We start from the raw sequence: 165,000 nt of genomic DNA on the forward strand, positions 1-165,000 counted from the left end.
TTGCGAGTGGTGCGAGTGTCGCTTTACCTTCTTCGCTATCGATGACGAGGAAACGCCATGGTTGCATGTTAACGGAAGATGGAGCAAGTGTTGCTTCTTCAAGAATTTGTGTCATTTCTTCTTTTGAGATCTTCACGTCTGTATCGTAATTACGGATCGAACGGCGTCCTTTGACGATTTCCATGAAGTCTGTTTGAGTTTGCGTTGCCATATTAAATCGACTCCTCTTTTAATTTAGGTAATGTGTCGGCGTTCGCTTCGATACGTTGAATCATCTCAGCTAACGTCCGTTGTTCTTCAGCAGAGAATCCTTCGAGTAAGTTCTCGAGGAACTCATCTTTTTGTTCGCGTAATCGTGCAATGCGCGTCGCCCCTTGTTCCGTTAAGGAAACAAGAATCACTCGATTGTCAGCGGCTGAACGCTCACGAGCAATCATCCCGGTCGATTCCAAGTGTTTGAGGTGACGGGTCACCGCCGCGTGATCGACATTGACGCGTTTTTGCAATTCTTTTTGACTGATCGTTTGATCGACTTGTAGTTGAGCAAGCAAATCCATTCGCGTCTGACTGAAACCATCCGTACAGAGATCGAATTTTTGAGCAATCGTCTTATTGACGGAGACGAGTGCGTAGATCAAACGTCCTTTTTCGGTACAGGAAATACTCAATCCATCACATCCTTCCCTTCGTTCGAAGAAACCTTTGACGTATCAAAGATTGATATGTAAACGAATATAACGTGTTTAATTTGATGGCGCAACTTATTTGCTTCCGACATAAAAAAAGATATCATTCACGCAGAATGATATCGAGTCAGGCGACTTAGCTAATTTGGCGTTCCGACGCTGGGAGTCCTTTTGCATCAATCGCTGCAATGATCCGGCGGAAATAGAACAACCAAAATTGCAGGAACGGTCCGATTAAGAAAATCGAGAGGATCGTGCCGAAGAAAACAGGTCCCCCGAGTAACCAGCCAATGCCGCATGCCGTAACTTCCATGATCGTCCGCATCAGACGAATCGACGTTCCAAAGCGCTCTGCAAGTGTCAATGTCAACCCATCGCGTGGACCGGCCCCGTATCCGACAGCGACATACAGACCAGCGCCCATCCCAATGATGAAAATGCCGAAAATCAGCCAGAGTGTATTCAACCAGATCGACTCAAATGAAGGTAAGAGATGAGAACCAAGAACAAGATTCATGAAGACACCGACGAAAATCGCGTTGACGAGCGTTCCGATTTGCGGTGTGACGCGGTCTAACGCGTACTTCACGAACACGAGTAATAGACCGACAAGCAAGATGATCGTTCCGACGGATAATGGTGTCTTCTTTTGAAGACCAAGATGCAACACGTCCCACGTCGAGACACCAAGTTCAGCTGTGATCATCATCGATGAGCCAAGGGCGAGTAAAAATAAACCGAGTAGGAATAATCCCCACTTTAACGTAGCGCGTAATAACCAGGAAGCGCGATGACGCGTCATGTCTGGCACCTCATTTCTTAAAATAATTGATTCGTTAACTGTATCATGAGGAAAGTGGAAGAAGAAAGACGAAATTTTCCGTTTTTTCCATCTTAAGAAGGAGGGGAAGGATAAAAGAGAAACGTATACTGAAGAAAAAGGAGGGGACCGAATGAAAGCGATCCGGCACCTGATTCGTTTTACATACATAGAAGCCGTCTGCTGCGTCTTTCCCGTGATGATTTTCGCTGCGCTTGCTCTTTCACGTTATCTTCCTACTGAACCGGTCGCTCGATACGATCTCCTGTTGATCTGGTGTATTCTCGTCCAAATCGTCTTACTCGTCACGCGGTATGAAACGATGGCGGAATTCAAACTGATTTTACTCTTTCACGTCATCGGTCTAGCACTTGAACTGTTTAAAGTGAATGTCGGGTCTTGGAGTTATCCGGAAGACGCTTTGACGAAAGTGGCTGGTGTTCCCTTGTATGCAGGATTCATGTACGCAAGCGTCGCGAGTTATGTCTGCCAAGCGTTTCGGCGATTTCATTTACGATTCATAGCATTTCCACCACCTTGGCTTGCGATCAGCGTCGGCAGTCTCGTCTATCTCAACTTCTTCACCCACCACTGGATCTTCGATGCACGCTGGCTGTTGATGGTCCTCGTCGTCCTCGTTTTCTATAAGTCATGGGTTCATTTTACGATCGAGCAGACGATTTACCGGATGCCGCTCGTTCTATCCTTTTTACTGATTGCCTTTTTCATTTGGATCGCGGAGAACATCGTAACGTTCTTTAAAGGCTGGGTCTATCCGCATCAGGAAGGAGGCTGGGCAGTCGTTGATCTCGGAAAATTGTCTTCTTGGTTCCTGCTTGTGATCATCACGGTTTTGATCGTCATCGTCGCGAAATATAAGCGTCAGGATCCGGCTGTGGAAATTCAGCAACGTACCTAAATAAAAAAATAACCAGGCTATTTTTTTGAACTACTTCCGCGTTTTTTCGTTGCTATAGTGAAAAAAACGCAAAGGAAGTGGTTACGGATGATGCAACAGGTGTTGGAACGAGCAACTGAATTGGTACAGATGAAATTAGCGGTCGTGGAGCGGTATGAAGATTGGCAACTCTGGCTCGACGAAGTGAACGGAATCGATGAATGGGTCAAGATGTCAGCGTATTATGCACCGCGTGACGTTCAAGAAACACCGGTCGTCGACGAAGTAGTAGAGCTAGAGCAGACCATCGTAATGCCACCACAAGTACCGGTCGAGCCAGTACGCAAGCAACGTTATGCCTATACGTTTCAGCGGGGATTAAAAGGCGGTACTTTACTAGAGTGGTCCGGCAGTCATATTTCAGAACGAGACGTCCGCGATTGGAATCTCGAGCACGGCATGGAAGTCCGGGTCCGTGTTGAGCGTCAGGATGATCAAAAAACGATATGTCGTATCGAAGCCGTCGTCTCGACGGAGCGAATGAAAGAGAATCCGGAACGTGTCGTGTTTGAACAAGCAATCGTCAAAGCGCATGGAATCATTGAGGAAACGGTGAATGGTCCACTGCAAGATGAGTCGGGCAGACCGTTTTATTATGTCGTACCGGTAGAAGACATGCGCTATTTCCGACTGGAAGCAGGGCAACTCGTCGATCTCGTCATGTGGCGGGGACGGAAGGATACACTGACGATTGCTTGGAAGCATCCGTTCACGTATGAAGAACCGATCGTCAATACATCATCCAACCGCTCATCAGCGATAGAACAACCGGTAGTGAAGACACCTGTGACAGCGAAAAAATCGGACCGGTATGCACGGAAAATGAAACGGCAAACGGTGCCGAAAGCTAAAAAAGCGCAGCGTCGCGTCCGTATGCCAAAAGAGCGAACGATTGAACCGATCGTGACGACAGCTGTACCCGGACAATTGATGGATTTCGTTGATAAGACACCGCTTGATTTCACGCGCTTCACAGGCATGCGTCTCGTCATCGTTGGAAACGAACAACAGACCGCTGTCTATCGTGAGTTCTTTGCGCCGACGGGGATCGAATTGATTCATCTGGCAGGAGACGCACAGTCCGCGAAAAAGATTGCCTGCCTCGCCAAAAAGACGGACGCGATCGTCGTCGTAACGAGTCGCGTTTCTCATGCAGCGAGTGCACATGTCATCGCGCAGGCGAAAAAACATGGTATTCCATTTGCGATGGAACGCCTCGATGGTCGACGTTCGTTATACACGGCATGTGAGCGACAACTTGAGCGCGCTTGGCTTAACCAGCAACGAGACGGGAAATTATTGAAAAAAGAGTGAAACATTAGAAGTTATAAGCCGTAGAGTAAGGTGAGAACTTATTTTTTCAAGGAGGACCTTACTCATGTCATCTCAATTAAAAAAAGCGGCAAAGGCGTCGCTCAGCGGTCGTTGGGGATTCGCAGTCCTAACAGTTATTCTGTTTAGTATTATTCAAGGTGTACCTGGATTATTTGGATCAGATGTGGACGAACCAGCTAATACCATGGATCTCGTCGTATCATTAGTATCGATTTTATTGATTCCGGTCGGAGTCGGTTGGACTTGGATTGCGATGTCGATTGCTCGTGGAGAAGAAACGAAAGTAACGGATTTATTTGAACCATATGGCATGTTTTTCAAAGTGATTGGTCTAGCTATCGTACAATTCTTTTTTATCTTCCTATGGTTTCTGCTATTAGTCGTACCGGGAATCATTAAATCATTTTCTTACATGCTAACGTTCTATATTTTGCGGGATGAACCATCAATTGGTATCTTAGAAGCCATTACACGCTCCCGGAAAATGATGGACGGGCATAAAATGGAAGCATTCATGCTCTTACTATCGTTTATTGGTTGGGCTCTTTTAGGAATCGTTACCCTAGGTCTAGCATTCTTGTGGATTACACCGTATTTCAGTGTCACCTTTGCAAAATTCTATGATCGTGTTCGTGGTGAACAAGCACCAGAGCCAACATCAGATTTCGTCGCACCATATTAATTCCTGATCCCGACATTACGTCGGGATTTTTTATGCGTGAAATAATTCCGATTGGAAAAGACGGTTTAATGGTTGCTTTAGTTCAGTGAATTTTGTACGATGAATGCAACACATCTTATCTAGAGAAGTCGAGGGACTGGCCCGAAGACACTTCAGCAACCCCGCTACGGCGGAAGGTGCTACTTCCAGGAAGGGATATACCTTCCGAAGATAAGAGCGGACAGGACAAGATACCGTCGCTCTTTTCGAACTTCGAAAAGAGCGTTTTTTTATGATAAGGGGGACGATAGAGTGGAGTATGGTTTTTGGTTACCGATTTTTGGGGGATGGTTACGTAACGTCGAAGATGAACAGATGCCTGCGACATTCGATTATGCGAAACAAGTCGCACAAACAGCAGAACGGATCGGCTTCTCGACGACGTTGATCGCGGAATTGAACTTGAATGATATCAAAGGCATTAAGGAACCGAGTCTTGAGGCATGGACGACGGCAGCGGCGATTGCTGCAACGACGGAACGCTTAGAGATCATGACTGCTGTACGTCCCGGGTTCCATAATCCAGCGACGACGGCGAAGATGGCGGCAAACATCGATCAGTTGAGTGGTGGACGCTTTACGCTCAACGTCGTGTCAGCGTGGTGGGCAGAGGAAGCCAAACAATACAACGGTATCTTCACAGCACACGATGAACGCTATGCTCGGACGGAAGAGTTCGTCACGGTCATGAAAGGACTATGGGCAGATGCGTCACCGTATAGCTTCTCCGGTAATCACTACACGATCGAGCAGGCGGAACTTCATCCGAAGCCCGTCCAGCGTCCAGGCATCAAGCTCTACGCTGGTGGAGAGAGTGAAGCTGGAAAGCGGACGATCGTCGAACACTGTGACGCTTATGTCATGCATGGGGGCACGGTCGAAGAGGTAGCTCATAAAATCAACGATATGAAAGTACGTCGGGAAGCGACGGGACACGCACCGCTTGAGAGCTTTGGTCTTGCGGCCTACATCATTTGTCGGGATACGGAAGAAGAAGCGCTTCTTGAGTGGCAACGGATCACAGACGTCAAGGAAGACAGCGCCGGTTATGCGGGTTATCAGGATTTCATCAGTAAATCGCAACTGGAGCAACAGGTCGAGCGAAACGATTATTCCGTCTCGAACCGTGGTCTACGTCCGAATTTAATCGGGACACCAGAACAAATCGCTGAACGGATTCTAGCGTTCGAAGCCGTCGGTGTCACGTTACTTTTGTTACAATTCTCACCACAACTTGAAGAAATGGAGCGCTTTGCTCGTGACGTAATGCCGCTGGTCGAAGCGAAACGAAAGGTAGGTCAACAATCATGACAAAAATTCATATTCTCCACGAAAACCAAGAATGGACGGATCATCTCATCAAACGTCTCGAAGAACTCGAATTGCCGTATGAACAGTGGCACTTGAATGAAGGAATCGTTCCGCTGGATGAACTGCCGCCAGAAGGTGTCTTTTACAGCCGGATGAGTGCCTCTTCGCATACGCGGGGGCATCGTTACGCGCCGGAGTTGACGGAAGGAGTCCTCGCTTGGTTAGAAGAGCATGACCGGACTGTCTTTAACGGAACGCGTGCGCTTCGTCTAGAAGTCAGCAAAGTCAATCAATACACGGCGTTGCGTAAGGCTGGGATTCGTGTACCGAAGACGACGGCTGCCGTCGGACGCGATCAAATCGTACAAGCAGCAAAAGAAATCGGTGTTTCGTCATTCATCACAAAACACAACCGTGCCGGGAAAGGTCTTGGTGTCCAGTTATTCCATTCGATTGAAGCACTTGAATCTTATCTCGATGGTCCGACATTCGACGAACCAGTCGATGGGATCACGTTGATTCAAGAATATATCCAAGCACCGGAGCCGTATATCACGCGTTGTGAGTTCGTAGGTGGAAAGTTTGTCTACGCGGTTCGAGTTGATACGTCAGAAGGATTCGAACTCTGCCCGGCAGATGCATGTGTGATTGACGACTTGTTCTGCCCAGTCGGAGAAGAAGCGCCACAAACACCGATGAAGTTCCAAATCGTTGAAGATTTCAATGATCCAATTATTGAAAAGTATGAAGCGTTCCTTCAAGCGAACCAAATCGCTGTCGCTGGCATCGAGTTCATCAAGGATGCGTCAGGTACGATCTATACGTATGACGTCAATACGAATACGAATTACAATTCGGATGCTGAGGCAGCTGCAGGACGCTACGGCATGCTCGAACTGGCGAAGTTCCTCGGTGCAGCCCTTGAAACAAGCACAGTAAAATAAGAATCTGCTCCCGCCCTGTCACCGGACGTTACAAGACCGGATGACAGGGTATTTCTATTAAAAAAGGGGGCAGGTGTATGATCACGTGGAGAGAAGAACGACAGCTCGATATTCCGATCGAAGAAGCATGGCATCTGTTTGATCACACCCGGCTGCAACGCTTGATTCCGGGCGTCGTCCAGCATGAGGTGATTGAACGAAAACCCGGTGTCGTTGGTTCAACGTATCGTCAGACGTACATGCAAGGCAATCGACTTGAAACCTACATCGTGACCGATTTAGCGTATACGAATGAATCAGATTTCAAACAAAACACGATTGGATTCACGTTGGCTAAAATATTCAAGATCGAGATGACGTTTACGCTCAAACCACTTGGACACGACCGTTGTCTGTTGATTTATACGGGAAAAAATGAGGGAGCGAACTTTGTTGGAAAAAGTCTCTTGTCACTCGGTGGCGAGCGGGAGAACGAGAAAATCGTTCATGGACTGCTGCAACGTGTGGAAGAAGAGGCAGCAAAACAAAAGAAGAACAACGCATGAAAAAACGGATTCCCGCGCTTGGGAATCCGTTTTAGTATCTTATCGATGCGTATACGATTTGTGACCGCTTGGTAAACCAGATAGGTAACCGACACCACCTGTTTTTTGAATCCCGATACCGTCTTTCATCGCTTGTTCGAGCGCTTTTGGATCGACGGCCGTGATTTGTTTTCCTGTCAGTGCCTCACCCGGGTGCTGGTAGTTGCTCAAGAGATAGCTATACCCACCAATATGATCGAGTGAACGGAGACCAGTTGCTTCCGCTCCGACTGGAACGGACAGAATCCGTGAAAGCTTCTTTGTCTTCAGATTATAGGCCCAAACGAAGTTGTTCGTATGAAGGGCACTATCTTCACCGATGAAGAGTGTATCGGACGTCGCGGAGTAGGCAAGGTTATCTGGATTCGCGACGAGATTCGGATTCGCTGTGTTGCCGTAAGCATCGGGCTTCGCTAAATCTTCACCGATGACAAGTGCTTGCATATTCGTTGGCACGTAACGGCTGTCGATGCCTTTTGCGCGTCCGAGATCGATTTCGAATGTCGCACCCGATTCACGTTTTTCGAGCTGGATGTCGTCTTGAACAGCACCTTCTTGTTTTTCGGTACTACCTGACACATACGACAAGGCGATGTAGGCTTTTTTGTCTTGTTCGTTGACCGTGATGCCTTCCATTTTGTTGAACTCTGACGTCGCACCGAGCAACGCACCGTAACGACGTGATTCAAGGAACGCTGCTTCTTTTTCCTTGCCAGGCTTCAGTTTCAAGTACTCAACTTTTTTACTAGCAGCTGTTTTGACCGCTTTAAAGCCCGGTGTCGGCGCATCTGCTGTCTCGAAGATATCGCTGAATTTCGTTCCTTTATCAATCAAGCGTTTGACTTCTTTATCGGAAGCATGACCAAGTTTGATCCATTCAAGATCACCAGCTCCGCCTTCTGTCGCGCGTGTCTGTTTGAACTTCGCCGCATAGAGTGTTCCTTTTGAGAAATCACGTTTTTTGTCCGCGACGTACATGAACATCATCGTGTTGTTCCCGTCGTCACCGAAGATCGCTGTCTTTTGATCCGGCAGAATCTGCATCATCTCGTGCGAGAAACGACCTGTGCTGTAGTGCTTAACTGCTGTCGCTTTTCCTTTTCGGTCGACCGAGATTTCCGGTGTGAAACCGTAGAAGTACGGATTGGCTTTTTCGGTCGTTCCGAAATAACGCTCAGCGAAAGCATTTACTTCTTTATAAGCAGCTGACGTTTTGTCTGATTCGAACGCACGTGCATCCGGTTCATATTCTTCTGACCCAAGGTGCGTTCCCCATGGTGTGGTTGAACCGTTACATGGTGTCCAGAGCCCGTTGACGTTTTTAAAGTCAATCTTACTTGCTTTTTTGACAGCTAATTTTCCGGTCTTCTTATCCTGTGTTACTTCCGTCAATGTCATCGATGCCGGAAGACCTTTGACTTCGTTTCCAGCATTGTCGATTGAATCATATTCGAAGTGAGAGACCATGTATTTTTTTCCATGGACTTCAAGCAGGCTATTCGAATCGGGTGCGTCAGAAACAAAGGCTTCCGGTTTGTCCGGTACACTGCGATCGATGATCGGATTACCTTTGGCATCGATCGGTGTACCTGCTGCAATCATTTCGCCTTTGTTTTCGACGATTTTATCTTGCGAGAGGAACAGTTGATTGTAGTTCAACGGTTTCACTTCTGTTTTACCGTTTGTATATGTGACTTTGACTTTTGCTTCTGTATAGGTTTTTACCATTTGATCGATTTTTGTCGGTGCATCCATCGACAAGAATTCGACCTTCTTGATGTTGCGTGTACTATGAGAAGAGCTGTGGGCATCCGCGAACATTGGGACCATACTTGATGACAAGACCGCTGCTGATAGACCAACCATGAGTGTTCGTTTCATTTTCGTTTCCCCCAAATGAGTTTGTATTGTTGCTACATTTCCATTTAATCAGTCGATTATGTAGAAGGTGTAAAGAAACCTGGTCAGTTTTATCTCAGTTAGTTCATATTACCTTTACAGTAGTGAAAGTAAACGAACGATCTGTGGATCATCGTGAAGTTCCTTTAATGGTCGTAAACGGACGGTACGTAATTCTTGTTGGTCAAATGGGAGTTCGGGATCAATACCGAGTCGAGGTTCAGGACTATGCTCGGCACGCCGGACAAGAAAGCATGTCTCGGTTCCTTGATCAATTGAAATCTCATAGAGTTGGCGTTCGATCGTTACGTGAAGATGCGTCTCTTCTAATACTTCCCGCATGACGGCTTCTTCTTTTGTTTCACCACGCTCGATACCTCCGCCTGGTAACGTCCAGAATGTCCGGGAAGGCGTGTGTAACTCGACCATTAGGATCTGTTGCTCTTCGATCAACGCAGCGCATACGCGGTGCCGCATATCGCATTCCTCCTTCAACGTGTTCAAAAAAGAGACCGAAACGACAGTTCCGGTCTCTTTCAAAATCATTGTGCATATAACGCTGTTAATTGCTGTTGGATCGTATCATTGTTCAAGTACTCATCGTATGTCGTTTCTTTATCGACGATACCGTTCGGCGTCAACTCGATGATCCGGTTCGCGATCGTTTCGACGAACTGATGGTCATGCGAGCTGAAGAGCATTGCGCCTTTATAAGCGATCAAGCCGTCGTTGAGTGCTGTGATTGATTCGAGATCCAAGTGGTTCGTTGGATCGTCGAGTACAAGGACGTTAGCACCACTGAGCATTGCTTTTGAAAGCATACAACGGACTTTTTCGCCCCCAGATAAGACAGATGCTTTTTTCATGACCTCTTCACCTGAGAAGAGCATCCGACCGAGGAATCCACGGAGGAACGTATCACTCTCATCTGCCGGTGAATACTGACGGAGCCAATCGAGGATCGTCTTGTCCGAGCCTTCGAAGAATTCCGAGTTATCTTTTGGCAAGTACGACTGCGAAGTCGTGACGCCCCATTTGAACGTACCGCTATCCGGTTCCATCTCACCCATAAGGATTTTGAATAGAGTCGTGATCGCGATATCGCTCTGGCTGATGAACGCGACTTTATCCGTTTTGTTCAACGAGAAGCGGACGTTATCAAGGACTTTGACGCCATCGATCGTCTTCGAGATGCCGTCGACCATCAAGAGATCATTTCCGATTTCACGTTCCGGTGTGAAACCGACGAACGGATAACGGCGTGACGATGGACGAATGTCATCGAGTGTGATTTTATCAAGCAATTTCTTCCGCGACGTCGCTTGTTTCGCTTTCGAAGCGTTTGAGCTGAAACGCGCGATGAAGGCTTGCAGTTCTTTGATTTTCTCTTCTTTTTTCTTGTTTTGGTCACTTGCCATACGCGAAGCAAGTTGACTTGACTCGTACCAGAAATCGTAGTTTCCGATATACAGTTGAATCTTACCGTAATCGAGATCCGCCATGTGCGTACAAACATTATTCAAGAAGTGACGGTCGTGGGAAATGACGATGACCGTGTTCTCGAATCCGATCAAGAATTCCTCGAGCCATTTGACGGCTTTCAAGTCGAGACCGTTCGTCGGCTCATCGAGTAAGAGAATGTCCGGTTTACCGAACAACGCTTGTGCAAGCAAGACTTTGACCTTTTCCGATCCTGTCAGCTCAGCCATCGTTTTCGAGTGAAGGTCTTCCTTGATGCCGAGTCCTTGGAGAAGCATTGCGGCTTCCGACTCCGCCTCCCAACCGTTCATCTCAGCGAATTCACCTTCGAGTTCAGCAGCGCGCATGCCGTCCTCGTCTGAAAAATCTTCTTTCATATAGATTGCATCTTTTTCTTTCATGACTTCGTAGAGACGTTTGTGTCCCATCATGACCGTTTCGATGACTTGGAATTCTTCGTATTCGTAATGGTTCTGACGGAGGACGCCTAAACGTTCGCCCGGTGTGATGATGACATCGCCTTGTTGCGCTTCGATGTCACCCGCGAGAATTTTCAAGAATGTCGATTTACCAGCGCCGTTTGCACCGATCAGACCGTAACAGTTGCCTGGCGTGAACTTGATGTTGACGTCTTCGAATAATTTTCGGTCTGCAAAGCGAAGACCGACGTTTTGTACTGTAATCATATAGAGATGAACCCTCGTTTCTAGTAAGTGATGTGCTCATTCGAGTGTACCACAAATCGTGATCTGTCGTAGAGCAGGCAAAGTTCCCTCCATATTAGGATAGAAATTAAAAATAAGCAACCGGACATTTAAAAAAATGAAACATTTTCCAGATGAATACGTAGAATAAAATAAGGAATTCGTTAGAGGAGGGGTTAGATGGCCATCTTTTTTACGTTATTGTTTTTCGCCCTCATCGTTTTGCTTGGCATGGAACTCTACCGCTATATCCAAGAAAAGATCGATAAAGGAGATTCAGAATGAGAGAAATCAAACCGAAGAAAAAAATCCGCCCATCGATGATCATCGCCGGTGTGCTCGTATTAGCATTGCTTGCAACGACACCGTTCATCGTCGAACAAATCGAACCGGGACAAGTCGGTGTCGTGTACACACCGTCAAGCGGTGTCAAAGACGAGACGTTATCGCAAGGCTGGCATGTCGTTTCACCGATTACGCGAGTGACAGAGTATCCGATTCGAACACAGACGAAGTCGCTTGAGAACATGACACTTGCGACCAAAGACGGAAAGAACATCATCGTCGACTTTACATACAGCTTTTCTGTCTCGCCGGATAAGGTGACGAAAGTCTTCAATAAGTTCGGACCGATCGAAATCGATGAGATTGCAAAAGGTTATCTAAAACAACGACTCTATGATGCATCGCGTGAGCAAATCTCAAAAGTCACCGTCCTCGAACTGTTCGGTGAAAAATCAGGGAATGTCTCGACTAGCATTCAGACGCAGTTTGCAGAAGATGTCAAAGATATCGGTTTCATCATCGAGGATGTCGCACTCGGTGCGCCAAAACCAGATGAAAAGACACAGGAAGCGATCGATGCGCGTGTCAAAGCGTCGCAGGAACTCGATAAAAAGAAAACGGATCTTGAAATCGCTAAAGCAGAAGCAGAGCGTCTTCGTGTAGAAGCAAAAGGGGCAGCCGATGCCCGTTTGATTGAAGCCCAAGGGTTGGCAAAAGCTCAAAAAGAATTACAGAAGACGTTGACGAAAGAGATGATTCAATACGAAGCCGTCAAGAAATGGGACGGGAAGTCACCACTCGTTAGCGGATCGGGGAGTATGGTTCAATTACCGATTCCAGATAATACAACAGAAGAAAAGAAATAAAATAGACCTAATTTTTAGGTCTATTTTTTTATGCTGTAATAGTAAATTAATTAGGTTAAAGATAGATATGTTATTTAATTTTAGTATATAGATAAAAAAACATTTATTTTATATCTTTTAAATGTAAAATTTATGGTTTAATTCCCTTATTTAGAAGGGGATCGAACGTAAAAGAGAATTGCTCAGTTGAAATTAGTGTTAAGAAATAGGGGGGGATAATTTTTGTATAAAAATCGATCACCAAATACATTTATTATCTTAATGATCCTATTTGCGACAAGTTTTTCGATTCCGCACAGTCATGCGACGACCGAGGAGCTAGAAATACCAGACCCTTTGACGTCATCGTTTTGTGAAGAGACGTTGAATGATTCAACGAAAGAAGACTTGCTGAAAAAAGAAGAACGGATAAAATGCGAAGAACTCTTGGAACTAAAGCAGACATCCCCACCTGAGAGCGAAAATCCACCAACATCCGAGACATCCCCATCTGAGAGCGAAAATCCACCAACATCCGAGACATCCCCACCTGAGAGCGAAGATCCATCAACACCCGAGACATCCTCACCTGAGAGCGAAAATCCACCAACATCCGAGACACCTCCACCTGAGAGCGAAAATCTACCAACATCCGAGACATCTTCAACTGATGAAGAAAAGAATGAAGTTCCCGACCAGCTTGATTCTGAAGAAGAATCATCGAGCGAAATTAAAGAACCGGTCTTAAAGTCAACTAAACCAAGACAAGAGAAGCAACAAGCAGTTGCTCCAACACTTGCCGGAGTAGCATTACTTGGAACATCAAGTTTAGATGCGTTCTATAACGAGACGACTAAAACGATTACATTAGAAAATACGGTTTCTGGATTGTTGAGCTTAAATTTATCAAATGGATATATTATTTTTCGGCTACCATCAGAGGTCATTCAAAGTATTGAAATAAGTTCCGTCAAACTTCAATATCGCTATAGCGGATTACTTGGTATTGGATCACAAATGAAAGATGTGACAGCAGTAATTGATCGAACGAATAATCAAATTTATGCTGATGTTAGTTCTTTATTAAAGCTATCTCTTTTAAATAGCGATCGCTTTACCTTATCGTTCAAAGTCGGAAATCTACCAGTCGGAGTCGATAAAGTTTATACATTCCGTAGTGTATTAGCAGATGGGATAATTGATTTAAATATTTTAAGTGGTGGTACGGCAACAGCGGCACTTGGAATCGGACCAACATTTAATTTAACAGTTCCGACTACTCTTGATTTTGGTAGTCATGAGTTGACGGGGCGAGAGAAGATTATTCCTCGTTTATCCCCAATGACGATTGCGATTTCTCACGAAAATGCCACAGGATACAATTGGAAGTTACAAGCAAGTCTCAATCGACCTTTAACAAGTACGACAGGTGATGTCTTAACTGATGTTCTTTATTTTAAGACCGCTTCGAAAACCCAATTACTGCAAGCAACTGCTATTGAAGTGGCTACAGGAACGATGTCGGCGAGTTCGAATCAGACGCCGTTGACATACGCTGAAAATGAAGGCATCATTCTCGATTTAACAGGAAAATATCCGAAACCTTTATCGTATAGCGCAGACATTCAATGGAGTTTAATCAATGCACCGTGAAAAGGGGAGAACAAAGATGAAAAAACGCTTTGCTTTTTCAACGATCTTGATAAGTACTGCTTTAATGTTAGGAACGACCTCTGCGTGGGCTGCGAATACCTCCACGGGAACATCAAAGGCTGAAATTACATTTACGACGAATGCAGCACCTATCATCGTCAATCCAGACTCACCCAATCCGAATACTCCATATAGACCTCAGGATAACGGAGGAAATACGCCAACCGGAAACACAGGACCACTCACACTCGATTATGCGCCTAACTTTAATTTTGGCTCGAACGAATTACTTGTTAATAAAGCACTCTTCAAAGCAAAAGATCAAAAGCCCTTTTTACAAGTAACGGATCGACGTATTCTCCCTACGAAATGGGATGTTAAAGTAAAACTCAGTACTTTTAAAGATAGCGGTGGGAAAGATTCCTTGGCTGGATCCACGTTGACAATCGATGCGGGTGAGGTACAAACCTTGATTGGATTACCAATTAATGCAGCACCTACGACAGGAAATGTTACCTTAACACCTGGAAATCCGGGAGATGCAAAAGTCATTTTAGCATCAGCTGCTGGAACGTTTTCAACGTGGCAAATTTATTGGAAGGGAAACGGGACTGATAATGATCGCATTACACTGAACGTCCCTGTCGGTGTTCAGGTCGAAGGAAAACATACCGCCACGCTCGATTGGACGCTCTCTGACGTCGTGAATTGATGAGAAAATGGGGGGAGAGAGATGAAACGATGGGGAGTCGGTTGTCTAATCGTTTTGCTTTATGGATTACTTGTCTGGATGACACCTTCAGACAGCTTCGCAGAAGATCGTGTTAATTTTTCGGTCGAAGCGGTTCCGAATGCATATCAGGTCGATTCCGGTGTAACCTATTTCGATTTAAGGATGACAGCGCAACAAAAGACGAATCTTCAAGTTCGAATCTATAATCACGGACCCGCTGATCATACGTTTTTAACTTCAATCCGAAATGCCACAACGAATAACAACGGTCTGATCGTCTATGATCAGAAAAAATCTGTCCCATTAGCGTCGACTTCGTTAACGGATCTCATTAAACCGAATACGCAATCAACATTCATTAAAGGCGGAGAATCGAAAATCGTTTCTTTACCACTTGAAGTGTCAAATGAGTTGGATGGGACATTGCTTGCCGGTATTCGGATTGAGAGCAAGCCGGAAGGGGAAACGACCAAGGACAATACCATCGGCATTCAAAATCGCCATGCTTATGTCATTGGATTAAAAGTCCGTTCTTCAATCAAAGAGACTGCACCCATCATCACATATGAGGGAGTGCAGGCAAAATCCTCTTTTTCTAGACCTACTGTTTTCGTTAAATTAGCAAATCAAGCACCGACCATCAGTAAAACGATGAAATTCGAAGCGATCGTCACGAAAGGAAAAAAAGTAGTGGTTCGAAAACAAATGGACGTTCGATTCGCACCATCGATTTACATGAAAACACCGATTGAAACGACAGCAATCTTAGAACCTGGCACGTATCACATTAAGATCCGCGTTGAGGGAGAAGAAAAGACGTGGAAGTGGAAAGACAGCTTTAAGATTACGAAGCGTCAAGCAAATCAGATGAAAGAGCAGATACCCGATCAGGATATCGAAAAAAATTCGAACTCCTTTGTCGGAGAATGGTCGAAAGAACTCATGATTGCATCGACCTTGATCATCTTCTTATTAATCGGTTATATCTATCGTTTGAAAAAACAGCAACGTCAAGCATGAAAAAAGCAGATTCTCAGCGCTGAGAATCTGCTTTTTGATTAGTGTGCGGCTTGTTCAAAACCTTGAGCAATGGCAATGATGACTTGTGTCGCTTTCACCATGTTATCAACGGAGATGAATTCGAACTTGCCGTGATAGTTCTCGCCACCGGTAAAGATATTCGGTGTCGGAAGACCCATGTACGAAAGTTGTGAGCCATCTGTTCCACCACGGATCGGCTTAATGATTGGCTGGATATCAAGAGAGTCCATTGCGGTATGAGCGATATCGACGATATGCATATGAGGTTCGATTTTTTCACGCATGTTGTAGTACTGGTCATGCAAGTCGATTTCAACACTGCCTGCTCCATACTTTTTATTCCACTCCTCAACGAGAGCAGATAAGAAGTGCTTTCGTCCTTCAAATGCCTCACGATCGAAATCACGAATGATGTAATTAAGGGTCGTTTTTTCGACAGAACCGTCAAACGAAATCAGATGGAAGAATCCTTCAAAACCATCCGTGAACTCAGGAGACTCTTCTCCAGGAAGACGATCGTGGAATGCCATCGCATGTTTCTGCGAATTGACCATTTTGTCTTTTGCTGTTCCCGGGTGAACGTTCGTTCCGTGGAAGACGATTTTAGCAGCTGCCGCATTGAAGCTCTCGTATTCAAGTTCGCCAAGCGGTCCACCATCGACTGTATAGGCATAAGTGGCATCAAACGCCTTCACGTTGAAATGATGGGGTCCACGACCAATTTCTTCATCTGGTGTGAAGGCAACACGAATGCGACCATGTTTGATTTCTGGATGTGAAATCAAATGGTGCATCGCTGTCATGATTTCTGCAATCCCGGCTTTATTGTCGGCACCGAGTAATGTCGTACCATCCGTCGTCATCAATGTGTGACCGACATAGTTGTGGAGTGCAGGAAAATCAGTGGGCGACAGGATGACGGACGGTACTTCACTCAATGTAATCGAATTTCCGTCATATGATTCCACAAGTTGCGGACGGACATTCGTGCCCGTGAAATCCGTTGCCGTATCCAGATGAGCAAGGAAACCAATTGTTGGAATGTCTACATCTGTATTGGCGGGTAACGTCGCCATGACATACCCATTGTCATCGACCGTGACCTCTTCCATACCAATTGTCTTTAATTCTTCTACGAGCAAACGAGCCAGTGTCCATTGCCCTTCAGTCGTTGGAACAGTCGTACTCTCATAGTTCGATTGTGTATCGACTTTCACGTATGTAGTTAGACGATCAATCAATTCTTGTTTCAAATCAAAAACGTCCCTTCTCGTCATAAGATACCTTCATCATAGCATGAAGACCTAATGTGAGAGAATTCTGAATCATGATAGACTAATAATGAAAAAGGAGGAATTCTTCATGAGAGCATTCGTAGTCGATCAGTACGGAAAAGACGCATCACTTATAGAAAAAGACGTCACACCTGAAAAAGCGGGGAAGTACGAATTACGCATTCAAGTCGAGGGGTCGAGTATCAATCCACTTGATACGAAGATGTTCTTCGGACACGTGGCAGCAGCATCGACGACTGGAATTCTCCAGGGCGATGTAACGGGGAGAGTCATTGAAATCGGCGAGGGTGTGACGTCTTTTTCTATCGGCGATCGCATCGTCGCATTCGGCGGTGGGCTTGGAACACGTGCTGGTGCGCTAGCGGAGGAAATGCTTGTGCCTGAACAGATGGCAGTCTTACGACCAAAAGAGGTCTCGGCTGAGATTGCAGGTTGTTTACCGGTGATCGGGTTGACGGCGATGGAGATTTTGAAAGAACGGATCGTGATTACACCAGGAATCCGTGTGTATGTAGCAGGTGGCACGGGCGGAGTGGGACACCTGACTGTTCAACTCGCGCGTCATTATGGGTGCGACGTCACAGCGAGCGCCTCTTCGGACGAGAAGGCAGCTTGGTTAGAAGCAAGAGGGATTCGCGTTCATCGGTATAAGGAAGAATCAGCTGAAGCATTGCTCAAACGACTGGATTTTGACGGATTCGATGTCATCATTGATACGGTGGGTGGCGATCATTTACAAGAATCGTTCATACTCGCTAAAGAACGCGGACGTATCATTTCGATCGCTACACGGACGACACAAGATTTAACGATGATGCATAGTAAAGCCTTATCACTTGAAGCTGTGTTCGTTGCGCTTCCGTTACTTAAAGAAAAAGTAGATGAGATGAAGAGACAGCAACATCACTTAGCAGAACTTATTCATTTAGTGAAAGAAGGCGCAATCGAGATTCGGATCGAAGAGCAGATTCCTTATGAACGCGATGTGTTAAATGATCTCTACCAACGATTTGATCAAACATCACATTTTGGTAAAGTGAGTGTGCGTCCAAGTCTTAAAAAATGATTCTTCATTTATTTTACATTTCCTGTTAAAAACATAAAAAATCCGCTACTGAAATTTTCGATAGCGGATTTTTTAGATAATACGTTATTTGCGACGAATGAGAATACTTTTTTGAGCGAGTTGTGGCATAGAAGAAGGAGTCGGGAAATCTTTCTGCTCCGGTTGTTCCCATACGACTTCAAATTTTTGACGCAATTTGTTGAATGCCTGCTCAACAGCTTTTTTCAATTGTAACGCATCAAGTGCAGGACTATCTGTCGTGATCGCAAGGAGTCCTCCACGATTCGTTAAATGAATGACTTTTTGGATCCAAGGAGAAAGATCCTGTTCCGTCCGAAATTGACGCGTTCGTGTATTGACGTGTACCGGCGGATGGAACAAGACGACATCAAAACGAGTCTTCTTATCCGCTTGTTCGATATAGTCGAACGCATCTTGAACCAAAATTATCTGTTTTTCAGGAGTAAAATGGTTCAACGTAAGATTATCTGTCGTCTTATTTCGACTACGTGTCGAGAAATCAACACTCGTCGTGTGAGTAGCATGACCATGAAGTGCAGCTACTGTCAAAGTTCCTGTATCAGAAAAGAGATTCAGTACGTTTTTTTCTTTAACTGAATCCATCAGAACTTTACGAAGTTCGCGTTGCGCGATATCGAAGCCAGTCCGCATGCCGGCGTCAAGGTCGTATGCATACCGTGCATCATGCTCCTGTAACATTTCTGGAAAATCACCGCGTTCACCGATTAAAAAATCGTCGCCTTTGACGGGTTGAAGATCGACAAGAAAATCTCGTTTTTCATAAATGCTCTTATAGTGAACGAGCGATTCAAGCGCCTCGAGAATCATCGGACGAAAGGTATAAATTCCCTCATTTTCGAAGAGAATGAGATAGTGATGGTCGTAACAATCAATCGTCAGTCCACCGATACCATCACCTGCACCATTAAATATACGAAAAGCTTCGGATTCTTCTTCAAAAAAGTCGTTTCTTTTGTCTAGAGCTTGTTCGAAAAGCCGTTTGAAGAAAGCAACATCGATTGTGTCTTGTTCATCCATCGAGAGCGTCCAACCGACACCCTTTTCTTGCTTGCCAAAATAGCCAGTCGCAAGGTATTCTTTATGTTCTGTCATCAAATGAAGCAGTCCACCTGCTTCTTTGACATGTTGCAAGGATTCAAACATTTCCTTACGTAACGCGGGATAACCGCTTCGAATCAATTCAATCCATTCGGATTTGACGACAATTGGATAGAGTTCACGGGGCATCTAATTTCCTCATTTCTACTTGTGGATAAGTGTAATTAGTATATCATAGACAGAGTTATCCACATGTGGATAACTGGGTATAAATAAAACCGTTAATCCTTATGTAAGTAAAAGGACTAACGGTTTTTGTTATGATAAGCAAACAACTGAAAAATCTACAGTGATTTGGAGTGAAACATAAAAAATGAAAAAACATGTTCAAGTCGTAGGGGCTGTCATTCGTAATGATCATAATGAAATACTATGTGCACTTCGTAGTAGCCAAATGTCATTGCCTAACTTATGGGAGTTTCCTGGGGGGAAAATCGAGATACATGAAACGCCTTCACAGTCTTTAGTTCGCGAAATCAATGAAGAATTAAAATGTAAAATTAAGGTCAAACAACCAATCGAAAAAACGACTTACGAGTACGACGCTATTACTGTCACATTACATACCTTTGAAGCTGAAATTGTAACAGGAGAACCGATTGCTATAGAACATGCAGAGCTGCGCTGGGTAGCTGTTTCAGACCTTGATCAGCTTGAATGGGCTCCTGCTGATATTCCTACAGTTGAGTATATTAAGAAAGAGTTTGCCATTCCTTAAACAGTTCGATTGATAGTAAAGAATGAAGTGAACAAGTCACACTAATCGGTTTAGAGCCTGTACTTTGAAGATGCTTTCACTGGCCAAAGTATGTGAACGGTAGCGCTCTTCCTTATTCTTTATCTGCTTTACGCCAAGGACCTTTCTGATGGTGTTAAATGGTATTTTTAATGAATAAACTATTAATAATATATCGATAAATAGATAAATAAAGTAAAAAATCATCGTTTAACTAAAAAGTTAAACGATGATTTTTGTTTGTTAATTGGAGACTCGCTCCACAACAGCCTCAAGCGATACTTTAACATTACCAGCTAGTGCTCGCGTAATCATACACGAACCTTCCGCTTTTTCAGCGAGATTTTGCGCCTTCTTCAGATCACGATCCGACAAATCGGCTGGTAATAAGAGAGTAGGACGATGAATGATCGCGTCGTACGTAAAGACGCCGTTCGTGACATCCACAATGCCTTCCGATTCCATCGTTAACGAGACTTTTGGAATGTGACTACGTTCAAGCATCGCGGCAAGCGTGATGATATAGCACGTAGCCGCTGCCCCAAGTAACATCTCATCTGGATTTGTACCAACCCCTGGACCATCCATGGCGTCCGGAATTGAGATTTTTGTTTTTAGTTCACCCGTCTCGATCTGACCAACATCATTGCGATTGCCCGGCCAGTCTGCGGTTAAATGAAAATAGTGCTTCATGATCAATCGCCTCCATGCCTCCATCATACGAAGTTCAGCATGATTTTTCGCCTATTCTGCTCATGTTCAATTAGAAGAGAACGATCAGCCAAAAATTTGGTCGATTTTTTCGATATCCTCTTGTGACAACTGAACTTCTAACGTACGCAACGTATCCGTCACCTGATCCGGTCGTTTCGCACCAGGGATGATGGCATCGATACCGTCCTGTGCCAAATACCACGCGAGTACGACGTGTGCGACTTCCGCATTATGTGCTTCTGCGATCGGACGCAGTTGATCGACTTTTGCGAGGTTTTCTTCGAAGACATCTTTTTGGAACAAAGGATCGTTTTTCCGTAAATCATCAAATGTCGTCTCTTTCGTATATTTCCCTGCCAATAATCCAGCAGCGAGTGGGAAATACGGGACGAAAGATATACCGTTCTCAACAATATATGGGAGTAACTCTTTTTCCGCATCCCGTTTGAATAGGTTGTATTCCCCTTGATAGACGTCGACATGTCCGTCTTTGTTCGCTTCCTTCAATTGTTCGAGTGAGAAATTCGAGACACCGATTGCGCGAATCTTTCCTTCTTTTTTTAGTTCAGCGAGTGCAGCGACGGCTTCATCCTTTGGTGTCGATTCATCCGGAAAATGAATGTAATACAAATCGATATAGTCTGTCTGAAGACGTTTTAAACTCTCTTCGACCGATTGACGGAGAAAGTCTGGTGAATTGTTCATGACGACGTTTCCGTCAACGAACTGATGCGCACCTTTCGTCGCGAGAACGACATCTTCTCGAGCGACTGTGTCTTTCCAGACCTCACCGACGAGTTCCTCCGAACGTTCTGGTCCGTAGATGAAAGCTGTGTCGAGGAAATTGATTCCTTGCTTCAAAGCGACACGAACGAGATCGCGTCCGGCTTGCTCATCGAGATTTGGATACAAGTTGTGTCCACCGACAGCATTCGTACCGAGACCGATGGGGTGAACGAATAGATTAGATTGACCGAGTTGAACATGTTTTGTCATGAAAATGACCTCCTTAAACGATATCGAGTGGTTCTTTTTTGGTTGGTGCTGGGAATGCTTGATCAAGTGCAGCGAGCTCTTCCTTTGTTAAATTCAGGAGTGCGGCACGACCGTTAGCTTCTACATGATGTGCTTGTCCGGCTTTAGGAATCGCGATGACGTCGCCTTCACGAATCGCCCATGCGAGTAGAATCTGTGCTGGTTCAACGCCATGTGTCTCAGCGAGTTCCTCGACGGTCGGATGATTCAGGAGTTGATCACGTAATGAACCACCTTCTGCTAGTGGGCAATACGCCATCACTGGTATACCATGCTCACGTAGTAACGGTAATAGTTCATACTCGATTCCCCGTGATCCAAGGTGATAGAGTACCTGATTGACAGCGCATTGATCACCACTTGGCAGTGCCAATAGTTCCTTCATATCTGATACGTCAAAGTTGGACACACCCCAACGGCGAATCTTGCCTTCTTGTTTTAAAGCTTCCAGTCCTTCGACGGTTTCTTTGAGTGGAATGTCACCACGCCAGTGCAGGAGATATAAATCGAGATAATCGGTACCAAGACGGTTGAGCGTCTCAGAACAAGCGCGCTTCAATGCTTCCCCGCCAGCATGATGCGGATAGACTTTCGAGACGAGAAAGATTTCCTCGCGTCGATCTGCAATCGCGTCGCGAATCAATTCTTCAGAAGCACCTTCCCCATACATCTCTGCCGTATCGATGAGTTCCATTCCGCTATCAAGACCGACACGGAGTGCTTCGATTTCTGCTTCACGCTTCTCCGACTCTTCTCCCATTCGCCATGTGCCTTGTCCGAGTGCCCGAACATGCGTGTTATCGGGAAACGTCACCGTTTTTTGCTTTAATGCAGCAAGTATCAATGTCTTTTCCGTTGCGTTCATCGTTCTTCCTCCTTTGTTAGAGAGACAATAGTAGGGTTTACCACGCGAACTCCGAACAAAAACGTCTTCTTCAAGAGAAGGAGACGTCACCAATGCTCAAACAATGGACCGTGATCGCCGAATACAGGATCTTGAGAAGGACGCCTCACCTGACGAATACGTTGAAAATTTTCCGGGCGTTCACTTGTTTGACCGGTCAGCGTATCGTAATCTTGACCATCCGGATAAGCACCGATCACTCGAAAGTGTTGACTCGTATCAAGTGCTTTATGTCCCGTACCGGCAGGAAGTATGAGAACATCTCCACTCGTCAAAGTGAAGGTCTTACCGAGCGGACCACCCAGCTGAACGGTTGCATGCCCTTCAAGGATACCGAGCACTTCATGGGCGATACTATGATAATGATGAAAGTCAAAAATGCCATCCACCCAGCTATTACGCCAGTCATGTGCATGGAAGGTCTGCTCGATGTGTGATGGATCTGTAAATGCGTGTCGATAAATCAACACAGGGAATGTCGGGTTGTTCGGAATATACCCGTCATCTTCAAAATAAAATACCTCAACGCGCATCTTCGTTGCTCCTTTCTCTAGTGTGGAACAAAGTAATTATTACATCTGTAATTACCCGTAATTAAATATCATCAATCGTCCGAGCATCTTTATGGCGTAACGAATTCGGAGGTGCTAAGATGCTTAAGTTAACGAAATTACAAAGGAGGCTTTCCGATGATCGCCATCGAAGCAAAATTAGAAGTACAACCCGCAAAACGAGAAGAATTTTTAGAAGCAACAAAAACACTAGTGGCAGGATCACGTGCTGAAGCAGGAAACATCAGCTATGACTTGTTCCAAAGCACAGAAGACGAAAATGTCTTTATGATGATTGAAAAATGGGAAGACCAAGCTGCAATCGAAGCACACAACACAAGTGCTCATTTCGGACAATTCGTTGCGTTTGCACAAACGGCTCTTGCTAAACCATTAGACGTTCAATCGTTCCAAGCATAATCATAAGAGATTAACGTAATATATAAGGAAGGTATTCTAGGTTTGTGACCTAGCATATCTTCCTTTTTTTGTTTCATGCGACATGATCGATCAAAACCTCTATGTGAGTTTAGAAGTATTCCATTTTTCTTTTACAATCATATGACATTTCATTGAAACTGTTAGTTTTTCCCTGATTAGGGCATTATTCTTATAATGACACAAAAAAGGAGGCTGTTATCATGAATGAACGAACGAATGCACCAGAGTCGAAGCGATCATTCTTCAAGATGCCTCATACATATGCCATCATCATGGCGATTCTCGTCATTTCAGTCATCTTGACGTATACGCTCCCAGCAGGACAATTCGACCGTGAAAAACAAGACGGACAGACCGTCGTCATCGACGGAACGTACCGAGCAGTCGAATCTGCACCTGTTAATTTCTTCGGTTTGTTCGAAGCAATCCCGAAAGGCATGGAGGCGGGTGCCTCCATCATCTTTTATATTTTCCTAGTCGGTGGTGTCTTTGGTATCATTCGTCAAACGGGCGCCATTGAAGCGGGAATCAATCAATTGATTCGCCGGTTCGGTCAAAAGGGGCACATCATGATTCCGGCGACGATGTTCGTCTTTTCGATTGCCGGGGCGACGATCGGGATGGCAGAGGAAACAATCATCTTCGTACCAATTGGGATCATGCTCGCGCGTGCACTGGGTTATGACGCGATGACGGGAGCCGCAATCGTTAGCTTAGGGGCGGCAGTTGGTTTTGCTGGCGGGATGTTGAATCCGTTTACGGTAGGTGTCGCTCAATCAATTGCGGAAGTACCTCTCTTTAGTGGTCTCGGGTATCGAACGGCTGTGTATATCGTATTTTTAGCGGTGACGATTCTTTATGTCATGAACTACGCACGGAAAGTCAAACATGATCCGGCGCGCAGTCTTGTTTATGATCTCGAACAACGTCGTTCGGAAGAAGCAGCGACGACGATTTCACGCTTTTCGAAACGTCATGCCTTCGTCTTACTCATTTTAATCGGTGGCATTACGCTCAATGTGATCGGAATCTTTGAGTGGGGCTGGTATTTGACGGAATTAACCGCATCCTTCTTGATCATCGGGATGATTGGGGGGATCGTTACGCTTGGTGTAAACGGAACGTTCGAGAGTCTGATTGACGGTGCGAAAGCCGTGACGTTTGGCGCATTGATTGTTGGATTTGCTCGAGCGATCGTCGTCATTCTTGAAGAAGGACGTGTGATCGATACGGTCATTTACGGCTTATCGAATGCCGTAGGACATTTGCCGACTTTCTTTGCTGTCATCGGGATGTACGCCGTGCAATTGATTACGAATTTCTTCATACCATCCGGGAGTGGACAAGCGGCGACGACGATGCCCATCATGGCACCGTTGTCGGATTTACTCGGGATCGAGCGTCAAGTAGCTGTCTTAGCGTTCCAGTACGGGGACGGATTGACGAATATGATTTTCCCGACAAGTGCACATTTGATGGCGTTTCTTGCGATCGCGGGTATTCCATATGAGCAATGGTTACGCTTCGTCTGGAAACTCTTCGCAATCTGGATTGCCTTGGCATGTGCTGCCTTATTACTTGCCGTGACGCTTGGTATTCAATGAAGTCGACCTTTCGGACATCTGTCCGGAAGGTTTTTCTGTTGCAGGAATCGGGAAGCGTTATCACGAACGGGTAGGGAGATGACTAAAGGGGGAACTAAAGTGACATATTCAATCGTCGGTTATTGTGAAAAAGAACAAGCGTGGGGTGTTGCTGTCCAATCGAAATTTTTAGCGGTCGGGAGTGCTGTTCCGTTTGCGAAGGCAGGAGTGGGAGCGGTAGCGACACAGTCGTTTGCAAATACGACGTATGGTCCTGAAGGGTTACGGATGATCGAACAAGGTGCTTCTGCGGACGAAGTGCTACGTCGATTGACGGAAGCAGATGAAGGACGAGCGGATCGCCAGGTCGGGATCATCGATGCGAATGGCAAGAGTGCGACATTCACGGGTGAGGGATGTAACGACTGGGCAGGTGGTATTGCCGGGAAACATTTTGCAGCGCAAGGGAATATTCTTGTAGACGGTAATACGGTCAAAGAGATGGCGCGTGTCTTTGAATCGACGCAAGGTCCGCTCGCGGAACGATTATTGCGTGCGTTAGCGGCAGGACAAGCAGCAGGCGGGGACTCACGCGGAATGCAGTCAGCGGCACTTCTCGTCGTCAAGGAAGGTGGCGGATACGGTGGATTCAACGACCGCTATATTGATTTACGCGTTGACGATCATTCAAGTCCGATTGAAGAACTCGAACGCATTTATCAACTGCATACCCTTTATCTACAACCGAGTAAGCCGGAAGAAATCAAGCCGATCGATGATGCCCTAGAGTCGGAGTTGATGGATAAATTATTAGCGCTTGGTTACCGTGGTGATTTCGAAGATGCGTTCCGAACATATCTGCACACGGAAAACTTCGAGATGCGCGAACAAGCGGATCGTGCGATTGATACACGTGTCCTCGCGTATATTCGATCCCAATGAAAACGACAGGATGGACCGCGGTCCATCCTGTCGTTTTATTCATACTTGTGTTGACTGAGCGCGAATCGGTACTTTGAATCCGGTCGCGATGAATCGTTCCATTTCTGGTTCCGATTTAGCGTTCAAGCCAACTGTTCCGTCTCCTTTTAGTGCCACGTTCGTCAGCTTGACACGCGTGATGTCTGGACCGATCGTAATCCCATGTTTGGCGGAATCCTCAATGCGGATGTCACGAAGGCGCACGTCTTCAGCCCCATTTTCTCCACCAAAGATTTGAATATCCGTTTTTGCATGGCGGAACCCGCTCATTTTCAACTGACTGATCGTGACGTTCCGTGCTTTATATTGAATCCCGATCATCGGTTGTTCTTGATAGTCATAATACGGATCACCAAGCACCGTAAAATCATGTATGACGACGTTACGGTAAGCGGAAACGACGAGTGCACGCGGTTTTGAATTCGCATAGAGTTCCGTATATTGAGGAGTTTGAGCGATCAAACGTGTTGCGATGATATTATAAGCCGTTTGAGACATCGGATCGCTTGCTTGATGGTGTCCGATATGTCGGAAGTTAAAGGCACGATGATCATCAATCGATAGGTGTCCGACGATTTTGACGGTTGAGGCAGCAGAAGAGGTCGCATGTGCCTTGATTTCGAGTCCACCGAAGCACCGACTGGTTGCATTGTTGAACAACCAGACGTCGCGTGATCCATCATCGACTTCGATTCCATTTGAATTAGAGAATCCTTCTGCATGGGCACGTCCACTTGGGTCATGCATGAAGCAGTTCGAGATGAAGAGATGGTCACTATGGTGCGTCGTGATCCCGTCATCGCCGAATCCGTAACCGGTCAATCCGTCGAACCAGATGAATGAACTACTTAAGTTTGCGCGGGCACCGTCCCCGTTGTAATTGTAATACGGTGTCGAGATATCAAAACAGTGAAGCCCCGGGTTGATCGCTTCGACGTCAAAGACCCAGCCATAGGTGACATGCGCATATGTGAGACAGCTAGAGTGATTCCCCCATGTGCTACTTTTCTTCGCGTCACCGATACGTTTGATGTTCCAATCGAGCGTCATTTTTTCGACGAGCAGATGATGATTACCGAGAAGATAATTTTGATTCGTCACGAGACGCCGTCCTTTTGGTGCCTCATCGTGCATCTTTATAATCGTTTTTCCTTTGCCGGCTCCCGTTAAAATTGTGTAACTTGGCAAACGAATCCCCCGAACGACGTACGTACCGGCCGGGACATGGACTTGTCGATGTCCATCACCGAGCGCGTCGATGAACGCTTGTGTATCATCCGTCTGTCCATCGCCGACTGCGCCAAAAGCAGTGATATCGACAATTTCGACATCGCTGATCAAACGTTCGAATTCATGATTGAGCCGACCGAACCAACTCGGTCGTATCTCATCGCGTGGCGTCACGAAAGCGGGTGTCAGCGGTAGAATATGTTTATCACGATTCGTTAAAAATAATGGTGAGATCATCGAGCGAAGCGTTCGACTGAGGTTAGGACTTCGTCGTGGTGCGACGAATGCACTATCGTGTAGCAGTTGTTCCGCTTGTCGAACTGCTTGTTCGTTGGTTGACGTTTCAACGTATTCCTGAATCAACGCCGCATTTTGATACGGATCATGCGTGTGATCGAGTTTTAACATGAAATGGTTCTCCTCTCTGAATAGGTCTGTCTATCTTTTCCCCTCTAATTGAACAATCATTCCTTGTTTCATAACATCCATAAAAATACATAAAAACGTTTAAAATGGATTATAATGGATTTTAAAAGAGAGGGGTCTTCTGATGTCACTTCGCAAACGACTCGTAATTGGTATCGGACTGATTTTGCTAATTTTAGGGGTTGGTAAGCCACTGACGGAAGCGGCTGTTCAAGCATTGAAACCCAAAACGGTTCAGACGTCTGGCATCGAAACAAATGGATCGTGTAAACCGAATTGCAAGAAAAAAGGCGAATTGTTAAAAATCCGATTTCTTTCGTGGTTACCTAAAAAGAAAATGAAGAATGATGAAGATTTACGTGCTTGGGATACGAAGAAAAAGCCGAAAAAGCAGAAAGACCTTAAACCGAAAAAGAAAAAGAATAAGATCTTCACTATAGGAATTGAAAATGCTAAGCGAGGTACGAATGAAAAAGGAATATCGTCCTCATCGATGTTACTGATGAGTCTCCTTGTTCTCCCTTTAGTCATAATAGGCTATATCGTTTGGCGGAAGCGTCGAAAGACTAACAGACACGATGAAGAATTTATAAAAACTGATCTCCCATTACAGCCCCTACACGATGACTTTATTTTGACGGAGGAACAAATCAATCTTCCAGATGCCTGGATTCGCAAACAACTTATCCAGTTCAATCAGATCCTCCCGGTCCGTTTACAGCGGTATGACACAGAAACGTTTCAGGAATGGTGTCTACGGATCGGGTTTCGGCCCTCCCATCTCTTAATAAAAGCCTACCTCCTAGAACGCTATACAGAACGAGCTTTTGCGATATCGGAGATGGATAAACAAACGATTCAGAGAGAATTTGGAGTCTTCGCTCACCAGTTCGATTGAAACCTTTTGAAATAGGTGACGTAGATGAAACAGGAAAGGGGAGATGATGATGTACCTAGCAGATGCCGTGAAATTAAAGAGTATTCTGAGGAAACAGCTTGATCAGTTGATTGAAGAGATGGAGCGCGTAGCGTTCATTGATTTAGAAAAGGGAGAAGCACTCCCCGCGCAACAAGGTCGGACCTTAACCGACGTCGAAGCTACCATGGACATTGTACGTCACGATATGCGAGTCTTGGATCGTCTCGTCTACGCAGCGAATCTAGAAACCGTCATCGTGACAGATGAAGGAGAAATGCCACTCGTCGAAGCAATCGAGTGGGCTACCCAATTACGGGCGAGGGCACAAAACTATCAGATGCTCGCAAGTCGACCAAAACGCGAGTTTCAATACGGATTTGAAGGGACGACGATCATTCGTCATGCCTTGTTCGATCCCGATGCCTATCGCTTAAAAGCGGAGGAAGTGGAACGGCAAGCACACAAAGTATCGAATGCGATCAATGCTGCGAACTATCAAACGACAATTGCTTTTGATGGTGGACGTTATATGTAACTCCTTGACGCGGTGAGACTCCATGTCAAGGAGAGGGGACGGACCTCAATTTTCCTCTGTGGAGAAGAGATGGCGACGGCAAACCGATGACCACGAACCATTGACAGATTAACCTGTTACCTTTGACCACCTATGGAACGCTGATATTTTTTCCGTCCCCGCTCCCTGTCGTTTCTTTGAGAAACGACAGGGATTTTTAGTGTGTCAATGGAAACAACAGGGTATAGAGAAGCACAAGAGAAAGGAGAGATATCATGGAACACACTTTTTCAGCATTCGTCGTACGAGAGGTGGACGGAAACTATGAAGGGAAGGTTGAGGCGAAACACATCGATGATTTACCAGAAGGAGACGTCTTAATTCGTGTCACGCATTCCTGTGTCAATTACAAGGATGCTTTATCGATGTCGGGTAATCGAGGGGTGACGAAATCCTATCCGCACACACCAGGTGTTGACGCAGCAGGATATATCGAACAAACGACAGATGCACGATTTCAAACCGGTCAATCGGTCGTCGTCAACGGCTTTGATTTTGGAATGAACACCTCGGGCGGATTTCAAGAATACATACGCGTACCAGCGGATTGGGTAACGCCACTTCCAGATGCCATTCTTCCATTAGAAGCGATGCAATATGGAACGGCAGGATTGACAGCAGCGCAATCGGTCGATGAACTATCGCGAATCGTCTCGAAGGAGACAGGCCCCATCCTCGTGACGGGAGCGACAGGTGGTGTTGGTACGATTGCGATTGCCTTATTGATTCGATTAGGCTATACGGTACACGCCGTGACCGGAAAACAACTAGAACAAGAACGATTACTGGAAAAGGGAGTGGTGGAGGTCTTAGACCGCAAGATATTGCTAGAAGAAACTGACCGTCCTCTAAAAAAAGGGCTCTATGCCGGTGTCATTGATACGGTAGGAGGTCCATTACTCGCATCCGTCATTCGCTTCGTACAATATGGTGGTGTCGTGACGACGTGTGGAAACGTCGGTGGAGCAGAGATGACGTTGACAGTCTATCCGTTCATCCTACGCGGTGTCCGCTTGATCGGAATCGATGCGGTACAAACACCGATTGTCTATCGTCAAGAACTATGGCAACGCTTAGCGAAGGAGTGGCACGTCGATCTCGCATCAGAAGTTGACGTCAAAACACTGAACGACCTACCTGACATCGCAGAAGCCCTGCTGACTTCTCGTCATCGTGGTCGAACTGTCATCGAAATTTAAATATTTCAAGTAAACATTGGTGGTATAGTGGGGAAAAACTGTGTCGACTTTTTCAGGAGGAACCATACATGAGTGAACACCAACAAGATCAAGAACGACAGTCTCGACAAGAACGACGAAAACAGAAACGTAATCGTCGCGGTATCGCATTTGGCGGTATCTTAGCGACGCTATTCATCGTCGGTGGCTGGTTATATATGTTGACGAATAACGATGCCTCTCAAGCAACATCGACGCTCGAGAAGCCAAAAACGACGGATCAAGTAACGAAAAAAGAAGACTCGAAGAAAGAGACAGCATCGAAAGATAAAAATGAAACAAAAAAAGAGAAGAAAAAAGCAAAGAAAAAGGCATCAGAGTATGAACAAGCAGCTTGGGTGACGCGTCCGTTTGCGAACGTATACGGCGATGCAAGTCGTAGCAGTGTCATCTACAAAGCAGATTTAGGTGATGTCTATGAGGTACTAGATGCGGAGGACGGCATGGTCCATCTCAAACTCAATGACAGCATCGAAGGATACTTACCGGAAAGTGATGTTCGTTTGGAAGCACCAAAAAGCATGTCAGACAAAGCAGTCCTTGCAGCACTCTCGCAAGCCGTCGCGAATCAACCGATCGAAAAACCGGAGCAGTATCTTGGGAAACCGGTTGCTGAATTCGAAGCGAAATACGGCGCGATCGGCAATACACAAAAAGATGCTGTCAATACGTACTACTTCTCGAATTCTGGGTACTTACTCGTCGTCTCGGACGGAATCATTGAAGCAATCGACTGGACGAATGCTTCAACGGATGGATTATCAACACTTGGTGAACCTATTGTCGATACGAGCTACGGAACATGGTACGAGGGAGAATCCTTACAACTAAAAGTGTTCCCAGATAACGGAAAGATGCGTCTCCGTCTTGCGCGTGATCCTGGACAAGAATGAATGAACGACGAATTCGCTTCAAGCGAGTTCGTCTTTTTTTACGCAAAAAACCTCCCGAGTCCGACACTCGGGAGGAAATATGAAAATCCTTTGGGAGGAGATTTTCTTAGTAGACGCCTACTGCATCAAATGATTTCGCTGCAGCTGTTGCTTCTGCACTTGTTGAACCGTAAAGATCTTTCGCCGATTGAACGACTGCTGCACGGAGTGAGCTGAAGTTCGAGTTCGGAGTCAAGTAAACAGTGAGAGCACGGTAGTAGATTGCACCGAGTTTTGGTACACCGACACCTGTGACAGTTACGCCTGTGTGTGTTCCACCGTTACCGAGGAGGTAAGCGGCTTTGTTGACGATACCAGAGTTCGTGTGGACACCACCGTTATCCTGTGTACCTGTGTAGCGTTTTGAGTAGTGATCTGGATCGCCGTAAGCAGCTGGATTTGACATCGAACGGAGTGCGTCACCGCTGACTCCTGGTGTATAGATGTCTTCCCCTACAAGCCAGTCGAAGTTCGATCCAACAGAGTACTCAGCTACTGTACCCATGATATCAGAGATCGCTTCGTTGATCGCACCTGACTCGTTTTGGTAAACGAGACCAGCCGAGTATTCTGTGACAGCGTGTGTCAATTCGTGAGCGACGACATCAAGTGCGCCTGAGAGGTACGTGAACGTTGAACCGTCTCCGTCACCGTAGACCATCTTCGTTCCATCCCAGAATGCGTTGTTATAGCTCGTTGAATAGTGAACAGATGAGTTCAAGCGTGCACCGGCATTGTCATAACTGTTGCGACCATATGTGTTTTTGTAGAAGTCATATGTTTTTGCAGCATTGACGTGTGCACTGACAGCAGCGCGGTCGTACGTTGCGTTGAAGACGTTATCTGCGTCAGCCCAGAGTGTTCCTGGAAGTGACGTACGGTTTTTCGCATCGTATGTGTAGATCCCTTTACCACGTGTCGTATCTTGGAGGTAGTACGTTGAACCGCTGAGTGTCGTATTGAATGTAACACTGCGTCCGAGAACGTCTGTACCTGTTGCATGTGCGAGTTGATCGAACTTGTTAAGTACTTTACCAGAGTTCGCATCGATGAAGTATGTCCAGCGTGATGGCTCTTTGCCAGCGAGGACCGTCGATGTGATTTTGTATGCATAAACTGCATCATCTTTCACTGGATAGATGACGAGCTCTGCTTTTGGTGCCACTTCGAATTTAGAAGCCTTGATTGCTTTTTGATAGAGCTTGATGGCTTTCTTTTCAGAAAGAGTTGCTTTTTTCGCGAGACCTGGTTTTCCTTTGACATTGATCGCATCGTTTACGACTGCTTTCAAAGTACCGTCTTTCGCGACGTTCCCGACGACGACACTACCAAAGACAGGGACGCCATCCACTTCTTGTTGGAGACGTACGATCTGTGAAGATCCATCTTTTTCGACATTCTGAACAGCAAAGTCACCTTTTTTGTTCACGAAATCTTTGACGATCGTTGCAGCTGGTTCTGACGAAGCTTTCGTGAGTTTACCAGCTTGAAAACCTTCTGCACCTACGACTGTAGGAACAACAAGTACACTTGCGACAAGCGATGTAGCGAGAAACTTTTTCAAAATAAATCGCCTCCTTGTTTGGGTTGAGTCTAACTATGCCAAAGAAATCAGAAAGCGAGAATAAGTCATTCGGATTAAATCGAATTTTCTGAATATAGTCCGTAGTACCTGTACTGAATTATTAACTGTAAAAGATATTTCAGCACAAAAAAAGAACCATTCAAGAGAATGGTTCAACGAATCCGTTGGTAGAGATGATGGACGTCATCTCGCGTCTCATCAATCTTAAAATCATGTGGATCAAGCTCGATTCCTTGCTTTGAAGCAAAGCGTTGGATTTTTTCGAATGATTTCCAAATTTCGATATCCGGTCCTTCATGCTTCCAAAAGACATAACGCGCAGCTGGAATCCGGTGACCTTTCATTCCTTTCGGGATGCCATCGAGTGATGAGACGGGATACCCGACACATTGTGAGTATTTAGTTCCGTTTCGTTCGAGTGAGATATCGAGTGGATAGCTATCTGGTTTTGCAGGAATCTCATGTGAACGTCTTGAAAATTCACGCCAGAGTTCCGGCATCAACGTATGCAGTTCGTTTTCTTCACATGTCAGTCCAAGACCGACAAAATAAAATTCATGACGTTCCACGATTTTAGGATGCATGAGAAACTCCTTTCTGTACTTATGACACGTCTTCGATCGGCGAACGTTTCAAGTCTAGAAAAAGACGCGTAAAGGTGGCGTCCCATTGTGTACCCATGCCCTCTTCTAAGATGGATAAAGCTTTTTCCACTGGCATTCCTTTTCGATAAGGACGATCAGATGTCATCGCATCATAGGCATCAGCGATCGCCATGATCCGACCGAAGAGTGGAATGTCCTCTCCTGCGAGACCTTCTGGATACCCCTTTCCGTCATAGCGTTCGTGATGGTACTTTACCCCAGGAAGAATCGGTTGTAACGTCTTTGGAAGCTGAACTTGCGATAGAATGTGCACACCGATGACGGGGTGTTGCTGAATGATTTGGAATTCTTCGTCAGTCAAGCGACCTTCTTTTAATAACACATCGTCACGAATGCCGATTTTTCCGATATCGTGCAGCAAAGCTGATTTGCGCAATAACTCGATCTGTTCGTGCGGCAGGTTTGCGGCAGTAGCGATTTCGACGGAATAGGCAGCAACACGAAGCGAGTGTCCGGCCGTGTAAGGATCCCGGGCATCGAGTGTTGCCGCAAATAAAGTAAACAGACTATCGAGCAATTGTTCATTTTGTTCATCACGTTTTCTAATTCCTTCCATCATCAGGTTAAAGCCGGAGACGAGATGAGAAAATTCATCAGAATAGGGGTTCGGTAACGAGATGAGGCGATTGTTTTCGACATCTTGAATCCCTTGCTGGAGAATCGCAATCGGCTTTCGGATGTTTTCATAAAGAAGAAGACTACAAAACGTCGCGACGGATAAGATGACGACTAAGATGAGTGTCGCCCAACTCCAGTAGGAGCGAAGGCTCTCATTTTCCGTTAGTTGTACAGCTGAGGCGAGAACGAACAGCATGACCGGAAAAACGCCGATGATCAAGGTGCTGATGAGCATCTTGTGTCTTAACGTGACAACTGTCGTTTTTTTCGGGACATCGAATCTACGATTAAGAGCATGTTTTTCTAAAGTAAGTAGCATCTGCTCCGTGACACGATAAGTCAGAAAAAACTCGATCAAGGCGTGGAGGATTGCGACGAGGACAGCACCAAAACAGGCGAGACCGATCAAATAATACGGCATCCGTAACCATCCTTGAGAGATCGCGAGTGCTGTTAAAAGTGACGAAGGAACCGAGAGACCTAAGAAGTGTGGTCCCATGATTCGCTGAACCGTCAGAACGGGAAACCGATGCGCCGTCCGATAAGCATCTTGAAAAGAAGACAGCGAAGGAAAGTCAGTTTGAAAGAAGTATCGCAAAGAGCGAACATGCCTTGAGTAGATGAGATATTCTAATAAAAACATTAAACTGACTGAAAAAGACATGATACCAATTAGAATGAGTTGTTCTGTCCCAGTAAAAGTCAGTGTCTCAAAAATAAATAGACATCCGACGCCGAACACAGCGACAAATGAACCAATTAAATAGTTTCTAAGCAAATGACGTTCAAAACGTTTTATAGCGCTCATTGTATCCTCCTTATGTAATCATCAGAGTGTTTTCAGCGTACCGTGAAACAAAAGAAGAAATCCGGTCATTTTTACAAAAAAGGAGAGTGATTTTTAAAATAACTGATTAATTTAAATTCCAAAAAATAGGTATGGTCGAAAAGAACTAATTATCTTAAAAGCGATTGATTAACGAAATAAAATAACCTATGATTTGAATATTCAGAAAAGTGTAATGATCTTATACTTTTCATCACTACATAGGGGGTCAATTCACGTGGGAAAAAAGAAACAGCTTAGCGTAGCCGTGTTGTCTGGAATTACGGCAGCAGCCTTTGCTGTTGGCCCGGTCTTACCTGGTGGGCAGGTAACATCGGTACAAGCAGCAGAAAAGGCGGCAGTTGGTGCACCAATGGATTTGAACACGGTCGATCAGGATCGACTAGCAAAGGTGCTTGAAAAACGTGGGGTCATTTCAAAAGCGGCATCAGCAGAAGCGAAGCAACAAGCCGTCCAAAAATATCTCGATAAAAAAGCAAATGGTAAACCAGCAGATGATCATGAACATGAATCAAGCAAGGAAGCAGCTTTCGATAAAAAAACGAAAGACTTTCTAACAAAACAAAAAGATAAGCTTGCGAAGCAATTGAAGAAAAAGCATGGTAACTATAAAAAAGGGAACCCAAACGGCTTTGTCAAGGTAGATAAGGCAAAACAAGCAGACTATAATGGTGCGAAGCGGACGGATAAAGTACTCGTACTTCTCGTCGAATATAGCGATTTCAAGCATAACAATGTCGTTCAAGAGCCAGGATATATGTATTCGAATGACTTCAATCAGAAGCATTATCAGGATCTTATGTTCGGAGACAAGGAATTTGAACTCTTTAACGGAGAGAAAGTAAAGACATTTAAACAGTTCTATGAAGAGCAATCCGGTGGTAGTTATTCGGTAGACGGTAAGGTTTCAAACTGGTTGACGGTTCCTGGTACAGCGAAGGATTACGGTTCAGATAACCCTGCTGGTGGAAACGATAACTTACCGGGATCAAAAGGACCACGTGGTCTCGTCAAGGATTCGTTAGCGGCAGCTGTCAAAGCCGGTATCAATTTAGCGGACTATGATAAATTCGATCAGTATGACATGGATGGAGACGGTGACTTGAACGAACCAGATGGTCTCGTTGATCACTTGATGATCATTCATGCGGGTACAGGACAAGAAGCAGGTGGTGGTACCCTTGGTGACGATGCAATCTGGTCACACCGCTGGACGTTAGATGGTGTTCATCCGGTAGCGAATACGACAGCAAGTGTTGATTACTGGGGTGGAAAGATGGCTGCTTATGATTACACGGTGCAGCCTGAAGATGGTGCGGTTGGTGTCTTCGCGCACGAATTTGGTCATGATCTTGGACTTCCTGATGAGTACGATACGAAGTACACGGGTCAAGGTGAGCCAGTCGCTTCATGGTCCATCATGAGTGGTGGTAGCTGGAACGGGAATATCGCTGGAACAGAACCAACAAGTTTCTCACCACAAAACAAAGAGTTCTTCCAAAATGTGATGGGCGGAAACTGGGCGAATATTCAACAAATCGATTTTGATTCCTTAGATAAGCTAGGAACAGCTTCGTACCTCGATCAGAGTGTCACGAAATCGAAAAATCCAGGAATCATCAAAGTCAACTTGCCGAAAAAACCGGTAAAAGGCATCGCGCCGGCATTCGGTAAAAAGTATTACTACAGCACAAAAGGGAACGACTTGCATACATCCATGACATCTCCGGAGTTTGATTTGACGAATGCGAAAGAAGCGAAGTTCGACTTCAAAACATTGTATGATGTTGAGTATAACTACGATTTCTTGACTGTCACAGCGACTGCGGATGGACAATCAAAAGTCATCGATACAATCGGTGATGAAGATACAGATGGAGATCAGCGCGCTGATTCTACTAAAGGAGCATGGGTAGATAAATCGTATGATCTCAGCGAATTCGCGGGTAAAAAAGTGACATTGAAATTTGATTACGTCGGGGACGCTGGTCTTGCGTTAGATGGATTCGCACTTGATAACGCGAAGCTGACGGTTGACGGTAAAGTCGTCTTCGAAGATGATGCAGAAGGTACACCGAAATTCGCGCTTGACGGTTTCGTCGCATCAGACGGTTTCTCTTACGCAGATAACGCTTATTACCTCGAATGGCGTAACTATGCGGGCTCTGATAAAGCACTTGAGCATGCACGCGGCGTGAAGTATAACACAGGTCTTGTCGTTTGGTATGGTGACTCAAGCTTTGACGATAACTGGGTTGGCGTTCACCCAGGTGAAGGATTCCTCGGAGTCGTTGACTCACATCCTGAAGCAATCGTTGGAACACTCAATGGTAAACCAGTCACGACAGGAAGCACACGTTACCAAATCGCAGATGCTGCATTTAGCTTTGATAAAGCACCTGCATGGTTGATCGACTCCCCATCACGTGGAACATATGATTATAAAGGTCTTCCAGGTGTAACGAAATTCGATGATTCGAAATCGTATATCAACCAGTTGATTCCGGATGCAGGGAAACTACTTCCGAACAATGGTTTGAAGATTGAAGTCATCGGTGAAGCAAAAGATAACTCTGCTGGAGCTGTCTGGATTCATCGTTAAAACAGAAGAACAGGTTCAGTTTCGGCTGAACCTGTTTTTTATTTTAGTTATGTAGAATAAGTGGAATCAATTGGAAAAAACATTGGTCTGACAACTTGACTTTTAAAGCGCATCCATTCTATACTTACGTTAGCTTAATATTGTTATTGTCATTACGGATTCACATCGTGTCACGAACAATCTTTTCGTTGCTCCATGTATTTCGGGACAATAATGAATTCCTTTCATATGCCCAGCATATGTATTAAGTAATTTATTTTTGGAGGTTGTTCCCATGAACACAGGTAAAGTAAAATGGTTTAACGCAGAAAAAGGTTTCGGTTTCATCGAAGTTGAAGGCGGAGAAGACGTATTCGTACATTTCTCAGCAATCACTGGTGAAGGCTTCAAAACGCTTGACGAAGGTCAAGAAGTTGAGTTCGAAATCACTGAAGGCGCACGTGGAGCACAAGCTGCTAACGTCGTAAAACTTTAATTTCAACTATTCAATCGTCCCTTTTCGGAGGGACGGTTTTTTATTAGATTAATATCTTGAATTCAAGATAAATGTAGAGTATACTTCAATTACCAAATCATTTACAGGGAGTGAGGAAGATGGAACTACTCGGAATTCATCATGTGTCGATTTTGACAGGCATGGCGGAACGCAATTATCAATTCTACACACAAATACTTGGAATGCGTCTAATTAAAAAGACAGTCAATCAGGATGACACGACATCGTATCATTTGTTTTATGGAGATGCGGAAGGGAATCCAGGAACGGATTTGACATTCTTTGATATTCCGCATCTTGGAACGGGTGTACCGGGAGCGTCGAGTATCTCTTCGACATCCCTTCGCGTGAAAACAACAGCGGCTCTTCAATTTTGGAAAGAACGGTTTGAGGAAAAGGAAGTGGATCACGACGAAATCATTGAACGCGCTGGGCGACAAACACTGGCGTTTCGTGATCAGGAAGGAACACGGTTGATTCTCGTCGCGGAAGATGGCGAGGTGGGTGTCGCAGGTGGTGTACCATGGCCGCAAAAAGAGATCCCGTCGGAGCATGCCATTGTTGGACTAGGAGCCGTCACACTGACGGTCAATGATCCAACGCTGACCGTCCGTGTACTGACAGAAGTCATGGGTTTCCGGAACGTCGGTCATTACCCATCACTAGCAGGTGACTTTGCTCCGATCGAAGTCTATGCGACAGGAGAAGGCGGCATCGGAGCAGAGGTTCATATCGAGGCACGTCCAGATCTCGACCGGGAACGTCTCGGTCGTGGTGGTGTGCATCATGTCGCGTTCCGAGTACCGAACAGTGAGGAGTACAAGAAGTGGGTCGATCGCTTGAATGCCTATCACTTACCGAACTCTGGTAAAGTCGATCGTCACTATTTCCAAGCTCTCTACTTCCGGGAACCGAACCATATCTTGTTTGAGCTCTCGACAGATACACCGGGATTCGCGACAGATGAGTCGGTTGAAACGTTAGGGGAGACGCTTGCGTTACCGCCGTTTCTTGAACCAAAGAGATCTGCGATCGAAGCACGGTTACGTCCACTCGAAATCTGACAATCCTGTGACACAGGTCACAGATGGATCGTCCATCCCGTATACTAAGAGCAGGAATCAGGAAAAAGGAGTGACGGGATGTTAAGAACTACGCTTGGGCAATTCCGAATGATTGCGATATTAGAGGGAATTTCGTTTTTAGTCTTGCTGTTGATTGCGATGCCGCTGAAATACATGGCGGACATTCCACAAGCAGTCTCCGTAGTCGGAGCATTACATGGTGTCTTGTTTGTCATGTATGCAGTTTGGCTCGCTGTCGTGAAATTCAAATACGATTGGTCGATCATCAAGGCGGGTATTGCGTTCATCGCATCATTCATTCCGTTCGGCACGTTCGTACTCGATCGGAAGTTAAAACAGGAAGCAACAAACGCGTAAATTGTGTATACTGAATAGAGCACGGCTGTGGATAACTGTTTTTGTCTATGCGAAGCAGGTTATCCACAGCTTTTTTCTGTGGATAATTTTTAGGAGGATATATCATGTCAACATTTGAAACATTACACATCAGTGACCTGTGGATAAAAAAATTACAAAAGCAAGGTATCAAGGAGCCGACACCCATTCAAGAACAGGCGATTCCGTCATTACTTGACGGACGTGATTTGATTGGACAGGCACAAACCGGAACAGGGAAAACGTTAGCGTTTCTCTTACCGATTCTTGAGCAAATCGATGTCGAATCGCAAACGGTCCAAGCATTGATCGTCGCACCAACACGCGAACTCGCGCGTCAAATTGCCGATGAGACACATAAGCTGATTCGCAATACGGAACAGTACCGTGCGCTTGCTGTATATGGCGGACAAGACGTCTTTAAACAGATTCAACGACTCGGTCGGATGCCACAAATCATCATCGGTACACCGGGACGGATTCTTGATCATGTCGGTCGCGGCACACTGGACTTAGGTGAATTACGCACACTCGTCTTAGATGAGGCGGACCAAATGCTGCAAATCGGTTTCTTGCCAGAAATTGAGGATATCATCGAGGCAGCACCTGTTGATCGTCAATTCGTCATGTTATCCGCAACGATGCCACCGAAAGTAGAAGAACTGGCGAAAACGTATTTGCGTAACCCAGTCGAAGTACAGGTGGAAGCGGAAAGTATCACCGTAGAAGCAATCGAGCAATTCGTCGTCGAGACGACGGATCGTCGCAAGCAGGCGACACTACGGACGATGCTTGACGAGATGCGTCCATACGCAGCCATCATTTTCTGCCGTACGCAACGTCGCGTCAGTAAATTAAACGAAGAGATGCAGATGCAAGGATATCCGACGGATGAATTGCATGGTGGTTTGACGCAAGGAAAACGAGAAAAAGCGATGGCGAAGTTCTATCAAGGAAAAACGCAATTCCTGATCGCAACAGACGTCGCTTCCCGTGGACTCGATGTGACAGGTGTGACACACGTCTTCAACTATGATTTACCGGACGATGCCGAAAGTTATGTTCACCGGATTGGTCGGACAGGACGTGCCGGGAACGACGGAATTGCAGTCTCGATCGTGACACCTAAAGACGGTCGGACGTTCCGTGATATGGAGCGGGAATTGAACATCTCGGTCACGCCGATCGTCGTCGAATTATCTGAAGAGGCGATTCGCGCACAGCACGACCAAAGTAAAGGATCACGGAAGACGACAGAAGGACGTGGAAACACACGTCGTTCGAATAACCGCCGTCCGGGACGTGCACACCGTAAGTAATAAGAAACAAGATAAAAGAGCCGGTCTATTTCTCTCGTAAAAAGAGAAAATGGACCGGCTCTTGTTTTATTTAGCATAGACCATCTGACCACCAAGGTGACCGGTATAAGCAAGTAGTCCGCTACCGACGATCGCAACGACGAAACTGAGTAATAAAAACATTTTTTTGTTCGAGCGGTAACCGACTAAGAGGAATAATAGCGAGACACCGAAGGCGACAAGGCTGAATAAAGCAAAGTGTTCATGGTTTTCAATTGCTGAATGCGTAGCAGCACTCAAGTTACCTCGTGCATATTCTTCTGCTCCGTCTCCAGATAAATAGGCCGCGACTCCAGAAATCAGACCTACGACTAGCGTGAAGAGGGCGAACAATTTAAATTGCGTCCATTTCAGACTGACGAGTAACAATACCGTTGCGAATAATAAAAGTGCGATTGGTGCGTGGACGAGTAGCGGATGAAGCGGTACATTCCCTAACATGATGAAGACCTCCTTAGATAAGTATGGTAAAGCATAGCTTCACTTTACCCTGCTTATCTGACAGATAACTGACACCGTTTTAAAGAGTTGGGAAATGAATGATGAACCGTGTACCTTCACCGAGCGTCGAATCAATAGAAATCGTTCCGCCATGCTGCTCGACGATAGAGTGAGCGATCGATAACCCGAGACCCGTCCCTGTTCCGTGACGTGAATGGTCCCCTCGATAAAAGCGCTCGAATATTTTGGCTTGTTGGTCGGAAGCGATTCCGATTCCGCGATCCTGTATCGTCAACTGGCGTTCTGTTGCGGTTTCGTGTAATGAGACATCGATGACATCATCACTGTAAACAAGAGCATTTTCAAGAAACACCGTCAATAAGCGATTCAGTTGGTGGGCATCGCCTTTCATTTTTAAGTTTGGCGTGATTGAGGCGCGAATGACACGATCCGTATAGGCATGCTGAAAGCGTTCGATAGTCTTTTGAACGAGTGAACTGAGATCCAGTTCTTGTTTCGATGAGGATTGTCCTTCCCGTGCCAGCAACAGTAAATCAGAGACTAAATACTGCATCCCTGCCGTCTCCGCCTTGATGTCCTCTAAAATCGTTCGCCCTTCGTTTGAAAGAGGCTCAACTTCCAGTAATTCAATCCCGCTATAGACGATCGTTAGAGGAGTTCGGAGTTCGTGTGAAGCATCGGACGTAAAACGACGTTGGCGATCGAATGCTTGTTGTACCGGAATGACGGCTCGACCCGCAAGGACATATCCGATCAGTGTCAGGACGATCGTTGCAAGAACGGCGATTCCTGCAAGGACGGCAATCAATCGTTGTAAGGTATCTGCCGTCGACGAGATATCCTTTAATAAAAGGAGTCGTCCTTCTTCCGTGTTACGTTGATATAGTAAGAAATGTCGATCGCCCCATTTGACTTGTTTCGTCGTATCATTCGAGCTTAGGAATCGTCGTAGTGTTTTTTGCTCGACATCTGACGGCAGACTTGCATACCGCTGCTTTCCTGAAGCATCAAGGAGCTGAAAGTAAATCGGATTTCGCGCGAACTGATCTTCTCCGTGTTCGATACGTTCGAAGATGTCGCGATCAGAAACACTCTTCAATTGATTGAATTCCATTTGATTGAGTAATTGAGCGTTCGTAACATATACACCGATTAGGATAAGAACTAGTACTAAAAAAAACGAGCCGCTGAATAGTAAAGTCAGTCGTTTTCGAATCGATTCAAGCATGCGGATCACCTAATCGATAACCGAATCCACGAACTGTTCGAATCAAATTAGGAGCACCGACCGCGTCTAATTTTTTACGAACGAGTCGAACGAGCGCATCGAGTGCGTTATCCGTAATATCAGCTCCAATCCCCCACACGACCTCGATGATTAATTCACGGCTCATCACTTGTTCAGGTCGTCTGAGTAGTAAGGAAAGGAATTCAAATTCACGTCGTGTTAAATCGATTGGATGTCGCTCATAGGAAATCGTTTGTGATGACAGATCGAGAACAAGTCCATGAAAGGTGACCGTCGATATAAACGCCTTTTGCTGGCGGCGACTGAGTGCGCGAAGTCGTGCCAGTAATTCATTCGATTGAAATGGTTTGACGAGATAGTCGTCCGCTCCGCTGTCTAGACCATGAACGAGATCGATTTCCGTATCACGAGCAGTCAACATTAAAATGCCACCTTCAAACTGTTCTTGCCTTAAGGTGGCAGCGACTTCGATTCCGCTCTTACGAGGCATCATCCAGTCGAGGATGAGTAAGTCATAACGATACGTCTGACATTGAAGGAGCGCCTCCACCCCATCCTGCGCGACATCCACTTGATATCCTGCCCGCTCCAAATGGAGCCGTAACATCTTAGCTAGGCGCTGATCATCTTCTGCCACCAAAATCCGCATGAACATCGCTCCTCTTTTTTCTCATTATCCCATAGTTGCCGTCAGTTAGTTGTCAGTTTTTTTCGATACAGTAAACATAACAAGAAGGGAGAGGAAACAGATGAAACCAAAACCATTTGCGAAATGGCTTGTCGGGCTCAGCAGTTCCGTCTTCATCGGACTCGCGATTGGTCAATTAAGTGTCAGCTCGAGCGATACCTCGACGACACCTGTCTCAACAGGAGATACGTACTCAAATGATACGACATTACCATCTCAAGGAAATCAATATAGCGATGATGAAGGCGAATACGAAGGGGATGACGGATATTACGAAGGTGACGATGAGGGTCAATGGCAAGGCGATGAATCGTCTGGATTCAGTCAACCGGGTGGGTCGAGCGATGGTCAATCCAGCCATTCGAGGTAAGGAGGAGGAAGATGGAGCGACAATTGTATGCGATGCATAATCAGGTGCGATTCGTGACGGATCAGCCGATTGATGAAGCAGAGTGGGAGGAGCTCGTTCGCTTTTTTCATTATGTGGATCGACAGTGGTCACGCTTTGATGAGCAAAGTGAAGTCAGTCGATTGAATCGTTTACGGATCGGAGATACGTTATCGGTGTCCTTGCCGTTAGCCCGTTTATTGGCTCGTGCCACACGATACTTCGAACAGACGGAACGTTATTTTTCTCCGTTCCTATTAGCGCAACAACAAGCCAATGGTTACCGGCAATCGTTTCCTTTCACGCAAGCCATCGCTTATGAAGAAGCGGCTCCACCAGAAATCGCACCATTCATCATTGAAGGGTGTGACGTGACCCGAGTGGGGGGCGGTTTTATCGATTTAGGTGGTATCGGAAAAGGTGCCGCAGCGATGATCGCAGCGCAACGCCTCCGAAAAAACTGGAACCGTGGATTGATTGAAGCGGGAGGCGATGTCATCGTCTGGTCCGAGGAGAAACCATGGAATATTACGATCACGCACCCAGAGACCGAACAGCGTGTCGCTGATGTGCAGTTGCGACAAGGTGCGGTCGCGACATCAAACCGCGTCTATCGATCGTGGAAGACGAGGGACCAGACCCAGCATCATTTGTTAGATGGACGAACAGGACGTCCGACAAGAAGTCCGATTCTTCAAGTGACGGCGTCTGCTCCACAACTCTATGAAGCGGAAGTCATGACGAAGCTTGCTTTTCAGATGACAGAAGCAGAACGTCAAGAAAAGCTGTTTCGTTGGTTTCCGAAAGGACGATTGCTGATGTTAGATACTACAGGAGAATGGCGAAGCGAACGGAAAGGAGTGAGTGAGATATGGACTGGATGAAATGGTTATTCTCGACATGGACGATGATCCGCTTGAGCGGGTTAAGTGGCCACTTCTTCATGACGATTTCTGTCTTAGCTGGATTGCTCGGTTCCTACCCAGCTCTCAAAAAACAAAAAGCACGATTACATCACGTGCACTTATATAGTGGTTGGGCAGGGTTACTCGCGATCGTCCTTCATGCGACACTCATCATTGTGGATACCTACGCACCACTGACAATCTTCGAGGTCCTGATTTCGGGACAGGCTTCTTATGAACCGCTTTGGAATGCGTTCGGAACAATCAGTCTCTACTTATTCGGGTTCGTTCTTGTAACTTCGGATTTTTTGAAGGAGACGTTAGGCAAGACGCTTTGGAAATTGACGCACTGGCTCGTCTTACCTGCCTGGCTATTGATGACAGCGCATGGTTTATTTATCGGCACGGATACCGGAACGTTGTTCACGACGATTTGGTACGTTGTCTCGACACTTACGATGTTCACACTCGTGCTGTACCGGATGCGGATCCGTCCTGTACGACGGACACCAGTAAAAGAGCGCTCAGTCGTACGCTGAGCGCTCTTTTCATTGTCGTGCGAGCCAAGCCGTCCATTCGTTAAAAGCAGCATCCCGGTTCTCGATATAGTTGTGATCACTGTCGACGATTGATTCCTCAAACGGACTGTCTGATAGCAATAAGTCATGGTGAAGTGCTTTGATCGATGTTTCGTCCCGCTCTGACGTCATGAGCAACATCGAGCGATTGGCTAAACGTTCTTTTAGCGTCAGTAAGTTCCAGGTCGCATGATGCTGTTTTAACTCATCGAGTAATGCATCGGCGACGGCACCGTTTAAGAAAGCAGCCCCTCGATCGAGCACACCGTGAAGCGCTGACTCGTATTCCGGATGTTCGAGGACAAGTTGACCGACGAGTCCGAAATTAAATGGAGAGATTCCGACATAATGTGCAGCTTCCGGTGTCTCAGCAAAAGCATGCAGACCGGCGAAGCCACCCATGCTATGACCTACGACGGTGATTTGATCTGCCTTGATGCCGTGTTCGGTAGTGAAAGACTCGGAGCAGACGTACCGTAATGTGGCGGATGCGTCTTCTAAAACATGCTGGAATCGAAAGGTTCCAGGACTTCCGATCGTTCCACGATATGACGTGACAAGCACATGGTATCCTGCGCTTTGAAGTTGAACTGCCCAGTCCATGTTCAACTGTTTCCCGGGAAATCCGTGGAAGAGGACAATCAGTGGAGCATCCGCTGTATGTTCAGGTGAATAGAGACGGGCAATCAACTGTTCTGAACCACCACTTGGAACATGTAAGTAGGATAATGTTGCTTTTTTCGTGATCGTTTCCAAAAAAACACGCTCCTTCATAACCATTTTCTAAGTCCTAGTGTGCGTGAAGATGCACAATCATGCAATGATTAAGTGTGTGAACTAAAAAGATGAGATACCCTTCTGGGCATCCCATCTTTTTTTAGCGTGACTTAGAATACTTTTGTCGTCCATGATTCGCAGTTCCATAAATCTGTCGCGACAGCTTCATAGAATTCTGGTTCGTGTGAGATCAAAAGGACGGTTCCTTTATACTCTTGTAACGCACGTTTTAATTCTTCCTTTGCTTCGACGTCCAAGTGGTTCGTCGGCTCATCGAGTACGAGGATGTTCGATTCCGTATTCATCAATTTACAAAGACGGACTTTCGCTTTTTCCCCACCGCTGAGCACTTCGATTTTCGATTCGATGTGTTTCGTCATCAACCCACATTTTGCGAGCATAGCACGCACTTGTTGTTGTGTCAGAGACGGGAACGTATTCCAAATCTCTTCGATACACGTATTCGAGTTCTTCTCTTTGACTTCTTGTTCGAAGTACCCGATGTGCAGATTTTCTCCCCGCTCAACGACACCTGAGACAGCTGGAATTTCACCGAGCAAACTCTTAAGCAACGTCGATTTCCCGATACCGTTCGCACCATGCAAGGCAATCTTCTGTCCGCGTTCAATCGTCAGATCGAGAGGACGAGAGAGTGGCTCATCGTATCCGATGACGAGACCTTTTGCTTCGAACATCAATTTACTTGGTGTTCGTGCTTGGAGGAAGTGGAACTCTGGTTTTGGACGTTCTTGTGCAAGTTCGATGACATCCATCTTATCGAGCTTCTTCTGACGTGACATCGCCATGTTGCGTGTCGAGACACGTGCTTTGTTCCGAGCTACGAAGTCCTTTAACTCAGAGATTTCCTGCTGTTGACGTTTGAACGCAGATTCGAGTTGCTTTTTCTTCGCTTCATGGATCGTGACGAAGTTATCATAGTCGCCGACATAACGGTTCAATTCTTGATTTTCCATGTGATAAATCAAGTTGATGACACTGTTGAGGAATGGGATATCGTGCGAAATCAAGATGAACGCATTCTCATATTCATTCAAGTAACGTTTCAACCATTCGATATGCTGGACATCGAGATAGTTGGTCGGCTCATCGAGTAATAGAATATCCGGTTTTTCAAGGAGAAGTTTAGCAAGCAGGATTTTCGTCCGCTGCCCACCACTGAGCTCCTGTACATCCCGGTCGAGTCCGATTTCATCGAGACCAAGACCACGCGCGATTTCTTCAACTTTTGCATCAATCGTATAGAAGTCGTTATTCGTCAAAATATCTTGTAAGACACCGACTTCTTCGAGCATCTTTTCAAGTTCTTCTGGCTCGACTTCGCCCATTTTACCGTACAAATCATTGATTTCCTGTTCGATGTCGAACATGTACTGGAATGCGCCTTTAAGCGCATCCCGGATCGTTAATCCTTTTTCAAGGACAGCGTGCTGATCCAAATAACCGACGCGTACATGCTTCGCCCATTCGACTTTTCCTTCATCCGGCTCAAGTTGCGACGTGATGATATTCATGAACGTCGATTTTCCTTCACCGTTCGCACCGACGAGACCGATGTGCTCGCCTTTTAACAGGCGGAAGGAGACATTTTCGAAAATGGCGCGGTCACCGAATCCGTGACTTAAGTTAGATACCGTTAAAATACTCATAATTGCTCCTTATTTCATGAATTCCTGTGACTTAGACGCCTGTCCGTTTTTTCTGGTTGTTCGCTTTTTTCGTCTGTTGGCTCGTCAATTGTTTCGTTTGTGTCCCTTGTAAGCCAGTCGGACGTTTTGTTTGCGCTTGTTTTTTTGCTTTCAAGCGCTCGATCATTGCCTCTTGCAATGATAGTTTTTTTGGTTGTTCACTCATGTTCGTTCACCTCGATTGATTCGTTCTTACTTTCTAGTATGCCAAAAAAAACGTCTCTTGGAAATGAAGAGACCTGATTTTACGTCTCAAAGTGTATCGGCGAGATAGACGACGTAACAATTCCGGTCGATATCGATTTCGCAGCTGTCACGCTCAAACACACCGTGTCCTTCGACTTCAATCTTATCCTTGATTAAAAAACGCATCGCTTGGACGTGATTCGGAACCGTTGATGTCTTTAAGAGCGGTTGAGCGCTGTCGGACAAATACTGTCTGAACTCGATATGAATTTGGTGAGGTGGATAAACACGTTCTTCTGTTGCACGTGGCGATGCTTTGATGTGATCAACAATCAATTGATCGTAATCGCCTGCCATCTCATTGGAACGCAGCTCATATTGATGTCCTTCGATGATATGGAATTCGCAGAGTTGATGGGCGATGATTTCTTCCGGTTCGATCGCATAGCGATCATACTGATAGATCGGATGGAATTCACTATTTTCTTCAACATAGTAGGCAAGTGACATGCGTAAATCCTCCTTTTCATTCTATAGATACTATTACCACCTTCAAGGAAAAAAAGTTCCGGCAGAACAAAGAAACTTTTCTCTCCGAAAAAGCGTATACTATCCATAACGAGAGTAACAGGAAAGGGGACTGAGACGGTGAATTGGATGAAACAAGCAACACTAGCTGCGACACTGTTGATCGGAACGACACTGAGTGGGTGTGGATCAGATGATGCACGAGCGGAACGACCAGATGATCCGGATTGTGATGACTATGAGTATGATAATGATGAAGGCGTTTGGTACTGTGATGATAGTTCGTCGACCCATTCAGGCTACTATTACTGGGGTGGTAGTTATTTCGCCTCACGTGCCTTGATGCACAGTGCGATGCGAACGAAAGGGTATACACCGAAATCAAAAGCAGTAAAGAGTTATAACACGAAGACAAAAGGATTCGGAACAGGCTCGTCTTCCGGCTTTTTCGGCGGATGAATAGACGACAGATCTTTTATGGAGACATCGATCGTTTTTGGGATGTGCTAGACGGGGAACCGTATGCTGTGACGGAAATCATGCCCATCTCGGATGAACGAATCGATCAACTGCATATCGCGGCGCAAGAAGTGTATCGGATATTTGAAAAAGTGCTTCCGATTCTTCGCTCAATGGATAATCAGGCACTACTCGAGCTTGGATTCCCAGTCGAAAGTCTCCCCTTCTTACGGCTCGAGACGATGCGACCGCTGACTATCATTGGTCGCTTTGATTTCATTGCGACGGCAGATCGTATTTCACTCATGGAATGGAACGCGGATACGCCGACCTTCATTAAGGAAGTGTTTGAAGTCAATGATGTCGTAGCGGAAAAACAAGGTTTTGGACGGGTCAACGACGGGGAAAACAAATGGCTGAAAGCGACAGTCCGTCGTGCGATCGAAGCAGCGATACATCGGACGAAACAGAATCCGCATGTCGTCTTCACTTCACATGGTGACCATATCGAGGATCGGCTGACGGCCGAGTATTTGCAGTCGTTTTGGGATGGGGCGACGTATTGTCCACTTCATGCATTAGAGATTCGTCCGGAAGAGGGATTGTACGATGAAACAGGTAAAAGGATTGATATCTTATATCGACAAACCTTTCCAATCGAGATGGCTTTGCTGGACCGGGATGAAGACGGAAGAAATTTAGGACAATTACTCCTGCAACTCGTTGAGACGGGGCGACTCGAAATCATCAATCCACCGTCCGCTTTTTTAATGCAAGCCAAGTCGGTTCTTGCATTGATCTGGATGTTACACGAAACCAAGCATCCATACTTGAGTGAAACGGATCATACGATGATTGCGCGTTATTTTTTACCGACATACTTATCAGAAGATACATTCATCTCAAGCCGACAACCATTCGTTAAGAAACCGATCTTCGGACGCGAAGGGGATACCGTAACCGTCCATGACGGACAGGGAGACGTGCTGCTAAAGAATGAACAGCATACGTTTCTTGATCAATCGGCTATCTATCAAGCGTATCGAGAATTACCGACGTATCCACTTCAGGAAGAGGGAGATGTCGCGTACATGTACGGTGTTTTTATATTAGGGGGAAGACCGAGTGCGATTGGTGTACGTGCCGGAGAACGGATTACCGGAAACCGTTCCTACTTCGTACCGATCGGTCGACAGCATGAAGGAGGGAGAAACGTATGAGAGCAGCAATTTTAGGAGCATCCGGTCTAGTCGGACAAGAACTCGTGGATCGTTTGTTGGCAGAAGAGGCCTATAGCGAGGTACATGTTCTTGTTCGCCGCCCGATGCGTCGTTTTCATCCAAAACTAGAAGAATGGGTGATTGATTTTGATCGTGTGACAGAAATCGAATTACCTGTCGTCGATCACGTCTACTGTGCACTGGGTACGACGATCAAACAAGCAGGATCGCAAGAGGCATTTCGTCTGGTTGATTATACGTATCCAGTTGAACTGGGTCGTGAACTGTTAGACCTCGGAGCGACGCGATTTGCTTTGATTTCAGCGCTTGGTGCTCATCCGAATGCTAAAACCTTCTACAATCGTGTAAAAGGGGACACTGAAAACGGATTACGTGTACTAGGATACGAGACGTTACTGATTTTCAGACCTTCGCTCTTGTTGGGAGAACGAGACGAGTTTCGTTTAGGCGAACAGGCAGCTGCGAAAATTTCGACGGTGTTGCGACCGTTGTTGAAACGGAGTGCCATCGCTCCGATTGAAGCTGGTCAAGTCGCTGCGGCGATGATTCGCGAAACACTACATGCACCGCCTGGAATTACAATTATCGAATCAAAACAGATGCAATCCTGAGCAGTCGAGTAATCGGCTGCTCTTTTTGTTATTCTTGTAATATAAATAATATTTGACTCATCAAATGATTTGCGGTTGAATGGTAAAGTGCTGTCTCATATACAAAAAAAGAAGTGAGACAATTCAGGCAAAACAGTGTATTCGTATCCTATCTGTTTCGTCACGCTTATCGTTTGGGGAAAGCGGGAAAAGATGATGGATTATGCACTTATTCAGGGCAGATGAAAGGAGCCGATCATATGGCAGAGTTTGATCGCGATCAGGTCTATAAGACCGTTCCGCAAAAAGGATTCTTTGGGAATCCGAAAGGGTTATTCACCCTCTTCTTCACCGAGTTTTGGGAGCGTTTCTCCTACTATGGCATGCGTGCCATCCTCATTTATTATATGTACTACTCTGTAAAAGATGGTGGTCTTGGAATTGATGAAAAGTTAGCTTCTTCAATCATGGCTATTTACGGATCACTTGTCTACATGTCCGGTGTAATCGGAGGATGGATCGCAGACCGATTACTCGGTACATCACGCACTGTCTTTTATGGTGGTGTCCTCATCATGACGGGTCACATCGTGTTGTCTCTACCAGCAGGTGCTACAGCATTATTCTTTTCAATGGGACTCATCGTCATTGGAACGGGTTTATTGAAACCAAACGTTTCAAATATCGTGGGAGATCTATATAGTAAGACAGACAGTCGAAGAGATGCTGGGTTTAGTATCTTCTATACAGGAATCAATGCAGGAGCATTTTTATCTCCGATCGTTGTAGATGGTGTACGTCTGCAAGCTGGTTTTCATGCCGGATTTGCTGTAGCTGCTGTAGGGATGTTTTTAGGATTAGTTGTATTTGTGCTTACTAAGAAAAAAAATCTTGGTCAAGCTGGTCAGTATGTTTTAAATCCGATGTCTAAAGAAGAACGAACACGTTTTTACAAAACAGCTTCGGTTTCTATAGTCGGTATCATTATTATCGGATGGATTGCTGCGACAATCGGATGGTTAACCATTAACTCCTTCTCATTTGTAGTGACGATTCTCGGGATTGTTATTCCGATTTTTTACTTCTATTTCATGATACGAAGTCCAAAAATTACGTCTGATGAACGATCGAGAGTCTATGCCTATATTCCGTTGTTCTTAGCAGCTGTTATTTTTTGGGCTATCCAAGAGCAAGGAACGTATGTCTTATCAAAATTTGCTGATCAGCGCACCGAGCTAAGTTTTTTAGGATTTGAATTCAGTCCTGCACTTTTCCAATCGGTGAATCCGTTGTTCATCATTGCCTTAGCTCCTGTCTTTGCGAGTATCTGGATTAAGTTAGGCGATCGGCAACCTACGACACTTCAAAAATTTTCATTAGGCTTAATGTTCGCTGGGTTATCCTTTATCGTCATGATGATTCCCGGGCTATTATTCGGTACAGAAGGTTTAGTTAGCCCGCTTTGGTTAGTATTCAGCTTCCTTTTAGTCGTCATTGGTGAACTTCTTCTTTCTCCGGTTGGATTATCAGCTACGACTAAACTGGCACCAGCAGCTTTTTCGGCACAAACGATGAGTTTATGGTTCATGACGAATGCTACAGGACAAGCCGTTAACGCACAAATTGTTAAGTTTTACGATCGAAATACAGAAGTGATGTATTTTGGTATTACTGGTCTAGTCGCTGTCTTTTTCGGATTATTATTACTTGCATTCTCGAAAAAATTGCAAGTTCTAATGAAAGGTATACGTTAAAAAAAAGTCCTAAGATATTAGAGGATCGATTTCAAAGAGAACTTCATAGTCCCTTTAACACGATGCAGTGTGAACTACACAATTGCTTGCTGTTAAGGGGATTTTTTAATAAAAAATAACCCTAGACATATGACTAGAGTTATCTCGAAGAAAAAATAACAGGATCGTTTGATTATTTAGTGACGCTAATTTTACTTTCTATATCTGATTTTCTTTTGATTTTAATCGTCTTTGTTTTACCTGTTTTACTACGATGACCGTCTGTAGTAAACCATTGATCATATTTTTGCGTGTAATGCTTGTAAACAGAACGCTTCTTAAAGGTTCCTTTTTTTCCTTTTGGAATTGAACGCGAAGCAGTAGTCGTTACTGTTTTTTCTTTTCCGAAGAATAACTCTAGATTGCCATCGATGGTTCCGCGAGAAATTCCCCCTGTACCTGTGACGCTCCAGTTCGTTTTGGTTTTAGTACTTACTTCCATTTTTATTGGACCGCGCATTGCGCCAGGTTGCGCTATCCAAGAACCATAACTAGTAGATTTATAGACAGGCTTTCCTGCAGGAGTATAGTAAAAATAAGATGGTTCATTACCATTTAATGCTTCTGTTTGATGAGGGCTCACGAATGAGAAGGAAATAGATAAAACGAGTGGAACCCCGATGATTTTCGCTACTTTTTTCATCATTTACCTCCTTTTTAAATTACCATTTCAATATAACAGATAATGTTAAAAATAACAAATTAGTCATTTGTTCGGATATGACGTAACCCTTCTGCGAGCAAAGCGACTAACGTTCCAAGAACGAGTCCGTTCGACATTAGTGTCGTCACGAGTGGTGGTAAATCGGCCGTTACTCCTTTTGGTAGTAACAATGCACCGATACCGACGAGAACCGGAAGACCGACTGTGATCATCGCCGTTTGACGATTCAAATCGCGAGCTGCTTCCGTGACGCCGATGATTGCCATCCCGGCAACGATTGGAGCGACCATCGCATAACCGACGGCGACGGGAATTTTAGCGATCAATCCGACGAACGGTGTCACGATACTGAGGAAGAGACAAGTGATGTTTGCATAGACGAACGCTTTTCGATCCGTATTATCCGTTGAGGCGATGAATCCAGCCGTTCCGGAAATCGCGACAGGACCCACCGTACCGAATAGACCGGCGAAGAGCTGTCCGATACCAGCTGTGATACCAGCCGTCCCGACTTGTCCTTTGACGGGTTCTCCGCGCTTCGCACTGATGATCCGTTCGATGACTTTAATGTTCGCTAAGACGTTCGTCATCAAGAGTAACGAGATGATGAGAGCTGTCGGTAATAGACTCCAATCGACATGAATACCGCCGAACGGTAACAGACTCGGTAAAGTAAACAGCGGGCCATCAAAGTTTGGCATCTCTGCACGACCGATCAGCGCAAACATGCTCCAACCGACGAGTAGCGTGATCAATAAAGCATACTGACGTAAGCGATCGCTCCGCTCTAAATAAAGCGAGATCAAGACGGTCAAAATCGAGATGACGGCAGGTAATACTTGAATCCGTCCATCTTCGATATTGAGTAATCCTTTCATGACGGATCCCGACAGCTGTGCCGACAGCAACAGCATGTAGACTCCGATGACTTGCGGTGTGAAGAGCGGGACTAAGCGCCGTAAGACACCCGTCATCGTCAAGACGATGCAGATGATGCCGCTGAGGAGAAGTAAGAAGCCAAGTGACTGTAACGTGTTCGAATAGCTACCGTATAACGTGACACCAATCGATGAATAGAGAGCGAATACACCCCACCAAATTCCAGCAGGACCTTCCATGATCGGCAATCGATGTCCGAGCAGGACTTGGAATAGACTTAAGATGGCGAATACGAATAAACAACGAGATAAGAAGGAAAGTGTCTCGGCACCCGAGAGTTCAAACGATGCTGCGATGGCGAGGGGCGGGGCAATGTTGGTACAGATGATGAATAAAAACCATTGAATCGTAGACACAAGGGTACGCGGCAAAACGTTAATCTCCTTTCAAAAAAGCAATATTGGTTTCATCTTAAACCAATTCATGAAAAAGAGATAGGGAAGCTTACAATGACTGAAAATTCTAATATTTGTTTTCATATGTGATTTAACACATAATAAAAGGTATACCGATAATTAGGAGGAAATGAGATGAAAAAATGGAGTAAACGAATCATTGGAACAATTGTTGCGTTGCTAGCATTGCTTGTATTTACCTTCATGATTTGGGCACAGTTCGACTATGATGCTTCTACGCAAGCGACGTCTTACGTGGAGACAGACACACCACGTGAACTGACATTTGGAAAGAAGACGAGCGATATCGGGTTCATCTTCTATCAGGGGGCAAAAGTCGATGCTGCTGCCTACAGTTATTACGGCAATCAACTAGCGAAAGATGGGCACTTCGTCGTTATCCCAAAGCTACCGTTTCGGATTGCGTTGCTTGACTCAAACGAAGGACTCGATATCATCGAGGAATATCCGCAGGTCAAAAAATGGTATCTGATCGGGCATTCGCTCGGTGGAAGCGCAGCTTCGACGATCGTCGATCAACATCCGAAAATCAAAGGAATCGTTTTCCTGGCGTCCTATCCGATTGATTCGATTGATGTGCCATCACTAACGATCTACGGTGGACGAGATGGTGTCTTACCAGTCGCTAATATCGAAAAAAGTAAGCAGGACGTTCGAAAAGATGCGGTATTCCATGAAATCAAACAAGGAAATCATGCGAACTTCGGTATGTACGGTCGACAAAAAGGAGATCATACGAGTCCACTAACGCCGAAAGAACAACAGAACGAGTCGTTAGACGAAATCAAACAATTCATTGCGAATCTGTAAATCGTATCAGGTCATGGGTGGAGTCGTTCATCTAACACAAAGGAGAGGAGATGTCTGCACACCTCCTCTCCTTTATTCATAGAAACGATCTTAATTCAAGCGATGTGTGACTTCATCAAGTGTTGGTAAAGCAGCCATCGCACCTTTGACGGAAGCAGCAAGCCCACCCGAGATTGCTGCGAATCGTCCAATGTCGCGAAGTTCATCTTCCGACCAATCAAACGCAAAATCACGTAAGGCACACTGATAGAGTAACCCGGACATGAAGGCATCCCCGGCTCCAGTCGTATCAATCGCGTCAACCGTAATCGCATCGATGATAGCCATCGCGCGATCCGTATAAAGAATCGAACCTTCATTTCCACGCGTGATCGCGAGAAGGCGGATTGGATATTCAGCTAACAATTCGGCAGCCCCGTCATCAAGATCCGTTTGTCCTGTTAAAAACGTCAATTCTTCCTCGGCCAGCTTGACGATTTGTGCATCCGGTAGGACGGATCGGATTGTCGTCCGTGCTTCGTCGAGATTCGGCCATAATGATTCACGTAAGTTCGGATCATAGGAGATAGGCACTTGGTGTGCTTTTGCATGAGCGATGGCTTTTCGTGTCGCATTTACGGCTTCGCCGGTAATCAAAGAGATCGAACCGACGTGTAATAAATCGACGGACGTGAAATCTTCGGGTACATGTGTTTCGTGAAAATTCATATCCGCTCGTTCCGCGTTGATGAACTCAAACGACCGCTCGCCATCCTTCCCATTCGTGACGAGGACGAGACCCGTCTTTTGTGTCGAATCATGGACGAGGTAATCCGTACGGACGCCATAGTGATGTAATGTATCCTTCAGGAAATGCCCCATCGAATCATCACCGACGGATCCAAGAAAATAACTGTCTGCACCTAATCGAGCGAGTCCGACGGAGACGTTGGCAGGAGCACCTCCTGGATTTTTTTGAAATGTCATGTTCTCGGCATCAAGAGGAATTAAATCGATCAGTGCTTCCCCTAAACTAAAGATTTTCATACGTAGAACTCCTTTCAAGGTCGGGACGAATCCGTTCAATGTGTAAAGCCATATAGCCGATTTCTGATTCGGGCACACGCGTATCGAGTTCAACCGTCAGCCAGTCTCCCATCTGATTCGCACAAGCATAAGCATCAGCATAACGGGTTTTGACAGCCGATAGAATCACGTCATCCATGTCGTGTAACGTCTCTCCTTGTTCAATCCGGGCAAGGACCAACTTCATATGTGTGAAGAAACGATAATACGTCATCGATGATGTTTCGATCGTTTGTCCAAAAAAGACTTCAATCTGTTCCCGCAGTTCATTGAGTAACGTGACCGTTTGCAGAGCGGTTGCCATGTTTGGATGAGTCTGTCGTGCATTGTATAAATGAAGCGCGATGTTCGCCGCTTCTTCTTTCGGTAGCGTGACCTGTAACGCGCGTTCGATTTCAAGAACCGCCCATTCTCCGATTGCATACTCTGGTCCATATAAAAGGCGAATTTCTTCTGCTAGTCGATTATGCACGACGAGTTGTTCGCGCGCTAGCCGTACGGCATGAGCGAGGTGGTCCGTCAGACTGACATGAATATAGTCATGAAACGGCGTCTGAAGCTCACCTTCCGCATGCGAGATGATACGTTCGGATAAGTCGATGATTTCAAGCGGTGTTGTCGTCAGAATCTCTTTAAACTGTTCCGCGTTTTCAAACGAAGGAATGAACATTTTTTCAATCTTCGTCGCTTGGATCGGATCTTTCTTCTTTTTTCCAAAGGCGATGCCGGGACCCATGACGATCCGTTCTTGACCGTTTTCTTTAACGACAACGGCATTGTTGTTGAGGATCTTATGAATAATCAGCCTGACGTCCTCCTTTCCGGTCTTTTCTTCATTATAAAGCGAACGTAGATGCTTTGCGAACCGACAAATGCGACCACCGAGTCAGTGGACCCGGTTTGGTCGCATGAAGGATTAAGCAGCAACGTCCGTTTCTTTTTGTTTGCGTGCATCCAGACGCATCAGGACGACGGTTGAGACGAAAGCAGTGACGACCGCGATCGCGAATCCAACGAGGTAGTTGATCAAGTTCGTTGCACCAAGTGGCGCGACGATTGCGATCATCGGGATTCCAGTCAGTCCGTAAGCGTTCGCTGCGACTTGTGTCAAGACGACATAACCTCCACCGATTGCACCACCAATGGCACCGCCGATGAATGGTTTTCCAAGACGTAAGTTGACGCCGTAGATGACGGGTTCTGTGATACCGAGAAAGGCTGAAAACGCGGACGGTAAGGCAAGTGCTTTGAGTTTGACGTTTTTCGTCAAGAAGTAGACCGCAAGTCCGGCACCACCTTGAGCGACGTTCGCCATCGACCAGATTGGTAAAAGGAAGTTCTTTCCGATACTTTTATCGGCAAGTAATCCTGCTTCGATTGCATGAAAACTGTGATGCATCCCTGTGATGACAATCGTCGAGTACAGTCCACCAAAGAGGAGACCAGCGACGACCGAGAATTGTTCGTAGAAGAAGACGAGTACGAATGAGATGCCTTTCCCGAGCAACGTTCCGATCGGACCGATGACGATCAACGCAAGGAAACCAGTGACAAGGACCGTGACAAACGGTGTGACAAGTAAGTCGAGCGTTTCAGGTGTCCGTTTCCGGACTTGTTGTTCAATCTTTGCCATGACCCAGACAGTTAAGAGAACCGGGAAGACCGTTCCTTGGTAACCAATCAATTCGATGTTCATTCCGAGGAATTTCATGACTTCCGGATCACTGTTACCAAGCGTCCATGGATTCAAGAGGGATGGGTGTGTCATGATCCCCCCGATGACGGCACCGAGATACGGATTCGCACCGAATTCACGAGCAGCCGAGAAGCCGATCAAAATCGGTAAGATGATGAAGGCTGAAGATGAGAACATATCGAGTAGCTGAACGATTGGCGAATCACCTTGAACCCAACCGAATGCTTTGATCATGCCGAGTAGCCCCATCAAGAGACCAGCAGCGACGATGGCTGGAATGAGTGGCACGAAGACGTTCGAAAGGGAACGAGCAAGACGGGCGAACGGATTTAATTTTTGAGAGGCGGCTTTTTTAACGTCGAGTGGCTCTTCTCCATCGACCTTTACACCAGCGAGTGGTGCAAACGCGGTGAATACCTTATTGACGGTACCCGTTCCGAAGATGATCTGATATTGACCAGAGCTTGAGAAGGCACCGCTGACACCATCCAAATCTTCAAGTGCCGTTTGATCGACCTTGGATTCGTCATGCAAGACAAGGCGTAAGCGCGTCGCACAATGAGCCGCAGTGATGATGTTTTCACGTCCACCGACCAGTTCAAGTACACGTTTAGCAGTTTGTTGATAATCCATCGGGAAGGTCCTCCTTTTTTCATGAAACGTGCGATATGAGACAAAAAAAGGCAAGACCGAACGACACCTCTCCTAACGAGGCGTCATTTCGGTCTTGCCAGCCGTACTGTCACAATCCGCACTATTAATTTGATTTCATCATAAAGGAGAAAAGAAAGCGTTGTCAACAATCAATTTTCATTTTTTTGAATTTGAATATCGACCTCAACCCCATAGTGATCAGAAACGATTGGTCCGTGAATCCCGTCGAAGACGACACCGACGCGCTCGACATCAATCTTTCGATTCGATAAGACGAGATCGATCCGTAGTCCTTGTTGATTGTCTTCCCATCCATCGATGTTGCCATCGATCGTCTCGATTCCGACCGTTTCCTTAGCGAGCAGAAAGACATCGTGTAATCCCCGCTGCATCATATAGTCGTATCCTGTATTTCGTTCTAAGGCATCGTTGTTGAAGTCACCGAGGAAAAACGTCCATTCGAGTGGGTCCATCCGAGCCATCAAGTGGTTGAACTGTTCCTGGAACGGTTCTACTTCGTCTGCCCACCAACCGAGGTGACAGGTATTGAACGTGATCGGTGTTCCGTCGACTTGAATCGTGGCACGAACGATTTTCCGTGATTTCCAATCGAATGTATCCTGGCTACGACTGACATAATAACTGTCCGACTTTAAAATCGGGTGTTTCGTCAACAAGGCGAGTCCTTCTTCGTACTTATCGTATCCGATATGGGCGAAATCCCAAACGAGAGAGTAGGTGTGACCTTGTTCCTTTAAAGCTTGCTGGATCAAATAGGCAAAATTATCATTGCGCACATCATCATGGACGACTGGTGTATCCATCAATTGACTAACTTCCTGCAACGCGATGACATCATAATCTTGAGCGAGGATCTGTAGTACGATCTGGTTTAATTTTTCGAGTGGCTGTTCTTCTTGCCACGAATGACAGTTCAATGTGAGTAGACGCATGAGTGGTCCTCCTGATTTTTCAAATAAGAAAGGTGAAACTCTCATGAAAGAGCTTCACCTTTAGGTAGTTCCCTAATCTCGCAGGTTTATGCGCCGATCCGGTCTTGGATATCTGATTTTAAGATATCAGCTTTTGGACCGTAGATGGCTTGCACGCCATTGTTCTTAAGGATCAGACCGAGTGCACCGTTTGCTTTCCAGTCTGCTTCTTTTGCGACAAGCGCTGGATCTTTGACGGTAACACGGAGACGTGTCATGCAGGCATCGACGTCCTCGATGTTCTGCTGTCCACCAAGTAAATCAATGATTTGTGAAGCTTGTGAACCATCAGCAGGAGCGGATGTCGCAGCAGCCTCACCTGAAGCTTCAGTAGTCGATACGTTGATATCGTCCAGATAGTTCCCGTTACGACCTGGTGTCGCATAGTTGAATTTCTTGATGACGAAACGGAATGTAAAGAAGTTCAAGAAGAAGAAGAAGACACACACACCGATGAAACGAATTAAGTCACCAATCAATCCGGCTTTTGCAATCAATGGGATTCGTGTCAGAAGTTCAATCGCACCGAACGCATGAATCCGAAGATGCATGATATCAGCAAGTGCGAAAGCCACACCTGTCAATACAGCGTAGATGATATAAAGAACAGGAGCGATGAACATGAACATGAATTCGATCGGCTCTGTGACACCTGTTAAGAAGACGGCGAGTCCAGCAGATAAGAAGACCGGCTTGTATGCTTTTTTCTTATCTTCATCGACTGACATATACATCGCGACAGCGACACCGATCAATGAAGCAAGCGACGTGACGACTTGTCCTTCTTTGAAGCGGGCAGGAACGACACTGTTGATTAAGTCATTGTATCCTTGTGTGTTACCGGCTTGTTTCAAGTTGACAAGGTCAGTGATCCAAGCAAGCCAAAGTGGATCCTGTCCTGCAACTGTTGACCCTTGGGCAGCACCTGTCAAGATTTTGTACGTTCCACCGAGTTCCGTATAGTTCATTGGTACAGTCAACATATGATGCAGACCAAACGGAAGCAATAGACGCTCAAGTGTCCCGTAAACGAATGGTGCGACGATTGGTGCGGAATCACGTGAAGAAGCGATCCAGCGTCCAAAGTCATTCAACAATCCTTGGACGAACGGCCAAACGAGTGACAATACGAATGCTGCAACGACCGATCCGCCGATGACGACGAATGGGACGAAACGCTTTCCGTTGAAGAAGGCAAGCGCATCCGGTAATTTGCTAAAGTTATAAAATTTATTAAAAAGAACAGCACCTAGGAAACCGGAGATGATTCCGACGAAGACCCCCATGTTCAGTGCGGGTGCACCGAGTACCGAAGTGAAATAATCTTTTACGATGAGCTCAGAACCAAGCAATGAATTGACAGTTGCTTTCGGATCCGTGACCATTGCGGCGTTAACACCGAAGATAGCTCCGGTGACACGGTTGATCAGAATGAAAGCAAGTAAAGCAGCGAAGGCACCGCCAGCACGCTCTTTTGCCCACGATCCACCAATCGCGACAGCGAATAGGACGTGGAGATTCGTAATGATGGCCCAACCTAAATCTTCAACGATCCGGGCAATCGTTTGCATCAACACGATGTCGCCACCATACATGCCGATCAATTTACCGACTGAAATCATGATACCTGCGGCAGGCATGACGGCGATGACGACCATCAACGCTTTACCAAGTTTTTGCCAAAAATCGAACGAAATAGCATTTTTCAAGATCATTCACTCCTTTTTGTATCTTTTTTTCTCTAATATGTGTGTAAGAACAGTGCAATAATGTAAGCGATTAATGCAACCGTTTGCATATAGAATTGTAAGCGATAACTTTTTAAAAAGCTAGTGTTTTACAAGAAAAATATTTGAAATTAAATTTCGACAGAAAAATGGTGGTTCGGAAAGGTATTCAAATTTAAAAAAAGTGGGAATAAGACTACAGTGAACGTTGTCTGGTTTCAAAAAAGAAAGGATGTTTGGCGGATGAAAGAAGTGATTCAACCGATCGGACAGTATGGTCAGCGGATTCGTACATTACGAGAACGTCAACAATTCGATCAGCATACACTGGCTGAATTGACCGAAACGACACCCGAGATGATTCAACGTATCGAAAACAGCATTGCGCATCCGTCTTTTTCAATGATTGAGCGACTGGCGCGTGCCTTACATGTTCCTTCGGATCATTTATTACAGCATATTTGGCCATCTGAAGTCATCCGTCAGCACGATCGTACGACTTTGGTCGACATCCCATCCAGTTGAATGAAAATGAGAAAAGAGGAACGGTGGAAAAGTCCACTGTTCCTCTTTGAGCGTTTAACGATTATCGACAGTCTCAGGATAGAGATCGTGATTGAATAGACGGTGTTCTGCCATCCGTTCATATTTTGTACCAGGCTTCCCATAATTGTAGTACGGATCAATTGAGATTCCACCGCGTGGCGTGAATTTCCCCCAGACTTCGAGGTAACGAGGTTCCATCAATTTCACGAGATCCTTCCCGATGACGTTGATGCAGTTCTCGTGGAAATCACCGTGATTGCGGAAACTGAACAGATATAATTTAAGTGACTTCGATTCGACGAGTTTTTCGTCCGGGATGTACGAGATATAGATTGTCGCGAAATCCGGTTGATTCGTGATCGGACAAAGACTTGTGAACTCTGGTGCATTGAATTTCACGAAGTAGTCATTTTCCGGGTGACGGTTCGGGAACGCTTCAAGAACTTCAGGTTGATATTCAAAAATATAAGGTACGGCTTTTTGGCCGAGTAACGATAAGTCGTTTAAGTCTTCAGGTCGCATGAATCAATTCTCCTTAGACGCCACGGTCGTTCGCGAAAACGAGGGCATGTAATTGTGGTAGGACACGCGCGTGATTAAAACGTTCATCACCGGCAACGCGTTCCCATAGTGTTTTTAAATCATGTAGCATACGTGGAGCAATCGTTCCTTCTTCGTGCGGATCGGGATTTCCGAGTGATAGATAGAGTGTTTTTAAAGCATAGCGCTCAGAAATCATTGCCGCGAAGTCGAGATCCGCCTCATCAAAGATGACGATTTTGACGGCACGTTGTTGTTCCGGCAATCGTTTGAAAAAGACATCCAAGCGATCAAAATCAATCTTCATCCCACTTGAAGGTGGTTTAGGACTGAGTGTGACGTCATCGATATCGAGTAACCAATTTTGCCAGTAAGAACCTTGTGTCTCAACCGACATCGTGATGTTTCGTTCTTTTAATGCCTCAACCAGTGTACCGATCGAAGCGTGAAGTAATGGGTTCCCACCGGAAATCGTGACATGTCCGTAAGAGCCGAGCGCATCAAGACGTTCCATGATCGTCTCTGCCGTCAAGAGTTCGGGTTTTTCAGAACCATCCCATGTAAAGGCGGAGTCACACCACGAACAGGAGTAGTCGCAGCCACCGGTCCGGACGAACATCGTCTTTTGACCGATTGATCGTCCTTCTCCTTGAAACGTTGGTCCGAAAATCTCGAGAACCGGAATTTTTGGTGTTTTCGTTAAGGCACTCATGCTTCGTTCATCCACTCACGACGGACTTCGGCAAAAGCAGTCGGTGTCTCGTAGAGTTTGACGAATTCGACACGAAGTCCACGTTCGTCCGGAAGATGTTGTCCGAGTGTCTCAAAAATCCAAGCCGCCATGTTTTCAGCTGTCGTATTCATGTATGGTAACGATTCATTCAGGTAGCGGTGATCCAATAGTGGTTCGAGATGTGTTTTGAAGATTTTTTTAAGGTCACCAAAATCGAGGGTCATACCGCGGTGATCTAGAAAACCACTGATTCCCATATCGACATGGTACGTATGACCGTGAAGGGCGCGGCATTTTCCATCATAATCATATAGGTGGTGCGCTGCGTCAAACGTCAGTTTTTTTACGATCATGACGCGAGATTTCGTATAGATAAGCGAGTCGCCAGTCGGGCGCTCGACCGTTTCAGGTGCTTCGTAATTGAATGTCATGTGTGTTGAACCTCCTTGATGTATGCATCTAATCCATTTTTCCGTAATTCACAGGCTGGGCATTCACCGCAACCATCTCCAATGACGCCGTTGTAACACGTCAACGTGCGATTTCGAACGAAATCAAACGCACCGAGCGAATCGGCAAGCGCCCACGTCTCTTTTTTGTCGAGCCACATGAGTGGCGTGTGAAGTACGAATGGATAGTCCATCGCAAGGTTCAATGTCACGTTGAGCGACTTGATGAAGGCATCACGGCAGTCCGGGTAACCGGAAAAGTCCGTTTCACATACGCCAGTGACGATATGACCGATTCCGCGTCCTTTCGCAAGGACGGCTGCGAACGAAAGAAACAGATGATTTCGTCCATCTACAAAAGTAGAAGGAAGACCATCTTCGTTCGTCGTAATGGTTTGGCTGTGGTCAGTCAAGGCGTTACTCGTCAGTTGACTGAGAAGAGAGAGATCAAGCTCATGGTGTTTGACACCGAGCTCAGAGGCGATGTCGCGTGCGACTTCGAGTTCTTGCGCATGACGTTGTCCATAATTAAACGTCACGACTTCGACTTCTTCGTATTGTTTCAGTGCCTGAAACAAACAAGTCGTTGAGTCTTGACCGCCACTAAAGACGACAAGAGCACGTTCGTTTTTCATAATGTACACTTCCATTCCTAGTTTTTGTAACGGAGGAGGTTACGAACTCCGGAGACATAGTCTCAACTATTCACACTAGCAGAAGCCGTCAGAAAAGTCGACGTTTTCTAATGAAGACCAAAAAAAGAGATGCTGATCGTCGTTCGGACGATCGGCATCTCTTAATAGAAGATTACAGCGGATAGTGATAATAGCGTTCTTTGACGAGCAGGTCACGGATGTTCGAGTCTTCCGAGATAACCTTCATCAAACCACCAGTTTGCGAAGCGTGTGCTTCGAGTGCTTTGATCTTTTGATCCGTATAGGCACTGACATCATGAATGAATGTTCCTTCCCCGAGCTCTTCTTTTGTATTGTTCGCGAAAGCGACCGCAAGGAACTCTGGGCGATCAGCAGGATCCATCATCCGGAGGGCACGCACGACGGCGCGAGCTGTCGCTTCATGATCGGGATGGACCGCGTAACCCGGATAGAACGAAATCAAACGAGTTGGTCGTGTCTGTTGAATTAAGGCAAGAATACGGTCAGCGAGTGCTGCCTCATCCTCGAATTCAACGGTCTTATCGCGAAGTCCCCACATTTGGAGATCTGAAATCTTCATTTTTGCAGCAGCATCGATCAACTCGCGTTTACGAATCGTTGCGAGCTGTTCCCGGTTTGTAAAAACAGGACGTCCCATGTTACGTCCCATCTCACCAAGTGTCAGACAAGCGTACGTGACAGGACCGCGGTTTTCAGCGTGTTCGATGATCGTTCCAGCAGAACTGAAAGCTTCGTCATCCGGGTGAGGGAAGACGACGAGTAAATGATCTTCGTGTGTCATGCGTCTACCTCCTCTGCACCTTGAGCGAATGGTGTCGGGCTAAGTTCAAAAGCAATCGCAAGACGTCCTTCGATATCGTGACCGGCAATCAACAATTGATCGCCAGCAAATTCGAAGTCAGTCAATCCTTCACCGTATAACCAGCCGTGTGCGAGTTTCAGACCAATCCGGTAAGGACCGTTCCCTGTGATTAGACCGCGTTCGTAAGTGATTTCCGCATTGCGGAAAAACATTCCTGCGCTATGGAAAGTTGGATCTTGGTGCGTCGCGTAGGCACCGTTCGTCGTCTCGACGTGTACATATAACGGTGTATTCGCATGTGCGTCGATATAACGCTGTATTTCTTGTAAATCAATGGCTTGCATAAACTTTTCTCCTCTCCTATACAGAAAGAAGTCCGCGGATATCGCGGACTTCTTAAGCGGATCAAGACTGGACTGTACGATGTGCAGCGTGATCAGTTGGTCCGACGTATTCATTCAAACGGAATGAATGACGAATCGCGGAAGTGATGAAAGATTTTGCTGTACGGACAGCAGCTTCTACCGATGCACCTTTTGCGAGTTCGGCCGTGATTGCTGCAGAATACGTGCAGCCGGCACCGTGCGTGTACGGTGTCTCGATTCGTTCGTCCTCAATCAGGATAAACTCTTTTCCGTCATAAAGCACGTCAACTGCTTGTGGATGGTCAATCTTGCTGCCACCTTTGACAAGAACGTATTGCGCACCTTTTTCGTGAATCCGCGCTGCTGCAAGTTTCATTTCGTCGATCGTTGCTGGCGTTTTACCAAGACCCGATAATTGACCTGCCTCAAAGACGTTCGGTGTGACGACCGTCGCAAGTGGTGTCAAGACATCACGGAGTGCGTTCGCTGTATCAGGGTTCAGCACCTCGTCCTCGCCTTTACAGACCATGACAGGATCGATGACGACGTTTTGGACGCCGGATGATTTGATTTTTTCGGCAACGGCTTCAATGATTTCGACAGTCGGGAGCATTCCCGTCTTCATCGCGTCAACACCAATACCTCCAAGGACCGTGTGGATTTGTGTCCGGACGAGTTCTGTGTCGATTGGGTAAACCGCATGGTGCCAAGAGTGATCAGGATCTTGTGCGACGATGACCGTCAAGGCATTCATTCCGTAGACGCCAAGTTCTTGGAACGTCTTTAAATCAGCTTGAATGCCAGCTCCACCACTCGTGTCGGAACCAGCAATCGTTAAGGCTTTACGTTTTGTCATGGGGCATTCCTCCTAAAGAAATAGACAATCCTTCTTGTTCTTCATCATAGCGAATTATGGGAAAAACAACAACTGTCGACGCTTCTAGTGTAGACAAAACCCCACCTATCTTGAATAGGCGGGGTACGTAATTATTTGTACTTATTTGTACTTATTTGTATTTATTTAATGAATAAGAAGTCGAGAATGTAGTAGATCATAGCAGCTAAAGCCATTGAAATCGGCAATGTGATGACCCATGTGATAAGCATGCGTTGCGCTGTGCCCCATTTGACACCTTTCTTACGGTGTGATGTACCTACACCTAAGATGGCAGATGAGATGACGTGTGTCGTCGAAACAGGAAGATGAATCGCCGTTGCTCCGAAGATGATTGCTGCTGATGTTAAGTCAGCTGCTACACCATTAACTGGACGGATTTTCATGATTTGACCACCGACAGTTTTAATGATGCGCCATCCACCGACAGATGTTCCGAGACCCATCGCGATCGCACAAGAAAGTTTAACCCAAGTGGCAACTTCGTGATCCGTTTGGAAACCAGACGAAATCAAAGCGAGTGTGATGATCCCCATCGCTTTTTGCGCATCATTCGTACCGTGTGTGTACGATTGTAGTGCAGCAGTTGCGATTTGGACGTGGCGGAAGCGACGATTCGTTTTCGCCAAATTTCCTTTTTTGAAGATGATTTTAAAGATTGCATATACGATAAAACCGAGTGTGAAGGCGAGTACTGGTGAAATCAGCAAAGCTTCAACGATTTTCAAGAACCCTTTTGCTTCGATGCCACCGAACCCAACTGAGGCAACAGCTGCACCGGCAATCGAACCAATCAGTGTATGCGACGAACTTGACGGAATACCGAAGTACCACGTCAAAAGATTCCAAGCAATGGCTGAAATCAAGGCAGCGATGACGACATAGCTCCCGTGTTCAAGTGTTGACGGGTCAACGATGTCACCAGAGATCGTTTTTGCGACTCCAGTGAATGTGATTGCACCTAGGAAGTTCATCGATGCAGCCAAAATGATGGCATGGCGTGGTTTCAAAGCACGAGTCGATACAGCAGTCGCGATTGAGTTCGCTGTATCGTGGAAACCGTTGATGAAGTCGAAGCTAAGTGCGAGAATCACGATTATGGCGGTGATGATAAACAGGCTATCCATCTCGTTAGCTCCTCACTTAAGCGTTTTTCATGATGATCGTTTCAATGACGTTAGCTGCGTCTTGGCAGTAGTCCGCGATTGATTCGAGCGATTCATAGATTTCTTTGTATTGGATGATTTTAATTGGATCTGTTTCTGTTGCGAACAATGCTTTGATCGATTTACGGCGTAGGTTGTCACAAATCGTCTCTTGTTCTTTGATTTTGATGACGTGTTCACGCATCGGTTGCAATTTACGTGCAACAAGAAGATCCATTGCCGTCGCGAGTTCTGAGACAGCGATGTTGATTTCATCAACGAACTTGATCATGTGCTCGTCTGCTTGAACGATGTTGTAGATTTCGAAAATAGCGGAGCATTCTTCAAAGCCGTCTAAGACGTCATCGAGTGCGTTAGCGAGTGCGAGTAAATCTTCGCGATCGATTGGCGTGATGAACGCGTTGTTCAAGTCGATGATCAACTGATGCATCAAATCGTCCCCAGCTGTCTCGAAGTCTTTTACTTTATGTGCAAATTCTTTTACATCCGCGATGCCGTTGATTTTAAAGTCAACGAAGAATTGCGAAGTCGTTTTTAAGTGTCCTGCGATTTCGGATAATTTCACTGCGAATGGATCTTGTTTTTTACTAAACATTTCTTCTGCCTCCATATTAAGAACAAGAATAGAATAGTGAAGTAACTTCACGAGTTCGATTGTAGCAGACGGTATTGTAAAAGAATACATTTATGAAGCGTCTTTACGAAATCTTAATAAATCTTAATATGAAGGTGATTGTTGATTTAATAAATTGTCTGACAATGGAAGAATAAGCGTGTACTTGATTGAATTAGATTGGATTAGGTTGTGATTGCAAGCGAATGTCTTGCGATTGTAAGAATAAAAGCGCATCAGAAGTGGGAAAAGAGGATATGGCGCATGAAAATCGAATGATATGATTAAGTCTGCGTAATTAGGTAAAAGAGGAGGATTTTATTATGCTCGTTCAAAGTTTATGTATCCCGAAGCACCAATGTGTCACGATTTCCGAAACTGCGACAATCCGTGAAGCGCTCGACACACTTGAAAAAACCGGATACCGTTGTGTCCCGGTTCTTGATCAGACAGGACAGGACTTCAAAGGGAATATCTATAAAATGCACATTTATCGTCATGGAATGAATGGTGGCAGTTTAGACGATAACGTCATGTCGCTGATTAAGAATACATCCAAATACATCTATACAGGAAGTAATTTCTTTGAAGTCTTCTTCTCGATTAAGGAATTACCGTATATCGCGGTCTTAAATGACGACGGTCATTTCTTCGGTATCCTACCGCACGGAAAGATGCTTGGAATGCTTGAGGAAGCGTGGAATCGTGATTCGGGAAGTTACGTTCTGACGGTAGCCTTAAGCGAACAAAAAGGGGCACTCGAGAAGATTTCGAAGATCGTCAACAAATATTCAACGGTCGCGAGTCTGATGACCCTCGATGCGAAAAGTAGTGTCATGCGTCGCGTGTTAATTACGTTACCGACGGATTGTGATGAAAAGACGAAGAAAAAGATCGTGAAGAAACTTGACGAAAAGGGTCTTCGTGTCGTCGCTGTCGAAGATTTAGCTGTTCGTGTATAATGGACCCGCATAAGACCAGTCATGACTGGTCTTTTTTTTGAGGGAAAGGAAGGATAGACGATGAAACTATTAGTAGTAGGAGCGGGTGCGATGAGTGAGGCACTCGTTCAGGGATGGGTTGCTTCTGGATTTGGACGAGAGGACATCACGATGACAAATCGGAGTGGAGGAGCACGCCTGACGGAAGTCGCGGCACGACACGGCGTTCAGACGGTCGAACAAGAAGATGTCTCCTTATATGATGTCGTCATGCTTGGTATGCAACCCGATGGTGTACTTGACTACGTAGCAAACCAACAATGGACGCACCAAACGATCGTTTCGATTGCGGCTCACATTACACCGAACGAAATTGAACAGTTAACAGAACGTCCGACTGTGGCTGCTATGCCGAATACACCGGTCGCGCATCAATTAGGAATGACTGGACTATGGTTCGGCTCATATGTGAATGAAGAGATCCGAAGTGTAGTCGAGGCATTATTTGAACGTGTCGGAGAAATCGCGGAGGCAAATGAAACAACGATGCCGGCGTTCATGGCGGCAGCTGGATGTAGTCCTGCATTCTTTTATGAAATCGTAGCTGGCATGTTACCCGTCTTGACGGACGCCGGTTTTGAAGAAGAAAATGCACGACGGATCGTCGCACAAGCGATGAAAGGTTCAGCAGAGATTCTCATGCGATCTAGTGAAAGCACGGAGCGTCTTATTGCTGATGTCGCGGCTCCTGGTGGACCGACAGATCGTGGGATACAAGTACTACGGGAGCATCATCTTTTTGAAACGATGCAAGCAGCGCTGCGAGAGAGTGCGCGTGGAGCAGAAGAATAATTTCTGAAATACCGTTTGCGTACAACGAGGTACGCAAGCGGTGTTTTATGTTCACGAAAGTTTCACGTGAAACATAAGCAAAGCGATTGCATCTCGAAATCAAAATTCGTACACTGTAAAAAGAAACCGTCCAGACGGTACAGTAAAAAGAAAAGGGGGAGACTTTTGGCCAGTGTAAAAGCTCAAGAAACACGTCGCCGGATTCTTGAAGCAACGACGACGATCATTTTGCAACAAGGATTTACCCAATTGACGCTCGAGGAAGTGGCGAAACAAGCAAATGTCTCAAAAGGTGGACTATTGTATCATTTCGCTTCGAAGGAAGCGTTGCTAATGGGCGTCATCGTGGCGCAAGAAGCACGTCAATTTGAATTATATGAACAACTTCAGTTGACGATGGGACCGATGGAAGCGTTCGTGACGTTGCAAATCCAACAGCAAGAGGAGTTTCATCTCGATATGGATGCGCTTCTTTACTTATTATCCTTGTTGAAGGACCACACGACGTTCGTCGAGGAGCGAAAACGACAAGCCGAACAGTTCTTCCGCCAACTGACAGAAAAGATGGATCCGGTTGAAGTCTTGTCAATCCGCTTTACGTTAGACGGTTTGAAGTTGTCCGAGCATTTTCAGTTTGGTGCACCGTCTCAAGATGTGCGACAGCGATTGATTCAACAATTAATGGAACGTGCCCGACGATTAGACAAACAAATTGAAGAGTGAGGGAGAACCACACGATGAAAAAGATCATCCAGTTTTCGGTGAACAATAAGTTCGCCCTTTGGCTTATGACGATCATCATCACAGTTGCCGGTATCTATGCGGGAACATCGATGAAACTTGAGACGTTGCCAGACATCACGACACCGACCGTGTCCGTGACGACGATTTATCCAGGCGCTACACCAGAGCAAGTGCTAGACGAAGTCAGTCGAGAACTTGAAAGTAAGGTCGAAAATTTACCAGGTGTTGATACCGTGCGTTCGACCTCTTTCCAAAATGCATCGAACTTACAAATCGACTATAACTTCAGTACGGATATGGAAGAAGCAGAGCAAAAGGTAAAAGAAGCTCTTTCAAACGTAGAGTTACCAGAAGGTGTTCAGGATCCACAAGTCTCACGGATTTCCTTTGATGCTTTTCCGGTCATCGGATTCGCCGTCTCTGACAAGGAACGCTCTCTGTCTGAGTTAACAAAACTTGTTGAAAATGAACTCCAACCGAAACTTGAAGGAATCGAAGGTGCTCAGACGGTTCAAGTCGCAGGGCAAGAGATTCGCCGGATTGAGATTCGCTTCGATGAGAAAAAACTCGAACGTTACGGTCTAACGGAAGAAAAGGCGAAACAGCTGATTCAAGCCAACGATTCACGTTTAGCACTTGGTTTGTACGAGTTAGGGGATAAGGAACAAGCCATCGTACTAGATGGAAAAGCAACGACGGTCAAGGAATTAAAAGATCTCCGCCTTCCTTATACGCCACCAGCAGCGAATAATTCGGAAGCAGGACAAGCAGGACAAGCAGGACAAGCAGGACAAGCACCAGCAACTGCAACTGCAACTGCAACATCCCAAACTACACCATCGACAGGTGCTGTGTCAGGTCAAACAACACAAGCGGCACCAACACAAATACCGACCGTCACGTTATCACAAGTCGCGACGATTGAAGATAAAGGAATTGAAGAATCAATCTCCCGCTCGAATGGAGAACGATCTATTGGTGTACAAGTGACGAAGTCGCAAGATGCAAACACCGTCGATGTCGTCAATGCTGTCAAGCAGACGATTAAAGACTTTGAAAAAGAAAATGGAACAGTCAAGGCGTCCGTGACGCTCGACCAAGGGAAACCGATCGAGGACTCGGTCTCGACGATGATCAGTAAGGCATTGATCGGGGCACTCTTCGCGATTGTCATCATTCTGTTGTTCCTACGTAACATCAAGTCGACGATCATCGCCGTCATTTCGATTCCACTATCGTTGTTAATGGCGATTCTAGTCCTAAAACAAATGGATATTTCACTGAATATCATGACACTTGGAGCAATGACGGTCGCAATCGGTCGTGTCGTTGATGATTCAATCGTCGTCATCGAAAATATTTATCGTCGTTTAACGGACCCGACGGAGAAGTTAAAAGGGAAAGACTTGATCATTAGTGCGACTCGCGAAGTCTTCATCCCGATTGCTTCGTCGACAGTCGTTACGATTGCTGTCTTCTTACCACTCGGATTCGTTACAGGATTTGTCGGTGAACTCTTCTTACCGTTCGCTTTGACCGTCGTTTTCGCACTGTTTGCATCATTGATTGTTGCGGTAACGGTCGTACCGATGTTTGCAGACTCACTCTTTAAACGTGGTAAGGCACCAAAGCCAGAAAAAGAAGAGGGCGGTAAGCTTGCGCACGGTTATCGTCGTGTGCTGAATTGGTCTCTCAACCATAAACTCGTTGTCTTTGGACTCGCCGTCTTACTGTTGATTGGTAGTTTTGCGCTCGTACCAACAATCGGTGTCAACTTCTTAAATCAAGAAGGAGAAAAAACACTGTATGTCACGTACAATCCAAAACCAGGTCAAACGCTTGATGATTCATTAAAAGCAGCTGATCAAGCGGAGAATTATTTCAACACACAAAAGAACATCGATAATCTCCAATTTACAGTGGGTGGAGAAAACCCATTGAATCCGGGTAACACCAAACAAGGTGTCTTCATCGTCCAGTATGATCCGGACACAGAAGATTTTGCTGACGTCAAACAAGCGGCAATCAAACAATTGAATGCCGATATTCCGACAGGTGAATGGAAAGAACAAGACTTTAGCGGTGGTGCAGCTTCGTCAGGCGTCTCATATTCGATCTTCGCGAATAACATCGAGGATTTAGAAAAAGTCACGCCGACATTCGTCAAAGCGATCGAAGGCGAATCGAAATACGTTCGTAAAGTAACGACGGATTTAAAAGAAGCCTATACGCAATATACGTTCGAAGTGGATCAGAAAAAAGCCGCTGAATTCGGTGTTTCGACAGCACAGCTCGCGCAAGGTATCGCGAATGTGCAAGGAGAGGAAAAACCACTTTCTACTATAAAAGTAGAAGGGAAAGAACTTGATGTCATCGTACCGAACGAACAGACGACATATGATTCGATCCGAGATTTGGAACGGACCGATGTCGTGACGCCGCTCGGTGTTCGTAAACTGTCTGACTTCGTGACCGTGAAAAAGGGAACGACTCCGGACTCGCTCAACGAACGAGATGGCAAGCTCGTCGCTACCGTGACAGCAGAACTGAAAACGGATAAAGCGACGGAAGCTTCACAAGCAATTGAAAAATCAGTGAAGAAAATCGACCGTCCAACGGGTGTCTCGTATGAGCAAGGGGGAGTCACCGAGCAGATTCAAGAGTCCTTCACACAACTCGGATTAGCGATGGCAGCAGCTGTAGCGATCGTTTACTTGGTTCTTGTCATTACGTTCGGTGGAGCCTTGACGCCACTCGTCATTCTCTTCTCGTTACCGTTTGCGATCATCGGTGGACTCGTCGCCCTGTTGATTACAGGAGAGACGATTTCTGTATCGTCCTTGATTGGCGCCTTGATGTTGATCGGGATCGTCGTAACGAATGCGATCGTCTTGATTGACCGCGTCATTCATAAGGAAACAGAAGGATTATCGACGCGTGAAGCATTACTCGATGCTGCTGGAACACGACTTCGTCCAATCTTGATGACGGCGCTCGCAACGATTGGTGCCTTGGCACCACTTGCGCTCGGACTCGAAGGAGGCGCGTTGATTTCGAAGGGATTAGGTGTGACAGTCATCGGAGGACTTACGAGTTCGACGTTGTTGACACTCCTCATCGTGCCAATCGTCTATGAATTCCTAGCACGCTTCCGTAAAAAGAAGTCAATGGATTCTTGAAAAAATAGATAAACAGTAAAAGCGACAGAGAAGTGGAAATGGCGGTATTACGTCATTCCACAGCCTGTCGTTTTGTTTTGTTACAAAAGTATTACGATAAAGGTTTCGTGTCAAATAACTGTAACACGATGCAAATTAGGAAAGTGATAGGATAAAAACAGAAATTATCTGACAATTTAAAGACTTCCTATTCATACATAAAAGGAGAATGAATCCATGAAAGCTGTCACTCGTGTTTTGTTAACCCTAACGTTACTTATCAGTAGTTGGACACTGGTTCCAGCATCAACGCAAGCTGCAACAAGTAAAAAAGTAGTGGTATCGGTGGATGTGCTGAATATTCGCGCCAAAGCTGCTGTATCGAGTCAACGAGTCGGACAATTGAAACTCGGTCAAGCTGTGACGGTCGTGGGTCAGGTCAAAGAATGGTATCAAATCCGTCATCAAGGGAAATCAGCCTACATCGCCTCTACATACACAAAAGCGTATAACGCTAAAGCGACAAAGGGACTTAGTAAAACCGGATCAACGATCGTTTCTGTAGCAGAAAGTTTAAAAGGACGTCCTTATGTTTTTGGTGCGACAGGACCAGTTGGCTTTGATTGCTCCGGATTTACGCGTTATGTCTATCAAGCACTAGGGAAATCACTGCCACGTACGGCATCAGCTCAATATGCGGCAACAAAACGAACAGCGCCTGGCGCTGGTGATCTTGTCTTCTTTACTCATGGAAGTGGGATTCAACACGTTGGAATCGCTGTTGATGGTGGTACGATGATCAATGCGAACTCGTATTATGGAAGAGTCGTCAAAGAATCGTTCCGTGGCGGCTACTGGGGATCACGGTATGTAGCAGCAGGAGCACTTTAAACAAAATGAAGCGGCGAATTCAAATCGATGAAATCGCCGCTTTTTTATATGGATTCATGCATGGGGCAGGACGGTCGTTCCAGAAATGAACGCTGAAGGCACTTCGATTTGTGGACGAGCTATTGGATCTTCGCGGATAGTCAATTGAAAAGCATGTCGCCCGATCGTGGCATACGGAATCGCGATCGTCGTCATCGCTAAGACTTCAGCGAGTTCACTTCCATCAAAACCAATGACAGAGAGATCTCCCGGGACCTGATAGCCTTGTTTTCGGAGTTCCAAGATCAGACCCGCTGCGACGTGATCGCTGGCGGTCAAGATAGCGGTCGGTCGTTGTTTTTGTTGCATCCAACGTCTCGCAACAGTCGCACCATCTTCGATCGTCAATGTTTGTTCATAGACGAATTCGTCACATACGACCTCTTGATACGCATGTTTGCGTGCTAAGCTATTCGTGCTGTCCGGTCTTCCGAGACAGATACCGATACTTGTGTGTCCTTGTTGTCGCAGATGCGCGAGTCCTTGTTGAAAGGCAGTATAGTGATCGATATAAACAGCGACCACGTCTTCATGGTGTTCACAAAAGACAATCGGTCCATAGCGTTCATACGGTAAAATCACTGATAATGGAAGGCTGTGTGACACGACGATGAGTGCGTCGATTTCCTGTTGCGCCAGCGCATCCAGTGCCAGTTGCTCATGCGTTTCCACATAATTCGTTTGCCACGTCAAGAACCGATAACTGGCGTCAAAGGCTGCTTGAGCGATGCCTTGGAGAATGGCGGCGTGATATGGATGATCAACAAACGGAAGCATAACTCCGACCGTTTTTGTCATGCCCGTCGAAAGATGGACAGCGGTTTGATTACGGATATAGCCGAGTTTTTCTATCGCTTCTCGGACAGCTTGTCGCTTCTCGTTTGCCACATACGGATGATTATTTAGTACACGTGAGACTGTCGTAACGGATACGTTTGCTTCACGTGCCAAGTCTCGGATATTCGTCATCGCGCATCCCTCCTGAATTAGGTCTGGCGAGATAATCGTTGTTCAAGTCGGCGCCAATCCTGTCGGGAGACGGGAGCCGAGAATGGAGTTGTCTGTTCAGCCAGTTCATTGATTTTTGAGAGCAGTCGTGTTTTTTCTTGAGGAGACAAATCAGGGTATTGATCAACTAACGTGTGTTGACATAAATAATAGCCTGCTGGTGTATGCAACTGTTCAATCGCCCATTCAAAAGCGACATTCCGCTTGAATAGCTGGGTTAACCGAGTATGGATCGACATGATGATTACCTCCTTCTTAGTGTATATCAAGACGATAGGCTATGAAACGCGTTTCACGGCAAGAACTTTTTTTGAGATATAAATCGATTGGAAAATTTCAACAAGAATTGACCGGATAGACAAAGAAGTCTATGATTGTGACGATACAACACAAAGAGGGGCGAACGTAAAATGGAATCGACAGACTCGAAGCTGGCATTGAAAATGCTCGTTGTTCTATCTCGGACGATGCATGCGGTGACGGAGCAAGTGAAGGCAGACATCAAAACACATCAATTGAATTTATCGGAGTTCGGCGTTCTTGAATTGCTGTACCACAAAGGGGACACGCCTCTACAACAAATTGGCGATAAGATTCTATTAACGAGCGGAAGTGTGACGTATGTTGTCGATAAACTTGAAAAGCGCGGATTGATTGCGCGAAAATCATGTGCGACGGATCGTCGTGTCACATTTGGGACATTAACGGAAGCTGGACGCGAACTAATGGAAGAGACATTCCCGAAACATGAAGCCTTTTTAGCGGACTTATTTAAGGATTTGTCGGTTTCTGAAAAGGAACAGTTGATTGATCAGTTGAAACGAATCGGTTTACGAGCCGAACATTATACGCCGCTCGAAAATGTATAAGAATTAGCACTCATACGATTAAAAAAGCTCAGGTCACGGACTTGAGCTTTTTTTCTTCGTTTGGAAGTCAAACTAATTGACAAACGAAAAAGTGGTTGGTATGTTTAGTTACAGAATTTACTTTAAATAAAAGGGAGAAATAATAATGACTAAATTACTTTATGTAACTGTTAACCCGAAAGCTACAGAACACTCTTTCAGCCTTCAAGTCGGTGAAGCATTCCTCGAAAGCTACAAAGCAGCGAATCCTTCAGCTGAAGTAGAAGTTCTTGACCTATATAACGAAACAGTCCAAGAAATCGATACAGATGTTCTTAGCGCATGGGGCAAGTTCGCAACTGGCGAAGAATTAACAGAAGTGGAGATTGCAAAAGTCGGTACGATGACAAAACACCTCGAGCAATACATGGAAGCAGATGAGTATGTCTTCGTTACACCAATGTGGAACTTCTCTTTCCCAGCACGTCTCAAAATGTACATCGACAGCGTTCTTCTTGCAGGTAAAACATTCGCTTACACTGCAGAAGGTCCAAAAGGCTTGATGGAAGGTAAAAAAGCACTCCACATCCAAGCAACAGGTGGCGTCTACACAGGATCTGGTCTTAACTTCGGTGACGACTACCTCCGTCAAGCACTTGCTTTCACTGGCGTAACAGACTACGATGCACTCTTCATCGAAGGTATGGCGATGAACCCAGAAAAAGCAGAAGAGATCAAAGAAGCAGCAATCGCTAAAGCAAAAGAACTCGGTCGTTCATTCTCGACTGTCAACGCGTAAGATAAGCGTAAAAAAGGCTCCCGCCGTGTCGGGAGCCTTTTTGTGTACGCTCAAGAGAGCGTTGATTTTTTACGAAGTACGAGCGTCAGGAAGAGTAACAAGTCCTTAAATTTCTCGAATCCACGAGGATGCGTTGAGATGCGATAAAGCCATTCTAACTTGAGGCGACGAAATAATTTAGGCGCACGTTTACTGTGTCCGGACCAGACGTCAAACGCACCACCGACACCGATGAAGATACCGTGATTGACTTGATCATAGACGGAAGCGATCCATTCTTCCTGTTTCGGGGCACCGAGCGCAACGAGAACAAGATCAGCGTCTGCTTCTGCGATCGCTCGTGTTGCTTCCTCTGTTTTTCCAAAACCATGAAACGTTCCCACGAAGTGAATGTTCGGGAAACGAATCGATAACTGACGGATGAGCGATTTCATGACTTCCGGGCGTCCACCGAGTAAAAAGACGCGCTTCTCGAGTGCGTCTGCCGTCCGTAATAGTTCACGTGCCGTCTCGATTCCCGGCAATGTCGCAGTGAGCGGTGCTCCCATCCGTTTGCTGGCAGCCGTCACACCGATCCCGTCTGGTGTGATGAACGTCGCCCGTCGTAAGATGGCATCGTAAGAAGGTTCGCGCAATGCACGCAACACGAGCTCGGGATTCGCCGTGACAAGAAAGGCTTTTCCTCGGTCGTGTAAGATTGTTTTAATATGGGTATACCATTGCGAAGGTGTCGCATCCACGAATGGTAGTCCGAATACTTGCTTTGTCTGAATCATAGTTTTCCACCTCATCATCCATCATAGCAGAATCAAGACGGACGAACAGCGACTTGAGACTGAAAAAGGAGCGGATTCACGTGCATCCATCTTGGCAAACCGTGTTAAAAGAAGAAAAGGAAAAACCCTATTTTCAAGAACTGTGGACCTTTTTGAAGGAAGCCTATCAAACGACGACCGTCTATCCTCCGAAAGAGCGGATCTTTCATGCGTTCGATGCGGTCGCTCCAGAAGATGTCCGGTGCGTCATCTTAGGGCAAGATCCCTATCATGGTCCGCGTCAGGCGAATGGACTCAGTTTTTCTGTTCATGATGGTGTACCGATTCCACCATCTCTGCGAAACATGTTTAAGGAGCTCGTCGCGGACATCGGTTGTCCGGCTCCGACATCTGGAAACTTAGAAGCTTGGTCACGACAAGGTGTATTCTTACTCAATACATCTCTTACGGTCGAAGAAGGGAGAGCGGGATCCCATGCTAAAAAAGGATGGGCACCGTTCACGGATCGGGTCATCGAAGTATTAGGAACACAGACACAACCAATCGTGTTCATCCTCTGGGGAAATCATGCGAAGAGTAAGAAGGAGCTGATCGATACGAATCGTCATCTTGTTCTTGAAGCTGTTCATCCGAGTCCCTTATCCGCGAGTCGTGGGTTTTTCGGTAGTAAACCGTATTCTCAAACGAATGCTTGGTTAAAAGAGCAGGGAAGAGAACCGATCGACTGGTGTTTGTCGTAAATTAAAAGCGTGTGTCCCGTTGAATGCGGAACACACGCTTTTTTGAGTTACTTAGCGGCTTGAGATTGCTGGTTCTTCATCCATCATGAACTTTTCGACGACGAGAGCAACACCATCTTCATCGTTCGAAGCGGTCATATACTGTGCTTTTTCTTTGACGGTATCGGCTGCATTCGCCATCGCAACGCCAAGACCTGCCCATTCGATCATTGAAAGATCGTTGTTGCCGTCTCCGCAAGCAATGACTTCTTCTTGAGCGATTCCCAGTTTTTCAGACAGTAAGGCAAGGCTTGTTCCTTTGGTGACACCGTCTTCCGTGAATTCAAGGAAAAACGGCTTCGAGCGGGCGACGGCGAGTTTACCCGCGAGTTCCTGTTGAAGCGTCTGCTCGACACACGCGAGGTGTGTCTCTTCTGCCATCATCAAACACTTGACGACAGGTGTTTGAATCGCGGCTTTAAAATCAGTGACGGGAACGACATCCATACCAGTCAATTTTCCTTCGAGCGTCGTATACTCGTTCGATTGTTCTGTCAGGATTTCATCTCCGACATATGTGTGGATGTAGACATCCTCCCGTTTACTTAAATCGTAAAGGCAATGTACCGTCTCAGGAGAGAGGGTACTGAGGAAAAGCGATTCGTTCGTTTTACAGTCGATGATCGATGCGCCGTTGAAGCTCAGGATGTAGCTTCCATATCGTGCGAGTTCTAGTTCTTCTGCAAGGTCGAGCATCGCATATGTCGGACGACCGCTTGCGAGCACGACTTTCTTCCCGCGACGTTGCGCAGCAAGTAAGGCATCTTTCGTACGTGGTGAAATCGTATGGTCACTTGTCAACAAGGTATCATCTAAATCGAGAACAATCATTTTGTACGTCATACATTCAAACCCCTTTCAATTATCTGTATATCGTAACAACTTGTGTCCCATTCGACAATATACTCTCCGTTGAGAGAGTATGATAAAGTGGAAACAGAGCCCGTACGGAAAGGATTCCAACTTTATGAAATATCTCTTCATGATCATATCAAGCCTATTATTAGCAGGATGCAGTACAATGTTTCCGCATCCCGCTTCTCTACTCGAACATCCGTCCCTTCCGGCATGGGAGCAGTCGTTGAAAGAGCGGATTGACCGCGATTTGCCGAAACAGGCAGAAATCGTGGCGCCACGCAATCAAGTAGTATCCCGTCTATACGAACTTGTCGATTTAGACCGAAACGGTAAGGATGAAGCGATCACTTTCTACCGCAGTGAGCAGGATGGACGTTTCACGATTCACCTTCTCGTTCATGAACGACAAGGTGAAAAATGGCGACTTGTGACACGGCAGACGGTAGCTGACGGTCGAGCCATCGATCGACTCGAAGTCGTATCTGACGCGCAGCATAAACAAAACCATTTAGTCATCGGGATTACCAGTTATGGTGAAAATACGTTATACATCATTGAGCAGTTACTATCGAAGCAACGAGATGTCACGAAGGTGGATCGGTATGACCGCCTGTCAGTGGATGATTTGAATCAAGATCGCGAGAGGGATATGGTGCTTCTACAAAAGGGAAGTCCGTCTCGTTTGATCTATTATAAGGACATCTTGTCGAAAAAGCGTCAAGAGACGACACTAGCGACAAAAGATGGCGATTTATTCGCAGAACATGACTTACTTGAAGTCGATACGATCAATGCCGCACGCAACAAAGGCTTGATCGTCTCTTATACACGAGATGCCAAGATGCACATCGCATTATTTCGCTTAGCGAACGATACGCTGGAACAAGTGCGTTTCGGTCAGGTCGATGAGATCGTTGAACCGATGTATACGTTCCCAAAGGATGTCGATCAAGACGGAATCGTCGAGTTCGGTCATCAATATACGCCAGGTGGTAGTGAAGGGCGTGAAGGTGAGCCGAAACCACGTATCACAGCGTACTACACATGGAACGGATCGAACAATCCGCCGTTTCTTGAGAGTGGATTCGAACTGCGGGAAGAGCAGTACATTGATCAAGAATATAATTTCGTCATGCGTTTCCCCGCTAATTGGGCGACACGGGAAACGATTGAAAAGCGTGAAAATCGCGTTCGCTTCATCAATCGCGATACGAAGCAGGTTGATTTTGAATTAGAGATCATTCCAAAGAATCAATACATTGCTAGTGACCAAAAACGAAAAATTAAAGAGGGCATTGATTATGTCTATGTGATCGACGCGACGAAGGATTATGAAGGGTTCGTCAATCGTGTCACACTCGTGGAATAAAGAGTCAGGGGGAGAAAAGAATGACCAAAATACTAGTAGCCGAGGATGAACATGCGATTCGCAGTTTCATCGTCATCAATTTGAAACGGGCAGGCTATGACGTCATTGAAGCGGAAAATGGAAAAGAGGCACTGGCGCAATTTGATCAACAGACCTTTGATATTTTGTTACTGGATATCATGATGCCGGAAGTAGACGGTTTCGCTGTCTGTGAACAGGCGCGGGCGAAGGACGAGGTCGTCGGGATCATCATGCTGACGGCACGGACGCGAGAAGAAGATAAAGTCATGGGACTAAGCGTAGGAGCGGACGATTACATCGCGAAGCCGTTCAGTCCAGCAGAATTACTCGCACGTATCCAGTCGCTCTTGCGACGCGTAGAGACGTTACGCCGTAGAAAACAGCCACGCGAACTTGTTTCAGGACCGTTCCGGATTGATTTAGGAGCGAAGCGTGTCCAAAAAGAAGGTGTCGACGTCGAAGTAACGCCGACTGAATATGATTTACTTTGTCATTTCATTAAAAATGAGGATCAAGTCATGTCGCGAGATGAGTTACTCGATGCGGTATGGGGTGAGAACTATTTCGGCGACCGAAAGACAGTCGATGTCAACATTCGCCGCCTTCGTCAAAAAATCGAAGAAAATCCAGCGGAACCGAAGTTCATCGAGACATTGTGGGGACATGGATACAAGTGGCGTAACGAAGAATGAAGCGCCAGATATTAATGCGGTTCATGACGATCATCACGGTGACGGTCCTACTCGTCATCGGGATTCTCTCGTTCGTGACCTATAACTATTACTACGTGACGGCGACGGATGTCTTAAAACGTCATGCGAATGCGAGTGCAGTTTTGTTCGCAAATAGCGGACTCGCTTATGATTACACAGATTCAGAAGCGACGATTCATGATGTACTCGATTCTTACGCCTATCCAGATGCAGAAATCGAAGTGTTGGATGCGACAGGCATTCCGCGCTATTCTTCGACTGGTTTCATCTCGCAACGTAAATTAACGCGAGCGGCGGTCAATCAAGTGAGGGCGGGGCAGACGGTCACGAAACGATATGACGATGAGGCGACAGGAGAACATTTGCTTGAAGTGACTGAACCTGTCGTATCGTTTGGTCAGACGACGGGAGCACTTCGTTATACGACATCGCTTGAGCGAATCGATCGACGTGTGATTGAAATTTGTTTAGCGATCGTCCTCCTGGGTACAGTAATTTGGGGACTTGCCTTCATCTATTCCTCACGTCTGGTGTCATCGATCGTTCGGCCGATCCAAGAAGTCATCGGTGCGTCGGACCAAATCGCGAAACAACATTACGACGTCAAGGTGAACGAGGAGTATTCGTTCGAACTCGGAGAACTAGCACGGACAATCAACTATATGGGGCAACAGATCAAGCAACAGGAAACATTGAAAGATGAATTCATTTCGGGTATCTCCCATGAGTTACGGACACCTTTGACATCGATCAAAGGCTGGAGCGAGACGTTACTCGTCGAACAGGATCAGTTGCCAGAAGAGGCGTCGCTTGGGATGGGCATCATTCATTCAGAGACGGAACGTTTGATCTCGCTCGTTGAACAGTTACTCGATTTCTCAAAACTTGAGACGAGCCGCCTCGTTCTATACCGTCAGGAAGTCAACTTGACGGAAATCATTGAGACCGTCACAGCACAACTGCGTCAAAAGCTAGAAGAAAAAAATGTTCAGATCGTACAAAAATTACCGGCGCAAGTCGTCGGTCTATACGACGAAAATCGATTGAAACAAGTCTTCTTGAACCTGCTCGATAACGCGATTCGCTTTTCTCCAATCGGTGGCACGATTACCATTCGCCTCGTTCGTTCAGAACGTGTGTTGTTCCTCTCCTTCAGTGATGAAGGACCAGGTATTCCGAAAGAGCACTTGCGTCACGTCACAGAAAAGTTCTATCAAGTGCAAAAAGGAAAGGGCGGAACAGGACTCGGACTATCGATTTGCCGAGAACTCGTCGAAGCACATGAAGGCAAGCTATTCATCGATAATCAGCCGGAAGGCGGTGTCATCGCAACGATTCTGCTACCTGTCACGAAAGCGTAAACACTCAGACAGGCAGAGTGAAACAGAAACTGGTAAAGTTAAGTGGATTATAGTACGAAATGGATCAGATGATAGGAAACGGAGGAATCAGTCATGGCACTTGGTGTTTCAAATGGTACGCTTCAACCGCTCTCCGGAAAACCGAATGCGGTATCTACTCAAACCGATCTACAGGATATGAAAATGCGTCCGCTCCCGTTCAAAGGAACGCTTGCGGATTCGAAATTCCAACTCTTACGGATTCTACAAAGCCTCGATCGCGTGAAAGTCGTCAAGGAGGAAGGGACATATATCCATGCCATCTTCACGAGTAAAGTCTTTCGCTTCAAGGATGACGTCGAATTTTACTTCGATGAAGCCGCACAAGTGATTCATTTCCGTTCGGCATCTCGTGTAGGATATTCTGACTGGGGCGTCAACCGTAAACGGATGGAAGACATCACACGTCGTTACGAGGAGGGCTCGCGATGAAGACTTATCAATTAGTTGTCATCGGTGGCGGTGCTGCCGGAATGACGATTGCTGCTGGTGCAGCGAGTCTTGGTGCACATGTTGCCCTGATTGAACGGCATGCACACCTAGGCGGAGATTGCCTCCATTATGGTTGTGTTCCTTCGAAGGCGTTGATTGAAGCCGCACACGACGTGCATGTCATGAAGCGTACGGCTGAAAAATACAATGTGACGCTGAACGGAGACGCTGTCTATTCTAAAACGAAAGCAAGCGTCGACCGTGCGCGTAACATCATTCAATCACACGATGGAACGAAACGATTTGAAGATCTTGGTGTCGACGTCTATATCGGAGAAGCGACATTCCTCAGTGCCCATGAAGTCGAAGTAGCGGGACAGCTTGTCGTGGGTGAGAAGTTTGCGATCTCAACAGGTTCTCAACCGATCATTCCGCCGATTGATGGACTTGATACGATTGATTATTTAACGAACGAGACGATCTTTGAATTAACGGAGCGTCCCGAGCGTCTGCTCGTCATCGGTGGTGGGGCAATCGGTCTTGAGCTGTCGCAAGCGTATGCGCACCTCGGAACGGAAGTCACTATCATCGAGGGGATGAAGACATTGCTCGGAAAAGAGGACCGTGACATGGTCGAAGTCATTCAACGTCAGCTCGAGCAAGAATTGACATTACATCTCGATACGAAAGTCACACACGTCCGCAAATCGGCGGGAGGCATCGAAGTGACAGTCGAAGCAAACGGCGAATCACGTGTCATTGAAACGGATGCCGTACTTGTCGCAGTAGGCCGTAAGCCACGTATCGAAGCGTTACGTCTCGACCGTGCTGGTGTTCACGTCGAGAAAGGATTCGTCCAAGTCGATAGTTCGCTCCGGACAAATCAGCGGCACATCTTTGCCGTCGGAGATACGATTAATTCTTTACCGTTTACGCATGTTGCAGGACTTGAAGGAAAAACCGTCGTCACGAATGCTTTATTCGGTCTACGGACGAAACCTGATTATCGGGCAGTCCCGTGGGTCACATTCACGACGCCTGAATTGTTCCATCTCGGATTGACGGAAGAAGAAGCACGTAAAAAACATGGTGAGATCAAGATCTACCAGACGGGTCTCGATGAAGTCGATCGTTTCGTCATCAATGGTCAGACGGAAGGTCGCGTCAAGCTCATCGCTGATAAACGGGGAAAACTGATCGGAGCACATGCGATCGGAGAACAAGCGGGTGAGTGGATGCAAGAAGTCGTCTATGCGATGGCACGTAAGGATAAGGTCGGTCAATTGTCACGTGTCGTGCATCCGTACCCGATTCGTGGTGCTGCCGTTCAACGTGCTGCTGATGTCTACTGGCGTGAACGTTTATTCGCTGGTCCGATCCCAAAATGGTTGAAACGTTATTTCGACTGGAAACAAGGAGAATGATTCATGCAACAACCTGCTACTAAACGGAATTTCGTTCCACTCGTCATCCTATTGACACTCGTCATCAACTTGCTCGTGGCGCTTTTATTCTTTGCACCACCCGTACAAGTCGATTCAGGGTTTGATTGGACGTTACTTCCTTTTTTGAACGCCATCTTCAATAGTTTTACCTTCATGTTATTGCTCGGCGCATGGATTTCCATTCGTCGTGGTAATCGCGTGAATCATCGTCGCTTTATTGGTGGTGCGATGACGACGACGACTTTATTCTTAATTTCGTACGTCACGTATCATGCCGTCAGTGAATCGACGAAATTCGGAGGCGAAGGTTTCGTTCGTCCCATCTATTTCTTCATCTTGATTACGCACATCATTTTAGCTGCAGTCATCGTCCCGCTCGTCTTGATGTCACTCGCGCATGCTGTGAATCAAAATTTCGAGAAGCATAAAAAATGGACACGCTTTACGATGCCGCTTTGGTTATACGTCAGCTTAACGGGCGTCATCGTCTACATCATGATTCGTCCGTATTATTAAAAAAGACTCCTTCGTGTCTACCACGAAGGAGTCTTTTTGATGGTCAGGACTTAACTTTTGTTTCGTCGAGTACGTTCGCTTTCAAATCGATCAATGGTCGAATCAATACTTCGACACGACGATTTTTGCTACGACCGGCTTCCGTTTGATTGGACGCAATCGGTTGGAATTCTCCGTAACCGCTGACGGTGAACCGTTTCGGTTCGAGCTTCGGATTGCGTTGCAAGGCACGCATGAAACTAATCGCCCGGTCCGCACTCAGTTCCCAGTTTGACGGATACTGTGCTGTATTAATTGGGATATTATCCGTATGACCAGAGACTTGGATTTGACGTTGCCCTGCCTTGACGAGAAGTGCACTCATGCCTTCTGCGATTTGAAGCGAGCGTCCCTTTACTTCTGCTTGAGCTGGTGAGAACAACGCTCGATCACGAATCGTAAAGACAAGTCCTTCGTTCGTGATTTCGACCTTGATGTCTTTCTCAAGTTGTTCATTTTTGATGTATTTATTTGCTTCTTCTTTAATCTTCTCGAGTTCTGCGATTTCATAACTTTGTGCTTTCGTCCGTGCGTCGAGCTTTTTCGAATCCTCTTCTTCTTGAGTAGAGAGTGAGCTATTCGTAATCATCCCTGAACCACCGTTGAAGACAGAGCTAAACGACTGGGACATTGCTTTTAACTTGACGGCATCGACATTACTCGAAGCAAACAAAACGATGAAGAGTGCCAGTAGTAAGGTCAATAAGTCGGCATAGGGAATTAACCAGCCTTCGGAGATATGTTCATCATGCGGCTTCTTTTTCCGCTTCATAGTTCGCACGCTCCTTCGGTGTCAGGTACACGAGTAGCTTATCTTCTAAGTTTTTCGGTGATTCACCGTTTTGGATTGACAGAATACCTTCGATCATCATTTCATACAACTGAATCTCGTTTGCTGATTTTTGCTTTAGTTTTGTTGCGAATGGGAACCAGAGCACGTATCCGGTGAAAATCCCGAATAGCGTCGCGATGAAGGCACCGGAGATCGCATGACCTAATTTTTCGATATCCGACAGGTCGGATAAGGCGGCGACTAGACCGACGACGGCACCAAGAACCCCGAGGGTCGGAGCATAGGTTCCAGCTTGCGTGAAGATGTTCGCATTGGCATGATGCCGTTCTGTCATGTTTTCGAGGTCGCGTGTCATGACGTCCTCGACGTATTCAGACGGCTGTCCATCGATGACCATCATGACACCACGTTTCATGAACGCATTGTCGACTTCTTCTAAGGCAGCTTCTAATGATAACAGTCCCTCTTTTCGGGCTTGTGTCGAGAGTGTCAGAAATTGTCCGAGTAGGACTTGTTTCGTCATTAATTTTTGTTCGAAAAAGATGATTTTAAAAAGAGCTGGTAAAGCCTTCAGTCTTTCCTTCGGGAAGGAAATCATGATGGCAGCTGCTGTCCCGACAAAGATGATGACGAGGGCTGCAGGGTTAAGTAGGGCGACTGGAGGCGCACCCTTTAAGATCATTCCTCCGATCAGTGTGATAAGACCTAATATGATCCCGATTATCGACACGATATCCATGATTGATGTGTGCCACCTTTCTGTATGTAATGCGTATAAGAACGAAAAATAAAAGAGCAGAAGACACTTCTTCTGCTCGGAAATCCAAAAACCGAGAATCAAGCGCCGTTTTCATCGATTAGCATTTGAATGCTTTCGTTTCGTTCGTCACGCTCTATATCGGTCAGTACGTCGTATTTTTTTAACACTTGATACAATTCATTTAGAATCGGTTGCTCCAAATGTAGTGACAAGAGTTCCTCAAATTGATAATACAATTGCGCAGGCATCCATTGTGATTGCCGTTCCAGCCTTCGCCAGACATCCTCAATCGAATGATCAGCCGTCTTAGGGTCCACTGTTTCCCTCAACCTCCTTTAATGATTACACGTCCACTTTTATCTAGTTTACCAAAAAAATAAGAAAACGTTTAGTCGATTGCATATTTCGATAGAACTTCTTAATTCGAGGGAGTATGATAAAGACAATTCTGTCTGAAAAAAATCTAGGGGGAGTAAGATGTTCTCGCATAAAAGACGTTCACCACTGGCGCGTTTTGGTCGTGTGGGTGAATTGATGTACCATCAGTTGTTCGATAAACCGGCACGCTTCATCGCGACGGGGTTCACATTAACCATTTTATTAGGTGGTTTTTTGTTATGGTTGCCCATTTCACAACAGGAGGGGCAAGATGTCTCCTTCATTGATTGCTTATTTGTCGCGACTTCTGCCGGAACCGTTACGGGTCTATCGACGATTAATATCGCTGAAGCCTTTAATCTGCTCGGTCAACTTATCATGATGCTCTTGATTCAGGTCGGGGGGCTCGGGTTCATGACGATTGCCCTCGTCCTACTGAGCGTCACGGGACGAAAAATCGGGATTCGTCAGCGCATCATCATCCAAGAGATGTTCAACCTCGATAGCCCAGGGGGGACGATTCGTCTTGTTCGAAATATCATTGTCACGACAGTCCTTGTCGAAGTCGTCGGTATGTTCTTGATTGCGCTTGATTTGTTCATCCAATACAAATACAGCTTGGGGAAAGCACTTTACTTCGGTTTGTTCCACGCCGTATCTGCCTTCAACAATGCGGGATTCGCACTTTGGGGCGATAACTTGATCGGTTTCCAACAAGATACGACGTTTATCCTGACAATCGCGGCCCTCTTGATGATTGGTGGATTAGGTTTTACCGTCATCGCGGATATTGCGGGAAAACGAAGCTTTAAAAAAATCTCTCTGCACTCGAAATTGATGGTGCTGTCTTTACTCGTCATCAACGGACTAGGCGTCTTAGCGATGATGCTTTATGAATGGGTGTCTCACTTAGGTTCATTGCGAGACGAGTCGTTCTTTCATGCGCTCCATATCGTATTCTTCCAAGTCGTCACGACACGGACGGCTGGATTCCAAACGATCGACTTAACGACGATGGTGCCGCTTTCGATCGGATTGATGATGGTCCTGATGTATATTGGAGCAGGTTCCGCATCGACGGGCTCTGGGATCAAGGTCACGACGGCAGCGGTCATCTTAAAGAATGTCTGGACGTATTTACGCGGACAGCGTGAGACCGTTCTGATGCGACGGACGGTGCAAGCACAGGCGATCCAAAAAGCGTATGCGATTGCTGTCTTCAGTTTGTTATTCATCGCTTTGATCACGACGCTCCTTGCGTTGAGTCAACCGAACCTCTCGTTCATTGGTCTGTTCTTTGAGACCGTCTCCGCATTCGGGACGGTCGGTCTATCATTGAATGTGACACCAGAGTTAAACAGCTTTGGGAAGTTCTTGATCATGTTCATGATGCTGCTTGGACGTGTTGGATCTTTGACGATTCTGTTCACGTTTGCGGCACAACGAGACCGGACGATTCGTTATCCAAAAGAAAATATGTTGATCGGGTAACCGATAAAAAAAGTCCAATCGACTTCCGTTGCGGAAGAGCGATTGGACTTTTTTAGTGTGTCGCGTGCGTTTGGTAATACTGCACGAGCCGAGGCATCGTTTCTGCAAGATCCGGACAAATGATTCCAGTATCTCGTAAATCACGTAAGGCCTGTGTCGTATCGTATTGAACGGGATGGATGAAATAATCGAGTGTCTGACGTTGCATCTGGAGCCGTTTTGCGACGGCGGGAGTCACCGCCGTACTGACGAGCCGAAATGGTACGATACCACGCGGGTAACGTCCATAATAGGCGACGTGTAACATCTCAAAAATCGCGCGCGCACCATGTGGAAAGGGATCCGTCAGGTGATAGGTCTTGTTTTTTCCGACGGGTGCATGACTGAGATAAGCAGTCGCTTCAATGACATAATCATACGGCACGAGATTGACGAGTGCGTTCGCTCGACCGGGATACGGAAGAGGAGCAAAGGATTGCAGGAGGCGCATCGCGTTCAAAACGAAATAAACGCCATCCCATTTCGGAGTTTCACCTGTTTCAGAATGTCCGACGACGATGCCAGGGCGGATGATTGTATAGGGAATCGTTCCGAGTTCTTTACGTAAGCGCACTTCGGCGAGGTATTTCGTTTCTTCGTAAGCATTTTTAAAATGACTTGCCTGTAACTCCTCTTCAAAAATCGTTCCGGAGCGCAGACCGGAGACATACGCTGTACTGAAGTAGATGTAGCGTTCTAAAGCACGGCACGTATGGGCGAACTGTGTCACGTTCGCGGTACCGATGACATTGATCCGAAAGGCAGGTTCATAGGCCGTAGCCAAATCATATAGCGCCGCAAGATGGAAGATATGTGTGACATCCTGTTGCAAGGTCATCCGTGTATCGGATGACAAAGCAAGTTGTTCGACCGTGATATCACCTTCGTGCAACACGAGTTGTTCCGGTCGTAAAGATGTATGTTCTAAAAGGTCATTGCGCCGCTTAATAGCTGCATTTCGCTCTGACGATAAATGAAGCAAATGAAAACAAGCGATTTGATCCGGTACACGTGCCAGTTGTTCAATTAGTTTCGTCGCTAAAAAGCCGGGAAAACCTGTCATGAAATAGGTCCGCATCAATTCCATTCCTTTCTTGGGTCGCGTTCGAGGACGACGGTGAACGTCGAACCATCATTGATTTCTGATTCAACTGAAATCGCTCCGCCGTGCGATTCGATGATTTCCTTACAGATGGCAAGACCGAGACCGGTACCGCCGATTTTCCGGATGTCGGAGTTATCGACCCGGTAAAATTTCGTAAATAGCTTTTCAAATGCGTTTTGTGGAATACCCAGTCCGTGATCAGTCACGGAGAATGTCGCTTGCTCTTCGCTTGCCGAGAGACGGACCTGGATCTGATTCGCCTGCGGAGAGTATTTGATGGCATTCGAAAGTAAGTTCAACATGACTTGTTTGATTTTGTGCTCGTCCGCGAAAATCACAACAGGATCTTCTGGCAGTTCTAGATCAATCCGGTGCGTCTCGACGGTTTCCCCATAGGCATCGACGGTCGATGCGAGAAGGGCGCGTAACGAGAACGAGGTAAAGGTATACTCCTGTTTGCCACCCTCTAGACGCTGAATGTCTAAAAACTCATTCAACAGCGTCGTCAGTCGTTTTGTCTCTTCGTGTACGATTTCCACATAACGTTTAATTTTATCCGCCGGTTGCTCCCGGTAGCGAAGTAATTCCATATACCCGAGAATCGATGAGAGTGGCGTCCGTAACTCGTGTGACACGGTACTGACGAGTTCATCCTTGACTTGATCCATCTTTGCTTCCTCTGTCCGGTCACGGAAAACAAATAAGAAACCATGACGAGAAATCCGACTCTTCTCCTTCTTGATCGCCGTCGCATAAAATTCAAAATAAAGCGGACTCGATTCGTTTGGTCGTTGTAACGTGAAACGAAACGATAGTTCAGAATGTTTTCCTGCTAATAATTCTTCGACTTGTCGCAGCATATCGAATCGGGTATTCAAATCAAGGTTCGGAATCAAGCTGATCCGTTCTTGAATTTTACTTGGCGCAATCCCGGGTACATCAAGTAACTTGCGCGCTTTGACGTTCATGAAGATGAAACTTCCATCCTCTTCCGTCAGCAGAAATCCTTCGTTAGAGGCTTGAAGAATCGATTGCGTGATGTCACGTTGGCGCATGATGGCATTTTTTTCGCGTTCGAGCATTTTCTCGATTTTCTTCCGTTCGGTGATATCCCGAACGACAGCAACGCGCATCCGGATATTGTTGTAGATGATTTCGCGCGGAAAGACTTCGATTTCGACAGAAGTTCCGTCGGCACGTTGACCGAGGACTTCGTATGGTTCTTCTCGATGCTCCTCGATCCGTTGCAAGACACGCGCATGATGATCCGGATGGATCAACTCAAGCGTCATTTTCCCTTTCATCTTCTCAAGCTTTGTCCGGAAGATGACCTCTGCTGCTCGGTTGGCATCGATGATGATGCCATGGTCATGAAAAATAACGGCCTCAACGACGGATTCTGAGAAGAGCCGGAAGCGGCGTTCACTTTTCGTCAGGTGCCATTCGATTTGTTTTTGCGTCGTGATGTCCTGAATGAGCAGGAAGTACGTATCGTTTGGCAAACGTGTCATATAAAGACGTCCATGAAACGTTGAGCCATCCAAACGATGGTATGTCCATTCGTTTTCCGCTTCCCGTCCATGAAGTAAAAAGAGCTGCGCATCCGATAAGTCTTTTAAATTGAGTTGATCCAAATGTTGACGGCGGGTAGCGACTTCCTTTGCGTCGTGTAGAATCGTCGGCTGGAGACCGATGATGTCTTCGGCATGATCAAATCGGAATAAGGTACTGGCTATTTCGTTACATGCTTGAATCCGAAACTCCGCATCCGTGATGAATAAGGCGGCATCAAGCGTCGAATCGAATAAGTCTTCTATTTTCAGAGAAGCGACATGGACAAGAAAGTAGTCCGTCTCTTCAATCGCTGTGACTGTTAACTGATGTGTCGTCGAAATGACGGTTTCCTTTTGGAGCGGAAACAAATCATCCGTGATCGAAAAAAGTTCTTGAATCGTTTGGATGTTTGGAGCGGTCATGAACTGGTGTCGAAACGCGTCATTATGAAATTGAATCTTTCCATTTGCATCGACAAGAAGTGCGGGGTCTTTCATAGCACGTAACGTCGAATGGATGACTCGGAGCGATGAAGGGGATGAATGTTCTGCCATGAGCTACCTCCTGACTGGTCTTCGACCATGGATTTTAAGACAGTCTTTCCTCGTTAGCTTACTTCTGCAAGACGAGTCGTGTTTCCTGTCGAAGGAAGCAACCAACGAAGAATTTTAGTATAGTGAAAAAAAGGTCATGACAAAGTAGAGGGGAAAAGCAGGATGAAACGATTGAAACGAAAACGATTGTTACTAGCAGCTTTGTTTGCAATGATAGGAATTTTCGGAACTTATTTTTTTTCGAGTTCTTGGGAACCTTTAATCTTAATCATCAGTATAGTAGGGTGTATCCTTTTTCTTCTTTTGTCCATTTTAACGCCGTCGCTTGAAAAACGACTCGATCGAATGGAAGGACGAGAATTTGAAGAATGGCTTGCCGATTTGTTTGAAACAGCAGGATATCGTGTCGAGTTGACACCCGCTTCACGCGACTTCGGAGCAGATTTATTGATAGAGGATGAACGAGGGTATAAGATTGCCATCCAGGCAAAGCGATATAGTGCGGCTGTAGGGCTCGAAGCGGTTCAACAAGTCGCTGCCTCGGTTCCATTCTATGGAATGGACGAGGGATGGGTCGTTACGAATTCGACCTTTACGGAAGCCGCATATCAACTGGCAGAACCAAATCAGGTTCGCCTCATCGCTCGGGAAGAATTGCTTGCATTCGCAAAGGAGATGAACCTGCATTGAACATGTCGAATGATTGTCGACAAAAGGGGGTTGTCAATTTGGAGAAACGGTGCAATAATCATTTTCGTTAACGAAATATCATACAGATAAAGAAAGTTAAACTATACAGGATGTCTAAATAAACTGGGGACGAAAAACCAGCACGTTTTAGCAGTGAGAGGAGAATTTCTGTTGCGCAAAGTTGTCTATGTGCAGGGTTGCGTTTTTTCGCAAGGTCATGCCGCGATTTATGATGAAGCGCACCAAATGATTGGTGCGGTTCAACACGACGAAAACGGTCGTGTTCAAGTAATGAATGGTGAAGGTAGAGGGGTAGCGTTTGGTAAGTTCATTCCGACATGTAAGAAATGGGTCGTGATGAACCATGATGGACAAGAGGTAGGTCAAATGCGTGAGAAGTTTTCGCTCTTCTCGAAGAAATGTGAGTACAACGTATATGAGCGTGGTACGTTCACGATTTCCTTCGACCTGACAAAAGGAAAATTCTCCGTACGGAGTGCAGCTGGAGAAGTCGTCGCGGAATTGTTGCAAGACGGTGATGAGTACCGTCTCGTCAAGGATGCGGACAAACTCTCGATGTACGAACTACTCTCTGTCTTGAAAAGTCTGACGAACAATGTCCACTATAAATCACTGACAGCCGTCTAAATAAAAAAAGATGCCTTCCATGACATGGATGGCATCTTTTTTTCATCATGTCGTTTGGAGGACATGATGGAGGCGTTGTTTCGCTTCGTGCGTCAAATGCGACACACGACGGGCATAGAGGCACAGTTGCAGGACATGGACAGTTTCAGGGCGGTAGGCGTTAATGCGCTCGAGCGAGCGTCTCAGGCGCTTCTCCGTCAATTCAATCGGTCCACTTGTTTCCGCATGTTGCGTATAGACGAGATAAAAATTAAGCGGGCTGATTAAGTCATCCTCATCGATATTCGGGTTCTGGAAGACGATCGTCAGCAGTTCCCGTGTTTCTTCTAACGAGAAAAGATGTTTTAAATCGTCCAGCAGGTAGATGATAGCGGCTTGATTGATCGAGTATTTCTTTCCACGATGCGGTACGCCGATGATGTCCCGAACTTCACGTTTCGTCCAGTTCTGGATCGTCGTCGCCGACATGTGTTCTCCGATTAGAGCATTTGCCAAATGAACGATTTCGTTGATCGATAGACCATTTTTCAATGGATCGAATTGTTTCAAGCGATTGATGACCTTTGGCAATTCCGTTCCTTCTGTTGCGACGAGGGGTTCAATCCCTTTCCCTTCGTTCAGGCGTTGCAGACAACTTGATAATGTTTGGACTGCTTGAGCATCATACATTTCCAAAACTTCCTCTCTAGGACGTCATTTGACCTTATGTTATCAAATGAAGGTTCAATAGGGCAAATGGCAACTAAAACAACGTACAATAAAATAATAGGAAAGGGGGAATCGCGATGGAATGGTTTGCTGCCATTGGTACGATTGGCATCGTCGGCGTCATTCTCGTCATTCTTGAATTCATTGGACGCCGTTTCGGTTGTTCTCCCGAGACGGTTCGGAAATGGATTCATATTGCTGTCGGTCACTGGGTCTTTCTTGCGCTACTATGGCTTGATCACTGGTACGTTGCGATCGTACCGTTGTTATTCTTTGCTCTCGTGAATCTAGTGACACTACGAAAAGGAATCGGTCAGATGCACGATGTCGATCGTCCTTCTTACGGAACCGTTTATTATCCGCTCGCATTAGCCGGACTCGTCCTGTTCTTCTTCGAGCGACAGCCGATGGCGCTTGTTGCGGGAAGCATGGTGCTTGCTTGGGGCGACGGTCTCGCGGCTCTCGTCGGAAAACGCTATGGAAAGACGTTTTACGTCCGTGGTGAGACGAAACGATCCTTTGAAGGAAGTATCGCCCTGTTTTTGGCGTCATTCCTCGTGTTGACCGTGACGTTCTTGTTTTATGGACAACCGGTTTGGCTCGCTGTCAGTTATGGCTTCTTGCTTGCGAACATCGCAGCCTTGATCGAAGCCATCTCATATCGCGATCTCGACAACTTGATCTTGCCATGGACGATCGCGGCACTCGTCGCGTTTGCTTTTTAACGTTTAGTCGCGTAACAACAATTGTTTGAAATAGAGAAAGCGTAATCGAATATAGTCCGGGTACGCACGCCAACCTGCATGACGGATGGTCATATCCCGACACATCTCCTGAAAGACATGGCGATAGATCTTTTCTTCAGAATCGTCATAAACAGCTGCGAATAAGCCATGCTCGAGCATGTTGGAAAGGCATTCGTCGAGCTTAGCGTAGAGGGTCTCGTCGCTGTCTTCGCGCAATGTAGCATGCAGCTTCTCATATTGAATGCTTTGATTGACAGAAGCTGTCGCATGAAAGACGGTGGTTTTGTCGAGATGGGATACGCCAAGAATTAATGCATAGAGTGCTTCCAACATGTCGATTGAATGACCGTCTAATTGTTGGATGGAATCAATGGCCATCAGCGTATCGATTCCAGATGCGCCAACCTTCTTTAAATATGTAAACGCATGAACAGCGGACTCCCCATAAAATTGACGATGATTGTAATGGACGGCAAGGAAACGATGTCCTGCTGGCTCTTCAGGGAACCGTGTGATGGCTGAAAGGAAAAACTGTTCTGCTTCGTGCATATACCCTTCCTCTTCACTGATGATACCGAGGAGTATGTATCCTTGCACATGTTCGCCGAGTTGCTGATGTGTCTCTTCGATCAGCCGGCGCGCTTGAGTGTGTTCTTTCTTGAAGTAAAGGGAATGAGCTGTAGCAATGTTGAGCAATGGATGAGATGGGACGAAAACACGTAAGCGCTCGGTTGCGGCAATACGTACGCTCTCTTCTGTATCGGATGTCAGTGCTTCGAGTAACGCGACTTCAGCGACGTGGCTCTGGAGTTCGTGAGAATAGGCGGTTATGGTTTGTGTCATGTAATGAGATCCCCTCTACTAGTTCAAAATCATAAGTCTTCGTTTCTCATCATATGACAAGCCAAGTGTTGCCTCAAGAAGTAATAAAAAATAGTCGATGGTTCCTCAAAAAGGAATCATCGACTATTTCTACTTTCAAGATTATGCGTGTAGATGAAGCACATCTTCAACGGATTTGTACGTGTATCCGAGGTCGCGTGCGACCGCTTCGTACGTGACGAATCCTTGCGCGACATTTAGTCCTTTTTCAAGAGCATCGTTTTCAGCAAGCGCACGGTGTGTGCCTTTGTTCGCGAGCTCAAGGACATACGGAAGCGTTGCGTTCGTCAATGCTAGTGTAGACGTACGTGGAACAGCACCTGGCATGTTCGCAACTGCGTAATGAACGACACCGAATTTTTCGTACGTTGGATCATCATGCGTCGAGATGCGGTCGACCGTCTCAAAGATTCCGCCTTGGTCGATGGCAACGTCAACGATGACAGCACCCGGCTTCATGCGTTTGACCATGTCGGCAGTGACGAGCTTCGGTGCTTTTGCACCTGGAATCAAGACAGCACCGATGACGAGATCACTTTCAGCGACAGCTTCAGCAATCGTGTACGGGTTTGAGATCAATGTGTTGATCGAGTTACCGAAGATATCATCCAACTGGCGAAGGCGTTCTGGGCTGACATCAATGATCGTGACATCTGCACCGAGACCAACCGCGAGTTTCGCAGCATTTGTTCCGACGACACCGCCACCGATGACTGTGACTTTTCCACGACGAACTCCAGGAACACCTGCAAGCAGGATTCCCATACCACCGTGTGGTTTTTCCAAGAACTGTGCACCGATTTGTGATGCCATACGTCCTGCGACTTCACTCATTGGTGTTAACAATGGAAGAGTGCGGTTCTTTTCAACCGTCTCATAAGCGATTGCTGTGATGTTCGAATCAACGAGTGCACGTGTCAGTTCTGGCTCAGCAGCTAGGTGAAGATACGTGAACAATGTCAGATCCGGACGGAAGTATTGGTACTCCGAAGCAATCGGCTCTTTGACTTTTAAAGCAAGTTCGGCTGTTGCCCAGACTTCAGCAGCAGTCGCGATGATTTCAGCACCTGCTTTGACATATTCTTCGTTCGTGAAGCCACTCCCCATACCTGCCATTGATTCAATGATGACACGATGCCCTTGTGCATGTAACGCTGCTACCCCGGCAGGTGTTAATGCAACACGGTTTTCGTTGTTTTTAATTTCCTTTAATACTCCAATGATCATGTGAACGCGATCCCCTTTCGCAAATAAACAAATCAATTTCTCTACTTCTTCAGTATACGAGAAATGAAAGCGTTCTACTTTATCGGTGTTTTCAAAAATAACCGATATCCTTTGTGTAAAATCACAAAGGATATCGGTCTGCTTTTAGGTACAAATAAAGTAAGGAACGTTCGGGTAGTGATTCCATCCGGATACCCGCTTCCTCCTCGATCCGTCGCATCCGATAGAGGATCGTATTCGGATGAACATGGAGATGGGAGGCGACTTGTTTGACGTTCCCATCATAATGAAGGAACCATTCTAGCGTTTCACATAAAGAGGAAGCATGTTTCACATCGTAAGCACGCAAACGTTCGATTTCTTCAAGGCGAACCGTTCGTCGTCGCAGACGTTCCGAGAAAATCGGTAAGAGCTGGAATAAGCCGAGACGTTCGTAACGCGTCACGTTCTTCAGCTCGAATGGAAAGGCATCTTTCAAACGTAAGACGATACCCGCCTCTTCGTACCGCTCGGGAATCGCTTGGACACCGGTGAAAACTTCACTACTTGCCGCGACGAAATCCGTATAATCGAATCGCTCCGCAAGCAATTGACGGAACGACTGGATGAAGGCATCGAACTGCAGGCGTTCTTGTTCCGCATCGCGATCGTTTGTGCTGATCCACAAGATGAAATCCGTCTCGTCATATGCGTAAAGCAACGGACGAACCGTCTGCTGGATCGTTAATAAATAGCGCAGACGATCGGCGAGACGTGGTGTGATTGCCTCCGAAAACCGGATGACCGTCAAGCGACTGATGCCGGGTGGTGCGACGTGTAGTTTAGAGAACATCTTCAGGATTTCCGACTCGGATAGTTCTTCATGTAATAACTCGAAGAAGAACTGTTCCGTTTGCTCTTCCTTCCGTTTTTTCTGCATGTCGATCGCGAGCAACTGACGTTGAGCAAGCAGAGCCCCTTTCTTTAAATCCGCTAATTCTGATGGGGTAAACGGCGTGCTTCGGGCAATCGACCAGATATAGCCGAGAATTTCTGAATCTTGCTTGATTGCAATAGCGACGCGGTCATTCAGTCCGACATCCGTGCGTGCGGAAATGATAAGCGGATCATCTTGTGTAGCAAGGCTCTGGATGACTTCATCTTTCCAGAGTTGGTCGATGACTGATTCAGGTACCCGACGACCGATGATCGTTGCGACACGGGCAGGGTCTGTATCAGCAGTATGCGTACTATACGCAAGGAGGCGGTGATTACGATCTTCAATCGTAATCGGCGCATTCAAGGCGATACCGATCGCTTCCGCTAAATCGTCTAACGAATGGTATGAAGCTTCTAACATGGAAATTCCCTTCTTTCTCTCTCGTTCAGTATCTTTAGTATAGCTTCTGTTGTGTAAAATCACAAAAAGTATTCTTTTGTATTGTACGAAAACACAACCGCATGCTACGGTAAGCCTCGGAAAAGAGAGAGAGGATGAAATGGCATGGAAGTGTTACGTCTGATATCGGCTTGGGTCTGGGGAATTCCAAGCATGGTGTTGTTGGTAGGAACAGGAGTGTACTTTACGATCCGCTTACGTGGTCTTCAGTTTCGGCGTTTAAAACAAGCGTTTCAATTGTCTGTTCAAAAGTCAGGGCAGGGTGAAGGAGAAATCAGTAGCTTTCAGATGTTGATGACGTCTCTCGCGGCGACGATCGGGAATGGAAATATCGCGGGAATCGCGGTCGCCTTGACGATGGGCGGACCGGGTGCGGTCTTTTGGATGTGGATCATCGGTTTGATCGGAATGGCGACGAAGTATGCGGAAAGTCTCCTTGCGATTCTGTTCAGAAGTCGAAATGAACGTGGCGAAGCCGTCAGTGGACCGATGTATTATATCGAGAAAGGGCTTGGACCTAAATTTAAACTCCTAGCCATCTTGTTTGCGGTATTTGGTTTGATCGCATCATTTGGTGTCGGGAACACCGTGCAAGCGAATGCGATGGCGACGGTGCTTGAGCAGTCGTTCCATGTGCCGCTACTACTATTTGGTGTATTGCTCGCGATAGCAGTCTATGTATCGATTCGTGGTGGACTCGAACGCGTCAGTGCGATCTCGACGATCTTCGTTCCGATTATGAGCTTGCTCTATATCGGTGCCGCTTGTGTCCTTTTAGTAGTAAAGGCAGATCAGATTCTACCCGCCCTTGGTTTGATTTTTGAGTATGCTTTCCAGCCGCTTGCGCCTGCAGGTGCTTTCACCGGTGTATCGATCATGATGGCAATGCAAGTTGGTGTAGCACGAGGCATTTTCACGAATGAGGCAGGACTCGGGACAGCAGCCTTGATTGCTGGATCTGCGAAAAGTGAACGTCCGGTCGAACAAGGATTGATCTCGATGACGAGTACCTTCATCGTGACTTTGGTCGTCTGTACGATGACGGCACTTGTCCTTCTGACGACAGGTTTTTGGGATCCGTCAGGCGGATTACATTCCGGTATGACACATGATGCGAATCTTTCTGGGGCAGCGTTGACGGCAACTGCCTTTGCGAGTGTCCTTGGATCATTTGGAGAATGGACTGTCGCCTTCTCCGTCTTCTTCTTCGGTTATTCGACGATCATCGGTTGGTATGTCTATGGAGAGAAGTGCTTGGAGTACTTGAGCGGCACGACACGCTTCAACGAAGGATATCGTGTATTCTTTGCGCTCGCAGCCTGTTATGGTGCGGTCGCGCAATTAGAACCGTTGTGGCTTGTCGCAGATATCGCGAACGGGCTGATGATGATTCCGAACTTGGTTGGAATGTTGTTCTTGTCGCACTTAGTCATTGAACAAACGAGAGACTATGAACGAGCCGGTCACAAACGAGTGGCTTAACGGAAAAAAGCGGTGATGCCTGATAGGGGCATCACCGCTTTTCTGATGAGACGATTCATCCATTCGTTCGACGACGGCTGTAGATGAGGAGTGTCAGTAAGAAAATCAAACTAAGCGCAACGAGAACGGAGAGTGAAGCGACGTTCCAGCCGATGATCTCGAGTAACACACTGACCGCAACCGTCAAATAGAAGATACCGAGGTACTTTTTGACGAACGGACTTTCGAAATGCGTCAACTGCTTCGCGCCAATCGGTGCTCCGAGCAAGGCGCCGACAATCAGCATGATCCCGACGAGGATATCGATATTCGTACTCGCGACCGTATAGTTGACGAGTCCCGATAGAACGATCAGTAACGCGGAAGCAATACTCGTTCCGACCGCACGTTTCAACTCATAGCCAACGATCCCGACGAGTAACGGTGTGATGATGAATCCACCGCTGACACCGAGGAGCGAAGAGATGAATCCAGCGAACAGACCAGTGAAGGCAAGGGCAAGATATCGATTTTTCCAACCAGTCTGTTCACTGATCGTTGCTTTCGGACGTAAGAACTTATTTGCGAAGTAGAGTAAGAGTCCGACATAAACGATTGAGATGACGAGATGGGCACCGTTGACTTCCTCTAAACGAAGGACGAGTGGTGTCGCGATCGTTGAACCGATGATTCCAACGCCCCCGACGACAAGACTATCGCGCCAGACGACATTTTTAAGGCGTGAGTGAGAGATCGTACCTGAAACCGTTGATCCGAGAGTCAGCATGAGACTGGTCGCGATCGCAACGCTTGGAGCATATCCTAAAATAAGTAGTAGGGGCGTCAAGATGATACCGCCACCGATTCCAAAAAAGCCGGAGATGATTCCAATGAAAAATCCGAGGATTAAGAAATAATAAAAAGCGAGATCCATGTACAGTCTTCCTTTCCTTTTCTTCTCTATTCTTCACTTAGTATGGCAATGAATGAGAAGAATGTAAAAGGGGACGGCTCCTTCAAGGGGGTTGAAGGAGCCGTTAAGGGGAACTTATTCTTTTGACGCGGCGACTTCCGTCGCTGCATCGATACCGGTATTGGCCTTGACTATGATACGTTCGAAGTTACCGGCAACTTCGTTCGATTTCGTCAACAATGTTCCGACGATGGCTCCGAGGAAGCCAAGCGGGATGGAGACGATTCCTGGATTCGTCAGCGGGAAGAGGGCTTCCCCGACGAACAAGGCTGAACCGTCGACTGCCCAAAGGTTTGGACTGAGTGCGACGAGAATCAGTGAAGAGAATAACCCGACGACCATACCTGTGACAGCTCCGCCAGTATTGAAACGGCGCCAGAAGATCGTCAAGAGAATGACTGGCAAGTTGGCACTTGCCGCGACAGCAAAAGCGAGCGAAACGAGGAACGCGACGTTCATCGATTGTGCGAACAATGCTAGTACCATCGAAATCAAGGCGACGGCGATGGAAGCAAGGCGTGCTGCCGTCATCTGTTCTTTTTCCGTTGCTAGCCCTTTGCGTAGAATATGACTATAGAAGTCATGGGCAAAGGCAGACGCAGCGGATAAGACAAGTCCTGCAACAACAGCGAGAATCGTCGCAAAAGCGACCGCAGCGACGAACGCAAAAAGTAAATCGCCACCAAGTGCTTTAGCGAGAAGTGGCGCAGCCATGTTACCAGCGGCATTGGCGGCAATGATATCTTCAGAGCCAACGAAAGCAGCGGCACCAAAGCCGAGGAAGATCGTCAAGATATAAAAGACACCGATGATCCATGTTGCGTACACGACGGATTTACGAGCTGTTGGAGCATCTTTGACGGTAAAGAAACGAATCAAGATATGTGGCAATCCGGCTGTTCCGAGAACGAGCGCAAGATTTAGTGAAATCGTATCGAGTGGTAACTTGAACTTGTTCCCAGGGTTCAAGAATGAATCTCCGAGCGGTGTCGCTTGTTTAACTTCTGAAAACATCTTGAAGATTGAGAAGTCGAACTTTGCGAAGACCATGAACGAGATGACAGCTGTTCCTGCCATCAAGAGAATTGCTTTAATGATTTGGACCCACGATGTCGCAGTCATACCTCCGAAAACAACGTATATCGTCATCAAAATGCCGACGATGATGACACTCGTCGTATAAGGAATACCTAATAATAGTTCAATCAAGGCACCTGCACCGACGAGTTGTGCAATCATATAGAAAATCGAGATTGCGATTGAGTTCATGGCAGCGACCCCACGAACTTTTGACGCGTTGAAACGAGCGGCAATCATATCCGCCATCGTATACTTCCCGAGGTTCCGAAGCGGTTCGGCAACGAGGTATAAGACGACGAGATAGGCAACGAGGAAACCGATCGAGTAGAAGAACCCATCGAATCCGGCTAAAGCGATCATACCGGCAATTCCGAGGAATGAGGCAGCGGACATATAGTCACCCGCAATCGCCATTCCGTTTTGGGCACCGGTGAGTCCACCGTCTGCTGTATAAAAATCGTTAGCAGTTTTTGTTTTACGGGCAGCAAAGTATGTAATGACGAGCGTCAAACCGACGATCGCCGCGAATAAAGCAACGGCAGTGTAATTCATTTCGACTCCTCCTTGATTTGTTCGACAAGTCGATCAAAGGCGCGAGCTTTTTTGCTGTATATCATACAGAACGTCCATGTCATGATGAACTGGGCAAATGCGAAGATCCAAGCTCCCGTGATATCTCCGAACACCGGCTCATTCAAAATCGTGAAGTAACTTGTCAAAATCGGAAGCGCAAAATAAAAAATCAGGCAAAAACTAATGGCTGGAAGAATGAATCCATTCTTTTGGCGCATCAATTGTTGAAAAGTAGCGCTTTCGACGATCGCTGGAGCGGGCTGAGTCGCTTCATTTTTCTGGACTTCGGACACTTGATGCATGAGGACGCCTCCTTTATGAAATGAATGTAAATTCATTATAGAGATGTCGTTTCTGGAAAAGCTATCCTAATTTTCCGAAGAGAAAAGTGATTATTATATTAATATTGGTCATACCAATTAGATGTAAGCGTTTTTAATATTGAACATTGTTTGAACGTTATACTTATATATTAATAACCTTTAAAAATGATTCAAAAGACCTATCGGTATGATGAAAACGATTAAAGACTAAAAAAAGCCTGTCTATGGGAGTTATAGACAGGCTTGGATCGTTATTCAGATGGATGCTCGATTTTGTTTTCGATTTCTCGTAGATGATCTGCGCGTTTTGAAAGGGCGCGACGCTTTAACCACTCTTCCGTTCCACGACTGACTCCCCAGATGGCGAGTAAAATCAAAAATAGAAGAACGAGACGCATCGGACGTTCGAGAAACGTCGACCATTCCTTTCCGATCAGCGAGAAGATGATGACGACGATCAAACGACCGGCACCAGCAGCGATCAAATACGTCCGCAGCGATAGTTGAATCATAGCGGAAATGGACGTGATGATGAACGCAGGCATGAACGGAAGCGAGAAAAAGAATCCGAGTGAGATGGGACTCATGTGGCGAACACGTTCGATCCACTGTTGCGCGGCATGGTGTTTTTCAAGCCAACGCGTGACCGGACGACGAAATAGATATCGAATACAAGCGAAGACAACGAGTGATCCAAGCATGCTCCCGACCCATGATACGAGAACACCCATGCCAAAACCATAGGTTGCCGCATTCGCGGAAATGATCAGGACGAGTGGCAGGAAAGGAAATAGAGACTCAAGAAACGGGGCAATCAAACCGGTGGCAGCTCCTCCAGGTAAGTCTTGGAGAAAGAAAATCATCTGCTCGATCCAGTCACGAAGTGTATGGAGCATTCGGAATCCTCCTTGCAAGATGTACTACTGTGTTTTATTTTACCTCTTTCTGATTCAGAAAGGGAATGAAATTCCGTGAAAGGGATTCAGGAATTGTGGATTGTACATTCGAAAGGGAGTTGGTATTATACTTAAATGGGTGCGTTTTGCAGGCGTTCCCAGCTAGTCAATAGCTAGACGCTTCGTTTGCCAACGTTCGTTTTACTGCAAAAAACTGACATGGGGGCTAATGAGGAATATGAAACCTTATCGCGTACTATTATTTTATAAGTATGTTCCAATTGAAAATGCGGAACAGCTGACGAAAGAGCATCTTGCTTACTGTAAAGAGCTCGGTATTAAAGGTCGAATTTTGATTGCACCAGAAGGTATAAACGGCACACTCTCTGGAACGGTCGAACAAACGGAACAATACATGAAGGATTTGACGGCGGATCCACGATTCGCTGATATCGAATTCAAAATCGATGAAGTCGAAGAGCACGCCTTCAAAAAGACATTCGTCCGTTACAAAAAAGAACTCGTCACATGGCGTTTTGAAGACGAATTCAACGTACCAGAAGAACACGCTGCATATCTCGAACCAGCAGAGTGGAAAGAAATGATGAAACAAGATGACGTCGTCATTCTCGATGTACGAAACAACTACGAATACGACCTTGGACATTTCAAAAATGCCGTAAAAGTCGATGTCGATGCTTCACGGGAATTCCCGGAATGGCTAGACGAGAACGAGCATTTGTTTGAAGGAAAAAAGGTTCTCACATACTGTACGGGTGGCGTTCGTTGTGAGAAATTCACGGCGTACTTCCGTAAACGGCAACAGAGTGATGATATCTTCCATCTAAAAGGCGGAGTCGTCATGTACGGAAAAGACGAACAGACACAAGGAGAAGACTGGGAAGGTGAACTATACGTCTTTGATGAGCGTGTACAGGTTCCTGTTAATACCGTTAACCCTTCTGTCGTCTCAGAATGTTACTACTGTGGAAAACCGGAGACACGCTACGTTAATTGTGCAAACCCGGAATGTAATCGACAGCACTTCTGCTGTGAAGAATGCGAACCGAAAGTCATGCGTTCGTGTTCCGATGAATGCCGGGAGCATCCGCGCAACCGTTATGAAAAAGAGCAACAAGAAGAATTAGTATAAGGCACGCGTAAAAAGCCGGAGGATTTCTTTAGTAGAAATCGCCCGGCTTTTTGTGTATTCACGATGAAGGAAACAAGTAACGTAAAACATCGGGTAAACGCTCTGCCCAGGCCGTTTCATGATGGATCGCTTCCGGGATGATCGTATAGCGACTTTGAGCGAGTTTCTGTTCGACCGCTCGCGCTAAGACATCATTCGTGTGCAAATAATCCGTCTCGGTCATCGGACCACTCACTTCTTTTGTCCCGACATCCATATAACAGCGATGGGCAGTAGACAGCGTCGGACTGCGTTCGATGAATTCAAGGAGTGAGGAGAAGTTTGCCCATCCGGCCGTCGACAGGGCAGCGACACGCGTGATGACTTCCGGATACGCGAATAATCCATAAAGCGAGATGACGCCACCCATCGAGCTGCCAATCATCGTCGTATCGTCAGGGCGTGTCGCGTAGTTGGCATCAATATATGGTTTTAGCTCGCGAATGATCCAGTCCATATAAACCTTACCGTTTCCACCAATCGACTTCCGGTGCGAAGGATAAGCGGTCCGCATCAATAAAGCCTCATCACTCCAAGGAGCGTAGTCGTCGTAACGGTCCATGCCGTCTTCCGGGCTGTCAATCGCGACGACCATTGCCGGGATCTGTGTTTGCTGAAGCGCAAGATGAATTTCCCAGCCTTTTCCGAATGAGGCGGTCTCTCCACTGAAGACATTTTGTCCATCGTGCATATAAATAACTGGTAAGGCTTCGTTTGAATCTAAATGTGGCGGACGATGAATCCGAATCGTCCGGTGAGTTTGTGATGTCGGTAGCGTCATTTCAATTTCCGTAATCGACAATAGAGTCACGACCTTTCAAAGGTTTGCATAATGCGCGGTACAATTGCGTCCGTTGTGTTTTCCACCGACATAGAGTGCATGGTCGGCTTGACGGAGTGATTCTTCAAACGTCCGTTGATATCTTTCTTCCACTGTATCAATTCCGAGGCTGACGGTTAAGGACAGTCGGTGACCATCGACGAGGAAGGGACGATCCATGACTGCATGGCGGACCGTCTCAGCAATCTGGATAGCAACCTCTTGACTACCATTTCGCAAGAGAAGCACGAATTCCTCCCCACCATAACGAGCAGCGAAGACATCATCATATTGTAGCTGGATCGCCTGGATGCGCCGACCGAGTTCACGAAGGACGAGATCACCTACTTTATGACCGTACGTATCATTGACGCGTTTAAAATGATCGATATCAAACAGAATTACGGAGAGCGGATAGCAGTCAGCAGCAAATTCTTGCCGACCGTGTTCGTAAAAGGCACGACTATTCGGTAATTCCGTCAAGGCATCGGTCCGACTTTCTGTATAGAGTTGAACCGTTTCACGAGAGCGCTCTAAGACACGACAAAAGATACGGAGTAGACGAGATAACTCATCGGCATTCGTCGCATCATAGGCATCTGCGACTTGGTGGAACAGGATGATTGAGACATCGACTTCACCGCTTGTGATCGAAGGGATCGCTAGCATTGAATGACGATCGACAGGTAATCCGATTTGAATATCGTTTCCCCAGTCACAACGAAGACCATAGATGATCGGAGTATGCAAATCGTCGGCTGTCAAAGAGTGAAACAGCGGTAGCACGTCGATCGGTTGTTTCGTCCGAATGTTATAGATGACTTGTTTCCGCTGTTGTTGAATCGAGATCCATCCTTCAGAAAATGGCAACAGATGCGGTAAATCGAGGAGCAGTGAATCGATCGTCTCGCGTTCAAAGCGGGAAATCAATAAGTGTTCCTTCGCATCATCAAATCGTTTCGCATTATCATTCGCTTCAAGAGAGTCACCACGCTCTTGTAACAGACGTTTGAACAAAAAGAGAATCAAGGCGGAAACCGTAGCCGCGACGAGCGGACTTTCATCGTAGAACCAAATCCCAAGTAGAGCACTTAACATGCTAATGCCATAGACGAGGGACTGCAGCTTCACGAGACGTCGCCAATCATATTTCAAATAGAGGAAGCGATTGACGAACAGACATTGGAAGTAAGAGACAAGGAAGACGGTGATTAAAAAGCCGATGAAAGGAATCAGGGCTTTTGTATACGTAAAGCTGGAGCCGATCGGTCCGCCGAGCGCATAATACGCAAAGACCGGAAGCGAGGTGTAGACTAAATCGAACAGGGCGTTGATCGGATAAAGATAGACGAAACGTTTCCAGCGAATCGCTTTTCGATGAGACATGAATTGAAAGACAAGAATACCGATTTGGCTTAAAATCAAGGCGTACGTTAAACCGTAATTGAGGAATAAAAATAAGATGATTCCTTCTTGGAATGTATAGTAAATGCCACCACGACGGACATTATCGAACTGAAACAGGAGAACGAGTCCAAATAAATAAAGAGTATCAATGATCGTAACAGAAGGATGGAAGGTTGGTGGATGAACGATGCCGATCACTAATAATGTCAAGGCGACGAGACCGAAGACGATCCAGCTCGTCCGGGCTACATGTTGATAGTAGCGCATGAAACATCCCTCCCCCTGAGAAGTATCTTTTATTCCTATACCCGAATTGTGGAAATTTTGATAAGCCATTTACCAAAAAAATAAGGTTGAGAGAAAAGAAAGAATTGCGTATAATGTGAAAGATATCGAATACAGTCGATGATGAAGAGAGTAACGGTTGATTTTCGTCAACTAGCGAATCAGGGAATGGTGGAAGCCTGAGGACGAACCGGTCGTGAAACGCACTTCTGAGACGCTACCCGATTCCTGATGGAAAAGGCGTAGCCGGGGGAACCCCGTTATCCCCGAACAAGGTGGGTGTCGAAATGACACCAAGAAGAGTGGTACCGCGGTCATTCCGTCTCTTTGCGCGTGGCGCAAGGGGCGTTTTTTATTGCCAAAAAATCAGTAAAGCAGGAGGAAATAAAGATGAGTTATAAAGCGCAGTATGCAGAAGTATTACATCACGTCATGGAAGGTGCCTTATCGGTTGAACAAATCGAACAACTGATCGAGCAACCGAAACATGAAGATCATGGAGATCTGGCATTCCCATGTTTCATGCTTGCGAAAGCATTCCGCAAAGCACCGAACATGATCGCTTCAGATATCGCAGAAAAAATCGACGCACCGCTGTTCTCGAACGTTCAAGCCGTTGGTCCTTATATCAACGTCTTCTTGAACCGGGAAGTCGTCTCGCAAGAAATCGTCAACCAAGTCCTGACGGAGCAAGAGGCATTCGGATCAAGTGAAGCCAATGGAAAAACGATTGTCACGGACTTCTCATCACCAAACATTGCGAAACCTTTCTCGATGGGGCACTTGCGTTCGACGGTCATCGGGAACGCGCTTAACCAAATCTCACGTAAGAAAGGTTACGATGTCGTTGGTGTCAACCACTTAGGGGACTGGGGAACACAGTTCGGGAAATTGATGGTCGCCTATACGATGTGGGGTGAGGAAGAAGCGGTCCGTGCAGAACCAATCAAGGAATTGTTGAAGTTATACGTTCGGTTCCACGAAGAAGCGGAAACAAATCCGGCACTTGAGGACGAAGGGCGTCTCTGGTTCAAAAAACTCGAACAAGGTGACGAGCAGGCGACGACGCTTTGGACGTGGTTCCGTGAAGTCTCACTCGTTGAGTTCAACCGTGTCTATGAGATGCTCGGTGTTAAATTCGATAGCTTGAACGGAGAAGCCTTCTACAACGATAAGATGCAACACGTCATCGATTTGCTCGAAGAAAAAAATCTTCTCGTCGAATCAGAAGGGGCAATGGTCGTCGACCTCGAAGCAGAAGGTATGCCGCCTGCCTTGATTAAAAAGAAAGATGGCGCAACGCTTTATGCGACACGTGACTTAGCAGCTGCTGTCTATCGTCTTGAAACGTATCGTTTTGAGCAAGCGTTCTACGTCGTCGGTGGGGAACAAGCGCTTCACTTCAAGCAGTTATTCGCAGTCCTGAAGAAACTTGGATTTGAGAACGTCGACGGCATGCACCATGTGCCGTTTGGTCTGATCATGAAGGACGGAAAGAAAATGTCGACGCGTAAAGGTCGGATTGTCTTACTTGAAGAAGTACTACAAGAAGCGATCGACGTCGCGAAGCAAAACATCGCTGAAAAAAATCCGAACTTAGCGAATGCTGAAGCAACGGCTCGTCAAGTTGGTGTCGGCGCCGTCATCTTCCACGACTTGAAGAACGAACGGATGAACAACATCGAGTTCGATCTTGAGCAGATGTTGAAATTCGAAGGCGAAACAGGACCGTATGTCCAGTACACGAATGCTCGTGCGCACTCGTTGCTTCGTAAAGGTGGCTATGATGGCACACCATTCGCTGGTAGTTCCGATGATCATGCATGGGGTGTCGTCTCGATGCTGAACCAATTCTCGACGGTCATCGATCGCGCGTTCACACGTCGTGAGCCATCAATCATCAGCCGTTATGTCTTAGATCTTGCACAAAGCTTTAATAAATACTACGGACACGTCCGTGTTCTCGAAGATGACGCAGCAAAACAATCGCGTCTTGCACTCGTCAAGTCCGTCACGATTGTCTTGACAGAAGGTCTTCGTTTACTCGGTGTCGGCGCTCCAGAAGAAATGTAAGACCAATCCACGAATAAGAAGAGGTAGATTATGAAGACTGAGACGAAAGAACGATTACAGCAAGCTGCTTCACAGATGAAGCAGGAGCCTTTGGCAGAAACGGTCGCTTTCATGGCTGATTTTCACGGGAAAGTCGCTGCTTGGTTACCGGGAGAGTCTGTCGATTTCGTTCACGATTTCGTGACGGCGCCGGAAGCTGATTTGATTGCTGCGATCGAAGGAGACGCATTACGGACGAAAGATAATTTTGAATTCTTCATGCGTAAGAAACAGACACGAAAAAAACTGGGTGAACTGTTGACGCTTTGGAAGTCGGCACGCACGACAGAGACGTTGAGTCAAATCGATGCGATCGGATTGAAAAAGTGGCTCGCTCGAAATGAATTCCGTTCGGAAGACAAGCCGTGGGATTATTTGAACCGTCTGCATGTTCTCCTGTTCCTTGATTTGATGACGACGATCATCGATGATCATCGATTGACGAGTCTGCATGAGCAACTTGTCGGTACGACACCAGTCCCAACGAGCTTCGTACGTCGTCAAGGGGATGTCCGTCAAGTCATCGAAACATTCGCGGAAGAAACGAACTTCACACAAGTGGATGTCGTCAAGGCATCGCTTGTCCGGTATCTCTGATCAATAAGATGCACGAACAAAAGCCGTCGAGCCCTGTGCCCGACGGCTTTTGTCGTATCTTCTTAGTTCGCCTGATGGAATACGATCGTTTGTTGCTCTGAATCGTAAAGACACCACTCTCGTTCGAAGACGACGGGACCTAGATTGACGGCATACCGTTTTCCTTTGATGGATAAAGTTTGACCTAGTGGGCTCGGTTTCGCGATGCCATTTCGAAACAAACCTCTGATATGACTATGACCAAAAAAGAGTAACGGTTCGCGTTGTTGTGACAGATCGGGTAGAAAATCCCGCGACCAACTGAGTTGATCTCCATGAATCAATAACGCCCCCTCGATCCGTTGTTTTCGAGGGCAATCGCGTAATGCATCGATGACAGGAGATAGATGCGGTGGAACGAGCGACAGGATGCGCTCTTCTTGATTACCAAGTAACGTCTTAAAATCAATCAGCTCTAAAAAATCATCATCGAGCGTTACGACGAGGGAGAGCGATTCAAAAGAATAGCGCTTCGCTCGCTTTTTACCGATATGGCATTCATGAACATCACCGAGACAAAACACATGCGCATCGGGAGCGAGCCGCCGTATGTCAGCTAGGACAGCCGCTGTGTCGGCTACTGAGCTGTGAAGATCCGCAAAAAGGGCATAACGCATAATCGACCACTCCTTTGTTAAGGAGATACCCGAAAATGCGTCATGCCCATCTTTTTTTCAATTAAGTCGTACGGATCTTATTCTGTTTCGACTGTGACGCCACGTTCTGCGAAGACGACTTTTGCGACTTCGAGTGCGTTCAAGACACGTGGGAATCCAGTGTAAGGAACAAGATGCATGATAGCTTCGACGATTTCGTTTCCTGTTAAACCAGCTGTCAATCCAGTATTGATGTGGAGAGCAAGCTGTGGTTCTGTACCTTGTGTGACGAGAGAAGCAATCGTAACGATTGCGCGGTCACGGTTGACGAGACCATCGCGGCTGTAAACTTCACCGTATGCGAAATCCGTAATCCACTCACCGACTGCTGGAGCGATATCTTTCAGGGATTCAGAGATTTTGTCATGCGTAGATTGTGCAGCGTTTGCGTCTGTGAATTCGCTGAGTTTTTTTACGCCTGTTTCGTGACGTGATTCAAAATGAGTTGCCATGGTAAAGGACTTCCTTTCTTTTTTAACGATGTTCTTATCGTAAAGGAAGAAATACCATGCTACAAATACATGGTTTTTATGAAAGGTATGCTTATTTGGAATACATCTCGCTGACGAATTGGATCCATTTCCGCGTCACGTACGATTGATAGCGACCGGTCGGGACGGCGATTCCTAAGTGCCACGGAACACGTGTTTCAAGCGGAATCGTTTTGACGCCACGAATCGAAAAGCGATCCGCGATCGAACGCGGCAGGACAGTCACGGCATTTCCTTCTGCGACTAGTAAACATAAGAAGTCCCATTGCGAGCTCACCCGCGACACGTTAGGCGTAAATCCAGCATCCTGACAGGCGTTCAAGACGACATCGTGAAGCGAGAATGTTTCATTGAACAAGACGAACGGCATGTCCGCGACTTCCTCTAACGCAATCATTGACCTATCAGCGAGTGGATGATTACTTGGTAAAAACAAATGCAATTCTTCTTCAATGAAAGGATGAGTCGTTAAATGCTCATCTGAAGGCAACACCGTTGCGATCAAATCGACTTCACCGGCGACAACCGCTTTTTCTAGCGCATGTCCACCAGCTTCGATTAATTCGATTTGAATCATCGGATACATCTCTTCGAAGTGACGTAGTAGACCCGGGAAAAACAGCGAACCGATCAGTGGGGGCACGCCGAGCCGAATCGTTCCCTTCGTCAGATGCATGACATCATAGAGGTGGGAAGGCAGGTCAGATAACTGCCGCAGAATCTTTTCACCTTCAATCAATAAGGTCTCACCGGCATCCGTCAGGACGATTTGTCGTTTACTCCGATCGAACAATTCCATCTCAAGTTCTTCTTCTAAGTGACGGACCATTTTACTGAGTGTCGGTTGCGTGACGTGGAGATGTTCAGCGGCACGAGTAAAGCTTTTGAAGCGTGCCACTTCCGTAAAGTATTCCAGTTGGCGGAAATCCATCAGTATTCTCCTATTCTTTTGAGTTATAGATGTCATAACAAGTATTCATTTTTATTATTCTTTCAATCAGCGTACAGTAAAGAGACCGAACACGTAAAGATAAAGAAAGAAGGAATCCATCATGATGAAACAACTCGAAGGAAAAGTTGCATTGATTACAGGAGCAGCAAGCGGAATCGGTCTTGAGATCGCTGAAGAATTCGCCCAAGAAGGTGCGAAGGTCGTTATCGTCGATCTTCAGGAAGAAGCTGCAAAACGCTCTGCTGAAACACTTCGTGAAAAAGGCTTCGATGCATTTGCCGTCGCGGGTGATGTGACGAATGAAGAAGCAATCAAATCAAGTATCGAACAGACTGTCGCGCATTACGGAACGATCGATATCGTCATCAACAACGCAGGAATGCAGCACGTCTCACCAATCGAAGAGTTCTCAACTGAGAAATTTGACTTGCTTCAAAGCATCATGCTTCGTGCACCGTTCCTCTATACGAAATATGTCTTCCCGATCATGAAAAAACAAGGCTCTGGACGTATCTTAAACATGTCATCAATCAACGGATTGATTGGTTTTGCAGGGAAAGCTGCTTATAACAGTGCGAAACACGGCGTCATCGGTTTAACGAAAGTCGCAGCATTAGAAGGAGCAACTTCAGGTATCACGGTCAACGCGATTTGCCCAGGATATGTCGATACACCACTCGTCCAAAACCAATTGTCTTCGCTCGCTGAAACACGGAATGTACCACTCGAACGTGTATTAGAAGAAGTCATCTATCCACTTGTCCCGCAACAACGGTTACTCCAAGTCAAAGAAATCGCGGATTACGCTATTTTCCTTGCAAGTGACAAAGCAGCAGGTGTCACGGGTCAAGCAGTTGTTCTTGATGGTGGTTATACAGCGCAGTAAGCAACACTATAAATGAAGGGAGGTACTTTTTGGATACGATCCAGAAAGCACCTCCCTTTTTTGTTTGATGGACTGAACAAGAACGTTCAGCCGATTTGACGCGAGTGGATTAACGGAAGTTAATGAACTGAACGTCGACCGATAACGGAAGCTCACGAACGATTTGCATGACTTGTTGCAAGTCGTCACGTGATTTACCTGTGACACGGATTTGATCATCTTGGATCTGTGTCTTCACTTTTAATTTTGATTCTTTGACGGCATTGTTGATTTTTTTCGCATCGTCACGATCGATTCCACTTTTCAGAATGACGCGTTGACGAACCGTGTTCCCAGCAGCCTGCTCGACTTTTTCATACTGCAGGTTTTTGGTCGGGACTTCGCGCTTGATCAATTTTGCTGTTAAGACATCTTTGACTTGATCGAGTTTAAAATCGTCATCTGAGATTAGAATCAAATCCTCTTTTTCGAGCTTCATGTCGCTCTTTGAACCTTTGAAGTCGAAGCGGTTCGTAATTTCCTTCAAAGCGATCTGGACGGCGTTCTTGACTTCCTCGATGTTGATTTGTGACACGATATCAAATGAATTATCTTTTGCTGCCATGTTAATCTCCCCTTTCATTCCACTCTCTATTTTAGAGAGGAATACCGGAAGCGTCCACTGCTTTGAAATTTTGTTATAATAAAAACCATGAAATGAAAGGGGTGCTTAGCTTTGAAACAAACAGCAGACATGTTGACGCTCACACCGCAAGAACTGGATGAGCGATTTGCCTATAGTGGAAATGATTTAGGAGCGACCTTCTCAGAGACAGCGATTCGCGTGCGCTTGTGGGCGCCGACGGCAGAACGTGTCGTGATTCGTCTCTACAAGACACTACGCGCACGAAAAGTCGAAGAGGTCGAGATGATGGCAGGCGAACGGGGAACGTACGTCGTTGAACTCGATCGAGCGGCATATGAAGGTTATTTCTATACGTTTCAAGCGAGCATCAACGGACAAAAAGTCGAGGCGGTCGATCCGTATGCGAAAGCCGTCGGAACGAACGGGAAACGCGGTGCGTTAATTGACCCGACAAGTGTGACACCGGAACGATGGATTGAAGAACGCCCACTGTTCCATTCTTCGCAAGACGCAGTTGTGTATGAATTACATGTACGCGATGCAACGAGTCATCCGGCTAGTGGTATCGTCGCACGTGGTACGTTCGCTGGGCTGACGGAAGCAGGGACCCGGACACCAAATGGTGGATTGACAGGACTTGATTATTTAGCGGATCTTGGTGTGACACATGTCCAGTTACTACCGATCTATGATTTTGGCTCAGTCAATGAGACAGCGTCGAACGACCCGGATAACTATAACTGGGGGTATGATCCGGTGAACTACTTTGCGCCGGAAGGTTCGTACTCATCGAATCCGGATGATCCCCGAACACGAATCCTTGAATTAAAACAATTGGTACAAGCGTTACATGACCGCGGAATTCGTGTCATCATGGACGTCGTCTTCAATCATACGTATGATGCGGCAACGGTTCCGCTTGGTCAATTCGTTCCGGGATACTTCTATCGTCAAGAGGCGGATGGTAGCTTGTCAAACGGTAGTTTCTGTGGAAATGATACGGCATCTGAACGTCTGATGATGCGGAAGTTCATTCTTGATTGTGTGACGTACTGGGCGAAAGAGTACCATCTGGACGGTTTCCGATTCGATTTGATGGGACTGCATGATGTCGAGACGATGAATCAGGTGCGCCATGCACTTGACCGGATCGATCCGTCGATTCTAATCATTGGTGAAGGCTGGGATCTCGATACGCCACTCGATCCAGAAGAAAAAGCGAACTACTTCAACGCACCGAAGATGCCAGGAATCGCTCATTTCAATAACGGCTTACGGGACGGGGTCAAAGGCGATGTTCAAACGCCGGAAGACCGCGGTTTCATCAGCGGTGCATTCGACCGGACGAGTGAAGTCAAGCGGGGAATCGCTGGTAACGTCTCTTCGCAAGGATTTGCCGATGAACCGAATCAGGTCGTCTCGTACGTCGAAGCACACGATGATTTGACGATTTGGGATAAATTAACGGTGTCTCGTCCAGAGGATACGGAAGCGATACGCCGGAAACGGCAAATGCTCGCAAATGCCATCATCTTGACGGGGCAAGGGATTCCGTTCCTCCATGCCGGACAAGAGTTCTTCCGGACGAAGGACGGAATTCGTGACAGCTTCAATGCCGGAGAGGTCGTCAATCGTCTTGACTATGAACGGGCGGAAACAGAGCGTCCGGCAGTCGAGTACGTCAAAGGATTGATTGCCCTCCGTCGTCAGTATCCGATGTTCCGTCTCGCAAACGCAGCGATGATCAAAAAACATCTACGCTTCCTTGAAGAAGGGGAAGGTGTCATTGCCTTTGAACTGAAGCGCACCTATGAAGGGTACGTCGAACGGCAGCGTGTCTATCACAATGCGACGGAAGAGGATATTACGATTGAATTGCCAAACGGTGAATTCGAGGTATTGGTGGAGTCGGGTGCTGTTAAGTTGCACGCACCACGACTGCATGAAGAGAAACAGTTGGTCGTCCAAGCATTGACGACGACGGTCATCGCCGAACGAAAAGCGGACTACAAGAAATATGCGGTAGCAGGTGGTGCAGCACTGACAATCATCGGATTGTTGTACGCAGCGAACAAGCGTCGTAAGAAAACCGATTAAATCAAGAAGGACGGAGCGCTATAGGGCTTCGTCCTTTTTTGCGTGGATGACAGTCCGATGTCAGTCTGTCATGCAATTGACTTGCGAAAATCATCGAAACATTGTTTGAAGATACATCTTTCGGGAAAATTCATATGTAGTATTTAAGATATTGTTTTGAAGTGAGAGGGTGTACGTTGTATGTTCGGTTTCGGTGATTTATGGAAGTTCTTTTTGTCGTTCTTTTTGCTGTTGCCTATCGTGACATTGATTCATGAGATGGGACATTACTTTTTCGCCCGATTGTTCGGTGGAAACATGGAAATTAATATTGGTTCAGGCAAGTCATTGCTTCGTGTTGGTCCGATTCGACTGAATCGTGTTTATTTTTGGGATGGATGGTGTCAGTATGAGGCACTACGTCATGAAACGAAGTTTGCTAATATCATGGTCTACGCTGGTGGATCGATCGCGAACTTGGTGAGTATCTTAGTCGTAAATGGTCTCATATATGCCGGTGTGTTCGAGGCATCGATCTTTACGTACCAATTTGCGTATTTCTCGTTTTATTTCGTCTTTTTCTCCCTCTTCCCGATCGATCATCCGAACGGTTATCCGAGTGACGGAAAAGCAATCATCAATGTCTTCCGTTACGGTAAATCCGACTATCATCCACAATCTTAAACGAAGATTAAAGCCTCCTTCCGCGTTGGAATAGAGGCTTTTTACTCAAGATTCCGATTCGCTAGACGAATCCGATTCCGTTTTCGCTTGTTCCTGCTCGAGTTCGACGAGCTTTTGAATCAAGATATGGCGCGGCATATGCATCAGTTGTTCAAGTGGTACGTTCAGACGTTTTGCGAGTTCGACAGCCGTCTCTGCTGATAATTGTAAAGGTTTCATCGTGTTCGTCCTCCTTTTTCCATGAAGTTAGTATAACAGGAGGTGCAAGTCGAGCGCATCAATAGTAGCGAGAAACTGAGAAGGTTGATACCGTATGAAGTAGGAAGTGATGCATATGTATAAACCTGCTGCAGAGCTGTTACTCCATGAATCCGTCTCACTGTTCGATCGAATCGGGGAGGATTTGCTTCTTTTTCGAGATCGCCACGGATTTATGAAATGTGATGCGGATTTAAGACCACTATGGGAAACAGCATGTGCGTATGTTCCATTCTCCTGGTACATTGAGCCAGGCGGTGGACGATTGTTCATCGTATTTGAAGAGTCAGCTTATTTTGGTTTACTAGATTTAGAGCAAGGGCATTTAGATTATATCAAGCGACCCGCTGCTTTTTCCGAAGCATGGTTCAGTAATTTATTCTTGTGGCAAGATGATGAGATCTTTCTGTACACGGCAGAAACAGACGTCGTCTGTGTGAACGTTCAAACAGGGGACTGGCGGTACTCAAATTATGAAGAGGCGCCACTATTCGGACGCTTAGTGGAGCGAGGATATGATACACGTTTGACGTTCGAACGATTCATCGCACCTACGACAATCATTTCTTATGATGATCTACAAAAACGGTATGTGATTTGGGACGCTGCGACGAATCAGGAATCGATTATTCCTTTTTCAGATTACGCGGAGTACTCACTCGTTGATCACCGGCACCAATTGTTTTCGATCACCGATTCATCTCGTTTTTACTTGTATGAGAAGAATCAGCTGAAATATAAGTTCGAGGGATGTCATTCCTCCGTTTTACTCAAAAGTGTGTTACTCGATGAAGAGGCGCGACGTCTTGCGATCGTATCGACATCGTCGACATTCGGCAACACATGGGTTCAAATTTTTCAAAAGACGTAATGAAACATCCTTTTCGCTTTTCAGCAAGAAGGATGTTTTTTGTACGTTTATACAGAAAGGGGACGCATCATGGAACGGCTTGGTCATCTGATGAGTACGTATTTTCGAGGAGTGTTGGTCGTTTGGGCGATCCTGCTTGTCGTGCTTGGTTATTTTGCCTACCAATTACCGGATCGGCTTGAAGGAAACGGGTTTACACGTGACGGTGATTTTCAACGCGTCGAGAGAGTACTCGATCAAGATTTCGGTCAGGATCCGCATACGATCATCGTCCTATTTGAGAATCAAGAGAACCTACAACAAACGATGGTGCAACATGTCGAGCGCTTCCGTGACATCAAAGGCGTCGGGAACGTCATTGGTCCCGTCGAAAATCCGCGAGCGATTCGGGACGATAAGGGATACGTGACGGTCGGTGTACCGACACTTGATGCGAAATGGGCAGCTGCGGTCACACGTCAACTGGATGACACCGGAACGATTCGGTTAACGGGTGAACCAGTCGTCGTTGATGATTTGAACACAGCGTCAAAAAATGACCTCATCCGGGCTGAGTTGATCGGGATTCCAGCAGCGTTGATCGTCTTGCTACTCGTTTTTGGTACTCCGATTGCCGCCATCCTACCGTTGATCATGGGACTCGTCACTTTTGTCTTTGGTGCCGGTGTTCTTTATTTTGTCGCCGGACAACAAGAATTATCGATCTTCGTCTTGAATGCGGTCGCGATGATTTCGCTGGCGCTCGGAATTGATTTTTCGCTGTTATACGTCAACCGTTTCCGAGAAGAACGGCAGGACGGACAAAATATTCGGAAGGCGGCGATCCGTTCGGTTGAGACGGCAGGGCGTTCGATTTTATTTTCCGGAATCTGTGTATTCGTCGGACTTGCCGGGCTATTACTGATTGATGTGGATGTCTTCCAGGCTGTCGCGATCGGGACGCTCGTTTCGGTCCTCGGGGCAGTCATCAGTGCATTAACGTTACTACCAGCACTATTGATCGTCTTCGGGAAGGTGTTAGAGAAAGGACGACTTTTCCGGCGACGAGCAGGTCGTAGTGAAGATCGTTGGCGTCGCCTCGCTCGTTTCGTCATGAAACGTCCAGTCGCAGTCACGATTTTGTCCTTATTGCTGTTGTTACCTTGTTTATTGCCGTTACGCGACTTGACGTTGAATATTCCGCAAGCGACTGCTTTACCAGAATCGTATCCGTCGCGTCTCGCTTTTGAGTCGTGGGAAAAAACATTCGGAAACGATGGAACGGACGCCGTCCTCATCTTATCTGCTGATGCTTCCTCAGAGGTGGGGCGAGAAAAAATCGAAGACGTGACGATTCGACTCGAGTCGGATCCCGATGTGCGTTCCGTCGTATCCGCCGCAACGATTGCCGAACAGCAACAAGTGCCGCTCGAACAGTTACTCGCTGTTCCGACCGGACGCGAAGCTTTAACGGCATTTTTGTCAGAGGACGACCAAGCACGAATTGATGTTAACTTAAAAGGCGATCCCGGCGATGCTGCTTCGCAGGACTGGGTGCGAAAGATGCAGGCGGACGGTTACCTTGTCGGAGGACCAGCAGCCTTCAATCAGGAAATTTATGATGCCATTGAATCGAAACTCCCACTAGCAGTCGGTGTCGTCGTTTTGGCGACATTCATCATCTTGCTGATTGCGTTCCGGTCCATCTTGATCCCAATCAAGGCGATTTTGATGAATTTGCTTAGTCTAGGAGCGACATTCGGATTACTCGTCATCTTGTTTGAGTCCGGCGCAGTTCTTCCGCAGGAGACGATCGGAATTCTGACACCGGTCTTCATCTTCTCACTCGTCTTTGGTTTATCGATGGATTATGAAGTGTTCCTCGTCTCGCGAATGGAAGAATATTATGACGAGACGGGCGATAACGATTACGCGACCGAGATGGGGCTTGCGAAGACGAGTAAGATCATTACGTCTGCTGCCTTAATCATGATTGTCGTCACAGGAGCGTTTGCCTTCACGGGCGTCAGTCCAATTAAACAACTAGGCGTCGGTATCGCGCTTGCGATTTTTATTGATGCCACGATCGTCCGGATGCTCCTCGTCCCCGCACTGATGAAACTATTTGGTCACTGGAACTGGTGGTGGCCGGGGGGGCGCCGTAAAGCAATCCGCAAGTGACACATTGCGTAAGCACATCAGTAGCTATTCAGAGGAAGACGAGCGTATACTGTCGATATTCAATTCAAGAAATTAAGAGGAGGCACTTCACTCATGGCAACTCAAGCAATGTTTGAACCATTTACATTACCAAACGGTGTGACGCTGAAAAACCGCGTCTTGATGGCACCGATGACGAACTATGCAGCACAAGAGAACGGCGAAGTATCGGATGCGGAACTCGCGTACTATGCAGAACGTTCAGGTGGCGTCAGTGCGGTCATTACAGCATGTGCGAACGTCACAGCAGACGGTCAAGGATTCCCGAATGAATTCGGTGCGCATCGTGACGATCTCGTTCCAAGTCTGAAGCGACTCGCAAAAACGATTCAAGATAAAGGCGCAAAAGCAATCTTACAAATCTTCCACGCTGGTCGTATGGCACCACCAGAACTCGTCGGTGGGCAAACAGTCAGTGCAAGTGCTGTTGCACCTGTACGTGAAGGGGCAATGACACCTCGTGCGCTAGAGGCAGAAGAAGTTGAAGCAATCGTTGAAGCATTCGGTCAAGCGACACGTCGTGCGATGGAAGCTGGATTTGATGGTGTTGAGATTCACGGTGCGAATACGTACTTGATTCAACAATTCTTCTCACCACATTCAAACCGTCGCGAAGACAAATGGGGCGGTAGCTTAGAAAAACGTCTCGCCTTCCCATTAGCGGTCGTGGATGCAGTCGAAGCTGTCGCGAAACAAGATCCTTCGTTCATCGTCGGATACCGTTTCTCTCCAGAAGAGATCGAAAATCCAGGAATTACACTCGATGATACGATGCGTCTCGTCGATGAGCTGGCGAAAAAAGACCTCGATTACTTGCACGTTTCCGTGATGGACTTCTTCGCAGGTTCGATTCGTGACGAAAATGCAACGACATCACCAATCACGCTCGTCCAAGAACGTGTTGGCGAACAAGTACCTGTCATCGGTGTTGGATCGTTGCACACAGCGGACGAAGTCGAACAAGGTTTGGCTGTCGTTCCAATGATCGCTCTCGGTCGTGAGCTGATCATGGAACCGAAGTGGGTTGAAAAAGTCGAAGCGGGTGATCTTGCGTCAATCCGGACCGAACTTGATCCAGAAGCACAAGCAGAACTCGTCGTTCCAGATGCATTATGGGCAGGCATCACAAGTCGTCCAGGCTGGTTCCCGATCAAACAAACAAGCAAATAATAGAACAGTATCAAAAAGCACTCTAGATTTTGTGTCTAGAGTGCTTTGAGACTGAAGGTAAAGTGCAATTTTTCTCTAACGAGAAGGATTGCGCTTTTTTGTTCGTCTCGCATCGTTTTCCTTGGACAAGCATCTCGCCGCTTCGCTTCGCTGCAGGGTCGCTCTTGCTTGTTTTTCCCTAGAAAGCGATGTCGAGTGAACAAAACGCTTCTCGAATCCTTCTTCTAGAAAAAAATAACGCGTTTCACGCCACTCCTACAGGAAAAAGCGCATTATGCGCTGTCAGAGACAAACGAGACCCGTTTTCCTGCTCGAAGCGGGAAAACTGGCTTGTGTCTCGCCTGAGGAAAGGGCGTGAAAAGACGCGTCATTTTTTGGAGTCATCCCTGTTGTCTACAAACCTGAAAGCACTCTAGATTTTGTGTCTAGAGTGCTTTTTTTGTTTATTAATAGGCAACCTGTCCCATCCGAACGCCACAGAACGTATGCAAGGTGACCGGATCCTGTAGATTCGTTCGTTCCAACATATCGTTTAAGAGCAAGGCACAGACGTAGGCATCCTCTTTCGCATCATGGTGCTGGAAAGAGACGTTGAGGAATTCTGCCATCGTATTCAATCGATGGTTCGGCAACCACGGATACAGTTTGCGGGATAATTTGACCGTGCAACCGTACGTGAAAGCGGGCATCTGGTACATATCGTATTTTTGAATCGCTTTTTGGAGCGCCCCCATATCAAATGATGCATTGTGGGCAACGACCAGTTGAGCACCTGCGATTAAATCGTATAAGCCATGTGCTTCCATCGCTTCAGGTAACGTCGGTGCATCGAAGACATCACTCGGACGAATTCCATGAACCCGGATGTTTCCGGCGTCGAAGTTCTCTTCGGGATTGATTAAGACCTGTTTACTCTCCGTGACGCGACCGTTGGAGAGGACGGACCAACCAAACGCACAAATGCTTCGGCTATTCCGATTTGCCGTTTCAAAGTCAATCGCTAATGTATACATGCAGCAGGCTCCTTTCTGTCATTCACTAGTAACAGAATACATGTTCGTATTATAGAAGTCCATCAAAAAAGACCATCTGCAAGGCAGATGATCTAATATCTATTCCAGTCACTTCGCGGTGGCGACTTTTTGTTCCTCTGCGACGTATTCCTCCGGTTTAAATAACAGAACGCGATCTTTATAGGCGAAGACAAGGGCCGTCAAAACAGCCATCGCATCAGCAATCGGGAAAGCGAACCAGACACCGTTGACACCGAAGAACAGGGGTAAGATCAGGACGAGTGGAATCGTGTATAACGTTTGGCGTGACAAGGACAAGAATAAAGCGACTTTTGCTTTGGCGAGCGATTGATACATCCCGTTGACAATCATTTGAATCCCGTAGACGAACGATAAAGCGAATAAGATGCGCATCGCACTCGAGCCTTCCTGCAGCAGTGCTGCTTCTTCCGTGAACAAGCCGACCCAAAAACGGGGGAACAGTTGAATCAGTAACCACAAGCTGATTGATAACGATAAGCCGTAACGGATTGCGAGCTTGATAGCAAGCGACATCCGGCTAAATTGCCGAGAACCGAAATTATACCCGACAATCGGTTGCATCCCTTGCACGATTCCCATGATCGGCATACCGACGAGCGCCATGAATTTATTGATGACCGCAAACGTCGCTAGTTCTGTCGTACCTCCGTACCGGACGAGCATATGGTTGACGGTGATGAACAAAATCGATTGAGAGACCTGCATGATGAAAGACGATGATCCGATTTGCATCATCCGAAATGTTAAACGGAAATCGGGTTTGAAAGCATGTCGATCGAGTGTTAACCCCGTTTGCCGACGTTTCGTAAAGAAGAATCGGAAAACAAGTGCAGCACCGACGACTTGCGCAACGACTGTCCCGAGTGCAGCACCTTGGATGCCCCAATCAAGACCAAAGATGAACAGCGGGGTCAGGACGATGTTGATCGCAACCGTCGTCAGCATGACGCGCATCTGATAGTTCGCGCGTCCTTCTGCGCGTAACATAGCACTCGACGCCATCGTTAACATGAAGAAAGGAGATCCAATCAAGAGGACACGTAAGAAAGCGATGCTATACGGCATGATTTCATCTGTCGCTCCAAAGAGACGAAGTAACGGTTCGACGAAGATGAAAGCACTGATGATGGCGAGCATACTGATGAGAAAGACCGCCATCAAGACATTCGCATAAGCACGACTAGCACCATCCGTTTGTTTTTGGCCGAGCCGTTGTGATGCAATTGCAGCACCTCCGATGCCGATCGAGTTGGCGATTGCCATCAATACGAGCTGGACGGGAAAAGCGATTCCGACGGCGGCGACAGCAGCCGTACCGATGCCTTGGGCGACGAATATCGTATCGACGATATTGTAGAGTGCCGTGACGAGCATCCCGACCATCGCTGGTAGGGAGAGACTAAGTAAGAGCTGATTGACAGGTGCTTCACCCAGACGGGCAGTGTTTTTATTCATGGAAGGAGAGCCTCCTTTTTTAGACAAGTGGTAAGTAGGGTTTTACTCAGAGTAGTCGCTTCTTTGACGAGATGCAAGAAATCACTCTAGTCAATGTGTTTGTTCCATGAAAAAAGGATGCGCCATGAAGCGCATCCGATAGAACTCGATTTAAGAGGGGGTAGGCAAGTATCCTTTCGAGTATTCAAAAGCAATGAATAAAATAGCACCGAGCGCCAAGTAAGCAAGGAGCGTGATCGTTTGTTGTTTTTTCGGCATCTGATGATACTGAACGGACTCTTCAGCGAGTCGGAGAGGTTCGATCCGCTGATCGATTCGACGCAACAACGCATTGTAATCGTTCGCAGCATCATATTGATACCGTAACAGATCGTCCGCTTCCTGACGTGCCTCTTGTGGACTCGCTTGTCGCAAATCTTGTAAATCAAGTCGTAGTGACCAAGCAATCGGATCGTACGTACTTTCGACTGTTTGTTCTTCTTCTATTTCTGGAGCAAGAGCGACTTCAGCGTTTACGCGTTCCTGCTCCGCCTTTGCGCGTAAGACGCGTTCGCGTGCAGCACGGTATAACATCAAGGTCGACCGGTTCTCTTCATATTGTTTTGCGAACTTATACCGTTTCCAGACAGCACTACCGCCGAAGAAAGCGATCAAAAGCAAAATCAAGCTGAAGTTCGTGATACCGTAAGCAATCAAGGCGGCAAGTCCCGCAACCCAGACGATGATTGGAAGTCCCGCAAGAATCCGTCCACCGTCAAGCGGACTGACGGGAAGTAGGTTGAAGAGATTTAATAGAGCTCCGAGATGGAAGATGACGAGCCAAAAGTCATTTCCCGTCACAGCGTATCCAATCGCAAGCGGAATCAGGGACAGGAGACCCGCGAGTGGTCCACCGTACGCAAGAATCGCTTCTTGTTTTGGTGTTCGAAACGTATCCTTGATCCCGATGACGGCTCCCATGAAAGGAACGAAAATCGCAGGACCAGTCTTAAAGCCAAGTCGCTTCGCAGCAAGTAGATGTCCCATCTCATGAATGAATAGGAGATAGAGCAATCCAACCCCGAACCAGACCCCGAATATTTGAGCGTAAAAGAGAAGGGAGATTCCGAACGAAATCAGGGTGCCTCCGAACTTCGAAAATTTCAATAAGGCAAGGATGACTTTTCCCTTCGATAAGAGAAAGGCGCCGGCAACAGCAAGTCCACCCCAACGTTTTTTAGCCATCGTGAGTTTCCTTCTTTCATCATGTGACGTTCTTCTTTAAGTGTACGACACTGATGCAGGAAAAGTTTCATCCCGACTGCTCGGGAATCAGATAGAAACAGCTTCCGTCTGGCTGACGCGCTTCACTACCGACCTGAAAATGATGTGTCGTCGCAAGTGCAGCGGCAATCGACAAACCGAGTCCACTTCCTGAACGATCGCGTGCTGCATCGAGTCGGTAAAACCGATCAAATAACCGGGAACGTTCTTCATCCGTTAGAGATGTGCCTTGGTCAAGAACAGCGAGTCGCTCCTTGCGCAGATGTAATTCAGGAGAAGTAGCGTACTTCAGGGCGTTATCGATATAAATCGTTAAGATGCGTAGCACCGCTTCTCGATTCGCCCGGATCGTTCCAGAGGCATCAACAGGGATGATTGTCCCTGTCGCGTGATACATCCGATCGGCGAGTTCGCTCCCAAGCTCCGCTAAGTCGATCTCTTCAACTGATGTTTCCTCATACCCGAGACGGGACAGTTCGAGCATGGGTTCGATCAAGGTCGTCCGCATCGCGTGCGTCTCCTGCAAGATGTGTTCAATTGATTCATCGAGGACGTCCGGTTTCGTTTTGCCCCATCGTTTCAACAATTGCGTATAGCCTTCGATGACCGTCAATGGTGTCTTCATCTCATGCGAGACATCGGCGACGAATTGCCGTTGTTGTTCCATTGATTGATCGACACGACCAATCATCTGATTAAAGACGCGACCGAGGCGACCAATCTCATCATCACGTTCGGTCTGCACGGTCTCAAGCGTTCCGGAAGACGAGATCCGTTGCATTGTATCATTCAGTTGCCTGAGCGGTCGGAGCGTCTGATACGCAATCCAGAAGCTACTGATGAACGCAATGACGATGCCAACGACCAACACGATGGTGAAGGTCAAGACGAGTGTCGAGACCGTATCATCGACGCTTTCATCTTCGAACAGATAGGCTTGGTCCTGATAAACAATCCCGAACCAATCGCCAGACTTAAATGGATCATTCGACCTCGGAATGCCGGGTAGATCACTCGCTTGTATGTCTCCGTTAACGGTAGAAGAGTCGTCATCCTCTTCGTCGTTTGAAATGACCCATCGTCCATCTTTATTCGATAAGACGACGGCGTCTTCATGAAGCGTCAGCAATGCTCGAACCGACGAGTCATCTTCCATCAATTCCTCTGCCTGTTCAAGCTGCGTATAACGGGATTCAATCAAATGATTGCGGACGACGAAGGTCACGACGATGAACGAAAGCAATAATAAGAGTGTCGTAAAGGCGGTGACGGACAAGGCGAGTTTCGTTCGAAGCTTCATGGATTCGCCTCCCTCAGCACATAACCCACCCCACGAACGGTCTGGATCAAAGCAGGAGGGTGAACATCGACTTTTTTCCGAAGATAACGGATGTAGACGTCGACGATATTCGTCTCGCCGAAGTAATCGTACCCCCAGACGCGATTTAGGATTTGTTCGCGTGTCAGGACATGCTCCTTGTTTTCGAGTAAATACGTCAGGAGTTCGAACTCGCGTGGTGTCAAATCAAGTCGCAATTCATCGCGAAATGCTTCATGTCGATCAAGGTCGAGTACAAGATCGGCGAACTGTAACGTGCGCGATGCGTTATTCGTTGAAGTCGGAGTACGGAGTAACGCCCGGATCCGGGCAAGGAGTTCCTCCATTTCGAACGGTTTCGTCACATAATCATTCGCACCAAGATCGAGTCCTGCGACTTTATCGTAAACTTCTCCACGTGCCGTTAGCATAATGACGGGGACATGAATATCTTTTCCACGGAGCCTGCGCAACACCTCGAAGCCGCTCAGCTCCGGCATCATCACGTCGAGTAAGACGAGATCAACCGAATGCTCAGCGGCAGCGAGACCATCTTTTCCGTTGGGGGCGACACGTGTCGCGTACCCGGCATATTGGAGTTCGAGTTCAAGGAGGCGTGCGATTTTCGCATCGTCCTCAACGATTAAGATGGTGGTTGGCATAAACATCCTCCTTTAATGATTATTCATCGATTTCTGTCACTTCGTCTGACGCGTTCAACTCAAGTTTGACGGAACCACCGACGCGGACGTCATCATCTTGCTCCATGTTTGATGCATGAGAGTATGACTTTTGCGCACCATTCTGTTCGATGACGATCTCTTGATTCGTTATTTTAGCGAGCGTGCCGCGGACTTCTTGTTCCCGTGCATCGTCACGGTCTTCGTCGCGTGTAGCATTACGATCCTCGTTGTCATCTTCACGGTCGATTTCACGGACTTGACCGTCTGCATTCAATTCGATTTTTACGATATCCCCAGATTTCGCAGCATCACGTTCCGCACGATCCGCAATCGCGTAAACCGTCTCTTGTCCATCTTGTTCGAGTGTCAATTCACTTTGTGATAGGGCACGAAGGATGCCGTATCGTTCATTCGCATCACCCGATGAATCATCTGAGCGATTGCCATCGTCCTCTCGGTCATTCCGATCGTCTTGATCTTCTCGCTCAAGTTCCGTGATTTGCTGATTCGCATTCAGATCGATTTTGACCCAATCGCCTTCTTGCACAGCTTCGCGTTCGACTGACGAAGCAAAGTCATACGTCTGAGTATCACCGTTGACGTCGATCGTCATTGAACGATCCGATAGTTTTTGTAATGTGCCTTCGATTTCTTGATCGTCACGCATCGAAGCAGGAAGCTTTTGTTCGACTTGGCGCGAAGCAGCTTCGACTTTTTGCTCTGCCTGCTGTGAAGTGGTGACCGTCGAGTTGACGAGAGAGTGTCCTGGACCTGTGAAAAGGAGAAATGCGCCGGCTCCTGTTAAGACTGTACCCGTTACGGCAAGTGTAGCGATTCCTTTTTTGAAGCGCTTATTCCCTTTATCTGTTCGTTTTTCAGTCATGATGATGTCCTCCTTTAGTAGTGGCTGTTGTTCTTATACATAGAATAACCAGACCACGTGAAAGGAAGCTGAGGAACAGATTAGAATTTGATGAGAATTAAATCGTTTTGATGTCTCGGGCCGGATTTCCACCGACGACGCTGTTTGCCGGTACATCCTTGACGACGACACTTCCTGAGGCGATGACAGCATTGTCTCCAATCGTCACACCGGGATTGATGACCGCGCGTCCACCGATCCAGACGTTGTTCCCGATGACGACCGGTTTTCCGAATTCATAACCGCTGTTGCGCTCGACAGGATCGAGAGGATGAGTCGCGGTATAGATATGTACTCCTGGAGCAAACATGCAGTTGTCACCGATCGTAATCGGGCAAATATCGAGCAAGACACAGTCGTAATTGGCATAAAAGCGAGTCCCTAACGTAATGTTGTAGCCATAATCACATTTAAAGGTCGGTTCAATGTAAAAGTCGGCTTGATCCGTCTGGAATAATTGTTGAAGAAGTGCCTTCCGTTTAGTCCCATCATGGACGCTTAATTGATTAAATTCATGGCAGAGCGATTGTGCTCGGATGCGATCAGCTACGAGTTCCGGATCTTGTGCTAAGTAGAGTTCCCCTTGAATCATCTTTTCTTTTTCAGTCATCTGATTCACTCCTTTATCGTTATTACTCTCATTAGACTAAATGGTACCTGGTGATGCAACTGATATCCCGTTAAGACACGGCGAAAACAGGATAGCCGAAGCTATCCTGTCGAGATTCAATTTTTATGCCAATTCGATTCCGCCTGTGACACCATAGATTTGCGCCGTGACATAGCTCGCAGCGTCTGAAGCGAGAAAGACATACACATCTGACAGTTCGACCGGTTGACCACTGCGTTTCAATGGTGTTTCCTGCCCGAACTCTGGAATATTCTCGCTCGGTTGACCACCCGAGATTTGAAGCGGTGTCCAAATCGGACCAGGTGCGACGGAGTTGACACGGATTCCTTTTGGTGCGACTTGTTTAGCGAGTCCACGCGTGAAACCGTTGATGGCAAACTTCGTCGAAGCATAATCCAAGAGGTTCGCGCTTGGGTTGTATCCTTGAACCGATGTCGTCGTGATGATCGAAGCCCCTTCTTTCAAGAGTGGCAAGGCTGCTTTGACGACCCAGAAGAGGGAGAAGACATTAATTTCGTATGTTTTGCGCAATTGCTCCGTCGACAGGTCGAGAATATCTTCGACAGCTTGTTGTTTACCGGCGACAAGTGCCAAAATATCGAGTCCGCCGAGTGATTCGTATGCTTCTTTGACGAGTTGTCCATAGAACGCCTCGTCACTCAAATCACCAGGTAAGAGATATGCTTTTTGTCCCGCTGCTTCAACGAGTGCTTTGACCTCTTCCGCATCCTGTTGTTCTTCCGGTAAGTAGTTGAGGACGATGTCAGCCCCTTCACGAGCGTAGGCGATTGCTGCTGCTCGGCCGATGCCGGAGTCGCCACCCGTAATCAGTGCTTTTTTACCGATCAATTTGCCGGAGCCTTTATAACTCTCTTCGCCACAATCGGGAACAGGTTCCATTTTTGCTTGAACCGCTGGTGCGTCCTGATATTGTTTTGGGAAATCGTCATTGAAGTATTGGGTTAACGGATTTTTCGATGCAGCCATGTAAACATTCCTCCTGAAAGTTGGTTTTGGTATAGGGTGTATGTTCCCTCAACAGGTCGGATTAAACGTTTCTGATGTTAGTAAATTTGGAAATTGATGGTTTACACTAGAAAAAGAGGAGTGTGAAGAAGATGATTGCTGGACTGTATGAAGCTCATTTACCGGTCAAAGAACTCGAACGATCGATTGTCTTTTACGAAAAATTAGGTCTAGCATGTGCGTTCCGAAATGAACGCGTCGCTTTCTTTTGGATCGAGCACGGCAAGAGTTGGTTAGGTTTATGGAAAGCCGGTCAAGCCGAGTTACCGTATCATCCATCGATTCGACATGTGGCGTTTCGAATGGGGCAGGAAAATATCGATAAAGCACAGGACTGGTTAAAGGAGAGGGGCATTATCGTTCGGTCCGCTTTTGGTGTAGCGGCAGCCGATCAACCGCTTGTTCTCGATAACCATCCACATGCGCACGCGGCGATCTACTTCGAGGATCCAGATGGCAATTCGCTCGAATTGATTGCACCGTTACGCTTTGACATGGAAACAGTGAATGGTACGATGCCGTATCAAGACTGGCAGCATCTATTTGAGACTAAATCGGAGAAAAAGACGATATAACTGGTGTTTTCATTCGAAATCGCTTCCTAGGGAAAAACAAGCAACGGTGATCCGTTGCTTGTTTGATTGATCGTGTAATGCGCTTAGACACGAGCGGATTGACGCTCATTCATCGCTTGCAGAGCTGCTTGGTTCAGCAAGTTCCACGGTTTGTTGTAGTGCGGTTGGAAGAAGAAGTCGACGAAAGCGAGCTCTTCAAGTGTCATATCATTTTGAATCGCGACAGAAAGTGTGTTCATCGCTTGTGTCAAATCAACTTTTGAGATGATTTGTGCACCGACGACACGATGGGTTGCTGTCTCGAAGACGAGCTTCAATTGGACGTCTTCTGCTGTTGGCATGAACTCTGGGCGATACGCATCTGTGACCGTCGTGCTACTCACTTCAAGTCCGAACAAGGGTGCCGCTTCTTCTGTCAAACCAGTCGACGCGATGTTCAAATCATATAGGCGAAGACCAGATGTGCCTTGTGTTCCTTGGTAACGAATCTTTGGTGCGCGTAAGTTTTTACCGATCAATGTTCCCATCCGGACAGCATTCGTTGCGAGTGGAATATAGGCGTGTGTCCGAGCTGGATTGTAATAGACGGCACAGCTGTCACCAGCAGCAAAGATGTTCGGGTTGCTTGTCCGCATATAATCGTCAACGATGATGGCACCGTTCGGTAGCATATCGACCTGTCCTTTTAAGAGTTCCGTACTTGGACGGAAGCCGACACAGAGAATGACAAGATCCGTTTCGAACGTTCCTTTGTCTGTGACGACGTGTGTCACGGAGCCATTTTCCCCTTTAAAGCTTTGGACAGTTTGTCCGAGTTCGAGGCGAATACCACGGTCTGTCAATTCACGTTCGATGACATCAGTGAACGAGCGGTCGAGGTATTTGTTGAGAATGCGATCCGCACTATCGATGAACGTGACGTCTTTTCCGTATGCTTCAAACGCTTCGACGAGCTCAGCACCGATATACCCTGCACCAACGACTGTGATCCGCTCTGCATCTGTCGCTTTTTCAATGATTGTTTGAGCGTGGTGATAGTTTTTACAGAGCTCGATCTGATTCAACTCAATGCCAGGAAGCATTGGAATGATTGGCCATGACCCTGTCGTCATGATGAGTTTATCGTACGTATCGTGAACGACTTCGCCAGTCATGAGGTTTTTCGCAACGATCGTTTGGCGTTCACTATCGATTTCAAGTACATCATGTTTCAGACGCATCTCAGCGCCGAGTTCAGCGAGTTCACTTGGTGATGAGTAGAAAAGTGATTCCGCATGTTTGACGACACCACCGACGTGAAGCGCGATTCCACAAGAGAGAAACGATACATTGTCATTCCGCTCATAAACGGTGATCTCGACGTCTTGTTGTGAAGCGAGTTCTTTGACTGCTGCTGTTCCTGCGTGTGTACATCCGATGACTGCTACTTTCATGGGTAAAGTCTCCTTTGTGTTTTGTTTGTGATAAATATCACATTCATTTGATATACTTAGTGTAATCCTTCACAAGGTCACTTTCAAGTAGTTTGTTCAATGTTGAGCATAATCTTGTCTAAATTGTGAATGAGTGAGCAAATGTGTTTGGATTATGTGAAGAATGCGTAAAACTGTTTTAGTTACTGAAATTCGGGTTATAATAAAAGTAGATTTTTAATGAAGGGGTGGAAACCGATGGATACCGAGAGGACCAATCATCTATTCAGCTTACCTGATTTTTAGCAGTACCGGTCATAACGAACAGACGGTAATGGCTTATAAAAATCAGGGAGAGCGAAAATAGATGAATACCCAAACGGGACGTATAAAACCTCTCCCACGATGTAAACGGGAGAGGACAATAAAACATGAAACGAATCGCAACCATCTTAACCGGTACGCTGATCATGGCGTTCGGTTACTACACATTGAATGAACAGTTCGGATTAGCAGAAGGTGGCTTCATCGGATTATCGTTGCTCGGTCGATACTTTTTTGATATCAATCCTTCGATTTCAATGATCGTGCTCGATATTCCATTTTTCATTGGTGCCTTGTACTTCAAAGGAAAACGTTTCGTTAGCGAAGCGTTACTTTCAGCAGGTGCATTATCAGTCTTTTATGAGATGTGGCACCGACTCGATTTGTTCCACTTTCCAGAACAGGCTTGGCCAGCGACGCTCATCGCAGCGATTGCTAGCGGAATCGTGACCGGATATGGTCTCGGACTTGTTTTGAAAAGTGGAGCGGCAACAGGTGGAGACGATTTGCTATCGATGGGACTCAGCAAACTGACAGGTCTATCGATCGGGACGATCTTGTTCGGACTCGATGCCATCGTGTTAGTCATCTCACTCGTCTATCTGCCGCTTAGCTTAACGTTGTATACGTTACTGGCTGTAGCGATCGCTGGACGTGTCGTTGCTGTCATGACACGGGAGCCTGTCATCGTACCGGCACCTGTCGTACAAAAAGTCACGCAGTGAAATGGATGAATTTCTAAAAAAATCATGTATCGGATTCGACATCGTCGAGTCCGATTTTTCAGGTTCATGGATTAGAAAAAACGAAAGGAGAACGATGAGATGATTCGACAAGCACATGCTTCTGAAGCGCAACAGATTGCCCCCTTGATTGAGCAAGCGATTCATGAGATCGCTGAGACACTGACGGGAACGACAAAACGGGAGGACGTTCTAGAGCGACTCGCTTACTTCGTCGCTGAAACAGGAAACCGATTGAGTTATGAAAACATCCTCGTGAAAATCATCGAGGATGAAGTAGCGGGTATCGTCATTGCGTATGCCGGGACGGATGCGGAACGACTCGACGAACCGATCAAAGACCAACTAAAGCGCTGGACGGGTCAAGATATCCAGATCGATATCGAGACGGAAGGACCGGTCTATTACCTGGATACCTTATCGGTTGATGCGCGTCATGGCGGAAAAGGAATTGGTACGGAACTGTTGCAGGCAGCGGCGGAAGAGGGCGAGAAACGAGGACTACAAGCGTTCACCTTAAATGCGGATCAAACGAATGCCGGGGCACAGCGCCTGTATCGCCGTCTCGGCTTCGAACCAATTCGGACGATTGAAATCAGCGGCGGTACCTTTGATTATATGGAACGTCGTTACGATACGCAGCAATGAAAAAAACCATGTCGATTTCCACGGTGTCATTCGGGAATCGACATGGTTTTTCGTATGGGTGTAGTCGTGCCGTCAAGGCGTTAGTTGATACAGCATCGCTTGCGCATCTTCCGGTTCGTATCGGGTATCACTCGTGAAGCGAATGATTTGTTTGACGTTTGGTCGCACGCCTTGAGCGTGGAGGCGCTCGAGCAATCGACCAGTTACGTAACTCTGAACGGATTTTGGTTCTGCGTTCCATTTACTGACCGAACCGATCGGAACGATCGCGGCATCCGGACGTTCGGACTGGAATTGGCGAGCTTCCTCGTCGGTAAAGACTGTCGCGCCGATTGGAAGAGTCGCTACGTAACGCGCTAGTTCAATCGTCGCCGGAGGACGCGTTGCTTGTTCGTTCAACGCAATGCTACCGATCGTCAACTGAACGACTAAAAACGGCAGATACATCCGCAACGGAAGCTGACGGATTGACCAGATGAGTAGCAATAGGACAAGCGGTAAGATGTGACGGGGTTTATCGATATTTTGTCCGAGCCAGACCCAAACGAAATAGAGTCCAGCCGTCGCTCCCCAAACGACATCGACCGTCCAACGTCTGCGTAAGAATAGTAGCAGTCCAGACACTAGTCCAATCCACGTTCCATAACCGATTCCATGCCAGAAGAGTTGCTGAAGCGTCTGAACAAATCGTTGAACGATAGAAGCGTCATCGGTTTGAGCAGAACCACCCCAATCGGAAAAATGACCACTGACGAAGCGGAGTGATAATTGAAGAAACGAATAGGGCCCACCGACAGAAAAAGCGACCGGTAGCAACCAAGCCAGTTGCGCCAGAACAAGAAGGGCGCACTCGGATAAGAGTTGCCAGTAATCCTTTCGTACCTGCCACAACAGGACAAGCAACATGAAACCAAACGGCGCATAGGACAGGCGAGTCGCCATCAGTAAACCAAACAGAAGATACGGGAGCCAGCGACGAGTCTGATGCCGTGCGCGTTCGATGCTCCAGCCGTACCAGACGAGTAGTCCGAGGGCGAGTCCATCCGACATCCCGGTTGCAGCGAACGTCACGAGTGATGCAGTGGAGAGAACGGTAAAGGCAGCAATCAGCCGAGTCGTATCATACGCATGACGACGGAAAAGCGAGTAAAGTGGCAAGAGGGCACTTGCCAGTCCGAGTGTGGAGACGAGTCCGAGCGCTTTGACAGGTATCATCAGTGGCAGAAACAGGGTGGCAAATAAGATGAAAAAGGGATAACCCGGAAAGTGCGGACGTAAATCAGCCAGATCATAATCGGTCACAGCGAGCGTGAAGTTCGCAATATCGTAGCTCGCGATGAAGGGACTGACGTAAATGATCCGTAAACCAATCCAGCCACCGATGAATAGCAACGTGATCCAAAAAAGCGATCGTCCACGCGGACGTGAACGATCGCTTCGGACGGTCAAGAAACCTCCTGTAAGGACTTCGATGATTTCGATGGTTTGTTTTGGCGGAGTAACATCCAACCGGCAAAGGCGAAGTAGCCCCACCAAGCGACGACTTGTTCAAGCGATGGGTTATGGCTGTATCCGAACATCGCGCCCATGAACGTTCCGATTTGCCCGCTGATCAACGTCGAATTCCCGGTATCCCGCAAGTATTGCACCTGATCGATGTAGTGCTCCGGCATGAAGCCGACGATGTTATATAGAGCAGCTGGTGTACCGTCAGCATTCATCAAAAGGCTACCGAGCAAACCAAGATCTTGGAAGCGGCCAATCGTCTGGACGAGCATGCCCGCTGCGATGAATAGAATGAGCACACCCGTCACTTGGAAGAAGCGTTTGACGGGAATCTTCATTGAGCCGGAAACAAATAAGTATCCGAAGATCAAGGCGAGTAACAGACCGGAAACCGCACCATAACTCGTCAGGACTTTTTCGATTTCTCCACCTGAGATGGCAGCGAAGAAGAAGACGGTCTCAATTCCTTCTCGAACGATGACGAGGAAGGAGTGGATGATCATCGTGATGGCACTACCCGTCGAAACGGCAGCAGCGACCTTCGCTTGGGAGGCTTGTTGATTCTCTTTCGCTTCCTTGCCCATCCAGAGGACCATGTGTGTCAAGAGCAGGACGGAGACCATCATGATGCCGAGACGGAGATACGTGTCGCTTCCGAAGCTCGCAAAACTCGTAAAGACGACTTGGAACAGGAACGCGACACCAAGGCTAGCGAGAAGTGCCAACCCGACACCTGCGTAGACCCACTTTTTATATTGTGGAGCGTTCAATCGATCGAGATAACCTAAGATCAACCCAACGATGAGAACAGCCTCGAGACACTCCCGAAGCGTAATCAAAAACGCTTGAAAATCCATCTGTCTTCCTCCTTATGAGCGGCGTTTCTTCTTCCATTGACCAATGACGACGATGACGATGAGGACGATGACGAGTCCGAACGCAATCAATTTCCAGATCGCGTCTGTTCCGAACGTTTGACCGAGGAAGGAGTCTTCTTCCGTGAAAACGCCTGTTTTTTCTTCACCCGGAAGGACGAAGAGAGGCGTCAACGTATCTTCGATCATCGTAATGTTTTTCTTGAAGGATGCTTCATCACTCGCTTTTTTTCCGACCCCAAACAGACCAGGGTTTCCGAGTGCCTTTAATGATTCATCAAATGCAGTATACACGTCATCGGATGTTTGTGCATCCTTGCTTTCCTTGACGTAAGGTGCGAGCACATCGTATGTCCCGCGGGCTTTCGCAAGTAAGAGTTTCGCTTGACCGAAGTCCTCGAACTGCTCTTCAGCAAAGTGCAGGCGACGTTCGATATTTTGACGGAGAGCGACGCGGTACGCTTGTTTTGCAGCCTCTGCATCTTCTTGTTCAAGCGCCGTGTCGATCTTCGCTTTCGCTTCCGGGAAGTACAGTTTGAATTCTTTATCATAGGCGGCAAGCGTCTCTTTCGCAAGCGCGTAATCCTTGGCATCGAGTTGTTCTTCAAATTGTTTATAGGCTTCCGCAAAAGCTTCCTTTCCGGGGTCTCCGTAACTATAAGCGGAAACCGTGGAAGTGCTCACGAACAGTGAGAGTAGGAGGAGCGGTAGCAAAAGAAGGCGTTTCATCCGAGGTGCTCCTTTCGTTCCATGCGTTCTTCAACGCTAAGCTGTGTGATCGGTCGTCGCCACTCCCGGTAAATCGCCGGGAGAACACGTTGGACATAATTCAGACGGATAAAGGACTTTCCTGCTTCCCGGACCCGATAACGAATCGGGACTTCGTGAAGACGGAAGCCTTTTCGGACGAGATTGAGGGTCAATACTTGGGCATAGTTATAATCGTGAATGATCTCAGCATGGTGACACGCTGCGCGCGAAAAAGCACGCATCCCGCTTTGACCATCATGGATTTTACGTTTCAATAAAAGGCATTGCAACCACGTGAAGACGTGATTTCCGATATAGCGATAGAGCCGCATCCCGTCGACGGTACCGAGGAAACGAGAACCGAATACATAGTCGGCCTGATCGTGTAAGATCGGTCGGACGATATCCGGAATTTGATCGGCAGGATATTCGTTATCCGCATCAATCATGACAGCAACATCCGCGCCGAGTTCGTAGGACTGGCGGAGTCCTTCCCGGACTGCAGCGCCGAGTCCTTGATTTTGTTCGAACCGACAGACATGTGCGCCGTGTTGACGCGCGATCGTACTAGTCGCATCCACTGAGCCGTCGTCGATTACGAGGGTCTCGACCGGAATACCGTCGATCATGTCCGGGATTCGCTTTAATACGAGCGGGAGCGACGCTTCCTCGTTGTGTGCCGGTAAAAAGACGATGATCTTCATTTAGACTTCGCCTCCTTGAACGCTTCTGTCAATAGCACACCACGGCTATCGTGCGGGATGTCTGCCCCTAGGACTTTGGTGATCGTTGGTCCGAGTGACAGGATATGACGGTGCGTATCGACTTTTAGACCGGCATGAACGTTCTTACCATACATCCAGAACGGAACGAACCGTTCGCCTTCATCCAAGTGACCGTGTCCACCGATTCCGTCCGCTTGACCGTGATCTGCCATGACGATGAATGTCGCATCCTCGAGTTTACCAAGGCGATCGAGTTCCTCACAAAACTCGGCAAGGAGCGCATCCGCTTCCTCGATTTTTTCGACATACTCGGAATAGAGGGTACCTCGACTGTGTCCTGTTTGATCCGTTCCGATCAACTGAATCGCGAGCAAATCCGGATCTTCTTCATGGACGATTTGTTTGGCACGCTCTACGATATTTCGATCCGCGACATCGTTATGCATGACCGCCGTGACGGTCCGTACGTCGGTTGAACCGAACGCATCGACAAGGTGTGCGATACCAAGGATTTTTCCTGACTTGTCAACGGCACGGAGGCGATCGAAGACGGTATCCGTTTTAACGCCGGTCGTATTCCAGACCATGTTCGAATGAATGCCATGATCTTTTGGGCGAGCACCGGTGAACATCGAACTGAAGCAGACGACGGTCCGGGCAGGGTAAACCGTCTCCATATTCGTATATTCCGTTCCTTCCTGACGCAATCGTTCGAGGAACGGTGTGTTTGCTGCCATGTAGCGATCTTTACGCATCCCGTCGACAATCAGGACATAGACTTTTTCTGAAGTCGGAAGATCGGCATCTGCCGTCATTGCCTCGGGCAACTTCGGTTTCCAGTCGAACAGGTAGTGATGCAGGATCCATGCAAAGACGAATAGACCAATTGGGAACCAGATGAACGTCATGTCGAGTGTCGACGCGTCACTTGCCGTCCACCAGTACATGAGCAACAGAGCAACTTTAGGCAGTTGCTCCTGCGCGTTACCACTTGTCGAATCACTATTCTTCAGAACGAGTTTCCAAAAGCGCGTGAAGTTCGTCCAGCGCGTTCCGATCCGGAGATGATAATAGATCGTCCCCCAGAAAAAAATCGTAAAGAAGAAATAGAGACCTGTGCCATAGGCGAACAAAGGTAAATAATCTACATTTGTACCCCGAAGGAACAGCCAAACGATGACCGGAATCCAAAGGTAATTTCGTAAAAATAACGGGAAATCATAACGCCAAAGCAAAATGAATAAAGGAAGCGTCACGATGAAACCAAGACCAGCTTCTGCGAGAGGCATTTGCGTCCATAAGACGTACGTCAAGAAGACGCCGATCGTAAAAATAGGTGTAAAGGGTTTTCCTTCATTGAGTAAGTTCCAGGCGCGTGCTGCGACTTTTTCAAAGCGAGAAGCACTTTTCATCGTCTTCCTCCTTTCCAATCAGTGTATTTGAGCTGACGAACCAACAACCGAAGTGTAGCCGGATGCCGAATGAGAACGTACAGCGGGATGAGAAAAGCAAAGGCATATTTAAAGAAGTGCGTCATCAAGGCAACATCGTACGCATGAGCAACACCGGCTTGCCGTAACACCGTACCCATTGCGAGTTCGTACGTACCGAGTCCACCCGGCGTGAACTGAATCACACCAGACAGGACACCGGCACTCATCGCGATCAAGGTCGTCGGAAAGGACACATCGACACCGGCTCCATGCAAGAGGAGAAAGACGGCAAGTGCCTCGACGGTCCAAGCGAGCGTTCCGAACAGAGCGAGTGATGGGAGATGCGGGACATGTCGACGTAACACGAGCAATAATCCGGTCGCAAGGAGCGCGACGAGCAAAACGATCGGGTGAAACAACCAACCGATCAAAATGAAGGTACACAGAACGATCAAGTCAATACTTCGTTGTAAGACGAAGATCGCGCTCGTCTGTTTCCATGGACTTCCGACGGCTCTCGCCGTCACGAGTCGGATCATCTCTCCCAGTTTGACCGGTGAGAGATGATTGATCGTCAGTCCGAGATACAGGCTCGACAGGTATACAGCAGTCGGTGCACGTTTTGAGTCGGCGCGGCGCCAGGCGACCGCGCGTAAATAAAAGGCGATCGCATACGTCAAGGTCGCAAGGATCGTCCAGGGACTCTTGAATAAAGCTTCAATGTACCGATACGAGACCGGTAACTCTAAGAAAAAACGGAGCAGTAAAAAGATGACAAGTCCGGTAAGCGTCAGATACAGAAACGTTCGAATCAGCGATTTTGATGCCACGCGATCACCTGCTCCAGTCCAACATCAATCTCGATTGACGGTTGGTAACCGAAGGCTTCCTGTGCTGCCGTCGTATCACTCCATGTCATCGTCACGTCTCCGTGTCGTGCAGCCTGAGTATGCACAGGCACATTAAACCGTTGACCGATCCGTTCAGCTAGCGTGCGGACGGAGACCGGCTGATTCGCGCCGAGGTTATACGTCCCGACGGCACGAGCCAGCAACGCCTGTTCCATTCCGCGAGTGATGTCATCGATATACGTGAAGTCACGGATCGGATCACCGAAGACGGTGAGTGCCTCTCCGCGTAATGCCTGTTCGATGAAACGAAACAGCGCCATATCGGGACGACCCGATGGACCATAGACCGTAAAGAAGCGAAACAGCGTCACATTTACATCATATAAATGAGCATAAGCATGACAAAAGCTTTCGGCACTATACTTGGCTGCCGCGTAAGGGCTGGCGACGTGTCCCGTTGCCTGTTCCTCTTTCAGTGGACCAGTCTGTTCCCCGTAAACGGAAGAAGAAGACGCGAAAAAGACATGCGGCATGCGATGTCTTTTTGCGGCTTCTAACAAGGTCACCGTCATGTCGATGTCCTCACGAATATAGTGGTGCGGTTCTTCGAGCGAACGGGGAACACCTGGAAGAGCTGCGAGATGGAAGACAGCATCGAACGATGTCTCCATCCAGGCGTCGAGATCGTGATGAACGTCACCCGTCGTAACGATAACGCCGGCACGTCTTAATTCAGCTGCTCGTTCTTCTTTTAACTGGACATCATAGTAGTCCGTGAAAGCATCAAGGACGTGGACGGTATGATGCTGCTGAAGCCGGAGGGCGAGGGCGGCGCCAATGAAGCCGGCGCCTCCTGTGATTCCGATATTCATCTTATCCCTCCGTTTCCATTTCCTTCTTAGTTAAGTGGTTCGAGTGCATCTGTGATCCGTTCGCCTGTCGTTTCAGCCTTGACGTCACCTTTTTCGACGAGTGCGAACCATTCGTTTGCGTCTTTCGCGACTTGTGCTGCTTTGTCCTTGCCGAGACGATTCTCAAGCGTCGGTTTCATCGCAACAACGAACATGTTCGCTTCCATTGCTTCTGCACGTGCCGTATCGACGTCTTTCTTCTCGATCGCTTCTTGTGCCTCTTCATGATAACCGTCGACTTTTTCCGTCAGCGCGTTTGCGAACAATTCTTCGATTTCCTTGTAAGAGACGTCAGCTGGTTTTGTTTTTGAAAAATCATAGCGCTCTTTCAGCATTTTGACAGCCTCTTCATCTCCGCCTGCTAATGATTCTTCGATCGCAAGGAGGAAACCATATCCTTCTGCTTGCTCCATCTGCAATTCTTTTTCGTCCGTACCGGCTTTGACGCCATCCTCGATTTTTTGTGCGTAGCCGAGGGCAGCTAAATAGAAGGAACGATAAATCGATTTATCCGTCACTTGTTTTGCGACGTTGAAGTCCCCGAGCTCTTTTGCGTCGATGGCTTCTTGCTGCGCTGCAAGACCGGATGTGATCGCTTGAGCGATGGCGTCTTCGTTTTTAAAGCCGTAGCTCGCGTCCCGTTTTTCAGCTGTCGGAATGAAGACAGTCTTCGCCATCGCTTCCACGTCCTTGAGTGCTTCCGTTGCAGCTTCCGGTTTACCAGCGACGAGTGCTTCTTCAGCTTTTGCTTGCGTTGCTTTTTGTAATTTATAGAAATACGATTGTAGACCTTTATCAACGAGTTGACGAGCGATATTCTCATCGAGATCCTTTGCTTCCACACCTGCTAAAGCAGACTGGATGACTTGTTCGATTTCTGGTGCTGTCGTCTCGACACCACCTTTGAGTTTCGATTCATAACTTGTCGTGACCATCTTCCAATCGATCGCTTGTCCTTCTTTTGCTTTGTCGAGTTCTGTTTTGATTGAGCTGAAGATCGTCAATTCATCTGTCAGTGTCGTCGCAGCGATTCCTGCATCCGGTGACTTCGTTTCGGTCGACTGTTCCGTTTTCTCTTTTTTCGGTGCAGACGTATCCGTTTCATTCGAACCGCAGGCAGCCAAGATGCCTGCCACCATGAAGATCGAGGCTACTTTTAAACGTTTTTTCATATCAGAATTCCCCCAGAATAAGTAATACGTGATCGTCATGTAGTCGTTTTCACAAATCTAACTATATCGAGAATAATTCTCATTGTCAATTGAACTTTAAATAAAAAAACGGCTTCGGAGCAGGGCTCCAAAGCCGTTTAAAATGAAAAATCAGAACTGTTCATACAGTTTTGTCAGATACGTGTAGACTTCGTCTGATGCTTGGAACATCATGACAGAATGTCCGAAGATCGCAGCCGGATTGAAGCCGTGATCAAGATCGATCGTTGATGCGATCGTGACATCACGGTCGCTGTCGAGAACGACGCGGAAGTATTTGAATTCTTGGTTGAAGTCATTGATGGCGTTCAGAATCGGGAGATCCTCTACACCGTCTGGTACGTGTGTCACCGTACGAGCGAACAATTCGACATCTGTCGTCGTCTTACTGAAGACGATCATCATCATCGGTTCTGCTCCTGCCGGTGTTTTTTCTTGTGTCATGAAGAAGACGTGTGTCTCATTCTCACGTGCTTCCATTGGAATGCCTTTTTCAACGAGGAAAGCTTGGAATGCTTCCAAGTGTTGTTGCTGTTGCGGCGCGATTCCTTGTTCGTTTGTTTCGGATTGACGATCTTGGTGAATCGGTGTCACTTTATTGTTCTCGTTTGATTCGTTCGAGTTACGTTCTTGGTCCATTGCAAAATCCCCCTTTATATACTATAAATTCAGTTTCAAGCATTTCAGAAGGAATTGCAACTAATGTCCGTTAAGATAGGAAGAAAATACAAAAGAGCAGAGATATGTCTTGTTTGTGAATCTGAGAGCAATTGACTTGAAATGATATACCTAACAGGGTATATTAGGTGACAGATAGAAATTCAAGGAGGAATCATCAGATGAAAACGATCATCGTAGGCGGCGTCGCAGGCGGCGCCACGGCAGCAGCGCGACTGCGTCGGATTGACGAAACGGCAGAAATCCTTTTGCTTGAACGGGGAAAAGAGATTTCGTTCGCGAACTGTGGACTGCCTTACTATATCGGAGATGTCATCAAAGATCGCAATAAATTACTCGTCCAAACGCCAGAAGGCATGCATGCACGGTTTAATTTAGATGTCCGCAATTTGTCGGAAGCGATTCGGATTAACCGTGAAGCGAAAACGGTCACGATCCGCAATGTTGAAACGGGTGAAGAATACGATGAATCGTACGATCATCTGATTCTTTCTCCAGGTGCAAAACCGATTCGTCCAAACATTCCAGGACTCGATGACGCAACGAACATCTTTACATTACGGAACATTCCGGATACGGACCGGATGCGGGAATACGTTGATAATACGCGTCCAGAGCGGGCAGTCGTCATCGGTGGAGGATTCATCGGTCTCGAAATGGCAGAAAACCTCGTCGAACGTGGGGCGCACGTCACCCTCGTCGAGATGGCGGATCAAGTCATGGCTCCGGTCGACCCGGAAATGGCAGCAATCGTTCATGAACATCTTCGTGCGAAAGGCGTCGAGTTGATTCTAGAAGATGGCGTCGCACGTTTTGAAGAGGCAGGTCGCCGCGTCGTCCTGACAAGCGGACGCGTGATCGAAACCGAGATGAATATCCTATCGATTGGTGTAGCACCGGAGAGCACGCTCGCAGCAGATGCTGGTTTAACACTTGGCATTAAACAGACGATTCAAGTCGACGATCAACTACGGACATCCGATCCATCGATCTTTGCGATTGGTGACGCGATCGAAGTCAAAGACTATATCACGAAGGAAGCGACACATGTTCCACTCGCGTGGCCGGCAAACCGTCAAGGACGCCTCGTTGCTGACATCATCGCCGGACGCGACGTCCGGTACAGCGGCACGCTCGGAACAGCGGTAGCAAAAGTCTTCGACTTGACGGTCGCTTCGACCGGTAACAATGAAAAACGGTTACGTCAGCTCGGTCTTCGTTACGAAGCGGTGCACCTCCACCCCGGATCGCATGCGGGATACTACCCAGGGGCGAGTCCGATTTCGATGAAGCTACTGTTTGATCCGATCGAAGGAACGATCTATGGAGCGCAGGCAATCGGCATGACAGGTGTCGAGAAACGAATCGATGTTCTCGCGACAGCGATTAAAGGTGGATTGACAGTGCTTGATCTACCAGATCTTGAACTATCATATGCACCGCCATATAGTTCAGCAAAAGATCCGGTCAATATGGCAGGATATATTGCGTCGAACATCGTGCTTGGTGACAGTGCGAACGTTCATTGGCACGAAATTGATGCGATTGTCGCCAACGGTGGCTTATTACTCGATGTCCGTGAACCATCGGAAAACGAGTTAAGCGCGATTCCGGGATCGGTCAATATCTCGTTACCGACGTTACGTGAGAAGTTGACTGATCTGCCGAAGGATCAAACGATCTATGTGACGTGCCAAGTCGGATTACGTGGATATGTTGCGAGTCAACTGTTGCAACAACACGGTTATGATGTGAAAAACTTAAGCGGCGGATACAAAACATGGTCGGTCGTGCATCGTGATCAGGAAGCGCGAAGCCAAGCGAAGGAGGAAACTGCTGTGACGGTAACGAAACGTGAGCCAACAACGAAGACTGCACCAGAACAAGTGACGCTGCTCGATACATGCGGCTTACAGTGCCCAGGTCCAATCTTAGAGCTGAAAACAAAAATCGATCAGATGACGGATGGCGAGCAGATTTTCGTCAAGGCGTCAGACCCAGGATTCTTGCCGGATGTTCAAGCATGGGCGAAAAAACTAGGTCACACAGTTCATTCAGCGGAGATGAATCAAGGGGTCGTCGAGGTCTTGCTTGAGAAAGGGCAAGGAGAGACACCTGCTGCAACACCAGTTCAAGTCAATCCGGCAGACGATGCGACGATGGTCGTCTTCAGTGGTGATCTTGATAAAGCACTTGCCTCTTTCGTCATCGCACAAGGTGCACAAGCGATGGGGAAACAAGTGACAATGTTCTTTACGTTCTGGGGCTTGAACATCATTCGAAAACCAGACGCACCGGCAGTCGAGAAAGCCGGCATTGAACGGATGATGGGCATGATGATGCCAAAACATGCCGGAGAATTACCACTCTCGAACATGAACATGGCAGGAGCCGGTCAAAAGATGATGAAAAAAGTCATGAAGGACAAACAAGTCGATGCGCTCGAGACGATGATGGCAAAAGCCCAAGCGGCCGGTGTCCGGATGATCGCCTGCACGATGTCGATGGATATCATGGGCATCAAGAAGGAAGAACTCCTCGATGGCATTGATTACGGTGGTGTCGCCAGTTACCTTGGTGCAACGGATGGTGCCAATCTTAATCTGTTCATCTAATCTAAAAAAATATTTACGTAAACGTGTTAAACCTGACATCTGATGTGAGGTTTAACACGTTTTTTGTGGTTTGAGGTATAAGTTAGTTTGATTTTTCAAAAAAAATTGCGTATGATAAATCACATGTGAAAAAAACTTACATACAAATAGAGAAAAAAGATGGATGGAAGTGAGGAGATTTGATGGAAAAAGAAGTGATGAAACTAGTAGATCGAGCAAATGATTACTTATGGACGAATGTATTGATTATTTTACTCGTTGGATTAGGCATTTATTTTACATTCCGGATGCGGTTTGTTCAATTCCGGATGATCCCGGAGATGTTACGTTTACTGTTCCAAGGAACGGATAAAGGGAAAGATGGCGTATCGCCATTCCAAGCATTCGCCATCAGTACGGCAGCGCGTGTCGGAACCGGCAACATTGCGGGTGTCGCAGCTGCAATCGCACTCGGTGGACCGGGAGCGGTTTTCTGGATGTGGTTAATTGCCTTGATCGGATCGGCATCGGCATTCGTTGAAAGTACACTCGCTCAAATTTATAAGGTACGTGATGATAAGGCGTGGCGTGGGGGCCCAGCCTACTACATGGAAAAAGCACTTGGTCAGCGGTGGTTAGGAATCTTATTTAGCGTACTGATTACGATTTCATTTGGATTTGTTTTTAATTCTTTACAATCAAACACGATTTCACTCTCACTTCAAAATCAATATGGTTTTGATAAGATGTGGATTACTGTCGCATTAGTCGTACTGACAGCACTCGTCATTTTTGGTGGCGTACGCAGTATCGCGACGGTTGCTTCATTCCTCGTACCGATTATGGCAGGTGGTTATATCTTGATCGCGCTCTATATCATGGTGACGAATCTTGAAGTATTACCAAGTGTCTTTAAATTGATCTTCCAGGAAGGTTTATTTGAGTTTAAGACTCTCGCAGGCGGAGCAGTAGGGGCGGCGCTCTTAAACGGGATTCGTCGTGGTTTATTCTCGAACGAAGCCGGTATGGGTTCAGCGCCGAACGCAGCGGCAACAGCGGAAGTCTCTCACCCGGTCAAACAAGGATTGATTCAATCGTTTGCGGTCTTCGTTGATACATTGATGGTCTGTTCAGCGACAGCGATGATTGTTCTCGTCAGTGGGGTTCCGACGAAAGATGCGAATGGCGATGCTTTAGCTGGTATTGATTTAGCACAGGGAGCACTTTCGTCACAAGTCGGATCGCTTGCGACAGGTTTTATGGTACTCGCGATTTTCCTCTTTGCGTTTAGTTCCGTCGTCGGAAACTATTACTATGGTGAATCAAACATTAACTTCATCCGAGAAGATAAGAAAATCATCACGATGTATCGAGTAATCGTTCTTGCAATGATCGTTTTCGGATCCCTCGTCGAATCAGCGAGCCTTGTTTGGGCTTTAGCAGATATCTTCATGGGACTGATGGCTGTCGTCAATCTGTATGCGATCTTCCGTCTTTCGAAAATCGTGAAACTAGCGCTCGAAGATTATGTCGGGCAACGAAAAGCTGGAAAAGAGCCACGGTTCTATGCGGATTCGATTCCGAATTTGCCAGGGAAAGATACGCTTGAAGCATGGCAGGAGTCAGAAAAAGATGAAAAAGCAATCTAGGGAAAAGGGAGTCAGAGAAATCTGGCTCTTTTTTTGTATAGAACGAATTTAAAAAGGGAATACAGAGTACAGAAGGGAGGGGGAGAATGGAAAACGTACATTTCGTCCGCGTCACGGATGCGGTCTGGGAGTCGTTCGGAAACGATCCTCACATCATCATGGACTGGATTTTATTCATTCATGAGACACAACCCGATCATGAGCAATTATTTGCTCTCGAACAGACGAACGCTATCTATCATTTGATGAATCAAATCGATATCTATATTGATCAAGACACACATTACAACCTGGGACGAGCGATCGTTGGCGAAGAGTTGATCGTCAACGAAGAAAAAGCGGCGATTGTCGGTATTCTTCCCTTGCCACTCCTCATCATCTCGGCTGAGGTGATGCGGAATTTTGATCAACGGGCACTCGCTTCGATTCATGATGAAGCCGGAACACCGGGAGAATTCGAGGATGTCTGGGAACAGTTCGCCGATCTGCGCGCCTATTTTCAAAAGGCGGAAGAAGCGGAAGATACGATTTTAATTTATTATGTCTGATCAGCTTAAATCATAAAAAAGAGACCCGATTCCAAGTCATGGACTTGAAACGGGTCTTTCATCGTTCAGATGAATCAAGAGGCTCTCTTTTACGTGAATCGTCAAATTAAAAATCGATTTCGTCCGGATCTGGTCCGAGGCGGACATCCGTTGCGATACGATCAATTTTCTCAAGATCATCGGCATCGAGTTGGAAATCAAAGACGTCGAAGTTTTCCGCAATGCGTGCTGGTGTAACGGATTTTGGAAGAGCGACGATGCCGTTGTCGAGGTGCCAACGTAAGACAACTTGTGAAGGCGTCTTGCCGTGCTTCTCTGCGATTTCCTTGAAATCGTTGATTTCGAGGAATTTCCCTTGCATGAGTGGGCTCCATGCTTCGACTTGGATGTTGTGATCTTGCAAGTATTCGTGCAGTTCGTGTTGCGGCAATTGTGGATGCAACTCGACTTGGTTGATCATTGGTGCCATCAAGCCCTCTTCTGCCAATGTATCGAGGTGATGTTCCTTGAAGTTCGAGACACCGATCGCTTTGATCTTGCCTGCTTCATACAATTCAACCATTGCTTTCCACGCTTCGATATAGCCTTCGACCGGCCAGTGGATCAGGTAGAGGTCAAGATAATCTGTTTCGAGACGTTCGAGCGATTCTGCGAATGCTTCCTTCGTCCGACCGGCACGAATATCATCGTTCCAGACTTTTGACGTTAAGAAGAGATCCTCACGTTTCACGCCGCTTTCCTTGATTCCTTTTGCGACACCGCGCTCGTTTTTGTAGACAGCAGCTGTATCGATGTGACGATAGCCGACACGTAGTGCTTCAGCGACAGCAGCTGGTGCTTCTGTTTCTTCGTCTACTTGCCAGACACCGAATCCGATTTGGGGAATCGTAATACCGTTTGAAAGTTTTGCGTATTGCATGTGTTACTCCTCCTCATAAAACGTAGTTTAGATTTGCTTGTTTAGTTTAGCACGAACGAGCATAGCCGTCCGTTTCTATGCTCATGAAGAGATAGGATATGAGGTAAAATAGAAGCGTAATAAAATCTGAATGCCTGTCCAAAAAAGGAGGATAACAGATGGCTCAAAAGAATAAAAAGCTATCAAAGGGAGCTTGGCTTAGTATTAGTGCCTTGCTGGTCACACAAGCAGTGAGTCTATTTTTTAGTGCACGAAAGTCAGGACGTAATCCGTGGGTCTGGGGAGGCGCTGGACTCCTTCAGTTTCCACTTCCGGCAATCGCCTATTTAATCTTAGAACGACAAGCAAAGCAGAAAAAATAATGAAACAGGTCCAATCGTCGACGCGATTGGACCTGTTTTTATGGTTAAGAAGAAATTTTTTCTTGTTTCGTCGAAGTCTTCTTCATCCGTGGCAATCCGAAGAAGATAGCAATCGATCCACAGACGAAGAGCAGGAACGGATAGAACAGATACGGAATCAGTTCCGGCGAAGCCGTCTTCGTCAACTCTGCTGCAATCAAGAGTTGTGCCCCATACGGAATGATACCTTGAATACCGCAAGAGAAGATATCAAGAATACTCGCTGATTTCTTACGATCGATTTCATACGTATCGGCGATTTCAGCCGCGAGTGGTCCAGCGACGAGAATCGAGATTGTATTGTTCGCCGTTGCGAGGTTCGTCGCGCTGACGAGTGCCGCCATACTGAATTCGGCACCACGACGCTGTGAAATCTTGCGCGTCAACGTCTCTTTCAAGTAGGCGATTCCACCGTTGAACGTGATCAAACTGACGAGACCACCCATGAGGAGCGTCAAAATCGAAATCTCTGCCATGCCCATCATTCCTTTTGACATCGAAAGGACGAACCCACTTAAACCGAAGCTACCGTCAATCATACCGATGATGCCAGTGAGCAATGTACCACCGACGAGAACGAGGATGACATTGACACCAAATAATGCAAGGACGATGACAGCGAGATATGGAATCAATTTGTAGAACTCGAATGCTTTAGCCGTTACCGCATCGCCAGAACCAGAAACGAACGCGAGTAAGATGACAGTCAAGATGGCAGCCGGTAGGACGATCATGAAGTTCGTCCGGAATTTATCACGCATGTTCGTTTTTTGCGTCCGGACGGCGGCAATCGTCGTATCTGAGATGAACGACAGGTTATCGCCGAACATCGAACCCCCAACGACTGACGCTGCTGCGATTGCGACGTTGATGCCTGTTGCTTCATGAATACCGAAGGCGATCGGTGCGAGCGCAGCAATCGTTCCAGTCGAAGTTCCCATTGCCATCGAGATGAAGGCAGCGATGACGAACAGACCGCTCATCAGGAGTGACGGAGGTAGGAACGTTAAGGCAGCATTGACGGTTGCATCAATCGCACCGATCGCTTCCGCCGTTCCAGAGAACGTACCGGCTAATAAGAAGATGAAGACCATAATCATGATGTCGGGATTTCCGGCACCTGTTGCAATTCGTTCGACCGTTTGATTAATGGATCCTTTTGTCGTGATTGCAGCAAAGATCAAAGCGATCAATGCGGCGATAAGAATCGGAAATTTGTAAAAGTCGTCATAGAAGATCCCGGCTCCGATGAAGAGGACTAGGAATACGACGAGAGGAAGCAGCGCCCATTTGTTAGGCGTGATCGTTTCATTCATTGTTGACACCTCGTTTCTCAAAGATACAAAAAAAGACCCCTTCGCAAGAAAGAAGGAGGTCTTTATGAAATAAAGACGCTCTTCTTATCTCTCAAGCTTTCGCTTGCTGGATTTGGCACAGTACGAATCAAATCGTCCGCTGCCGAAACATCATTGGGCCAGTCCCTCCGTTTCTCGCGATAAAAAGAAGTCATTCAATTGTTGTAAAACACGTTTCTTACCGTATCGCATTGAGTAACGCGTGTCAACTGTACTTTACTGAAGTGCCTTTTTCAATGTTTGGACGTTTTCTTCCATCAAATTGAAATAAGAGCTGTTTTGTTGAGCTTTCGTGACCGACTCTAGATTATGAATCGTCACGGATTCAGCTCCGATTTCTTTTTGGATGACACGTGCGACCTTTGGTGAGACCGTTTCTTCGAACGCGACGTATTTCAAATCATGCATCCGTGCTTCTTTCACTAAAGCAGCCAATTGTTTTTGCGACGGTTCATCGGAAGGGGATATACCCGCGATTGGCAGTTGTGTGAAACCATATCGTTCTGCGAGGTAACCGTAAGCCGCATGCGTAACGAGAAGTTCTTTTTTCGATCCATCAGCGACCGCTTGTTTGAACTCTTCATCGAGTGCGTCAGCTTGTTGATCGAACGCTTTTAAGTTTTTTTCGAATGTTGTTTTGTCTTTTGGTACTTCTTTTGATAGAGCACTTGTAATCGAACGTGCCATTGCTTTTGCGTTGACAGGGTCGAGCCAGACGTGTGGATCGTATTTTCCGTGGTCATGCCCCTCTTCTTCATGCGTATGTTCATCCGTTGTATGATCATCGTGCCCTTCTTCTTCATGTGCATGAAGTGTAGCATTAGATTCTAGTAAGTTGACGTCCTTACTCGTCTCGACGAAGCGGACATCCGTGCCATTTAGACTCTCCTGGATTTTTTTCGAATACGGCTCGAGCGTCGTACCGGTTAAGAGGAACAAGTCGCCCTTAGCAATCTCAGTGAGTTGTTTTGACGTCGGCTCGTAAGAGTGGGGATCTGCTCCAGGTGGAACGATCATCTTGACGTCGACTTGATCACCACCGATTTCGCGGGCAATAGCAGCCGTCGCGAACGTCGATGCATAGATTTCTGTCTTTTTCTCATCTGAAGTCGATGAATTGGTGTTCGATCCACAAGCTGCGAGGATACTAGCGCTCGCGAATGCGACCGTTAAAGCAGGAACGATTTTCTTCATTATATGTTACCTCCGTTATTAAAACGTAATTATTCCGATTTGGACTTTTTCACTATAGCGGAACGCTGAAGAAGCGTCAAGTACGAATACCGAGACGTTCGACTTCTTTTAAAACGGGGTAAAAGATAACAAAGTGAAGAAACTGGCACGTCTTTTGGAGGTGATCAAGTGAAACGTGAAACTGCATGGCTAATGGGGGGAGCTGCATTACTAACGACAGCAGCTGCGGGAGCAAGTATCTGGAATAATTACGGTGCATTACTTCGGTGGACTGAACCCGCCTTGCCAATCACAGAAAAGCAACTCGCACCGCGGACACTCCTCTATAAACAAGTGGGAGACCGTGACTTACAACTCGATCTCTACTATCCGCCGGGGGAAGGACCGTTTCCGGTCGCCATCTACGCACACGGTGGCGCGTTCGTTCGAGGAGAGCGTGAAGACATGTTCTGTTTTAGCCCGATCGTTGATCGCTTGCTTGAACTTGGGGTTGCTGTCTGTAGTATCGATTATCGTCTGTTCGAAGAAGGTAGTTATTTTCCGGATAACCTCGAAGATGTAAGAGATGCATTATGTTTTTTGAACAAGAAAGCGGAGGAACTTCGCATTTTAAGAGGACGGATGATGGTATGGGGAGACTCAGCCGGAGCTGCACTCATGCTGACGACGGCACTTGCCCCATCTGCTTTCGTTGGGGAGCGCGATGAGCGACATATGCCATTGATCAGTGGTGTCATCGCCTTATATCCACCGACGAATTTTTTGTTGTTTAATTTCATCCAGACGTGGATTGCCCACATCAAGTTCTACAAAGGGGGGCGGGAAGAATGGCGCAAGTTGATGACGCACGTCTCACCTGTCACACACCTATCATCGGATGCCCCACCAATCATGCTCCTGCATGGCAAAAAAGACCCAATCGTCCCATTTTCCCAAGCCCTACATTTCGTTGAAAAAGGAGCCGATGTCGGAGCGGATGTTCGTTTGTTCTCTTTTCCGAATGGTACGCATTCACTTGCCAGTTTCGCTCAAACAGAAAATCCATTAAAAATTGAACGGTTACTTGATCGCATCGAGCAATTTACTTGTCAGGTGCTGTTACTGCCACCTCGGCAACTTCCGGATGAAAAACATGATACAATCAGTCATATTTCTTGAATGAAGGAGACAGAGACATGACTGAAATTTGTTTAGTGCGACATGGTCAGACCGATTGGAACTTAAATGAGCGGATCCAAGGAAGAGAAGATATCCCGTTGAATGCAACAGGAAAAAGACAAGCGGAACTCAGTGCCGCTTATCTAGCCGATGAGGAGTGGGATGTCTTGTTAGCAAGTCCATTGTCGCGTGCCGTTGAGACGGCAGAAATCATCGGTCGTGCTGTTGGTTTAACGATCACAGCGACCGATGACCGACTCGTCGAACGCGAATTCGGAGCCGCTTCCGGTGAACCGGTCGCAGCGATTTACGAAGCCGTTCAAGCGAACGATACGACACTTGTGCCAGGTCTTGAAACAGAACAAGCCATCCAGGATCGTGTATTCGAAGCATTACAGGAAGTGACACACACCTATGAGGGGAAACGAATCTTAATTGTCTGTCACTCGCATACGATCAAAGCAGCTTTATCGTCGATCGATGGGACATTCAGTTACCGGACACCTTTGAAAAATGCGTGTGCGAATTATATCCAATATACAGACCACTATACGATTGATCGAATCAATGTAGCGGATCACATCACGGATGAGGTCGAAAAACCTTAAGAAATCGGTGTTTCTGGATGTTCTGCTAGATACTGTTTAAATGTTTCTTTAGCGATGCTCGTGATATGCGCACCACGTTTTGACCGACGATCCTTGTATTCTTGGACGAGTTCCTCGCCGGCAAATCCATCCTCAACGACTTCACGTAAGATCGATTCGGATAAATCATTCTTCATCATGACCATCTTACCGGTGAAGACATACGAGACGTGTTCGCTTAAGGCAGTCCGTTCAAGAGGCGTGACGATCATTGCGGCAGGGTCATTATCGGGTCGTGAGATCGTGATTTCAATCAAAGCACGTAAATGTTTTGTGAACAATTCATCGACGATCGGCTGATCGCTCGAAGGGACGACGATTTCCGCGACCCATTGTGCTGTCTGTTCGGTACTGACCGTCAATCCGTCCTGAATGGCGACAGGAATTGTCGTATCACGTCCTGACTCGTCCATTAAAATGCGTAATGTGCATAATTTAAAGGTTTTCATGAAAAAATGCCCTCCCTTGATCGCTTACGATTTTTCTACAGTATACCGTGAGGAATGTGGGACGGGAAACTTTTCCTGACGAAATTCGTATGAACTATGTTTAAATAAGACTAGATACTACTAACAGGAGGATCGTTCATTATGCCGCAAGTACTCATTGGAATATTAGGAATCCTGGGTATCGTCCTACTTGCCCACCATATCATCATGTATTGGCATGCTGAACCGACAGACCGCCCGACGCTTGCTTATCGCATTGCGCTCCTGATTGCCTGTTTGCTACTCATTAGTGGAAGTGATCATTTAATCAGTATTTTTTACGCGGATTCCTTAGCTGAATTCGGTCAACGCATAACGTATATCGTCTTCATCGGAGGTGCGCTTGGTTTCGCGTGGTACTTTCGTAAGAAGATGGAACAAGCGCCAACAGAAATGACACCTGTCGGAAACGAAGCAGGATTAACATGATAAAAAGCGCCGTTTATCCTGAGGGAGGAAGAACGGCGCTTTTTGGCGTCTTATTTTAAACCACTTGCCAGACGGGTATCCCGAATCATGTCGAGTTTGAGCTTCCAGAGACGATCGCTGAATGTGACGGCATAAATCTCTGGCAACCGAAGGCGTTTGTACTCTTCCCACAGACGACCAATCTGCGTTTCATGGAAGTGACGGCTCTCTTCAATCGTTGGAACTGTATAGACTAGCTCTCCATCCTTGAAGATCGGTTCAAGCAAACGTTCGACCTTGAACTGCTCAACACGGTTACGGAACGATGGGTCCCGGACGTCGATGAGATCGACAGCTTCGAGTGTCGATGGATCTTCATCCATCAACGTTACGTAATCCCCTTTGAACTTATCCGTCACCGGGTCGATGATGCGATAGACTTCCTTGATGTGAGGTGTCGTCGTCTTGGCTTTTGACGATGACACTTTGATGACGGGTGCAAGCTCGCCGTCTACTTCACGCGCGACCAGTTTATAGACCATCCCAAGAGCAGGTTGTTCGTAGGCCGTGATACCGCGTGTCCCGACGAGGAACGTATTGGCTTGGGCACCTTGGATGCGCAAGTCTTGGATGACGTACTCATCGAGGTCCCCTGACAAGACGATATCGACTTCCGGAAAACCGGCTTCGTCAAGCATGTTGCGGGCACGTTTTGACAGGTAGGATAAGTCACCGGAATCAATCCGGATGCCGCGCAGTTTATGTCCTTTAGCTTGAAGTTCCTTCGCGACCGTGATGGCATTCGGAAGACCACTCTTGAGCGTGTCGTACGTATCGACGAGTAACGTCGCTTGATCTGGATAATGAGAAGCAAATGTCCGGAATGCCGTCAATTCGTCATCGTGGAATTGAATGTCGGCGTGCTCCATCGTTCCACCGCATGGAATGCCGAAATCACGTCCTGCTGAAGCAAGACTTGTGACGTCAAAACCAGCGAGGTACGAAGCACGCGTTCCGAAGTAAGCGGCATCGATGCCTTGCGCACGGCGGGCGCCAGCTTCGAGGAACTTCGCGCGGGGAGCCGATTGACGAATCCGTGCGTATTTTGTCGCGATCAGTGATTCGTGGTTCGCGATGTTCAAAATCGCTGTTTGCAAGAGCTTCGCTTCAAAAATGCGTGCCTCGATCCGAATCAGTGGTTCGTTCGGGAAGACGATCTCGCCTTCCTTGACACTTGAGATCGAGCCATTGAACTTGAACTGACGCAGTTCATCCTTGAACTCATCCGGGAAGCCAATCATCTCTTGCAAGTACGTGATGTCCTCTTCCGTGAAACGGAGTGTTTGGATATACTCGATGATATTTTCGAGACCCGCAAAAACGACGTAGCCCCCTTCGAACGGATTCGAACGGTAGTAAACATCAAAGACGGCACGTTCATTATGACGTCCTTCTTTCCAATAGATGTACATCCAACGCGGTAAGTATAGATCGGTATGGAGTGCAAGATTACGTTGTAACATGACGGACAGATCCCTTCTTATTCGCCGACGACTTCTGCGCCGATCGATTGTTTAAAGTGTGTAAGCGCCCACTCGTGACCCGTCGCGTTAAAGCTTGCGACCGCATCGGCATGGACGACGATACGATATCCAAGATTGTAGGCATCGACAGCTGTATGAAGGACACAAATGTCCGTACAGACGCCGACGAGGTGGACTTCGCGGATATCGCGTTCACGCAAGCGTAAATCAAGGTCCGTCCCGGCGAACGCACTATAACGCGTCTTATCGATGACGTGATCAGCGACACGTGCCATGGCTGCGACTTTCCCAAACAGATCACGTCCATGTGTCCCGCGAATATTATGCGGCGGGAAAAGGACGGTTTCCGGGTGGAACGTATCGCCTTCCTCGTGAATATCGTTGGCGATGACGACGTAATCCTCTGTTGAAAATTCCTCCATCAATGTAGCGATCCGTTCTTCAATCGCCTGTCCTGGTTTTCCACAAGTCAGCTTCCCTTCGTCAGCAACGAAGTCGATCGTGTAATCAATAACAATCAGAGCGCGCATGTGCGTGAGCCCCTTTCCGATTTTGAATTAGTGTTCTCTTTCACATTGTACTCTATCTCACATAGAAGGCGAAAGGAAGAAATCGGATACAAACAGGTATAGAGAAATGGTGGAATGGGGTATAAGGTATAGGACGAAAATGATAGTAGAGGAGGAGAAAGGGATGGCTAGGTTGAATGAGTATGAAGTGGAAGAGCGCCTGGAACGATTGCAAGATTGGAGTGTCGTCGATGATGAAATCGTCCGGACCTATACACTCGCATCGTTTCCTGCGGCACTGGATTTTGTACAGGAAGTCGGGAGTATCGCTGAAAACTTGAATCATCATCCGCGGATCGTGATTGACTATAAAAATGTTACACTTGCGGCGACGACTCATGATGAAAACGGATTGACGGAAAAAGACTTTCAACTTGCGGAGGCCTGTGATGCCATCTAAACTTTCAATTACATTCGGTAGCGGTTCGTTCGTGGAACAAATTCGTTCTCGTGATGCTCAAATTCGTGTCGCTAGCGGAAGCGGTGATGCTATCCTCTGGATGGAGACAGACTCGAAATCACCTTTTCAAAGTGGCAATACCTATACGTTGCTCGAATCACGTGGGAATTTTTCGGATGAAGGCAGTCTCTTCTATTGGTCGATTCCAGCGGATCAAAATAGCGGGGATTTATTCGTGCATCAAGTGATGTCAAACCCGAAAGTCATTGGGGCAGAATATGGTGGCTTCCAGGCCTTTCGGATTGGACGTGTCGAAAAGGGGACGGATCTTGTCTTATTGATCCAGTTCCATGAGACAGGGGACGGGGCTCGTTATGCAAAATCAGTTGAACGTCTCACGGTAGACCAGTATGCTGAAGAGGCAGGGAAGTCGTTTGCGCCTTCTCCGGTCATGAAACGGTATCAAATCGTACCACCAACAAATGAGTGAGATGCAGGGGGACTAACAGATGAAGAAAAACTATTTTGTCGTAGCAACACTCGGTGGCGCACTTGTTGGCGCTACTTTATCACTACTGCATAAAGATACGCGTCAAGCGCAGTTCGCAGCAGTGAAACGGACATTCAGCGGCGCAGGAACACAATTGTCTGCTGTCAAACAAGATCCAAAAGGACGCTTTGAGGAACTAAAAGCACTCTATACGGATAATCAGGAAACGATCCATAACCTGATTGATGACGTGAAAGACTTAGCAGAAGTACTTCGCAAATAAGTCAAAAAAGGACTCCCGCTTGTAGAGGAGTCCTTTTTGTATGCCATTTTACAAGTAACGGAAGAATAATCCGAGTACGGCAAAGGCGATGATGATGTAGAAGAAAATACGACCAAGTTGGCCAGAACCGCTTACGAAGACGGGACCACCGCTCGTCCGACGACCGGTTTGGAACGGACGCGTGAATGGCACGGCACGATTACCGAAGACGAATCCGAAGAGGAATCCGAGGACAAAACCGTACAAGTGACCGAAGACAGCGACGTTCGATCCAAGTAACGTAAAGACTGCCGTGACCGCAGTAAAGATATACACAAGACGTGTATCATCTGCCATGATGACTGTCCGTTTGAAGCGACTCAAGTAGACATAAAAACCAAGCAGACCAAGAATGGCGCCGGATGCTCCGGCTTGTCCGTAAAACGGTTCATTGATTTTGGTGAAGTACGTCAAGACGTTCGCGAGCGTACCGACGAGCAAGTAAAAAGCGGCGAATCGAGTATGCCCGATCATCCGCTCGAGAGGCGGTGCGAAAATGACGAGAGCAAACGTATTGAACGCAATGTGCCAAAAATCATAATGCAAGAACGTGGCCGTGACGACACGCCACCATTCACCTTGTCCGATTAAGAGATTGATTGCTGCGCCTGCACTTAAGGGAGAGAACGTCAGATTAAGGAGTCCACCTAACTGTTCGATGACAAATAAGGCGACTTGGATTAAAATGAACAACGAAACGACCGGATAAGAACGTGTGAACGTTTGTAGGTTTTCCGTTCGACTAAACATGACAACACCTCGCTTCATCTTCATTCTATATGAAGATGGCGAAGAATAGAACTGTGGAGGCGTCTCGGATGATTTATGGAATTGGAATCGATTTGGTGGAACTGAATCGAATCGAGCAAACGCTTGAGCGGCAACCACGTTTTGCGGGTAGAATCTTGACGCAGGCAGAGCAGGAGCGATTTCAATCGCTTTCGGGACACCGGAAAATCGAGTACTTGGCAGGTCGCTTCGCTGCAAAGGAAGCGTTCGTCAAAGCATTCGGAACCGGTGTTGGAAAAGAAGTGACCTGGCAGGATGTTGAAGTCTTAAACAACGAGACGGGGCGACCAATCATGAGCGGACCATTCGATGGCTTCATCCATGTCTCGATCACGCATTCAGAGCACTACGCGTCTGCGCAAGTCTTATTAGAGAAGAGGGAATGGGATGTACCGACCAACTTGGATTGAAATCGATCGGGAAGCGATCGCACATAATATACGCGAAATTAAAACACGAATGGGCGAGCAACAGGTGATGGCAGTCGTTAAAGCGGACGGCTATGGTCACGGGGCGGTGACAGTTGCTGAGATTGCTCTTGAGAATGGGGCTGACTTACTCGCTGTCGCACTTCTTGAAGAAGCGATCGAGTTGCGCGAAGCGGGTATCCAAGCACCGATTTTGATGCTTGAAGCTTTACTACCGGAACATGTGACGGTCGCTTCGAATTATGATGTCGCCGTTCCTGTTTTTTCAGCTGAATGGCTCCGGGAGGCGAAACGTCATCTGACTGAGATCGATCATCTCCGTTTGCATATCAAGATCGATACTGGAATGGGACGACTCGGTCTGCAACATGTTGATGAGTTGAAGCAAATTCTTACTGAATGTAATGATGATCTCGTCGAACTTGAAGGTATCTATACGCATTTCGCAACCGCTGACGAGCTAAACAGCCGATTGTTCGAACACCAGCTCGAGACGTTTTTAACGTATGTCGCATATGTACCGGACATTCGATACATTCATTGCGCTAATTCTGCGGCAGCGATTCGTTTAGCGGGACAAGCACCGTTTAACGTCGTTCGGGTGGGTATCGCATTATATGGGGCGATGCCGTCCGATGAGATGGCAGGACATTATGAATTCTTGAAACCAGCGTTTTCACTGAAAAGTCGTTTGATGCAGGTCAAGCAAGTCGAGCCCGGTCAAACGATCAGTTATGGAGCAACCTATACGGCACCGACGGATGAATGGATCGGTACTGTTCCGATCGGTTACGCGGATGGCTGGTCACGCAAGTTCCAAGGCTATTCATTGATTGTGGACGGTCTACCGTGTGAAATCGTTGGTCGAGTCTGCATGGACCGGCTCATGATTCGTTTACCACGGGAATATCCGATCGGGACGGAAGTCATCCTGATTGGAGAAGGGGCACCAATCGAGGAAGCAGCCCATTGGCTCGGGACGATCAACTATGAAGTTCTTTGCCAATTCTCGAAACGCGTGCCGCGTCAATGATTCGTACAAGACATCAATAAGATGGCAAAAATATGTTATTTGTTTGAATTTTGATTGTATTTTCTGAATTCGACTGATATATTGAAGTAGAAAGTGAGTCGTTCGTTAAGGTTTCAGTGAATCTGGAGGTGCCATTATCTTGGTCCAACAACGGGAAATGCAGTTTGTTGAGCGAAATGTAGCGAAGGAGACGATTGGGATGAAGTCGAACCATACGACCGAAGAACGCAAGCGTCAGCTACGTGAGGAATTGAAGCGTGGTTACGAAGAAATGGCAGCAATCAATTTATCGATCGTTGGCGAAATGTTCCAGATTGAAACGGAGGCGGAGTTCTCACTCCTACGTCAAGTAAGCGGGGTGTAAGCTTTGATAGTCAAACGTGGCGACGTGTTTTATGCAAATTTGTCACCTGTGGTCGGATCGGAACAAGGGGGAGTTCGTCCCGTGCTTGTTCTACAAAATGATATTGGTAACCGATTCAGCCCGACAGTCATCGTGGCTGCGATCACGGCACAGATCGACAAAGCCAAACTACCGACCCATGTGGAAGTATATCGAGAGCGACACGGATTAGAACGTGATTCGGTCATCTTACTTGAGCAAATCCGTACAATTGATAAACGCCGTCTAACGGATAAAGTCACACATCTAGATCCAGACACGATGATGAAAGTAAATAGTGCCGTCGCAATCAGCTTAGGCTTGGTTGATTTTTAGGCACTTACATAGAAGCGCAACACAAGAAGAGTCGATACTAGCGTATACGACTTTTTTTGACCTCTTTTTTTATAAAATGGGTTTTAAAGTTTTCTTTACGGGGAAACATACCCAAGTGACCTTTTTATAAAGGGATGAGGTAGGATGAATAGCAAGACCACATAGACAGATTTTCCTTGAGGAGGAACTTGAAGATGGATTTAACAATTAAAACAGAGCAGCTAGACGGTCAGACGCATCTTTATATCGCAGGTGAGATTGATACGTATACCGCACCAAAGCTTCGCCAAGAATTAGTCCCGGCAGTCGAAACGAACGATGTCATCGTCCATTTGGATGAAGTACACTATATGGATTCAACTGGTCTCGGCGTGTTCGTCGGTGCACTCAAAGCAGCGAAAAAGAACGGAACATCGTTCACGCTCGTTGGCGTTTCTGAACGCATCCGTCGTCTATTCGAAATCACAGGTCTTTCAAGCATCATTACAATTGATAGTGGTGTAAGAGGTGGAACGCAATGAAGAACGAACAGCTGAACATGACATTACCGGCAAAACCGGAATATGTAGCCATCGCCCGTTTGACGGTTTCAGGCGTCGCGAACCGAATGGGATATACGTACGATGACATTGAAGATATCAAAATTGCTGTCTCAGAAGCATGTGCGAACGCCGTTCAACATGCGTACGAAGGAAAAGAAGATGGTAGTATCGCGTTGACATGTAATGTCTATCCGGATGATCGTCTTGAAATCATCGTCAAGGACAACGGCATTACATTCGATAAAGATGAGGTCAAACGCCAAAGCGAACCGATTACGGATGCACACGATCTCGACTCCTTGCACGAAGGAGGACTCGGTATCTTGATGATCGAAGCATTGATGGATCAAGTAACGATCGAGAAAGCGAACGGCGTCACTGTCCATATGACAAAATATATGAATAGAGATGAGGTGGGTCAAAGTGCCAGCAAAGTCTCAACAACGCCATCACAGTGATGATGAAGTACTTCGACTGATTGATTTGTATCAGCAGGACGACCAAGATGAGGAAGTGCATGCAGCATTACTCGAGCGTTATTCAGACTTGGTAGAAGCTTTGGCCCGGAAGTTCTCGCGGGGTCGACCGATTCATGACGACCTCGTTCAGGTCGGCATGATTGGGTTACTCGCGGCGCTTCGTCGATTCGATAAGGAATTCGGTCGCAGTTTTGAATCGTTTGCTGTACCAACGATCATCGGTGAAATCAAACGTTTCATCCGCGATAAGACATGGAGCGTTCATGTTCCACGTCGCATCAAGGAACTTGGACCGAAAATCAAGAAGGCAGTCGAGGAATTGACGACGGAGTTGCAACGTTCTCCGCGTATCGATGAGATTGCTGCGCGTCTTGAAGTATCGGAAGAGGAAGTCCTCGAAACACTTGAGATGGGTAAGAGTTATCAAGCGTTATCTGTCGATAGCTCAATTGAGGCAGATCAGGAAGGTAGTACCGTTACGTTACTCGACCTCGTCGGGAATCAAGAAAACGGCTACGACTCAGTTGATCAGCGTTTGATTCTTGAAAAGGCATTTGCTGTCTTAACGGACCGCGAGCGTTCGATTCTCGAATGTGCCTACTACCGCAATATGAGTCAAAAAGAAACGGGCGAATTACTCGGCATTTCACAAATGCACGTTTCCCGTCTCCAACGACGTGCTTTGCAGAAGTTACGTGAAGCGATCAAAGTCGAACCAAATGAAGTATTCTCAAAAGACTGACCTCGTGTCAGTCTTTTTTCTTTTCCATGCGTTCTTCGGTATAATGAATGAGAGGTGAAGCAGATGGAAAAGAGAATCGCAAGTGAATTGAATGTACGTCCTGCGCAAGTGAAGGCAGTCTTACAATTGACGGAAGAAGGCGGTACGATTCCGTTCATCGCCCGCTACCGAAAAGAACAGACAGGTGAACTCGATGAGGTCGCGATCAAAGCGATTCTTGATCGACATAAACAATTAACACAACTTGAAAGTAGACGGAGTGACGTCCTTGAAAAAATCGAGGAGCAAGGTGCATTGACGCCGGAACTCCGTCGAACGCTCGAGGAAGCGACGACGTTACAACAAGTCGAAGATATCTATTTACCGTTTCGACCAAAACGTCGGACAAAGGCGGAAATTGCACGGGAAGCAGGGCTTGCACCACTTGCTGACTGGTTCCGCGACAAGTCTGCTTATGATGAAGCGACATTCCATCGCTTGAGCAATGGGCTGGATCCGGAAGAAGCTCTTACCGGGGCACAATCGATCATTGCCGAGGAGTGGGGCGAACAAGCGACGGTGCGTGAGTTCATTCGTAAGCAAATGCGCCGTTCAGCAGAAATCGTTACGAAACAGAAAAAGGATGCAGTCGATGAAAAAGGTGTATTTGCACAGTATTATGCCTACAGTGAACGGATTCAACAGATCGTTCCGCACCGGATTCTTGCGATTAACCGTGCGGAAGCATTGAAAATCGTCTCTGTGAAAGTCGTGTTAGAGGAACAGCAGGTTTTACCAACATTGCTTCGTTCATACGCACAACTGGCGCCAAAGAAACGCGATATCGTCGAAGCGGTGATCACGACGGGCTATAAAAAATCCGTCTTCCCTGCCATCGAACGAGAAATTCGCAATGAACTGACGGAAAAGGCAGAGCTCCAAGCAATCGACGTCTTTGGTAAGAACCTCCGCCAACTCTATATGCAGCCACCGATGAAAGGGAAAGTCATGTTGGGGCTGGATCCGGCTTACCGGACAGGATGTAAGTGGGCAGTCATCGATCCGACAGGTGAAATGAAAGAAGTCGGCGTCATTTACGTGACGATGTCAGAACAAAAAGCGAAAGAAGCACGTCAAACTCTTTCGCAGCTCGTCGATATATACGGGATCGAATTGATTGCGATCGGCAATGGTACAGCTTCGCGGGAAACAGAAGCATTCGTTGCGGACTGGATGAAGGGGCAAAAAGATATCGCCTTTACGATCGTCGACGAGGCAGGGGCAAGTATTTATTCCGCTTCAGAGATTGCCCGGACAGAGTTCCCAGAGCTTCAGGTTGAACAACGATCCGCGATTTCGATTGCGCGTCGCCTGCAGGATCCACTGGCTGAACTCGTCAAAGTCGACCCGCAGTCTGTCGGAGTCGGTCAATATCAACATGATGTCTCGCAAACGAAACTGAAGGAGACACTTGATTTCGTCGTCGAGACGGTCGTCAACCAAGTCGGAGTTGATGTTAATACAGCGTCAGAACCGCTTTTGAGTTATGTCGCAGGAATCACGAAGGCGACGGCGAAAAAAATCGTCGAACGCCGCTCGGAACTTGGGACGTTCAAGACGCGTCAGGAATTATTGAAAGTTCCTCGTCTTGGTGCAAAGGCATATGAACAGGCAGCAGGATTCCTACGAATTTTAGAAGGTACGCATCCGCTCGACCGGACGCCGATTCATCCGGAACAGTACAAGACAGTCGAGAAGTTATTTAAGACACTCGGCTTAACGCTGGATCAAGTTGGAACGGATGCGGTGCGGGAACAATTGTCTACATTGTCATTACCGGAGATGGCACAGACGCTCGAGATTGGAGAGCCGACATTACGTGACATCATCGAAGCGTTACAACGTCCGGGTCGTGACCCACGGGAAGCGCTCGATAAACCGTTGCTCCGCCAAGATGTTCTATCGATGGATATGATCCAAGTCGGGATGGAGTTCCAAGGGACGGTCCGAAATGTTCTTGATTTTGGTGCGTTCGTTGATATCGGAGTGAAAGAGAATGGTTTAATTCATATCTCGAAGCTCAGTCGTAAACGTGTCAAGCATCCACTTGATGTCGTTGCGGTCGGGGATATCGTGACGGTATGGGTGACGAATGTTGAACCAGAGCGGGGACGGATTGGTTTGACACTGGTTCCGCCGAAATGACGAATGAACAATTACAACGATACGTCGAGCAACTGTCGCTCGACGTATTTTCCTTACCGTTTCGACATGAAGCTTATTTTAATTCACGACTGAAGACGACAGGTGGTCGCTATTTCTTAGGCGATCATCATTTAGACTTCAATAAACGATATATCGATGACATGAAAGTCTTCCGCGGAATCGTGATTCATGAACTGTGTCACTACCATTTACATCTAGCAGGAATGGGGCACCGTCATCAAGATCAAGACTTCAAGGAATGGTTAGAGCGCTACGGTGGGCTTCGATACAGTCCGAGAAGACAAGAAGACGAAAAAAAATCCTATCTTTATGAATGTGAGAAATGCAGCACATTATATAGAAGGAAAAGACGCATGAATACGGAAAGATATCGATGTGGTCGATGTCGTGGAAAGATTTTTTACAAAAGTAGTTGACGTTCATTTCGGAGCATGATAAATTATAGAAGTCGTCAAAACGACAGCAACTAAACAACTTATCGTC

The 165,000-nt window shown here is 46.8% G+C and carries 171 protein-coding genes, 2 riboswitches and 1 other annotated feature; of the genes, 83 read left to right on the forward strand and 88 right to left on the reverse strand.

Going from position 1 to position 165,000, the window contains the following annotated elements:
* The 3 genes from ACHWTJ_RS13070 to ACHWTJ_RS13080 form a co-directional block, all read right to left on the reverse strand.
* Positions 1–211, reverse strand: a 211-nt coding sequence (locus ACHWTJ_RS13070; protein WP_394679845.1) for a nitroreductase family protein, incomplete at its 3' end; no start/stop codon positions are given.
* 1 nt (position 212) lies between these two features.
* Complete coding sequence (locus ACHWTJ_RS13075; protein ID WP_023469788.1) at positions 213–668, reverse strand: MarR family winged helix-turn-helix transcriptional regulator; 456 nt, start codon at positions 666–668, stop codon at positions 213–215.
* A 154-nt stretch (positions 669–822) separates the two neighbouring features.
* Positions 823–1,488 carry a YitT family protein gene (locus ACHWTJ_RS13080; RefSeq protein WP_058265637.1) on the reverse strand — a complete coding sequence of 222 codons (666 nt, stop codon included), beginning with the start codon at positions 1,486–1,488 and terminating at the stop codon, positions 823–825.
* 151 nt (positions 1,489–1,639) lie between these two features.
* On the opposite strand from ACHWTJ_RS13080, the gene ACHWTJ_RS13085 reads away from it, so the two are divergent.
* The 6 genes from ACHWTJ_RS13085 (at position 1,640) to ACHWTJ_RS13110 (ending at position 7,320) form a co-directional block, all read left to right on the forward strand.
* Positions 1,640–2,425, forward strand: coding sequence for a DUF817 domain-containing protein (locus ACHWTJ_RS13085; protein WP_294748052.1), 786 nt, complete (start codon positions 1,640–1,642; stop codon positions 2,423–2,425).
* Between the two features lie 87 nt (positions 2,426–2,512).
* Positions 2,513–3,778, forward strand: coding sequence for a DUF2325 domain-containing protein (locus tag ACHWTJ_RS13090; RefSeq protein ID WP_394679846.1), 1,266 nt, complete (start codon positions 2,513–2,515; stop codon positions 3,776–3,778).
* Positions 3,779–3,842: 64 nt separating this feature from the next.
* Entirely contained in the window at positions 3,843–4,481 is a 639-nt protein-coding gene (locus ACHWTJ_RS13095) for a DUF975 family protein (protein WP_294748058.1), read from the forward strand.
* Positions 4,482–4,593: 112 nt separating this feature from the next.
* A riboswitch (SAM riboswitch) is annotated at positions 4,594–4,698 on the forward strand.
* A gap of 74 nt (positions 4,699–4,772) precedes the next feature.
* Complete coding sequence (locus tag ACHWTJ_RS13100) at positions 4,773–5,831, forward strand: LLM class flavin-dependent oxidoreductase (protein ID WP_294748061.1); 1,059 nt, start codon at positions 4,773–4,775, stop codon at positions 5,829–5,831.
* Positions 5,828–6,775 carry a RimK family alpha-L-glutamate ligase gene (locus tag ACHWTJ_RS13105; protein ID WP_294740103.1) on the forward strand — a complete coding sequence of 316 codons (948 nt, stop codon included), beginning with the start codon at positions 5,828–5,830 and terminating at the stop codon, positions 6,773–6,775. Before ACHWTJ_RS13100 ends, ACHWTJ_RS13105 begins: the two co-directional genes overlap by 4 nt.
* Positions 6,776–6,852: 77 nt before the next feature.
* Positions 6,853–7,320 (forward strand): hypothetical protein, encoded by a 468-nt coding sequence (locus ACHWTJ_RS13110; RefSeq protein ID WP_294740102.1) that lies wholly within the window; start codon positions 6,853–6,855, stop codon positions 7,318–7,320.
* Positions 7,321–7,359: 39 nt separating this feature from the next.
* Here ACHWTJ_RS13110 and ACHWTJ_RS13115 read toward each other — a convergent pair whose 3' ends face one another.
* The 3 genes from ACHWTJ_RS13115 to ACHWTJ_RS13125 all read right to left on the reverse strand — a co-directional run bounded on the left by ACHWTJ_RS13115 (position 7,360) and on the right by ACHWTJ_RS13125 (position 11,423).
* A complete protein-coding gene (locus ACHWTJ_RS13115; RefSeq protein ID WP_294740101.1) occupies positions 7,360–9,240 on the reverse strand; it encodes a PhoX family phosphatase in 1,881 nt (626 codons plus the stop codon).
* Between the two features lie 114 nt (positions 9,241–9,354).
* The gene (locus tag ACHWTJ_RS13120) at positions 9,355–9,735 is read right to left on the reverse strand and encodes an NUDIX domain-containing protein (protein ID WP_294740100.1); all 381 of its coding nucleotides are present in this window, start codon (positions 9,733–9,735) and stop codon (positions 9,355–9,357) included.
* A gap of 65 nt (positions 9,736–9,800) precedes the next feature.
* On the reverse strand, positions 9,801–11,423 hold the full coding sequence (locus ACHWTJ_RS13125; protein WP_023469778.1) for an ABC-F family ATP-binding cassette domain-containing protein: 1,623 nt from the start codon (positions 11,421–11,423) through the stop codon (positions 9,801–9,803).
* 299 nt (positions 11,424–11,722) lie between these two features.
* Here ACHWTJ_RS13125 and ACHWTJ_RS13130 point away from each other — a divergent pair, with 299 nt between their 5' ends.
* The 4 genes from ACHWTJ_RS13130 to ACHWTJ_RS13145 all read left to right on the forward strand — a co-directional run bounded on the left by ACHWTJ_RS13130 (position 11,723) and on the right by ACHWTJ_RS13145 (position 15,977).
* Positions 11,723–12,592 (forward strand): prohibitin family protein, encoded by an 870-nt coding sequence (locus ACHWTJ_RS13130; RefSeq protein ID WP_394679847.1) that lies wholly within the window; start codon positions 11,723–11,725, stop codon positions 12,590–12,592.
* A 222-nt stretch (positions 12,593–12,814) separates the two neighbouring features.
* Entirely contained in the window at positions 12,815–14,224 is a 1,410-nt protein-coding gene (locus tag ACHWTJ_RS13135) for a hypothetical protein (protein ID WP_394679848.1), read from the forward strand.
* A gap of 16 nt (positions 14,225–14,240) precedes the next feature.
* Positions 14,241–14,936: a WxL domain-containing protein gene (locus tag ACHWTJ_RS13140; protein ID WP_394679849.1), complete on the forward strand. Its 696-nt coding sequence runs from the start codon at positions 14,241–14,243 to the stop codon at positions 14,934–14,936.
* Positions 14,937–14,957: 21 nt separating this feature from the next.
* A complete protein-coding gene (locus ACHWTJ_RS13145) occupies positions 14,958–15,977 on the forward strand; it encodes a DUF916 and DUF3324 domain-containing protein (RefSeq protein ID WP_294740096.1) in 1,020 nt (339 codons plus the stop codon).
* Positions 15,978–16,015: 38 nt separating this feature from the next.
* Here ACHWTJ_RS13145 and pepT read toward each other — a convergent pair whose 3' ends face one another.
* Positions 16,016–17,251, reverse strand: coding sequence for a peptidase T (gene pepT, locus ACHWTJ_RS13150; protein ID WP_294748067.1), 1,236 nt, complete (start codon positions 17,249–17,251; stop codon positions 16,016–16,018).
* A gap of 109 nt (positions 17,252–17,360) precedes the next feature.
* On the opposite strand from pepT, the gene ACHWTJ_RS13155 reads away from it, so the two are divergent.
* The gene (locus tag ACHWTJ_RS13155) at positions 17,361–18,359 is read left to right on the forward strand and encodes a zinc-binding dehydrogenase (protein ID WP_294748070.1); all 999 of its coding nucleotides are present in this window, start codon (positions 17,361–17,363) and stop codon (positions 18,357–18,359) included.
* Positions 18,360–18,443: 84 nt separating this feature from the next.
* Here the strand turns inward: ACHWTJ_RS13155 and ACHWTJ_RS13160 are convergent, their stop codons facing one another.
* Entirely contained in the window at positions 18,444–19,628 is a 1,185-nt protein-coding gene (locus ACHWTJ_RS13160; protein WP_294748073.1) for a class I SAM-dependent rRNA methyltransferase, read from the reverse strand.
* Between the two features lie 184 nt (positions 19,629–19,812).
* Between ACHWTJ_RS13160 and mutT the strand changes: the two genes are divergently transcribed.
* Entirely contained in the window at positions 19,813–20,217 is a 405-nt protein-coding gene (gene mutT / locus ACHWTJ_RS13165; RefSeq protein ID WP_294749821.1) for an 8-oxo-dGTP diphosphatase MutT, read from the forward strand.
* 261 nt (positions 20,218–20,478) lie between these two features.
* Here the strand turns inward: mutT and ACHWTJ_RS13170 are convergent, their stop codons facing one another.
* The 4 genes from ACHWTJ_RS13170 to ACHWTJ_RS13185 form a co-directional block, all read right to left on the reverse strand.
* Complete coding sequence (locus ACHWTJ_RS13170; protein WP_294749833.1) at positions 20,479–20,931, reverse strand: OsmC family protein; 453 nt, start codon at positions 20,929–20,931, stop codon at positions 20,479–20,481.
* An 81-nt stretch (positions 20,932–21,012) separates the two neighbouring features.
* Positions 21,013–21,945, reverse strand: coding sequence for an aldo/keto reductase (locus ACHWTJ_RS13175; protein WP_294740091.1), 933 nt, complete (start codon positions 21,943–21,945; stop codon positions 21,013–21,015).
* 13 nt (positions 21,946–21,958) lie between these two features.
* Positions 21,959–22,849 (reverse strand): aldo/keto reductase, encoded by an 891-nt coding sequence (locus ACHWTJ_RS13180; protein ID WP_294740090.1) that lies wholly within the window; start codon positions 22,847–22,849, stop codon positions 21,959–21,961.
* Positions 22,850–22,935: 86 nt separating this feature from the next.
* Positions 22,936–23,421 carry a cupin domain-containing protein gene (locus ACHWTJ_RS13185; RefSeq protein ID WP_294740089.1) on the reverse strand — a complete coding sequence of 162 codons (486 nt, stop codon included), beginning with the start codon at positions 23,419–23,421 and terminating at the stop codon, positions 22,936–22,938.
* A gap of 156 nt (positions 23,422–23,577) precedes the next feature.
* Between ACHWTJ_RS13185 and ACHWTJ_RS13190 the strand changes: the two genes are divergently transcribed.
* The 3 genes from ACHWTJ_RS13190 (at position 23,578) to ACHWTJ_RS13200 (ending at position 26,405) form a co-directional block, all read left to right on the forward strand.
* Positions 23,578–23,859 (forward strand): putative quinol monooxygenase, encoded by a 282-nt coding sequence (locus tag ACHWTJ_RS13190; protein WP_029342949.1) that lies wholly within the window; start codon positions 23,578–23,580, stop codon positions 23,857–23,859.
* Between the two features lie 221 nt (positions 23,860–24,080).
* On the forward strand, positions 24,081–25,484 hold the full coding sequence (locus ACHWTJ_RS13195) for a YfcC family protein (RefSeq protein ID WP_294740088.1): 1,404 nt from the start codon (positions 24,081–24,083) through the stop codon (positions 25,482–25,484).
* A gap of 99 nt (positions 25,485–25,583) precedes the next feature.
* On the forward strand, positions 25,584–26,405 hold the full coding sequence (locus tag ACHWTJ_RS13200) for a DUF1028 domain-containing protein (protein WP_294740087.1): 822 nt from the start codon (positions 25,584–25,586) through the stop codon (positions 26,403–26,405).
* Positions 26,406–26,444: 39 nt separating this feature from the next.
* Here ACHWTJ_RS13200 and ACHWTJ_RS13205 read toward each other — a convergent pair whose 3' ends face one another.
* Entirely contained in the window at positions 26,445–28,082 is a 1,638-nt protein-coding gene (locus ACHWTJ_RS13205) for a glycosyl hydrolase family 28-related protein (protein WP_294740086.1), read from the reverse strand.
* 142 nt (positions 28,083–28,224) lie between these two features.
* Here ACHWTJ_RS13205 and ACHWTJ_RS13210 point away from each other — a divergent pair, with 142 nt between their 5' ends.
* From ACHWTJ_RS13210 to ACHWTJ_RS13225, 4 genes are all read left to right on the forward strand, one after another.
* Entirely contained in the window at positions 28,225–28,998 is a 774-nt protein-coding gene (locus ACHWTJ_RS13210; RefSeq protein ID WP_294740085.1) for a hypothetical protein, read from the forward strand.
* 49 nt (positions 28,999–29,047) lie between these two features.
* Positions 29,048–29,554, forward strand: a complete 507-nt coding sequence (locus tag ACHWTJ_RS13215; protein ID WP_294740084.1) for a hypothetical protein — start codon at positions 29,048–29,050, stop codon at positions 29,552–29,554.
* A 254-nt stretch (positions 29,555–29,808) separates the two neighbouring features.
* Positions 29,809–30,792, forward strand: coding sequence for a YhdH/YhfP family quinone oxidoreductase (locus ACHWTJ_RS13220; RefSeq protein WP_294740083.1), 984 nt, complete (start codon positions 29,809–29,811; stop codon positions 30,790–30,792).
* A 68-nt stretch (positions 30,793–30,860) separates the two neighbouring features.
* Positions 30,861–31,724 carry a hypothetical protein gene (locus tag ACHWTJ_RS13225; RefSeq protein ID WP_294740082.1) on the forward strand — a complete coding sequence of 288 codons (864 nt, stop codon included), beginning with the start codon at positions 30,861–30,863 and terminating at the stop codon, positions 31,722–31,724.
* A gap of 106 nt (positions 31,725–31,830) precedes the next feature.
* Here ACHWTJ_RS13225 and ACHWTJ_RS13230 read toward each other — a convergent pair whose 3' ends face one another.
* From ACHWTJ_RS13230 to ACHWTJ_RS13240, 3 genes are all read right to left on the reverse strand, one after another.
* Entirely contained in the window at positions 31,831–33,327 is a 1,497-nt protein-coding gene (locus ACHWTJ_RS13230) for a M4 family metallopeptidase (RefSeq protein ID WP_394679850.1), read from the reverse strand.
* A 173-nt stretch (positions 33,328–33,500) separates the two neighbouring features.
* Entirely contained in the window at positions 33,501–33,932 is a 432-nt protein-coding gene (locus ACHWTJ_RS13235; RefSeq protein ID WP_023469755.1) for a GyrI-like domain-containing protein, read from the reverse strand.
* A gap of 19 nt (positions 33,933–33,951) precedes the next feature.
* Positions 33,952–35,439 (reverse strand): HD-GYP domain-containing protein, encoded by a 1,488-nt coding sequence (locus ACHWTJ_RS13240; protein WP_294740080.1) that lies wholly within the window; start codon positions 35,437–35,439, stop codon positions 33,952–33,954.
* 256 nt (positions 35,440–35,695) lie between these two features.
* On the opposite strand from ACHWTJ_RS13240, the gene ACHWTJ_RS13245 reads away from it, so the two are divergent.
* The 5 genes from ACHWTJ_RS13245 (at position 35,696) to ACHWTJ_RS13265 (ending at position 41,355) form a co-directional block, all read left to right on the forward strand.
* Positions 35,696–38,080: an immune inhibitor A domain-containing protein gene (locus ACHWTJ_RS13245; protein ID WP_294748086.1), complete on the forward strand. Its 2,385-nt coding sequence runs from the start codon at positions 35,696–35,698 to the stop codon at positions 38,078–38,080.
* 274 nt (positions 38,081–38,354) lie between these two features.
* Entirely contained in the window at positions 38,355–38,555 is a 201-nt protein-coding gene (locus ACHWTJ_RS13250; RefSeq protein ID WP_023469752.1) for a cold-shock protein, read from the forward strand.
* 119 nt (positions 38,556–38,674) lie between these two features.
* A complete protein-coding gene (locus ACHWTJ_RS13255; protein WP_394679851.1) occupies positions 38,675–39,640 on the forward strand; it encodes a ring-cleaving dioxygenase in 966 nt (321 codons plus the stop codon).
* Between the two features lie 78 nt (positions 39,641–39,718).
* Positions 39,719–40,018, forward strand: coding sequence for a DUF3817 domain-containing protein (locus ACHWTJ_RS13260; protein WP_294740077.1), 300 nt, complete (start codon positions 39,719–39,721; stop codon positions 40,016–40,018).
* Positions 40,019–40,122: 104 nt separating this feature from the next.
* Positions 40,123–41,355: a DEAD/DEAH box helicase gene (locus ACHWTJ_RS13265; RefSeq protein ID WP_294740076.1), complete on the forward strand. Its 1,233-nt coding sequence runs from the start codon at positions 40,123–40,125 to the stop codon at positions 41,353–41,355.
* 66 nt (positions 41,356–41,421) lie between these two features.
* On the opposite strand, the gene ACHWTJ_RS13270 is transcribed toward ACHWTJ_RS13265, so the two are convergent.
* The 3 genes from ACHWTJ_RS13270 to ACHWTJ_RS13280 all read right to left on the reverse strand — a co-directional run bounded on the left by ACHWTJ_RS13270 (position 41,422) and on the right by ACHWTJ_RS13280 (position 43,754).
* Positions 41,422–41,835: a DUF2231 domain-containing protein gene (locus ACHWTJ_RS13270; RefSeq protein WP_294740075.1), complete on the reverse strand. Its 414-nt coding sequence runs from the start codon at positions 41,833–41,835 to the stop codon at positions 41,422–41,424.
* A 79-nt stretch (positions 41,836–41,914) separates the two neighbouring features.
* Positions 41,915–43,084: a sensor histidine kinase gene (locus tag ACHWTJ_RS13275; protein ID WP_394679852.1), complete on the reverse strand. Its 1,170-nt coding sequence runs from the start codon at positions 43,082–43,084 to the stop codon at positions 41,915–41,917.
* Positions 43,077–43,754 carry a response regulator transcription factor gene (locus ACHWTJ_RS13280; RefSeq protein ID WP_294740073.1) on the reverse strand — a complete coding sequence of 226 codons (678 nt, stop codon included), beginning with the start codon at positions 43,752–43,754 and terminating at the stop codon, positions 43,077–43,079. Before ACHWTJ_RS13280 ends, ACHWTJ_RS13275 begins: the two co-directional genes overlap by 8 nt.
* 100 nt (positions 43,755–43,854) lie before the next feature.
* Here ACHWTJ_RS13280 and ACHWTJ_RS13285 point away from each other — a divergent pair, with 100 nt between their 5' ends.
* From ACHWTJ_RS13285 to ACHWTJ_RS13295, 3 genes are read left to right on the forward strand one after another with little or no spacing between them, the layout of a single operon-like run.
* Positions 43,855–44,163, forward strand: a complete 309-nt coding sequence (locus tag ACHWTJ_RS13285) for a hypothetical protein (protein ID WP_294740072.1) — start codon at positions 43,855–43,857, stop codon at positions 44,161–44,163.
* An 11-nt stretch (positions 44,164–44,174) separates the two neighbouring features.
* On the forward strand, positions 44,175–45,065 hold the full coding sequence (locus tag ACHWTJ_RS13290; protein WP_294740071.1) for an FAD:protein FMN transferase: 891 nt from the start codon (positions 44,175–44,177) through the stop codon (positions 45,063–45,065).
* Positions 45,053–45,625, forward strand: a complete 573-nt coding sequence (locus ACHWTJ_RS13295) for a hypothetical protein (protein ID WP_394679853.1) — start codon at positions 45,053–45,055, stop codon at positions 45,623–45,625. Before ACHWTJ_RS13290 ends, ACHWTJ_RS13295 begins: the two co-directional genes overlap by 13 nt.
* A 9-nt stretch (positions 45,626–45,634) precedes the next feature.
* Here the strand turns inward: ACHWTJ_RS13295 and ACHWTJ_RS13300 are convergent, their stop codons facing one another.
* The 4 genes from ACHWTJ_RS13300 to ACHWTJ_RS13315 all read right to left on the reverse strand — a co-directional run bounded on the left by ACHWTJ_RS13300 (position 45,635) and on the right by ACHWTJ_RS13315 (position 48,843).
* Positions 45,635–46,420 (reverse strand): alpha/beta hydrolase family protein, encoded by a 786-nt coding sequence (locus ACHWTJ_RS13300; RefSeq protein WP_394679854.1) that lies wholly within the window; start codon positions 46,418–46,420, stop codon positions 45,635–45,637.
* A gap of 131 nt (positions 46,421–46,551) precedes the next feature.
* A complete protein-coding gene (locus ACHWTJ_RS13305) occupies positions 46,552–48,108 on the reverse strand; it encodes an ABC-F family ATP-binding cassette domain-containing protein (protein ID WP_023469741.1) in 1,557 nt (518 codons plus the stop codon).
* Between the two features lie 31 nt (positions 48,109–48,139).
* Entirely contained in the window at positions 48,140–48,313 is a 174-nt protein-coding gene (locus tag ACHWTJ_RS13310; RefSeq protein WP_023469740.1) for a hypothetical protein, read from the reverse strand.
* 86 nt (positions 48,314–48,399) lie between these two features.
* Positions 48,400–48,843: a hypothetical protein gene (locus tag ACHWTJ_RS13315; RefSeq protein WP_294740067.1), complete on the reverse strand. Its 444-nt coding sequence runs from the start codon at positions 48,841–48,843 to the stop codon at positions 48,400–48,402.
* Between the two features lie 147 nt (positions 48,844–48,990).
* Here ACHWTJ_RS13315 and ACHWTJ_RS13320 point away from each other — a divergent pair, with 147 nt between their 5' ends.
* The 4 genes from ACHWTJ_RS13320 to ACHWTJ_RS13335 all read left to right on the forward strand — a co-directional run bounded on the left by ACHWTJ_RS13320 (position 48,991) and on the right by ACHWTJ_RS13335 (position 52,905).
* Complete coding sequence (locus ACHWTJ_RS13320; RefSeq protein WP_053452172.1) at positions 48,991–49,320, forward strand: hypothetical protein; 330 nt, start codon at positions 48,991–48,993, stop codon at positions 49,318–49,320.
* Complete coding sequence (locus ACHWTJ_RS13325) at positions 49,317–50,540, forward strand: glutathionylspermidine synthase family protein (protein WP_394679855.1); 1,224 nt, start codon at positions 49,317–49,319, stop codon at positions 50,538–50,540. Before ACHWTJ_RS13320 ends, ACHWTJ_RS13325 begins: the two co-directional genes overlap by 4 nt.
* A complete protein-coding gene (locus ACHWTJ_RS13330; protein ID WP_294740065.1) occupies positions 50,537–51,172 on the forward strand; it encodes a hypothetical protein in 636 nt (211 codons plus the stop codon). Before ACHWTJ_RS13325 ends, ACHWTJ_RS13330 begins: the two co-directional genes overlap by 4 nt.
* 239 nt (positions 51,173–51,411) lie before the next feature.
* Entirely contained in the window at positions 51,412–52,905 is a 1,494-nt protein-coding gene (locus tag ACHWTJ_RS13335; RefSeq protein ID WP_294740064.1) for a peptide MFS transporter, read from the forward strand.
* A gap of 172 nt (positions 52,906–53,077) precedes the next feature.
* Here the strand turns inward: ACHWTJ_RS13335 and ACHWTJ_RS13340 are convergent, their stop codons facing one another.
* Both ACHWTJ_RS13340 and ACHWTJ_RS13345 read right to left on the reverse strand, forming a co-directional pair.
* Entirely contained in the window at positions 53,078–53,587 is a 510-nt protein-coding gene (locus ACHWTJ_RS13340) for a hypothetical protein (RefSeq protein ID WP_294740063.1), read from the reverse strand.
* A gap of 59 nt (positions 53,588–53,646) precedes the next feature.
* Complete coding sequence (locus ACHWTJ_RS13345) at positions 53,647–54,918, reverse strand: purine/pyrimidine permease (RefSeq protein ID WP_294751932.1); 1,272 nt, start codon at positions 54,916–54,918, stop codon at positions 53,647–53,649.
* A 159-nt stretch (positions 54,919–55,077) separates the two neighbouring features.
* Between ACHWTJ_RS13345 and ACHWTJ_RS13350 the strand changes: the two genes are divergently transcribed.
* Entirely contained in the window at positions 55,078–55,773 is a 696-nt protein-coding gene (locus ACHWTJ_RS13350) for an alpha/beta hydrolase (protein ID WP_394679856.1), read from the forward strand.
* A gap of 90 nt (positions 55,774–55,863) precedes the next feature.
* On the opposite strand, the gene ACHWTJ_RS13355 is transcribed toward ACHWTJ_RS13350, so the two are convergent.
* The 5 genes from ACHWTJ_RS13355 to ACHWTJ_RS13375 form a co-directional block, all read right to left on the reverse strand.
* Positions 55,864–56,799 carry a carbohydrate kinase gene (locus ACHWTJ_RS13355; protein WP_294740058.1) on the reverse strand — a complete coding sequence of 312 codons (936 nt, stop codon included), beginning with the start codon at positions 56,797–56,799 and terminating at the stop codon, positions 55,864–55,866.
* Positions 56,786–57,643, reverse strand: a complete 858-nt coding sequence (locus ACHWTJ_RS13360) for a PRD domain-containing protein (protein WP_294748185.1) — start codon at positions 57,641–57,643, stop codon at positions 56,786–56,788. The genes ACHWTJ_RS13355 and ACHWTJ_RS13360 overlap by 14 nt, the downstream gene beginning before the upstream one ends.
* Positions 57,644–57,754: 111 nt before the next feature.
* Positions 57,755–59,167: a sucrose-specific PTS transporter subunit IIBC gene (locus ACHWTJ_RS13365; RefSeq protein WP_394679857.1), complete on the reverse strand. Its 1,413-nt coding sequence runs from the start codon at positions 59,165–59,167 to the stop codon at positions 57,755–57,757.
* Positions 59,168–59,337: 170 nt separating this feature from the next.
* Positions 59,338–60,141 carry an endonuclease/exonuclease/phosphatase family protein gene (locus ACHWTJ_RS13370; protein WP_394679858.1) on the reverse strand — a complete coding sequence of 268 codons (804 nt, stop codon included), beginning with the start codon at positions 60,139–60,141 and terminating at the stop codon, positions 59,338–59,340.
* An 86-nt stretch (positions 60,142–60,227) separates the two neighbouring features.
* Entirely contained in the window at positions 60,228–61,838 is a 1,611-nt protein-coding gene (locus ACHWTJ_RS13375; RefSeq protein WP_394679881.1) for a PTS transporter subunit IIBC, read from the reverse strand.
* 312 nt (positions 61,839–62,150) lie between these two features.
* Between ACHWTJ_RS13375 and ACHWTJ_RS13380 the strand changes: the two genes are divergently transcribed.
* Positions 62,151–62,432, forward strand: coding sequence for a helix-turn-helix domain-containing protein (locus ACHWTJ_RS13380; RefSeq protein ID WP_394679859.1), 282 nt, complete (start codon positions 62,151–62,153; stop codon positions 62,430–62,432).
* Positions 62,433–62,486: 54 nt separating this feature from the next.
* Here ACHWTJ_RS13380 and queF read toward each other — a convergent pair whose 3' ends face one another.
* The 9 genes from queF to ACHWTJ_RS13425 form a co-directional block, all read right to left on the reverse strand.
* Positions 62,487–62,975 (reverse strand): preQ(1) synthase, encoded by a 489-nt coding sequence (gene queF, locus ACHWTJ_RS13385; protein WP_035412002.1) that lies wholly within the window; start codon positions 62,973–62,975, stop codon positions 62,487–62,489.
* A 13-nt stretch (positions 62,976–62,988) separates the two neighbouring features.
* Positions 62,989–63,705: a 7-carboxy-7-deazaguanine synthase QueE gene (queE, locus tag ACHWTJ_RS13390; protein WP_394679860.1), complete on the reverse strand. Its 717-nt coding sequence runs from the start codon at positions 63,703–63,705 to the stop codon at positions 62,989–62,991.
* Positions 63,702–64,157, reverse strand: a complete 456-nt coding sequence (gene queD / locus ACHWTJ_RS13395; RefSeq protein ID WP_023469724.1) for a 6-carboxytetrahydropterin synthase QueD — start codon at positions 64,155–64,157, stop codon at positions 63,702–63,704. The genes queE and queD overlap by 4 nt, the downstream gene beginning before the upstream one ends.
* Positions 64,154–64,810 (reverse strand): 7-cyano-7-deazaguanine synthase QueC, encoded by a 657-nt coding sequence (gene queC, locus ACHWTJ_RS13400; RefSeq protein WP_394679861.1) that lies wholly within the window; start codon positions 64,808–64,810, stop codon positions 64,154–64,156. Before queC ends, queD begins: the two co-directional genes overlap by 4 nt.
* A gap of 172 nt (positions 64,811–64,982) precedes the next feature.
* Entirely contained in the window at positions 64,983–65,633 is a 651-nt protein-coding gene (gene bshB2 / locus ACHWTJ_RS13405; RefSeq protein ID WP_023469722.1) for a bacillithiol biosynthesis deacetylase BshB2, read from the reverse strand.
* Entirely contained in the window at positions 65,630–65,998 is a 369-nt protein-coding gene (locus tag ACHWTJ_RS13410; protein WP_294740042.1) for a YojF family protein, read from the reverse strand. Before ACHWTJ_RS13410 ends, bshB2 begins: the two co-directional genes overlap by 4 nt.
* A gap of 61 nt (positions 65,999–66,059) precedes the next feature.
* The gene (gene pdxK / locus ACHWTJ_RS13415) at positions 66,060–66,875 is read right to left on the reverse strand and encodes a pyridoxine/pyridoxal/pyridoxamine kinase (RefSeq protein ID WP_023469720.1); all 816 of its coding nucleotides are present in this window, start codon (positions 66,873–66,875) and stop codon (positions 66,060–66,062) included.
* 161 nt (positions 66,876–67,036) lie between these two features.
* The gene (locus ACHWTJ_RS13420) at positions 67,037–68,041 is read right to left on the reverse strand and encodes an inorganic phosphate transporter (protein WP_294740039.1); all 1,005 of its coding nucleotides are present in this window, start codon (positions 68,039–68,041) and stop codon (positions 67,037–67,039) included.
* Between the two features lie 16 nt (positions 68,042–68,057).
* Entirely contained in the window at positions 68,058–68,675 is a 618-nt protein-coding gene (locus ACHWTJ_RS13425) for a DUF47 domain-containing protein (protein ID WP_195866010.1), read from the reverse strand.
* 341 nt (positions 68,676–69,016) lie between these two features.
* On the opposite strand from ACHWTJ_RS13425, the gene cbpA reads away from it, so the two are divergent.
* The 5 genes from cbpA (at position 69,017) to ACHWTJ_RS13450 (ending at position 75,279) form a co-directional block, all read left to right on the forward strand.
* Positions 69,017–69,655 (forward strand): cyclic di-AMP binding protein CbpA, encoded by a 639-nt coding sequence (gene cbpA, locus ACHWTJ_RS13430; RefSeq protein ID WP_053452092.1) that lies wholly within the window; start codon positions 69,017–69,019, stop codon positions 69,653–69,655.
* Positions 69,656–69,715: 60 nt separating this feature from the next.
* Complete coding sequence (locus ACHWTJ_RS13435; protein ID WP_294740037.1) at positions 69,716–70,486, forward strand: pyrroline-5-carboxylate reductase; 771 nt, start codon at positions 69,716–69,718, stop codon at positions 70,484–70,486.
* A gap of 165 nt (positions 70,487–70,651) precedes the next feature.
* Positions 70,652–71,209 (forward strand): TetR/AcrR family transcriptional regulator, encoded by a 558-nt coding sequence (locus ACHWTJ_RS13440; protein WP_394679862.1) that lies wholly within the window; start codon positions 70,652–70,654, stop codon positions 71,207–71,209.
* Between the two features lie 14 nt (positions 71,210–71,223).
* Entirely contained in the window at positions 71,224–74,409 is a 3,186-nt protein-coding gene (locus ACHWTJ_RS13445; RefSeq protein WP_394679863.1) for an efflux RND transporter permease subunit, read from the forward strand.
* Between the two features lie 216 nt (positions 74,410–74,625).
* Positions 74,626–75,279, forward strand: a complete 654-nt coding sequence (locus tag ACHWTJ_RS13450; RefSeq protein ID WP_294740033.1) for a C40 family peptidase — start codon at positions 74,626–74,628, stop codon at positions 75,277–75,279.
* 54 nt (positions 75,280–75,333) lie between these two features.
* Here ACHWTJ_RS13450 and ACHWTJ_RS13455 read toward each other — a convergent pair whose 3' ends face one another.
* Complete coding sequence (locus ACHWTJ_RS13455; protein WP_394679864.1) at positions 75,334–76,287, reverse strand: LacI family DNA-binding transcriptional regulator; 954 nt, start codon at positions 76,285–76,287, stop codon at positions 75,334–75,336.
* A 17-nt stretch (positions 76,288–76,304) separates the two neighbouring features.
* Positions 76,305–76,565: a hypothetical protein gene (locus ACHWTJ_RS13460; RefSeq protein WP_294740030.1), complete on the reverse strand. Its 261-nt coding sequence runs from the start codon at positions 76,563–76,565 to the stop codon at positions 76,305–76,307.
* Positions 76,566–76,736: 171 nt separating this feature from the next.
* On the opposite strand from ACHWTJ_RS13460, the gene ACHWTJ_RS13465 reads away from it, so the two are divergent.
* Together ACHWTJ_RS13465 and ACHWTJ_RS13470 are read left to right on the forward strand one after the other, a co-directional pair.
* A complete protein-coding gene (locus ACHWTJ_RS13465) occupies positions 76,737–77,195 on the forward strand; it encodes a MarR family winged helix-turn-helix transcriptional regulator (RefSeq protein WP_029342913.1) in 459 nt (152 codons plus the stop codon).
* 145 nt (positions 77,196–77,340) lie between these two features.
* Entirely contained in the window at positions 77,341–77,973 is a 633-nt protein-coding gene (locus ACHWTJ_RS13470) for an NAD(P)H-dependent oxidoreductase (RefSeq protein ID WP_023469709.1), read from the forward strand.
* Positions 77,974–78,023: 50 nt separating this feature from the next.
* On the opposite strand, the gene ACHWTJ_RS13475 is transcribed toward ACHWTJ_RS13470, so the two are convergent.
* Positions 78,024–78,749, reverse strand: a complete 726-nt coding sequence (locus tag ACHWTJ_RS13475; protein WP_294740025.1) for a WecB/TagA/CpsF family glycosyltransferase — start codon at positions 78,747–78,749, stop codon at positions 78,024–78,026.
* Between the two features lie 80 nt (positions 78,750–78,829).
* Between ACHWTJ_RS13475 and ACHWTJ_RS13480 the strand changes: the two genes are divergently transcribed.
* Positions 78,830–79,489 carry a uracil-DNA glycosylase gene (locus tag ACHWTJ_RS13480; RefSeq protein WP_294740022.1) on the forward strand — a complete coding sequence of 220 codons (660 nt, stop codon included), beginning with the start codon at positions 78,830–78,832 and terminating at the stop codon, positions 79,487–79,489.
* Positions 79,490–79,540: 51 nt separating this feature from the next.
* Here ACHWTJ_RS13480 and ACHWTJ_RS13485 read toward each other — a convergent pair whose 3' ends face one another.
* A complete protein-coding gene (locus ACHWTJ_RS13485; protein WP_394679865.1) occupies positions 79,541–80,371 on the reverse strand; it encodes a Cof-type HAD-IIB family hydrolase in 831 nt (276 codons plus the stop codon).
* Positions 80,372–80,549: 178 nt separating this feature from the next.
* Here ACHWTJ_RS13485 and ACHWTJ_RS13490 point away from each other — a divergent pair, with 178 nt between their 5' ends.
* The 6 genes from ACHWTJ_RS13490 (at position 80,550) to ACHWTJ_RS13515 (ending at position 86,282) form a co-directional block, all read left to right on the forward strand.
* A complete protein-coding gene (locus ACHWTJ_RS13490) occupies positions 80,550–81,755 on the forward strand; it encodes a hypothetical protein (RefSeq protein WP_294751943.1) in 1,206 nt (401 codons plus the stop codon).
* Between the two features lie 20 nt (positions 81,756–81,775).
* Complete coding sequence (locus ACHWTJ_RS13495; RefSeq protein WP_023469704.1) at positions 81,776–82,468, forward strand: response regulator transcription factor; 693 nt, start codon at positions 81,776–81,778, stop codon at positions 82,466–82,468.
* Complete coding sequence (locus ACHWTJ_RS13500; RefSeq protein WP_294748103.1) at positions 82,465–83,850, forward strand: cell wall metabolism sensor histidine kinase WalK; 1,386 nt, start codon at positions 82,465–82,467, stop codon at positions 83,848–83,850. The genes ACHWTJ_RS13495 and ACHWTJ_RS13500 overlap by 4 nt, the downstream gene beginning before the upstream one ends.
* A gap of 93 nt (positions 83,851–83,943) precedes the next feature.
* Complete coding sequence (locus ACHWTJ_RS13505) at positions 83,944–84,321, forward strand: DUF1499 domain-containing protein (protein ID WP_050678428.1); 378 nt, start codon at positions 83,944–83,946, stop codon at positions 84,319–84,321.
* A complete protein-coding gene (locus ACHWTJ_RS13510; protein ID WP_294740013.1) occupies positions 84,318–85,745 on the forward strand; it encodes an NAD(P)/FAD-dependent oxidoreductase in 1,428 nt (475 codons plus the stop codon). Before ACHWTJ_RS13505 ends, ACHWTJ_RS13510 begins: the two co-directional genes overlap by 4 nt.
* Positions 85,746–85,748: 3 nt before the next feature.
* On the forward strand, positions 85,749–86,282 hold the full coding sequence (locus tag ACHWTJ_RS13515; protein WP_064300688.1) for a DUF420 domain-containing protein: 534 nt from the start codon (positions 85,749–85,751) through the stop codon (positions 86,280–86,282).
* A 43-nt stretch (positions 86,283–86,325) separates the two neighbouring features.
* Here the strand turns inward: ACHWTJ_RS13515 and motB are convergent, their stop codons facing one another.
* The 3 genes from motB to ACHWTJ_RS13530 all read right to left on the reverse strand — a co-directional run bounded on the left by motB (position 86,326) and on the right by ACHWTJ_RS13530 (position 88,191).
* Entirely contained in the window at positions 86,326–87,093 is a 768-nt protein-coding gene (gene motB, locus ACHWTJ_RS13520) for a flagellar motor protein MotB (RefSeq protein ID WP_294751952.1), read from the reverse strand.
* Positions 87,068–87,853, reverse strand: coding sequence for a flagellar motor stator protein MotA (gene motA, locus ACHWTJ_RS13525; RefSeq protein WP_294740009.1), 786 nt, complete (start codon positions 87,851–87,853; stop codon positions 87,068–87,070). Before motA ends, motB begins: the two co-directional genes overlap by 26 nt.
* A gap of 98 nt (positions 87,854–87,951) precedes the next feature.
* Positions 87,952–88,191, reverse strand: coding sequence for a hypothetical protein (locus ACHWTJ_RS13530; RefSeq protein WP_023469697.1), 240 nt, complete (start codon positions 88,189–88,191; stop codon positions 87,952–87,954).
* A 160-nt stretch (positions 88,192–88,351) separates the two neighbouring features.
* On the opposite strand from ACHWTJ_RS13530, the gene ACHWTJ_RS13535 reads away from it, so the two are divergent.
* On the forward strand, positions 88,352–89,743 hold the full coding sequence (locus ACHWTJ_RS13535; protein WP_294748109.1) for a TrkH family potassium uptake protein: 1,392 nt from the start codon (positions 88,352–88,354) through the stop codon (positions 89,741–89,743).
* Between the two features lie 52 nt (positions 89,744–89,795).
* On the opposite strand, the gene ACHWTJ_RS13540 is transcribed toward ACHWTJ_RS13535, so the two are convergent.
* Entirely contained in the window at positions 89,796–90,860 is a 1,065-nt protein-coding gene (locus tag ACHWTJ_RS13540) for an SDR family oxidoreductase (protein WP_394679866.1), read from the reverse strand.
* On the reverse strand, positions 90,860–92,995 hold the full coding sequence (locus ACHWTJ_RS13545) for an ATP-binding protein (protein WP_394679867.1): 2,136 nt from the start codon (positions 92,993–92,995) through the stop codon (positions 90,860–90,862). The genes ACHWTJ_RS13540 and ACHWTJ_RS13545 overlap by 1 nt, the downstream gene beginning before the upstream one ends.
* Positions 92,996–93,157: 162 nt before the next feature.
* Between ACHWTJ_RS13545 and ACHWTJ_RS13550 the strand changes: the two genes are divergently transcribed.
* A complete protein-coding gene (locus ACHWTJ_RS13550; RefSeq protein ID WP_394679868.1) occupies positions 93,158–93,685 on the forward strand; it encodes a restriction endonuclease in 528 nt (175 codons plus the stop codon).
* A 171-nt stretch (positions 93,686–93,856) separates the two neighbouring features.
* The gene (locus ACHWTJ_RS13555; protein ID WP_023469691.1) at positions 93,857–94,333 is read left to right on the forward strand and encodes a hypothetical protein; all 477 of its coding nucleotides are present in this window, start codon (positions 93,857–93,859) and stop codon (positions 94,331–94,333) included.
* Between the two features lie 45 nt (positions 94,334–94,378).
* On the opposite strand, the gene ACHWTJ_RS13560 is transcribed toward ACHWTJ_RS13555, so the two are convergent.
* Positions 94,379–95,002 carry a DUF1836 domain-containing protein gene (locus tag ACHWTJ_RS13560; protein WP_294739999.1) on the reverse strand — a complete coding sequence of 208 codons (624 nt, stop codon included), beginning with the start codon at positions 95,000–95,002 and terminating at the stop codon, positions 94,379–94,381.
* 116 nt (positions 95,003–95,118) lie between these two features.
* Here ACHWTJ_RS13560 and ACHWTJ_RS13565 point away from each other — a divergent pair, with 116 nt between their 5' ends.
* Positions 95,119–95,766 carry a diacylglycerol/polyprenol kinase family protein gene (locus tag ACHWTJ_RS13565; protein ID WP_394679869.1) on the forward strand — a complete coding sequence of 216 codons (648 nt, stop codon included), beginning with the start codon at positions 95,119–95,121 and terminating at the stop codon, positions 95,764–95,766.
* A 3-nt stretch (positions 95,767–95,769) separates the two neighbouring features.
* On the opposite strand, the gene ACHWTJ_RS13570 is transcribed toward ACHWTJ_RS13565, so the two are convergent.
* The 3 genes from ACHWTJ_RS13570 to ACHWTJ_RS13580 form a co-directional block, all read right to left on the reverse strand.
* Positions 95,770–96,630, reverse strand: a complete 861-nt coding sequence (locus ACHWTJ_RS13570) for a tetratricopeptide repeat protein (protein ID WP_394679870.1) — start codon at positions 96,628–96,630, stop codon at positions 95,770–95,772.
* A 141-nt stretch (positions 96,631–96,771) separates the two neighbouring features.
* The gene (ald, locus tag ACHWTJ_RS13575; RefSeq protein ID WP_029342897.1) at positions 96,772–97,896 is read right to left on the reverse strand and encodes an alanine dehydrogenase; all 1,125 of its coding nucleotides are present in this window, start codon (positions 97,894–97,896) and stop codon (positions 96,772–96,774) included.
* Between the two features lie 121 nt (positions 97,897–98,017).
* A complete protein-coding gene (locus ACHWTJ_RS13580) occupies positions 98,018–99,235 on the reverse strand; it encodes a CdaR family transcriptional regulator (protein WP_035395605.1) in 1,218 nt (405 codons plus the stop codon).
* A gap of 144 nt (positions 99,236–99,379) precedes the next feature.
* Here ACHWTJ_RS13580 and ACHWTJ_RS13585 point away from each other — a divergent pair, with 144 nt between their 5' ends.
* A complete protein-coding gene (locus ACHWTJ_RS13585; RefSeq protein WP_394679871.1) occupies positions 99,380–100,756 on the forward strand; it encodes an alanine/glycine:cation symporter family protein in 1,377 nt (458 codons plus the stop codon).
* A gap of 55 nt (positions 100,757–100,811) precedes the next feature.
* Here ACHWTJ_RS13585 and ACHWTJ_RS13590 read toward each other — a convergent pair whose 3' ends face one another.
* From ACHWTJ_RS13590 to ACHWTJ_RS13605, 4 genes are all read right to left on the reverse strand, one after another.
* Complete coding sequence (locus tag ACHWTJ_RS13590; RefSeq protein ID WP_394679872.1) at positions 100,812–101,669, reverse strand: sulfite exporter TauE/SafE family protein; 858 nt, start codon at positions 101,667–101,669, stop codon at positions 100,812–100,814.
* A 114-nt stretch (positions 101,670–101,783) separates the two neighbouring features.
* Positions 101,784–103,340: a cation acetate symporter gene (locus tag ACHWTJ_RS13595; RefSeq protein WP_294739992.1), complete on the reverse strand. Its 1,557-nt coding sequence runs from the start codon at positions 103,338–103,340 to the stop codon at positions 101,784–101,786.
* Positions 103,337–103,663, reverse strand: a complete 327-nt coding sequence (locus tag ACHWTJ_RS13600; protein WP_294739990.1) for a DUF485 domain-containing protein — start codon at positions 103,661–103,663, stop codon at positions 103,337–103,339. Before ACHWTJ_RS13600 ends, ACHWTJ_RS13595 begins: the two co-directional genes overlap by 4 nt.
* A gap of 272 nt (positions 103,664–103,935) precedes the next feature.
* On the reverse strand, positions 103,936–104,580 hold the full coding sequence (locus ACHWTJ_RS13605; protein ID WP_294739988.1) for a TVP38/TMEM64 family protein: 645 nt from the start codon (positions 104,578–104,580) through the stop codon (positions 103,936–103,938).
* A 238-nt stretch (positions 104,581–104,818) separates the two neighbouring features.
* Between ACHWTJ_RS13605 and ACHWTJ_RS13610 the strand changes: the two genes are divergently transcribed.
* Positions 104,819–105,733 carry a rhodanese-related sulfurtransferase gene (locus ACHWTJ_RS13610; RefSeq protein WP_290753479.1) on the forward strand — a complete coding sequence of 305 codons (915 nt, stop codon included), beginning with the start codon at positions 104,819–104,821 and terminating at the stop codon, positions 105,731–105,733.
* A gap of 58 nt (positions 105,734–105,791) precedes the next feature.
* On the opposite strand, the gene ACHWTJ_RS13615 is transcribed toward ACHWTJ_RS13610, so the two are convergent.
* Positions 105,792–106,574, reverse strand: a complete 783-nt coding sequence (locus tag ACHWTJ_RS13615; RefSeq protein ID WP_294739986.1) for an alpha/beta hydrolase — start codon at positions 106,572–106,574, stop codon at positions 105,792–105,794.
* A gap of 15 nt (positions 106,575–106,589) precedes the next feature.
* On the reverse strand, positions 106,590–108,266 hold the full coding sequence (locus ACHWTJ_RS13620; RefSeq protein ID WP_294739985.1) for a GGDEF domain-containing protein: 1,677 nt from the start codon (positions 108,264–108,266) through the stop codon (positions 106,590–106,592).
* 129 nt (positions 108,267–108,395) lie between these two features.
* Positions 108,396–108,614: a binding site (T-box leader), on the forward strand.
* Between the two features lie 60 nt (positions 108,615–108,674).
* Here ACHWTJ_RS13620 and argS point away from each other — a divergent pair.
* Entirely contained in the window at positions 108,675–110,357 is a 1,683-nt protein-coding gene (gene argS / locus ACHWTJ_RS13625) for an arginine--tRNA ligase (protein WP_294751962.1), read from the forward strand.
* A gap of 30 nt (positions 110,358–110,387) precedes the next feature.
* The gene (locus ACHWTJ_RS13630; protein WP_394679873.1) at positions 110,388–110,993 is read left to right on the forward strand and encodes a hypothetical protein; all 606 of its coding nucleotides are present in this window, start codon (positions 110,388–110,390) and stop codon (positions 110,991–110,993) included.
* A 62-nt stretch (positions 110,994–111,055) separates the two neighbouring features.
* Here the strand turns inward: ACHWTJ_RS13630 and ACHWTJ_RS13635 are convergent, their stop codons facing one another.
* The 3 genes from ACHWTJ_RS13635 to ACHWTJ_RS13645 form a co-directional block, all read right to left on the reverse strand.
* Positions 111,056–111,649 (reverse strand): metallophosphoesterase, encoded by a 594-nt coding sequence (locus ACHWTJ_RS13635; protein WP_294739978.1) that lies wholly within the window; start codon positions 111,647–111,649, stop codon positions 111,056–111,058.
* 77 nt (positions 111,650–111,726) lie between these two features.
* A complete protein-coding gene (locus ACHWTJ_RS13640; protein WP_023469674.1) occupies positions 111,727–112,140 on the reverse strand; it encodes a carboxymuconolactone decarboxylase family protein in 414 nt (137 codons plus the stop codon).
* A 91-nt stretch (positions 112,141–112,231) separates the two neighbouring features.
* Positions 112,232–113,110, reverse strand: a complete 879-nt coding sequence (locus ACHWTJ_RS13645) for a LysR family transcriptional regulator (protein WP_294739974.1) — start codon at positions 113,108–113,110, stop codon at positions 112,232–112,234.
* Between the two features lie 121 nt (positions 113,111–113,231).
* Between ACHWTJ_RS13645 and ACHWTJ_RS13650 the strand changes: the two genes are divergently transcribed.
* A complete protein-coding gene (locus ACHWTJ_RS13650) occupies positions 113,232–114,017 on the forward strand; it encodes a 3-hydroxybutyrate dehydrogenase (protein ID WP_029342884.1) in 786 nt (261 codons plus the stop codon).
* Between the two features lie 109 nt (positions 114,018–114,126).
* On the opposite strand, the gene ACHWTJ_RS13655 is transcribed toward ACHWTJ_RS13650, so the two are convergent.
* Positions 114,127–114,621, reverse strand: a complete 495-nt coding sequence (locus tag ACHWTJ_RS13655; protein ID WP_023469671.1) for a YajQ family cyclic di-GMP-binding protein — start codon at positions 114,619–114,621, stop codon at positions 114,127–114,129.
* Positions 114,622–114,732: 111 nt separating this feature from the next.
* Here ACHWTJ_RS13655 and pulA point away from each other — a divergent pair, with 111 nt between their 5' ends.
* Positions 114,733–116,739: a type I pullulanase gene (gene pulA / locus ACHWTJ_RS13660; RefSeq protein ID WP_294748137.1), complete on the forward strand. Its 2,007-nt coding sequence runs from the start codon at positions 114,733–114,735 to the stop codon at positions 116,737–116,739.
* Between the two features lie 180 nt (positions 116,740–116,919).
* Positions 116,920–117,402, forward strand: coding sequence for a site-2 protease family protein (locus ACHWTJ_RS13665; protein ID WP_058265683.1), 483 nt, complete (start codon positions 116,920–116,922; stop codon positions 117,400–117,402).
* A 45-nt stretch (positions 117,403–117,447) separates the two neighbouring features.
* Here the strand turns inward: ACHWTJ_RS13665 and ACHWTJ_RS13670 are convergent, their stop codons facing one another.
* Positions 117,448–117,621, reverse strand: coding sequence for a YycC family protein (locus ACHWTJ_RS13670; protein ID WP_023469668.1), 174 nt, complete (start codon positions 117,619–117,621; stop codon positions 117,448–117,450).
* Positions 117,622–117,736: 115 nt separating this feature from the next.
* Between ACHWTJ_RS13670 and ACHWTJ_RS13675 the strand changes: the two genes are divergently transcribed.
* From ACHWTJ_RS13675 to ACHWTJ_RS13685, 3 genes are all read left to right on the forward strand, one after another.
* Positions 117,737–118,531 (forward strand): hypothetical protein, encoded by a 795-nt coding sequence (locus ACHWTJ_RS13675; protein WP_294739961.1) that lies wholly within the window; start codon positions 117,737–117,739, stop codon positions 118,529–118,531.
* 69 nt (positions 118,532–118,600) lie between these two features.
* On the forward strand, positions 118,601–120,691 hold the full coding sequence (locus tag ACHWTJ_RS13680) for an MMPL family transporter (protein WP_294739957.1): 2,091 nt from the start codon (positions 118,601–118,603) through the stop codon (positions 120,689–120,691).
* A 93-nt stretch (positions 120,692–120,784) separates the two neighbouring features.
* Positions 120,785–121,900, forward strand: coding sequence for an NADH-dependent flavin oxidoreductase (locus ACHWTJ_RS13685; RefSeq protein WP_058265686.1), 1,116 nt, complete (start codon positions 120,785–120,787; stop codon positions 121,898–121,900).
* Positions 121,901–122,346: 446 nt separating this feature from the next.
* Here ACHWTJ_RS13685 and ACHWTJ_RS13690 read toward each other — a convergent pair whose 3' ends face one another.
* From ACHWTJ_RS13690 to ACHWTJ_RS13725, 8 genes are all read right to left on the reverse strand, one after another.
* Positions 122,347–122,913 carry a 3'-5' exonuclease gene (locus ACHWTJ_RS13690; protein WP_053452136.1) on the reverse strand — a complete coding sequence of 189 codons (567 nt, stop codon included), beginning with the start codon at positions 122,911–122,913 and terminating at the stop codon, positions 122,347–122,349.
* 108 nt (positions 122,914–123,021) lie between these two features.
* Complete coding sequence (locus tag ACHWTJ_RS13695) at positions 123,022–124,410, reverse strand: MATE family efflux transporter (protein ID WP_294748141.1); 1,389 nt, start codon at positions 124,408–124,410, stop codon at positions 123,022–123,024.
* A gap of 150 nt (positions 124,411–124,560) precedes the next feature.
* The gene (locus ACHWTJ_RS13700) at positions 124,561–125,634 is read right to left on the reverse strand and encodes a site-2 protease family protein (RefSeq protein ID WP_294748143.1); all 1,074 of its coding nucleotides are present in this window, start codon (positions 125,632–125,634) and stop codon (positions 124,561–124,563) included.
* A 67-nt stretch (positions 125,635–125,701) separates the two neighbouring features.
* The gene (locus ACHWTJ_RS13705; RefSeq protein WP_294739944.1) at positions 125,702–126,973 is read right to left on the reverse strand and encodes a HAMP domain-containing sensor histidine kinase; all 1,272 of its coding nucleotides are present in this window, start codon (positions 126,971–126,973) and stop codon (positions 125,702–125,704) included.
* Entirely contained in the window at positions 126,970–127,653 is a 684-nt protein-coding gene (locus ACHWTJ_RS13710; protein WP_294739942.1) for a response regulator transcription factor, read from the reverse strand. The genes ACHWTJ_RS13705 and ACHWTJ_RS13710 overlap by 4 nt, the downstream gene beginning before the upstream one ends.
* Before the next feature lie 19 nt (positions 127,654–127,672).
* On the reverse strand, positions 127,673–128,557 hold the full coding sequence (locus tag ACHWTJ_RS13715; protein WP_394679874.1) for a hypothetical protein: 885 nt from the start codon (positions 128,555–128,557) through the stop codon (positions 127,673–127,675).
* A gap of 97 nt (positions 128,558–128,654) precedes the next feature.
* Complete coding sequence (locus ACHWTJ_RS13720) at positions 128,655–129,206, reverse strand: maltose acetyltransferase domain-containing protein (RefSeq protein WP_394679875.1); 552 nt, start codon at positions 129,204–129,206, stop codon at positions 128,655–128,657.
* Positions 129,207–129,329: 123 nt separating this feature from the next.
* Positions 129,330–130,214: an SDR family oxidoreductase gene (locus tag ACHWTJ_RS13725; RefSeq protein WP_394679876.1), complete on the reverse strand. Its 885-nt coding sequence runs from the start codon at positions 130,212–130,214 to the stop codon at positions 129,330–129,332.
* Between the two features lie 131 nt (positions 130,215–130,345).
* On the opposite strand from ACHWTJ_RS13725, the gene ACHWTJ_RS13730 reads away from it, so the two are divergent.
* A complete protein-coding gene (locus ACHWTJ_RS13730; protein ID WP_294739933.1) occupies positions 130,346–130,828 on the forward strand; it encodes a VOC family protein in 483 nt (160 codons plus the stop codon).
* An 83-nt stretch (positions 130,829–130,911) separates the two neighbouring features.
* On the opposite strand, the gene ACHWTJ_RS13735 is transcribed toward ACHWTJ_RS13730, so the two are convergent.
* The gene (locus tag ACHWTJ_RS13735; RefSeq protein WP_294739931.1) at positions 130,912–132,261 is read right to left on the reverse strand and encodes an FAD-dependent oxidoreductase; all 1,350 of its coding nucleotides are present in this window, start codon (positions 132,259–132,261) and stop codon (positions 130,912–130,914) included.
* A gap of 410 nt (positions 132,262–132,671) precedes the next feature.
* On the opposite strand from ACHWTJ_RS13735, the gene ACHWTJ_RS13740 reads away from it, so the two are divergent.
* On the forward strand, positions 132,672–133,289 hold the full coding sequence (locus ACHWTJ_RS13740) for a YitT family protein (RefSeq protein WP_064300662.1): 618 nt from the start codon (positions 132,672–132,674) through the stop codon (positions 133,287–133,289).
* A 99-nt stretch (positions 133,290–133,388) separates the two neighbouring features.
* Positions 133,389–133,955 carry a GNAT family N-acetyltransferase gene (locus ACHWTJ_RS13745; RefSeq protein WP_294739925.1) on the forward strand — a complete coding sequence of 189 codons (567 nt, stop codon included), beginning with the start codon at positions 133,389–133,391 and terminating at the stop codon, positions 133,953–133,955.
* Positions 133,956–134,027: 72 nt separating this feature from the next.
* Here ACHWTJ_RS13745 and ACHWTJ_RS13750 read toward each other — a convergent pair whose 3' ends face one another.
* The 9 genes from ACHWTJ_RS13750 to ACHWTJ_RS13790 form a co-directional block, all read right to left on the reverse strand.
* Entirely contained in the window at positions 134,028–135,404 is a 1,377-nt protein-coding gene (locus ACHWTJ_RS13750) for a hypothetical protein (RefSeq protein ID WP_294748152.1), read from the reverse strand.
* Entirely contained in the window at positions 135,401–136,318 is a 918-nt protein-coding gene (locus tag ACHWTJ_RS13755) for an FTR1 family protein (protein ID WP_294739918.1), read from the reverse strand. Before ACHWTJ_RS13755 ends, ACHWTJ_RS13750 begins: the two co-directional genes overlap by 4 nt.
* A gap of 12 nt (positions 136,319–136,330) precedes the next feature.
* On the reverse strand, positions 136,331–137,065 hold the full coding sequence (locus tag ACHWTJ_RS13760; RefSeq protein ID WP_394679877.1) for a hypothetical protein: 735 nt from the start codon (positions 137,063–137,065) through the stop codon (positions 136,331–136,333).
* On the reverse strand, positions 137,062–137,790 hold the full coding sequence (locus ACHWTJ_RS13765) for a glycosyltransferase family 2 protein (protein ID WP_394679878.1): 729 nt from the start codon (positions 137,788–137,790) through the stop codon (positions 137,062–137,064). The genes ACHWTJ_RS13760 and ACHWTJ_RS13765 overlap by 4 nt, the downstream gene beginning before the upstream one ends.
* A complete protein-coding gene (locus tag ACHWTJ_RS13770) occupies positions 137,787–139,223 on the reverse strand; it encodes an alkaline phosphatase family protein (RefSeq protein ID WP_294739910.1) in 1,437 nt (478 codons plus the stop codon). The genes ACHWTJ_RS13765 and ACHWTJ_RS13770 overlap by 4 nt, the downstream gene beginning before the upstream one ends.
* The gene (locus ACHWTJ_RS13775; protein WP_294739907.1) at positions 139,220–140,074 is read right to left on the reverse strand and encodes a lysylphosphatidylglycerol synthase domain-containing protein; all 855 of its coding nucleotides are present in this window, start codon (positions 140,072–140,074) and stop codon (positions 139,220–139,222) included. The genes ACHWTJ_RS13770 and ACHWTJ_RS13775 overlap by 4 nt, the downstream gene beginning before the upstream one ends.
* Positions 140,056–140,967, reverse strand: coding sequence for an NAD-dependent epimerase/dehydratase family protein (locus tag ACHWTJ_RS13780; protein ID WP_294739903.1), 912 nt, complete (start codon positions 140,965–140,967; stop codon positions 140,056–140,058). Before ACHWTJ_RS13780 ends, ACHWTJ_RS13775 begins: the two co-directional genes overlap by 19 nt.
* A 26-nt stretch (positions 140,968–140,993) precedes the next feature.
* A complete protein-coding gene (locus ACHWTJ_RS13785; protein ID WP_294739902.1) occupies positions 140,994–142,178 on the reverse strand; it encodes a hypothetical protein in 1,185 nt (394 codons plus the stop codon).
* Positions 142,179–142,328: 150 nt separating this feature from the next.
* The gene (locus ACHWTJ_RS13790; protein ID WP_294739899.1) at positions 142,329–142,856 is read right to left on the reverse strand and encodes a YbjN domain-containing protein; all 528 of its coding nucleotides are present in this window, start codon (positions 142,854–142,856) and stop codon (positions 142,329–142,331) included.
* A 200-nt stretch (positions 142,857–143,056) separates the two neighbouring features.
* Here ACHWTJ_RS13790 and ACHWTJ_RS13795 point away from each other — a divergent pair, with 200 nt between their 5' ends.
* The 3 genes from ACHWTJ_RS13795 (at position 143,057) to ACHWTJ_RS13805 (ending at position 147,686) form a co-directional block, all read left to right on the forward strand.
* Positions 143,057–145,510: a CoA-disulfide reductase gene (locus ACHWTJ_RS13795; protein ID WP_294750323.1), complete on the forward strand. Its 2,454-nt coding sequence runs from the start codon at positions 143,057–143,059 to the stop codon at positions 145,508–145,510.
* A gap of 182 nt (positions 145,511–145,692) precedes the next feature.
* Positions 145,693–147,138: a sodium:alanine symporter family protein gene (locus ACHWTJ_RS13800; RefSeq protein WP_294739895.1), complete on the forward strand. Its 1,446-nt coding sequence runs from the start codon at positions 145,693–145,695 to the stop codon at positions 147,136–147,138.
* A gap of 86 nt (positions 147,139–147,224) precedes the next feature.
* Positions 147,225–147,686, forward strand: a complete 462-nt coding sequence (locus ACHWTJ_RS13805; protein ID WP_023469641.1) for a hypothetical protein — start codon at positions 147,225–147,227, stop codon at positions 147,684–147,686.
* A 106-nt stretch (positions 147,687–147,792) separates the two neighbouring features.
* Here the strand turns inward: ACHWTJ_RS13805 and ACHWTJ_RS13810 are convergent, their stop codons facing one another.
* A complete protein-coding gene (locus tag ACHWTJ_RS13810; RefSeq protein WP_029342855.1) occupies positions 147,793–148,605 on the reverse strand; it encodes an aldo/keto reductase in 813 nt (270 codons plus the stop codon).
* Positions 148,606–148,763: 158 nt separating this feature from the next.
* On the opposite strand from ACHWTJ_RS13810, the gene ACHWTJ_RS13815 reads away from it, so the two are divergent.
* Positions 148,764–148,967, forward strand: a complete 204-nt coding sequence (locus ACHWTJ_RS13815) for a hypothetical protein (RefSeq protein ID WP_035412176.1) — start codon at positions 148,764–148,766, stop codon at positions 148,965–148,967.
* A 44-nt stretch (positions 148,968–149,011) separates the two neighbouring features.
* On the opposite strand, the gene ACHWTJ_RS13820 is transcribed toward ACHWTJ_RS13815, so the two are convergent.
* Complete coding sequence (locus tag ACHWTJ_RS13820; RefSeq protein ID WP_294739892.1) at positions 149,012–150,322, reverse strand: Na+/H+ antiporter NhaC family protein; 1,311 nt, start codon at positions 150,320–150,322, stop codon at positions 149,012–149,014.
* An 81-nt stretch (positions 150,323–150,403) separates the two neighbouring features.
* A riboswitch (SAM riboswitch) is annotated at positions 150,404–150,508 on the reverse strand.
* A 69-nt stretch (positions 150,509–150,577) separates the two neighbouring features.
* The gene (locus ACHWTJ_RS13825; RefSeq protein WP_394679879.1) at positions 150,578–151,555 is read right to left on the reverse strand and encodes a metal ABC transporter solute-binding protein, Zn/Mn family; all 978 of its coding nucleotides are present in this window, start codon (positions 151,553–151,555) and stop codon (positions 150,578–150,580) included.
* Between the two features lie 168 nt (positions 151,556–151,723).
* Here ACHWTJ_RS13825 and ACHWTJ_RS13830 point away from each other — a divergent pair, with 168 nt between their 5' ends.
* Both ACHWTJ_RS13830 and ACHWTJ_RS13835 read left to right on the forward strand, forming a co-directional pair.
* Positions 151,724–152,713: an alpha/beta hydrolase gene (locus tag ACHWTJ_RS13830; protein ID WP_294748172.1), complete on the forward strand. Its 990-nt coding sequence runs from the start codon at positions 151,724–151,726 to the stop codon at positions 152,711–152,713.
* Positions 152,714–152,730: 17 nt separating this feature from the next.
* Positions 152,731–153,321: a histidine phosphatase family protein gene (locus ACHWTJ_RS13835; protein ID WP_394679880.1), complete on the forward strand. Its 591-nt coding sequence runs from the start codon at positions 152,731–152,733 to the stop codon at positions 153,319–153,321.
* On the opposite strand, the gene ACHWTJ_RS13840 is transcribed toward ACHWTJ_RS13835, so the two are convergent.
* The gene (locus tag ACHWTJ_RS13840; RefSeq protein ID WP_035412187.1) at positions 153,318–153,809 is read right to left on the reverse strand and encodes a YwpF family protein; all 492 of its coding nucleotides are present in this window, start codon (positions 153,807–153,809) and stop codon (positions 153,318–153,320) included. The two genes, ACHWTJ_RS13835 and ACHWTJ_RS13840, sit on opposite strands and share 4 nt — an antisense overlap.
* Positions 153,810–153,950: 141 nt before the next feature.
* Here ACHWTJ_RS13840 and ACHWTJ_RS13845 point away from each other — a divergent pair, with 141 nt between their 5' ends.
* Positions 153,951–154,277 (forward strand): hypothetical protein, encoded by a 327-nt coding sequence (locus ACHWTJ_RS13845; protein ID WP_029342848.1) that lies wholly within the window; start codon positions 153,951–153,953, stop codon positions 154,275–154,277.
* A gap of 50 nt (positions 154,278–154,327) precedes the next feature.
* On the opposite strand, the gene ACHWTJ_RS13850 is transcribed toward ACHWTJ_RS13845, so the two are convergent.
* The gene (locus tag ACHWTJ_RS13850; protein ID WP_294739878.1) at positions 154,328–155,779 is read right to left on the reverse strand and encodes a nicotinate phosphoribosyltransferase; all 1,452 of its coding nucleotides are present in this window, start codon (positions 155,777–155,779) and stop codon (positions 154,328–154,330) included.
* Positions 155,780–155,796: 17 nt separating this feature from the next.
* Entirely contained in the window at positions 155,797–156,330 is a 534-nt protein-coding gene (locus ACHWTJ_RS13855; RefSeq protein ID WP_294739876.1) for a cysteine hydrolase family protein, read from the reverse strand.
* A 163-nt stretch (positions 156,331–156,493) separates the two neighbouring features.
* On the opposite strand from ACHWTJ_RS13855, the gene ACHWTJ_RS13860 reads away from it, so the two are divergent.
* Genes ACHWTJ_RS13860 through ACHWTJ_RS13870 form a run of 3 tightly spaced genes read left to right on the forward strand, consistent with a single transcriptional unit; the run spans position 156,494 to position 157,542 of the window.
* Positions 156,494–156,769, forward strand: a complete 276-nt coding sequence (locus tag ACHWTJ_RS13860) for a 4a-hydroxytetrahydrobiopterin dehydratase (RefSeq protein WP_023469630.1) — start codon at positions 156,494–156,496, stop codon at positions 156,767–156,769.
* Positions 156,759–157,259, forward strand: a complete 501-nt coding sequence (locus ACHWTJ_RS13865) for a hypothetical protein (RefSeq protein WP_294739873.1) — start codon at positions 156,759–156,761, stop codon at positions 157,257–157,259. Before ACHWTJ_RS13860 ends, ACHWTJ_RS13865 begins: the two co-directional genes overlap by 11 nt.
* A gap of 19 nt (positions 157,260–157,278) precedes the next feature.
* Positions 157,279–157,542, forward strand: coding sequence for a hypothetical protein (locus ACHWTJ_RS13870; protein WP_023469628.1), 264 nt, complete (start codon positions 157,279–157,281; stop codon positions 157,540–157,542).
* Positions 157,543–157,590: 48 nt separating this feature from the next.
* Here ACHWTJ_RS13870 and ACHWTJ_RS13875 read toward each other — a convergent pair whose 3' ends face one another.
* Positions 157,591–158,331 carry a rhomboid family intramembrane serine protease gene (locus ACHWTJ_RS13875; protein WP_294739869.1) on the reverse strand — a complete coding sequence of 247 codons (741 nt, stop codon included), beginning with the start codon at positions 158,329–158,331 and terminating at the stop codon, positions 157,591–157,593.
* Between the two features lie 68 nt (positions 158,332–158,399).
* Here ACHWTJ_RS13875 and acpS point away from each other — a divergent pair, with 68 nt between their 5' ends.
* The 9 genes from acpS (at position 158,400) to ACHWTJ_RS13920 (ending at position 164,933) form a co-directional block, all read left to right on the forward strand.
* Entirely contained in the window at positions 158,400–158,780 is a 381-nt protein-coding gene (gene acpS / locus ACHWTJ_RS13880) for a holo-ACP synthase (RefSeq protein WP_294739866.1), read from the forward strand.
* Complete coding sequence (alr, locus tag ACHWTJ_RS13885; protein WP_294739863.1) at positions 158,758–159,831, forward strand: alanine racemase; 1,074 nt, start codon at positions 158,758–158,760, stop codon at positions 159,829–159,831. The genes acpS and alr overlap by 23 nt, the downstream gene beginning before the upstream one ends.
* 139 nt (positions 159,832–159,970) lie before the next feature.
* A complete protein-coding gene (locus ACHWTJ_RS13890) occupies positions 159,971–160,195 on the forward strand; it encodes a hypothetical protein (RefSeq protein WP_023469624.1) in 225 nt (74 codons plus the stop codon).
* Positions 160,196–160,198: 3 nt separating this feature from the next.
* A complete protein-coding gene (locus ACHWTJ_RS13895) occupies positions 160,199–160,549 on the forward strand; it encodes a type II toxin-antitoxin system PemK/MazF family toxin (protein WP_023469623.1) in 351 nt (116 codons plus the stop codon).
* Positions 160,550–160,743: 194 nt separating this feature from the next.
* Positions 160,744–161,070, forward strand: coding sequence for an STAS domain-containing protein (locus tag ACHWTJ_RS13900; RefSeq protein ID WP_029342841.1), 327 nt, complete (start codon positions 160,744–160,746; stop codon positions 161,068–161,070).
* Positions 161,067–161,549, forward strand: coding sequence for an anti-sigma B factor RsbW (gene rsbW / locus ACHWTJ_RS13905; protein WP_035412210.1), 483 nt, complete (start codon positions 161,067–161,069; stop codon positions 161,547–161,549). Before ACHWTJ_RS13900 ends, rsbW begins: the two co-directional genes overlap by 4 nt.
* Positions 161,515–162,312, forward strand: coding sequence for an RNA polymerase sigma factor SigB (gene sigB / locus ACHWTJ_RS13910; protein WP_023469620.1), 798 nt, complete (start codon positions 161,515–161,517; stop codon positions 162,310–162,312). Before rsbW ends, sigB begins: the two co-directional genes overlap by 35 nt.
* A gap of 63 nt (positions 162,313–162,375) precedes the next feature.
* Positions 162,376–164,496, forward strand: coding sequence for a Tex family protein (locus ACHWTJ_RS13915; RefSeq protein ID WP_294748176.1), 2,121 nt, complete (start codon positions 162,376–162,378; stop codon positions 164,494–164,496).
* A complete protein-coding gene (locus ACHWTJ_RS13920) occupies positions 164,493–164,933 on the forward strand; it encodes a SprT family protein (RefSeq protein ID WP_294750344.1) in 441 nt (146 codons plus the stop codon). Before ACHWTJ_RS13915 ends, ACHWTJ_RS13920 begins: the two co-directional genes overlap by 4 nt.
* Positions 164,934–165,000: the final 67 nt, after the last annotated feature.

Source organism: uncultured Exiguobacterium sp., from assembly GCF_964277885.1.
Taxonomy (GTDB): domain Bacteria; phylum Bacillota; class Bacilli; order Exiguobacteriales; family Exiguobacteriaceae; genus Exiguobacterium_A.

Excerpts from the sequence above, each read along its gene's own strand:
- ACHWTJ_RS13695 (WP_294748141.1), bottom strand. The coding sequence starts at position 124,410 with ATGAATAAAAACACTGCCCGTCTGGGTGAAGCACCTGTCAATCAGCTC.
- ald (WP_029342897.1), bottom strand. The coding sequence starts at position 97,896 with ATGATCATTGGAGTATTAAAGGAAATTAAAAACAACGAAAACCGTGTT.
- ACHWTJ_RS13505 (WP_050678428.1), top strand. The coding sequence starts at position 83,944 with ATGGCACTTGGTGTTTCAAATGGTACGCTTCAACCGCTCTCCGGAAAA.
- ACHWTJ_RS13380 (WP_394679859.1), top strand. The coding sequence starts at position 62,151 with ATGAAAGAAGTGATTCAACCGATCGGACAGTATGGTCAGCGGATTCGT.
- ACHWTJ_RS13670 (WP_023469668.1), bottom strand. The coding sequence starts at position 117,621 with ATGAAACCTTTACAATTATCAGCAGAGACGGCTGTCGAACTCGCAAAA.
- ACHWTJ_RS13195 (WP_294740088.1), top strand. The coding sequence starts at position 24,081 with ATGAATGAACGAACGAATGCACCAGAGTCGAAGCGATCATTCTTCAAG.
- ACHWTJ_RS13090 (WP_394679846.1), top strand. The coding sequence starts at position 2,513 with ATGATGCAACAGGTGTTGGAACGAGCAACTGAATTGGTACAGATGAAA.
- ACHWTJ_RS13320 (WP_053452172.1), top strand. The coding sequence starts at position 48,991 with ATGAAACAAGCAACACTAGCTGCGACACTGTTGATCGGAACGACACTG.
- ACHWTJ_RS13785 (WP_294739902.1), bottom strand. The coding sequence starts at position 142,178 with ATGAAAAAACGTTTAAAAGTAGCCTCGATCTTCATGGTGGCAGGCATC.
- ACHWTJ_RS13515 (WP_064300688.1), top strand. The coding sequence starts at position 85,749 with ATGCAACAACCTGCTACTAAACGGAATTTCGTTCCACTCGTCATCCTA.
- ACHWTJ_RS13875 (WP_294739869.1), bottom strand. The coding sequence starts at position 158,331 with ATGTTTAGTCGAACGGAAAACCTACAAACGTTCACACGTTCTTATCCG.
- bshB2 (WP_023469722.1), bottom strand. The coding sequence starts at position 65,633 with ATGACACACGAAGATCATTTACTCGTCGTCTTCCCTCACCCGGATGAC.
- ACHWTJ_RS13720 (WP_394679875.1), bottom strand. The coding sequence starts at position 129,206 with ATGACTGAAAAAGAAAAGATGATTCAAGGGGAACTCTACTTAGCACAA.
- ACHWTJ_RS13645 (WP_294739974.1), bottom strand. The coding sequence starts at position 113,110 with ATGGATTTCCGCCAACTGGAATACTTTACGGAAGTGGCACGCTTCAAA.
- ACHWTJ_RS13665 (WP_058265683.1), top strand. The coding sequence starts at position 116,920 with ATGTTCGGTTTCGGTGATTTATGGAAGTTCTTTTTGTCGTTCTTTTTG.
- acpS (WP_294739866.1), top strand. The coding sequence starts at position 158,400 with ATGATTTATGGAATTGGAATCGATTTGGTGGAACTGAATCGAATCGAG.
- ACHWTJ_RS13825 (WP_394679879.1), bottom strand. The coding sequence starts at position 151,555 with ATGAAGAAAATCGTTCCTGCTTTAACGGTCGCATTCGCGAGCGCTAGT.
- ACHWTJ_RS13215 (WP_294740084.1), top strand. The coding sequence starts at position 29,048 with ATGTACCTAGCAGATGCCGTGAAATTAAAGAGTATTCTGAGGAAACAG.
- ACHWTJ_RS13450 (WP_294740033.1), top strand. The coding sequence starts at position 74,626 with ATGAAAGCTGTCACTCGTGTTTTGTTAACCCTAACGTTACTTATCAGT.
- ACHWTJ_RS13570 (WP_394679870.1), bottom strand. The coding sequence starts at position 96,630 with ATGACACAAACCATAACCGCCTATTCTCACGAACTCCAGAGCCACGTC.
- ACHWTJ_RS13610 (WP_290753479.1), top strand. The coding sequence starts at position 104,819 with ATGAAACCTTATCGCGTACTATTATTTTATAAGTATGTTCCAATTGAA.
- queD (WP_023469724.1), bottom strand. The coding sequence starts at position 64,157 with ATGACATTCAATTACGAAGCACCTGAAACGGTCGAGCGCCCGACTGGC.
- ACHWTJ_RS13290 (WP_294740071.1), top strand. The coding sequence starts at position 44,175 with ATGGAGCGACAATTGTATGCGATGCATAATCAGGTGCGATTCGTGACG.
- ACHWTJ_RS13585 (WP_394679871.1), top strand. The coding sequence starts at position 99,380 with ATGGAAGTGTTACGTCTGATATCGGCTTGGGTCTGGGGAATTCCAAGC.
- ACHWTJ_RS13125 (WP_023469778.1), bottom strand. The coding sequence starts at position 11,423 with ATGATTACAGTACAAAACGTCGGTCTTCGCTTTGCAGACCGAAAATTA.
- ACHWTJ_RS13285 (WP_294740072.1), top strand. The coding sequence starts at position 43,855 with ATGAAACCAAAACCATTTGCGAAATGGCTTGTCGGGCTCAGCAGTTCC.
- ACHWTJ_RS13190 (WP_029342949.1), top strand. The coding sequence starts at position 23,578 with ATGATCGCCATCGAAGCAAAATTAGAAGTACAACCCGCAAAACGAGAA.
- ACHWTJ_RS13210 (WP_294740085.1), top strand. The coding sequence starts at position 28,225 with ATGTCACTTCGCAAACGACTCGTAATTGGTATCGGACTGATTTTGCTA.
- ACHWTJ_RS13805 (WP_023469641.1), top strand. The coding sequence starts at position 147,225 with ATGGAAAACGTACATTTCGTCCGCGTCACGGATGCGGTCTGGGAGTCG.
- ACHWTJ_RS13565 (WP_394679869.1), top strand. The coding sequence starts at position 95,119 with ATGGAATGGTTTGCTGCCATTGGTACGATTGGCATCGTCGGCGTCATT.
- ACHWTJ_RS13635 (WP_294739978.1), bottom strand. The coding sequence starts at position 111,649 with ATGCGTTATGCCCTTTTTGCGGATCTTCACAGCTCAGTAGCCGACACA.
- ACHWTJ_RS13620 (WP_294739985.1), bottom strand. The coding sequence starts at position 108,266 with ATGCGCTACTATCAACATGTAGCCCGGACGAGCTGGATCGTCTTCGGT.
- ACHWTJ_RS13760 (WP_394679877.1), bottom strand. The coding sequence starts at position 137,065 with ATGAAACGCCTTCTTTTGCTACCGCTCCTCCTACTCTCACTGTTCGTG.
- ACHWTJ_RS13740 (WP_064300662.1), top strand. The coding sequence starts at position 132,672 with ATGAAACGAATCGCAACCATCTTAACCGGTACGCTGATCATGGCGTTC.
- ACHWTJ_RS13630 (WP_394679873.1), top strand. The coding sequence starts at position 110,388 with ATGAAGACTGAGACGAAAGAACGATTACAGCAAGCTGCTTCACAGATG.
- ACHWTJ_RS13590 (WP_394679872.1), bottom strand. The coding sequence starts at position 101,669 with ATGGATCTCGCTTTTTATTATTTCTTAATCCTCGGATTTTTCATTGGA.
- ACHWTJ_RS13915 (WP_294748176.1), top strand. The coding sequence starts at position 162,376 with ATGGAAAAGAGAATCGCAAGTGAATTGAATGTACGTCCTGCGCAAGTG.
- ACHWTJ_RS13110 (WP_294740102.1), top strand. The coding sequence starts at position 6,853 with ATGATCACGTGGAGAGAAGAACGACAGCTCGATATTCCGATCGAAGAA.
- ACHWTJ_RS13155 (WP_294748070.1), top strand. The coding sequence starts at position 17,361 with ATGAGAGCATTCGTAGTCGATCAGTACGGAAAAGACGCATCACTTATA.
- ACHWTJ_RS13235 (WP_023469755.1), bottom strand. The coding sequence starts at position 33,932 with ATGCATCCTAAAATCGTGGAACGTCATGAATTTTATTTTGTCGGTCTT.
- ACHWTJ_RS13460 (WP_294740030.1), bottom strand. The coding sequence starts at position 76,565 with ATGTCGATCCATACTCGGTTAACCCAGCTATTCAAGCGGAATGTCGCT.
- ACHWTJ_RS13465 (WP_029342913.1), top strand. The coding sequence starts at position 76,737 with ATGGAATCGACAGACTCGAAGCTGGCATTGAAAATGCTCGTTGTTCTA.
- ACHWTJ_RS13640 (WP_023469674.1), bottom strand. The coding sequence starts at position 112,140 with ATGGCAACTCATTTTGAATCACGTCACGAAACAGGCGTAAAAAAACTC.
- ACHWTJ_RS13445 (WP_394679863.1), top strand. The coding sequence starts at position 71,224 with ATGAAAAAGATCATCCAGTTTTCGGTGAACAATAAGTTCGCCCTTTGG.
- ACHWTJ_RS13815 (WP_035412176.1), top strand. The coding sequence starts at position 148,764 with ATGGCTCAAAAGAATAAAAAGCTATCAAAGGGAGCTTGGCTTAGTATT.
- ACHWTJ_RS13350 (WP_394679856.1), top strand. The coding sequence starts at position 55,078 with ATGAAAAAATGGAGTAAACGAATCATTGGAACAATTGTTGCGTTGCTA.
- ACHWTJ_RS13510 (WP_294740013.1), top strand. The coding sequence starts at position 84,318 with ATGAAGACTTATCAATTAGTTGTCATCGGTGGCGGTGCTGCCGGAATG.
- ACHWTJ_RS13270 (WP_294740075.1), bottom strand. The coding sequence starts at position 41,835 with ATGTTAGGGAATGTACCGCTTCATCCGCTACTCGTCCACGCACCAATC.
- ACHWTJ_RS13745 (WP_294739925.1), top strand. The coding sequence starts at position 133,389 with ATGATTCGACAAGCACATGCTTCTGAAGCGCAACAGATTGCCCCCTTG.
- ACHWTJ_RS13330 (WP_294740065.1), top strand. The coding sequence starts at position 50,537 with ATGAGAGCAGCAATTTTAGGAGCATCCGGTCTAGTCGGACAAGAACTC.
- ACHWTJ_RS13500 (WP_294748103.1), top strand. The coding sequence starts at position 82,465 with ATGAAGCGCCAGATATTAATGCGGTTCATGACGATCATCACGGTGACG.
- ACHWTJ_RS13420 (WP_294740039.1), bottom strand. The coding sequence starts at position 68,041 with ATGGATAGCCTGTTTATCATCACCGCCATAATCGTGATTCTCGCACTT.
- ACHWTJ_RS13840 (WP_035412187.1), bottom strand. The coding sequence starts at position 153,809 with ATGAAAACCTTTAAATTATGCACATTACGCATTTTAATGGACGAGTCA.
- ACHWTJ_RS13550 (WP_394679868.1), top strand. The coding sequence starts at position 93,158 with ATGAAACGATTGAAACGAAAACGATTGTTACTAGCAGCTTTGTTTGCA.
- motB (WP_294751952.1), bottom strand. The coding sequence starts at position 87,093 with ATGAAGCGGAAAAAGAAGCCGCATGATGAACATATCTCCGAAGGCTGG.
- ACHWTJ_RS13185 (WP_294740089.1), bottom strand. The coding sequence starts at position 23,421 with ATGCGCGTTGAGGTATTTTATTTTGAAGATGACGGGTATATTCCGAAC.
- ACHWTJ_RS13375 (WP_394679881.1), bottom strand. The coding sequence starts at position 61,838 with ATGGTCGTCATCGCCGTCATGCCTGCCGCAGGTATCATGATTTCAGTC.
- ACHWTJ_RS13115 (WP_294740101.1), bottom strand. The coding sequence starts at position 9,240 with ATGAAACGAACACTCATGGTTGGTCTATCAGCAGCGGTCTTGTCATCA.
- ACHWTJ_RS13735 (WP_294739931.1), bottom strand. The coding sequence starts at position 132,261 with ATGAAAGTAGCAGTCATCGGATGTACACACGCAGGAACAGCAGCAGTC.
- ACHWTJ_RS13690 (WP_053452136.1), bottom strand. The coding sequence starts at position 122,913 with ATGTATACATTAGCGATTGACTTTGAAACGGCAAATCGGAATAGCCGA.
- ACHWTJ_RS13790 (WP_294739899.1), bottom strand. The coding sequence starts at position 142,856 with ATGGACCAAGAACGTAACTCGAACGAATCAAACGAGAACAATAAAGTG.
- ACHWTJ_RS13095 (WP_294748058.1), top strand. The coding sequence starts at position 3,843 with ATGTCATCTCAATTAAAAAAAGCGGCAAAGGCGTCGCTCAGCGGTCGT.
- ACHWTJ_RS13860 (WP_023469630.1), top strand. The coding sequence starts at position 156,494 with ATGGCTAGGTTGAATGAGTATGAAGTGGAAGAGCGCCTGGAACGATTG.
- ACHWTJ_RS13475 (WP_294740025.1), bottom strand. The coding sequence starts at position 78,749 with ATGATTCAGACAAAGCAAGTATTCGGACTACCATTCGTGGATGCGACA.
- ACHWTJ_RS13845 (WP_029342848.1), top strand. The coding sequence starts at position 153,951 with ATGCCGCAAGTACTCATTGGAATATTAGGAATCCTGGGTATCGTCCTA.
- ACHWTJ_RS13365 (WP_394679857.1), bottom strand. The coding sequence starts at position 59,167 with ATGGATTATCAACAAACTGCTAAACGTGTACTTGAACTGGTCGGTGGA.
- ACHWTJ_RS13700 (WP_294748143.1), bottom strand. The coding sequence starts at position 125,634 with ATGGCTAAAAAACGTTGGGGTGGACTTGCTGTTGCCGGCGCCTTTCTC.
- ACHWTJ_RS13220 (WP_294740083.1), top strand. The coding sequence starts at position 29,809 with ATGGAACACACTTTTTCAGCATTCGTCGTACGAGAGGTGGACGGAAAC.
- ACHWTJ_RS13870 (WP_023469628.1), top strand. The coding sequence starts at position 157,279 with ATGAAGAAAAACTATTTTGTCGTAGCAACACTCGGTGGCGCACTTGTT.
- queE (WP_394679860.1), bottom strand. The coding sequence starts at position 63,705 with ATGAGTGCCTTAACGAAAACACCAAAAATTCCGGTTCTCGAGATTTTC.
- ACHWTJ_RS13545 (WP_394679867.1), bottom strand. The coding sequence starts at position 92,995 with ATGGCAGAACATTCATCCCCTTCATCGCTCCGAGTCATCCATTCGACG.
- ACHWTJ_RS13865 (WP_294739873.1), top strand. The coding sequence starts at position 156,759 with ATGCCATCTAAACTTTCAATTACATTCGGTAGCGGTTCGTTCGTGGAA.
- ACHWTJ_RS13305 (WP_023469741.1), bottom strand. The coding sequence starts at position 48,108 with ATGAGTATTTTAACGGTATCTAACTTAAGTCACGGATTCGGTGACCGC.
- ACHWTJ_RS13260 (WP_294740077.1), top strand. The coding sequence starts at position 39,719 with ATGTTAAGAACTACGCTTGGGCAATTCCGAATGATTGCGATATTAGAG.
- ACHWTJ_RS13650 (WP_029342884.1), top strand. The coding sequence starts at position 113,232 with ATGATGAAACAACTCGAAGGAAAAGTTGCATTGATTACAGGAGCAGCA.
- ACHWTJ_RS13205 (WP_294740086.1), bottom strand. The coding sequence starts at position 28,082 with ATGTTAAAACTCGATCACACGCATGATCCGTATCAAAATGCGGCGTTG.
- ACHWTJ_RS13435 (WP_294740037.1), top strand. The coding sequence starts at position 69,716 with ATGAAACTATTAGTAGTAGGAGCGGGTGCGATGAGTGAGGCACTCGTT.
- ACHWTJ_RS13485 (WP_394679865.1), bottom strand. The coding sequence starts at position 80,371 with ATGACGTACAAAATGATTGTTCTCGATTTAGATGATACCTTGTTGACA.
- ACHWTJ_RS13080 (WP_058265637.1), bottom strand. The coding sequence starts at position 1,488 with ATGACGCGTCATCGCGCTTCCTGGTTATTACGCGCTACGTTAAAGTGG.
- ACHWTJ_RS13335 (WP_294740064.1), top strand. The coding sequence starts at position 51,412 with ATGGCAGAGTTTGATCGCGATCAGGTCTATAAGACCGTTCCGCAAAAA.
- ACHWTJ_RS13425 (WP_195866010.1), bottom strand. The coding sequence starts at position 68,675 with ATGTTTAGTAAAAAACAAGATCCATTCGCAGTGAAATTATCCGAAATC.
- mutT (WP_294749821.1), top strand. The coding sequence starts at position 19,813 with ATGAAAAAACATGTTCAAGTCGTAGGGGCTGTCATTCGTAATGATCAT.
- ACHWTJ_RS13130 (WP_394679847.1), top strand. The coding sequence starts at position 11,723 with ATGAGAGAAATCAAACCGAAGAAAAAAATCCGCCCATCGATGATCATC.
- ACHWTJ_RS13265 (WP_294740076.1), top strand. The coding sequence starts at position 40,123 with ATGTCAACATTTGAAACATTACACATCAGTGACCTGTGGATAAAAAAA.
- ACHWTJ_RS13250 (WP_023469752.1), top strand. The coding sequence starts at position 38,355 with ATGAACACAGGTAAAGTAAAATGGTTTAACGCAGAAAAAGGTTTCGGT.
- ACHWTJ_RS13275 (WP_394679852.1), bottom strand. The coding sequence starts at position 43,084 with ATGCTTGAATCGATTCGAAAACGACTGACTTTACTATTCAGCGGCTCG.
- argS (WP_294751962.1), top strand. The coding sequence starts at position 108,675 with ATGAGTTATAAAGCGCAGTATGCAGAAGTATTACATCACGTCATGGAA.
- ACHWTJ_RS13535 (WP_294748109.1), top strand. The coding sequence starts at position 88,352 with ATGTTCTCGCATAAAAGACGTTCACCACTGGCGCGTTTTGGTCGTGTG.
- ACHWTJ_RS13820 (WP_294739892.1), bottom strand. The coding sequence starts at position 150,322 with ATGAATGAAACGATCACGCCTAACAAATGGGCGCTGCTTCCTCTCGTC.
- ACHWTJ_RS13580 (WP_035395605.1), bottom strand. The coding sequence starts at position 99,235 with ATGTTAGAAGCTTCATACCATTCGTTAGACGATTTAGCGGAAGCGATC.
- ACHWTJ_RS13240 (WP_294740080.1), bottom strand. The coding sequence starts at position 35,439 with ATGAGCGCTATAAAACGTTTTGAACGTCATTTGCTTAGAAACTATTTA.
- ACHWTJ_RS13920 (WP_294750344.1), top strand. The coding sequence starts at position 164,493 with ATGACGAATGAACAATTACAACGATACGTCGAGCAACTGTCGCTCGAC.
- ACHWTJ_RS13495 (WP_023469704.1), top strand. The coding sequence starts at position 81,776 with ATGACCAAAATACTAGTAGCCGAGGATGAACATGCGATTCGCAGTTTC.
- ACHWTJ_RS13180 (WP_294740090.1), bottom strand. The coding sequence starts at position 22,849 with ATGAACGCAACGGAAAAGACATTGATACTTGCTGCATTAAAGCAAAAA.
- ACHWTJ_RS13355 (WP_294740058.1), bottom strand. The coding sequence starts at position 56,799 with ATGAAAATCTTTAGTTTAGGGGAAGCACTGATCGATTTAATTCCTCTT.
- queC (WP_394679861.1), bottom strand. The coding sequence starts at position 64,810 with ATGAAAAACGAACGTGCTCTTGTCGTCTTTAGTGGCGGTCAAGACTCA.
- ACHWTJ_RS13730 (WP_294739933.1), top strand. The coding sequence starts at position 130,346 with ATGATTGCTGGACTGTATGAAGCTCATTTACCGGTCAAAGAACTCGAA.
- ACHWTJ_RS13725 (WP_394679876.1), bottom strand. The coding sequence starts at position 130,214 with ATGGCTGCATCGAAAAATCCGTTAACCCAATACTTCAATGACGATTTC.
- queF (WP_035412002.1), bottom strand. The coding sequence starts at position 62,975 with ATGCGACCTGAAGACTTAAACGACTTATCGTTACTCGGCCAAAAAGCC.
- ACHWTJ_RS13145 (WP_294740096.1), top strand. The coding sequence starts at position 14,958 with ATGAAACGATGGGGAGTCGGTTGTCTAATCGTTTTGCTTTATGGATTA.
- ACHWTJ_RS13765 (WP_394679878.1), bottom strand. The coding sequence starts at position 137,790 with ATGAAGATCATCGTCTTTTTACCGGCACACAACGAGGAAGCGTCGCTC.
- cbpA (WP_053452092.1), top strand. The coding sequence starts at position 69,017 with ATGCTCGTTCAAAGTTTATGTATCCCGAAGCACCAATGTGTCACGATT.
- ACHWTJ_RS13755 (WP_294739918.1), bottom strand. The coding sequence starts at position 136,318 with ATGGATTTTCAAGCGTTTTTGATTACGCTTCGGGAGTGTCTCGAGGCT.
- pdxK (WP_023469720.1), bottom strand. The coding sequence starts at position 66,875 with ATGACAAAACGTAAAGCCTTAACGATTGCTGGTTCCGACACGAGTGGT.
- ACHWTJ_RS13315 (WP_294740067.1), bottom strand. The coding sequence starts at position 48,843 with ATGTCACTTGCCTACTATGTTGAAGAAAATAGTGAATTCCATCCGATC.
- ACHWTJ_RS13310 (WP_023469740.1), bottom strand. The coding sequence starts at position 48,313 with ATGAGTGAACAACCAAAAAAACTATCATTGCAAGAGGCAATGATCGAG.
- ACHWTJ_RS13140 (WP_394679849.1), top strand. The coding sequence starts at position 14,241 with ATGAAAAAACGCTTTGCTTTTTCAACGATCTTGATAAGTACTGCTTTA.
- ACHWTJ_RS13470 (WP_023469709.1), top strand. The coding sequence starts at position 77,341 with ATGACTAAATTACTTTATGTAACTGTTAACCCGAAAGCTACAGAACAC.
- ACHWTJ_RS13710 (WP_294739942.1), bottom strand. The coding sequence starts at position 127,653 with ATGCCAACCACCATCTTAATCGTTGAGGACGATGCGAAAATCGCACGC.
- ACHWTJ_RS13810 (WP_029342855.1), bottom strand. The coding sequence starts at position 148,605 with ATGCAATACGCAAAACTTTCAAACGGTATTACGATTCCCCAAATCGGA.
- motA (WP_294740009.1), bottom strand. The coding sequence starts at position 87,853 with ATGGATATCGTGTCGATAATCGGGATCATATTAGGTCTTATCACACTG.
- ACHWTJ_RS13085 (WP_294748052.1), top strand. The coding sequence starts at position 1,640 with ATGAAAGCGATCCGGCACCTGATTCGTTTTACATACATAGAAGCCGTC.
- ACHWTJ_RS13800 (WP_294739895.1), top strand. The coding sequence starts at position 145,693 with ATGGAAAAAGAAGTGATGAAACTAGTAGATCGAGCAAATGATTACTTA.
- ACHWTJ_RS13675 (WP_294739961.1), top strand. The coding sequence starts at position 117,737 with ATGTATAAACCTGCTGCAGAGCTGTTACTCCATGAATCCGTCTCACTG.
- ACHWTJ_RS13175 (WP_294740091.1), bottom strand. The coding sequence starts at position 21,945 with ATGACAAAACATGTTCAACTCGGTCAATCTAATCTATTCGTTCACCCC.
- ACHWTJ_RS13835 (WP_394679880.1), top strand. The coding sequence starts at position 152,731 with ATGACTGAAATTTGTTTAGTGCGACATGGTCAGACCGATTGGAACTTA.
- ACHWTJ_RS13595 (WP_294739992.1), bottom strand. The coding sequence starts at position 103,340 with ATGAATTACACTGCCGTTGCTTTATTCGCGGCGATCGTCGGTTTGACG.
- ACHWTJ_RS13605 (WP_294739988.1), bottom strand. The coding sequence starts at position 104,580 with ATGCTCCATACACTTCGTGACTGGATCGAGCAGATGATTTTCTTTCTC.
- ACHWTJ_RS13780 (WP_294739903.1), bottom strand. The coding sequence starts at position 140,967 with ATGAATATCGGAATCACAGGAGGCGCCGGCTTCATTGGCGCCGCCCTC.
- ACHWTJ_RS13160 (WP_294748073.1), bottom strand. The coding sequence starts at position 19,628 with ATGCCCCGTGAACTCTATCCAATTGTCGTCAAATCCGAATGGATTGAA.
- ACHWTJ_RS13685 (WP_058265686.1), top strand. The coding sequence starts at position 120,785 with ATGGCAACTCAAGCAATGTTTGAACCATTTACATTACCAAACGGTGTG.
- ACHWTJ_RS13295 (WP_394679853.1), top strand. The coding sequence starts at position 45,053 with ATGGACTGGATGAAATGGTTATTCTCGACATGGACGATGATCCGCTTG.
- ACHWTJ_RS13600 (WP_294739990.1), bottom strand. The coding sequence starts at position 103,663 with ATGCATCAAGTGTCCGAAGTCCAGAAAAATGAAGCGACTCAGCCCGCT.
- ACHWTJ_RS13715 (WP_394679874.1), bottom strand. The coding sequence starts at position 128,557 with ATGACTGAAAAACGAACAGATAAAGGGAATAAGCGCTTCAAAAAAGGA.
- ACHWTJ_RS13490 (WP_294751943.1), top strand. The coding sequence starts at position 80,550 with ATGTTTCCGCATCCCGCTTCTCTACTCGAACATCCGTCCCTTCCGGCA.
- ACHWTJ_RS13255 (WP_394679851.1), top strand. The coding sequence starts at position 38,675 with ATGGAACTACTCGGAATTCATCATGTGTCGATTTTGACAGGCATGGCG.
- ACHWTJ_RS13105 (WP_294740103.1), top strand. The coding sequence starts at position 5,828 with ATGACAAAAATTCATATTCTCCACGAAAACCAAGAATGGACGGATCAT.
- ACHWTJ_RS13455 (WP_394679864.1), bottom strand. The coding sequence starts at position 76,287 with ATGACGAATATCCGAGACTTGGCACGTGAAGCAAACGTATCCGTTACG.
- ACHWTJ_RS13795 (WP_294750323.1), top strand. The coding sequence starts at position 143,057 with ATGAAAACGATCATCGTAGGCGGCGTCGCAGGCGGCGCCACGGCAGCA.
- ACHWTJ_RS13705 (WP_294739944.1), bottom strand. The coding sequence starts at position 126,973 with ATGAAGCTTCGAACGAAACTCGCCTTGTCCGTCACCGCCTTTACGACA.
- rsbW (WP_035412210.1), top strand. The coding sequence starts at position 161,067 with ATGAAGAACGAACAGCTGAACATGACATTACCGGCAAAACCGGAATAT.
- ACHWTJ_RS13855 (WP_294739876.1), bottom strand. The coding sequence starts at position 156,330 with ATGCGCGCTCTGATTGTTATTGATTACACGATCGACTTCGTTGCTGAC.
- ACHWTJ_RS13225 (WP_294740082.1), top strand. The coding sequence starts at position 30,861 with ATGAGTGAACACCAACAAGATCAAGAACGACAGTCTCGACAAGAACGA.
- ACHWTJ_RS13655 (WP_023469671.1), bottom strand. The coding sequence starts at position 114,621 with ATGGCAGCAAAAGATAATTCATTTGATATCGTGTCACAAATCAACATC.
- ACHWTJ_RS13850 (WP_294739878.1), bottom strand. The coding sequence starts at position 155,779 with ATGTTACAACGTAATCTTGCACTCCATACCGATCTATACTTACCGCGT.
- ACHWTJ_RS13900 (WP_029342841.1), top strand. The coding sequence starts at position 160,744 with ATGGATTTAACAATTAAAACAGAGCAGCTAGACGGTCAGACGCATCTT.
- ACHWTJ_RS13325 (WP_394679855.1), top strand. The coding sequence starts at position 49,317 with ATGAATAGACGACAGATCTTTTATGGAGACATCGATCGTTTTTGGGAT.
- alr (WP_294739863.1), top strand. The coding sequence starts at position 158,758 with ATGTACCGACCAACTTGGATTGAAATCGATCGGGAAGCGATCGCACAT.
- ACHWTJ_RS13370 (WP_394679858.1), bottom strand. The coding sequence starts at position 60,141 with ATGCGTCTACTCACATTGAACTGTCATTCGTGGCAAGAAGAACAGCCA.
- ACHWTJ_RS13680 (WP_294739957.1), top strand. The coding sequence starts at position 118,601 with ATGGAACGGCTTGGTCATCTGATGAGTACGTATTTTCGAGGAGTGTTG.
- ACHWTJ_RS13280 (WP_294740073.1), bottom strand. The coding sequence starts at position 43,754 with ATGCGGATTTTGGTGGCAGAAGATGATCAGCGCCTAGCTAAGATGTTA.
- ACHWTJ_RS13540 (WP_394679866.1), bottom strand. The coding sequence starts at position 90,860 with ATGCGGACCTATTTCATGACAGGTTTTCCCGGCTTTTTAGCGACGAAA.
- ACHWTJ_RS13340 (WP_294740063.1), bottom strand. The coding sequence starts at position 53,587 with ATGAAAAAAGTAGCGAAAATCATCGGGGTTCCACTCGTTTTATCTATT.
- ACHWTJ_RS13560 (WP_294739999.1), bottom strand. The coding sequence starts at position 95,002 with ATGTATGATGCTCAAGCAGTCCAAACATTATCAAGTTGTCTGCAACGC.
- ACHWTJ_RS13120 (WP_294740100.1), bottom strand. The coding sequence starts at position 9,735 with ATGCGGCACCGCGTATGCGCTGCGTTGATCGAAGAGCAACAGATCCTA.
- ACHWTJ_RS13770 (WP_294739910.1), bottom strand. The coding sequence starts at position 139,223 with ATGAAAAGTGCTTCTCGCTTTGAAAAAGTCGCAGCACGCGCCTGGAAC.
- ACHWTJ_RS13410 (WP_294740042.1), bottom strand. The coding sequence starts at position 65,998 with ATGCAAGCCATTGATTTACAAGAAATACAGCGTTATATCGACGCACAT.